Origin of the sequence: Enterobacter cloacae complex sp. XAL002 (assembly GCF_049236805.1) — a bacterium.
GTDB lineage: Bacteria > Pseudomonadota > Gammaproteobacteria > Enterobacterales > Enterobacteriaceae > Enterobacter > Enterobacter intestinihominis.
In genome coordinates, this window is sequence record NZ_JBMKJN010000006.1 from 1 (window position 1) to 225,348 (window position 225,348).

The window sequence follows — 225,348 nt, forward strand, 5'->3', positions numbered from 1 at the left end:
ATCTGCGTCGAGTCCTGCCCGCTGCGCGCGCTGGACTTTGGCCCGATTGAAGAGCTGCGTAAAAAACACGGTCAGCTTGCTGCGGTCGCGCCGCTGCCGTCTGCGCACTTCACGAAGCCGAGTATTGTGATTAAACCTAACGCCAACAGCCGTCCGACGGGTGACACCACCGGCTACCTGGCAAACCCGAAGGAGGTGTGAGATGGGAAGTGGATGGCATGAATGGCCGCTTATGATCTTCACGGTCTTTGGGCAGTGTGTTGCAGGCGGGTTTATCGTCCTTGCGCTGGCGCTGTTAAAAGGGAACCTCAATGCTGAACAGCAGCAGCGTTTAGTGTTGAGCATGTTTGGCCTGTGGGTGTTGATGGGGATTGGGTTTATCGCCTCTACGCTGCACCTGGGCTCACCGATGCGCGCGTTTAACTCCCTGAACCGCGTAGGTGCCTCTTCGCTGAGTAACGAGATTGCCAGCGGCGCAATCTTCTTTGCAGTTGGCGGGCTGGGGTGGTTACTGGCAGCGCTGAAAAAGCTGCCGTCAGGGTTACGTGCGTTGTGGCTCATCGTCACCATGGTACTGGGCGTTGTCTTTGTCTGGATGATGGTCCGGGTGTACAACACCATCGATACCGTTCCGACCTGGTACAGCGTCTGGACGCCGATGAGCTTCTTCCTGACCATGTTTATTGGCGGGCCGCTGCTGGGTTATCTGCTTCTGCGTGTAGCTGGCATTAATGGTTGGGCGATGCGCCTGCTGCCCGCGGTCTCGCTGCTGGCACTGGTCATCAGTACCGTTGTAGCGCTTATGCAGGGAGCGGAGCTGGCGACCATTCACAGCTCTATCCAACAGGCTTCGGCGCTGGTACCGGATTACGGTTCTCTGATGGCCTGGCGTGTGGTGCTGCTGACGGCGGCGCTGGTGTGCTGGATTGCCCCTCAGCTTAAAGGTTACGCGCCTGCGCTACCGTTGCTGTCACTGGCCTTTGTGCTGGTGCTGGCAGGGGAGTTAATTGGTCGCGGCGTATTTTACGGACTGCATATGACGGTCGGTATGGCTGTCGCCAGCTAATTTTAGATTTTGTTATAAAAAGCCGGGACATAGTGCCCGGCTTTTCTTTTTTCATTCATGAAATTTTTCGACTGATGTTTCGTTGTAAAAATTCCCGGAAATAAATAAAAACAAATAGATAATTAATATTGGTAGCAGGCTTTGCATTAGCAGGATGAGTTTTTTAAATCGACAAGGCGCATATCGTGCGTGACGCCTGAATCGGTGGATTGACTTTGTTTTTGCCAGTGGCATGATGCGCACGAAATCTGAACTTCCTCACGGTTTTTAATCCATGACCACCTATACCCGCCCGGTGCTTTTGTTGCTCTGTGGCCTGCTTTTGCTGACCCTGGCGATCGCGGTGTTGAACACACTCGTCCCGCTATGGCTCGCCCATGAAAACTTACCAACCTGGCAGGTGGGTATGGTTAGCTCGTCCTTTTTTACGGGCAATCTGCTGGGCACCTTATTAACGGGCAGCCTTATTAAGCGCTTTGGTTTTAACCGCAGTTATTATCTGGCGTCACTGATCTTTGCCGTCGGATGCGCCGGTTTAGGACTGATGGTCGGCTTCTGGAGCTGGATGGTCTGGCGCTTTATTGCGGGCGTTGGCTGCGCCATGATCTGGGTGGTGGTTGAAAGTGCGCTGATGTGCAGCGGCACGTCCCGTAATCGCGGGCGTCTGCTGGCGGCTTATATGATGGTTTACTACGTCGGGACCGTTCTGGGACAACTGATGGTCAGCAAATTCCCAACCGACCTGATGAGCGTTCTGCCATGGGTAACAGGGATGGTGCTGGCCGCAATTCTGCCGCTGCTCTTTACCCGTATCGTGAACCAGAGCAGTGAGCATCAGGAGGCCACGCACGTTTGGCCGATGCTGAGACTGCGTCAGGCGCGCCTGGGGATTAACGGCTGTATTATTTCCGGGATTGTGCTGGGGTCGCTCTATGGCCTGATGCCGCTCTATCTCAACCATCAGGGCGTCAGCGATTCCGGGATCGGTTTCTGGATGGCGGTGATGGTCAGCGCGGGGATTGTCGGTCAGTGGCCGATTGGCCGCCTGGCGGACCGCTTTGGTCGTCTGCTGGTGCTTCGCGTCCAGGTTTTCGTGGTCATCATGGGCTGTCTCGCCATGCTCAGCAACGCCGCGATGGCGCCTGCGCTGTTCATTCTGGGGGCTGCGGGTTTTACGCTCTATCCGGTCGCGATGGCCTGGGCCTGTGAGAAAGTTGAGCATCACCAGCTGGTGGCGATGAACCAGGCATTGTTGCTGAGTTACACCATCGGCAGTTTACTGGGGCCGACTTTTACCGCTATGCTCATGCAAAATTACTCTGATAATCTGCTGTTTATCATGATCGCCAGCGTATCGTTTATTTATCTGTTAATGTTGCTGCGCAAAGTGGGCGAGCACCCAACGCCAGTGGCACATGCCTGATTAAATAAAAGCCTGTCGATGACAGGCTTTTTTGTCCCTGTCACATATAAGACTTTTACTTATTGTGAGTTTTTACTGCCTGGCGATAATTCAAATGAGTTCTACCACTAAAAGGCAGCAATCATGTCTACTCGTCGTTTTTCCACTACCGCACTTGCCGTAGTGTTGGCTTTAACGTTTGCAACGGCTCCGGCCATGGCTAATCCAGGAAACGGGAATGGCGGTGGTCACGGAAACGGTGGCGGACAAGGTAATAGCGGCAATCATGGTAACGGGAACGCTGGTAACCATGGTAATAAGCACAATACCGGCCAGGATAATCCAGGAAAATCGGATAAGAGCTTTAAAAACAGCAACGATGTTGGTCATGATGTTGACGTCCGCGTGAGCTTCGATCATGCCCGCCATCTGGCACTGAATTACGGCTTAACGGGCTACGACTCTCTGCCTCCGGGTATTGCGAAAAACCTGGCGCGCGGTAAGCCACTGCCTCCGGGCATTGCGAAGAAAACCGTGCCAGCCGATATGCTGGGTCAGCTTCCTTCTTATCCGGGCTATGAATGGCGCGTGGTGGGTGACGACCTGGTCTTAATTGCGCTGAGTACCGCGATTGTGACTTCCGTGATTAACGGCGTCTTTAAATAGAATATAAAAAGGCCCGGTTTTCACCGGGCCTTTTCGTTAATACATGACCTTGTGGCCATACTGCTCAAGAATACCTTTGACGCGCTCCATCGTCTCTTTTTTCGGCGGCTTCACGCCATCGAGCTTGTACTCTTCACCCATTGCCACCCATTTGTGTTTACCCAGCTCGTGATAGGGCAGGAGTTCAATTTTCTCCACGTTACCCATATCCCGGGTAAATTCGCCCAGACGATGTGCAGAATCATCATCATCTGACCAGCCCGGTACCACCACGTAGCGGATCCAGGTCTTGACGCCTTTGTTGGCAATGTATTTGGCAAATTCCAGCGTACGGTGGTTTGAGACGCCAACCAGATTCTGGTGGATCTCATCGTTCATCTGCTTGAGATCGAGCATCACCAGATCGGTCACTTCAAGCAGTTCATCAATAACCGGATCGTAACGGCGCACAAAGCCGTTGGTGTCGAGGCAGGTATGAATACCTTCTTTATGGCAGGCGCGGAACCAGTCGCGCACAAATTCAGCCTGAAGAATAGCTTCACCGCCGGATGCCGTCACGCCACCACCTGACGCGTTCATGAAGTGGCGATAGGTCACCACCTCTTTCATCAGATCCTCAACGGTGACTTCTTTACCGCCATGGGTGTCCCAGGTGTCACGGTTATGGCAGTACAGGCAGCGCATCAGGCAGCCCTGGAAGAAAGTGATAAAGCGGATCCCCGGGCCATCGACGGTGCCACAGGATTCAAAGGAGTGAATGCGACCAATAATTGACATTGCGGTGATATCTCCGAATTTGGCCCATCCGGGGGCCTATGTAGATGCACAGCTCAAAGGCTATGTCGAGTCTGTTTTGGCTGTTATCCATTAAGTATAGATAGCGGACAAAAGAGACTGATGAAGCGAGGGTGTTAAAAAGGCCCCACTTGCGTGGAGCCTTTATTGTACGCTTTTTAACGCGTGATTTCAGTCAATTCCACTTACATGGACTGAGTGAAAGTACGGGTGATAACGTCCTGCTGCTGTTCTTTCGTCAGGGAGTTAAAACGTACTGCGTAGCCAGATACGCGGATGGTCAGCTGAGGATACTTCTCAGGATGTTCCATCGCGTCGAGCAGCATTTCACGGTTCATCACGTTCACGTTCAGGTGCTGACCACCTTCGATGGACGCTTCGTGGTGGAAGTAACCATCCATCAGACCCGCGAGGTTAGTTTTACGTACTTCGTCATCTTTACCCAGCGCGTTTGGCACGATAGAGAAGGTGTAAGAGATACCATCTTTCGCGTAAGCAAACGGCAGTTTAGCAACGGAGGTCAGAGAGGCAACCGCACCTTTCTGGTCACGACCGTGCATTGGGTTAGCACCTGGGCCGAATGGCGCGCCAGCACGACGACCGTCTGGGGTGTTACCGGTTTTCTTACCATACACAACGTTAGAGGTGATGGTCAGAACAGACTGAGTCGGGATAGCGTTACGATAGGTAGTGAGTTTCTGAATTTTCTTCATGAAACGTTCTACCAGGTCAACCGCCATGTCATCAACGCGAGCGTCGTTGTTACCAAACTGCGGATATTCGCCTTCGATTTCGAAGTCGATAGCCAGACCATCTTCGTCACGAATTGGTTTAACTTTCGCATATTTGATTGCAGACAGGGAGTCAGCCGCAACGGACAGACCTGCGATACCACACGCCATGGTGCGAACGACGTCACGGTCGTGCAGCGCCATCAGAGAGGCTTCGTAGCTGTACTTGTCGTGCATGTAGTGGATGACGTTCAGCGCAGTGACATACTGCTTAGCCAGCCAGTCCATGAAGTGATCCATGCGCTCCATCACTTCGTCGAAGTTCAGAAGGTCGCCTTTGATCGGTTCAGACTTAGGACCAACCTGCATTTTCAGTTTTTCGTCAACGCCGCCGTTGATTGCGTACAGCATGGTTTTCGCCAGGTTTGCACGCGCACCGAAGAATTGCATTTGCTTACCAACAACCATTGGGCTTACGCAGCACGCGATAGCGTAGTCGTCGTTGTTGAAGTCCGGACGCATCAGGTCATCGTTCTCGTATTGCAGAGAAGAGGTGTCGATGGACACTTTAGCGGCGAATTTCTTGAAGTTCAGTGGCAGTTTTTCAGACCACAGAACGGTGATGTTCGGCTCCGGAGAAGGACCCATGGTGTACAGGGTGTTCAGGAAGCGGAAGCTGTTTTTGGTTACCAGCGTACGGCCATCTACGCCCATACCGCCGATAGATTCGGTTGCCCAGATTGGGTCACCAGAGAACAGCTCATCATATTCTGGAGTACGCAGGAAGCGAACCATACGCAGTTTCATGACCAGATGGTCAATCATTTCCTGAGCGTCTTGCTCGGTGATTTTGCCTGCTTTGATATCGCGTTCGATATACGCATCCAGGAAGGTAGATACGCGGCCGAAGGACATTGCTGCACCGTTCTGAGACTTAACAGCGGCCAGGTAGCCGAAGTAGGTCCACTGGATAGCTTCCTGAGCGTTGGTTGCAGGACCAGAGATATCACAGCCGTATTTAGCCGCCATCTCTTTGATCTGACCCAGCGCACGGTGCTGTTCAGCAATCTCTTCACGCAGACGGATAGTCGCTTCCAGGTTTACGCCGTTTTCCAGGTCAGACTGGAGAGAGACGAACTGCGCGTATTTGTCTTTCATCAGGAAGTCGATACCGTACAGCGCAACGCGACGGTAGTCACCGATGATACGGCCACGGCCATAGGCATCTGGCAGACCGGTCAGAACGCCAGATTTACGGCAGTTCAGAATGTCTTTGGTGTAAACATCGAATACACCCTGGTTATGGGTTTTACGGTATTCGGTGAAGATTTTTTTCAGCATTGGGTCCAGCTCGCGGTTATACGCTTTGCAGGAACCTTCAACCATTTTAATGCCACCGAACGGGATGATTGCGCGTTTCAGTGGTGCTTCAGTCTGGAGACCAACGATTTTCTCAAGGGCTTTGTTGATGTAGCCAGCATCGTGAGAAGTGATGGTAGAAGCAACGGAGGTGTCAAAATCAACTGGCGCGTGAGTGCGGTTTTCCAGTTTAACGCCTTCCATTACGCTGTCCCACAGCTTGGTGGTTGCATCAGTCGCACCAGCCAGGAAGGATTCGTCACCTTCATACGGGGTATAGTTTTTCTGAATGAAGTCACGGACGTTGACTTCATTCTGCCAGTCACCTTTCGTAAAACCTTCCCAGGCTGTGGCTAACTTTTCATTAAGCTCGGACATGTAACACCTACCTTCTTAAGTGGATTTTTTATTTACTGCCTGAGACAACCATTAATGATGATCGCCGCCACGCAGGTAAATGACCCAGTATGTCAACCCAACTAACAGACCCCCACCGATAATGTTCCCGATAGTGACGGGGATCAGGTTATCAGTAATGAAATTCATAATAGTCAGGTGTGAAAAACTTTCCGGGGTTGAACCAACAGCAGTCCAGAACTCCGGGCTTGCAAAGTTGCGGATAACAATCCCCATCGGGATCATGAACATATTCGCAATACTGTGCTCAAAGCCGCTGGCAACAAACATCGCAACCGGCAGAACCATAATCATGGCTTTATCCATCAGGCTACGACCAGAGTAGCTCATCCAGACCGCCAGGCAGACCATCAGGTTTGCAAGGATGCCGAGAGCAACGGCTTCGATAAATGTATGGTGCATTTTGTGGTCGGCGGTTTGCAGGACGTTAAGCCCCCAGCCGCCGTTGGCGGTCATGTACTCGCCAGAAAGCCACATCAACAGAACAAAGAGCAGACAGCCAATCAGGTTGCCAACGTAGACGTTGAGCCAGTTGCGCCCCAGTTGACCCCAGGTAATTCTTCCGCTGGCTTTTGCCACAACAATCAGCACCGTTGAGGTGAAGAGGTCGGCGCCGCAGATGACGCAGAGGATCAGGCCCAGTGAGAAGCAAATACCACCAATCAGTTTCGCTATGCCGAAAGGCATCCCGGCAGTGCCGGTGGTGGCTGTGATATAGAAGACGAAAGCGATGGAGATGAACACCCCAGCCGTAATGGCCAGAAAGAACGTCGTCATCGGATGTTTCGTTGCTTTGTAGACACCCGCTTCTTCGGCAACTTTCGCCATCGCAGCGGGGAGTAATAGATCAAAAGGGTTGTCAGCTTTCACACTAACTCTCTCTTTATTAAGTCGGCGACGAGATACTAACAAAGCATTATAGAAGAGAAATTGATATAGATCATATCTCGCCTGGCTTATAGGCCCGCAGTGTGTATGGTTTTACAGCAAAAGCGGAGTAAGTATTTGATTATCCGTATAAAAATAAATTTTAAAAGTTATGAAAAGAGTTGAATTTTTTCCTTCAGCCTCCCGTGGAACAGTTAATTAAAATGGAGTATTTATTAGAATTAGTAACAGTAAAGCCCAGGTAAGCGTTTTTATATTTACCCGTGGTTAACTTAATTATTACAATTAAACGTCATTGCGGAAAAATAAAAAAAAGGGGCAATGAAATTGCCCCGTAATATAGCTCAGGCGATTGAATACGCCTACAGCCATTAATGTTATATGCGCTTATTTTGACCAGTAAGCGGCTTTAGCCTTCTGCAATTTTTCATACGCATTCAGCAGCGACTGATGCGCCGGGAAGGCTTTCAGATCGCTGTCAACCGCTTGCAGGCCATAGAACGGTTCTTCACCGCTCAGCGCAGCGCTGGCAGCTTCAACGGCATCTGCACCGTACATGCGGACGAAGGCGTTCAGATACTGCAATGGCTCGCGGTCGTCTTCCTGAGAAAGCAGGAGCAGCGTTTGCAGGCAACGGTAATAGTTAGTGCGCTCGGCGGAGAAGACGGACTGGTTAAACTCCATCGTCCACTCGGTCCAGGCCAAAGCCTGATCCAGATCGCCGCCCGCCAGCGCCAGCATCGCTTTTAGCTCGCCGATGCGCAGCGTGTACCAGCCGTTATCTTTTCCGGTTGCCAGACCCAGCAGTTCGCGTACGCGGGTGAAATCATCGTGTCCTTCTTCGTCCAGTTGGGCGATCAGGTTCAGATAATCTTCTTTATCCCACTCGCTGCCCGGCAGGGCCAGCAGGGTTTCACGCAGATGCGCGCCCATGCTGTTGTTCGCCAGCCACAGATCTTCTGCCGGATAGATGTCCGACATACCCGGCACAATAATACGGCACGCATAAACGCCGAGGTGTTCATAGTCGGCAATATAGACTTCCTGATCTTCCGCGTTGAAGATCGCCAACAGGGTGGCGAACTCTTCTTCCGTAGTACCGGCAAAGCTCCAGTCCACGAACGGATAGTCTGCGTCCTGTTTGAACATATCCCAGGAGATCAAACCGCTGGAGTCGATGAAGTGCGTTTCGAGGTTGGTGTGCTCGGCGACTTCTTCGTCATCAAAGGTTGGCGGGGTGAATACGTCGAGATCTTTCAGGCTACGACCTTGCAGCAGTTCGGTCACGGTACGCTCCAGCGCCACGCCGAAGTCCGGGTGCGCGCCGAAAGAGGCGAAGCAGGTGCCATTTGCCGGGTTGAACAGTACCACGCAGATAACCGGATATTTGCCGCCCAGAGAGCCGTCATAAGCAAAGATTGGGAAACCTTCCGCTTCCAGTTTGGCGATGGATTCCACCACGCCCGGGTAGCGCGCCAGCACGTCAGCCGGGATCTCCGGCAGGCTGATGGATTCAGCAATAATACGGTTTTTGATGTGACGCTCGAAAACTTCAGACAACCCCTGTACACGCGCTTCGTTACGGGTGTTACCGGCAGACATACCGTTAGACACATACAGATTGCCAACGATGTTCATTGGAATGTAAACGGTCTGCTCGTCAGACTGACGGGTGAACGGCAGGGCGCAGATACCACGATCCTCATTGCCGGATTGCAGGTCGATCAGCATGCTGGCGGTCAGTTCGTTTTCCGGATCGTAGAACGCGCGCAGGCGGGCATCGAGAATGCCTTCCGGCAGTTCGTCGTCTTCGGGTAGCGGGAACCATTTTTCGTTCGGGTAGTGAACGAACGGGCCGTTGGCAATCGTTTCACCCAGCCAGAAGTCGGCGAAGAAATAGTTGGTGGACAGACGCTCAAAATACTCACCCAGCGCAGAGGCCAGTGCCGCTTTTTTGGTCGCGCCTTTGCCGTTGGTGAAGCACAGCGCACAGTCTTTGTCGCGAATATGCACGGACCAGACGTGAGGCACCGGATTCAGCCAGGAGGCTTCTTCGATATTAAAGCCCAGGTCGGTCAGTTTCTGCTGGAAGCGAGCGATGGAATCTTCCAGAGCGGCGTCTTTGCCGGGGATAAACGTTTGAGTCATGGCGTTCACTTTTATCGTACGTAAAGCGTGCAATGATACGGGTTTTGCGTGACGGGTGCTATCTCCGGCGAAAATAAATGGCTGGGCTATGCTTATAAGCAGTAACCTACTGTTAAGGCATAAAAAAATGAAAGCATTTGATCTCCAGCGGATGGCGTTTGATAAAGTCCCACCTGAGTTTTTAGGCGAAGTGGCGTTGCGTAGCCTGTACACCTTTGTACTCGTCTTCCTGTTCCTGAAAATCACCGGACGTCGCGGCGTGCGGCAGATGTCACTGTTTGAAGTGCTGATTATCCTGACGCTGGGTTCGGCGGCAGGGGACGTTGCCTTTTATGACGATGTGCCGATGGTGCCGGTTTTTATCGTCTTCGTGACGCTTGCGCTGCTGTACCGGCTGGTCATGTGGCTGATGTCGAAAAGTGAAAAACTGGAAGATCTGTTCGAAGGAAAACCGGTGGTGATTGTCGAAGATGGTCAACTGGCCTGGGAGAATGTGCAAAGCGCCAATATGACGGAGTTTGAGTTCTTTATGGAGCTACGTATAAGCAGCGTTGAACAACTGGGGCAGGTGCGTCTGGCGATTATGGAAACGAACGGTCAAATCAGCGTTTATTACTATCCTGACGATGAGGTCAAGCCCGGCCTGTGCATACTGCCGGATATGCTTATCGAGCGATACAAAACCGTCCCTGATGCGGGCCAGTATGCCTGCATAAAATGCAGCCACGTGGTGGTCATGCAGGCGGGCGATCATCAATTATGCCCTCGCTGTACAAATCCAGAATGGACGAAGGTTAGCCGGGCTAAACGCATTACCTGACAGCGATATTGTCGGTTTTGCGACAACGGTACGGCAGATTGTTTTGTGTGACGAGGGGCACATTTCTTCGGCCATAAGTTTTAGACATTGCGGCGCGTGTCACTGAATGATAAAACCGATATCCACAGTTATAACTTATGGCTTTTAGCGTGGTGAGGGGAAATGGCTCAAGTCTTTAATTTCAGTTCAGGTCCGGCAATGTTACCGGCAGACGTGCTCAAACAGGCTCAACAGGAGTTGTGTGACTGGAACGGTCTGGGTACGTCGGTGATGGAAGTTAGCCACCGGGGTAAAGCGTTTATTCAGGTGGCGGAAGAGGCAGAAAAGGATTTTCGCGATCTGCTGAACATTCCCTCGAACTACAAAGTATTGTTCTGTCACGGCGGTGGACGCGGTCAGTTTGCGGGTATTCCGCTCAATCTACTGGGCGACAAATCCACCGCTGATTACGTTGATGCCGGCTACTGGGCGGCCAGTGCGGTAAAAGAAGCGCACAAATATTGCACGCCGAACGTTATCGATGCCAAAGTGACCGTTGACGGTATGCGCGCCGTGAAGCCGATGAGTGAGTGGCAGCTTTCTGACAACGCCGCGTATCTTCATTACTGCCCGAACGAAACCATCGACGGTATCGCTATTCACGAAGAGCCAGACTTTGGCGAAAATGTCATTGTGACGGCGGACTTCTCCTCCACCATTCTGTCCACGCCGCTGGACGTCAGCCGCTACGGCGTCATCTACGCGGGTGCCCAGAAAAACATCGGTCCTGCGGGTCTGACTATCGTTATCGTGCGTGAAGACCTGCTGGGGAAAGCCCATAAGTCTTGCCCGTCAATTCTGGATTACACCGTCCTGAACGACAACGATTCCATGTTCAACACTCCACCAACGTTCGCCTGGTATCTCTCCGGCCTGGTCTTCAAATGGCTGAAGCAAAAAGGCGGCGTGGCGCAGATGGACAAGATCAATCAGCAAAAAGCTGAACTGCTGTACGGCGTGATCGACAAGAGCGATTTCTACCGTAACGATGTCGCCAAAACTAACCGTTCGCGCATGAACGTGCCGTTCCAGCTGGCGGACAACAACCTGGATAACGTGTTCCTGGAAGAGTCCTTCGCGGCGGGTCTGCATGCGCTGAAAGGTCACCGTGTGGTAGGCGGTATGCGTGCCTCTATCTATAACGCGATGCCGCTGGAAGGCGTTAAAGCCCTGACTGATTTCATGATCGACTTCGAACGTCGTCACGGTTAATTGGCTGTTTTTCACCCCCGCAGCGTTCCTGCGGGGTTTTTATTATGTTGAGTTGAGAGTTAAGTTTCATGGAATCCCTGACGTTACAACCTATCGCGCGGGTAGATGGCACCATTAATCTGCCTGGTTCAAAAAGTGTCTCGAACCGCGCTCTGCTGCTGGCAGCTCTGGCAAACGGCACCACCGTCCTTTCCAACCTGCTGGACAGCGATGACGTGCGCCATATGCTCAATGCACTGAAAGCGTTGGGCGTTCAGTACGCGCTGTCAGACGATCGTACCCGTTGTGAAGTCACCGGTAACGGCGGCGCATTACATTCCGCTGAAGCGCTGGAGCTTTTCCTGGGTAACGCCGGTACGGCGATGCGTCCTCTGGCCGCTGCGCTGTGTCTTGGGAGCAACGATATTGTGCTGACCGGCGAGCCGCGCATGAAAGAGCGTCCGATCGGCCACCTGGTCGATGCCCTGCGTCAGGGCGGCGCGCAGATTGATTATCTTGAGCAAGAAAATTACCCGCCACTTCGTCTGCGCGGTGGTTTCACTGGCGGTAATGTTGAGGTTGATGGTAGCGTCTCCAGCCAGTTCCTGACGGCACTGCTGATGACCGCACCGCTGGCTCCAAATGATACCGTGATTAGCATTAAAGGCGACCTGGTCTCTAAGCCGTACATTGATATCACGCTGCACCTGATGAAAACCTTCGGCGTTGAGGTGGAAAACCAGTCTTATCAGCGCTTCGTGGTGCGCGGGGCACAGCAGTACCAGTCTCCGGGCAACTACCTGGTTGAAGGGGATGCGTCATCCGCGTCCTACTTCCTGGCCGCGGGTGCGATTAAAGGCGGTACGGTAAAAGTGACGGGTATTGGTCGCAACAGCGTGCAGGGCGACATTCGTTTTGCCGACGTGCTGGAAAAAATGGGCGCGGTTGTGACCTGGGGCGATGACTTCATCTCCTGTACGCACGGTGAGCTGAACGCCATCGACATGGACATGAACCATATTCCTGACGCGGCAATGACCATCGCCACCGCTGCGCTGTTTGCGAAAGGCACCACCACGCTGCGTAACATCTATAACTGGCGCGTAAAAGAGACTGACCGCTTGTTCGCAATGGCAACCGAGCTGCGTAAAGTGGGGGCGGTGGTAGAAGAGGGCGAAGACTACATTCGCGTCACGCCGCCGGCAAAACTGCAATTTGCAGAAATTGGCACCTACAACGATCACCGCATGGCGATGTGTTTCTCGCTGGTGGCGCTGTCAGATACGCCAGTCACCATCCTTGACCCGAAGTGCACGGCGAAAACCTTCCCGGACTACTTCGAACAGCTGGCGCGCATTAGCACCCTGGCCTGACGATCGTATGCCGCATCTCCTGATGCGGCATTTCCTTACGCTTTCTGACAGTCATCCTCTTTCATTTCTTCTACACTCTGCTTCAATCATTCCGTAATTTGCACGCAAAGGTAACAGTTGCGCACGTTGGCGCGTATAATGCGCGGCGTTCATGTAAACGGTATGCCTTAATTAAGGAGAAAAAGATGACGGCAATTGCCCCGGTAATCACCATTGATGGGCCAAGTGGCGCAGGGAAAGGTACTCTGTGCAAAGCGATGGCGGAAGCATTGCAATGGCATCTTTTAGATTCGGGAGCAATCTATCGCGTGCTGGCGCTGGCTGCGCTGCATCATCATGTAGATGTTGCGTCTGAAGAAGCGCTGGTACCGCTGGCTGCACATCTGGATGTGCGCTTTGTCTCTACTGATGGCAACCTTGAAGTGATCCTGGAAGGGGAAGATGTCAGCGGTGAAATCCGTACGCAGGAAGTGGCCAATGCGGCCTCTCAGGTGGCGGCTTTCCCACGCGTTCGTGAAGCGCTGTTACGTCGCCAGCGCGGTTTCCGCGAAGCGCCGGGGCTGATCGCCGACGGCCGCGACATGGGAACCGTGGTATTCCCTGATGCGCCAGTGAAAATTTTCCTTGACGCCTCTTCGGAAGAACGTGCTCAACGCCGCATGCTTCAGTTGCAGGAAAAGGGGTTTAGTGTTAACTTTGATCGCCTTTTATCCGAGATAAAAGAGCGCGATGACCGCGATCGTAACCGCGCCGTCGCACCACTTGTTCCCGCGCAAGACGCATTAGTGCTGGATTCGACCAGTTTAACTATTGAGCAAGTGATTGAAAAAGCGCTACAATATGCGCGCCAAAAACTGGCACTCGCGTAATCGCGACCGATTTAGCAGTACCCCCGCTGCAATGGATTGACGGCGGGTATGTGAAACAACCCCATCCGGCACGGAGCCAGGTGGACGTTAATATTAACCTGAAGATTAAACATGACTGAATCTTTTGCTCAACTGTTTGAAGAATCCTTAAAAGAAATCGAAACCCGTCCGGGTTCCATCGTTCGCGGTGTTGTTGTTGCTATCGACAAAGACGTAGTACTGGTTGACGCCGGTCTGAAATCTGAGTCCGCCATCCCGGCTGAGCAGTTCAAAAACGCCCAGGGCGAGCTGGAAATCCAGGTAGGTGACGAAGTTGACGTTGCTCTGGACGCAGTAGAAGACGGCTTCGGCGAAACCCTGCTGTCTCGTGAGAAAGCTAAACGTCACGAAGCATGGATCACGCTGGAAAAAGCTTACGAAGAAGCTGAAACTGTGGTCGGTGTTATCAACGGCAAAGTTAAAGGTGGCTTCACTGTTGAGCTGAATGGTATTCGTGCGTTCCTGCCAGGTTCTCTGGTAGACGTTCGTCCAGTCCGTGACACCCTGCACCTCGAAGGCAAAGAGCTTGAGTTCAAAGTAATCAAGCTGGACCAGAAGCGTAACAACGTTGTTGTTTCCCGTCGTGCCGTTATCGAATCCGAAAACAGCGCAGAACGCGATCAGCTGCTGGAAAACCTGCAGGAAGGCATGGAAGTCAAAGGTATCGTTAAGAACCTCACTGACTACGGCGCATTCGTTGACCTGGGCGGCGTTGATGGCCTGCTGCACATCACCGACATGGCGTGGAAACGCGTTAAGCACCCAAGCGAAATCGTGAACGTGGGCGACGAAATCACTGTTAAAGTGCTGAAGTTCGACCGCGAGCGTACTCGTGTATCCCTCGGCCTGAAACAGCTGGGCGAAGATCCATGGGTAGCTATCGCTAAGCGTTACCCAGAAGGTACTAAACTGACTGGTCGCGTTACCAACCTGACCGACTACGGCTGCTTCGTTGAAATCGAAGAAGGCGTTGAAGGCCTGGTGCACGTTTCCGAAATGGACTGGACCAACAAAAACATCCACCCATCCAAAGTTGTTAACGTTGGTGATGTAGTGGAAGTGATGGTTCTGGATATCGACGAAGAACGTCGTCGTATCTCCCTGGGCCTGAAGCAGTGCAAAAACAACCCATGGCAGCAGTTCGCGGAAACCCACAACAAGGGCGACCGTGTTGAAGGTAAAATCAAGTCTATCACTGACTTCGGTATCTTCATCGGCCTGGACGGCGGCATCGATGGCCTGGTTCACCTGTCTGACATCTCCTGGAACGTTGCAGGCGAAGAAGCAGTTCGTGAATACAAAAAAGGCGACGAAATCGCAGCAGTTGTTCTGCAGGTTGACGCAGAGCGTGAACGTATCTCCCTGGGCGTTAAACAGCTCGCAGAAGATCCGTTCAACAACTGGGTTGCACTGAACAAGAAAGGCGCAATCGTAAACGGTAAAGTGACTGCTGTTGACGCTAAAGGCGCAACCGTAGAACTGGCTGACGGCGTTGAAGGTTACCTGCGCGCTTCCGAAGCTTCACGTGACCGCGTTGAAGATGCAACTCTGGTTCTGAGCGTTGGTGACGACGTTGAAGCTAAGTTCACCGGTGTTGACCGTAAGAACCGTGCAATCAGCCTGTCTGTTCGTGCTAAAGACGAAGCTGATGAGAAAGATGCAATCGCAACTGTGAACAAACAGGAAGATGCAAACTTCTCTAACAACGCAATGGCTGAAGCTTTCAAAGCAGCTAAAGGCGAGTAAGTTCAGGTTCGCACCATCATTTGAGCTGTAACGCATTTACAGCGCGAAGGATGGAGAGCAGACTTGACAGATTGCAGGATTCGTCCTGTAATCAATAACAAAGGGCGGCTACGGCCGCCCTTGTTTAATAAGCTGTTCAGCTAATGGGTTTGAAAGGAACCGGAGGAATCATGACCAAGTCAGAATTGATTGAAAGACTTGCCAGTCAGCAACCGCATATCCCTGCTAAGGCTGTGGAAGATGCCGTTAAAGAGATGCTGGAGCATATGGCTACCACTCTTGCCCAGGGCGAGCGCATTGAAATCCGCGGTTTCGGTAGTTTTTCCCTGCACTATCGTGCACCACGTACCGGGCGTAACCCGAAGACTGGCGATAAAGTGGAGCTGGAAGGAAAGTATGTTCCGCACTTTAAGCCGGGTAAAGAACTGCGCGATCGCGCCAATATTTACGGTAACTGAGTTTAATCATCAGGGTTAAACTGAGTTTAAAGAAAGCACCTTAGGGTGCTTTTTTTGTATCCCGCCCCTGCATTTCTGAATACGCGCCGCATTCTCATTTTCTCCTTGCTGTAAACGCTTAAAAACGTTGCAGCGCCCGCTGTAAATCACGCCTTTTCTGTCTGACGACGCATCACTCCCGCCGCATAATCGCCTGAAACATGGAGGTGAAGATGGGGATCCACGTTATCAGTATGTGCGCCATTCTGGCCATAATCCCGCTCTATTGGTTACCCGTTTTGCCAGATTTGCATATTGTCTGGTTGCTGATTGCCGCAGGAATTGCGTTATCCGTACAGCAGAGAAAATGGCTCAGGTTTTCAGGCCTCGCATTGCTTTTTATGTGCTGGGGGATCCTGGCCGCTCAGGAAAGCGTGTGGCCGATGAACCATTTAACGAAAGCACCGCAGCAGGCCGAGGTGGTCATTACCGCAACGGACGGCGCAACGATGCATCAGGGAAGGATTATCAGCCTCAATGGAGAACGTGTATGGGCTGCCATGGGCGTGTCACTCTACGGCAACTACCTGCCTCAAAATGTCTGCGTGGGTCAACGCTGGGCAATGACCCTGCGGCTCAGGGCGGTACACGGAGAGCTCAACGATGGCGGCTATGATTCGCAGAAAAACGCCTTTGCCCGACACCAGACGCTGAGCGGACGGTTTACCCATGCGGAGATTGTCGACGCACGCTGTAGCCTGCGTTCGCAATACCTGACATCACTACAGAATACGCTTTCAGCATATCAGTGGGGGCCCGTGATCCTGGGGCTGGGGATGGGGGAGCGGCTATCGGTCTCGCGGGAGATAAAAAACCTGATGCGTGAGACCGGAACGATGCATCTGATGGCAATCTCGGGATTGCATATTGCGCTGGCCGCTTCTGCTGTCTGGCTACTGGCTCGGGGCATCCAATTTTTCCTGCCGGGCCGCTGGATTATCTGGCAAGTGCCCTTACTGGCAGGTCTGCTTTTTGCCGCGTTTTACGCATGGCTAACGGGATTGCAGCCGCCCGCGCTGCGTACGGTTATGGCGCTTGTGGTACTGGCTGCATTAAAAATGAGTGGTCGTCAGTGGTCGCCCTGGCAGGTATGGCTTACCTGCGTGGCGGCGATCCTGTTTTTCGATCCGCTGGCGGTACTGTCACAAAGCCTGGCGTTATCCGCGTTTGCGGTCGCCGCGCTTATTTTTTGGTATCAGTGGTTGCCTCTCCCGCACTGGCAACGTGGCCGGTGCCTGCGGCCGCTGGTTACGCTGTTGTATTTGCAGGTTGGAATGCTGCTGCTTCTGTTGCCGCTTCAGGTACTGATTTTCCATGGTTTCAGTCTCTCCTCGCTGGTGGCGAATCTGTTTGCTGTTCCTCTGGTAACGTTTATCTCAGTTCCACTGATCCTGCTCGGCATGTTTCTGCATCTGTTTCCGGTGGCGACGCTGGAAAGTATCGTCTGGCTGGCAGCCGATAAATCTCTGGCAGGACTTTTCTGGCTATTGATGCGTTTACCGAATGGCTGGCAGGACGTGGATGAACGCTGGCAATGCCTGACGTTACTGCCGTGGCTGCTGATCATTGGCTGGCGATTCAGGGCCTTCAGCGCAGTACCCGCAGTCTGTCTGGCAGGCAGCGTGGTGATGGCATTTCCCCTCTGGCACAGGATTAAAACTGACAGCTGGTCGCTGCATATGCTGGATGTAGGGCAAGGGCTGGCGATGGTCATTGAGCGTCACGGGAAGGCCATTCTGTATGACACCGGGCTGGCATGGCCCGGTGGGGACAGCGCGCAGCAGCTGATTATTCCCTGGCTACGCTGGCATCATCTGAGGCCGGAAGGGGTGATCCTGAGCCATGAACATCTCGACCACGCGGGGGGACTGACATCGCTAAAAGCTGCCTGGCCTGCAATGTGGATCAGAAGCCCCTTAGCCTGGACCGGACATCTTCCGTGCTTTCGTGGACAGCGATGGCAGTGGCATGGGTTAACGTTCTCCGTGCACTGGCCACCCGAAAACACCCCGGAGAAAGGTAACAACCGCTCCTGCGTGGTAAAAATCGATGACGGCGAACAGAGCGTTTTACTGACCGGAGATATTGAAGCGCAGGCAGAACTGGCAATGTTGAGCCACCGCTGGCGTCAACTTGCGGCTACACTGATTCAGGTGCCGCATCATGGGAGTAACACGTCATCTTCAACACCGCTGCTACAGCGCGTGGAGGGGCAGGTTTCGCTGGCCTCGCTGGCCCGCTATAACGCGTGGCGTTTCCCTTCCATCAAAGTAGTCAGGCGCTATCGAACTGAGGGATATCTCTGGCTTGATACCCCGCAGTCCGGACAGATAACTGTGACGTTTTCGCACCAAAGTCGGCAAATTCGCCGCTTACGTGAACACTATTTACCGCGTTGGTATCATCAGTGGTTTGGCGCGCCCGTAGATAACGGGTAGAATATGCGGCTATTTCAACAAATGCTGGTTTTTTGAATGCATAACGACAAAGATCTCTCCACGTGGCAAACGTTCCGCCGGCTCTGGCCGATGATTGCACCTTTCAAAGCAGGTTTGATCGTGGCGGGCGTAGCGTTAATCCTCAACGCAGCCAGCGATACGTTTATGTTATCGCTTCTCAAACCGTTACTGGATGACGGTTTTGGTAAAACGGATCGTTCAGTGCTGCTATGGATGCCGCTGGTGGTTATTGGGCTGATGATCTTACGCGGAATCTCCAGCTATGTATCCAGCTACTGCATCTCCTGGGTATCCGGTAAAGTGGTGATGACCATGCGCCGTCGGTTATTCAGCCATATGATGGGGATGCCAGTCTCATTCTTTGACAAACAGTCAACCGGTACCCTGCTGTCGCGTATTACCTACGATTCAGAGCAGGTGGCGTCGTCCTCTTCCAGCGCACTGATTACCGTTGTGCGTGAAGGCGCATCCATCATCGGTCTTTTTGCGATGATGTTCTATTACAGCTGGCAACTGTCGCTGATCCTTATTGTGCTGGCGCCGATTGTCTCCATCGCGATCCGCGTGGTATCAAAGCGTTTTCGCAACATCAGTAAAAATATGCAGAATACGATGGGGCAGGTGACTACCAGCGCCGAGCAGATGCTGAAAGGCCACAAGGAAGTGTTGATCTTCGGCGGTCAGGAAGTCGAAACCAAACGCTTTGACAAGGTCAGCAACAGAATGCGCCTGCAAGGGATGAAAATGGTATCGGCCTCGTCGATTTCCGATCCGATCATTCAGCTGATTGCCTCTTTGGCCCTGGCCTTCGTCCTGTATGCAGCAAGCTTCCCGAGCGTCATGGAAACCCTGACTGCGGGTACCATTACCGTGGTGTTCTCATCCATGATTGCGCTGATGCGTCCGCTGAAATCGCTGACTAACGTCAACGCCCAGTTCCAGCGCGGGATGGCAGCCTGTCAGACGCTGTTCAGCATCCTCGATTCCGAACAAGAAAAAGATGAAGGTACACGCGTGATAGAGCGCGCTAAAGGTGACCTGGAATTCCGCAACGTGACCTTTACCTATCCAGGCCGTGAAGTGCCGGCGCTGCGTGATATCAGCCTGTCCATCCCGGCGGGTAAGACCGTTGCACTGGTCGGTCGTTCCGGTTCGGGCAAGTCGACTATTGCCAGCCTGATTACCCGTTTCTACGATATCGACCAGGGCGAAATCCTGCTTGATGGTCACGACCTGCGGGAATATACCCTACAGTCGTTGCGTAACCAGGTCGCGCTGGTTTCGCAGAACGTGCATCTGTTCAACGATACGGTGGCGAACAACATTGCGTATGCCCGTACCGAAGAGTACAGCCGTGAAGAGATCGAGAATGCGGCGCGTATGGCCTATGCGATGGACTTCATTAACAAAATGGATAACGGTCTGGATACGATCATTGGCGAAAACGGGGTGCTGCTCTCCGGTGGTCAGCGTCAACGTATCGCGATTGCCCGAGCGCTGCTGCGCAACAGCCCGATTCTGATCCTCGATGAAGCAACGTCCGCACTGGATACGGAATCTGAACGCGCTATCCAGTCGGCTCTGGATGAATTACAGAAAAACCGTACCTCGCTGGTTATCGCGCACCGTCTGTCGACCATCGAACAGGCTGACGAAATCGTGGTGGTGGAAGACGGCGTTATCGTTGAACGCGGCAGCCATGCGGACCTGCTGGAACAACGTGGTGTATACGCGCAGCTTCATAAAATGCAGTTCGGTCAATGATTGCACGCATCTGGTCGGGTGAATCCCCTCTGTGGGTGCTGCTTCTCCCGCTCTCCTGGCTGTATGGCCTGGTGAGCGGTGCTATTCGTCTGCTTTATCGCCTCGGGATCAAGCGCGCCTGGCGCGCACCGGTACCGGTAGTGGTGGTCGGCAACCTGACGGCGGGTGGAAACGGCAAAACGCCGGTGGTGATCTGGCTGGTAGAACAGCTCCAGAAGCGCGGTATCCGCCCGGCAGTTGTCTCACGCGGTTACGGTGGTAAAGCGGCGCAGTATCCACTGGTGCTGAGCCCAGCTACGACAACCGCTGAAGCCGGTGATGAGCCGGTACTGATTTACCAACGTACTGGCGCGCCGGTTGCGGTATCGCCGGTGCGCAGTGATGCCGTAAAGGCACTGCTTGCAGAGCATGACGTACAAATCATAATTACCGATGATGGTTTGCAGCATTACGCGCTGGCGCGTGACAAAGAGATCGTGGTTATTGACGGCGTGCGGCGTTTTGGCAACGGCTGGTGGCTGCCAGCCGGTCCAATGCGTGAGCGTGCGTCGCGCCTGAAGAGCGTCGATGCCGTGATTGTAAACGGTGGTGAAGCCAGAGCGGGTGAGATCCCGATGCATCTTCGTCCCGGAAAGGCAGTGAATATGCTGACCGGCGAGCGTAAAGACGTCGCGTTACTGGATCATCTGATTGCGATGGCCGGGATTGGTCATCCGCCGCGTTTCTTCGCGACGCTGGAGCAGTGCGGCGCGCGGCTGGAGAAACGGGTACCGCTGGCCGATCACCAGGCGCTGGTTGCCGAAGAGGTTGAGAGGCTGGCCGCACCGGGCCAGACGCTGATCATGACGGAAAAAGACGCGGTAAAATGCCGGGCCTTTGCGAAAGAAAACTGGTGGTATCTGCCGGTTGATGCTGAACTCAGCGGCGAACAGCCGGAACATTTGCTCAAGGAACTGCTCGCGTTAGTGCAGTAACTTCTACGCGGTTCCGGTGGCGCTTTGACTGACAGGAAAACGCATGTCTCTACCGCAACTCTCACTTGCAGCCGCACGAAACCTGCATCTTGCCGCCCAGGGGCTTCTGAAAAAGCCCCGCCGCCGCGCGCAGCCAGCGGATATCCTCTCTACCGTGCAACGCATGTCGTTGCTGCAAATCGACACCATTAACATCGTGGCGCGTAGCCCGTATCTGGTCCTGTTTAGCCGCCTGGGAAACTATCCTCCGCAGTGGCTGGATAATGCGCTAAGTCAGGGCGAACTGATGGAATACTGGGCGCATGAAGCCTGTTTTCTCCCGCGCAGCGATTTTGCACTGGTGCGTCACCGAATGCTCGCCCCGGACAAAATGGGCTGGAAATACCGCCAGGAATGGATGGCGGAACACGCGGATGAAATAGAACAACTGATTGCCCATATTCAGAAAAACGGTCCGGTACGCTCTGCGGATTTTGAACACCCGCGAAAAGGCGCAAGCGGATGGTGGGAGTGGAAACCGCACAAACGCCATCTTGAAGGGCTGTTTACGTCGGGCAAAGTGATGGTGGTCGAGCGCCGCAACTTTCAGCGCGTCTATGACCTCACGCACCGCGTTATGCCTCACTGGGACGATACGCGTGACCTGCTGTCTCAGGACGCAGCCGAAGCCATCATGCTCGGGAACAGCGCCTGCAGCCTGGGCATATTCCGCCCACAGTGGCTGGCGGATTATTATCGCCTGCGTCAGCCGCAGCTAAAACCGCTGCTGGAAACGTGGCAGCGTGAACAGCGCGTGATGCCGGTCTCGGTTGAGTCGTTAGGTGAAATGTGGCTGCATGCGGATTTGTTCCCTCTGCTGGCGCAGGCGCAAGAGGGCAAACTCCAGGCGACCCACAGTGCCGTACTCTCGCCGTTCGACCCCGTTGTCTGGGACAGAAAGCGGGCCGAACAGCTGTTTGATTTCAGCTACCGTCTGGAATGCTACACCCCGGCGCAAAAACGTCAGTACGGTTATTTTGTTTTGCCGCTGCTGCACAAAGGACAGCTTGTCGGGCGCATGGACGCTAAAATGCACCGTAAAACCGGCATGCTTGAAATTATCGCGCTCTGGCTGGAAGAGGGCATAAAGGTGACGGCTGGCCTGGAAAAAGGGTTAACGACTGCGCTCAGTGAATTTGCGCGCTGGCAGGGGGCGCATGAAATTGTACTCGGTCGCGTGCCTGTGGAGCTGTTTGCGACCTGTCGAGATGGCTGGGAAACAGACACTCCCTGAAAAGGGAATATGATAAGCTTTAGGGATTACCCATACGGAGGAACTATGGATCACCGTTTACTAGAAATTATTGCCTGCCCGGTGTGCAACGGCAAACTGTATTACAGCCAGGATAAACAAGAGCTGATTTGCAAACTGGACAGCCTGGCGTTCCCGCTGCGTGACGGTATTCCGGTCCTGCTGGAAAATGAAGCCCGTTCTCTGGTGGCAGAAGAGATCAAACCATGAGTTTTGTTGTCATTATCCCTGCGCGTTATGCTTCAACGCGCCTGCCAGGTAAACCACTGGTGGATATCAACGGTAAACCGATGATTGTGCATGTCCTTGAACGGGCACGCGAATCGGGCGCCGGACGCGTCATCGTCGCCACCGATCACCCGGATGTCGCGCGAGCGGTTGAGGCCGCAGGTGGGGAAGTGTGCATGACCCGTGCCGACCACCAGTCAGGCACCGAGCGCCTGGCGGAAGTCGTCGAAAAATGCGGTTTCAGTGACGAGACGGTGATTGTGAACGTGCAGGGCGATGAGCCGATGATCCCGGCGGCTATTATCCGTCAGGTGGCCGACAACCTGGCCCAGCGTAAGGTTGGCATGGCGACCCTCGCGGTGCCGATTCACCACGCTGAAGAGGCGTTCAATCCGAATGCGGTGAAAGTGGTCATGGACGCAGAGGGCTACGCGCTCTATTTCTCCCGCGCCACCATTCCGTGGGATCGCGATCGTTTCGCGCAATCGAAAGAGACGATCGGCGAAACCTTCCTGCGCCACATCGGTATTTACGGCTACCGCGCCGGCTTTATCCGTCGCTATGTCGCCTGGGCACCAAGCCCGCTTGAGCATATCGAAATGCTCGAACAGCTTCGCGTGCTGTGGTACGGCGAGAAAATTCACGTTGCGGTTGCCCAGGAAGTCCCTGGCACCGGCGTGGATACGCCTGAAGATCTCGATCACGTACGCGTCGAATTGCGTTAATTCGCTGCCATCCCCTCGTTCTGGGGGGATGTTCTCTTCCTTTTCTTTTTCATTATTGATCTCGACCGGGTGACATCCGGGGTTCGCGCGCTCATTATAAAAGCAGTAGTCTTAATGGGGGTAATCTCATATGGAACAGCTGCGTGCTGAACTCAGCCATCTCCTTGGCGAACAGCTAAGCCGGGTGGAATGCGTGAATGAAAAGGCCGATACCGCACTCTGGTCGTTGTACGACAGTCAGGGAAACCCCATGCCGCTGATGGCCAGAAGTTTTACCTCGCCGGGCGTCGCCAGACAGCTGGCCTGGAAAATGTCGATGCTGGCGCGGGAAGGGACAGTCCGTATGCCGACGGTCTACGGCGTGATGACCCATGAGGAGCATCCCGGCCCGGATGTTTTGCTTATCGAACGTTTACGCGGGGTTTCTGTTGAAGCCCCGACGCGTACACCGGAGCGCTGGGAACAGCTGAAAGATCAAATTGTCGAGGCTCTGCTTGCCTGGCATCGGCAGGACAGCCGGGGTCTTGTTGGCGCAGTAGACAGCACCCAGGAAAACCTGTGGCCGCTGTGGTATCGCCAGCGTGTTGAAGTGCTGTGGGGCACGCTGAACCAGTTCAACAACACCGGTTTAACGATGCAGGACAAACGTATTCTGTTCCGCACCCGGGAATGTCTTCCGACGCTGTTTGAGGGCTTTAACGACAACTGCGTGCTGGTTCACGGCAACTTCACGCTGCGCAGTATGCTTAAAGACTCGCGCAGCGATCAGCTTCTGGCAATGGTCGGGCCGGGGATCATGCTCTGGGCGCCGCGCGAGTACGATCTGTTCAGGCTGAGCGAGGGCGGGGCGGCGGAAGATTTGCTCTGGCACTATCTTCAGCGCGCCCCCGTTGCGGAGGCCTTTCTCTGGCGACGCTGGCTCTATCTTCTCTGGGATGAGGTGGCGCAACTGGTCAACACCGGGCGCTTTAATCGAACCAGTTTCGATCTGGCCGCAAAATCACTCCTGCCCTGGCTTGCCTGACGAACCCTTAAGCCACTGCCACAGGCGGCCAAGCGTCTCGTAACCGACGCGGTCGCTGTGCATCAGCCATACCGGGGACGGGATTATCCGTTCCCACGGGTTGAGCGGGGCGTCAATGGCCAGCTGGTTTGCCGGAGCAGGAAGCGGATGCAGGCCCTGATTCTCAAAGAAAATCATTGCGCGCGGCAGGTGTGAAGCAGAGGTCACCAGCAGGAACGGCACATCACCGATGGCTTGTTTCACCGCAGCAGCTTCTTCTTCGGTATCTTTTGGGCTATCCAGCGTGATGATGGCGGAACGTGGTACGCCAAGCGATTCAGCCACTCTTGCCCCTGCTTCAGCGGTACTTACCGGGTTGGTTTTTGCCGCAGCGCCCGTGAAGATCATCTTCGATCCTGGATTGGCCAGCCACAGGCGGATCCCCTCGTTCAGACGCGGCAGACTGTTGTTGATCAGGTTCGAGCTGGGCGCCCAGTTCGGATCCCAGGTATACCCGCCGCCCAGCACCACGATGTAGTCCACCTTCTGGTTTCCCTGCCACGTCGGGTAGGTGTTTTCAATCGGGCGTAACAAACCGTCAGCGACCGGTTGCAGGCTGAGTAACAGCAGCGCCAGCCAGCCCACGGTGACGAGGGATTTACCGCTTTTCTGAAAGCGGCTAAACCATATCAATGCCAGCCCCAGCGCGATGAGAAGCAACAGCAGGGGAAGGGGAAGCATCATGCCTCCGATATATTTTTTTAGGGTAAAAAGCATCCTTTTTGGTTCCTTTTTTAACCATACAGCAGGCGATTGCCCGTGATATTACACCAGAGTGGTTCATTCTCCGCGCGGGTGTGACAAAATAGCGGTTTTGCAGTGAGTGGAACCCTCCCAATGCGGGATCGCAATTTTGATGACATCGCGGAAAAGTTTTCGCGCAACATTTATGGCACCACCAAAGGTCAGCTTCGTCAGACGATCCTCTGGCAGGATCTGGATAAGCTGCTGGCTGAATTTGGTGACCGACCGTTGCGCGTACTGGATGCCGGCGGTGGGGAAGGGCAGACTGCAATTCTGATGGCGCAGCGGGGACATCACGTCACGCTTTGCGATCTTTCTGCCGAGATGGTTGCGCGCGCCGGGCGAGCGGCAGAAGAGAAAGGTGTGAGCGACAACATGCATTTTATACATTGCGCCGCTCAGGACATTCCGCAGCATTTGGAAACGCAGGTTGATCTGATATTGTTTCATGCTGTGCTCGAATGGGTCGCCGAACCACAAGCGATGTTAAAAACGCTGTGGTCGATGTTGCGCCCGGGCGGTGCGTTATCGCTGATGTTTTACAATGCCAACGGCCTGCTAATGCGAAACGTGCTGGTCGGCAATTTTGGCTATGTACAGCAGGGCATGTATAAAAAGAAACGACGCACGCTTTCACCGGATTTCCCCCGTGAACCGCAGCAGGTCTATGGCTGGCTGGAGGAGATCGGTTGGGAAATTACCGGCAAAACCGGCGTGAGGGTGTTTCATGATTATCTGCGTGATAAACAAAAACAGGATGACTGTTTAGACGCCTTAACAGAAATAGAGACGCGGTACTGCCGCCAGGAGCCTTATCTGAGCCTTGGCCGCTATATCCACGTCACCGCGCGCAAGCCGCAGATGCAAGGATAATCTATGAGTGAATTTTCCCAGACAGTCCCCGAACTGGTTGCCTGGGCCAGGAAAAACGATTTCTCCATCTCGCTGCCGGTAGACAGACTCTCATTCCTGCTGGCGGTTGCGACGCTAAACGGCGAACGCCTGGATGGCGAAATGAGTGAAGGCGAACTGGTGGATGCGTTCCGCCACGTCAGTGATGCGTTTGAGCAAACCAGCGAAACCATTAGCGTGCGTGCCAACAACGCAATCAATGATATGGTGCGTCAACGTCTGCTGAACCGCTTTACCAGCGAGCAGGCGGAAGGAAACGCCATCTATCGTCTTACGCCACTGGGCATTGGCATTACCGACTATTACATCCGCCAGCGCGAATTTTCCACGCTGCGTCTCTCCATGCAGCTCTCCATTGTTGCAGGCGAGCTGAAGCGTGCCGCCGACGCGGCTGATGAAAACGGTGACGAGTTCCACTGGCATCGCAACGTTTACGCGCCGCTAAAATACTCGGTCGCCGAGATTTTCGACAGTATCGATCTGACTCAACGTCTGATGGACGAACAGCAGCAGCAGGTCAAAGACGATATCGCTCAACTGCTGAATAAAGACTGGCGTGCGGCCATCTCCAGCTGTGAACTTTTGCTGTCAGAAACGTCCGGTACGCTACGTGAGTTGCAGGATACGCTGGAGGCGGCTGGGGATAAGCTGCAGGCCAACCTGCTGCGCATCCAGGACGCGACGATGGCGCACGACGATCTGCATTTTATCGACCGTCTGGTGTTTGATTTGCAGAGTAAGCTTGACCGCATTATCAGCTGGGGCCAGCAGTCGATCGACCTGTGGATCGGTTACGACCGCCACGTGCATAAATTTATCCGTACCGCCATCGATATGGATAAGAACCGCGTCTTTGCTCAGCGTCTGCGCCAGTCGGTACAGACCTACTTTGATGCGCCGTGGGCGCTGACCTACGCCAACGCCGATCGTCTTCTGGATATGCGCGACGAAGAGATGGCGCTGCGTGATGAAGAGGTCACCGGTGAACTGCCGCCGGATCTGGAATACGAAGAATTTAACGAAATTCGCGAGCAGCTTGCGGCGATGATCGAAGAACAGCTCGCTGTCTATAAAGCCAGACAAGCACCGCTGGATCTTGGCCTCGTGGTACGCGACTATCTGGCGCAGTATCCGCGCGCGCGCCACTTCGATGTAGCCCGCATTGTTGTAGACCAGGCGGTGCGCCTGGGCATCGCACAAGCCGATTTCACCGGACTGCCGCCGAAGTGGCAGCCGATTAACGATTACGGAGCCAAGGTACAGGCGCATGTCATTGACAAATATTGAACAAGTGATGCCAGTTAAGCTGGCACAGGCGCTGGCGAATCCGTTGTTTCCGGCGCTGGACAGCCAGCTGCGTGCCGGTCGTCACATTGGCCTTGACGAGCTGGATAATCACGCCTTTTTGATGGACTTTCAGGATTATCTGGAAGAGTTTTACGCTCGCTATAACGTTGAGCTGATCCGCGCGCCGGAAGGGTTTTTCTACCTGCGTCCGCGCTCTACTACGCTTATTCCGCGCTCGGTGCTTTCCGAACTGGATATGATGGTCGGCAAAATTCTCTGCTACCTCTACCTCAGCCCGGAACGTCTGGCGAATGAAGGGATCTTCACCCAGCAGGAGCTTTACGATGAGCTGCTGTCGCTGGCGGATGAAAGCAAGCTGCTCAAGCTGGTAAATAACCGCTCGACGGGGTCCGATCTGGACCGTCAGAAATTACAGGAAAAAGTTCGCTCTTCCCTGAACCGTCTGCGCCGTCTGGGAATGGTCTGGTTCATGGGTCACGACAGCAGCAAGTTCCGCATTACCGAATCGGTCTTCCGCTTTGGTGCCGACGTGCGTGCGGGTGACGATGCGCGTGAAGCACAGCTGCGCATGATCCGTGACGGTGAAGCGATGCCGGTGGAAAACCATTTGCAGCTCAATGACGAGCACGAAGAGAATCAGCCGGATAGCGGGGAGGAAGAGTAATGATTGAACGCGGTAAATTTCGCTCACTAACGCTGATTAACTGGAACGGCTTCTTTGCCCGAACCTTCGATCTGGATGAGCTGGTGACAACGCTCTCCGGCGGTAACGGGGCAGGTAAATCCACCACCATGGCGGCCTTCGTGACGGCGCTGATCCCTGACCTGACCCTGCTGCACTTCCGTAACACCACTGAAGCGGGTGCAACGAGCGGCTCCCGAGATAAAGGGCTGCACGGTAAGCTGAAAGCGGGCGTCTGTTATTCGGTGCTGGACGTGATCAACTCCCGTCATCAGCGCGTGGTTGTAGGCGTGCGCCTGCAGCAGGTTGCCGGCCGCGACCGTAAAGTAGATATCAAACCGTTTGCGATCCAGGGGCTGCCAACCTCCGTGCAGCCGACCGCGCTGCTGACGGAAACCCTGAATGAACGTCAGGCGCGTGTTCTGACGCTCCAGGAGCTGAAAGACAAGCTGGAAGCCATCGAAGGCGTGCAGTTTAAGCAGTTTAACTCCATTACCGACTACCACTCTCTGATGTTCGATCTCGGCGTGGTGGCCCGTCGTCTGCGCAGCGCGTCAGATCGTAGTAAATACTACCGTCTAATTGAAGCTTCCCTGTACGGCGGTATTTCAAGCGCCATTACCCGCTCCCTGCGCGACTACCTGCTGCCGGAAAACAGCGGCGTGCGTAAGGCCTTCCAGGATATGGAAGCCGCGCTGCGTGAAAACCGCATGACGCTGGAAGCGATTCGCGTTACGCAATCTGACCGCGATCTGTTTAAGCACCTGATCAGCGAAGCCACCAACTACGTGGCGGCAGACTATATGCGTCACGCCAACGAGCGCCGTATTCATCTCGATCAGGCGCTGGAATACCGCCGCGAGCTGTTTACCTCCCGCAAACAGCTGGTCGCCGAGCAGTATAAGCATGTCGAAATGGCGCGCGAACTGGGCGAGCACAACGGTGCCGAAGGGGATCTGGAAGCCGATTACCAGGCGGCCAGCGATCATCTGAACCTGGTGCAAACCGCGCTGCGTCAGCAGGAAAAAATCGAGCGCTATGAAGCCGATCTCGATGAGCTGCAAATTCGTCTTGAAGAGCAAAATGAAGTGGTGGCAGAAGCCGCCGATTTGCAGGAAGAGAACGAAGCCCGCGCGGAAGCCGCCGAGCTGGAAGTGGATGAGCTGAAAAGCCAGCTCGCAGACTACCAGCAGGCGCTGGACGTGCAGCAGACCCGCGCGATCCAATACAACCAGGCGCTGCAGGCGTTGCAGCGTGCCAAAGAGCTGTGCCACCTGCCGGACCTGACCCCTGAAAGCGCTGACGAATGGCTGGATACCTTCCAGGCCAAAGAGCAGGAAGCCACTGAGAAACTGCTTTCTCTCGATCAGAAAATGAGCGTGGCGCAAACGGCACACAGCCAGTTTGAGCAGGCGTACCAGCTGGTGGTGGCGATCAACGGTCCGCTGGCGCGTAACGAAGCATGGGACGTTGCCCGTGAGCTACTGCGCGACGGCGTTAATCAGCGCCATCTGGCCGAGCAGGTGCAGCCGCTGCGCATGCGCCTGAACGAGCTGGAACAGCGTCTGCGTGAACAGCAGGAAGCTGAGCGTCTGCTGGCGGAATTTTGCAAACGTCAGGGTAAAAATTACGATTTCGACGAGCTTGAGGCTCTGCATCAGGAGCTGGAAGCGCGTATTGCGGCCCTGTCCGATACCGTATCGAACGCCAGCGAACAGCGCATGACGCTGCGTCAGGAGCTGGAACAGCTTCAGTCCCGTTCGAAGACTCTCTTACAGCGTGCGCCGATCTGGCTGGCCGCACAAAGCAGCCTGAACCAGCTCAGCGAGCAGTGTGGTCAGGAGTTTGCCTCCAGCCAGGACGTCACCGAATACATGCAACAGCTGCTGGAGCGCGAACGCGAAGCGATTGTTGAGCGTGACGAAGTGGGCGCGCGCAAGCGTGACGTCGATGAAGAAATCGAGCGTTTAAGCCAGCCTGGCGGCTCAGAAGATCCGCGCCTGAATGCGTTAGCCGAGCGTTTCGGCGGCGTGCTGCTGTCTGAAATTTACGACGACGTCGGCCTGGACGATGCGCCATACTTCTCCGCGCTGTACGGTCCGTCCCGTAACGCGATTGTAGTGCCGGATCTGTCGCTGATTTCTGACCAGCTTGCAGGGCTGGAAGACTGCCCGGAAGATCTCTACCTCATCGAAGGGGATCCGCAGTCGTTTGATGACAGCGTATTCAGCGTCGACGAGCTGGAAAAAGCGGTGGTGGTGAAAATCGCCGATCGCCAGTGGCGCTATTCGCGCTTCCCGGAACTGCCGCTGTTTGGCCGCGCCGCGCGTGAAAACCGTATTGAAAGCCTGCACGCCGAGCGTGAAACGCTTTCAGAGCGTTTTGCGACCCTGTCGTTTGACGTGCAGAAAACCCAGCGTCTGCATCAGGCGTTCAGCCGCTTTATCGGCAGCCATCTGGGCGTTGCCTTCCAGCCCGATCCGGAAGCCGAAATTCGTAAGCTCAACACCCGCCGCGGTGAGCTGGAGCGTGCGCTTGCCAGCCATGAAAATGACAACCAGCAAAGCCGCGTGCAGTTTGAGCAGGCGAAAGAGGGCGTTGCGGCCCTTAACCGCATCCTGCCGCGCCTGAACCTGCTGGCGGACGATACGCTCGCCGACCGCGTGGATGAGATTCAGGAACGTCTGGACGAAGCGCAGGAAGCGGCGCGCTTTGTGCAGCAACACGGCAATCAGCTGGCAAAACTGGAGCCGCTGGTTTCCGTTCTCCAGAGCGACCCGGAACAGTTTGAGCAGTTAAAAGAAGATTACGCCTGGTCACAGCAGGTGCAGCGCGAAGCGCGTCAGCAGGCGTTTGCCCTCACGGAAGTGGTGCAACGTCGCGCACACTTCGGCTACTCCGATTCAGCAGAAATGCTGAGCGGGAACAGCGATCTGAATGAAAAGCTGCGCCAGCGTCTTGAGCAGGCCGAAGCGGAACGAACGCGCGCCCGTGAAGCGATGCGTACTCACGCTGCACAGCTGAGCCAGTACAGCCAGGTCATGGCATCGCTGAAAAGCTCCTTCGACACCAAGAAAGAGCTGTTAAATGACCTGCATAAAGAGTTGCAGGACATTGGCGTGCGCGCCGACAGCGGCGCAGAAGAGCGGGCGCGTATTCGCCGCGATGAGCTGCATGCTCAGCTCAGCAACAACCGTGCGCGTCGTAATCAGCTCGAAAAAGCGCTGACCTTCTGTGAAGCGGAGATGGACAACCTGACGCGTCGTCTGCGCAAGCTGGAGCGCGACTATTTTGAGATGCGTGAACAGGTTGTGACCGCGAAGGCGGGCTGGTGCGCGGTGATGCGCATGGTGAAGGACAACAACGTGGAGCGTCGTCTGCACCGTCGCGAGCTGGCGTACCTGTCAGCCGATGAACTGCGCTCTATGTCGGATAAGGCGCTGGGTGCGCTGCGTCTGGCCGTGGCGGACAATGAACACCTGCGCGACGTGCTGCGCATGTCCGAAGATCCGAAGCGTCCTGAGCGCAAAATTCAGTTCTTCGTGGCGGTTTATCAGCACTTACGCGAGCGTATTCGTCAGGACATCATCCGTACCGACGATCCGGTTGAAGCGATCGAACAGATGGAGATCGAGCTGGGCCGTCTGACGGAGGAGCTGACCTCCCGCGAGCAGAAGCTGGCAATCAGCTCCCGCAGCGTGGCGAATATTATTCGTAAAACCATTCAGCGCGAGCAGAACCGTATCCGTCAGCTGAACCAGGGCCTGCAAAGCGTGTCGTTTGGCCAGGTCAACAGCGTGCGGCTGAACGTGAACGTGCGTGAGGCGCACTCCACGCTGCTTGACGTGTTGTCTGAACAGCATGAGCAGCATCAGGATCTGTTCAACAGTAACCGCCTGACCTTCTCCGAAGCGCTGGCGAAGCTGTATCAGCGTCTGAATCCGCAGATTGACATGGGCCAGCGTACGCCGCAAACCATCGGCGAGGAGTTGCTGGACTACCGCAACTATCTGGAAATGGAAGTTGAGGTTAACCGTGGCTCAGACGGCTGGCTGCGCGCGGAATCCGGTGCGCTCTCTACCGGTGAAGCCATCGGTACCGGTATGTCGATTCTGGTGATGGTGGTGCAGAGCTGGGAAGATGAAGCGCGTCGTCTGCGTGGCAAGGACATCTCTCCATGCCGTCTGCTGTTCCTCGATGAAGCCGCGCGTCTCGACGCCCGCTCCATCGCCACGCTGTTTGAGCTTTGCGAGCGACTCGATATGCAGCTTATCATCGCGGCGCCGGAAAACATCAGTCCGGAAAAAGGGACAACCTATAAGCTGGTGCGTAAAGTGTTCCAGAACAGTGAACATGTACACGTCGTAGGTCTGCGTGGCTTTGCGCCGCAGCCTCCGGAGTCTTTACCGGGCACGGCTGACGCCTCTTAACCCCGGGTATGATAAAAGGCGGCGCTCAGGCGTCGCTTTTTTTATTCACTTAACTTGTGTTCAGGGCTGCGTTATCTTTAAACTTCTTTACATAAGGTAAGGCAGCAGCGTGTATGCCTTTCTATACTTAAGGAAAGCTCCATAATACTGGGCATGTCGTGAAAAACAGGGGGCAAGGGATGTTGCTTAAGAAAGATCGTGGTCGTCAGCTGTCTGCGCTGAGTTTGTGCCTGACAGTGATGTTTGCTCCACTGTTTACCGCTCAGGCCGATGAGCCTGAAATTGTACCGACTGACAGCTCCGCGACGATGGGCGCGCAGCCGACGTCGCTGTCACAACCGTTGGATCAGTCTCCGGCGACGGCCATCATGGCCGGCATTAAACCGCTGCCGGAAGGCATCGATACTGAATCATTACGCCAGCAGCTTATGACCGGGCTGCCCTCGGGCTATACTCCCGCTTATATTAACCAGCTCACGCTGCTTTACGCTGCGCGCGATATGAAACCGATGTGGGAAAATCGCGAGGCGGTACGTGCCTTCCAGCAGCAGCTGGCTGAAGTGGCGATTGCAGGTTTTCAGCCACAGTTCACGACCTGGGTTGAACTCCTGACCGACCCTGCCGTTACCGGACAGGCGCGTGATGTGGTGCTGTCTGATGCCATGATGGGCTACTTGCAGTTTGTGGCGGGGATTTCGGTGAACGGCAACCGCTGGTTATACAGCAGTAAACCGTACAAGCTGGCGACGCCCGCGCTGTCCGTCATTAATCAGTGGCAGCTGTCGCTGGACAACGGTGAACTGCCGCGCTTTATCGCAAGCCTTGCGCCCGCCCACCCGCAGTATGCCACGATGCATCAGTCGCTTCTTGAGCTGGTCGCGGATTCCCGCCCGTGGCCTCAGTTGCGTGGAACAGCAACGCTGCGTCCGGGACAATGGAGCGGCGATGTGCCTGCGATTCGCGAAATTATGAAACGGTCTGGCATGCTTGACAGCGGCCCTAAAATTGCGCTGCCCGGCGACGAGACGCAAAACGCAGTCGTCAGCCCGTCGGCGCCGGTAAAAGAGAAAACCGCCGTTGCACTGAGCAATAAGCCCGCCGCTTACGATCGCGAGCTGGTCGCGGCAGTGAAGCAGTTCCAGGCCGCGCAGGGGCTGGGCGCCGACGGCGTGATTGGTCCATCGACTCGCGACTGGCTGAACGTCTCTCCGGCCCAGCGGGCAGGGGTGCTGGCGTTGAATATCCAGCGCTTGCGCTTGCTGCCGGGCACGTTATCCACCGGCATTATGGTCAACATTCCGGCGTACTCCCTGGTCTACTATCAGGACGGTAGCGAAGTGCTGGCGTCCCGCGTGATTGTGGGTCGACCTGACCGCAAAACGCCGATGATGAGCAGCGCGCTGAATAACGTGGTGGTTAACCCGCCGTGGAACGTGCCGCCGACGCTGGCGCGCAAAGATATCCTGCCTAAGGTCTGGAATGACCCGGGCTATCTGGAGCGACATAACTATACGGTGATGCGTGGCTGGAACAGCAAAGAAGCGATTGACCCCTGGATGGTCGACTGGTCAACGATTACGCCTTCGAACCTGCCGTTCCGTTTCCAGCAGGCACCGGGTGCGCATAACTCGCTCGGACGTTACAAATTCAATATGCCAAGTTCGGACGCAATCTATCTGCATGATACCCCGAACCATAATTTGTTCCAGAAAGACGCACGCGCGCTCAGTTCTGGCTGCGTTCGCGTGAATAAGGCCTCCGAACTGGCGAATATGCTGTTGCAGGATGCAGGCTGGAACGATACGCGGATATCAGATGCCCTGAAGCAGGGGGATACGCGTTACGTCAATATCCGCCACAATATTCCGGTCAATCTTTACTATCTGACGGCGTTTGTGGGCGCGGACGGACGTACCCAGTATCGTACAGATATTTACAATTATGATCTGACAGCGCGATCCGGCGCACAAATCTTGCCAAAAGCGGAACAATTAATCAGGTAAATGAAGTAGTTCGGTAAAAATGATTGTCGTAAGTTATGGTGAATATGAGGCGATCTGGCTGCAAGCCGCGTATTCACTGGGATTGGGCGCCTTGACGTAGCAGGCTTTGCCAGTTATGGTGCCCTTCGTGCGCTAAGCATATTGACAATTTCTTTTACCTGTAGACCTGATTATCATGGACAAATTTGACGCTAATCGCCGCAAATTGCTGGCGTTAGGTGGCGTTGCGCTGGGCGCAGCAGCCATCCTTCCGATGCCAGCATTTGCCACCCTCTCGACACCTCGTCCGCGTATTTTAACGCTCAACAATCTGCATACTGGTGAGACGCTTAAAGCGGAATTTTTCGATGGCAGAGGCTATATTCAGGATGAATTAGCACGACTCAACCATTTTTTCCGTGATTTCCGCGCGAACAAAATCAAAGCCATCGACCCTGGATTATTCGATCAGCTTTACCGCTTGCAGGGACTGCTGGGGACCAAAAGGCCGGTGCAACTCATTTCTGGCTATCGCTCTCTGGATACCAACAATGAACTGCGCGCCCACAGCCGTGGGGTAGCGAAAAAAAGCTATCACACCAAAGGGCAGGCGATGGATTTCCATATTGAAGGCGTTTCGTTAGCCAATATTCGCAAAGCGGCGTTATCTATGCGCGCAGGTGGTGTAGGATACTACCCACGTAGCAACTTTGTGCATATTGATACCGGGCCGGTTCGGCACTGGTAATAACGAAACACAGGAGCAGTATGAACTATCGTATTATTCCGGTTACCGCGTTCTCACAGAACTGTTCATTGATCTGGTGTGAACAAACTAAACTGGCCGCGCTTGTTGATCCCGGTGGCGACGCTGAGACAATCAAGCAGGAAGTCGCTGCCAGCGGTGTAACGCTGATGCAGATTTTACTGACCCATGGCCATCTTGACCATGTGGGTGCAGCGGCTGAACTGGCTGAACACTACGGTGTGCCGATTATCGGCCCGGAAAAAGAAGATGAGTTCTGGCTTCAGGGGCTGCCTGCCCAAAGCCGCATGTTTGGTCTGGATGACTGTCAGCCACTGACACCGGACCGCTGGCTGAACGAAGGCGATCGCGTTAACGTAGGGAATGTAACTTTACAGGTGTTGCATTGCCCCGGGCATACGCCCGGCCATATTGTCTTCTTTGATGACGTGTCACGCCTGCTGATTTCCGGTGACGTGATTTTCAAAGGGGGCGTAGGACGCAGCGATTTCCCACGCGGCGATCACGGTCAGCTGATTCAGTCGATTAAGCAGAAGCTATTACCGTTAGGTGATGATGTGACGTTTATCCCTGGACACGGACCAATGTCAACGCTGGGCGATGAGCGGTTGCATAACCCGTTCCTTCAGGATGAAATGCCTGTCTGGTAAACCCTTTCAATAAAAAAGCCTGCGCGATGCAGGCTTTTTTTATGGGTGCAGGTTACAGCACCGCGACAATGGCTTCGCACAGTGGCGCCATGTTGTCAGGCGTCATACCTGCAACGTTCACGCGGCCAGAGGCAACGGCATAGACGCCAAACTCTTCACGCAGGCGCAGCACCTGCTCTTTGGTCAGGCCGCTGAAGGAGAACATGCCGTTCTGCTTGATGATGAAGCTGAAGTCACGGTCGGCGCCTTTCTCAGCCAGCGTGTTCACAAACAGCAGACGCATGCGTTGAATGCGCTGACGCATATCGTTCAGCTCTTGTTCCCAGATTGCGCGCAGCGCATCGTTGCTCAGGATCGTCGCAACTACAGACGCACCGTGTGCCGGTGGGTTGGAGTAGTTAGCGCGGATCACGGACTTCATCTGGCTGAATGCGCGATCGACAGTTTGATCGTCTGCGGCCACCAGCGTACAGGCGCCGACACGCTCGTTATACAGACCAAAGTTCTTGGAATAGGAGCTTGCGACAATCAGCTCCTGATGGACGGCGGCGAATGCGCGCAGACCTTCAGCATCTTCTTCCAGACCACGGGCAAAGCCCTGGTAAGCGAAGTCGAACAGCGGCAGCCAGCCTTTTTCAACGGACAGCTTAGCCAGCTGTTCCCACTGTTCAAGCGTAGGATCGATACCAGTTGGGTTATGGCAGCAGCCATGGAACAGCACCACATCGCCCGCCTGGGCTTCGCTCAGGCTGGCCAGCAAACCATCGAAGTCCAGCGCATGGTTTGCCGCGTCATAGTAGGCGTATTCACGGACTTCCAGACCCGCAGAATTAAACACGCTCTTGTGGTTCGGCCAGCTTGGATTGCTTACCCAGACACGCTTCACAGAGGTGTTTTTCGCCAGGAAATCTGCCGCCACGCGCAGTGCGCCGGTACCGCCTGGGGTCTGCGCCGTGCGGGCGCGTTTTTCGCTCACAATGGTGCTGCCTTTGCCGAACAGCAGCTCCTGGGTGCAGCGACCAAATTCAGGGATACCATCAATACCGAGGTAGTTTTTGGTGGTTTCGTTTTCCAGCAGATACTGCTCAGCTTTTTTGACGCTGGTCAGTACCGGAGTTTTGCCGGTTTCATCTTTATATACACCAATACCCAGGTTGATTTTGCCAGGGCGGTCGTCGGCACGAAACAGATCGGCCAGGCCCAGAATTGGGTCGGCAGGAGCGGCAGTAATGTTCTCAAACATGACGAAGTTCCATTGTGATTACAGAAGTGAAATCCGCTATCAGGTTAACGGTAGATTTACAAAATGCCAACCGTTTGCGACGAAAAGCGTGCGGCTTTTCAAAAGTCGCTATTATTTTCTCTCGGGAATAAAAAAACAGGGCCGAAGCCCTGTTCATTAAGCATATAGCAACGAGGTGTGCTGATTAGAACTGGTAAACCAGACCCAGAGCCACGATGTCGTCGTTGTTGATGTTCAGCTTGTTGTCGTCTTTCAGCTGGTTGATCTGATAGTCAACATAGGTAGACATGTTTTTGTTGAAGTAGTAGGTCGCACCGATATCAACGTAGTTGATGTAGTCTTCGTCACCGATACCTTCTACGTCTTTCGCTTTAGATTTGTAGTAAGCGATGGATGGACGCAGGCCGAAATCGAACTGGTACTGAGCGACAACAGAGAAGTCCTGAGACTTGTTAGCGAAACCACGGCTGCCCAGGCGCGCTGCGTTACGCATTTCGCCATAAATGGCTGCCAGGTAGATGTTGTTCGCGTCGTATTTCAGGCCGGTTGCCCACTGTTCAGCTTTGTCGCCTTCACCCCATTCCAGCGTCTGCTGGTTGTTGGTACGGTCAGCGGCGCCATAAGCACCAACAATGCCGAAGCCTTCGTAGTCATAGCTCAGAGAGGTCGCCCAGCCGTCGCCGTTGGAACGTACTGCGTCATCACGTTCATTTTTGCCCAGGTACTGAACACCAAAGTTCAGACCGTCAACCAGGCCGAAGAAGTTGCTGTTACGGTAAGTCGCCAGACCACCCGTACGGCCTGCGAAGAAGTTATCGCTCGCGCCGGTGTCGCCGCCGAACTCAGGCAGCATATCGGTGATGCCGATTGCGTCATAGACCAGACCGTAGTTACGACCGTAGTCGAAGGAGCCTGCGTCACCAAATTTCAGACCTGCGAATGCCAGACGGGTTTTGTTGCCGTTCTGCGCATCGCCGCCTTCAGAGTTGTTACCCTGGAAGTTGTATTCCCACTGACCGTAGCCAGTCAGCTGATCGTTGATCTGAGTTTCACCTTTGAAGCCCAGACGCGCGTAAGTGTTGTCGCCATCGTTGCCCGCGTAATCAGAGAAGTAATGCAGGCCAACTGCTTTCCCGTAAAGATCTAATTTGTTGCCGTCTTTGTTATAGATTTCAGCAGCGTTTGCTGCACCGGCTACCAGCAGGGCAGGGACTACCACTGCCAGGATATTGCGCTTCATCATTATTTATTACCCTCATTGGTTTTTTTATGACACTCGCCACTGCCGTCAATAAATTCTGTCAATAAATATTTCCGGAACTATTGATGAGAGTTAGGTGTCTTTATGTGTCTGACAGGCATCTTTCCATTCATAGAACCGTTTCGCTACACTGAAAGTGCTACAATCTTCAAGATTCAGTTACCAAAAGAAAATATGTGTAACTAAATATGTATTTTTGGGAACTTTGTGAAGCACCTCAAACTTCAGCGCGTTCTGGTGAATTAAACCTCCGCTTTATTCTTATATATATGATTTCCTTATGTTTAATTTAGCTAAAGGTCTTTCGTATAAACAGAAGTTAAACGGCTCATTTTTTCTTATAATCGACAAAAGCCATCCAGATGGCTGTGAAAGTGGTTGTTTTTTGTGCTATTGCGTAAGGATTGTATTAAGCGCAATAAGAATAGGGTTATTTTTTTGTCTAAGGATATTTCGTGGAAACAAAACGTAACAGGTAGAGGGAATTGCGGGGTTGTGGTTTATAGACGCTTACTTTTGACTGACGAAAACTGACATTGCAGGATAAAATAATGGCCAGCATTTGCTGGCCATTAATGATTTGGTCGGTTAGAAACTTGCGTTACGCGGTGTGCGTGGGAACGGAATCACATCACGTACGTTCTGAACACCTGTTACGTAAGCAATCAGACGTTCGAAGCCCAGGCCAAAGCCAGAGTGCGGAACGGTGCCGTAACGACGGAGATCGCGATACCAGCTGTAGTCCGCCGGGTTCAGGCCCATCTCCTGCATACGCGCATCCAGTACATCCAGGCGCTCTTCACGCTGGGAGCCACCGATGATCTCACCGATGCCCGGCGCCAGAACATCCATCGCGGCAACGGTTTTACCATCTTCGTTAAGGCGCATATAGAACGCCTTAATGTCTTTCGGATAGTTTTTCACCACAACCGGTGCTTTGAAGTGCTTCTCTGCCAGATAACGTTCATGCTCGGAGGAGAGATCCACGCCCCAGTAAACCGGGTTTTCGAATTTCTCACCGCATTTTTCCAGGATAGCGACCGCGTCGGTGTAATCCACCTGCGCGAAGTCTGCGGAGACGAAGCGTTCAAGACGGGCGATGGCGTCGTTATCGACACGCTCAGCGAAGAATTTCATGTCGTCTGCGCGTTCTTCGAGAACGGCTTTGAACACGTATTTCAGCATCGCTTCTGCCAGGCCAGCCACGTCATTCAGATCGGCAAAGGCGACTTCCGGCTCCAGCATCCAGAATTCCGCCAGGTGACGGCTGGTGTTGGAGTTTTCCGCACGGAAGGTTGGGCCGAAGGTGTAGATCTTAGACAGCGCACAGGCGTAGGTTTCGCCGTTGAGCTGGCCGGAAACCGTCAGGAAGGCTTCTTTACCAAAGAAGTCTTTGTCGTAATCGACTTTTCCTTCCGGCGTACGTGGCAGGTTTTCCATATCCAGCGTTGAAACGCGGAACATTTCACCTGCGCCTTCGGTATCGGATGCCGTGATCAGCGGAGTAGACACCCAGAAGTAACCCTGCTCGTCAAAGAAGCGATGCAGCGCCTGCGCCAGCGTATGACGCACGCGCGCCACTGCACCAATCAGGTTGGTGCGCGGACGCAGGTGCGCAACTTCACGCAGATATTCGATGCTGTGACGCTTTGCAGCCATCGGATAGGTGTCCGGATCTTCAACCCAGCCGGTCACTTCCACCGAGGTCGCCTGAATTTCGTAGCTCTGACCCTGGCCCGGAGAGGCCACTACAACACCGGTGACGATCACGGAACAGCCGGTTGTCAGGTGCAGAACGTCATCATTGTAATTGGGCAGAGAATTATTAATGACGGCCTGTATAGGATCAAAGCAGGAACCGTCATAGACGGCGAGGAAGGAGATGCCAGCTTTAGAATCTCGGCGAGTACGCACCCATCCGCGCACGGTGACCTCCTGGTCAACGGCGACACGGCCCTGGAGTACGTCGGCTACAGGCACAACGCTCATAATATTCTCTCTGTTAATAGTCGGAAAAAATAAACACTTGTCCGCCCTGATAGGGGGGATATCTATGTTACCTGCCATCCGCTATCAGACAAGTAAATTTCACCGTCTTAAGAGAAGAAATAAGAAATTAATAAGAGAAGGGGAGCCATGAAGGCTCCCCCGAAGCCGTTAACTGGCTTTTTTAACCTGAGGCAGATCGAAGGCTTTACGTAATGCGCGGACAAACGCTTTGTCATGGCAGATGGTTTTGCCAGGGCTGTCGGAGAGCTTCGCGACCGGCTTACCGTTACATTCCACTAGCTTTATGACGATGTTCAGCGGTTTCACCTGGGGGATATCACAGGTTAAGCGCGTACCAATTCCGAAACTCAGGTTCACCCGCGATGAGAAGTGGCGATAAAGGTCGACGGCTTTCGCCAGGTCAAGGTTATCGGAGAAGACCAGCACCTTACTCATGGGATCGATACCCAGTTTTTCGTAATGGGCGATGGCTTTCTCACCCCATTCAACCGGGTCCCCGGAATCATGGCGCAAACCCTGGTAGCGTTCGGCAAACTCAGGGCCAAAGTCGCGCAGGAACGCGTCCATGGTAATGCAGTCGGTAAGGGCAATACCCAGCCGATCCGGGTATTCCTCAAGCCACGCGGCGAGGGCGGCGCGCTGGCTGTTGGCAAGGTCAGGGCTGATCTGCTGGTGCGCCTGGAACCATTCGTGCGCCTGGGTACCCATCGGCGTTAAATCAAGGCGACGCGCCAGATCGTAGTTACTGGTGCCAACGAACCACGGCTCCTGTTGCAGACGTCTGACAATGGCTTCCTGAACCTCGCGAGAGAAGCGGCGGCGCGTGCCAAAGTCCATCAGACGGAAGCGGGACATATCCAGCCCTTCTGTCAGTCTGGAAAACTCAACGAGTTTATTCTCCAGAGCGGCAACCGCCTGCGTTACACCGGTTTCAGGGGAGCGATAGCGGTGGGCCAGCTCGCTGATCACGGCCAGAAGCGGCACTTCCCACATGATCACTTCGCGCCACGGGCCGGTCAGACGAATGTCCAGCTTGCCGTTATCATTGGTGACGGTGACCTGTTCCGGCTTATAGCGGAACTCACGCAGCCAGTTCAGATAGTCCGCTTTAAAGAAAGGCAGGCCTGAAAGCCACTGATATTCGTCATCGGTGAGCGCCAGATGCTGCATGGCATCGACCTGTTCACGAATGGAATCTGCGTAGATACCCAGCAAGTCGTCACCCCGGCAGCGAAATTCCGCCGCAACATGAACATCATGATAGTGGTGAAACACGGCTTGCTGCATATGCAGCTTGTACGCGTCGGTATCCAGCAACGTATGCAGAACCGGAGAAGCGAATTGAGTCATAGGTGCGCTGTAGCATCCTCTCACGGGAGCGTTTAGTACAATAAACAACTCCGGAGTATACCCTGTTTAGTGATTTATTGAACCCCGATCACAACATAAGCACACTTTATGGTCGAGCGCATTTCGTGCCCCGTGTTATAAAAATGTAGCAAAAACGGCGTTGTGCCTGAAAAGATGAACATTCTGCATAGCGCGTTTTACACAACCGGAATATATTGAATCGTTACTCGACAAACGATGCATAAGGTTTTCTATGACACAACAGCCACAAGCTAAATACCGCCACGACTACCGTGCGCCGGATTACCTGATAAGCGATATCGATCTGACCTTCGACCTGGATGCCACAAAAACCGTCGTGACGGCGGTAAGCCAGGTGACGCGCCAGAGCGCGACAGCCGTGCCGCTGCGTCTGGATGGTGAAGACCTGACGCTGGTTTCCCTGCATATTAATGATGAAGCCTGGTCAGACTATAAAGAAGAAGGCAACCAGCTGGTCATCGACAACCTGCCGGAACGCTTTACCCTGCGCATCGTGAATGAAATCAGCCCTGCCGCCAATACCGCGCTGGAAGGGCTTTACCAGTCAGGCGTAGCCCTGTGCACCCAATGTGAAGCCGAAGGGTTCCGCCACATTACCTGGTATCTGGATCGCCCGGACGTCCTGGCGCGCTTTACCACCAAAATTATTGCCGACAAAACGCTGTACCCGTACCTGCTTTCCAACGGCAACCGGATTGGTGAAGGGGAACTGGAGAATGGCCGTCACTGGGTACAGTGGCAGGATCCGTTCCCTAAACCATGCTATCTGTTTGCGCTGGTGGCGGGCGATTTCGATGTTCTGCGCGACACCTTTAAAACGCGCTCTGGCCGTGAAGTCGCGCTGGAGCTGTTCGTGGACCGTGGCAACCTTGACCGCGCCCCGTGGGCCATGACTTCCCTCATCAACTCCATGAAGTGGGATGAAACGCGCTTTGGCCTCGAATATGACCTCGACATCTATATGATCGTTGCTGTCGATTTCTTCAATATGGGCGCGATGGAGAATAAAGGTCTTAACATCTTCAACTCCAAATACGTGCTGGCGCGTACCGATACCGCAACGGATAAAGATTACCTTGATATCGAACGCGTTATCGGCCACGAATATTTCCATAACTGGACCGGGAACCGCGTCACCTGCCGCGACTGGTTCCAGCTGAGCCTGAAAGAGGGCTTAACCGTCTTCCGCGATCAGGAGTTCAGCTCCGATCTGGGATCGCGGGCAGTGAACCGCATCAACAACGTGCGCACCATGCGTGGTCTGCAATTTGCAGAAGATGCCAGTCCAATGGCCCATCCGATCCGCCCGGATAAAGTCATTGAGATGAATAACTTCTACACCCTGACGGTGTACGAAAAAGGCGCTGAAATTATCCGCATGATCCACACCCTGCTGGGCGAAGCGAATTTCCAGAAAGGGATGCAGCTTTACTTCGAGCGTCATGACGGCAGTGCGGCCACCTGCGACGATTTCGTCCAGGCGATGGAAGACGCCTCTAACGTGGATCTGTCTCATTTCCGCCGCTGGTACAGCCAGGCCGGTACGCCGATTGTGACGGTCAAAGACGACTACAACCCGGAAACTGAGCAGTACACGCTGACCATCAGCCAGCGCACACCGCCAACGGCGGAGCAGGAAGAGAAACATCCGCTGCACATTCCGTTCAGCGTTGAGCTGTACGACAACGAAGGCAACGTGATCCCGCTACAGAAGGGCGGTCACCCGGTGCATAACGTGCTGAACGTGACCCAGGCAGAGCAGACCTTTATCTTCGATAACGTCTATTTCCAGCCTGTTCCTGCCCTGCTGTGCGAGTTCTCCGCGCCGGTGAAACTCGAATACAAGTGGAGCGATCAGCAGCTGACGTTCCTGATGCGTCACGCGCGCAACGATTTCTCGCGCTGGGATGCGGCACAAAGCCTGCTGGCGACCTACATCAAGCTGAACGTGAACCGTTACCAGCAGGGCCAGCCGCTGACGCTGCCGGTTCATGTGGCAGACGCGTTCCGTGCCATCCTGCTGGATGAGAATATTGACCCGGCGCTGGCGGCTGAAATTTTGACGCTGCCGTCCGCGACTGAAATCGCCGAGCTGTTTGACATCATCGACCCCATTGCGATCGTCGCCGTGCGTGAAGCGCTGACCCGCACGCTGGCGACCGAGCTGGCGGACGAGTTCCTGGCGATTTACAACGCCAACAAGCTGGACGCGTATCGGGTGGAACATGCGGATATCGGTAAACGTTCCCTGCGCAATACCTGCCTGCGCTATCTGGCGTTTGGTGAGGCAGAGCTGGCGAACACGCTGGTCAGCAAGCAGTACCACGAAGCCGATAACATGACGGATGCGCTGGCTGCGCTGGCCGCAAGCGTTGCCGCCGAGCTGCCGTGCCGCGATGCGCTGATGCAGGAGTACGACGACAGGTGGCATCAGGATGGTCTGGTGATGGACAAGTGGTTCATTCTTCAGGCCACCAGCCCGGCAGCCGATGCGCTCAGCAACGTACGCAGCCTGCTGAAGCACCGTTCGTTCACCATGAGCAACCCGAACCGCGTCCGCTCCCTGATTGGCGCGTTTGCCAGCAGCAACCCGGCCGCGTTCCATGCTGAAGACGGCAGCGGTTATCAGTTCATGGTTGAAATGCTGACCGAGCTGAACAGCCGTAACCCGCAGGTGGCGTCTCGTCTGATTGAGCCGCTGATCCGCCTGAAACGCTACGATGCGCAGCGTCAGGCGAAAATGCGTGCCGCAATTGAGCAGCTGAAAGGGCTGGAAAATTTGTCTGGCGATCTGTACGAGAAGATTACAAAGGCGCTGGCCTGATGTAAAAAAGCCCGGTGGCGCTTCGCTTACCGGGCCTACGATTTGCCCTTGCGCCGTGCTCCCTGTTGAAGAGGGCCGGGGTGAGGGCATCAGGCATTAGCCTTTATCCGCTGAATCTCCGCTTCTCCACGTTTCATCACTCTATCCAGCACTTCCGCCTCCAGCTCCGCCAGTCTGGCCGATCCCACCCTGCGAGGACGTGGAATATCCACCGTCAGATCCAGACCAATTTTACCCTCTTCTATTAACAGCACCCTGTCTGCCATTGCCACAGCTTCGCTTACGTCATGCGTCACCAGCAGTACCGTAAAGCCGTGCGTCTGCCAGAGGGTTTCAATCAGATCCTGCATCTCGATCCGCGTCAGGGCATCAAGCGCGCCGAGCGGTTCATCAAGCAGCAGCAGGCCGGGACGATGAATCAGCGCGCGTGCCAGGGCCACGCGCTGCTTTTGTCCACCCGACAGGGCCGCAGGCCACTCTCCCGCGCGATTCTCCAGCCCGACGGCGACGAGTGCCTGCCGGGCATCCTCCCGCCAGCTACCCTTCAGGCCCAGCCCGACGTTATCCATCACCGTTTTCCACGGCAGCAGACGCGCGTCCTGAAACATCATGCGCGTATCATCCTGAATCGTGGACAGCGGCGTGGTGCCTGCCAGAATGTCACCGCTGTTTGGCGCCTCCAGCCCGGCTAAAAGACGCAGCAGGGTACTCTTGCCGCCACCGCTGCGGCCAACAACGGCCACAAACTGTCCGGCAGGAATATGCAGATCCAGTGCATTCAGAATAGTGTTATCACCGTAGCGTTTGGTCACGCCGTTCAGCAGTAACGGTGTTCCCTGGTTCAGTCGTGCAGTATTCATGCTTTCGCCTCCTGAGCAGTGTAGGCCGGGTTCCAGCGCAGCCAGCTACGTTCCAGCCACTGGGCGCTGACGTCCGCAAGTTTGCCAAGCAGGGCATAAAGGATAATGGCAACCACCACCACGTCCGTTTGCAGGAACTCGCGGGCGTTCATCGCCAGATAACCAATGCCGGAGTTGGCCGAAATGGTTTCCGCCACAATGAGGGTTAGCCACATCAGGCCGAGCGCAAAACGCACCCCAACCATAATGGAGGGCAGGGCGCCCGGCAGGATCACATGGGTAAACAGGGCAAAACCTGACAGGCCATAGCTGCGGGCCATCTCAACCAGACCGCGATCGATATTGCGGATCCCATGCCAGGTATTGATATAAATCGGGAATAATGTTCCCAGCGCCACGAGGAAAATTTTGGCGCTCTCATCAATGCCAAACCACAGGATAACCAGCGGAATAAGCGCCAGATGCGGCACGTTACGCAGCATTTGAACGGAGGTATCCAGCAGCCGCTCACCCCAGCGGGACAGGCCGCTGATCAGCCCCAGCGTCAGGCCGATGCTCCCGCCAATCGAAAAGCCGATTACCGCGCGCCAGGAGCTGATGGCAAGATGTTGCCACAGCTCACCGCTGGCGCTTAGCGACCAGAACGCTTCCACAACGCCCTCCGGAGAGGGCAAAATACGGCTCGACAGCCAGCCAGTTGAAGACGCCAGTTGCCAGACGAGGACAATGCCGACGGGCAGAAACCACGGCGCGGCGCGCAGCAGCCATTTTTGTGCGGTTGCAGACATGGTGGCTCCTTAACTTTGCGCGACTTTTCTCGGGATAAACGCATTCGCCACGGCTTCGCCCTGCAACTGAAGCTGACGTGGCTGCGGAATTTCCGGGATAGCGACATCCAGGTGCGGGAAGAGCAGTTCACCCACCTTGTAGGCCTCCTCCAGATGCGGGTAGCCAGACAGGATAAAGCTGTCGATCCCCAGCGCCGCGTATTCATTAATGCGTGCCGCTACGGTTGGACCGTCGCCGACCAGCGCCGTACCGGCGCCGCCACGCACCAGACCCACCCCGGCCCACAGGTTCGGGCTGATCTCAAGATTTTCACGCTTGCCGTTGTGCAGGGAGGCCATTCGGTGTTGGCCCACTGAGTCGGTTTTGGCAAACGCCGCCTGTGCTTTGGCGATAGTGTCGTCGTCCAGATGAGCGATCAGACGGTCGGCAGCTTGCCAGGCCTCGTCGTTGGTTTCGCGTACGATCACGTGCAGGCGAATGCCGAAGCGCACCGTACGGCCATGTTCTGCGGCTTTGGCGCGTACCTGAGCAACTTTCTCTTTAACCAGCTCCGGTGGCTCGCCCCAGGTCAGATAGAGATCGACCTGCTCAGCCGCCAGCTCCTGCGCCACGTCCGACGATCCGCCGAAATAAAGGGGAGGGCGCGGCTGTTGTACCGGCGGGAAGTAGAGTTGCGCATCGCGAACGTGGATATGTTTTCCTTCGAAGGTGACGGTTTCCCCTTCCAGCAGACGTCGCCAGACGCGGGTGAACTCTGCGGAGGCTTCATAGCGCTCGGTATGATCGAGAAAAACGCCATCGCCCGCCAGCTCCTGCGGATCGCTGCCCGTCACCAGATTGAACAGCGCGCGGCCGTTGGAGAGCCTGTCCAGCGTTGCCGCCTGGCGTGCCGCGACGGTGGGCGACACCACGCTTGGGCGCAAGGCTACCAGGAATTTCAGGCGCTGGGTGACGGGGATCATCGACGCGGCAACCAGCCACGCGTCCTCACATGAACGGCCCGTCGGGATCAGCACCCCGGTAAAACCGATGCTGTCTGCCGCCTGGGCGATCTGCTGTAGATAGCCGTGATCGACCGGGCGGGCGCCTTCTTCTGTGCCAAGATAGTGTCCATCACCGTGGGTGGGTAAAAACCAGAAAAGATTCAGACTCATGATTTTTTTCCTTCAATGCCAGCGGGTTGCCAGATGCGTTCGCGAATATTCACCTGCTTTGGAACCAGGCGGTTTTGATAAAAGAGGTCTGCCGTTTGCTGCTGGAGGGCGGCAACGTGGGCGTCAACCGGCGCTATGGTGGTGGGAGGACGGTGGTCAAGATAGGTGGCGATCACCGGTTCAGGCAGGCCCATGGTTTTTGCCAGTAGCGTGATGCTCTGCTGACGCTGGCTTTGGGTCAGCGCATCGGCCTGAGAGAAGGTATCCAGCACCTGCTGAATAAATGCGCCATTTCTTTCAGCGTAAGGACGTGCCGCCAGGTAGAACGAACCGGTTTGTTTCAGGGTGGTGCCGTCTTTCAGCACCCGCACACCGCCCTGCAACAGTGCGGCGGAGTAGTACGGATCCCAGATAGCCCAGGCATCAACATTTTTTTGCTGAAACGCCGCGCGCGCATCGGCAGGCGTCAGGTAAACGGGCTGGATATCGGTGAATTTAAGGCCGGCCTCCCGCAACGCGCGCAGCAGCAGGTTGTGCGAGCTGGAACCTTTCTGGAAAGCAACCTTATGACCTTTGAGATCGGCGACGCTTTTGATCTCGCTGTTTTCCGGCACCAAAATAACCTCTGCCTTCGGCTTGGCGGGCTCAACGCCAACGTAAACCAGATCCGCCCCGGCCGCCTGGGCAAAGATCGGCGGGATATCGCCGGTGCTGCCTAAATCAATACTCCCGACGTTCAGCGCCTCCAGCATCTGCGGTCCGGCAGGGAACTCGACCCATGAGAATTTGGTCTGCGGGAAACGCTTCTCCAGCAACGCATGGCTTTTCGCCAGCACCATGCTGACGCTGCCTTTCTGATAACCGATACGCAGGCTCTCCGGCGTTTTCTCCGCCGCCTGAGCCAGCGATGCCACTGCCAGCAGACCTGCCAGCCCGATACGGGTAACTGTTTTAAACATGCGCCACTCCTTGTGATTGATGAAATGCCGCCGCGTGGCGATCCCGACGATTAAGGGCGTGCCAGAATGTTTCAAGCGCGCTGTCGAGGCGGGTTTGCAGATTCGGCGTGAAATGCGGTTTATGCTGGTAGTCGATTACCTGTGAGTCGTCAGCGAAGACGCCATGCAGGATCTCCTGCGCTTTCAGCGCGTTCAGAACCGGCTTGAGGGCATAATCCACCGCCAGTAAATGGGCTACCGTACCGCCTGTGGCCAGCGGCAGGACGACCTTACCGTCCAGCGCGCGCTCGGGCAGCAGATCGAGCAGCGTTTTCAGTGCACCGGAAAAAGAGGCTTTATAAATTGGTGTCGCGACGACCAACCCGTCAGCACGCTTAAGTTGTTCGATCAGGGTTTTCAGCGCCGGGCTGTCGAAACGGGCGTAGAGCAGATCTTCAGGCGCGAAATTGTGCAAATTCCAGTGACACACTTCGACATCCAGAGCATTAAGCTTTTCGCGAGCGTATTCCAGCAGTGCGCTGGATCGAGAGGGGAAGCGGGGGCTTCCGGCCAGGGTAATGACGCGCATGGTTGCTCCTTATAACTAATTGTTTGCTTTTATCTAACATTCATAACAATTTTCAGGAGTGTGACATTGCGTGGTTATTCCACTAAATGATTTATCCTCAGGATGAATGCAGAAAAAAGCATAAGAAGCGAACCGATAAGTAAACGATTGCGTTTTACATGGCTTTTTTTGCCACAGGTCAATTCCCTTTCCGGGCGGGATCGCACATAATCCCCTCCCGGTTTGCACACCGGGAATCCAGGAGAGTTCATGTACTACCCCTTCGTTCGTAAAGCCCTTTTCCAGCTCGATCCTGAGCGCGCTCATGAATTTACATTTCAGCAGTTACGTCGTATTACAGGAACGCCTCTGGCCGCGCTGGTGCGTCAAAACGTGCCGGAAAAACCTGTCCAATGCATGGGCCTGACGTTCAAAAATCCACTGGGCCTTGCGGCCGGTCTGGACAAAAATGGCGAATGCATTGATGCACTCGGCGCGATGGGCTTTGGCTCGATCGAAATCGGGACAGTGACGCCGCGTCCGCAGCCGGGAAATGACAAGCCACGTCTGTTCCGCCTGGTTGAAGCCGAGGGGCTGATCAACCGCATGGGCTTTAATAACCTTGGCGTCGATCATCTGGTTGAGAACGTTAAGAAAGCCCATTTTGATGGTGTGCTGGGTATTAATATTGGCAAAAATAAAGACACGCCCGTCGAGCAGGGTAAAGATGACTATCTGATTTGTATGGAAAAAGTCTATGCCTATGCCGGTTATATCGCGGTGAATATATCCTCGCCTAACACCCCAGGGCTGCGTTCATTACAATATGGCGAAGCGCTCGACGATCTTCTTGGCGCCATTAAAAATAAACAAACGGCACTACAGGCGATCCACCATAAATATGTTCCGGTCGCGGTTAAGATCGCCCCGGATCTTTCGGCAGAAGAATTGATCCAGGTTGCCGACAGTTTAGTTCGCCATAATATTGATGGTGTGATTGCGACCAATACAACGCTCGATCGCTCCCTCGTCCAGGGAATGAAAAACTGTGACGAAGCGGGTGGATTAAGTGGCCGTCCGGTACAATTAAAAAGCACCGAAATTATTCGCGCACTCTCCGCGGAATTAAAAGGCCAGCTGCCGATTATTGGCGTGGGTGGCATTGACTCCGTCATCGCTGCACGTGAGAAGATGGCGGCAGGGGCTTCACTGGTGCAAATTTATTCCGGCTTTATTTTTAAAGGGCCGCCATTGATTAAAGAAATTGTCACGCATATCTAATCTTTTCTCTTAATCAGACAACCAGGGCTTTATTTCCAGCCCTGGTTGTTTTATATTCCGTCATTGTTGCTTATTTAGACATTATAGTCTTTTATTACTAGTGTTATAAGCGAAGCGGCAAACAGGACATTTTTAGTACAGGACGTTTTGGGGACGGGAGAGAAACATGCGAATTAAACCTGACGATAACTGGCGCTGGTATTTTTGTGACGAGCATGACCGTATGATGCTCGACTTAGCCAATGGCATGTTGTTTCGCTCTCGTTTTGCGCGCCGAATGTTAACGCCAGACGCGTTTGCTCCCTCAGGCTTTTGCGTTGACGACGCTGCACTCTATTTCTCTTTTGAAGAAAAATACCGCGACTTCAATCTCTCCAAAGAACAGCGCGCTGAACTGGTACTAAATGCGCTGGTGGCGATCCGTTTCCTGAAACCACAAATGCCGAAAAGCTGGCATTTCCTCGCGCACGGTATGAGCTGGACCCCGGCTATCGGCGATGCGGCCAGCGTCAATCTGAGCGATACCGAAGAAGAGGTGAATTTGCTGGTGGTTGAACCCGGTGAAAACGCTGCGCTCTGTTTGCTGGCCCAACCCGGCGTGACCATTGCCGGGCGAGTCATGCAGTTAGGTGATGCCATCAAAGTGATGAATGACAGGCTGAAGCCTCAGCTGCGCGTCGATTCCTTCAGCCTCGAACAGGCGGTTTAAGCTTCCAGCTGTACGGATGTTTTCGGTACACAGCTACAGCACAGGATCGTGCCGTCACTGCCAATCGCAGATTTCTTCAGGGCACTCACTTCACCATCGACCAGTTTAATGCGACAGCATCCGCAAATCCCCGCGCGACAGGAATAAGGTACGCGGATACCCGCCTGCTCCAGCTGTTCCAGTAGCACCTGCTGATTGTTACCACGAATAACTTTGCCTTCCCAGTGAATATCCACCGCGGAAGCGACGTTGGTGACAACGTCAACCATTTCTTCTTCCTGGCCTGCGCCGTACACTCTTGCAGGCCCGCGGGTAAGAATTTCGACCTCGTCGCCCACGCGGATTACGCCGCTGGAGCGGGGGATCAGGTTCTGGCCGAAGTCGACATCACCGTTATCCTGCGCGGTACGAAATGACTGCAAGGTTTTCAGCGGTTCGCCGGAAGGGTGTTTCTGGCCTTTCTCCGGGCTGACGGTGGTAAAAATACAGCGGCTGCACGGCTTCACGACATCAAAGATAACGCTGCCGATGCGGATCACTTTCCAGGTATCTTCATCCCAGGCATCCGCTCCGGTCACCACCAGATTCGGGCGAAACTGCTCCATCTGCACGCTGGCTTTGCAACGGGTTTGTAAATCACGCAGCGAGGCCTCGCTGGTCAGCAGGAAGGGAAAACCATCCGCAAAGGAGAGGGGAACCGCGTCGTGGCGTTTCACGCGACGAGTCAGCGCAGGCCCAACCCAGCGCAGCTGAACGTCACGTGAGAAAAAGCCGCTCAGCCACTGGTTAATGTTATCCGGCGCGATACGCGCGGTAAAATGATTGCCCCACACTTCCGTTGGCGCTTCAACCGGCGCAAAATCAGCAAAGCGGATCACGACGCTTGAACCGTCTGGCGCGGTCAAATGCAATCCGTCATGAAGCGGGGAAGGCGTAAAGCGAACCATCTGCGGGAACTGACGTGCGGTGATGAACTTACCGTCAGGCTCGGTGATCATAAAAATACGATCGAAGGCGAATCCGCTCATATCGGCCAGCGCGTGCGTCACGCCGATACCACGCATGGATTTCACCGGATGAATAAAAAGCCTGGATAACGTCGCCACTGCACACTCCCGCTAAATAAAATAAGCCTTCAACTTTATGACATACACGCCATATTAGCTATAATGCGCGACAATTTTCTATGAGTAAAAGTGACGATATGAATTCTCTGTTTGCCAGTACGGCCCGTGGGCTGGAAGAGCTGTTAAAAACTGAACTGGAAACCCTGGGCGCGAAAGAGTGCCAGGTGGTTCAGGGTGGTGTCCATTTTGAGGGCGACACGCGGCTTATTTACCAGAGCCTGATGTGGAGCCGTCTGGCGTCGCGCATCATGCTGCCGATGAAAGAGTGCAAGGTCTACAGCGATCTTGATCTCTACACCGGTGTACAGATGATCGACTGGACAGAGATCTTCACCCCGGACGCTACCTTTGCGGTGCATTTCAACGGCGTCAACGATGAGATCCGCAACAGCCAGTACGGTGCCCTGCGCGTCAAAGACGCCATTGTGGACTGCTTCACGCGTCGTAATAGAGAACGTCCGAACGTAGATCGTGAAAACCCGGATCTGCGTATCAACGTCTGGCTGAACGGCGACACTGCCAGTATTTCCCTGGATCTGAGCGGCGCAGGCCTGCATCTGCGCGGCTATCGCGATCGCACCGGCATGGCCCCAATCAAAGAGACACTGGCCGCCGCTATCGTGATGCGCTCCGGCTGGCAGCCGGGTACGCCGCTGCTCGATCCAATGTGCGGTTCCGGTACGCTGCTGATTGAAGCCGCGATGCTGGCCACCGACCGCGCGCCAGGGCTGCATCGTGGACAGTGGGGCTTCAAAGGCTGGGCGCAGCACGATGAAGCCCTCTGGAAAGAGGTCAAAGACGACGCGCAGACCCGTGCCCGTAAAGGGCTGGCGGAGTACACCTCTCACTTTTACGGTTCGGACAACGACCCACGGGTGATTGAACGCGCGCGCAGCAACGCCCGTCGAGCCGGTATCGGTGAGCTGGTGACCTTCGACGTCAAAGATGTGGCGAACCTGACCAATCCGCTGCCAAAAGGCCCGTACGGTACGGTGATCAGCAACCCGCCGTATGGTGAGCGTCTTGGCAGCGAGCCAGCGCTGATTGCGCTACACAGCCTGCTGGGCCGCAACATGAAAGCGCATTTCGGCGGCTGGAACCTCTCCCTGTTTAGCGCCTCGCCGGAGCTGCTGAGCTGCCTGCAATTACGTGCCGATCGCCAGTTCAAGGCGAAAAACGGCCCGCTGGACTGCGTGCAGAAAAACTACCATCTGGCAGAGATAGCAGCGGACAGCAAACCGTCTGGCGTGGCGGAAGATTATGCCAACCGTCTGCGCAAAAACCTGAAGAAATTTGAGAAGTGGGCGAAGCAGGAAGGCATCGAATGTTATCGCCTTTACGACGCTGACCTGCCGGAATACAACGTGGCGGTTGACCGCTATGCAGACTGGGTGGTGGTTCAGGAATACGCCCCGCCGAAAACCATTGATGCGCAAAAAGCGCGTCAGCGTATGCTGGATGTGATTGCGGCCACCATCGCCGTACTCGGCATTTCGCCAAACAAGCTGGTGCTGAAAACCCGTGAGCGTCAGAAAGGCAAAAACCAGTATCAGAAGATGGGCGAGAAGGGCGACTTCATCGAAGTGGGCGAATATAATGCGCGCCTGTGGGTTAACCTGACCGATTACCTTGATACCGGTTTGTTCCTCGATCACCGCATCGCCCGCCGCATGCTGGGACAGATGAGTAAGGGCAAAGACTTCCTGAACCTGTTCTCCTATACCGGCAGCGCCAGCGTTCATGCAGGGCTTGGCGGGGCGCGTAGCACCACCACGGTCGATATGTCCCGTACTTATCTGGAGTGGGCAGAGCGCAACCTGCGTCTTAACGGCTTAACCGGTCGTCAGCATCGCCTGTTACAGGCCGACGTGCTGGGCTGGCTGCGCGATACCGATGAGCAGTTTGACCTTATCTTTATCGATCCGCCGACCTTCTCTAACTCCAAGCGTATGGAGGATAGCTTTGACGTTCAACGCGATCACCTGCGCCTGATGACCGACCTTAAGCGTCTGCTGCGTAAAGGCGGCACCATTATGTTCTCGAATAACAAGCGCGGATTCCGCATGGATCACGACGGCCTGGCCGAACTGGGACTGAAAGCACAAGAAATCAGCCAAAAAACGCTGTCTCAGGACTTTGCCCGTAACCGTCAAATCCACAACTGCTGGCTGATCTCCGCGGTCTGAAAGGAAAAATAAATGTCTTTAATTAGTATGCACGGCGCGTGGCTCTCTTTCAGCGACTCACCGCTTCTCGATAATGCAGAGCTGCATATCGAAGATAACGAGCGCGTCTGTCTGGTCGGCCGTAACGGCGCAGGTAAATCGACGCTGATGAAAATCCTCAACCGAGAGCAGGGGCTGGACGACGGCCGTATTGTTTACGAGCAGGATCTGGTCGTCTCTCGTCTGCAACAGGATCCGCCGCGTAACGTTACCGGCAGCGTGTACGATTTTGTGGCTGAAGGAATTTCAGAGCAGGCGGAATACCTCAAGCGCTACCACGAGATTTCGCATCTGGTCATGACCGACCCGAGCGACAAAAATCTCAACGAGCTGGCAAAAGTGCAGGAGATGCTCGATCACCACGGCCTGTGGCAGCTGGAAAACCGCATTAACGAAGTGCTGGCTCAGCTTGGCCTGGAAGCGGATATGGAGCTGTCGGCGCTCTCCGGCGGCTGGCTGCGTAAAGCCGCGCTGGGCCGTGCCCTGGTGAGCGGGCCCAGGGTACTGCTGCTGGACGAACCAACGAACCACCTGGATATCGAAGCGATTGACTGGCTGGAAGGGTTCCTGAAAACTTTCAATGGCACCATTATCTTCATCTCCCACGACCGTTCGTTCATCCGCAACATGGCCACGCGCATTGTCGACCTCGACCGCGGCAAGCTGGTGACCTATCCGGGCGATTACGATACCTATCTGCTGGAGAAAGAAGAGAACCTGCGCGTGGAAGAGCTGCAAAACGCCGAGTTCGACCGCAAGCTGGCGCAGGAAGAGGTATGGATCCGTCAGGGCATCAAGGCGCGTCGTACCCGTAATGAAGGCCGCGTTCGCGCCCTGAAGGCGATGCGCCGCGAACGTAGCGAACGCCGTGAAGTCATGGGTAGCGCCAAAATGCAGGTGGAAGAGGCGTCCCGCTCGGGCAAGATTGTCTTCGAAATGGAGAACGTGAATTATTCGGTTGACGGCAAAGTGCTGGTGAACGATTTCTCCGCACAGGTTCAGCGTGGCGACAAAATTGCGCTTATTGGTCCAAACGGCTGCGGCAAAACCACGCTGTTGAAACTGATGCTGGGCCAGTTGCAGGCAGACAGCGGTCGTATTCACTGTGGTACCAAGCTGGAAGTAGCGTACTTTGACCAGCATCGCGCAGAGCTGGATCCGGACCGTACGGTGATGGACAACCTCGCAGAGGGTAAACAGGAGGTGATGGTTAACGGCAAGCCGCGTCACGTGCTGGGCTACCTTCAGGACTTCCTGTTCCACCCAAAACGCGCCCTGACGCCTGTGCGCGCGCTGTCCGGCGGTGAGCGTAACCGTCTTTTACTGGCGCGCCTGTTCCTGAAACCCAGTAACTTACTGATTCTCGATGAACCGACGAACGATCTGGATGTCGAAACGCTGGAACTGCTGGAAGAGTTGATTGATGGCTATCAGGGAACCGTGATGCTGGTCAGCCACGATCGTCAATTTGTCGATAACACCGTGACCGAGTGCTGGATCTTCGAAGGCGAAGGACGCATCGGTCAATATGTGGGCGGCTATCATGACGCGCGTGGACAGCAATCGCAGTCGCTGGCGCAAAAACAGGCGAAGACCAAAAATGTCGCTGAACCTGTTGTTGTGAAAGCAGAAACTGTCAAAAAGTCTCCTGCTAAAATGAGCTATAACTTGCAGCGCGAGCTGGAAGGGCTGCCGCAGCGTCTGGAAGAGCTGGAAGCGGCACTGGAAGCACTGCAAATTCAGGTCGCTGATGCGTCATTCTTTACGCAGCCTCACGACTATACTCAGAAAGTATTGGCTGAACTCTCCCAGGCCGAGCAGGCGCTGGAAGAGGCATTTGAGCGCTGGGAGTACCTTGAGTCTCTGAAAAACGGCGCATAAACAGGGATAATCTATGTGTGACCAGCACCATGCCGATCGGCATATTTTATGCTCGCAATGCGATATGCTCGTGGCGTTGCCAGAGCTTGGTCACGGACATAAGGCTGCCTGCCCGCGCTGCGGAGCTACGCTGACGACCGAGTGGGACGCGCCAAGGCAGCGTCCTACGGCTTACGCGCTGGCAGCCCTGTTCATGTTACTGCTCTCCAATCTCTTCCCTTTCATCTCTATGAAAGTGGGTGGGATGGTAAGCCAGGTGGAGTTACTGGAAATTCCAGGCGTGATGTTCTCGGAAGATTACGCCAGCCTTGGCACCTTCTTTCTTCTGTTCGTGCAGATAGTCCCGGCTTTTTGCCTAGTCGTCATTCTGCTACTGGTCAATCGCGTCAGGATGCCCACCGCCCTTAAAATCAAACTCGCGCGGATCCTGTTCCAGCTGAAAAGCTGGGGGATGGCGGAAATTTTTCTGGCGGGTATCCTGGTCAGCTTCGTGAAGCTGATGGCCTACGGCGATGTGGGGATTGGCAGTAGCTTTATTCCGTGGTGTCTGTATTGCGTGCTGCAACTGCGCGCTTTCCAGTGCGTGGACCGACGCTGGACCTGGGACGATATTGCCCCGGCACCGACGCTCTCGCAGACGGTAAAGGTGGGCGTACCGGGTATCCGTCAGGGGCTGCGCTCCTGCTCCTGCTGCACCGCCGTGCTGCCCGCGGATGTCGAGGTGTGTCCCCGCTGTGAAACAAAAGGTCACGTCCGACGCAAAAATAGCCTGCAATGGACCATGGCGCTGCTGGTGACCTCTGTCATGCTTTATCTGCCCGCCAATATTTTGCCGATCATGATCACCGATCTGCTCGGCGACAGAATGCCCTCGACCATCCTTGCCGGGGTGATTTTGCTGTGGAGCGAAGGGTCATACCCTGTTGCAGGCGTCATATTTCTCGCCAGCATTATGGTTCCGACCTTAAAGATGATTGCCATTGCCTGGCTTTGCTGGGATGCAAAAGGGCACGGTAAGCGTGACAGTGAGCGCATGCATCTGATTTATGAGGTCGTGGAATTTGTTGGCCGTTGGTCGATGATTGACGTGTTCGTGATTGCGGTTCTCTCAGCGCTGGTGCGTATGGGTGGGCTGATGAGTATTTATCCCGCTATGGGAGCGCTGATGTTTGCTTTGGTCGTCATTATGACCATGTTTGCGGCCATGACCTTCGACCCTCGTTTATCGTGGGATCGTGAGCCCGATTCAAGCCATGAGGAAGAGTAAGAGCATGGAAAATAAGAGTGGAGAGGCTAAAGTGCAGAAGGTCAGAAACTGGTCGCCGGTGTGGATTTTCCCCATCGTGACCGCGCTGATCGGTGCATGGATCCTGTTTTATCATTACAGCCATCAGGGACCGGAAGTCACGCTAATTACCACCAATGCAGAGGGAATTGAGGGCGGAAAAACCACCATCAAGAGCCGCAGCGTGGATGTGGGTGTCGTGGAAAGCGCGACCCTGACGGATGATTTAACCCATGTTGAAATTAAGGCCCGCCTGAATGCTGGCATGGAAAAACTGCTCCATGAAGATTCCGTTTTTTGGGTGGTGAAACCGCAGGTCGGAAGAGAAGGGATCAGCGGCTTAGGGACGCTATTGTCAGGGGCTTACATTGAACTCCAGCCCGGCAATAAAGGCGCCCAGCCAGCAAACTATCAGTTGCTGGATTCACCGCCGCTTGCGCCACCGGATGCAAAAGGGATCCGCGTCATTCTGGACAGCAAAAAAGCGGGCCAGCTCTCGCCGGGCGATCCGGTGCTGTTCCGTGGGTATCGTGTCGGTTCGGTTGAAACGAGCACCTTCGATCCGCAAAAACGGACCATCAGCTATCAGCTATTTATCAATGCGCCTAATGACCGACTGGTGACCAGTAACGTTCGTTTCTGGAAAGACAGTGGGATCGCTGTGGATCTCACCTCTGCGGGGATGCGCGTTGAGATGGGTTCACTCACCACGCTGTTTGGTGGGGGCGTCAGTTTTGACGTGCCGGAAGGTATAGATCTGGGACAACCGGTGGCGGAAAAAACCGCCTTCAGATTGTTTGACGATCAAAAAAGCATTCAGGATGCGCTCTATACCGATCACATCGATTATCTGATGTTCTTTAAGGACTCTGTACGCGGCTTGCAGCCAGGAGCGCCAGTTGAGTTCCGCGGTATCCGTCTGGGTACAGTAGGGCAAGTGCCTTACTTTGTTCCGGGACTCAAGCAAATGCTTGATGATGATTATCGTATTCCGGTGCTGATACGCATTGAGCCTGAGCGTTTAATTAACCAGATTGGTGAGGATCAGGATATTGGGGAGCATATCAGCGACCTGATGAATCGCGGTCTGCGTGGCTCGCTGAAAACCGGCAACCTGGTGACAGGGGCGTTGTATGTCGATATGGACTTCTATCCAAAAGCGCCACCTATGACGGGAGTCCGTGAATTTGGCGGCTACAAAATCATTCCTACGGTCAGCAGTGGCCTGGCGCAGATCCAACAGCGTCTGATGGAAACGCTGGATAAGATCAACAATCTGCCGCTGAATCCAATGCTTGAGGCTGCGACGGGATCACTGCATCAGAGCCAGGCGACGATGCAACGTCTGCAAACTACCCTGGATAATATCAACAAGATCACGGCCAACCAGTCCATGCAGCAACTGCCGCAGGATATGCAGAAAACGTTGCGTGAACTGAATCGCAGTATGCAGGGCTTCCAGCCGGGCTCAGCGGCCTACAACAAGATGGTGGCGGATATGCAACGTCTTGATCAGGTTTTACGCGAGCTACAGCCCGTTCTGAAAACGCTCAATGAAAAGAGCAACGCGCTGGTGTTTGAAGCGAAAGATAAAAAGGATCCTGAGCCTAAGAGGGCGAAACAATGAAAAAATGGCTAATCATCGCAGGCGCACTGGTATTAACGGCCTGTAGCTCTGGAAGCGATAACAAAAGCTACTACCAGCTGCCGTTAAGCGCGCAGTCGGGGGCGCAGAGCAGCGCCTCGCAGGGCAGCCGTCTGCTTTGGGTTGAGCAGGTTGCCGTGCCAGATTACCTGGCGGGCAACGGGGTGGTCTACCAGACCAGCGATGTGCAGTATGTAATCGCCAACAATAACCTGTGGGCCAGCCCGCTGGATCAGCAGCTACGCAATACGCTGGTGGCGAATCTGAGCAGCCAGCTCCCCGGTTGGGTCGTTGCCTCGCAGCCTCTGGGAAGCGATCAGGACACTCTGAATGTTAACGTGACGGGATTCCATGGCCGCTATGATGGTGCCGTTGTTATCAGCGGGGAGTGGCTGCTGAATCACCAGGGTCAGCTGATTAAGCGTCCTTTCCATCTTGAACTCAAGCAGCAGAAAGATGGCTATGACGAAATGGTGAAAGTACTTGCGCAGGGATGGGCACAGGAGTCGGCTACTATAGCAAGAGAGATTTCCCGCCTGCCATAAGTAAAATTCATCGACGAAAGCCGCACTCAGCTTCTTGCTGATTGCGGCTTTTTTTTCGTTTTACGTTCAGGTTGTTACTTGTCCCGCATCACACTTTTTGTACAAACGATCTTCCATGTAGCTCACAAATATGACACCCGTATGAATTTTGAACGTTGACGCTGACGCAGATTCGGGGTATTCGTTAACTGTGCTTGCACATATTGCAACCACTGTTTTCTTTCCACCAGACAAAAGAATGAGGGAAACGAGGCATGAAGAGACAGAAACGAGATCGCCTGGAAAGGGCTCATCAACGTGGTTATCAGGCTGGCATCGCCGGACGTTCTAAAGAAATGTGTCCCTATCAGGCCCTGAATCAAAGGTCCCAATGGCTAGGGGGCTGGCGAGAAGCCATCGGAGACAGGGCAGTACTTGCTTGATACCGTCTCTTTAAAAAGAAACCTCCGCAATGCGGAGGTTTCGCCTTTCTGGAAGGGGCTAAAAGCCGTTATCAGAAAGCGGAGGTATCCTGGAACAGACCCACTTTCAGGTCGTTCGCGGTATAGATCAGACGACCATCAACCAACACTTCACCGTCCGCCAGGCCCATAATCAGACGGCGGTTAACGATGCGTTTGAAATGGATACGGTAGGTGACTTTCTTCGCGGTAGGCAGAACCTGACCGGTGAATTTCACTTCGCCTACGCCCAGCGCACGGCCTTTGCCTTCACCGCCAAGCCAGCCCAGATAGAAGCCAACCAGCTGCCACATGGCATCGAGGCCCAGGCAGCCAGGCATTACCGGATCGCCAATAAAGTGGCAACCGAAGAACCACAGGTCCGGGTTGATATCGAGTTCTGCTTCTACGTAACCCTTATCAAAGTTGCCGCCGGTTTCGGTCATTTTCACGACACGGTCCATCATCAGCATATTTGGGGCTGGTAACTGCGGGCCTTTCGCGCCAAACAGTTCACCGCGACCAGAGGCAAGAAGGTCTTCTTTAGTATAGGATTCGCGTTTATCTACCATGTTCTCAGTAAGCCTTATTTTAGTGAAGGACGCAGGATAGCTAACACGTGTACGCTGAACAAGTCCGATCAGTTCGCACTAAACCAACTTAACCAGCGTAACGGCCACGGATAACGATGACGAGCATCCTGCTGTGTCGCCTGAGCTATACGTTCCTGAATGGTCTGCATCAGGGTTGTCTGGCCTTCGCCATCCCAGACCAGGTTTGTCAGTAAGGGTAGTGCATCCTCAACCCCTTCGATGGCCCAGACAGTGAATTGTTCCTGCTCTACCGCATCCAGAATCGCCTGGCTCAGGCTCAAATGGCGAGCGTTAGGTGCCGGAATAATCACGCCCTGTTTGCCGTTTAAACCGCGCTGCTGGCAGATTGCGAAGAAGCCTTCGATTTTCTCATTCAGTCCGCCCACCGGTTGGGCACGGCCAAACTGATCCACGGACCCGGTAATCGCAATATTCTGGTTAATCGGCACGTCTGCAAGCGCGCTGATCACGGCGCACAGCTCTGCCATTGAGGCGCTGTCGCCGTCGACTTCACTGTAGGACTGCTCAAAGGTCAACGAGGCAGAGAAGGGGATCTGCTGCTCGAGCTGAAGTTCAGACATCAGGAATGCCTGCATGATCATCATGCCTTTGGCATGAATGTTTCCGCCCAGTTCGGCCTTGCGTTCGATATCGGTAAATTCGCCGTCACCAATGTGTACGACACAGCTGATACGGGAAGGCTCACCAAAGGCGCGTGGGTGCCCGGGGAACTCGATTACGGACAAGGCATTGATTTGCCCGATACGTTCGCCTTCGGTCTCCACCAGAATCTGTTCAAGCAGAATTTCATCCTGCATACGGTCAGCAAGATAGCCTTCGCGCCATTCACGCTGGGCCAGCATCTGGCTCAGTTGCTCACCGTTGAACGTACCGTTGCCGCTGATAACGCCCACTTCACGCAGCTGTTTGCCGATCCAGAGCGGACAGAGCGGCAGGGTTTCCTGATCGCCGGTGTAGCGTACGGCCTCTCGGATTAAGCCCGGCCACGCATCCTCGGCAGGTGAGGGCAGCGCGAAACGTTCCGCCACGGCCATAACCCACTGACACCACTGCGCCATGTCATCGGCATCTGCAATCTGAATATTGTCTTCAAATTCGCTGTAAACCGCCTGCTCCGCGAGTTCTGGCTCCATTTCCTGGAAGTCAGCCAGGGATTCACGGTCACCCGTCAGCACGACGGTCAGCGACAGCGGCATAGACGGAATGGAAACAGGCAGAGGACGTGACTCGTCGAAGCCTACCCAGTCAAAACGTTGCTGCGTCACCACCGTTTTCAGGCGCATCCACAGCAGCGGCTGCGCAAGCAGTGTGCGAAGGGAGATGAGCAATACGCCGCCATTCGCGCGGTGTACCAGCCCGGGTTGCAGTGAAACATCGCCATTGAACTGACGAAGGCAGCCGAACAACTGTTCTGCTTCCACCCAGTTGGCGGTGATCACCTCGCCTTTTGCAGCGAACAATCCATCTGCCTGCGTGGCAGGTTCGAATGTCACGTCGCGACCGGCAATATGATACTGACCACCAAAAACGGCATTCGTTTGTGGCTGCAACTGGCGCATGGCATCACCGAGAAGCGTCAGATACTCGGCTTCTTCCGGGGCTTTGAGCAGCATGAAAGGAGATGTAGCCCATGGGGATGACATCTGCTCCAGCGCGTAATGCAAACGCGGTTGTGTCTCGCTAAGTATGAATTTGTGTTCTTTTGTGAGGTCTGGCTGTGCAAACAGCTCCTGATAGCTCTCGGTATCCGGAACCAGGTCACGCCATGCAAGTTTCGTAATGGTCAAAGTTGATGTTTTTTAGTCAGAAGTAAAACCGTGGAGTATACCGTAAGCGGCGCACTCTGCCCAATCAGGATTCGGGTTTTCGTCATGCGGATCGCCTGCGACGTTTCACAGGATATGATTTCTTTTCAGCAGATTGCCAAAAAACTGATATTCTGAACAGAGTTACACGGTAACACTGAGATCGCAATGAAATATCAACAACTGGAAAACCTCGAAAGCGGCTGGAAATGGAAGTACCTGGTCAAAAAGCACCGTGAAGGGGAGCTGATCACCTGCTACATCGAAGCCAGCGCGGCACAAGAAGCTGTGGATATGTTGCTGACCCTCGAAAACGAACCGGTACAGGTCAACGGCTGGATCGAGAAACACATTAATCCGGCCTTGTTAAACCGGATGAAGCAAACTATCCGAGCTCGTCGTAAACGGCATTTCAATGCCGAGCATCAGCACACCCGTAAGAAATCCATCGACCTGGAATTCATGGTCTGGCAGCGTCTGGCCGGGCTTGCGCAACGGCGCGGGAAAACCCTGTCGGAAACGGTGGTGCAGCTGATTGAAGATGCCGAGCACAAAGAGAAGTATGCCAGCCAGATGTCGACGTTGAAAAACGATCTACAGGCACTGTTAGGTAAAAAATAAGCTTTTTACTTTTCTTCAGATAATAAAAAACCCCGCATGGCGGGGTTTTTTTATAAGACGATAACTTATGCCGCAGGCTGAGTTACAACGTCTTTGATACCTTTAACTTCGATCTCTACGCGACGATCTGGTGCCAGGCAGTCGATCAGTGCAGCGCGTGGTTTCACGTTGTCACAGGTAGAACCGGTAACTGGGTTAGATTCGCCCATACCACGTGGGGAGATCTTGTTAGCTGGGATACCTTTAGATACCAGGTAATCAACTACAGACTGAGCACGTTTCTCAGACAGACCCTGGTTGTAAGCGTCAGAACCGATACGGTCGGTGAAGCCCAGAACCACTACAGAACCGTCTTTAGGATCCAGGTTGCTCAGCTGGGTGTACAGCTGATCCAGTGCCTGCTGACCTTCTGGTTTCAGGGTTGCTTTGTTGAAGTTGAACAGAACGTCAGACTTCAGAGTGAAGTGCTTGGTCTGTACTTCTGGCGCTGGAGCCGGAGCTGGAGCTACGACTGGCGCATCTTCCTGCTGACCGAAACGGTAAGAAACACCAACGCTCAGCATGCCGTTGTCTGGACGAACGCCAACGGTAGCACCGTCACCGATGTTGTTAACCCACTGGTATTCCAGACGGGTAGCGATGTCACGGGTCATTGCCCACTCAACGCCACCAGCGAATACTGGGGAAACACCCGTGTCGTGGTCGTCACCAGCGATGCTGTTGCTGGAGTCTGCACGCCATACCATGCCGCCCAGACGGGTGTACACGTCCAGATCGTCAGTTACTGGGTAACCCAGTTTAGCGGTCAGCTGTACGCCTTGAGCTTTGAAAGCGCCATTTACGTTGTCGCCTTTGTAAGGCATACGACCTAACCAGTCGTAACCCATTTCAAAGCCAACATACGGGTTAACCTGATAGCCACCGAACGCACCTGCACCCAGCTGGCTCTCGTGAGTAGGGCCATCGTTGTTCAGGCTGCTGTTGTACCAACCGGTGTCATGGAACTGAGACCAGCCCAGTTTACCACCTGCATACCAGGTATTATCTTTCGGAGCGGCCTGCGCTACGGTAGCGAAGCCAGCCAGTGCCACTGCAATCGCGATAGCTGTCTTTTTCATTTTTTGCGCCTCGTTATCATCCAAAATTTGCCATGAATATCTCCATCGGAGGAATCACGGTTAAATCCTTCACCGGGGGGCGTGGTCAAATATAAACCTACCGATATCTTCGGCTTAGGCCGAGCACCCCTGGCGATGTAAAGTCTACAACGTAGCTGAAAACTTACAAGTGTGAAGTCCGTCAGGCATATGAAAAAAAAAGTTCCGTATACCTAATATTTAACAATTTTTGAACGAATTTTGTGCAGTAAAATTAACGAGAACCGCGTCAGACAAGCCTTGCCGCAGTTTTGGCGCGTTGAACTTTTTTTGCATACTGCGGTCGAAAAAAATTCCAGGAAAACTCTTAAAATGACTCAATGGTACACATTTGAGTGAATTTTTAGCCCGGGATGTTGTCCTCTGCGATAGGAATCTCCACGAACTGGCCGCATGATGAAACCCATCGCGTTACCTTCTTCAGCTGCTTCAGTCAGACGCAAATGTTCCTCTTGCGACAGATCCTCAGGCAACCACCCAATCACGACGCTATAGTTCCCGGTACGTAATGCCCGGACCATCGACTCGACCGTATCGCAAGGGGAGAGTTGATTAATCTGCATCACCTTCGCTAACGGCAGCCCAGCCGACTGAACCCATTCGCGACTTAATTTTTGCTGTGGCGTCAGCCAGAGCTGCCAGCGAGACTGTTGCCCGAGCTGCTGCAAAAGCGGCAGGAGTAAGAGTTGTGTCAACAGCGGCTGGTCTTCACGGTAAACCACTTCACTGATAAGCCCTGTCGATTCACGCCCGATAGAATTCTGCGCAGCATTGCCTGCGGCAGAAGTAGAAGGTGTTAAGTGATTTGCATAGCCTGAAGTGTACATATTCATTCCAGCCCTGTAGTTACTGTATGGATATACAGTAACCCCTGTATGCATAAAGATCAACATCATTTTCGGAAAGCGACTCGCAAATTTCATCCATTCCTGGTGAACCTGAAAAAATCATCTTGCCCAACGGCAATAAGTTGCCTATTTTCCTGCTAACGGATCCGTTAGTAAGAAATATCGTGGTTACTGTATGATTTTTAATGGAATTATCATGAAAAAGATATCTTATGATCGGATTTATCAATCTCAAGAATACCTCTCTCCGCTGGGCGAAATTCATCATCGCGCCCTGTTTGGCGGTTATACCCTGGCCGTGGATGAAGCGGTGTTCGCGATGGTGTCTGACGGTGAGCTTTACCTTCGCGCCTGTGAGCAAAGTGCAAAATACTGTGTAAAAAACGCGTCCTCTTTTCTGACCCTGATGAAACGAGGACGTCCTGTGCTGCTTAATTACTACCGTGTGGATGAAGGTCTGTGGCAAAACAGGGAAAAACTGCTTCAGCTCTCCTCGTTTGCGCTCGATGCCGCCAGGAAAGAGCGCTACCAGCGCCATCAGCGTAACCGGCTTAAAGATCTGCCGAACCTGACCTTTCAGATTGAGGTCCTGCTTATGGAGGCGGGCATTACCAATGAAGAGACGCTACGACAGTTGGGGGCGAAGACGAGCTGGCTGAAAATGCGCTCTAAGAATAAAGCGCTGAGTATCCGGGTATTGTTCGCGCTTGAAGGCGCGATTGAAGGGTTACATGAAGCGGCACTCCCGGCGGATATTCGCCGGGAGCTTACGGAGTGGTTTAATGCGCTGCCTGAGTCGCAGGGCCATCATTCCGCCAGGTAGCGATCTGCTGTCGCAGCCGACAAATTTCCGGCAGCAAAGCGATAAGCAGGCCAATTTGCTGAAGGACCAGCGGAGCTTTGTTGTCGGTGCCTGGATCAAGGTGTGCGATACGTTGCACCAGTTCATCCAGTGCCTGGTGAACCCGTGGCTCATCCGCAGGTTGATGATGAAGCGCATCATCAACGTAGCAAACGGCATCGTCCAGCAGTGCCAGGATGCCCGGATTCGTCAGTTTCTCTCGGTGGGCGCCAAGGGTAGAGATATAGCTGGTGAACGTGTGGTTCAGACACAGCAGGCGGAAGGCTGTCTCCCGGATTTCTGCCGTGGCGCGCGGCTCAGTTGACATATTCGAGACAACGGAAGCCAGCTCTGCGTCAGTGTTATGCGCATCGCGACGGGCAATCCGATAGGCCAGACGGTTATCGCGACCTTGATGGTACTGCTCAAGAATAGCGTCCAGATAGCGGCAGTTGGCGTTCATTGCTCTGTCGGACACGCGCGGTAAATTTCGGAAACGCCAGTCCGGCCAGATAAAGCTCACCGCCGCCCAGGCGATGGCGCAGCCGATAAGCGTGTCGATCACACGGGGGAGGGCCACTTCAAAGCCTTCACCCAGCAGATTGAAGCAGAGCAGAACCAGCAGCGTGATGAACATCGTGGCGTGGGCATACTGCACATTGCGGAAGGCGAAGAACAGTACCCCGGTAATCACAATCAGGATCAGTTGCCCTTCTACTGAAGGCACAAAATAGAGCACCGGCAGCCCGATGGCGACCCCGACTAACGTCCCGACAATACGCAGCGCGAGTCGATGGCGGGTAGCGTTATAGTTCGGCTGGCAGACGAACAGGCTGGTCAGCAGGATCCAGTATCCGTGATGCAACCCTGTTATCTGGATAAACGCATAGCCCACGCACAGCACCAGCGACATCCTCACCGCATGGCGAAAGAGTGCGGAATCCGGCGTAAAATGCCGGCTCAGGCGCAGCCATATATCGCTGAAACCGTTGAGACTGTCGTCGGCAAGCTGGTTGTCAGCGTCATTGCCCGGCATCGCCATCGCCTGTTCAGACTCAATGGTGGCGAGCTGAGCATCGATGGCTCTCAGGTTGTTGAGCAGGAATCCCAGGGCTTTGAACTGTTCCGGCGAAGTTCCACTGGCCTGAACGCGATCGAGCGCCGCATCCAGGTGGCTGAATGCGCGTTCAAAGCGAGGATCGTGCTGATAGGGCGTGCGCAGCAGTATTGAGCGCGCAAGTTGCTGGCAGGCCTGAGACTGCATCGACAGCAGACGCTGGAAACGGAACATCACGTCGCTGTAGCGGAATTTCTCGCGCAGGTCAGCGTATTGCACATGCGAGGAGCTGGCGCGCTCGTGAATATCCTGGGCAACAAAGTAGTAGTGCAGGGTGCGCCGGGTACCGCGCTGACCGCGATCGCCGCGCAGACGGGTGAGCAGAGACGCTTTGGTCTGATTCAGCGTGGCGACCAGTTGGCCATTTGCCAGCGCCAGATCGTACAGGGGCGCCTGGCTGTCCTCTTCGATATCCGGATCAAACAGCCGGGATTTCAGCTCCAGATAGTGGGCCAGCTGTTCGTAACTGCGGGCAATGTTGTCCTGTAAGGCACGAACCGGAAAAATAAGATGCCCGGTTAAGGTCAGCAGGTTATACCAGATAGCGCCCAATAGCAGCAGGACCGGTTGCTGATACCACTGATCGTAAAGAGAGACGCCCAGCATGGTGTAAATGGCAATCAGCAGGGCGCCAAACGCGATAGTGGCGTAGCGTTGCCCGAGGCCGCCGAGCAAAATGAAGCCGCTGGTGGACACCGTCAGCCCTAAGGCAAACAGCCAGGGCCACGGGAAAAGCAGCTCAACGGAGGCGGAAGCAATAAAGAAGCAGACCAGCGTGATGACCAGATTACGCAAACGACCGGCCAGGCGGTCGTCGAGATCCGCCAGCGCGCCGGCCACCACCCCAAGCGTGAGGGGGATGGTGAGTTTCACATCATTCAGCCACCACGGCAGAGCGACGGTGCCGCAGAGGGCGATAAATATCCTGACGTTATACAGCCAGTTACTGTTCCATGTATAGCGACGAAGCAGGGGGCTTAGCATGAGAGCGGCCAGTCCTTATTACTGAAAACGACGACGGGCATTGGCTTCACGCGCGGCTTGCGCCACTTCGACCGGAACCACTCGGCGTCCTACCGGCCACAGGGCGATGGTGGCAATTTTGAAATTAGCGAGGCCAACCGGAATGCCAATAATCGTAATGCACTGGGCGATACCGGCGAAGATATGCATCAGACACAGCCACCAGCCAAAGAAGATTAGCCATAAAATATTCAGCAGCGTGCCGCCGGTATTCATCAGGGCATTTTTTCTTTCCGGCTCCAGTTCATCCACGTGCACGGCTTCATTTCCATAAGGAACGAGGGACAGTTTGGTGATTTCCCAGCAGGAGCGCGTCAGCGGAAGGGTGAAGATAAGCACGATGCTCACCAGGGTGGCAAAAAGCCAGGAAAGGGTGGTGGCAAAACCGCCAAGGACAAAATTCAACACATTCAGAACGGTACGCATAAACCCTCATTTCCTTCGATATGATTAACGCCCGGTGATTGTAACGTTTTTTTGGGCTGGAGCACCTTAAAACTGGCAGTTAAACTGTCTGACAAATTATGACCTCGTGGATCCGGCAGGATATGGAACTGAAAGCAACTTCAATGGGCAAACGCCTGGCGCAGCACCCTTACGACAAGGTTGTGCTTCTTAATGCGGGAGTGAAAGTCTCCGGTGAACGCCACGAATACCTTATTCCGTTTAATCAGCTACTGGCCATTCACTGTAAACGAGGGCTGGTATGGGGGGAGCTGGAGTTCGTTCTGCCGGCAGAGAAAGTGGTGCGACTCCACGGGACCGAGTGGGCGGAAACCCAACGCTTCCACCATCATCTGAACATGCGCTGGCACCAGTGGAGCCAGGAGATGAGCGTGATTGCCGCACAGGTGCTGCATCAGGTGCTGGACGATATCGCGCTAAGCAATACGCAGCAGAAGTGGCTGACGCGCCAGCAAACCGCCGGGCTTCAGCAAAAAATCACCCAGGCGCTGACGGCATTGCCTTTACCGGTGGCGCGGCTTGAGGAATTTGATAACTGTCGCGATGCGTGGCGGAAGTGTCAGGCCTGGCTTAGCGATATCGAGAAAAGCCGTCTGGCGCATAACCAGGCCTGGACTGAGGTGATGCTTACGCAATATGCCGATTTCTTCAGTACGGTGGAATCATCGCCTCTCAATCCTGCCCAGGCGCGCGCAGTGGTGAATGGCGAGCACTCTTTACTGGTGCTGGCAGGCGCAGGGAGCGGCAAAACGTCGGTGCTGGTGGCGCGCGCGGGCTGGCTTCTGACAACGGGCGAGGCAGTTGCCGACCAGATTTTGCTGCTGGCTTTTGGTCGCAAGGCGGCGCAGGAGATGGATGAGCGCATTCAGGCGCGTTTGCATACCCAGGATATCTCGGCGCGCACGTTCCACTCCCTCGCTTTACACATTATTCAACAGGGCAGCAAAAAAGTCCCTGTTGTCAGCAAGCTGGAGAATGATGCTCAGGCTCGCCAGGCGCTGTTTATCAAGGCATGGCGTCAGCAGTGCAGTGAAAAAAAGGCGCAGGCGAAAGGTTGGCGTCAGTGGCTTGAAGAGGAACTCAACTGGGAGGTGCCGGAGGGCAGCTTCTGGCAGGATGAAAAGCTGGCGCGCCGGCTGGGCTCTCGTCTCGACCGGTGGGTAAGCCTGATGCGCATGCACGGCGGCTCTCAGGCGGAGATGATAGAAAGCGCACCGGAGTCGATCCGCGCCGTGTTTTCTAAGCGGGTTAAACTGATGGCGCCGATGCTGAAAGCGTGGAAAACCGCGCTGAAAGACGAAAACGCGGTCGATTTTTCCGGGCTAATCCATCAGGCCATTATCATTCTGGAGAAAGGGCGCTTCGTCAGCCCGTGGAAACACATTCTGGTGGATGAGTTTCAGGATATTTCGCCGCAGCGCGCTGCGCTGCTTTCGGCGCTGCGGGCGCAGAATAAACACACGTCGCTGTTTGCCGTGGGCGATGACTGGCAGGCTATCTACCGCTTCAGCGGGGCGCAACTTTCCCTCACGACGGCCTTCCATCACTATTTTGGGGAAGGCGATCGCAGCGATCTGGACACCACCTACCGCTTCAACTCGCGGATTGGTGAAATTGCCAACCGTTTTATTCAGCAGAACCCGCATCAGCTGTCGAAGCCGCTTAACAGCCTGACGTCGGGGGATAAAAAGGCCGTCACGCTGCTGGCGGACGATCAGCTGGAACCGCTGCTGGATAAACTGAGCGGCTATGCGAAACCGGATGAACGGATTCTGGTCCTGGCGCGTTATCACCACCTCAAGCCGACGGCGCTGGAAAAAGCGGCAACGCGCTGGCCAAAACTACAGCTCGATTTTATGACCATTCACGCCAGTAAAGGGCAGCAGGCCGACTACGTAATTGTGGTGGGGCTGAAAGAGGGGAGCGACGGTTTCCCGGCACCGGCGCGGGAATCCGTGATGGAAGAGGCGTTATTGCCTGTTCCGGAAGATTTCCCGGATGCAGAGGAGCGGCGCTTACTGTACGTGGCGATAACCCGCGCGCGCCATCGCGTGTGGCTCTTGTTCAACAAAGAGGAGCCGTCGGTGTTTGTCGATATTTTGAAAAGTATTGACGTGCCGGTGGCGAGAAAGCCGTAACGCGCCGGGCAAATTCTGTAGGCCCGGTAAGCGCAGCGCCACCGGGCAAAAAACTACTTCAGTCTCTCCGCAAGATAACGCTGATAATCCGGGATCAAAATCTCCACCGGATCGTTAAACTGCGGCGATTCAATGATGAAATCTGCCGTTGAAAGATTGGTGGCTACCGGAATGTTCCATACCGTCGCCAGACGCAGCAGCGCTTTAACGTCCGGATCATGCGGAACCGCGTTCAGCGGATCCCAGAAGAATATCAGAACGTCAATTTTACCTTCCGAAATCTGAGCGCCGACCTGCTGGTCACCCCCCATCGGGCCGCTCAGCATGGCATTCACTTCCAGACCAGTTTCGCGGTGGATCAGGTTGCCGGTTGTTCCCGTGGCAGAAAGGGCATGATGCTGTAAAAGAGGCTGATGGCGACGAACCCAGTTAAGCAGCATTTGTTTACAGTGATCGTGCGCAACCAGAGCAATGTGCTTGCGCGCCGGAAGTGTGCGTGTTGTCAGTTCCATAATCTTATCCGTGAGGTTACCTCGCTACACGATGACGGGAACTGACTGATGCTGCAAGAGAAAGGACGAAAAAATGTGGCTTACGACGAAGGTTGTCGTTTCGCCCATTGCAGAAAACGGGCGCGCGTGTCCGGATCGGCATTCTGGAACCAGAATTTGAGGCGTTGCTCAGTAAGGGTCTGCGACTGAGGAGGGAGTACATCCAGCTCCGATACGCCCGAAAGCAGGGTACTGTCATCCGCCATCATGGTGGCGAACTGGGGCAGGGAGGCGCGCCTGCTGGCTCTGTTATAGATCTCCGTGTCTGCTTCGTAATCTGTTCCTTTTGGCCTTTTTGTCAGCGCCAGGATATCCAGCTTTACCGGGATGGGCATAGAATCCCCGTCCACCAGCTCAATGCGCGGTGAGGCATCAAATGCCAGTGACTCTTTTTCTGTCTCAAGGTGCGGGAGACGAAAATTGACCTGGCTGATGCGTTGGGTATTAAAGCTGACCACCAGCGGAGGCGAAATGTACACCTGCTGTTCGTTGTCGGCGAGGCGAATCGTCTTTTCAACCCGAAAAACCACCTGATGCGGGCCATTATCCAGCTCGATGCTGTCTGCGCCCCGCAGCAGGGAGCTGGAGACTTTTTTCCCGTCCAGCACCAGCAGGTCAATGTCGGTTGAGAGTCTGAGGGTGGTTGCGAAAACACAAACCGGCATGATTAACGCAACCACAGCCCAGGCAATGCCGGTTTTCATAGCAGACTCCTGTAGACAAACTACCTGGTAAGAATGTATCAAAATTTTTCGATAAACACGTTTACTAACATATAGACATATTTTGCCGTTTTGCCCTCATACTTCTGTATGGGATGCGTGGTTGAGATGTCTGCTTTGACGTACACTTTGAAAAAAACCAGGAGGAACAGCATGAAAGAGAACGACATTGTCGAGATTCTGACGTCCACGCGCACTATCGCGCTGGTCGGCGCGAGCGATAAACCGGATCGCCCAAGCTATCGGGTCATGAAATACCTTCTGGACCAGGGATATCACGTGATCCCGGTCTCGCCGAAGGTGGCGGGGAAAACGCTGCTGGGTCAGCAGGGCTATGCGACGCTCGCGGACGTGCCGGAAAAGGTGGATATGGTGGACGTTTTCCGTAATTCAGAGGCGGCCTGGGGCGTGGCGCAGGAGGCGATTGCCATCGGCGCGAAAACGCTGTGGATGCAGCTGGGCGTGATTAATGAGCAGGCGGCCGTGCTGGCACGCGATGCCGGGCTGAAGGTGGTGATGGATCGCTGTCCGGCAATCGACATCCCCCGTCTGGGGCTGGCAAAATAAAAAAAGCCCGCTTGACGGGCTTTTTTACACCTTTAGTTACGCAGTCTGGGCGCCTGTAACTGTTTGCGGATGGTCTGAGCAAGCTCGTCCATAGTGGGTTGTTCCGGATGCTCATCCTGTAGTTCACCACTCAGCTGCGCTTCGGCAAGATAGGTATGGACAGGCTGACCATCGTCGCCCTCCATAACCACATGATACCAGGGCGCGGCGCGAAGCTCTGCGTCAACGGCCAGATCGTCTGCTGACGGTTCATCAAGGGAATACTCCGGGTCGATATCCACGACCACACCCAAATATCCAAGCAAGGTGTGGCGGACCTGCTGGCCGATACCGAATTTGCTGGCAATCATAGTCACCTCCCGGGAAACATTACATACACACTATGTGCGGGCAATATTTCTCTTTTCAAGTTACATGACGCGACAGGCAAACCCTTTCAGATACAGCCCTTCCGGGTAGGTAGCGATCACCGGGTGATCGGCGGCCTGACGGAACTGCTCTATAAATTGTACATCACGACCCGCATCTATTGCGGCATCGGCGATGATTTTTTGGAATAAATCTGTCGTCATCAGGCCTGAACAGGAGAACGTCAGCAGCACGCCGCCCGGGTTCAGCAGCTGGATCGCCAGCATGTTGATGTCTTTATAGCCACGGCAGGCGCCCATCAGCTGGCTTTTATTTTCTACAAACTTCGGCGGGTCCATCACGATAACGTCAAATTTCTCGCCCTGGTCGCGGTATTTACGCAGCAGTTTGAACACGTCGTCGCGCACAAACTCCGCTTTGCTCAGATCCAGCTTGTTCAGCTCAACGTTCTGTTTCGCCACATCCAGCGCTTCCTGTGAGGTGTCGACGCTCACAACCTGGGCACAGCCGCCCATCAGGGCAGAGACCGCAAAGCCGCCGGTATAGGAGAAGCAGTTCAGCACGCGCTTATCGGCAACGTACTGGCGCGTTGCCAGACGGCTGTCACGCTGGTCGAGGTAATAACCGGTCTTATGGCCGCCCTGGATATCCACCAGCAACTTCATGCCGTGCTCCTCGATAGGCAGCAGGGCAGGCGGCAGTTCGCCGGTGACCGGGCCCTGGGTCAGCTCCATGCCCTCTTTTTTACGTACCGCCACGTCGCTGCGGTCGTAAATGGCACATTCCGGGAACAGGGTTTGCAGGGCGCTAATTAGCGCAGCACGCTGGTATTCCGCCCCGGCGCTCAGCAGCTGCAACACCAGGAAATTGCCGAAGCGGTCAATGGTCACGCCCGGCAGCCCGTCGGATTCACCGGCAATCAGACGATAGCTGTCCAGCCCGTCACGCTTTGCCAGCCACTCGCGCCACTGCTGCGCCTGTTGCAGACGACGGACAAAGAAGTCGATATCGATGGCTTCTTCTTTATCGAACGTCCAGACGCGCGCGCGGATCTGAGATGCAGGCGAGTATGCGCCGCGTGCTAACCATTTCCCCTGATGGTCAACAATATCGATGGTTTCACCGAGGCTGGCTTTACCTTCCATGCGGGCAACCGCGCCGGAAAAGACCCAGGGATGGCGGCGCAGTAATGACTTCTCGCGCCCTTTGGCTAACACTAAACGTACACTCATAATTTGCTATTCTGTCGATTCCAATGAAATGGCCGCCATTTTCCCGACTTCAGCGAGGAAATGCAACGCGCCAGTCGGATAAGGAGAAGGATGATGTCAAATGTATGCACCATTGCCTGGGTCCATGGCCTTGTACAGGGCGTCGGATTCCGCTACAGCACCCAGCGCGAAGCCCTTCAGCTCGGACTGACGGGGTATGCGCGTAACATGGATGATGGCAGCGTGGAGGTTGTGGCCTGCGGTGAGGCGGATCGGGTAGAGAAGCTGGTGGCGTGGCTGAAAGCGGGCGGACCGCGCAGCGCGCGGGTTGATAAGGTGCTAACGGAACCGCATCAACCCGGCCGGGAATACGCTGACTTCAGTATTCGCTATTAAATGCATTTTACCGGCTTTGGCAGGCCGGCAATTTTTGTCGCCTGTTTAGCCGGGCCTTTCGGAAACAGGCGATACAGATAACGGCTGTTGCCTTTCTCTTCGCCAAATTTATTCGCCATGGCTTTGACCAGCATGCGGATAGCCGGAGAGGTGTTGAATTCGAGGTAGAATTCGCGCACAAAGCGCACCACTTCCCAGTGTTCCGGGGAGAGGGTAATTCCTTCGTTTTCCGCAATTTTCTCCGCCAGCGCTTCGCTCCACTGGCTGCTCTCTTTCAGATAACCGTCGTTATCGGTTTCGATCTCTTTGCCTTCAAAACTCAACATATTCATTCACGCGTTAGTCAAAAACCGCCTCAGTCTACCAAAAAAACAAAGCCCCGCATAAGCGGGGCTTTGTTCACAGCACGGTGAGTTAATCGCGGCTGGCGAAGCCCAGGATACTCAGCAGGCTGACAAAAATATTGTACAGCGACACATACAGGCTCACGGTGGCGCGGATATAGTTCGTCTCACCGCCGTGAATGATGTTGCTGGTTTCATACAGGATTGCGCCGGATGAAATCAGGATAAACACCGCGCTGATTGCCAGATGCAGAGCAGGCAATTGCAGGAAGATGTTCGCCAGCATACCGACCAGCACAATCACGATACCCGCCATCAGCATACCGCCGAGGAAGGACATGTCCTTACGGGTGGTCAGCACGTAGGCCGAGCAGCAGAAGAACACCAGCGCGGTACCGCCCAGCGCCATACCAATCACGTCGCCCATTCCGGCAGACAGATAGGCGTTCAGGATTGGCCCCAAAATGTAGCCCAGGAAGCCGGTGAAGGCGAAAGCGGAGAGAATACCCACCGGTTTATCCGCGGTTTTATAGGTCAGGAACATCAGACCATACATACCCACCAGCGTCAGGATCAGGCCCGGAGAAGGCAGCATCAGTACGGTGCTGGCCGTCGCGGTGATAGCCGAAAACGCCAGCGTAAGGCTGAGCATGAAATAGGTATTGCGCAGCACCTTATGGGTGCTGAGTAGCGATGTGCGGTCGCGTGAAGAAGTAATTATACGATCCATGAGTCACTCTCTTATGACAGATGTAATTAGCGCAAAGAATAGGAAACGGCGCGGCAGACGCAAAGTGGTTTTACCCATCTTTACTCAGCCCCTTAGGGATTATGCTGGTTTTTTATTCTGGTAAAGCCTTTGTACTCAGAATGAAGTGCGGTATGCAAGGCGTATTCAGATCAACCTCTTATAGGTCACTGAAAAATATTGCGTTATTTCCCTAAGGCCGCTAAGAGTTATTTCCGGATCGTCATAAAAACAGACAATAAGGCGAAGGAAATGAAACCACAAACACGCATGCACTTTACGCTCTCTTTGTTAACCGCAGGGGTCCTGTGCGCCAGCACGGCAACCTGGGCGGCTAACGTGCCAGCAGGAACCCAGCTGGCAGATAAGCAGGAACTGGTCAGGAACAACGGCAGTGAACCCGCCTCGCTCGACCCGCATAAAGTCGAAAGCGATGTCGAATTCAATATTATCAGTGATTTATTCGACGGGCTGGTCAGCGTCTCTCCGGCAGGTGAAATCCAGCCGCGCCTGGCGGAGAAATGGGAAAATAAAGATAACACCGTCTGGACTTTCCATCTGCGCCCGGGCATAACCTGGAGCGATGGCACTCCCGTCACCGCGGAAGATATTGTCTGGAGCTGGCAGCGACTGGTCGACCCGAAAACCGTCTCTCCGTATGCCAGCTATCCCGGCAGTATGCGTATCGTCAACGGCACTGATATCGCAGAAGGCAAAAAAGCACCCGAGTCGCTGGGCGTGAAAGCCATCAATGACACCACGCTGGAAGTGACGCTCACCCAGCCAAATGCTGCTTTCCTGGCGATGCTGGCTCACCCGTCTCTGGTGCCGATAGATAAAGTCCTGGTAGGTCGTTTCGGTGATAAGTGGACCAAACCGGAGCACTTCGTCAGCAGCGGGGCCTATAAACTGTCACAGTGGGTGGTGAACGAACGCATTGTGGCGGTGCGAAACCCGAAATACTGGGATAACGAACATACCGTCATCAACAAGGTGACCTATCTGCCCATTTCCTCCGAAGCCGCTGACGTCAACCGCTACAAAGCGGGCGAAATCGACATCGCCTACACGGTGCCGATCAACCAGTTTGCTCAGCTGAAGAAAACGCTGGGGAACGAGCTGGACGTATCGCCGCAGCTTGCCACCTATTATTACGAATTCAACACCACCCGGCCGCCGTTCAGCGACGCCCGCGTGCGTAAGGCGCTGAATCTGGCGCTGGATAAAGATATTATCGCCGGGAAAGTTTTAGGGCAGGGGCAACGCCCGGCATGGCTCATCAGCCAGCCGGATATTGGCGGCGTCAAGTTACAGAACCCTGATTACGCCAGCTGGCCGATGGATAAACGCATTGCCGAGGCGAAAAAACTGCTGGCCGAAGCCGGATTTAATGACAGCCATCCGCTCAGCTTTAATCTCCTCTATAACACCTCGGAATCGCACCAGCGTATTGCGATTGCCGCCAGCTCGATGTGGAAGAAGAACCTCGGCGTAGAGGCGAAGCTGCAAAACCAGGAGTGGAAAACCATGCTTGATACCATGCACACCCATAACTTTGACGCGGTGCGCTACGCCTGGATTGCTGATTACGATGACGCCGCAACCTTCCTGAATAACTTCCGTACCGGTGACAGCCAAAACACCACTCAGTACAGCAATCCGGAATACGATCTGGCTCTGGTGAATGCGGCGAAGGCGAAAACGGCGGAGGAGCGCGGTAAGTTCTACCAGCAGGCAGAAGATCTGCTGGGGCGCGATGTGCCGGCGATCCCTGTCTATCACTACGTGCGCACGCACCTGGTGAAACCGTGGGTAGGGGGCTTCACGCCGGATAAGCTTGGCTACTACTACACCAAAGATATGTACATCAAAAAGCACTAACGATCTGCGGTGGATATTATGCTGGTAAAACGGCCAATCTGTTGTCTATTCAACCGATTAAACGCATTTTGGCTATTTTTAAAGCGAACGAATGCGCGCACCCTTTACAGCGCGCGGTGAGGTGTTTATAGTTCGCCTCACTTAGGAAGCGTGGCCGAGCGGTTGAAGGCACCGGTCTTGAAAACCGGCGACCCGAAAGGGTTCTAGAGTTCGAATCTCTACGCTTCCGCCAAATTCGAAACCCCTGCGATAGCAATATCGCAGGGGTTTTTGCTTTTGTTCTGGCTCTCCGCCATGTTACCCATGTTATAGCTTATCGTGATCCCGGCGTCGGCCTTACAGACCTGAGCTTTTACGCACCATGTATCCGCGATGTTCGAGGGCGTCAGCACCGCTTCGGGCGCACCCGTGGCTGCGATCTGCCCGGCCTTCAGGAGGATCAGACGCTGGCAATAATTGGCCGCAAGATTGAGATCGTGCAGTGCAACCACCACCGTAAGCGGCAGCTGTGAAACGAGCCGCATCAGGTCCAGCTGGTGCTGAATGTCCAGGTGGTTTGTCGGTTCATCGAGCAACAGCACCTGCGGCTGCTGGGCCAGCGCGCGGGCTATCTGGCTTCGCTGGCGCTCTCCGCCAGACAAAGAGTGCCATCGCCGCTGGCGTAAGCTGCATAACTGCATCAGGCCAATCGCCTGTTCAACCGCAGCCTCATCGTCGCGCGTGGTTCTCTGGAATGTTTTCCGGTAGGGCGTACGCCCCAGCCTGACCATATCCTCAACGGTCAGTTCCCCGTCGACCTCAGCATGTTGCGGGACAAACGCCATGTGCTGCGCCCGTATTTTCAGCGGCATCAAGCCAAGCGTTGTGCCATTAAGCGCAACACGTTCGCTGTGTCGTGGAAACAGCCCGGCGAGGCAGCGCAGCAGCGTCGACTTGCCTGAGCCGTTTGGCCCTAACAGGCCGACAATCTGCCCGGATGGCAGGTCGAGATCGATATCCTTAAGCACCGTCTGCGCCTGTCGGGTTACGGTTAACCCGGCCACTGTTATATTCATGGATGCTCCTTTCGGTTTTGATAAAGCAACGCCACAAAGACGGGGGCGCCCACCAGCGCAGTCACCACCCCGATGGGCAGAACCTGGTGCACGATCAGCGTGCGTGAGACGATATCGGCAAGGATCATAAAGTGGGCGCCGATGAGAAACGTCAGCGGGATCGAGCGGCGATGGCCCGGCCCGCATAGCATGCGCGTCACATGGGGAATGACCAGCCCGACAAACCCCACTGCGCCTGTGGCGCTCACCAACGTGGCGGTGACAACGGCACAGGTCAGCAATAAGACAATACGCACGGCGGTAACCGGGATCCCCAGCGTGGTGGAGACCTCATCCCCGAAGGTGAAGGTGTCCAGCGCCCGGGAAAAGAGCAATACCACCAGTAAACCCGCAAGCGTAACGGCCAGCGCCAGCAGCGCGTCAGGCCAGCGCACGCCGCTCAGACTCCCCATCAGCCAGAACATGACGCTACGGGACTGCTCGGCATTGGCGGACGTGCTGACGACGTACGCGGTCATGGCGTTGAAGAGCTGGGTGCCCGCAATACCGGCCAGCAAAATGCGCGACGGGCTTTCACTCATCCCGTTTGTAATCACCATGATGAGCGCAAAGGCGGCGCAGGAGCCGACAAACGCACCGCTGCTCACGCCAATCACGCTTCCCCCCATGCCGAGAAGCATCACGCAGACGGCCCCCAGCGAGGCGCCCGCGGAAATCCCCAACAGATAAGGCTCAGCCAGAGGGTTACGCAGGATCGACTGTAACACCAGCCCGCACAGCGCCAGGCCACCGCCGCTGCACGCGGCCATCACTGCCCGGCTCATGCGATATTGCCAGACGATACCCTCCTCCGTTTGTGGCAACGCATAAGAGGTCAAACCCAGTCCGTTGAGGATCGCTTTCCCGGTACTGGCATACGACACCGGCATATCACCGATACTGGCGGCAAAAACCAGCATTAGCGGCAGCGCCATGACGCCTGCTGCCAGTAAACCTTGCTGGCGGCGGTCAAAAGCGAAATGACTCATTGTTCATCCTGGAAAGAAGCCAGCCGATCGCTGATAAGCTCAACCGCATCGACGATACGTAATGAAGGGTTTAACGACATTGCCGGCACCACAATAATGTGGTTGTTCCTGACCGCAGGCATGTTCTTCGTCACCGGGTCATTACGCAAGAATGCTTTTTTTACTTCAACGTCATCGGCAGGGTAGAGCCTGCGGGACATCCCGGCGATAACAATCACGTCCGGCTGCGACTGGGCAATATGTTCCCAGGTTACAGCCGGCCATTCGTCATGAGAGTCAATAATGTTCTTCAACCCCAGCGTGCGGCTGATCCAGCCAGGCGCGCCGTAATTCCCCGCCACCCAGGGATCGCCATTCAGACGGCTACTTGAGAACCAGAATACGACGCGAAGCGGTTTCGCTGAGACGCGCGCCTGGGCCTTTTTGATACGTTCCGTCAGCGTATGATTAAGCTGCTCACCTCGCGCGGAAACATCAAATATCGTCGCCAGATCTGTCACTTCCCGTGTGATTTCGGCCAGCGAAAACGGCGCGCTGCGTGCTCCGTCTGCGTTTGACGTTTCCGTCACCGCTTTATCCGTGCAGTCGGCAGGAGAGATCCACGTATTAATCCCCAGCGAGGCAAACTGCTCACGGGTTCCCACTTCTCCCTGCGGACCAATGTGCCAGTGATACTGCGCGAGAACGAGCTCAGGTTTCTGTCCCACCACGGCTTCAAATGAGGGGGAATTATCTGCAAGCCGGGGGATATTTTTCCCGGCATCTGCCAGCGGATCCGGGAGCTTGCCGAACCAGACCGACGTTGCGGCGATCTTTTTCTCCAGCCCCAGTGCGAGCAGTAATTCTGTTTCATGCTGTCCCACGGTCACGACGCGCTGAGGAGCCTGCGCAAAGGTCTGCTTTACGCCGCAATTTTCAATCGTGAGGGGCCAGGAGGTTGCTGAGAAAGCGGCAGGCGCCGTGGAGAGCAATAAAGCCAGAAATAACCCTTTTTTAAGTAACATAGAACATAATCCCAAATTGTTATGTTATAACATAATACATATATTGTGATTGAGAGCAACACGCTCACCGTCGCTTGTTGCAGAAACGAAAGGCTGGACTATTCTCAACATACCCACCTGGCATTCGCGGGTTGCCTGAAAAACAACAAGATTTCTGATCTGGGGTAGTGAGGATGAAAAAGATCCTGCTCGCGTTTGCGTTCTGTTTTGCCTCCCTGAGCGCCTTCTCATCGTATGCCGCTGAGCCCCGCCAGGCACCTTCTGAGCAGGAGCGCGCCCGGACGGTCTATATTTTTCATCAGCCGATCGTCATGCTTCAGGCGAAATTTGGCCTGACCACGCCGGAGGAGCGCGTTTTACGCATCCGCAACACCCTGCGCAATTTTACCGAGGCGGACGTGCGTGAGCCGCTCACTATCGTCCCCGTGACCCGCTATAACCAGCAGGGGCGGCTGATCGTGATGAACGGTAAGCCCGTGATGCTGCTGACGGAAGGGGATTTGGACGAAGGGGACGATCTCACCCTCGATCAGGCCGCGCAGCGCGTGCTGGCGCGCATGGAAGCGCAGAGAATGGCGCTGCGCGATCAATACGATACCGGCTGGCTGGCGCTGTCGACGGTAAAAGCTGCCGCTGGCCTGCTGGCGCTTTTGCTGCTCTGCTATGGCGCCTGGCGATCCTGGCGCTGGTTTCGACGCGTCTACCGTCTGCGTATTGTGGAGAATCGCAGCCGGGTGCCGCAAAGCTGGCGGCGGTACATTGGCGCCATTGAGATTCGGCTTTACGCCTTGCTGATGTTCCTGCTGGGTTTAATCGGCTTTTACGTCTGGCTGAGCTGGGCATTCAGTCTGTTTCCGTGGACGCGGGTGTGGGGCACGTCGCTGGGAGACTGGTCGCTTCGCGTGGTGCAGCAAATTGCCCTGGCGATTGTCTCGGCTTTGCCGGGGCTGACTATTGTTCTGATCATTTTCCTCATTACCGCTTTTATTCTGAAGCTTCTGAGGATGGTGCTGAATCAGGTGGAGGCTGGTCGTCTGCAACTTCCCGGCGTACATCCGGAAACCGTGGGGGCTACCCGTAAGCTCATTTCCGTCGCCGTCTGGCTATTTGCTCTCTCCGCTGCCTGGCCGTTTCTCCCCGGCGCAAACTCACTGGCGTTTAAAGGTATTAGCGTCTTCTTCGGCCTGATGTTAACGCTGGGTTCGGCAGGGGTGATGAACCATGCCATGAGCGGTCTGGTCCTGATTTACTCCCGCGCACTGCGTAAAGGCGATGTCATTCGGGTGGCGGATAACGAAGGTAAGGTCAGTGAAATAGGCATGCTGGCGACCAAAATTATTACCCGGGAAAATTACGTCGTTACCGTGCCCAATGCGGTGGTGGTGAGCGGTAAGATCACCAACCTTAGCGCGCTACAGCCCGATGGCAGCCTCAATCTGACGGTCAGCGTCACTATCGGTTATGACACCCCATGGCGTCAGGTGCATGCCATGCTGGAGCTGGCCGCGAAACGGGCAAAAGGGATTGATCTTTCTGAGCCGCCGCTGGTGCGCCAGTTAGGGTTAATGGACTGGTATATTGCCTACGAGTTGCAGGTTCGTCTGCTGCCCGACCAGTCCCTCGCGGTTGCCCGCAATGAGCTGCATAGCCAGATACAGGATGTGTTTAACGAATTTAACGTGCAGATCATGTCTCCGAATTTTGTTATGCAGCCAGAGGGCAGCGTAATGGTTGCCAAAGAGAACTGGTATACCGCGCCCGCCAAACCCCCTCAGGGCGAAACCTGAGGCCCCGGTTTTCCCAAGGTAAGCCAAAAGATCACAGTTTCTGATCGACAATCGCCGATTTTATACGGGTCATCGCCAGAATGTTTTTTGAACGCATATTCAATTTCTCGAGGATCCTCACGCGGTAGGTGCTGGTCGTTTTTTGTGACAGTTGCAGCTTTTTCGCGATTTCATGATTTTCCATATGGAAAAGCTTTAGCACGTCATATTCGCGTCGGGTAAAGGAGTGTGTCCTGAGCGCCCGATAAAAACGCATCAGCTGCTGAAAAGGGTGAGCAGTAAAATGCATCGACGAATAGATAATATTATCAATTCTCACCGCGCTGTTGGCTTCTATCTCATGCATCAGGACTATGTAATCACGCTTGACTTTTTTGACCTGCTGAATGGTTTTATTGCGTAACTTATCCTGTTCAATCGCAATGATAAAATCCAGCTCGGGATCGACCTCATAAAGATGGTGAATATCCTCCTCATCGCGAATCAAATGGGTAGATGTCAGTGAGCTTGAGACACCGTGGCAAAGGTAATAGTTATCGCTGATAAAAATAAAATTCATAATTAATGGGCAGGGTTTTAGATAAAATTCATTAAAAATCTAAGAGGCTTAATCTGTAGTATTTTCTGCCATACAGCGGCGAGGTCGACGACCCCGGCCATCGACAGCAGAACCAGAATAATCAGCAGCGTAGATAGCGTTATCGCAAACATAAAACGCGTAATTTTTTTCTGCATTTTTTGCTGATGCGTTACCCGCTGGTCCTCTTTTTCATACTCGACCATGGTGGTAATAGCCTGGCCCTGCACGTAGTACACCTTACCCTCTTCGCTGAGATCGCCCGTGATAACGAGCGACTCAAGTAAGAGCGCGATTTTTCTGCTAAACGACTCATTTTTGATATGTTTATACCAAAGTGTGCCGTAAAGCATGGCGATCACTTCCCGCTGGGTGAAACCAGACGAAACGCGCGAAGGGCGCTGGTTGACGTAGTCGGTCACCAGCAGCCTGAGCAAGTTGTAACGGTCCCGGCTGATGGTTTCTGAATCAGATTTCAGGCCAGAAATACAGCGCCCTTTCAGACGAGCAAGGGCCGTTTTTAAGGTGATGATTTTCGTATAATGGTCAAAGGCAAACGGGATAATGCCTTTGTAAGCCTGAAACCCATTGCGCTTATAGTGAATGATTTCAGCCTGCATTTCGCTGATATCTTCCACGCTCATACTGACATCTTCGCTTTTATGCATCGGGCAGAGCACAACGTTGCTGCTTTCGTGCTTCTTCAGAATATAACGCGTATTGTCGGCATCTTTTAAGTACACCAGAAAATAGTCATGCGGGTTGTTTTTTTGCGCACCGTTCTGGATCAGCCACGGCAGAAATTTACGCCAGAGAATAAGTCTGTAGTTATCGGTATCGAATAATTTCATGGAAAATCTCTTATCGCAGTGACCTGCGTGAATAGGGTCTTACAAGGGCATATTGAGGTGGTAATGTTGCACGGATAAGCTGCGGTGTATGAAAAAGAGTCTAGATCACAAACTTTCATTCTAATAAGTTTATGTGATGTAAAAATAAATGTTTACATTTTAGCCAGCCGATGACGAAGAAGTGATCGGAGCGGAAGGGAATGAGGCAAGAAGCTCAACGTAATGCAATTTCCTGCTTTACATCATGCTCAGAGATGTTTATAGTGCGCCTCACTTTGGAAGCGTGGCCGAGCGGTTGAAGGCACCGGTCTTGAAAACCGGCGACCCGAAAGGGTTCTAGAGTTCGAATCTCTACGCTTCCGCCAAATTCGAAAACCCTGCGATAGCAATATCGCAGGGTTTTTTCGTTATTCCAGCCCAAGCGTATACTGTGCGATTTTGAAGTAGATAATGAGCCCGGTACCGTCGATCAGCGTGGCGATAAACGGCGCGGAAACGACCGCCGGGTCGATTTTGCAACGTTTCAATACCATCGGGATCACCGATGAGACAATGGCGCTCCACAGCGTAATGCAGACCAGCGTCAGGCTGACGATAAGCGTGATTTCCATCCCAATGCCCATCATCCAGGCACGAACGCAGCCCGCCAGGCCTAGCGTGGCGGCAATCATTAACGAGGTGCTCATCTCTTTGCGCAGCACGCGACCCACGTCGCGAAGGTGGACTTCACCCAGCGCCATGGCGCGCACCAGCGTCGAGGTAATCTGCGTCCCGCTGTTTCCGCCGGTGCCAATCAGCAGCGGAATAAAGAACGCCAGCGCAATGGCGGATTCCAGCGCCTCTTCAAAATGCTGGATCACCGAGCTGGTATACGCTTCCGCGACAAACAGCAGCAGCAGCCAGACGGAGCGTTTCTTCCACAGGCTAAAGGCGCTGGTTTCCAGATAGGGCTTCTCCAGCGGCAGCGTTGCCCCCTGAAGCTGGGCATCTTCAGTAACGTCATCTTCCAGCAGATGGGCGATTTCACGCTCGGTAAGGCAGCCCACCAGCTTGCCGTGGGTCACCACCGGTACGACATCCGCACCTGCGTGCGCCAGCAACCCGGCGACATCCGCCCGCTCATCTTCCGGTTTAAGCTGGATAAAATCCGATATCATCAGCCCTTTAACGGGCTGTACGGTATCCGTGGCCTGCAATAATTTACGTACGGAAATCAAACCCGCGAGGCGACCGTTGTCTTCGATAAAAATATGTGACGGAATATCATCATCTTTTAATTTTTCAAAGAACTGCTCGCGTGCCAGAGCCACGCATAATGAAATATCAATAACGATAAAATCGGTATTCATATATTGCGCGATGGCGCTGTCGTTAAAAGCCAGATTTTGGTTGTGAATAGCGTAAGACATTGTAACTTCCCTTTGAATAATAAAATCTCTCAGGGGCGAGCAAGACAGGGCATGTCGGAAAGGAGATCCCCACGTCCTGGGTTCAGCACTGTACACCGTATCCCGTAAGGGAAGTTATACTGGCAAAGCCTTGATTCGACAGTGCCTGTTTTACCCTGTGCCGGTTCTCTCGAACCCACCAGAGCGATAACGTGTATTTGTACAGGAGCCTCGCCATAACGAGATCGTTGTAAAACGTGAGGGATAATACGCTTATTTAAAATGGCTGCTGAGGAATTTAAATAATGTTTAAGTATGGTTTAAATGAATATTATTGAATGAATGTTGACGTTTTATTTAACTATTTTCACTTCTAATGGGGAATTCTGATGTTACCGGGGAGAGTAAAATGGCATGGCTGGACACGCTGCTGGATCATTTTGCGCATTATCCAACGCATCTCTTCGCGTTGCTCGTTGTTATGGCACTGAGTAAATCAACGGTACTGATCTCTTCCGTGCTCCCGCCCGCATCGGTCATGCTGCTGGCGGGGATTGCCGTCAGCCAGTCGAGTATGCATCCGGCGCTGACGTGGCTGGCGGTGGTGATGGGCGCTACGGCAGGATCGGTGCTGAATTACCATATCGGCCAGCTGATGGGGCATACCCGGCGAGTGTCACGCTTCACGGCAAAACATGCCGGGAAGTTTTTGCGGGTACAGCGCCAGCTGCATAAAAATGGCCTGCTGGTGTTGTTCACCTCGCGTTTCCTGGCGGTACTGCGCTATATCGTGCCGCTGGCGGCGGGCATGCTCAGGCTGAGCGCGATAAAGGTTTACGCCATCAGCCTGCTTTCAGCCTGCGCATGGGCGGCGCTGTATGTCGGCATCGTCACCGGCATCAGCCTCTGAATCAGCGAGTCACGTATTCATCAGTTTGAGAAATGCTTCCCGAAAAACCTGTCACGAATCTGTCACACTCAAAGCGACATTAAAAAAACGTGTGAGGAATTAGGGATGAGAAAAGCACTACTTGCAGTTGCCGTGGCAGGTACCCTTGCCGTGACCTTTGGCGCACAGGCGCAGGACACACCGGACGGCTATCAGCTGGAACAGGTACTCATCATGAGCCGCCACAACCTGCGTGCGCCGCTCGCCAATAACGGCAGCGTGCTGGAGCAGTCCACGCCGAAGCAGTGGCCGGAGTGGGACGTCCCGGGTGGACAGCTCACCACCAAAGGGGGCGTACTGGAAGTGTATATGGGTCACTATATACGCGAGTGGCTGGCAGAGCAGGGGATGGTGAAGACGGGTGAATGCCCGCAAGCGGATACCGTCTATGCCTACGCCAACAGCCTCCAGCGCACCGTGGCGACCGCGCAGTTCTTTATCACCGGCGCGTTCCCGGGGTGCGATGTGCCTGTGCATCATCAGGAAAAAATGGGCACCATGGACCCCACCTTCAATCCGGTCATTACCGATAATTCCCCTGAGTTTCGTGAGAAAGCGCTGAAAGCGATGGAGACAGAACGGCAGAAAATGCAGCTGGATGAAAGCTACAAACTGCTGGAGCAGCTGACAAACTATAGCGACTCGCCGTCCTGCAAGGAGAAAAAAGTCTGTTCCCTGACGGAGGCGAAAGATACGTTCAGCGCCGATTATGAAAAAGAGCCGGGCGTCTCCGGGCCGCTGAAAGTGGGTAACTCGCTGGTGGATGCGTTCACCCTACAGTATTACGAAGGATTCCCGGCAGACCAGGTGGCATGGGGGGAAATCAAAACCGATCAGCAGTGGCGCGTGCTGTCGAAGCTGAAAAACGGCTACCAGGACTCGCTGTTTACCTCGACGGACGTGGCGCAGAACGTGGCTAAACCGTTGGTGAAGTACATTGATAAAGCGCTGGTGACCGAACAGGCCAAAGCGCCAAAAATTACCCTGCTGGTGGGGCACGACTCCAACATTGCCTCGCTGCTGACCGCGCTGGATTTCAGGCCGTATCAGCTGCACGACCAGCAGGAACGAACCCCGATTGGCGGTAAAATTGTCTTCCAGCGCTGGCATGACAAAAACACTAACCAGGAGCTGATGAAAATTGAGTATGTCTACCAGAGTTCTGAGCAGTTGCGTAATGCCAGCGTGCTGTCGCTGCAATCTCCTGCGCAGCGCGTGACGCTGGAGCTGAAGGGCTGTCCGGTAGATGGCAACGGCTTCTGTCCGATCGATAAATTCAATGTGGTGATGAACAACGCGGCGAAATAGAAGAAAACCCCCGCGCGGGCGGGGGGAACATTCAGACGTTTTTACGTTCGATGGTTTGCTCGCCCCAGAACAGCGAGTCTTTGTCGGTTTTTTCGAAAGCGCGAACCAGCACTTCATCGTTGCCTTCTTCCCAAATCTGCTCAGCCAGCTTTTCGTCATACCTGGCGACTTCAAAGATGGCTTCTGCAATCTCCGGAGAGGTATTGCGTAAACTTGCCCATTCGCCCACGTGGTGAGCTTTGGATTCTTGAGTTGGCATACTTGTCCTCCTGTTGGGTTAGCCGTTCAGTTTTTTGGCAAGACCCGCGACGTATTCACCCTGATAGCGGGCGATCGAAAGTTCTTCATTGCTTGGCTGACGTGAACCATCCCCACCGGCAATGGTTGTCGCGCCATACGGTGTCCCGCCACGAACCTGGGAAACATCGAACAGTTCCTGCGCGCCGTAGCCAATCGGCACAATCACCATCCCATGATGTGCAAGGGTAGTCCAGGTTGAGGTGATCGTCTGCTCCTGGCCGCCGCCTGTGCCGGTAGAGCTGAACACGCTGGCCAGCTTGCCGTATAACGCGCCGGAGGCCCAGAGCCCGCCCGTCTGGTCGAGGAAGGTGCGCATCTGGCCGGACATATTGCCGAAGCGGGTCGGGGTGCCGAAGATAATGGCATCATAGTCCGCGAGCTCCTGCGGGGTGGCGACCTGGGCGTTTTGTGTTTTTCCCCCGGCTTTGGCGAAGGCTTCCGCCTGCATGGTTTCCGGTACGCGTTTAACCACAACCTCAACGCCGTCTACTCTGTTTGCGCCTTCTGCAACTGCGTGAGCCATGGTTTCAATGTGTCCATACATGGAATAATAGAGCACCAGAACTTTTGCCATTTTGCATCACTCCTCGTTGGTTTTTCTTACAGCGGATCGCTGCGTTACTTTAAAGATATGACATCACGGCCAGACTGCAAAAATGAACGGCATTTATTTGATATATAACAATATCTTTTCGTTATGTGCTTTGTAGCAAAATGAAACAACTTTAGCAGCGCTGATTTTTCAAAATATAAGAATGGCTTATGGATGACCTCCTCAATATTTCATACGAAAGGCTGAGATCATGTTGCAGAATATTACCTCTCGCTTGCCGGATAGCCGCATTACACTAAGCTTAGTTTCACGCGGCACAGATAAAGGCACTGTCCTTGAGCCGCGAGGTGAAAGAATCCTCTTTTACTGAATGCAATATGATGTCTAATGTTTCACACTCTGGAGGTTAGAGATGGCAAACCATCGTGGTGGTTCAGGTAATTTCGCTGAAGACCGTGAAAGAGCATCAGAAGCAGGTCGTAAAGGTGGCCAGTCTAGCGGGGGCAATTTTAAAAACGACCCTCAGCGCGCATCAGAGGCTGGCAAAAAAGGGGGTAAAAATAGCCACGGCAGCAACAAGTAGTACGCCGGGTTAACTCTCTGCCGCCGGGTTTCCCGGCGGTTTTTTTATGTCTGCTACATTGAACTGTAATCAAAGGCATCGCACACTACAGGATTGATTCTTCGTGCTGGTGTCCCATGTCCGTTTCCCGTTTTACTTTCTCCATTAAGCCTCAGGAAGCCATCCTGATTTTGATCACCATGTTCTGGGGCGGAACCTTTCTTGCCGTTCAGTACGCGGTCACGATGAGCGATCCGTTTTTCTTTGTAGGGCTGCGTTTTGCAACCGCGGCGGTTGCCGTGGCGCTTATTTCGCTGAAAACCTTGCGCGGGTTGACCCTGACAGAGCTTAAAGCGGGTGTCGCTATTGGCGTGGCGATTGCCATGGGCTATAGCCTGCAAACGTGGGGGCTTCAGTCTATCTCCAGCAGTAAATCCGCCTTCATCACCGCCATGTACGTACCGCTGGTGCCGCTGTTGCAGTGGCTGTGCCTGGGCAGAATACCGGGCCTGATGTCGTGCATTGGAATCGTGCTGGCGTTCATCGGCCTCATTTTATTAGCCGGGCCGGAAAATAATCTGCTGGCGCTGGGGCCAGGAGAGATCATCACGCTGGTGGGGGCCGTTGCCATTGCGGCTGAAATTATTTTGATTAGCGCCTGGGCAGGAAAAGTGGACGTCAAGCGGGTGACGGTCGTGCAGCTTGCCACCGCGTCGCTGGTGGCGTTCGCGACGATGGTGCCGGCAGGGGAGTCCGTCCCGCCGATGTCTACCGGGCTTATCGTCGTGGCGCTGGGGCTGGGCATTTTTAGCGCTATTATTCAGGTCACCATGAACTGGGCGCAGCGCAGCGTATCTCCGACACGGGCGACGGTCATCTATACCGGTGAACCGGTGTGGGCGGGTATTTTCGGGCGACTCGCCGGGGAGCGTCTGCCGCTGCTGGCGCTGGTGGGCGCGGCATTTATTGTCGCCGGGGTGCTGGTGAGCGAGTTAAAGTTAAAAAAACAACGTAATTCGATTGCCGGGTTGGGCACTGAACAAGGGTCAGATAGCTAACAACGCGCACGCTGTCCGTTTTGCCCGGCGGCGCTTCGCTTGCACGGGCCTACAATTGGCATGTAGGCCGGGTAAGCGTAGCGTCACCCGGCTATTTCAGGTTCAGGGGGTGATGGGTTCCGCTTGCGCTTCATCCCCTTTGCGGCGGCTAAGCAGGGCGTTGAGCAGGATCGCGCCGAAGGTCGCCGTACCAATCCCGCCCACCGTAAACCCGCCCAGCGTCAGGGCGAAGTCGCCTGCGCCCAGCACCAGCGTGACCGCCACCATGATCAGGTTACCGTTCTGGCTCAGATCAACATGATTCTGCACCCAGATGCGTGCCCCCGCGACGGCAATCAGACCAAATACAACAATCGAGGCGCCGCCAATCACGGGTGCCGGGATGGTGTGGATCAATGCGCCGAATTTTGGGGAAAAGCCGAGCAGTATCGCCATCACCGCCGCCGCCACGAAGACCAGCGTCGAGTAGACTTTGGTCACTGCCATCACGCCGATGTTTTCCGCGTAGGTCGTCACGCCGCTGCCGCCGACCGAGCCGGAGAGCATGGTCGCCAGACCGTCTCCCACAAACGCCCGCCCCATATACGGATCCATATTGCGCCCGGTCATTCCCGCTACGGCTTTCAGGTGGCCCAGGTTTTCAGCCACCAGAATCACCGCGACAGGCGCGATGAGCATCATCGCCCGAGCGTTAAAGGTGGGCGAGGTCATGTGCGGCATCCCGAACCAGGCGGCCTGGTGAATCAGTGTGAAATCAACCGGCTTGCCGAGACCAAACACGTTCGCCAGCAGCGCGTAGATCAGACAGGCCGCAATCAGCCCGACCAGGATCAGCAGCCGCTGGATCATCCCACGCGTAAAGACCGCCACCACGCCGATGCACAGCACCGTAATCACCGCCATCCAGCTTTCAAACGGCGAGCCGGATACGCTCTTCACCGCAATCGGCGCGAGGTTCAGGCCTATCGCCATCACCACCGCCCCGGTGACGACGGGGGGCATCATCCGCTCGATCCAGCGCGTGCCGACTTTCATCACCACCAGACCGGTAAGGGTGTAGACCAGCCCACAGGCGATAATGCCGCCGAGGGCCACGCTCAGGTTGGGGTTAATGCCCTGACCGTTAAACCCGGTCGCTGCAATAACGACTCCCACAAAGGCGGCGCTGGAGCCCAGATAGCTGGGCACGCGCCCGCCGGTGACAAAAAAGAACAGCAGGGTACCCATACCCGACATCAAAATGGCGAGGTTAGGATCCAGCCCCATCAGCATGGGCATTAGCACCGTCGCACCAAACATCGCGACCGCATGCTGCACGCCCATCACCATTGTCTGCCCGAGCGGGAGCCTTTCATCCGGCGCGACCACGCCTGCTTCTGTGGAGGTCGATTTCAACTGCCAGTGAGGAAGTTCGAACATGTTCTGTCTCCTGAATGCGGATTAACAGGCGGGTCGCATAAGTGCGTGATAGCCGCGGTCGAACCACACCAGCCCTTGCGGTGCCGGGTGGCGAACGATGGATACGATGTCGCAAAACAGAATGTCGTGGGTGCCGACGCTAACCACCTGGCTGATGCGGCAGTCGAACGAGGCCAGGGCATTTTCCAGACGTGGACAGCCCGTGTCGCCTGTCTGCCAGCGGGCAGCGGCAAAGCGTTCCGCCATCGGCGTTTTACCGCCAAACAGGTTGGATAATGGCTCCTGTCCGGCACTCAGCGTGTTAACGCACAAGGTGCGGTTCTCGCTGAAAATCGGCCAGACGGACGCGCCACGGTTGAGGCAAACCAGCAGAGTGGGCGGGGAATCGGTCACGCTGCATACCGCGCTGGCGGTAAAGCCCGCCATTCCCGCAGGGCCGTCGGTGGTGATGATATTGACCGCCGCACCGACGCAGGCCATGGCATCACGGAAGGTTTGTTGATCGGGTGTCGTCATGATGGCTCCTTACGCCAGCCCGCAGGCGTCTTCGAAGGTCAGACGCGGTAAGCGCCCATAGACTTTGCTCATATCGCCATAACCGATGTTAATCAGCAGATTGCTTTTAAGCAGCGTGCCCGTGAAAAAGGCCGCGTCCACTTTTTCCCGGTCAAAGCCGGACATCGGCCCGGTGTCGAGCCCGAGCGCGCGGCAGGCGAAGATCAGGTACGCGGCCTGCATCGAACTGTTGCGAAAGGCGGTCTCTTCCGCCAGTGCGGGGCTGGAGGTAAACCAGCTTCTGGCATCACCGTGCGGGAACAGTACAGGCAGGCGCTCATAAAACTCGCTGTCCCAGGCGACAATTGCCGTGACCGGGGCGGTGAGCGTTTTCTCAAGGTTGCCGCTGGAGAGCGCCGGGCGCAGCTTCTCTTTTCCTTCCGGGCTTCGCACAAAGACAATGCGCGCCGGGGAGCAGTTGGCGGACGTCGGCCCCCATTTCATCAGGTCATAAATCTCGCGCAGCGTCTCGTCACTGACCGGTATATCCAGCCAGCCGTTATGGGTACGTGCGCCGGTAAACAGCGTTTCCAGCGCGGCGGGCGTGATGGCTTCGCTCATTCAGGCTCCTTACAAAGCGGGTTCAGGGCTGTGCAGCAGGCTGGCAAGCCCGTTCAGCAGCAGCGTGTTAAAGATGTCCGGCGCGGTCACGTTGCAGGCATGCCCGCCCTGGCGCATGACCGTTTTGCGGGCGTGCGGGAGGGCGGCGTGCAGTTCCGCGGAGCAGACGGACGGCACCAGCAGATCGTCGGTGGAACAAATAATCTGCACGGGGCAGCGAACGCGTGCAGCGTGGCGGCTGAAATCGGCCTGTTTCAGCGCATGCAGCCTGCGCAGCAGATTGGCTTTGCCCTGGAAATGGGCCAGCGCCAGCGCTTCCTCGGCCTCCAGCCGCGGAGCGCGGGCAGCCATCCAGTCTGCCGGGTAAAGAAACAGCGGCTGTGCCTCTACCCACGCCTGAGCCCCGCCCGCATGCAGCAGACGTTCGCGAACGTCAAAACAGCGTCGGGTATGGGCATTGAGGGTCAGCCAGCCGTTGACACAAACCAGCGCGGTGAGGGCGTCAGGCTTATCGATAGCCAGCCGCAGGCCGACCAGCGCCCCCAGCGCGTGGCCGACCACGCAGTAACGGGCGATCCCGGCCCCGGCTAACGCCAGTGCGAGCTCGTCAGCCATGTGTGCGAGGGTGTAGTCTTCCGGCAGGGTATCCGGGTTATTCCCCGTGCCCCGCTGGTCGTAGCACACCACCTGATACTCCTGCCCCAGCATGGCGAGCTGAGGCAGCCAGTAGCTGCCGCTGCCGCCGAGCCCGGCAATCAGCACCACCACGGGCGCGCCCGCAAAGGGGGGCGGGGAAATGGACAGTTTCATGGCGGCCTCACTTCGCGATGTGCGCAACGGTGGCAATTTCAACCAGCGCTTCAGGCTTTACCAGCCCGCACTGGATGCAAAATCGCGCCGGTTTATCGCCGGGGAAAAACTCCGCGTAGATCTCGTTAATCGCGGCGTAGTTTTTCCAGTCGGTGATAAAAATGCTGTTGAAGGTCACGTCCTCCATCGTGCCACCCGCCGTTTCGATCACGGTTTTGATCGTCTCCAGCACGTGGCGGGTTTGCGCCTTTGGGTCATCGATAAACACCACGTTGTTGTCTTTATCAAACGGCAGCGTGCCTGAGACATACACCACGCCGTCGGCGAGGGTACCGGGGACAAACGGGGCTATCGGGGTGCTGGTGCCCGGCGGAATAATCACGGATTTCGGCATAGCGGTTCTCCTCAGGCGATGCGGGCGAGCGGGGGATCCAGCGCGTCGCAGAAATCATTGACGTTACTGACCCAGCCAAAAAAGGTTTCGATATTGAACAGGGCGGCTTTCTGGGCAAAATCCGGCCCGGCCTGATGGGTAGCGTCTTCCAGCACCACGCCAAAATACTCGAGGAAGAAGCCGTCGCGCAGGGTGGACTCCACGCAGACGTTGGTGGCAATGCCCGTAAAGACCAGATGACGAATGCCCCGGCTGCGCAGCAGGCTGTCGAGCGGGGTATTGAAAAAGCCGCTGTAGCGCGGTTTCGGCAGTACGATATCGCCAGCTTCCGGTACCAGCTCATCCACCAGCTGATAATCCCAGCCGCCTTTCGCCAGCAGCGTGCCCTGGAGTTCAGGCCGTTGGCGCATGGTTTTCAGGGCGTTGGATTTGTGAAAGTTGGGTGAGCCGGGACCGCCAGCTTCGACGTACTGGTCGTCCCAGCCGTTCTGGAACCAGACGATCAGCATGCCCGCAGCACGCGCGGCGCTCACGGCGGTTTTGATATTCTCAATCACCGGCTGCGTGGCCGAGACGTCGAACCCGGCCAGATCCAGATACCCGCCTTTACTGGCATAGGCGTTTTGCATATCCACCACGATCAGCGCGCTCTGCTGCGCGTCAAAGGTGATGGCCTCCGGGCGAGCGTTGAGGGTCGTCATTACGCCACCTCCTTCGTCACGGCAGGGATGTGGGCACGGCACTGCATCAGCGGCTGAATACGCTCGCCGAAGGTTTCCACGCCGGTGAGAAAATCATCGAAGGTCAGCAGCACGCCTTCGGCGCCGGGCACGGCAGCCACTTCGTCGAGCATTCTGGCGACGCTGGCATACGAGCCAACCAGGGTGCCCATGTTGATATTGACGGCAGACGTCGGGTCGGCCATCTGGCGAACGTTGGTGTCCGCGCCGGAGCGGGTATCCTTCTGGCTCTGCTCGGTCAGCCAGCTCAGGGCTTCCTCGTCGGCGCCGTCCTTGTATCGTTCCCATTTGGCGCGCGCGGCGTCGTCGGTTTCGTCGGCAATCACCATAAACAGCACGTAGGAGCCCACGTCGCGCCCGATTTTGTCGGCGGCCGCTTTCATGCGTGCCGCGGTGGGCGCGAAGGCGGCCGGGGTGTTAACGCCTTTGCCGAAGCAGAAGTTGAAGTCGGCGTATTTCGCCGAGAATTCCATTCCCGCGTCGCTCTGTCCGGCGCATATCACCTTCATCGGCACCGACGGCTGCGGGCTGACGCGGCAGTCGTTCATGGTAAAGAAGTCGCCTTTGAAATCGCTTTTGCCGGTGCCCCACAGATCGCGCAGCACCTGCACATATTCAGTCAGGTAGTCGTAGCGACGGGAGAAGTAATCGTCCCCCGGCCAGATCCCCATCTGCTCGTACTCCGGCTTTTGCCAGCCGGTGACCAGGTTAACGCCAAAGCGCCCGCCGGAGATGGAGTCGATGGTGGAGGCCATCCGCGCCACGATTGCCGGGGGAAGGGTAAGGGTGGCGGCGGTGGCGTAAATCTGGATGCGCGAGGTTACCGCCGCCAGGCCCGCCATCAGGGTAAAGGACTCCAGGTTGTGGTCCCAGAATTCGGTCTTACCGCCGAAACCGCGCAGCTTGATCATCGAGAGCGCAAAGTCGAAGTGGTAATGCTCCGCTTTCTGCACGATGGCTTTATTCAGCTCAAAGGTCGGCATGTATTGCGGGGCCGTGGTCGAGATAAGCCAGCCGTTGTTGCCGATCGGTACAAATACGCCAATTTTCATCACGAACCTCTCTTCATTACGTCGCAGGTGTCACGACGTTTTTGCAAAGGGAGTGCCAGTTTTGAAAAATACTTTGTTATTAGGGTGTTAACTGGTGGCTGTTAAATTTAACAGCGAAAATGTGGACTAAGTGGTCAAAATCATTGCACAGAAAACAGGCACTCATGCGCGCTGAGGGTGCAGAAGGTCGTGGCGAGACGGGGGTTTTGCTATGCTGAGCGCAGGACAGAAAATGGAGAGCGAAAATGACACAAGGCGCAGTGAAAACACCCGGTAAACGTTCGCAGGCGGTGAGCGCCAAGAAACAGGCGATCCTCAGCGCCGCGCTGGAGACATTTTCGCAGTTTGGTATTCACGGTACACGCCTTGAGCAGGTGGCGGAGCAGGCCGGGGTGTCCAAGACCAATCTGCTCTACTACTACCCGTCGAAAGAGGCGCTATATGTGGCGGTGATGCAGCAGATCCTGGATATCTGGCTCGCACCGCTTAAAGCATTTCGCGAAGAGCTGGCCCCGCTGGTTGCGATAGAGGAGTACATACGCCTGAAGCTGGAGGTATCGCGTGATTATCCCCAGGCATCGAGGCTGTTTTGTCTGGAGATGTTACAGGGCGCGCCGCTGTTGCAGGCGGAGCTGACGGGAGATCTAAAGCAGCTGGTGGACGAAAAATCGGCCATTATTGCCGGATGGGTCGCCAGCGGAAAACTGGCGCCCGTCGATCCGCAGCATCTGATTTTCATGATTTGGGCCTCAACCCAGCACTACGCTGACTTCGCGGCCCAGGTCGAGGCGGTAACCGGTAAAACGCTCCAGGACGAGGCGTTTTTCCAGAGCACCCTGGAAAACGTGCAGCGGATGATTATTGAAGGGATCCGCGTGCGTTAATCAGCCGGTTGGAAAGGGCAGCTTAAATTGCCCTCTTCACACTGCATCAACGAGGCCAGAAAGGCTTCGCGCTCCGCTGTTTTCTCCGTCAGGCACTGGTTGATAATCATCGGCTGAATAGTGCCACCTTCGGTTCCTGAACCCATCAATTTACAGTCTGCGTCACGCAGGGCGATCCACGCCTGCTGCGCCTTTTTCAGCAGGTCGCGCTGAGGGGCTGCCGCGCGTTTGATGGCGGCCTGGTACGTCTGGTTGAGCTTTTTATCCGCAGCCTGGTACTGCTCTGCCGCACAGGCACTGAGTTCTGTCTGGGTGGTCGCTTTGTCGCACTCGTCGGCAAGCGCACTGGCGCTGAGCAGCAGTGCTGCACCTGCGAGAAATACTCTTTTCATCATCCCCTCCATGTAAAAAAGCCGGATGCGCTGTGCTTATCCGGCCTGCGGCTGTTTTATAGCCCCGGTAAGCGTAGCGTCACCGGGGAGAGTTTACACGATTAACCGATTGTCATCAGGCTGGCGTTACCGCCTGCCGCCGCGGTGTTGACGCTGAGCGAGCGCTCCACGTACAGACGCTCCAGCAGCAGGTTGGTTTCCCCGCGCGCAAAGCCCTGCACGGAAACGATGGCACCGCTGCGGGCCGCAACCTGCTCACACAGTTCGCGCAGCTGGTCGGAATCACCATGGTAGATCACCGCATCAAACGGCTGCGTCAGCAGCGCATCGACCTTCGCAAAGCGAATGCGGGCCGAGACCGCTTTCGGCAGCTGTTTGGCGAGATCGCGATGCAGCGCATCTTCCGGCCACAGCACCTCACAGCCCGTTGCTGTAGCGGCTGCCAGCTGCACCAGCGCATCATGCTCGTCATCCGCCATGCACAGCACACGCTCGCGCGGCATCAGCGTCCAGGTGTTGCGCTCGCCGGTTGGACCCGGCAGCAGACGCTGGGTGCCCGCCTGTGCCAGTTCGCCGTACTGCCGGGCGACGGCACGCAGTTCAGGACGTTTTTCCGCCCAGGCGATCAGCGCCTCCAGCGGCTGGGTCAGCACGGTTTTCACCTGCGTATCCACCGGATAGTGTGCGTCCTGACGCGCCAGGGTCACGCCCAGGGCGTTCTCCGGACGGTTTGCCAGCAGACGGTACAGATAGAGCGGACCGCCCGCTTTCGGACCGGTGCCGGAGAGGCCTTCGCCGCCGAACGGCTGCACGCCCACGACTGCGCCGACCATATTACGGTTGACGTACAGGTTGCCGACTTTAGCATTGCCGGTCACCTGGGCAATGGTTTCGTCGATACGGGTATGCACGCCGAGCGTCAGGCCGTAACCCGAGGCGTTGATCTGATCGATCAGCTCGTTGAGGTTGTTACGGTTGTAGCGCACCACGTGCAGTACCGGGCCGAAGACCTCTTTTTTCAGCTCGTCGAAGCTTGCCAGCTCAATCAGCGTTGGCGGCACGAAGGTGCCGGTCTGCCACTCGCGGGCATCTTCGCTGTTCTCACGCACCGCCTGGAACACCGGACGGCCTTTGGCACGCATGGTCTGAATGTGGTTTTCGATGTTGGCTTTGGCTTCCGCGTCGATCACCGGCCCGATATCGGTGGTGAGACGGCCCGGGTTGCCCATGCGGCATTCCGCCATCGCACCGCGCAGCATCTTCAGCGTGTGGTCAGCCACGTCATCCTGTAAGCACAGCACGCGCAGGGCGGAACAGCGTTGACCCGCGCTGTCGAAGGCAGAGGCCAGCACGTCAACGACGACCTGCTCAGTGAGCGCGGAGGAGTCCACGATCATGGCGTTCATGCCGCCGGTTTCAGCGATCAGCGGCGTTGGACGGCCCTGCGCATCCAGACGGGTGGCGATGTTGCGTTGCAGCAGGGAGGCTACTTCGGTCGAACCGGTAAACATCACGCCGCGCACGCGGTTATCGGAGGTCAGTTTGGCACCCACCGTTTCACCGCGCCCCGGCAACAGTTGCACCACGCCCGCCGGTACGCCCGCTTCCAGCAAAATGTTAATGCCCTGAGCGGCAATCAGCGGAGTCTGCTCTGCCGGTTTTGCCAGCACGCTGTTGCCTGCGGCAAGGGCCGCGGCAATCTGGCCGGTGAAGATTGCCAGCGGGAAGTTCCACGGGCTGATACAGACCACCGGGCCGAGCGGACGGTGCGTTTCGTTGTCGAAATCATCACGCACCTGACCGGCGTAGTACTGCAGGAAGTCGACCGCCTCACGCACTTCGGCGATGGCGTTGCTGAAGGTTTTACCCGCTTCACGCACCAGAATGCCGATAAGCTGCTGCATCTGATCTTCCATCAGCACCGCCGCGCGTTCCAGAATGGCGGCACGCTCCTGCGGCGGGGTGGCAAACCAGATTGGCGCGTTGTTCACCGCGCTCTCCAAAGCCTGATCCACTTCCGCTTCTGTGGCTTCGCGCGCGTAGCCGACGATATCCTTCGGCTCTGCCGGGTTGATCACCGGCTGCATTTCACCGTCTTCAACGGACTGCTCAAGGATCGGTTTGGCCTGCCACTTCTGCAATGCGCTGTTAAGCAGGGCAGAAGAGAGCGACGCCAGACGGTGTTCGTTGGCGAGATCCAGACCCGCCGAGTTGACGCGACCTGCACCATACAGCTCGCGCGGCAGGGCAATCTTCGGATGCGGCAGACCAATCTGGCCTTCCTGCGCCGCCATCTTCTCTACGGCCTGTACCGGATCGGCCACCAGTTCGTCCAGCGGCAGGGTGGTATCGGCGATGCGGTTAACGAAGGAGGTGTTCGCCCCGTTCTCCAGCAGACGACGCACCAGGTAGGCCAGCAGGGTTTCGTGAGTACCTACCGGGGCATAAATACGGCACGGACGGTTCAGCTTGCCGTCGGCCACTTTACCGGTCACCTGCTCGTACAGCGGTTCACCCATGCCATGCAGACACTGGAACTCGTACTGGCCCGGATAGTAGTTCTGACCCGCCAGGCTGTAGATCGCCGCCAGGGTGTGGGCGTTGTGGGTGGCGAACTGCGGATAAATCAGGTTCGGCACGCCGAGCAGTTTTTTCGCGCAGGCGAGGTAAGAGACGTCGGTGTAGACCTTGCGGGTATAGACCGGATAGCCTTCCAGTCCTTCCATCTGGGCGCGTTTGATTTCGCTGTCCCAGTAGGCACCCTTCACCAGACGGATCATCAGGCGGCGACGGCTGCGGCTGGCCAGGTCAATCAGGTAGTCAATGACGAACGGGCAGCGTTTCTGGTAGGCCTGGATAACGAAACCAATCCCGTTCCAGCCCGCCAGCTCCGGCTCGAAGCACAGTTTTTCCAGCAGATCGAGGGAGATCTCCAGACGATCCGCCTCTTCGGCGTCGATGTTGATGCCGATGTCATACTGGCGCGCCAGCAGGGTCAGGGACTTCAGGCGCGGGTAGAGTTCTTCCATCACCCGGTCGTACTGCGCGCGGCTGTAGCGCGGGTGCAGGGCGGAAAGCTTGATAGAGATGCCTGGCCCTTCATAAATACCGCGACCGTTGGACGCTTTACCGATGGCGTGGATCGCCTGCTGGTAAGAGACCATGTAGGCCTGCGCGTCGGCGGCGGTCAGCGCCGCTTCGCCCAGCATGTCGTAGGAGTAGCGGAAGCCTTTGTCTTCCAGCTTGCGGGCGTTCGCCAGCGCTTCGGCAATGGTTTCCCCGGTGACGAACTGCTCGCCCATCAGGCGCATCGCCATGTCCACACCCTTGCGGATCAGCGGCTCGCCGCTCTTGCCGATAATACGGTTCAGGGAGCGCGACAGGTTGGCTTCGTTATGGGTGGAGACCAGCTTGCCGGTAAACAGCAGGCCCCAGGTGGCGGCGTTCACAAACAGGGACGGGCTGCGGCCAATGTGGGAGTGCCAGTTGCCGTTGCTGATTTTGTCGCGGATCAGGGCATCGCGGGTGGCTTTATCTGGGATACGCAGCAGCGCTTCCGCCAGACACATCAGCGCCACGCCTTCCTGCGAGGAGAGGGAGAACTCCTGCAACAGACCCTGCACCATACCGGCGCGTCCGCTGGCGGTTTTCTGATTACGCAGCTTGTCGGCGAGCTGATACGCCAGGCTGTGCGCCTGAGCGGCAACGGCTTCCGGCAGGCGCGCCTGCTCCAGCAGCATCGGCACGGCGTCGGTTTCGGCACGGCGATAGGCGCCGGTAATGGCGGCGCGGCTGACGGACTGCGGCAGGATCTGCTCGGCAAATTCCAGGAACGGCTGGTGGTTCTCATCAGCGGCCGTCGCGGCCTCTTCGCCTTCGTTCGCAGCGCCCGCCAGCAGGGCAGGCAGCTCCGGCAGACCTTCTTCACTCTCCAGTCTTTCCAGATAGTTAAAAATCGCCTGCTTGATTAACCAGTGCGGCGTGCGGTCGATACGGGTCGCAGCGGTTTTAATCCGTTCGCGGGTAGCGTCATCCAGCTTAACCCCCATGGTGGTCATCCCCATGCCAAAACTCCTGTTGTTCTGTAATAGCGTTCTGTTGATAGCGTGAAATATCCACCATGTTGCAACTTTGTGCAACCGTGTTAAATGTGACCTGGTCTGCAAGCTGGAAAATGAATGGATTGTTAACGATTAGTTAGCTGTGAAAAAGAACGCGCGGCGGTTTCTGAGCCCAGTTTTTATGCGGTGCTTAACACTTTTTAAAGGTGCAACCCATAAAAGCGTGAGCGAGTGCAACCTATAGGAAAGACGTATAAAACCAGGGATGAAATTCATGTAAATGCAGTGTTAAATCGTTTGTCAGTGGGATGCGTATACGGCAGGATAGCGCGCCCAACGGAAACACATACACACATCACTACGTTCCGGTGATGACATAACAAGGCAGCCCGGACGGCTGTCGCTCGACATTTTGGAGAATTTGAATGGCTATTAGCACACCGATGCTGGTGACATTTCTCGTTTATATTTTTGGCATGATCCTGATAGGGTTTTTGGCATGGCGTTCCACTAAAAACTTTGACGACTACATCCTCGGCGGGCGCAGCTTGGGCCCGATGGTCACCGCACTCTCAGCGGGCGCATCCGACATGAGCGGCTGGCTGCTGATGGGGCTGCCGGGCGCGATTTTCATCTCCGGTATCTCCGAAAGCTGGATCGCCATCGGCCTGACCGTTGGCGCATGGATCAACTGGAAGCTGGTAGCAGGCCGTCTGCGTGTGCATACCGAAGCCAACAACAACGCCCTGACGCTGCCGGATTACTTCACCGGACGCTTTGAAGATAACAGCCGCATATTGCGTATTATCTCTGCGGTGGTGATCCTGCTGTTCTTCACCATCTACTGTGCCTCCGGCATTGTGGCGGGCGCGCGTCTGTTCGAAAGCACCTTCGGCATGAGCTATGAAACGGCGCTGTGGGCCGGTGCGGCCGCGACCATCCTCTATACCTTCGTGGGCGGATTCCTGGCGGTAAGCTGGACCGATACCGTGCAGGCGAGTCTGATGATTTTCGCCCTGATCCTGACCCCAATAATTGTGATTTTTACCGTCGGCGGCTTTGGCGAATCGCTGGAAGTGATCAAGCAGAAGAGCATCGAAAACGTCGATATGCTGAAAGGGCTGAACTTCGTGGCCATCGTCTCCCTGATGGGCTGGGGCCTGGGCTACTTCGGTCAGCCGCACATTCTGGCGCGCTTTATGGCGGCGGATTCTCACCACACCATCGTTCACGCGCGTCGCATCAGCATGACGTGGATGATCCTGTGTCTGGCGGGGGCGTGCGCGGTCGGTTTCTTCGGTATCGCCTACTTCAACAACAACCCGGCGCAGGCGGGCGCGGTGAACCAGAACGCCGAGCGCGTGTTCATCGAGCTGGCGCAGATCCTGTTCAACCCGTGGATTGCCGGTATCCTGCTCTCCGCGATCCTGGCGGCAGTCATGTCCACCCTGAGCTGTCAGCTGCTGGTGTGCTCCAGTGCCATCACCGAAGACCTCTACAAAGCGTTCCTGCGTAAGGGCGCGAGCCAGAAAGAGCTGGTGTGGGTAGGGCGTTTTATGGTGCTGCTGGTGGCGCTGGTGGCGATTGCGCTGGCGGCTAACCCGGAAAACCGCGTGCTGGGGCTGGTGAGCTACGCGTGGGCGGGCTTTGGCGCCGCATTTGGTCCGGTGGTGCTGTTCTCCGTTCTGTGGTCACGCATGACCCGCAACGGCGCGCTGGCGGGGATGATCATCGGTGCGGTTACCGTTATCGTCTGGAAACAGTTCGCGTGGCTGGGCCTGTACGAAATTATCCCGGGCTTCATCTTCGGCAGCCTCGGTATTGTGGTGTTTAGCCTGCTGGGTAAAGCGCCGTCTGCATCTATGCAGAAGCGCTTTGCGGAAGCGGATGCGCATTACCACTCAGCGCCGCCGTCTAAGCTCCAGGCTGAGTAATTTCCCTCTCACCCTAACCCTCTCCCCGGTGGGGAGAGGGGATAGTCCTTTCACCTATGTGAGTCTTCATCAATGAGAATTAAAACAGGGCTAATGGTGGCAGCATGCGTGATGCTGGCGGGCTGTAACGCACCCGCGCAGCATGCGGCGGTGGAAACCTGCAAAGCAGAAAATCAGATGCAGCAAACCACGCTCTATTTCGGCTTAAACCGTCCTGCCGGGGCGCAAATCACAGGCAACGAATGGCAGCAGTTTGTCGACCAGGACGTGACGCCGCGCTTTCGCGATGGCTTAACGGTATTTGATGCCCGCGGTCAGTGGCTGGGTAACGACGGCAAGGTGGCGCGCGAGCCGAGCAAGGCGCTGATGCTGATCCACGGCAAAGACGCGCAGAGCGAGAAAAACATCGAGGCTTTACGCGGTATTTATAAATCCCGCTTCGCACAGGAGTCGGTGATGCGGGTCGACCAGCCGGTGTGCTTACAGTTTTAATAAAAAACGGCGGGAAATCCCGCCGTTGTTGTATCGTAGGCCCGTGCAAGCGAAGCGCCGCCGGGCATTAACCGCACAAAACTTACAACACCAACCCCGCAAAGCTCGCCGACAGCAAACTCACCAGCGTTGCCCCGTATACCAGGCGTAAACCAAACCGCGACACCACATTACCCTGTTGCTCGTTCAGGCCTTTTATTGCCCCCGCCACAATACCAATGGAGGCAAAGTTAGCGAACGACACCAGGAACACTGACAAAATCCCCAGTCCGCGCGGTGACATTTGGTGGGCTATTTTTTGCAGCTCGATCATCGCCACAAATTCATTCGCCACCAGTTTGGTTGCCATAATACTGCCCGCGCTTAAGGCATCGCTCAGCGGAATACCAATAAGCCACGCCAGCGGATAAAACACGTAACCCAGAATCTGCTGGAAGCTCAGGCCAAATACGCTGGAGAAGAGGGCATTAACGGCGCTAATAAGGGCGATAAAGCCAATCAGCATCGCCAGAATAATCATCGCCACCTTAAAACCGGCCAGAATATATTCGCCCAGCATTTCAAAGAAGCTCTGGGATTCATGCAGCTTTTCCAGTTTGATATCGGGTTCGGCTTCCGGGCGGGCCGGGTTAATGACCGAAAGGATAATAAAGGTGCTGAACATGTTCAGGATCAGTGCCGCGACGACAAATCTGGCGTCGAGCATGGTCATATAGGCACCGACAATCGACAGCGAAACCGTCGACATCGCCGTTGCAGCCATCGTAAACAGGCGGCGTGAGGAGAGATCGCCCAACACGCCCTTGTAGGCAATGAAGTTTTCAGACTGACCGAGTATCAGTGAGCTCACCGCGTTAAAGGATTCCAGCTTGCCCATGCCGTTCAGTTTTGACAGCAGCGTCCCGATAACCCGAATAAAGATCGGCAGAATACGCCAGTGCTGCAGAATACCAATCAGCGCCGAGATAAAAATAATGGGGCAGAGCACGCCAAGGAAAATGAACGCCAGCCCTTTTTCACCCATCCCGCCAAAGACAAAATTCGTCCCTTCGGCAGCGAATTTAAGCAGTGATTCAAAGAAACCGGAGACATGTTTAATAATGAACAGGCCGCTTTCTGCATGCAGAAAAAAGAATGCCAGCGCGATTTCAATCACGATCAGCTGTAAAACGAAACGAATGCGAATTTTTCGGCGGTCGAAACTCACCAGCCAGGCAAGCGCAAGAATAATCACCAGCGCCAGCAGGAAATGGACAATTTTAAACATGGTTTATTTTCAGTTGGTTTTCGAGGCGGACATTTAGCACAGCCCCGGTTAACCGTAAATGGGCATTTTCGTTATACCTTATAAACGCAACGGTTACTCAGGCAATTATTATTCCGCAATGCGTTTACATCTGGTCATCAAAACTCCACATATTTCGCTTGTTTTTCTTGTAGCCGTAATGATAATCACTATCACAAGAATTTACCTTTCTTTGCATCAGTTGACCGCGATAAACATTTAAGGTGTCTGCATGTTTGTTCCTTTTCTCATTATGTTACGTGAAGGCCTTGAAGCGGCCCTGATTGTTAGCCTTATCGCCAGTTATCTGAAGCGCACCCAGCGTGGACGCTGGATCGGCGTGATGTGGGTTGGCGTCTTCCTGGCCGCGGCGCTCTGCCTGGGGCTGGGTATTCTTATCAACGAAACCACCGGAGAATTTCCTCAGAAAGAGCAAGAGCTTTTTGAAGGCATTGTTGCCGTAATAGCGGTGGTGATCCTCACCTGGATGGTGTTCTGGATGCGCAAGGTCTCCCGTAACGTGAAGGTACAGCTGGAGCAGGCGGTGGATAACGCCCTGCAAAAAGGCAACCAACACGGCTGGGCGCTGATCATGATGGTTTTTTTCGCCGTGGCGCGTGAAGGCCTGGAGTCAGTGTTCTTCCTGCTCGCGGCTTTTCAGCAGGACGTGGGCATCTGGCCGCCGCTGGGCGCGATGCTTGGGCTGGCCACGGCGGTTGTGCTTGGCTTCCTGCTCTACTGGGGCGGCATTCGTCTTAACCTGGGCGCGTTCTTCAAGTGGACCAGCCTGTTTATTTTGCTGGTGGCCGCGGGGCTGGCGGCAGGGGCGATCCGCGCCTTCCATGAAGCGGGCCTGTGGAACCACTTCCAGGACGTGGCGTTTGATCTTAGTAACGTTCTCTCCACCCACTCACTGACCGGCACGCTCCTTGAAGGTATCTTCGGCTATCAGGAAACGCCGAGCGTCAGCGAGGTGGCGATGTACTTTATCTATCTTATTCCGGCGCTGGTGCTGTTCTTCATGCCATCGCGCCCCAGCGCTCAGCCGTCGCGTACTGCGCCGTGAAGCGCTTTGTTTAGTTACAACATACTTTAAAGGGAAGAGACATGGCTATTCAATTCCGTCGTAGCGCGTTACAGGTTGGTGTGGCAGCGCTGTTCGCGTCTGCCTTCGCCGCTAAGGCAGCAGATATTCCGCAGGTAAAAGTCACCGTCAACGATAAACAGTGCGAGCCGATGACCATCACGGTTAACAGCGGTAAAACCCAGTTTATTATTCAGAACCACAGCCAGAAGGCGCTGGAGTGGGAGATCCTGAAAGGCGTGATGGTGGTAGAAGAGCGTGAAAATATCGCGCCTGGCTTCAGTCAGAAAATGACCGCTAATCTTCAGCCGGGGGAATATGACATGACCTGCGGCCTGCTGACTAACCCGAAAGGTAAGCTGATCGTCAAAGGCGCAGCGACGGCGGACGCGGCCAAAGGCACTGCGCTGCTGAGCCTCGGCGACGCCATTACCGCCTATAAAGCCTACGTCACCAAAGAGACGGCTGACCTGGTGGCAGGCACCAAAGCCTTTACCGACGCGGTGAAAGCGGGCGATATCGAAAAAGCGAAATCCCTGTATGCGCCTACACGTCAGCACTACGAGCGCATCGAGCCGATTGCCGAGCTGTTCTCTGACCTCGATGGCAGCATTGACGCCCGCGAAGATGACTACGAGCAGAAGGCCGCCGATCCGAAATTCACCGGCTTCCACCGCCTGGAAAAAGCCCTGTTTGGCGATAGCTCCACCAAAGGGATGGAGAAATACGCCGATCAGCTCAACAGCGACGTGCTGGAGCTGCAAAAACGCATCAGCGAGCTGGCCTTCCCGCCGTCGAAAGTGGTGGGTGGTGCTGCGGGTCTGATTGAAGAAGTGGCCGCGAGCAAAATCAGCGGCGAAGAAGATCGCTACAGCCACACCGACCTGTGGGACTTCCAGGCAAACGTCGACGGCGCACAAAAAATTGTCGATCTGCTGCGGCCCCAGCTGCAAAAAGAGAACGGCGAACTGCTGGCGAAAGTGGATGCCAACTTTAAGAAAGTTGACGCCATCCTGGCGAAATACCGTACCAAAGACGGGTTCGAAACCTACGACAAGCTGACCGATGCTGACCGTAACGCGCTGAAAGGCCCGATTACGACGCTGGCGGAAGATCTCTCCCTGCTGCGTGGCGTTCTGGGTCTGGACTAAGCGATGAACAAGCATGATGAGTACGACGTGGCGGAACCTTCCCGACGTCGGTTGTTAAAAGGGGTAGGGGCGCTGGGCGGCGCGTTTGCCCTGGCGGGCGGCTGTCCGGTGGCGCATGCGGCAAAACCGCAAAGTGCCCCCGGCACGCTCTCCCCGGATGCGCGTATGGAAACGCAGCCGTTTTATGGTGAGCACCAGGCAGGAATCCTGACGCCGCAGCAGGCCTCGATGATGCTGGTGGCTTTCGATTCGCTGGCGAGTGATAAGGCTGACCTTGAGCGTCTGTTCAGGCTGTTGACCACGCGCATTGCCTTCCTTACGGCGGGCGGTCCGGCACCGGAAACACCGAATCCGCGCCTGCCGCCGATGGATTCCGGGATCCTCGGGGCGTTTATCGCTCCCGATAATCTGACCATCACCGTGTCGGTGGGGGAATCGCTGTTTGATGATCGCTACGGTCTGGCGAAGCAGAAGCCGAAAGCGCTGCAAAAAATGACGCGATTCCCGAATGACTCTCTCGACGCGGCGTTGTGCCACGGCGATCTGCTGTTGCAGATCTGCGCCAATACCCAGGATACGGTGATCCACGCCCTGCGCGATATCATCAAGCACACCCCGGATCTGCTCAGCGTGCGCTGGAAGCGGGAAGGTTTTATCTCTGACCACGCCGCGCGCAGTAAAGGGAAAGAGACGCCGGTCAACCTGCTGGGCTTCAAAGACGGTACCGCCAACCCGGACAGCAGCAATACCGTGTTGATGAAAAACGTGGTCTGGGTGACGGAGGATCAGGGCGAACCGGCCTGGGCGGTGGGTGGCAGCTATCAGGCGGTGCGTATCATTCAGTTCCACGTGGAGTTCTGGGACCGCACGCCGCTGAAAGAGCAGCAGACGATCTTCGGCCGCGATAAGCAAACCGGCGCACCGCTCGGCATGAAGCACGAGCACGATGAACCCGACTACGCCCGCGATCCGAACGGAGATGTCATCGCGCTGGACAGCCATATTCGTCTCGCTAATCCTCGCACCAAAGAGACCCAGTCCAGTCTGATGATGCGCAGGGGCTACAGCTACTCGTTGGGGGTGACCAATTCCGGTCAGCTTGATATGGGACTGCTGTTTGTCTGCTATCAGCACGATCTGGAGAAAGGGTTCCTCACCGTGCAGAAGCGGCTCAACGGTGAAGCGCTGGAGGAGTACATCAAGCCCATCGGCGGCGGCTATTTCTTTGCCCTGCCCGGCGCGCGTGACGCGAAGACCTGGCTCGCTCAGGGTCTGATAGAAGCCTGATAATCGTCCCTGCGACAGTTCGCGGGGACATTATTTTTCCATATGACTATCTTGTTGTTATATTTCTGTAATATTCATATATGAGACTGATTCCGCTGCAGGAGCAGTCTTAAAGGTTGCATCTAGGTAAAATAAATGTTGCATTTATGATAATTCCTGATGTACTTAAGATAAGACAGCGGTAGTTCCCGGCAGTGATACTGACTCACTATGGAGATCGCGAATGGTTGCGTCCTGTACTGGACAAGGTAAACACATCAACCGCAGCACCCGGCGCGGAGGCTCAGACTCCGGCAGCGATTTCCTCACCACAAAATTCTCCCCTCCACCTCTAAATACGATTTCTACCGACGTGCATAACGGTGCGCGTAGCCGTTCTGTATCGTCATCCGGTAATGCAAGCAATGGCTTACAAGGAAGCCAACCCTCTGATGTTCGTGCGCATAATCGTGCCGATGCTGGCGCGTGTGATGAATACCAACAACTCAAGGTGCTATCCATGGGAAGACAGAAAGCAGTGATCAAAGCTCGTCGCGAAGCAAAACGTGTGCTGAGACGGGATTCACGTAGCCATAAACAGCGTGAAGAAGAATCGGTCACCTCGCTTGTGCAGATGAGCGGCGTAGAATCCATTGGCATGGCGCGGGACAGCCGCGATACATCGCCAATAGTGGCGCGGAATGAAGCTCAGGCGCACTACCTGAATGCTATCGAGAGTAAACAGCTCATCTTTGCAACCGGGGAAGCCGGATGCGGGAAAACCTGGATCAGTGCCGCCAAAGCGGCGGAGGCGCTGATTCATAAGGACGTGGAAAGGATCATCGTTACCCGTCCGGTACTGCAAGCGGATGAAGATCTGGGCTTCCTGCCTGGCGATATTTCTGAGAAGTTTGCCCCGTACTTCAGGCCCGTCTATGACGTGCTGGTGAAGCGGTTGGGCGCTTCCTTTATGCAGTACTGCCTGCGACCAGAGATTGGCAAGGTGGAAATCGCGCCGTTCGCCTATATGCGCGGACGTACATTTGAAAATGCGGTCGTTATTCTTGACGAGGCTCAGAACGTGACCGCTGCGCAAATGAAGATGTTTTTAACGCGCCTCGGGGAGAACGTGACGGTTATCGTCAACGGCGATATTACCCAGTGTGACCTGCCGTCGGGCGTGAAGTCTGGCCTGAGCGATGCCATGTCACGTTTTGAGGAAGATGAGATGATAGGGGTGGTCCGCTTCACAAAAGAGGACTGCGTCCGCTCAGCGCTGTGTCAACGAACGCTGGAAGTGTACTCCGACTAAGATCATTTCACATTTTAAGTCATTTCTTCCCGGCGTCATGCCGGGAAGCTTCTTTTATTCCCTCTGTTCGCATGGCTTTTTTTAAATCATATTTATTTCCTATAGCATTCAACGGGATTTACGCACCGTTTTGCGGTAATAATAATATTACTGTTAATTTGCCGCGAACGCTTTTTATACAGGTCGCAAAAATGTGATATGTATTTACAATACCCACAAAATACCTGTGAATATAATGATCGCGCTAATTGTTAGGTGAAAATTAAACGTGAATGTTGTCACAGAACATGACTAAGCAGTAAAAATTAAGTTGGTGTCTTTTGGGTAATTATCTATGTTTCGTACTTGTTCAAATTAAATTCTAAGAAGAAACACACCAGGGGATCGTTTCCTCTGGAACATCACGCTGAGGGTCATACATGAACGAACTGGTTAGTGCAATTAACGGTGTTATCTGGAGCCCTGCGTTAATATTTTTATGTCTGGGTGTCGGTCTCTATTTCTCTCTGCGTAGTCGTTTTCTGCAATTACGTCATATAAAACATATGATTACCCTGATGTTTCAGGGCGGGGCTACCGATGCCGGCGTATCATCGTTTCAGGCGTTGACGATGACGCTGGCGGGTCGCGTAGGGACAGGGAATATCGCCGGTGTGGCGACCGCCATTACCTTTGGTGGCCCCGGTGCGCTTTTCTGGATGTGGGTAGTGGCATTTTTAGGCGCCAGCTCTGCTTTTGTTGAATCCACGTTAGGTCAGGTTTATAAAGAAAAAATTAACGGCGAATATCGTGGGGGACCTGCCTTTTATATTGAAAAAGGGTTGGGGGTGAAGTGGTACGCATGGTTATTTGCTATTGTGACCATTTTCTCCTGCGGCTTATTACTTCCGGGCGTACAGGCAAACTCAATTGCCGCCAGCCTGGACATTGCCTTCGGTCTTAACCCAAACGTTACGGCGGCAATACTGGCTGTACTGTTAAGCTTCATTATTTTCGGTGGTGTAAAAAGGATCGCCAGCTTTAGCAGTATGGTCGTTCCGTTTATGGCGCTCGGCTATATTATTGTTGCCTGCGTTATTATCGCGATCAATATTGAAAAACTGCCTGCTGTTATCCTGCTGATCTGGAAAAGTGCTTTTGGCCTTGAAGCGGGATTTGGCGCTATTCTGGGCCAGGCTATCATGTGGGGCGTTAAACGCGGCGTCTATTCCAACGAGGCGGCGCAGGGCACCGGGCCACATGCATCCTCGGCAGCAGCCGTAAGTCATCCGGTGAAACAAGGGCTGGTTCAGGCGTTCTCCGTATATATCGACACGCTGTTTGTCTGCTCCGCGACCGGGTTTATGCTGTTGATCACCGGGCTTTATAATGTTCAGGGCGTCGACGGCGCAGCCCTTTATACCGGTATTGCAGGCGTGGCGGCGGGTCCTGGCTATGTGCAGACAGCGATGGAAAGTATGATGCCGGGCTTTGGTAATTACTTTGTCGCCATTGCGCTATTCTTCTTTGCCTTCACCACCATCATTGCCTATTACTATATCGCTGAAACCAATATCGCCTACATCAACCGTAAAATTCACCGTCCGTGGCTGACATTCCTGCTTAAATTATGTCTGATGGCTTCCACGGTATATGGCACAATCCGCACCGCGGATCTGGCATGGGGATTAGGGGATATCGGGGTAGGGCTGATGGCCTGGCTCAACATTATTGCCATTGTCCTCTTGCATAAAAAAGCCTTTGCCAGCCTGAAGGATTATGAAACCCAGAATGCGCAGGGAATTGATCCACAGTTTGATCCGGTTCGGCTTGGGATTAAAAATGCGGATTACTGGCTGGGGGAGCGCAGAGATGAAGAGGGGGGATTGCCGGGGCAGGTTTCTTCTCCTGAAGGAAAGCAGCCGGCGGGGAAGTTGAATAACTGAGGAATAGTTTAAAACGGGCCCGTGCTTATGCGCGGGCTTTTTTTATGGGTGAGGCGGTATCACCCGCACCGGCGGGGATTGACTCGCTTCGCTCTCAGTCTGTCCAACTGGCTGCGCCAGTTGTCGAACCCCGGTCGGGGGTTCTCATCCCCCCGCAGACGTGCAACATGCGAAAAAAAAGCCCGCATTTTCATGCGAGCTCTTCTTAAAATATGGCGGTGAGGGGGGGATTGACTCGCTTCGCTCGCCCTGCGGGCAGCCTGTTCGCTATGCTCTCAGTCTGTCCAACTGGCTGCCGCCAGTTGTCGAACCCCAGTCGGGGGTTCTCATCCCCCCCTTTTCGGAGAATATAAAAGAAAAAAGCCCGTACTTTCGTACGAGCTCTCATCTTAAATATGGCGGTGAGGGGGGGATTCGAACCCCCGATACGTTGCCGTATACACACTTTCCAGGCGTGCTCCTTCAGCCACTCGGACACCTCACCATATTGTTTTGCTGCCTGACCGCTTGGGGGGCAACGGGGCGCTACTATAGGGAGTTGCGCGAAAGCGGTCAAGCAGATTTTCTCCATTCGTGCCTGTTCGGTTAAGCCTTAATCAGCTTATGGCGCACCGCGCAGGATCAACGCTGCGAATCGAGCACTTCGCTGTTTTTCACGACGTCCTGCGCTTTGCTGTAACTTTCGATCAGCAGCTGGTAGGCAGGGAAGATGTGTGTGTACACCTCTGCCCATTCTCCCGCATCTTCACGGTTCCACGTGCGCTGGATCTCTGAGGCCACTGCCGCTGTGTCCATCGGTACCACGCCTGCCTGCACCACGCGCGCCAGGGTGATCTCTTGCGCCATTTTGCTGTAGGTGCCGGAGGCATCAATCACCGCAAACACTTTATATCCGTCCGCCACCGCGCTGATGGACGGGAAGGCCATGCAAACGCTGGTAATCGTCCCCGCGATAATCAGCGTTTTGCGTCCGGTGGCTTTCACCGCCGCCACGAACTCCGGATTATCCCAGGCGTTGATCTCACCCTTGCGTGCCACATACTGTGCGTGCGGCGCATTGGCGTGGATCTCCGGGATAAGCGGGCCGTTCGGTCCCTGTGGAACCGACGCCGTGGTGATCACCGGGATCTTCGCCAGCGAGGCGATCTTTGCCAGCGCTGCTGCACGAGCGCGCAGCTCAGGCATTGGCATGTCTCCAACAGTCTGGAACAATCCGCTCTGGTGATCGATAAGCAGCATAACGGCATCATTGACGTCAATAACGGGACGTGCACCGTTGAAGTTTGCAGGGGTAGACATAATGCGCTCCTTTATTACGTTTAGATTTGGCCAAAGCGGCCGGAGTTGAAATCGCGAATAGCTTCGGCGATTTCGGTTTTACTGTTCATCACAAACGGGCCATAGCCCACGATGGGTTCATTCAGTGGCTCCCCGGCCATCAGCAACACTTTGGCATCGCTGCTGGCTTCGAGATGCAGCTTGTCGCCGCTCTGACTCAGCACGACCAGCTGCGCCTCACCCGCAGGCGTGGTGCCGTTCACTGTCACGCTGCCCTCAACAACAACCAGCGCCGTGCTCCAGCCTTCGGGCTGATTGAGCGTCAGGTGGCTGCCCTGGTGCAGCGCGAGATCCCATACGTTAAGCGGTGAGAAGGTATGCGCCGGGCCGGTTACCTCTCCAAAGCGGCCAGCAATCACGCGCATTGTTCCGCTGTTATCCGGCAGGGTGACCACCGGGATATCCGCCTGAGTGATGCGCTGGTAGCCAGGCGTCGCCATTTTGTCTTTAGCGGGCAGGTTGACCCACAGCTGCATCATTTTCAGTTCACCGCCTTTCTGCGAGAACGCGCTGGAGTGGAACTCCTCGTGCAAAATGCCTGCGCCTGCCGTCATCCACTGCACATCGCCTGGACCAATAACGCCGCCTCTGCCGGTGGAATCACGGTGCTCAACTTCGCCTGAGTAGACGATGGTCACCGTTTCAAAACCGCGATGAGGATGCTCGCCCACGCCGCGTTTTGCGCCATCCGCCGGGAAGGTATGTGGTCCGGCGTAGTCAAGCAGCAGGAACGGGCTCAGCGGTTCGCCGTGCGTCTGGTAAGAAAACATTGAACGAACCGGAAAACCATCACCGACCCAGTGCGGACGAGGTGCGGTATACACGCCTGTTACGTTTTTCATGATTAACTCCTGATGTCCTGTTGATGTAATTAGCTTATATTCAAGGTTAATATCCCGGTAGATAGCAAAAATGACATTCACTGTTCCTTAAATAGAACAATGGGGGCGTATGCAGGATCTCAATGATTTCGTATGGTTTGTGAAGGTGGTGGAGCATGGCGGCTTTGCGGCGGCGGGGCGGGCGCTCGATCAGCCAAAGTCGAAACTGAGCCGTCGGATTGCGCAGCTGGAAGAACGCCTGGGTGTTCGGTTGATACAACGTACCACGCGGCAGTTTGCGGTGACTGAAGTGGGGCAGACGTTCTATCAGCACTGTAAAGCCATGCTGGTGGAGGCTGAAGCTGCGGAGGAGGCGGTGGCTGCTTTACAGGCTGAGCCGCGCGGTATGGTCAGGATCACTTGCCCCGTAACCCTATTGCACGTTCACGTGGGGCCCATGCTGGCGAGGTTTATGGCGCGCTATCCGGGGATCAACCTCCAGCTTGAAGCCACCAACCGCCGGGTCGATCTGGTGGGGGAGGGGGTGGATGTGGCGATCCGCGTTCGTCCGCGCCCGTTTGATGACAGCGATTTGGTATTAAGGGTGCTGGCGGACAGGGGACACTGTCTGGTTGCCGGGCCGACACTGATTGAACGGATGGGCAACCCGGCGATGCCCTCTGAACTCAGCGAATGGCCGGGTTTAAGTATGGGCGCTGGTAAACACCTGCATAAATGGGAGCTGAGCGGGCCGGAGGGGGCGAAAGCAGACATTCACTTCACGCCGCGCCTGGTGACTACCGATATGCTGGCGCTGCGGGAGGCAGCGATGGCGGGCGTGGGCGTGGTACAGTTGCCCATTTTGATGGTGAAGGATCAGCTGGCTTCAGGTGAGCTTGTTCGGGTGCTGAACGCGTGGGAGCCAAGACGGGAAGTGATTCACGCAGTATATCCTTCCCGGCGCGGTTTACTGCCGTCGGTCAGGACGCTGGTTGATTTTCTAACCGAAGAATATGCCCGGATGGTGGAGGAGTAACGTTTCCAGGGGACAACTGAATGCGAGCACCTAACTATCCCCTCTCCCCTCCGGGGAGAGGGTTAGGGTGAGGGGGGGATTGACTCGCTTCGCTCGCCCTGCGGGCAGCCTGTTCGCTTCGCTCTCAGTCTGTCCAACTGGCTGCGCCAGTTGTCGAACCCCGGTCGGGGGTTCTCATCCCCCCCTTGCGGAGAATATATAAGAAAAAAGCCCGTACTTTCGTACGAGCTCTCGTCTTGAATATGGCGGTGAGGGGGGGATTCGAACCCCCGATACGTTGCCGTATACACACTTTCCAGGCGTGCTCCTTCAGCCACTCGGACACCTCACCATATTGTCATCCCGTTGTTGTCGGGACGGGCGCTAATGTAAGGAAAAGCCGTACTGCCGTCAACCCACTTTTTCAGTAATTTAGCGTGTTTAGACAAACTTCAGGCAACCTGATTTCGAAATGTGCGAAAAGCGCCTCTTTTATCAGCAACGCGGTTTAGCGATAAATTTGTTATGCTGACAAGCCAGTTGAAAATGAAAATAAAACAGCGCACTAAAAGGCAATGACTATGGATATTATCTTCTATCACCCCACTTTTGATACGGCTTACTGGATTAAGGCGCTCACGGCGGCACTGCCTGGCGCACGCGTTCGCGAATGGAAACAGGGCGATAATGAACATGCCGACTACGCGCTGGTCTGGCATCCCCCGGTCGAAATGCTACAGGGACGCCGTTTGAAGGCGGTGTTTGCTCTTGGTGCGGGGGTGGATTCCATTCTCAGTAAGCTGAAGGCTCACCCTGAAATGCTGCCGGAAGATATTCCCCTGTTTCGTCTGGAAGATACCGGTATGGGGGAGCAGATGCAGGAATACGCCGTAAGCCAGGTGCTGCACTGGTTCCGCCGCTTCGACGATTATCAGGCGTTTAAACAGCAATCCCACTGGGAACCGCTCCCGGATTATCAGCGTGAAGATTTCACCATCGGCATCCTCGGGGCGGGTGTGCTGGGTTCGAAAGTCGCCGAAGCGCTCGCCCCGTGGGGCTTCCCACTGCGCTGCTGGAGCCGGAGCCGTAAGGATTATCCGGGCGTCGAGAGCTTTGCCGGATTGGACGAACTCCCGGCGTTCCTGAAAGGGACACGCGTTCTCATTAACCTGCTGCCGAATACGGCGGAAACGGTCGGCATTATCAATGGCACGCTCCTCAACCAGTTGGCAGAAGATAGCTACTTAATGAACCTGGCGCGCGGGGTACACGTTGTGGAAGACGATCTGCTGAAAGCGCTGGATAGCGGTAAACTGAAAGGCGCAATGCTGGATGTGTATAGCCGCGAACCGCTGCCGACAGACAGCCCGCTCTGGGCACATCCGCGCGTGGCGATGACGCCCCATATTGCGGCCGTGACGCGACCGGCGGAGGCCGTGGCGTATATCTCGCATACCATCAGCGAAATAGAGAGGGGCAATGCGGTGACCGGACAGGTAGACAGACAGCGAGGCTACTGAGAGAAACCCGGCGTTCGCCGGGTTTTTGCTAATATTCGCCGCTGATAACTGCTATCCTTTGGAAAAACCGCAGAGGAGAGAAAGATGTATCCCGTTGACCTGCATATGCACACCGTCGCCAGTACCCACGCTTACAGTAACCTCCATGATTATATCGCTCAGGCGAAGCTGAAAGGCATCAAACTGTTTGCGATAACCGATCACGGTCCGGATATGGCGGATGCGCCGCACTACTGGCATTTTGTGAATATGCGTATTTGGCCACGTCTGGTTGACGGTATCGGGATACTGCGAGGCATCGAAGCGAACATCAAAAATACCGACGGTGAAATTGACTGCACCGGCCCGATGCTGACCTCGTTAGATCTGATCCTCGCCGGCTTCCACGAGCCGGTCTTTACGCCCCAGGATAAAGAGACCAACACCGCGGCGATGATTGCCACCATTGCCAGCGGCAATGTGCACATTATCAGCCACCCGGGAAATCCGAAATACCCGATCGATATTCAGGCCGTGGCACAGGCCGCAGCGAAGCACCGCGTGGCGCTGGAGATCAACAACTCCTCGTTCGTGCATTCGCGTAAGGGCAGTGAGGCCAACTGCCGCGACGTTGCGGCGGCCGTGCGTGACGCGGGCGGAATGGTGGCGCTGGGCTCTGATTCACACACGGCCTTCACGCTGGGTGATTTTAGCGAGTGCCTGAAAATATTGCGGGACGTGAATTTCCCGGAAGAACAGATCCTGAACGTCACGCCGCGTCGTATGCTCGACTTCCTTGAGTCGCGCGGTATGGCGCCGATTGATGAATTTGCCGATCTTTAATTAATAACGGAATAAAAACATGAATGAGTTTTCCATCCTTTGCCGCGTGCTGGGCACCTTATATTACCGCCAGCCGCAGGATCCGCTGCTGGTTCCGCTGTTTACCCTGATTCGTGAAGGTAAACTGGCGCAGAGCTGGCCGCTGGAACAGGATGAGTTGCTGGAACGCTTGCAAAAAAATTGCGATATGCAGCAGATTTCAACGGATTACAACGCGCTGTTCGTGGGGGAAGAATGTCGCGTGTCGCCGTATCGTTCTGCCTGGCAGGAAGGTGCGACCGAAGCGGAAGTTCGGGCGTTTCTTTCAGAACGCGGCATGCCGTTGACGGATATGCCTGCCGATCATATCGGTACCCTGTTGCTGGCGGCCTCATGGATTGAAGATAAAGCAGGTGATGATGAGAATGAGGCGATTGAAACCCTGTTCGAAACGTATCTGCTGCCGTGGGTCGGAACCTTCCTGGGTAAAGTTGAAGCCCACGCCACCTCTCCGTTCTGGAGAACGCTGGCTCCGCTGACGCGTGACGCTATCGCTGCCATGTGGGATGAGCTGGAAGAAGAGAGTGAAGAGTGATTTAAATCACAAAAATCCTGCAACGATACATTTCAACTTGCACGTAACGTGCTTCTGATCTCATTTCTAGGGTGCGCATCTGCTAAGATGCGCACCATGAACATATTACTTTGTATTGCAATCACGACTGGCATCCTCTCCGGCCTCTGGGGTTGGGTGGCGGTATCTCTCGGTTTGTTGAGCTGGGCCGGTTTTCTTGGCTGCACGGCCTATTTCGCCTGTCCGCAGGGTGGTTTTAAAGGGCTCTTTATTTCAGGCAGCACGTTACTGAGTGGCGTGGTCTGGGCGCTGATCATTATGAAGGGCAGCGCGCTGGCGCCGCATGTGGAAATCCTGGGGTACGTCATGACTGGTATTGTGGCTTTCCTGATGTGCGTTCAGGCAAAACATCTGCTGTTGTCCTTTGTGCCCGGCACGTTCATGGGTGCCTGCGCGACCTTTGCAGGCCAGGGGGACTGGAAGCTGGTGGTCCCTTCGCTCATGCTGGGATTACTGTTTGGCTACGCTATGAAGAACAGCGGTCTCTGGCTTGCAGCCCGACGCGAGAAGAGCCAGAGCGTTCCTGTGGTAAGTAAATAAAAAAAGGCGAGACGAAAATCTCGCCTTTTTATACGCCGCCAATCATGACTCCGGCGGAACCGACATCTCACGGTATTTCACCAGCACCGCATTACTCACGTCACTTTTATTCTGAAGATCCCACAAGCCGCGATCGATGCCGTCATTAATCAGGAAAATCACCCCGGTTTCGATGGCCGACATCAGACACAGCATGACCGGCTCGTTAGAGGTATAGCCAATTTCAGCCTCCAGCAAACGCTGGTAGTCGATAAAGCGGAATACCCCCGCCTGCACTTCATATGAGAGAATCGTTTTGCTGGTGGTCACGGAGGATAAAATTTCACCCGTGCTCACGTTAACCACGCGCAGGTTGACGGCAATTTGATCCAGCTGATACTGCGTGTCGGCCCCGATACCAAAGTAACGGGCACCCGCGCCGCCCGATTTCACGTTACTTTCGTAGCCGATAATCGAGCCTTCCACCATGATATTGGCTGCGGTGAGAGACTGTAGCGGCATGCGGTTATTGACGCCAACGGTACCATTCTCCTGTGCAGCACGAATGATTTTTCGTTCGTTAAGCAGGTTTTGCAGCCCCTGGCGTTCCAGCGGGATAAACCAGCGCGAATCTTTCAGGGCGGTAACCAGCATCGCGGTGGCGCTCTGCGGTACGGCCGTGGAGAAGTTACTGGCCGGATACGGTTTGAACTGGCCCGTCTCATCCTGAATGTTATAGACCGAGACGAATATCTTCCCGGTAGGGCCCGGCAGATGCGTCAGATCCCGATAGCTCTGGGCACGGGGCATTAGGGTGGGTTTAGCGGCTTCTTTTGGCGGGGCAGTTAAACAACCGCTTAATAAGCACACTGCAACTAAAATAAAAAAGCGCTGCATGATAATTGTCCTTATTTCGGGGTTGTTTAGAAATCAGTTGAACTGGTCTGCAAACCGGAAACCTGGATTGTCGACGTCTTACCGGTTTTTCGGTCTGTCACATTTAACTGAAGCTGCCCGTCTTTATTGGCAATATCGACGATAAAGTCATTAGTGACCATCCGGCCGGGTTTTCCGGTATTAATGTTGGTTAATAAGCCACCTAATATTTGCGACTGGATGGCCTGAGTAAAATTATCCAGAGCTGACGGGGTCTCGATACCGAAATCATCGTCATAGCTGGGGTCTTTATAGGAATTTTGAGCCTGCGCCTGGTTAAGCATAAAGGCTCCGTTATTCGGGTTGCCGCCAAAATTAGGGTTGCGGAACTGGAAGGTCATATTTCCGGCCCAACTCAACGGCGCAATGAGCATTAACGAAATCACTGTGTGTGCGAGACGCATTACAGCCTCCGAAATAGGTGTCGTTGCTAGAACTCATCTTTTGCTAAATCGCCTGTGCTCAAAAGGGCTTTATCTAACTGTAGGCGGTTAATAGCTTCTTCGGTTTGTGCCAGTGCGAAAGCGACGTTCTGATCGAAGTCTCTTTTCGTTGGGAATAAAAAAGTCTGGTAAATAACGTCCTGATTAGCGGTTATTGTGATCCAGCTTCCCCACCGCGCACTGGGCCGTTCGTTGATGGTTAAATTACCCGGATAATCGCTTTCCCACTTATCGCTGAAGGCCCGATAAAAATCGTGTCCGACAGAGGTGACGGTGTGGTCGGTCAACAGTCCAGGAACTTCCACCTCAACAGCCTGAAGGTTTCCGGCAGCAAGCATAATGCCTGCGGCGGCAATCCAACTTAGGGTGCGTTTCATGCTATTAACGCCTGAGGTTATCGTTTGCCCACGACACCGCCTGCGTGCGATTTTTAACAGCTATCTTTTTGAAAAGATTATAAAGATGCGTCTTAACCGTATTTTCGCTGATAAATAACGAACGGGCGATTTCAATATTTGAAGCACCAATACGCAGTTTGTTCAGGATCTCTTTCTCACGGTGCGTCAGAAGGGCCGATTCCGAACTGTTATAGCGATAATTTCCGGAGTGGGTAATGAGGTAGCTGGCCAGTTTTTGCGAGAAATAACACTCCCCCCGCAATATGCCCTGCAAACCCTCCACGACACGGTTTTCTTCTTCTGTAACGTAAAACACGCCGTTAATATGCGGCCAGCTCTCAATTTCGCGGAAAGGATACTCATCAGGCGTATTCAATAACAATACGCGGATATTATTGTTTTTCCTGCTTAAATTATCTTGCCAGTAATGGATCAGTTTTTTATCCGCTTCCATCATATCGAGAAGAATGATGCTGCCAGGAGCGATATCATCAAAAGAACGTTGAATGTTATGAAGTTTCCCGTTAAGTGACAGGCATTGTTTTAAATGCTGCAATAACGCTGTCGCTTGTAAGGAAGGTTTTGTGATCAACAATAATGTATGACCGGGTAAGCTATGGACTTCATTAAACATGATGAAACCCCACGTTATTTATGACACCCGGCAGTTGCCCTCGTATTATTGAAAAGGGCACCAGAAGTACTGCAGGTGTGGCACTGCTGTGTGTAGTTAAAAAACCTTCCTCCAAAGGAGGCGGTAAAATTAAAAACAAATAACGTACTGCTGTTTTCAATCTAGCTATTGCAAACTTTAAAGCAAGTGTTAATCGTGTAACAGAATGTAAAATTCGATATTTATTTGTGTATTTTGCAGGGGTAATAGATTTTAAGATAAGGGGAAAGTTGTACAGGTGTATAAACGTGCACAGATTTTAAAAACCACACGGCATATTATAATGAGTTGTATTATCTGGTTTTTTATTATTGTAAGCCAGCCGGTAAAAAGTATGAACTCTGCTAAAAACATAAGACTTCCCTAAGCCGGAATTTTTTCTTAAGAAAACTTGCTTCGTGTCACGCGCGTGACAAAGGGCATTGTCGTTTTTGTCTGAAGAAGCCGGTACAGGTTGGACAGCCTGTCTCGCTGTTGTACAAGCGCAGGAAGTCATTTTTGGTTTCTGCTTTAGGCGAGTATCCCGTCGTTTCAGGCGAGATTTACGACTTTGAGGTGAAGGGGAATATAAAAATAAGGCGCACGGGTGAGATATTAAACATGTTTCGGCAGACATACTCTTTTCCGTAACGCGGCGTTAACAAAACGAATCGCGTTAACGGAGTAAGGAATACCTTTTTTATAGCCAGGTCCAGGGTGACAGCATGAAAAACAAAACGTTGTTTATGATGTTTACATTACTGGGTGCGCCTGGGTTTGTAATCGCAGGTGATTCAGATTTAGCCAGTTCTGAATATAATTTTGCGATAAATGAATTAAGTAAAGCTTCATACAATCAGGCAGCCATTATTGGTCAACAGGGTTCAGGAAATAATGCTGATGTACGCCAGGGCGGTTCTAAATTGCTGTCCGTTATTTCCCAGGAGGGCGGGAATAACCGCGCGAATGTTGATCAGTCAGGGACGTATAACCTTGCTTATATCGATCAGACCGGCAACGGCAACGATGCGAGTATTAAGCAGGGCGCTTTTGGCAACACCGCCATGATTATCCAGAAAGGCTCGGGTAACAGGGCGAATATAACGCAGTATGGTACGCAGAAAACAGCAGTTGTAGTACAGAGACAGTCGCAAATGGCTATTCGCGTTATTCAACGCTAGCGATGTGTGACGCCTTAATCAATCCGATGGGGGTTTACCATGAAACTTTTCAAAGTGGCAGTTATTGCAGCAATCGTAGTTTCTGGCAGTGCTTTCGCAGGTGCGGTACCACAATTTGGCGGCGGTCACGGTGGTGGCTGGGGTGGCGGCAATAACGGCCCTGACTCAACCCTGAGCATTTACCAGTACGGCGGCGGTAACTCCGCGCTTGCTTTGCAGACGGACGCCCGAGATTCTGAATTGACCATTACCCAGCATGGTGGTGGTAACGGCGCAGATGTTGGCCAGGGCTCTGATGACAGTTCTATCGATCTGCTGCAAAAAGGCTTTGGTAACAGCGCCACCATCGACCAGTGGAATAGCAAAGACTCTGTTATCAACGTGAAACAGTTCGGCGGCGGCAACGGCGCAGCGGTAGACCAGACAGCGTCCGGCTCAACGGTGACTGTGCACCAGGTTGGCTTCGGCAACAACGCGACCGCACACCAGTACTGATTCATTTCTGTACCAAAAAACAGGGCATCCGCCCTGTTTTTTTTCGGGAGGATCTCATGAGCACCTTCATTCTCCTTGCCGCGCTTGCCAGCCAGATAACGTTCAGTACCTCACAGCAGGCAAATGTGACAACCATTATTCCTCAGGTCACGCTGGCAGACGCCTGCGAATGTCAGGTTGAGGTGTTATCTGTCCGACAGGGGCAGGGGGGACAAAGTACATCGCGGCAGAAAAATACTCTTTTTATACCCGCTAATCAGCCGATTGATTTAACGCGAATCAGTTTAAATATTCGCTCAGGGGATGCGGTAAAAATAATCGTCACCGTTTCCGATGGAAAATCGCTTCATTTATCACAGCAGTGGAACGCATCGGCAAGTACGCTTTAATCATTCATAAAATCAATGATTTAATAAAGTGGCGGCGCTGCACAGGTAAGCTATGCTGATATCAAGAACCCAGCAAACGGGTTGCTTAAATTGATACGTCATAACGGAGCGTTTTTACCCCTCAAGGACGAATTTCATTGAGGAGTACAAATAATGTTCAAATCCGCAGCGTGTATTATTTCTGGTCTGGGACTGATCCTGTCCTCTTTTTTTTCTCCGGCTTATTCAGCAACTATAGAGAATGGTGGGGTGATTCATTTTCGTGGCGCGGTGGTCGCTGACCCGTGCGAAGTCACGCCCCGGCATCAGCAGTTTGCAATTTCCTGCCCGGAAAATAACCGTATGAAAACGCATACCATCAGTTATGACGAGGCGCTCCGGGGCCATCATCCTCACTCAGCGCTGGCCGCTGTCACCATGAAATACCTGAATGAAAAGAAAACGCTTGCGGTCGTTCAGGTGGATTACCGTTAATCGCCATTTTTTTCGCGACAGTTTTTCTCCTTCTCCCTCTGCGATACACTGATGAAAAAGGCGGGTTGCAGAGGGTGTTTATGAGACCGCAAATCGACGTTATTCATGGCGATATCACGACGGTGCACGTTGACGTGATCGTCAACGCAGCCAATTCCTCCCTCTTGGGTGGGGGCGGGGTGGATGGTGCCATTCACCGGGCCGCGGGCCCTCAGCTCCTTGAAGCATGCAAAACCGTGCGCCAGCAGCAGGGAGAGTGCCCGCCGGGGCATGCTGTTATTACGCTTGCGGGCGATCTCCCGGCCAAAGCGGTGATCCATACCGTTGGACCCGTCTGGCACGGTGGCGACCGCCATGAGGCTGAGATTCTGGAGCAGGCGTATCGTAACTGCCTGCGGCTTGCGGCAGATAACGGCTATAAGACCATGGCGTTCCCCGCCATTAGCACCGGGGTGTACGGTTATCCAAAGGAAGCGGCAGCTACGATCGCCGTGAATACCGTTTATCACTACCTTTCCCTCAAACCCATGCCGGAAAAAGTCATTTTTGTCTGTTTCGATGAGCACACCGCCGACCTGTATCAGCGGCTTTTGACCGCGCGCAGCCAGGCATTTTGATGTCTGAAAAGCAAAAACGGCGCTCTGGAGGCGCCGTTTTTTTATCCCGCTTTAACCTGAGGTTTGCCTGAGAACAGGAAACGCAAAAGCGGGATCCGCAGGTGGATTTCATACAACACGATGGCAATGCCAACCACAAAGACCAGACCGGTGAAGAAGCCCAGCGCATTCGATTTGATATGCGGCGTAATGTACGCCCCGAAAAACAGCGTCAGCGGATGGTGGACCAGGTAGATAAACAGTGAAGCATTAACGAAATAGGTGACGCGACTTGATTTAAAATTCAGCAGACGATGGCCAAGGGCGAACACCACGTTAACCATCCACAGGCCCATCAGCATCGTTATCACGCTCTCTGTCTCATACATCCACGCGTCCCCGCTGCCAAAGCGCTGATTGAGAAGATAGGCGGCAAAGGCCAGCGCAGCACCCACCGCACACCAGGGGGAGGGGGTGGTAAACAGCGCTTTAAGCCGGGGATGAATAAATGCCAGCGCCCCAATCAGGAAGAAGGGGATGTAGAACAGGGTCTGCATCACCACGAAATTAAACAGCCCATCGCTCAGAATGGGAGGGTAGACAATGAGTAGCGTACGCCTGACGGCGGCATACGCGACCCCCAGCGCAAGAAACAGCAGCGACAGCTTGCCCAGGGTGATGTTGGCGAAGAAGGTCGAGGTTGCGGCGCTCGCGCGCTGGCGAAGTTGACTGAAGATCAGCAAACTCACCGTGGTTAGCACCACCAGTACCAGCAGGAACCAGAGGTGGGAAATCAGCTCCCAGACCAGGGTGTTGTATTTCTCATAGAACGAGAGATTAGGCCAGTTTTCCGCCTTGCCTTTAACATGCTGCAACATGATGAACTGCGGCAGCGTCAGCAGCGGAATGGCCGTCAACATTGGTATGCCCACGCGCTCCACGCGCACTTTCCACCACCGCTTGAGGGGATAGCGCAAGAAGAGCATGTAAGAGAAATAGCCTGAAATGACGAAAAACACCTGCATGCGGAAGGCATGGATAAAATCATTGAACAGCGTCAGCCACCAGGAGGGCATCTGGCTGTTCACATGCCAGGTGTGGCTGGAATAGATCAGTGAAATATGAAAAGGGATCCCCAATAGCATGAGCCATGCGCGGATCGAGTCGAGGAAATATTCACGTTGTACAGGGGTTGTGCTCATATAACTTTGCGCATTCTCAGACTTTTCGCCTTATCCCTAAGGCTCATAATGGTTACATTCGGAGCCAACCCTACACCAAGACCGACACCCTGTCTCCAGGATAAGCACGCAAAGTGAAAAGCGGGTTCTTTCATTTGCTTAATCCATGAGCCAGCGAGCTGAACAAAGCAGTGATAATGTTGTCGGATTGCCTGAGTTTCCATTAAAATGGATCGGATCGATATAAGCACACAAAGGGGGAAGTGCTTACTTATTATGAAACATAAACCACAAATGATGAAAATGCGTTGGTTGGGTGTAGCAGTGCTGTTGTCACTGTATACCTCATCTGCACTGGCCTTTAACATCGATGATGTCGCAAAACAGGCTAAATCGATGGCGGGCAAGAGCTACGAAGCGCCAAAAAGTAACCTGCCCTCCGTTTTCCGCGACATGAAATACGCGGACTATCAGCAGATCCAGTTCAATCACGATAAAGCGTACTGGAACAATATTAAAACCCCGTTCAAGCTTGAATTTTACCACCAGGGTATGTACTTCGACACGCCGGTTGCCATCAATGAAGTGACGGCGACCGCGGTACGTAAAATCAAGTACAGCCCGGATTATTTCAATTTTGGCGATGTGCAACACGATAAAGACACGGTGAAAGACCTCGGCTTCGCAGGCTTCAAGGTGCTTTACCCGATTAACAGCAAAGATAAAAACGACGAAATCGTCAGCATGCTTGGCGCCAGCTACTTCCGCGTGATTGGCGCGGGGCAGGTATACGGGCTTTCTGCGCGCGGTCTGGCAATTGATACCGCGCTGCCATCAGGTGAAGAATTTCCACGTTTTCGCGAGTTCTGGATCGAACGTCCAAAACCAACCGACAAACGTCTGACAATTTATGCGCTGCTGGACTCCCCTCGTGCGACAGGCGCTTATCGCTTCGTGATCATGCCAGGGCGTGACACGGTGGTTGACGTGCAGTCTAAAGTTTACCTGCGCGATAAAGTGGGCAAACTGGGCGTCGCGCCGCTGACCAGCATGTTCCTGTTCGGGCCGAATCAGCCGTCTCCGGCGACTAACTTCCGCCCTCAACTGCATGATTCTAATGGCCTTTCCATTCATGCTGGTAACGGCGAGTGGATCTGGCGTCCGCTGAACAACCCGAAACACCTCGCCGTCAGCAGCTTTGCGATGGAAAACCCGCAGGGCTTTGGTCTGCTGCAACGTGGCCGTCAGTTCTCCCGCTTTGAAGATCTGGACGACCGCTACGATCTGCGCCCAAGCGCCTGGGTTACACCGAAAGGCGACTGGGGTAAAGGCAAGGTTGAGTTGGTTGAAATTCCAACCAATGATGAAACCAACGATAACATCGTGGCGTACTGGACACCGGATCAGCTGCCTGAAGCCGGTAAAGAGATGAACTTCAAGTATGCGATCACCTTCAGCCGTGACGAAGACAAACTGCACGCACCGGATAACGCGTATGTGATGCAGACGCGTCGTTCTACGGGGGACGTGAAGCAGTCCAACCTGATTCGTCAGCCGGATGGCACGCTGGCATTTATCGTGGACTTCACCGGGCAGGATATGAAAAAACTGGCGCCGGATACTGCCGTGACGGCACAGGCCAGCATTGGCGATAACGGTGAAATCGTTGAGAACGCCGTGCGTTACAATCCGGTCACCAAAGGGTGGCGTTTGACCCTGCGCGTGAAGGTGAAAGATCCGAAACAGACCACTGAAATGCGCGCCGCGCTGGTCAGTAACGATAAGCCGCTGAGTGAAACCTGGAGCTATCAGCTACCTGCCAATGAATAATACATCTGAATATATTGATGCCATGCCGCTAACGGACATTGAAAAAGCGGCACTCCCTGCGAGCGACATCCGCGCGGTTCACACCGCGCTGGATGGTGAACATCGTCACTTTTCCCGTGATGATGATACGCCGCTGGGGTCAGTGAAGGCACGTCTGGAGCAGGCATGGCCAGACTCGCTGGCAGAAGGGCAGTTAATCAAGGATGACGAAGGGCGTGACCAGCTACAGGCGATGCCGAAGGCCACGCGTTCCTCTATGTTCCCCGATCCGTGGCGCACCAACCCGGTGGGTCGCTTCTGGGATCGCCTGCGTGGACGTGACGTGACGCCGCGCTATCTGTCACGTCTCACCAAAGAACAGCAGGCGTCCGAGCAGAAATGGCGTACCGTGGGAACGATTCGTCGTTACATTCTGCTGCTGCTGACGCTGGCACAGACGGTTGTCGCCACCTGGTACATGAAAACTATTCTGCCGTACCAGGGCTGGGCATTGATTAACCCTGCTGACATGATTGGCCAGGATATCTGGGTCTCCTTCATGCAGCTGCTGCCGTATATTTTACAGAGCGGCATCCTTCTGCTGTTCGCCGTGCTGTTCTGTTGGGTCTCCGCCGGGTTCTGGACGGCGCTGATGGGCTTCCTGCAACTGCTGATGGGGCGTGACAAATACAGCATTTCCGCGTCGACGGTCGGGGATGAACCCCTCAATCCTGAGCACCGTACCGCGCTGATCATGCCTATCTGTAACGAAGATGTTGACCGCGTATTCGCCGGGCTGCGTGCCACCTGGGAGTCCGTAAAGGCGACCGGTAACGCGGCGCATTTCGACGTCTACATCCTGAGCGACAGCTACAACCCGGATATCTGCGTGGCAGAGCAAAAAGCCTGGATGGAGCTGATTGCTGAAGTGCAGGGCGAAGGGCAGATCTTCTACCGTCGTCGTCGTCGTCGTGTTAAGCGTAAGAGCGGGAACATCGATGACTTCTGCCGTCGTTGGGGTAACCAGTACAGCTACATGGTGGTACTGGATGCGGACTCCGTGATGAGCGGCGACTGCCTGAGCGGGCTGGTCCGTCTGATGGAAGCCAATCCGAACGCGGGTATTATTCAGTCCTCGCCAAAAGCGTCCGGTATGGACACGCTGTATGCGCGCTGCCAGCAGTTTGCGACCCGCGTCTACGGGCCGCTGTTTACTGCCGGTCTGCACTTCTGGCAGCTGGGTGAATCTCACTACTGGGGCCACAACGCCATTATCCGCGTGAAGCCATTCATTGAGCACTGCGCCCTGGCGCCGCTGCCGGGTGAAGGATCGTTTGCCGGGTCCATTCTGTCGCATGACTTTGTGGAAGCCGCGCTGATGCGTCGCGCAGGGTGGGGCGTCTGGATTGCCTACGATCTGCCGGGCTCGTATGAAGAGCTGCCGCCGAACCTGCTGGATGAGCTTAAGCGCGACCGCCGCTGGTGTCACGGTAACCTGATGAACTTCCGCCTGTTTCTGGTGAAGGGGATGCACCCTGTTCACCGTGCGGTGTTCCTGACGGGCGTCATGTCCTATCTGTCTGCGCCGCTGTGGTTTATGTTCCTGGCACTCTCGACCGCGTTGCAGGTTGTGCATGCCCTGACGGAGCCGCAGTACTTCCTGCAACCGCGCCAGCTGTTCCCGGTGTGGCCGCAGTGGCGTCCGGAGCTGGCGATTGCGCTGTTCGCGTCGACCATGGTGCTGCTGTTCCTGCCTAAGCTGCTCAGTATCATTCTGATCTGGTGTAAAGGTTCGAAGGAGTACGGTGGTTTCTGCCGCGTAACCCTTTCACTGCTGCTGGAAGTGCTGTTCTCGGTCCTGCTGGCACCGGTGCGTATGCTGTTCCACACGGTATTCGTGGTGAGCGCGTTCCTGGGATGGGAAGTGGTGTGGAATTCACCGCAGCGTGACGATGACTCTACGCCATGGAGTGAAGCCTTTATGCGCCACGGCTCTCAGCTACTGCTGGGCCTGGTGTGGGCCGTTGGTATGGCCTGGCTGGATCTGCGTTTCCTGTTCTGGCTGGCGCCAATCGTCTTCTCGCTGATCCTGTCGCCATTTGTGTCGGTGATCTCCAGCCGTTCTACGGTGGGCCTGCGTACCAAACGCTGGAAGCTGTTCCTGATCCCGGAAGAGTATTCTCCGCCGCAGGTGCTGGTGGATACCGATACCTATCTGGAGCAGAACCGCAAACGCACGCTGGATGATGGCTTTATGCACGCCGTGTTTAACCCGTCATTCAACGCGCTGGCAACCGCGATGGCGACTGCGCGTCACCGCGCCAGCCAGGTGCTGGAGATCGCCCGCGATCGCCACGTTGAGCAGGCGCTGAACGAGACGCCAGAAAAGCTTAACCGCGACCGTCGTCTGGTGCTGTTGAGCGATCCGGTGACGATGGCACGGCTTCACTACCGCGTGTGGACTTCTCCGGAGAGATACTCTTCGTGGGTGAACTACTACAAGGACGTGAAGCTGAATCCGCTGGCCCTGAAGACGAAGTAAGTTGTTAAGTAGGGCGGGTAAGCGAAGCGCCACCCGCCAAATAAAATACCGGCTGTGAGGCCGGTATTTTTTTAGAGGTCAGAAATGAAAGTAATCATCGTCGTCATGATGGCATGCCTGCTCAGCGGCTGCGGCAGCATTATCAGCCGCACCATCCCCGGACAGGGCCACGGGAATCAGTACTACCCCGGCGTACAGTGGGATGTCCGCGATTCCGCATGGCGCTATCTCACCGTGCTCGATCTGCCGTTTTCACTCATTTTCGACACGCTACTGCTGCCCATCGATGCCAGCCACGGCCCTTACGAGTAACGAGAGCTTATCGCTCATCCCATTCATCCGCTGCGGCCTGACCCTCTTCGGTATCCAGCGGCGGTTCGAGCTGAAACTCACCTTCATCCCATTCATGCAGCGTATTTTCTTCCAGCCACTCCTGACGTAACTCAATTTCGTCATAGTCGCCGTCGAATACCGCCTGCGCACCTTCACCACTCAGTATCGGCAGACATTCTCCGTCTTCACCTTCATCAGCAAAGAATTCGGCCTGCCACATAATATCGCCGTCCTGTAGGACGTATTTTTGGATATTGAGTTGTTGCACGTCAGCATCTTCTTCCTCAATGCCGGGATTATCGGCGAGGAACTCTTCGCGAGCGGCATCGATAGCTTCTTCCAGCGTGGCGTACATGGTCATTGGTGTCTCCCTGTTTTTCGTGAAGGTATTCAGGGAAAGAATAGCTGATTATGTGATTTTGCAAGTATGAATGCGAAAATTAGCCGTCACGATGTTGTGTTATGCGCGCCGGGCGTAGCGCCCGGGATAAGCTGAGCCACGAATAAACAGCGTTGAACAGCACGACGCCTGCCGTCACGATAAAGACCGCCCGGAAACCGAAACTGGCCGAAACCCCCGCGCCGACCAGCGGCCCGGTGACGTTACCCAGATCGCGAAACGACTGGTTGTAGCTGAAAATACGCCCGGCAATCTGGTTGGTGGAGTTATAAACCAGCAGCGTCTGCACCGCCGGAAGCAACGCGCCGTCCGCTGCGCCCAGCAGAAAGCGCAACACGCCGAGCTGCCACGGTGAGTTCACCATCGACATGGGGATCAGCAGCAGGACGGAGAGGATCAGGGCGCAGATCAGAATTTTCTCCGGGCCGATGCGATCGCCCAGCTTGCCGAGCCGCGGCGCGCTCAGCAACGCGGCCACGCCGGGAACAGAGGCGATCACGCCGCTGATAAAGGCGATATTGCTGACGTTGCCGGCCAGGTCGCGGACATAGAGCGTCAGAATAGGCGCGATTGAACCGGTGGCCACCTGAATAATCATGGTGGTCACAAACAGGCTCAGCACCAGCTTTGGGTTTTTCAGCGAGGCCAGCACATCCCGGGCGTGCAGCATCTCTTTTTTGGCTACCGGCGTGAAATTCTCGCGGATGCAGATAAGCGTCACGAGGAAGCAGAGGAACAGCACGCTGGCGGTAATGAAGAATACCGGCCGCAGTCCGTAATGGTCGGCCAGCAGCCCGCCCGCCAGCGGACCCAGCAGTGCGCCGCTTACGCCGCCAGTGGAGAGCGTACCCAATGCCCAGCCGCTTTTATGGCGTGGGATTTGGGTTGCGATCAGGGCGTTGGCATTGGGGATAAATCCCCCGAGCAGACCCAGAAGCGCGCGTAATATCAGGAACTGCCAGACATTCTGCGCCACCCCCATCAACAGCATTATGATCGCCATGCCGAGCGCGGAGCGCAGCAGCATAATTTTGCGGCCTTTGCGATCCGCAAGCCCACCCCAGAAAGGCGACGCAATGGCGGAGAACAGGAACGTAATGCTGAACACCAGGCCGGACCACATATTCAGTGCGCTATGGCCGGTGACGCCGAGCTGTTCAACGTAGAGGGGCAGGAAGGGCATTACCAGGCTAAAGGCGGCGCCAGTAAGAAAACAACCCAGCCATGCAACCGTCAGGTTGCGTTTCCAGTTTATGGGAGCATCTGTGGAGGACATAACTATCCGCATAATGAGGTGCAGGGCACCGTGACCAGTGAGGTAATAAGCCTGCTAATTATGCGCCTGGGGTATGATTGCCGCAATGACGGGGAGCTTTTAAAGCTAAAACAGCTTGCGGCCCGGAAGACCGCATGCAGATTAATAACGAGAAGGGACGCCCTGAGGCCGGGTTTTGAAGCGGCGATGCAGCCACATGTACTGCTCGGGAGCGAGCATAATGCATTTCTCCACAATGCCGTTCATCCAGCGCGCGGTGGTTTCTGCATCATCCAGTGGCGGCGTGAGTTCCGGCTCCAGCATGATGAGCTGATAGCCTGAACCGTCTGGTTTACGGCGCGGTACAAACGGCACGATAGCCGCTTTGGACATCCGCGCCAGCATCCAGGTCCCGGTGGTTGTCGCCGCATCTTCCACCGCAAAGAACGGGACAAACACGCTGGATTGCGGGCCATAGTCATGATCCGGGGCATACCAGACCACTTCACCTGATTTGAGGGCGCGGATCATCCCTTTAAGGTCTTTGCGGTCGATCATGCTTTTGTTGGAGCGCATGCGTCCGTTGGTCTGGATCAAATCGATCACCGGATTATCGTTGGGACGATAAACGCCAATACCCGGCGCCTGCATGCCGAACATGCGTGCGCCAATTTCGAGCGTCAGGAAATGAACGCCAATCAGCAGGACGCCAGTCTGGTTGGCCTGGAGATTATGCACCGGATCCATGCCGGTTCCGGCCACTTCCGTCCAGCGCGCCATGCGCTTATCCGACCAGAACCAGGCCATACCGGTCTCCATCAGTCCCATGCCGACAGATTCGAAGTTTTTAACCACCATGTCGTGACGCTCAGATTCGCTCATCTGAGGAAAGCAAAGCTCAAGATTTCGATACGCGATCCTGGCGCGACGCTTCATAAATTGTTGAGCAATGCGGCCCAGTCCTTTACCCATGCGGAAAATTACGGGATAAGGCAGCTGTACAATTAGCCACAACAAGCCAATGCCTGACCATGTTAACCAATAGCGTGGGTGTAAAAGCGCGGCAGTAAATTTCGGTAACTGGGTCATGTCTGTCCTGTGTTCTAACGTCCTGAAGGGCTATTGTCTCATTTTTTGAGGCATAGCCAAAATGTCTGTCATCGAAACATGAAAGAATATGCAAGTGTTAAGTCTGATTAATCAGGTTGACTGAAATGTAGCGTAAATTGTGTGGATGTAAATTGTCTTTGTTTGCTATATCATGCCGACCGATTTTTATTTCTCAACGATTGCAGGACTTGTACACCATGCCAGTGTTACACAACCGCGTTTCGAATGAGATGTTGAAAGCGCGTATGTTGGCCGAAACCGAACCGCGCACAACGATCTCTTTCTATAAATATTTTACCATCAACGATCCACAGGCGACCCGCGATGCGCTTTACCAGTCTTTCACCGCCCTGAACGTGTTTGGTCGCGTCTATCTGGCGCGTGAGGGTATTAACGCGCAGATCAGCGTGCCGGAAAGCAAAGTCAGCGCCTTCCGCGATTTCCTTTATGGTTTTGATCCGGCGCTTAACGGCTTACGCCTGAACATTGCGCTGGATGATGACGGCAAATCGTTCTGGGTGCTGCGCATGAAGGTGCGTGAGCGTATTGTGGCGGATGGCATCGACGATCCGAACTTCAATGCCGCTAATGTGGGGGAGTACCTCAAGGCCGCTGAAGTGAACGCGATGCTCGACGATCCGGATGCAGTGTTCATCGATATGCGTAACCACTACGAATATGAAGTGGGCCACTTCGAGAATGCGATGGAAATTCCTGCCGACACTTTCCGCGAACAGCTGCCGAAAGCGGTTGAGATGATGCAGGAGCATAAAGACAAAAAGATCGTTATGTATTGCACCGGGGGGATCCGCTGCGAAAAAGCCAGTGCCTGGATGAAACACAACGGTTTTAATAAAGTCTGGCATATTGAGGGTGGGATCATTGAATATGCCCGCCGCGCCCGCGAGCAGGGGTTACCGGTGCGTTTTATCGGTAAAAACTTTGTGTTTGATGAGCGTATGGGCGAGCGAATTTCAGAGGACGTAATCGCTCACTGCCACCAGTGCGGTACGCCGTGCGACACGCATACCAACTGCAAAAACGACGGTTGTCATCTTCTGTTTATTCAGTGTCCTGCATGTGCCGAGAAGTTTAATGGCTGCTGTAGCGAGCTGTGCAGTGAAGAGAGTATCCTGCCTGAAGAAGAGCAACGTCGTCGCCGTGCCGGGCGCGAGAACGGGAATAAGATCTTTAATAAATCCCGGGGCCGACTGAATACCAAACTGGGTATTCCGGACCCGGAGTAAAACATTGCCCGGCGGCGTAAAAGCCTGCCGGGCCTGTTTTATGACTTCTGCTGAACGCCTTCCACCGAAATAATCAGCTCTACATCCTGCGATGCCGGTCCTAAATCTGTGGTGATATTAAAATCTTTCAGATGAATTTTGCCGGCGGCTTCAAAGCCAGCACGTTTTCCGCCCCACGGATCGTCGCCCTGGCCGATTAATTTCGCATCCAGTGTTACCGGTTTTGTTACGCCGTTCAGCGTAAGATTACCGGTAATAGCGAGCTTATCACCGTCTTTCTTCACTTCTGTCGACGCGAAAGTAGCTTGCGGGAATTTGCCTACGTTCAGGAATTCAGCGCTGCGCAGATGTTTATCACGCTCGGCGTGATTAGTGTCGACGCTGTTAGTATTAATGGTGACGTTTACTTTATCGGCAGCAGGGTTTTTCTCGTCGAAACTAAATGTGCCATCGAAATCACTGAACGTACCATATAACCAGCTGTAACCCAGATGCTGAATACGGAAATTGACGAAGGCATGCTGGCCTTCTTTATCAATTTTATAGTCGGCGGCAATGGCCGAACCGGTGGTAAATAACAGCGAACCTAATGCGATACCCAACAGGCGTTTTTTCATTTTATGCTCCAGAGTCAACTGACGAACGGCCAAGCATGCGCTTCAGCGTATCGTCTTTATCGATAAAGTGGTGTTTCAGGGCCGCAAGGCCATGCAGAACAGACAGGATCACCACGCTCCATGCCAGCCACAGATGAACCACACCTGCGGTGTCAGCCTGTGAACCGGCGTCAGCCAGCGTGGCAGGGACGTCAAAGAGCCCAAACACGCTGATCGGTTTGCCGTCTGCGGTCGAAATGAGATAACCGCTGATCAGAATGGCGAACAGCAGGGCATAGAGTGCGATATGTGCGCCAACAGCGCTTATGCGGGTAAGACGGCCATGGCTTTTGGGGGCTGGAGGGGGCGGAGAGAGATGTCGCCAGATCACGCGAAAAACCAGACCCATCATCAGCAGAACCCCAATGCTTTTGTGCAATTCAGGGGCCTGATGATACCAACCGTCATAATAGCTTAATGTCACCATCCAGAGGCCGAGACCAAACATGGCATAGACAGCAAGTGCAAATAGCCAGTGTAAACACATGGATATTATTCCGTAGCGGCTGGAGGAGTTACGCCATTGCATATGAATTTCCGTTCTCAAATGTCTGAGCAATAAAAATGGCCGGATTAATTAAATAATGCAACTGAAAAAAAGGAATAATGTTATTTAGTTATTTTATTTCAGCGAATTTGAATGTGTTTCCGCAATGTATTTCAATCGCTTCGTTCAATAAATTTGAGATGACTTTTTATAAAAACTATAAGTTAAATAAGTTTAAAGGAGTGTCAATAAACGTCAGTGATGGTTTTCAGAAGAATACAATAAAGATGACGTCAACAATCGCCAGCAGCGACCAAAGGACAATGTAGAGCATGAAATGCTCGCGGATGTTATTGATAAGGTAATTCACCAGTCTGCGCATCATGATCCTCTCGCAAATCAGGCTCCGGTTATTCGGAGCCTGTAGCGGTATTATCGGCTAAAGCGCGAGAGCGCGAAGGGTTTGAGATCAAACGAAGGCGCAATCCCCTGAGCAAACTGGGCGGCGATTTCACCTAACACAGAGGCAAATTTAAACCCGTGACCGCTGAGCCCGGTTACGATCAGGGTGTTGTCGTGCCCAGGCAAGGTGTCGATGATGAAGTCTTCATCTGGCGTATTGTCGTAGGTGCACGCTGCGCCATAAAGCAACCCGCCTACGCCCGGCAGAATATTACGCAGGAACGTGAAGGCTTCGGAACCATCCTGCGGATAGGCTCCGTACGGCTTGCGTTCTTCCGCAGAGGAAATTACCTGTCCGCCGTTATGTTTGCCAATCTTGAGCGCGTCTTTTTCCGAGGGGAAACCGTAGTACTGGTCGCCATTAGGTAACTCGCCCGTGAACGCCGGGAATTTGTTCTGGCTGCTGTAACGCCCGTCAGACTGGAACCAGGAGAAGACTTTGCGTACCGGCTGGATGGGCAGATCCGGCAGCAGTTTCGTCACCCACGTTCCCGCACTCACCAGCAGGCGCGTGGCGGTATATTCACCTTCAGACGTGGTGACGGTTGAACCCCCGGCATGGTGGGTGATACCCGTGACCGGACAGTTAAACAACTGTGCGCAGCCCGCTTTGGCGGCGAGATCAATCCAGGTCTTAATGGCCGTTTCGCTGTGCAGTACCCCGGAATTGGCTTCAAACAATCCAATGTAGTCTTCAGGGACAGAAATTTCCGGCCAGCGCGCCATTATGTCGTTCGCATCCAGACGCTCAACGTCCAGACGGTAGGCTTTCGCGCTCTCCTCGACATTCGCCAGAAACGTGGAGTTGGCGGGCCCCAGATTAATAACCCCGGTGCGCTCAAAAATGCGTTCTTCGGTGAGTGCGGCCAGCTCATCCCACAGCGTCTGAGCCCGAAGCACCAGCGGTACATAGCGCTCACCTTCGCCGTAAGCGTGACGGATAAGACGGGTATCGCCGTGATGGCTTCCTTCAGAATGAGGGGGATGGTGGGCGTCAATCATCAGCACATTCAGACCCGCCTGCGTAGCGTAATAACCGGCTGCAGATCCAACGGAGCCGCTTCCGATAATGATCAAATCGTATTTCATAGGCTTCTCTTTACTAACGCTTTGTTAGCAGAGTAATTAACTATGTGGGCTTATACAAGAACGAAATAAATAAGGCACCGCGAGGGTGCCTGTTGAGGGAAAAGGGGCATAAGGTCAATGCCGTTTATACTCATTTTCCTGGTAGTCGCCAGATTCTATTTTTGCGATGCCTGCTTCCAAAATAGAAATAAACTGACGGGCGACGTCTGTTGTAAGCCACAGCGTCTGTCCAACTTCCGCTTCGTCACGGTTTAGCTGATTCGGGGTCTGGTAGTGCAAACGCAGCATCAGCGCATCGTAGCTGTCTACGGTGCTGATATCCCAGCCAACGAGTGGATGGGTCTGGATGACTTCATTATTCTTTTCCATTATAACCCCCTTAATGCGTGTTAGAAGACAACGACTTTGAGGTTCAATGCATGTTTTTCTGAAAGCTTTTTCAGTATATCAATTAATAAGGGTTCCGCAGGAAAAAATAAACGGGTAGCAACACATTTTTCTGCTTTTTAGGATTGTTCGAACAATAAAACGTCATCTTGTTCACGATTTTCTAAGAAGATACTGAAATATTTTGAACTTACAGGAGACGAAACGAAAAAAAGCCGGGGCGACCCGGCAAAAAAACACAATGAGGGAGCAAATTTTAATCAGTGATAAACCAGTCGTCGGCGCTTTCCCATGTTTCCTGCAAAATTTCGCTGATGCGGTCTTTGTCTTCTTTCGCGCCGCCGATGACGGAAAGATGGTTTGCCGTTGCATAACGTACCGTTACGGCGCCATCGTTTTCAGGAAAAGTGCTGTTAATACGTCGGGATAGCTCACCCGCCAGAGCGTCGAGTGCGCCAGCAGGCAGGACGGTGGTTTTGGCAATGGTGACTTCAATACGCATAAATGCCCCCTGTGTAATATACTGTTTATTTATACAGTTATATTGGCGGTTCGACAACAGGGGGATGACAATTTTTTAGCTTTTTACCGTCCAGCTTACGGTTTCACCGGCCAGGAAGGGGATCAGCGTATCGTCGGTGAGCGCAATCGACGCTTCAACCTGGCTTTCTTTGCGCTCCAGCTCAATGAACGTGTCATTAACCGGCAGACCGTAGAAACGCGGGCCGTTAAGGGAGCAGAAGGCTTCGAAATGGCCTAACGCGTTCATCTCGTCAAAGACGGTTGCGTAACTTGCCAGGGCGGTCGGGGCGTTAAAGCAGCCTGCACAGCCGCAGCTCGCCTCTTTTCGGTGACGGGCATGCGGGGCGGAATCCGTGCCGAGGAACGCGCGCGGGAAGCCGCTGGCGACCAGCTCACGTAGCGCCTGCTGGTGGATATTGCGCTTGAGGATCGGCAGACAATACAGATGTGGACGAACGCCACCCACCAGCATGTGGTTACGGTTAAACATCAGGTGCTGCGGGGTGATGGTGGCGGCTATCAATTCGTTTCCATCCCGGACATACTCTGCGGCATCTTTGGTCGTAATGTGTTCAAACACTACCTTCAGCCCAGGAAGACGCTGGCGCAGCGGCTCCATGACCGTTTCGATAAAACGCGCTTCGCGATCGAAAATATCAATGTCAGCGTGGGTCACTTCCCCGTGCACCAGCAGTGGCATTCCCAGTTTTTGCATTCGCTCCAGAACGGGCATGATGGCGTCGATGCTCGTCACCCCATGGCTGGAGTTGGTGGTGGCGTTTGCCGGGTAGAGCTTCGCGGCGGTGAACACACCCTCGTTAAACCCACGCTCAACCTCATTGGGGTCCAGCGAGTCCGTCAGATAGCAGGTCATCAACGGAGTAAAATCGTGCCCGGCCGGAACGGCGTCAAGGATACGCTGGCGATAGGCGATCGCGGCCTCGACGGTGGTGACTGGCGGAACCAGGTTAGGCATAACAATCGCACGGCCATAAATTTCGCTGGTATACGGCACGACGGTTTTCAGCATGTCGCCATCACGAAGATGGATATGCCAGTCGTCTGGGCGGCGGATTTTGAGAACCTGGGATTGTACAGTCATGGAAGCTCCGGCTTGAAAGGGATCAGTCATAAGATGGCTGTTTTTGCCGGACACAAATCATAAGCGGAAACGTTTTCGTTTGCACACTATTCCGTTAAAAAAAACGGGCGCCTGAGCGCCCGGAGTATTTAGTCGGTGAAAGGAATGATGATTTCACCCGGTTTCACCTCTATCCCTTTGGCATATTTTTTCGCCAGAGATTCGCCCTTACTCTTGTCTTCGCTCAGAACGTAGGCGGGCTGCTGGTTGAAATAGTTCTGTAACGACTGGTTGAGATAAGGCATCAGCGTTTGCAGCACCGGTTTCATTTTATCCGGCGTGACGACCGCATCGACGATTTCCATCTCTTGCAGGAAAATTGCCCCTTTCTCTTTATTGAAGACCGGCAGCGCCTTGAGCTTCAGCTTGATATCCGCTTTCTGATTGCCGAAGAGCGAGGTCATGTCGAGGCTGGCATCGCCGGACAGGGTGACTTTGTTAGGCTCCTCGCGCCCAATCTGGCTGGCGAGATTCGTCAGGACGATATGTGCATCCGCAAGGCCGGGCACGCCGATATCTTTTGAAAAGTTATTATGTTTTTCCAGCGCCTGATTAATTTCCTGCTCACTGACGGTGTACTGCGTAAGCTGGTTACATCCCACCAGCAGCCCACTGACAATTAACGCAGCGGCAATAACGATCTTTTTCATGGTGTTCCTCAACATAAAATCGGCGCATCTGTCCTGATACGCCAGTATGTCAGGGTGATCCTGGAGAAACCAGCAGAAAAAACTGATAGTGAAGGGAGGTAAATATCCTCCCCCAGAAGGTCAGGCGCCAGGCTCCAGCATCCCGCGGGTGCTGCGTTTATCACTGAACTGCCACCAGAGGGCAATCAGCGTCATAAAGCCGACCATACCGAGCATGACCCACGGCAGCTCCGGCTGATGGAGCGCTTTTCCGGCATCAAACAGCCAGCCGCCACCGGTGTAACCCAGCGCGCCGCCAAGCGCCAGTCCGAGACGGCTGAAGCCCATGTAGCTGCCACGGGCCCGGGCGTCGGCAAGTGACGCGCTCAGGGTTTCACGGGCCGGCTCGGCAATGATTGAGCCAATATAGAAGGTGCAAATCAGCATAAACAGCTGCTGGAGTGAGCTCACCAGGCCGATGGGCATCATGCTGAGCGTCATCAGCAACAGCCCGGCCATCAGACGGTGCTCAAGCCGGAAACGGCGCTCGCTCCACCGGGCAATCGGATAGAGCAGAGTCAGAGAAAGGCAGGCCTCAATGGCATACATCCATTTTACCGCCGCCGGCGTGCCGGCAATATCGTTAACCATAATCGGCAGCATCAGCATGACCTGCACGGCGAGCATGTAGTAGCCGGTCAACGTTAAAACATAGGTGACGAAGCGTTTATCGCTCAGCACGCGGTCAAGCCCTTCCCGCACCGGCGCTTTTACCGTCGACAGCTTCCATGCAGGCAGAAACAGACCGTTAAACAGCGCGCAGAGAATAAACAGCACCGCGCCGGTGGCGCAGACCAGGCGGAAATCGTATTGCAGCAGCCAGCTTCCCAGCAGGGCGCCCACTACCGCGCCAGCGCTGTCCTGCATCATCAAAATTGAGAAGAAACGCCCCCGGTGTTGCGGACGGATAAGCTTAACCACCAGCGCGGTACGCGGTGGGTCGAAAAGGGTGCCGCCAATCCCGGAAAGGAAACAGGAGAACCACAGCAGCCAGGGGTCATGAGCGATTGCCATCGTGGCGAATCCCGCCGCACGTAACAGCATGCCGGTGACGATCATCGGTTTCGCACCAAAGCGGTCGGCTATTGCCCCGCCAAACACGCCAAGACCCTGTTGTACAAACTGGCGTAAGCCCAGCGCGATCCCGACCATTAGCGCCGCCCAGCCCATTTGATCGACAAAACGAATCGATATAAGTGGAAAAACGACAAAAAAGCCGAGCACGACCAGCATGTTATCGACGAGCAGGAAATATTTACCCAGGCTCCTGGCCTGTGATACGCGGGACATTTTCCCTCCAGGGAAAATAAAAGGTGAGCACGCTAATATTCTGCGGTGTCGCCGCGCTTTTTCACATACCTGCTGGCGACAATATTTTTTTATCAAAAAGGTGCTTTGATAGAGAGTTCTCATCGAAAAATGTGAAAAGCGATAAAAATGGTATGTCACTGTTTTCACAGAAGGCACAGGCGCAGGTATAGTAAAGCTAACAGGCAGAGCAGAAGCGACGGGAAGGAGTGGTATCGATGTTTGGCTATCGCAGTAATGTGCCAAAAGTGCGTCTGACGACGGACAGGCTGGTCGTTCGTCTGGTGCATGAGCGTGATGCCTGGCGTCTGGCGGATTATTACGCCGAGAATCGCCAGTTTTTAAAACCCTGGGAACCCGTTCGGGACGAGAGCCATTGCTACCCCTCTGGCTGGCAGGCGCGCCTCATTATGATTGCGGAATTTCACAAACAGGGAAGTGCGTTTTATTTCGCGCTTCTCGATCCGGAAGAGAAAGAGATCGTTGGCATTGCCAATTTTTCAAACGTAGTACGCGGGTCGTTTCACGCCTGCTATCTCGGGTATTCCATCGGCCAGAAATGGCAGGGGCAGGGGCTCATGTTTGAGGCGCTGACGGCGGCGATTCGCTACATGCAGCGCACGCAACATATCCATCGCATTATGGCGAACTACATGCCGCACAATAAGCGCAGCGGCGATCTGCTGGCCCGCCTGGGGTTTGAGAAAGAGGGCTATGCCAAAGATTATCTGCTGATTGACGGCGAGTGGCGGGACCATGTCCTCACCGCGCTCACCACGCAGGAGTGGACCGCGGGTCGTTAAGGAGAAAAGATGAAATATCAGTTAAATGGCGCCGAAGCGCGCGTGATTGGCTGCCTGCTGGAAAAGCAGGTTACGACGCCGGAACAGTATCCTCTTTCCGTGAATGCCGTCACGATGGCCTGCAACCAAAAGACGAACCGTGAGCCAGTGATGAACCTTGGCGAGCACGAGGTGCAGGATATCCTTGATGAGCTGGTGAAGCGCCACTACCTGCGCACCGTCAGCGGCTTCGGTAATCGCGTCACTAAATATGAACAGCGCTTTTGTAATTCCGAATTTGGCGATTTAAAACTCAGCGCCGCAGAAGTGGCGGTTATCACCACGCTGCTGCTGCGCGGGGCGCAGACGCCGGGTGAACTGCGCACACGCGCCTCCCGCATGCATGAGTTTCAGGATATGCAGGACGTTGAACAGACGCTGGAGGGATTAGCCTCACGCGAGGACGGTCCTTACGTGGTGCGTCTGGCCCGCGAGCCGGGCAAGCGTGAAAGCCGCTACATGCACCTGTTTAGCGGCGACGTGGAGTCCTCTACGCTGGCCGTCGAATCCGACACGCCAGCATCAAACGACAGCCTGACCGCGCGCGTGGCAGCCCTGGAAGACGAGGTTGCCGGGCTGAAGCAGCGTCTGAGCGCTTTACTCGCACACCTGGGAGATTAACCGTGACTACATTACGCATTGGAGTGGTGGGGCTGGGCGGGATTGCGCAAAAAGCATGGCTGCCCGTTTTAGGCGCCGCGTCAGACTGGACGCTGCAAGGGGCGTGGTCGCCCACCCGCGAGAAAGCAGAGCGCATCTGCAACACCTGGCGCATCCCTTATGCTGGCTCACTCCAGGATTTAGCCCGTGAATGTGATGCGGTATTTGTGCATACCTCAACCGCGACGCACTTCCAGGTGGTGAGCGAGTTGCTGAACGCAGGCGTTCACGTCTGCGTTGATAAGCCGCTGGCGGAAAATGTGCAGGATGCTGAACGACTGATTGAGCTGGCCGCGCGTAAAAAGCTGACGCTGATGGTCGGCTTCAACCGCCGTTTTGCGCCGCTCTATCAGAAGCTTAAAGCGCAGTCCGGCTCGTTTGCCTCTCTGCGTATGGATAAGCACCGTACCGACAGCGTGGGGCCGAACGATCTGCGGTTCACGCTGCTGGATGATTATCTCCACGTCGTGGATACGGCCCTGTGGCTGAGTAACGGAAAAGCCCAGCTGCAAAGCGGCACGCTGCTGACCAACGAGCAGGGTGAAATGGTTTACGCCGAACATCATTTTGCCGTTGAGCATTTACAGGTGACGACCAGCATGCATCGTCGGGCGGGCAGCCAGCGCGAGTCCGTGCAGGCTGTTACGGATGGCGCGCTGTATGACGTCACCGATATGCGAGAGTGGCGGGAAGAGAAGGGCAATGGCGTGCTCGCGTTACCCGTTCCCGGCTGGCAGAGCACCCTGGAGCAGCGTGGCTTTGTGGGCTGCGCGCGTCACTTCATTACCTGCGTACAGAATCAGACGGTTCCTGAAACGTCCGGGGAGCAGGCCATTCTGGCGCAGCGCATCGTGGAACGACTCTGGCGCGAAGCCATGTCGGAATAACTCGCTGTAACATCTGCCGATAGTAATTCGTTGAAATCCGGTTAGACTAAGCGCCGCTTGTTGGCTTTGCCGGGTGGCGCTTTCGCTTATCCGTCCTGGAAATCCGTAGGGTTGTGGAACTTCACGTTAATGAACTTATTAAAATCGCTGGCGGCCGTCAGCTCGATGACCATGTTTTCCCGCGTGCTTGGCTTTGCGCGCGATGCCATTGTGGCAAGGGTTTTTGGCGCAGGGATGGCGACTGACGCCTTTTTCGTTGCGTTCAAGCTGCCGAACCTGCTGCGCCGTATTTTTGCCGAAGGGGCTTTCTCACAGGCATTTGTCCCGATCCTCGCGGAATATAAAAGCAAGCAGGGCGAAGATGCCACCCGCGTCTTTGTGGCGTACGTTTCCGGTTTACTGACGCTGGCGCTGGCGATCGTGACCGTACTGGGGATGCTGGCAGCGCCCTGGGTAATCATGGTAACGGCGCCGGGCTTTGCCGACACGGCGGATAAATTTGCCCTGACGACGCAACTGCTGCGGATAACCTTCCCTTATATTCTGCTGATTTCGCTGGCGTCGCTGGTGGGTGCCATCCTGAATACCTGGAACCGCTTCTCCGTGCCGGCCTTTGCCCCCACGTTCCTCAACGTCAGCATGATTGGCTTTGCGCTGTTCGCCGCGCCGCATTTTAACCCACCGGTGCTGGCGCTGGCCTGGGCCGTGACCGTCGGCGGGGTGTTACAGCTTGCTTACCAGCTCCCGCACCTGAAAAAGATCGGCATGCTGGTTCTGCCGCGCATTAATTTCAAAGATGCGGGCGCAATGCGCGTTATCAAACAGATGGGACCGGCAATACTCGGCGTGTCCGTCAGCCAGATCTCGCTCATCATCAATACCATCTTCGCCTCTTTCCTGGTGTCGGGCTCGGTGTCCTGGATGTACTACGCCGACCGGCTGATGGAGTTTCCATCCGGGGTGCTGGGCGTGGCGCTGGGGACTATTCTGCTGCCGTCGCTGTCGAAAAGTTTCGCCAGCGGCAACCACGATGAATACTGCCGCCTGATGGACTGGGGTCTGCGTCTCTGTTTTCTGCTGGCGCTGCCAAGCGCGGTGGCGCTGGGGATCCTGGCGAAACCGCTGACGGTGTCGTTGTTCCAGTATGGAAAATTCACCGCCTTTGATGCCGCCATGACCCAGCGTGCGCTCGTAGCCTACTCGGTGGGGCTGATGGGGCTGATTGTCGTGAAGGTGCTTGCGCCCGGCTTCTATTCACGTCAGGACATCAAAACGCCGGTTAAGATTGCCATTGTGACGCTGATCATGACGCAGCTGATGAACCTGGCGTTTATTGGTCCGCTGAAACACGCGGGTCTGTCACTGTCGATTGGTCTGGCGGCCTGTCTCAACGCCGGGCTGCTGTACTGGCAGCTGCGTAAGCAGGATATCTTCACCCCGCAGCCGGGCTGGGCAAGCTTCCTGCTGCGTCTGGCGATCGCGGTAGTAGTGATGGCGGCCGCGCTGGTTGGCATGTTGTATGTCATGCCTGAATGGGCGCAGGGCACCATGCCTTACCGCCTGATGCGTCTGATGGCCGTGGTGGTGGTCGGGGTGGTGGTGTACTTTGCCACGCTGGCGGTGCTTGGCTTCAAGGTGAAAGAGTTTACCCGCCGCACGGTATAAACGCCAAAAGGGGAGTCACCAGAAGGTGCTCCCCGCTTCATGACATGCCGCTAGTGCGTCAAATCGAAATCTTTTTCCCGCCCGTGATACGTGCCGTGGCCGTTTGACCATCCGCACCGTACAGCCCCGGCTCTTTATAGGGCTTTAACACCTCAAGCGCCTGCTGATTACGGATAATCTGACCTTCCAGCAGCCAGCCGTTATGCTGGTTGAGATCGCGAAGATGCTGGGTTTTTTCTGTAATGGTCTGCCAGCGTTCGTTGATCTCATCATTGGCGCTGCGTTTCGTGTCTTGCTCAGCGCGTCGCTGTTTTTCCAGATAATCCAGGGTCGCCAGCAGCGAGCTTTTATCTTCAGTAATGCGTTGCAACGCGCTGCCGTTGATTTGACCAGAAGAGAGGTGGTGCTGTTCTGCGTCCATCACCGTTTTCAGGTCGTTCAGGACCACCGTCATCTGATCCAGTATTTCTGACAGTCGACTCATACGGTTAGTTACTCTGGAGGAAACTCTGTGCGTCCTGAATCAGCGCATCAGCGATTTTGCTGGTATCCATTTTCAGTTCGCCGTTACGGATAGCCGTTTTCAGCGCTTCAACTCGTTCCATGTTGATATCGCTGCTGCCTGGCTGCATCAGCTTCGACTGCGCATCGCTCAGCGTGACGCTGGTGCTGTTAGCCGTCGAGGTTTTTTCCAGACGCGTTTTTTGCGGGGCAGCCTCATTCGTTTCGCGAGGTTGTACAGTGCTAACCGGCTTCAGGGCTGATGTACGATCAATGCTCATAGTGTTGTCCTCATCGAGGGTTCGCGGCGTTTGCGCCTGACATCATCATTTGTTGAATATTTATCGGCAGTCGCCGCGAAATCTTTAAAAAGATTACAGGTTAATCAGAATATTCCCATCAGGACCGACCGTGCCGCTGACCACCTGGCCTGAGGACATTCTGACCCGGGCATTTTGCGCCACTGCGGCATTATTCAGCGCTTTTCCTTCACTGTTGATACTAAAGCCTTCGCCATTGGCGACTACCATCACCTGTTGTCCCGCCTTCACCCGCCACGCCTGTCGCAGCATAGAGAGCTGTATCGCCTGTCCAGGAGCGACATCGCGCAGGCTGACTGCCTCCTGAGCCTGGTTAATATCCAGCATCGTCCGCGGTGGAAGCTGATCCAGACGGCCTCGCTTCAGCGTTACGCTGTCTGGTTGCAGCAGGCTGCCCCGGGGAATGGGAACGGCGGCGACAACATAATTGCCTGTCGCCTGAACCGCAACCTGTAAATAACGTTTTTCGTTGGCGCAACGCGCCAGCACATTCACGTTGCCCCATAATCGGGTGCTGCCGGTCACGCTAAATGACGGGGCTTCGCAGGAAGGGTAAAGGTTAGGCGGGGTGCGTACGGTCACGCGTACGTCATCGCTGAAACCGGCCAGCTTCTGCGCAAAGAATGCATTGAGCTGGTTCTCTAACCCCTCAGCCTGCACAAGAGGGCTCAAAAGCAGCAGGGTCGCCGCAAGGCCACGTTTAAAAGTCCGCATCGCACGTTCCACCATGTCCAGAATTAAGCAAATTCTACCCGCAGTGGTTTTCCATCAACGCAACAAATAGCGACGCATTTTGCGCTTATTCCGTCGATAGGGGAGACGGGGTGAGATTTAAGCTGTGAACTGAAATTTTCTCATCAGCGGAGGAGACATGCTCGATAAACTCGACGCCGCGTTACGTTTTCAGCAGGAAGCGCTCAACTTACGCGCCCAGCGGCAGGAAATTTTAGCCGCCAATATCGCCAACGCGGACACCCCCGGGTATCAGGCGCGCGATATTGATTTTTCCAGTGAACTCAAAAAAGTGATGGAGCGTGGACGTGCCGAAGGGACGGGTGTCTCACTTGCCCTGACATCCTCACGGCATATTCCCGCTCAGGCGATGACCGCGCCATCAACTGACTTACTTTATCGTGTCCCCGATCAGCCCTCGCTTGATGGCAACACCGTCGACATGGACCGGGAACGCACACAGTTTGCCGATAACAGCCTGCAATACCAGACAGGCCTGACGCTACTCGGCGGGCAAATCAAAGGCATGATGACCGTCCTGCAGGGGGGCAATTAGTAAATGGCCTTGCTGAATATTTTTGATATCGCCGGTTCGGCATTAACGGCGCAGTCCAAACGACTGAACGTGGCAGCCAGTAACCTGGCCAACGCCGATAGCGTGACCGGCCCTGACGGACAACCGTATCGCGCTAAACAGGTCGTCTTCCAGGTTGATGCTGCACCGGGTGCGGCAACGGGCGGCGTGAAAGTGGCGGACGTGGTTGAGAGCCAGGCGCCCGACAAGCTGGTTTACGAGCCAGGCAACCCGCTCGCGGATGCCAGCGGCTACGTGAAAATGCCGAACGTGGATGTGGTCGGGGAGATGGTGAACTCCATGTCCGCGTCACGCAGCTACCAGGCAAACGTCGAAGTGCTTAATACCGTGAAGAGCATGATGCTCAAAACACTCACTCTCGGCCAGTAAAGGAGACACGCATGTCCATCGCCGTAAACGTGAATGACCCGACAAATACCGGCGTCAACAGCACCAGTAGTGCAACCGGTTCCAGCTCTCTCACCGGGAGCAATGCCTCCGATTTACAGAGCAGCTTTCTGACCCTGCTGGTGGCACAGCTGAAAAATCAGGACCCGACCAATCCGATGCAGAATAACGAACTGACCACGCAGCTTGCGCAGATCAGTACCGTCAGCGGCATTGAGAAACTGAACACCACGCTCGGCTCGGTCTCCGGTCAAATCGATAACAGCCAGTCCTTGCAGGCCGCCAACCTGATCGGTCACGGGGTGATGATCCCGGGGACCACGATTCTGGCGGGCACCAGCACCACCGATGGCACGTCCACCACCACCACGACGCCGTTTGGCGTTGAGTTGCAGCAGCCAGCCGACAAAGTCACCGCCACCATCAAAGACGCCAGCGGCAACGTGGTGCGCACGATTGAGATTGGCGAGCTTAAAGCGGGCGTTCATACCTTTACCTGGGATGGCAGCCTGACCGACGGCACTAAAGCGCCTAACGGCTCGTATCAGGTTGCGATTAGCGCCAGCAACGGCACCACGCAGCTGGTGGCTCAGCCGCTACAGTTTGCCCTGGTTCAGGGCGTCATCAAAGGTAGCGATGGCAACAAACTGGATTTGGGTACCTCCGGTACCACCACACTCGACGAAGTTCGGCAGATTATCTAAGCCTTCATACTTATCAGGAGTAAGTCATGGCCTTTTCTCAAGCGGTCAGCGGCCTGAATGCTGCGGCCACCAACCTGGACGTCATTGGCAACAACATCGCCAACTCCGCGACCTATGGTTTTAAATCCGGTTCTGCGTCTTTTGCAGATATGTTTGCAGGCTCTAAAGTGGGCCTGGGCGTGAAGGTTGCGGGTATCACCCAGGACTTCACCGACGGGACGACCACCAACACCGGTCGTGGTCTGGATGTCGCCATCAGCCAGAACGGTTTCTTCCGTATGGTGGATGCCAACGGTTCCGTGTTCTACAGCCGCAACGGCCAGTTTAAGCTGGATGAAAACCGTAACCTGGTGAACATGCAGGGGCTACAGTTAACCGGTTATCCGGTTGCCGGCACGCCGCCGACGGTGCAAACCGGTGCGAATCCGCAGGCGATCACCATCCCAACGACGCTGATGGCGGCGAAGTCCACCACCACGGCCTCTCAGCAGATCAACCTGAACTCCACCGATACCGCGCCAACCGTCGCATTCGACCCGACCAACCCTGACTCTTACAACAAGAAAGGCACCGTGACGGTGTTTGACAGCCAGGGTAATGCGCACAACATGAACCTGTTCTATGTCAAAGACGCTACTCCAGCTAACTCCTGGAAGGTGTATTCGCAGGACGGCAGCGTAGCGGGAGATGCAGCGAAACTGGCAACCACATTGGTCTTTAATGAGAGCGGTGTGTTGACCGGCGGTGGGGAAGTCGATATCGAGACCGGGGAGATCACTGGTGCAACGGCGGCAACCTTCAAAATGAGTTTCGCCAACTCCATGCAGCAAAACACCGGTGCGAACAACATCGTGGCGACGAGCCAGAACGGCTATAAGCCGGGCGATCTGGTGAGCTACCAGATCAACGATGACGGTACCGTTGTCGGTAACTATTCGAACGAACAGACCCAGGTGCTGGGCCAGATCGTGCTGGCAAACTTCGCCAACAACGAAGGCCTGAAATCCGAAGGGGATAACGTCTGGTCTGCCACGCAGTCTTCCGGGGTTGCCCTGCTGGGAACCGCGGGTTCCGGTAACTTCGGCACGCTGACTAACGGTGCGCTGGAAGCCTCCAACGTCGATCTGAGTAAAGAGCTGGTGAACATGATTGTCGCGCAACGTAACTACCAGTCCAACGCGCAGACCATCAAAACCCAGGATCAGATCCTCAACACGCTGGTTAACCTGCGTTAAGCGGCTGACGGGAAAGCGCAATGGATCACGCAATATATACAGCGATGGGGGCTGCAAGCCAGACGCTCAATCAGCAGGCTGTTACCGCCAGCAACCTGGCGAACGCCTCCACGCCTGGTTTTCGTGCACAGCTCAACGCACTGCGTGCGGTGCCGGTAGAAGGGCTGTCATTGCCCACGCGTACGCTGGTCACCGCCTCCACGCCGGGCGCCGACATGACGCCAGGCCAGATGGATTACACCGCGCGTCCGCTGGACGTTGCCCTTCAGCAGGACGGCTGGCTGGCGGTGCAAACGGCTGACGGCGCAGAAGGGTATACCCGCAACGGTAATATCCAGGTGAGCGCCATCGGACAGCTGACGATTCAGGGGCATCCGGTGATGGGCGAAGCCGGTCCGCTGACGGTGCCGGAAGGGTCAGAGCTGACCATTGCGGCAGACGGGACGATCTCGGCGTTAAACCCGGGCGACCCGGCGAACACCGTTGCGCCTGTCGGTCGTCTGAAGCTGGTGAAAGCGGAAGGCAACGAAGTGCAGCGTGGTGATGACGGAATGTTCCGTCTGACACAGGCTGCGCAGGCCACGCGTGGCGCCACGTTACAGGCCGACCCGACCATCCGCGTGATGTCCGGCGTGCTGGAAGGCAGTAACGTCAAACCGGTCGAAGCCATGACCGACATGATCGCCAGCGCCCGCCGCTTCGAAATGCAGATGAAAATTATCAGCAGCGTCGATGAAAACGCAGGCAAGGCTAACCAACTTCTGGCTATGAGTTAACAGGACTCCCTATGATCAGTTCTTTATGGATCGCGAAAACCGGTCTGGACGCACAGCAAACCAATATGGATGTGATTGCCAACAACCTGGCAAACGTCAGCACCAATGGTTTTAAGCGCCAGCGTGCGGTTTTCGAAGATTTGCTTTATCAAACGATTCGTCAGCCAGGGGCGCAGTCTTCTGAGCAAACCACGCTGCCGTCCGGTCTGCAAATTGGTACCGGCGTGCGCCCGGTTGCCACCGAGCGTCTGCACAGCCAGGGCAACCTGTCCCAGACCAACAACAGTAAAGACGTTGCCATCAAAGGTCAGGGTTTCTTCCAGGTGCAGCTGCCTGACGGGACCTCCGCCTATACCCGCGATGGTTCGTTCCAGGTGGATCAGAATGGTCAGCTGGTGACAGCGGGCGGCTTCCAGGTTCAGCCTGCGATCACCATCCCGGCGAACGCGCTGAGTATCACCATTGGTCGTGACGGTATCGTCAGCGTCACTCAGCAAGGTCAGGCCGCGCCGGTCCAGGTTGGACAGCTCAATCTGACGACCTTCATGAACGATACCGGACTGGAAAGCATCGGTGAGAACCTCTACACCGAAACGCAGTCTTCCGGCACGCCAAATGAAAGTACCCCCGGCCTGAACGGTGCGGGGCTGCTGTACCAGGGGTATGTGGAAACCTCGAACGTTAACGTGGCGGAAGAGCTGGTGAATATGATCCAGGTCCAGCGCGCCTATGAAATTAACAGTAAAGCAGTGTCGACGACCGACCAGATGCTGCAAAAACTGACGCAACTCTAAGGTGTAGCCCGGTGCGGTAAACGTCGCACCGGCTCCCTGTTTTCGAAGATGAAGGCAATGCAAAAAAACGCGGCGTTTCGTTATCCGATCCTGACTGTTCTGGCTGTCACCCTCAGCGGGTGTGCCTGGATCCCGTCTAAACCATTGGTACAGGGTGCGACTACCGCCCAACCCGTTCCCGGCCCCTCGCCGGTGGTGAACGGCTCTATTTTCCAGACCGCGCAGCCGATTAACTACGGTTATCAGCCGCTGTTTGAAGACCGTCGTCCGCGTAACGTCGGCGATACGCTGACCATTGTGTTGCAGGAAAACGTCAGCGCGAGCAAGAGCTCGTCGGCGAATGCCAGCCGCGACGGCAAAACCAATTTTGGCTTCGACACCGTACCGCGCTATCTGCAAGGGCTGTTCGGCAACGCCCGTGCGGATGTGGAAGCCTCCGGTGGCAACACCTTTAACGGTAAAGGTGGCGCGAACGCCAGCAATACCTTCAGCGGAACGCTGACGGTAACGGTTGACCAGGTTCTGGTGAACGGCAACCTGCACGTGGTGGGCGAAAAACAGATCGCCATTAACCAGGGTACGGAATTCATTCGCTTCTCCGGTGTGGTTAACCCTCGCACCATCAGCGGCACCAACACCGTACCGTCCACACAGGTGGCGGATGCGCGCATTGAGTACGTCGGCAACGGCTACATCAACGAAGCGCAAAATATGGGCTGGCTGCAACGCTTCTTCCTTAACTTATCGCCGATGTAAGCGAGGTGACCTATGTATAAATTTCTCTTCGCCGTGGCGCTGTCGCTGGTCGCTACCGTTGCGCAGGCCGATCGCATTCGCGATCTCACCAGCGTGCAGGGCGTGCGCGAAAACTCCCTGATTGGCTACGGCCTGGTGGTGGGGCTGGATGGGACGGGTGACCAGACGACCCAGACGCCGTTCACCACCCAGAGCCTGAACAACATGCTCTCTCAGCTCGGTATTACCGTACCGGCGGGGACCAACATGCAGCTGAAAAACGTGGCGGCGGTGATGGTGACTGCGTCTTATCCGGCCTTTGCGCGTCAGGGGCAAACCATCGACGTGGTTGTCTCGTCGATGGGTAACGCCAAAAGCCTGCGCGGCGGTACGTTGTTGATGACGCCGCTGAAAGGCGTCGACAGCCAGGTGTATGCTCTGGCGCAGGGCAACATTCTGGTTGGCGGGGCAGGTGCATCGGCGGGCGGCAGCAGCGTGCAGGTGAACCAGCTGAACGGGGGACGTATTACCAACGGCGCGATCATCGAACGTGAGCTGCCGACCCAGTTCGGCACCGGCAACACCATTAACCTGCAACTGAATAACGAAGACTTCACGATGGCGCAGCAGATTGCTGACACCATCAACCGCAGCCGGGGTTACGGCAGCGCCACCGCGCTGGATGCCCGCACCGTGCAGATCCGCACGTCAACCGGTAGCAGCAACCAGGTGCGGATGCTGGCCGATATCCAGAATATGGAAGTGAACGTGTCGGTGCAGGATGCAAAAGTCATTATCAACTCCCGTACCGGATCGGTGGTGATGAACCGCGAAGTGACGCTGGACAGCTGCGCCGTGGCGCAGGGCAATCTCTCCGTCACGGTTAACCGCTCGGCCAACGTCAGCCAGCCGGATACCCCGTTTGGTGGCGGTCAGACGGTAGTGACCCCGCAAACGCAGATTGATTTACGACAGAGCGGCGGATCGTTGCAGAGCGTGCGCTCCAGCGCCAACCTGAACAGCGTGGTGCGTGCCCTGAACGCGCTGGGTGCAACGCCAATGGATCTGATGTCCATTCTGCAATCCATGCAAAGTGCAGGCTGCCTGCGCGCTAAACTGGAAATCATCTAAATGCTGACCGATAGCAAACTGTTGACCAGTGCCGCCTGGGATGCCCAGTCGCTCAACGAGCTGAAAACCAAAGCGGGCAAGGATCCGGCGGCGAATATCCGCCCGGTTGCCCGTCAGGTGGAAGGCATGTTCGTGCAGATGATGTTGAAAAGCATGCGTGAAACCCTGCCGAAAGATGGCATGTTCAGCAGCGATTCCACACGGCTTTACACCAGCATGTACGATCAGCAGATTGCCCAGCAAATGACCGCCGGAAAGGGGCTCGGCCTGGCGGACATGATTGTGAAACAGACCGCAGCCGCTCAGGGGCTGCCACCTGAAGAGGCTCCGCCGCAGGTGCCGCTGAAGTTTGATCTGGAAAAGGTGACCAGTTATCAAAATCAGGCGCTGACGCAGATGGTGCGTAAGGCGATGCCGAAGCCGACAGAAGCGCGTGACGAGCCGCTCTCCGGCGACAGCAAAGACTTCCTGGCGCAGCTCTCCCTGCCGGCGCGTCTTGCCAGTGAAGAAAGCGGCGTGCCACACCATCTGATTCTGGCGCAGGCGGCGCTGGAGTCGGGCTGGGGGCAACGTCAGATCCGCAGGGAGAACGGCGAGCCGAGCTTCAACATCTTTGGCGTGAAGGCCACTTCCAGCTGGAAGGGGCCGACCACGGAAATTACCACCACCGAATATGAGAACGGTGCGGCAGTGAAGGTGAAAGCCAAATTCCGCGTCTACAGCTCGTATCTGGAAGCGTTGTCGGATTATGTCGGGCTGCTGAGCCGGAATCCGCGTTACACCGCCGTGACCCAGGCCACCACGCCAGAGCAGGGCGCTCAGGCATTGCAGAATGCCGGCTACGCGACCGATCCAAACTATGCACGCAAGCTGACCAGCATGATCCAGCAGCTGAAATCCATGTCTGAGAAGGTCAGCAAAGCGTATAGCACAGATCTCGAAAATCTGTTCTGAAAGTTCTCAAGTCCCGCTGGAGGTTGCCGATAACCTTCATCAGGACTCGTGTCTGAACGTATAAAAGGAACCCCCATGTCCAGTTTGATTAACAGCGCCATGAGTGGCCTCAGTGCTGCGCAGTCGGCACTCAATACCGTCAGTAATAATATTTCAAGCTACAACGTGGCAGGTTATACCCGCCAGACTACCATTCTGGGCGCATCAAACAGCACCCTGACCGGCGGCGGCTGGGTGGGTAACGGGGTCTATGTCTCCGGCGTTCAGCGTGAATATGATGCGTTTATTACCAACCAGCTGCGCGCGGCGCAGAACCAGAGCAGCGGCCTGACCACGCGCTACCAGCAGATGTCGAAAATTGACGACGTGCTGTCGGATACCACGAACTCGCTTTCTGCCAACCTCCAGGATTTCTTTAAAAGCCTGCAAACGCTGGTGAGTAACGCAGAAGATCCGGCTGCACGCCAGACGGTACTCGGGAAGGCAGATGGTCTGGTAAACCAGTTCAAAACTAACGATCAATATCTCCGCGATCAGGATGCGCAGGTCAATACGGCGATTTCTACCAGCGTCGATCAGATCAATAACTATGCGAAGCAGATTGCCAACCTTAACGATCAGATTTCCCGGCTGACTGGCGTAGGGGCGGGCGCATCCCCGAACGAACTGCTCGATCAGCGCGATCAGCTGGTGAGCGAACTGAACAAAATTGTCGGTGTGGACGTGACCGTACAGGACAGCGGCACCTACAACATCTCTATCGCCAACGGCTACACCCTGGTACAGGGCAGCAACGCCAGCCAGCTGGCTGCGGTGAAATCCAGCGCGGACCCTGCACGTACAACGATTGCGTATGTGGATGCCGCAGCAGGCAACGTGGAGATCTCAGAAAAACAGATCACCACGGGGTCGCTTGGGGGGCTGTTAACGTTCCGTTCTCAGGATCTGGATCAGGCGCGAAATACGCTTAACCAGATGGCGCTGGCGTTTGCGGATGCCATGAATACCCAGCACCAGGCGGGCTTTGATGCCAACGGGGACGCAGGCGGCAAGCTGTTTGATTTTGGCTCCCCGGCAGTGCTGAGTAACGGTAAGAACACCGGAAGCGCGTCCGTGACGGCAACGATGACGGACAGTACCAAGGTCCAGGCGACAAACTACAAAGTTGAGTATAACGGTACTGACTGGACCATCACCCGTCTGTCAGACAACACCAGCTTCACGGCTATGCCGGATACCAGCGGTAATCTGTCGTTTGATGGCCTCAACGTCAACATTAGCGGCTCGGCCAATAATAAAGACAGCTTTATCGTGAAGCCGGTGAATGACGTTATCGTGAATATGGACGTTGCGATCAGCGACGAATCCAAACTGGCGATGGCTTCCGCGAAAGGAAGCGGCGAAAGCGACAATACCAATGGCCAAAAGCTGCTGGATTTGCAGAGCGCCAAGCTGGTGGGGGGAAACAAAACCTTTAACGATGCTTATGCCGCGCTGGTCAGTACGGTGGGCAGCACCACGGCGTCGCTGAAAACCAGCAGCGAAACCAAAGTTAACGTTGTTACGCAGCTGACCAAACAACAGCAGTCAATCTCCGGGGTTAACTTGGATGAAGAGTATGGCAACCTGCAACGCTATCAGCAGTACTATCTGGCGAATGCGCAGGTGCTGCAAACGGCGAGCACGCTGTTTGATGCATTGATCAATATCCGCTAAGGCTGAGGCATAAAAAATGCGTATTAGTACTCAAATGATGTATGAGCAAAGCATGCGCGGCGTGACGAACTCCCAAAGCCTCTGGCTCAGCTACGGCGAGCAGATGTCTACGGGGAAGCGTATCAACCGTCCGTCTGACGATCCGATTGCCGCTTCGCAGGCCGTTGTGCTCTCTCAGGCCCAAACGCAAAACAGCCAGTATGCGCTGGCGCGCTCCTTCGCTACGACGAAAGTCTCGCTGGAAGAAAACGTGTTATCGCAAGTGACAACCGCTATCCAGGCTGCTCAGGAAAAGATTGTCAATGCGGGCAACGGTACGTTAAGTGACGATGACCGCGCTTCGCTGGCAACGAACCTGCAAGGTATTCGCGATCAGCTCATGAACCTGGCTAACAGCACGGACGGTAACGGTCGCTATATTTTTTCCGGTTACAAAACCGAAGCGGCGGCTTTCGACCAGACTACGGGTGATTATAAGGGCGGCGGAACGCCAATCAGCCAGCAGGTTGACTCCGCGCGCACGATGCAAATTAGCCATACGGGCACTGAAGTTTTCGATAGCTTTACCAGCAATGCCAAGCCAGAGCCAGATGGTAGTGCGCCGGAAACGAATTTGTTCAAGATCCTCGACTCCGCAATTGAAGCGCTGAATACGCCGATTGGGGAGGACGAAACGAAAGCCGAGGCGTTTACGGCGGCTATTGATAAAGCCAACCGTGGCCTGAGCAACTCCCTCAACAACGTGCTGACCGTGCGCGCCGACCTCGGCATCAAGCTGGATGAGCTGGGCAAGCTGGACGCTCTGGGTGAAGACCGCGCGCTGGGTCAGACCCAGCAGATGAGTAACCTGGTTGACGTAGACTGGAACTCGGTGATTTCGTCCTACACCATGCAGCAGGCGGCGTTGCAGGCCTCGTATAAAGCCTTTAGCGATATGCAGGGTATGTCTTTGTTCCAGATGAACAGATAAGACTCTGACCTGTTTGACATGTCTTGAAACTGGGCATGTTTTGACTGCCCAACCCGTCCGGGTTGGGCATTTTTTTTACACACTTTCTGCCTGAGCGGACACCACCCGGGCGCTTTCAATCACTCTGATAGCCAGCGCAATGGCACCACACAGGGTTGCCAGTGCTACCACGCCCGTCCAGCCTGCCAGCGTATAGATATTGCTGCCTAATGCCGAACCCAGCGCCATTCCGATGAAAATGACGGTAAACAGCAGGGCGTTAAGGCGCCCACGGGCCTGCGGCTCAAGGCTGTAGACCAGGTTCTGGTGCGCCACGAGGCTGGACTGCAAACCGAGATCGAAACCGACCGCGGAGAGGGCAATCAGGAGCAACTGGCCGTGTACACCCAGGGCTGGCATCAGGAACATCAGGGCAAACGAGAGGGTCACCAGCGCGGCACCCAGTTGGGTCACTTTACCGGCGCCCAGCTTATCGGCCAGACCGCCTGCCAGCGGTGCGGCCAGCGCGCCTGCTGCTCCGGCAATACCAAAACCACCCGCCACGGCGCTGCCAAGGTGATACCGTTCCAGCAGCATGACCGCCAGCGTCGACCAGAACGCACTAAAAGCGATCGACAGAAAACCCTGAGCCAGCGCAGCCCGACGCAGCGCCGGGTAGCGACGCCAGAGGTGTTCCATGGAGCGCATCAGTGCCGGGTAGCTCAGCGTGGAATGAACGGCGAAGCGGGGAAGTACGGCCCACATCACCACGCCGATAAAGGCAATGCTTGCGGCGGCCAGCTGATACATCACTCGCCAGCCAAAGGCTTCACCCACCACGCCGCTCACGGTTCTGGAGAGCAAAATCCCCAGCAGCAGGCCGGTCATCACCGTGCCGACTGTTTTTCCCTGTTTGCCTTCCGGCGCGAGGATCGCTGCGGCCGGGACAATATCCTGCGCCATGGTGGCGGCCATGCCAATCAGCAGGCTGGTGAGCAGCAGGGAATGAAGTTGTCCGGTCAGGCTACAACCCAGCAGGAACAGCGCCAGAGCTGCACTTTTTATCAGGATCAACGTTCTGCGGTCATAACGATCGCCGAGCGGGAGCAGAAACAGGATACCTAAGGCATAACCCGCCTGGGTGAGCGTCGGGACCATGCCCATGCCTTCGATGCTCAGGTGCAGGTCTGAGCCCATCAGCGGCAGCAGAGGCTGGGCATAATAGATGGATGCCACGCTGAAGCCCGCACCGAGCGCCAGCATTAAGATTACCCAGCGGCTTACGGCCCGGGTGGTGGTTGTGTTCATAAGATGTTCCTCATTCGTCGTGTGCGGCTATTTTTTATCAGTACGCCTTGCGACGGTAGCGGGCGCGGTGGTAAAACGCTTATACGTGTAGCGTATAGGTGCAAATGATATGAAACGGACTGAGCGTATAGATCGTGTAGAACTGATGCGAACCTTTGTTCGCATTGTGGAGGCGGGGTCCCTTTCTGCGGCGGCACGTCAGCTGGCAACAACCCAGGCCACGGTGAGCCGACGGTTGCAGTCGCTCGAGACCATGCTGGGCGTGCGCCTGATGCTGCGCACAACCCATACGACACGGCTGACCGATGACGGTGAACGTTGCTATCAGCATGCCAGACGGGTGATTGACAGCTGGCTGGCGCTGGAAGACGAGGTGGGGCAGACGGAAGATGAACCGGTCGGGGTGCTGAGGGTGCGCGCGCCTCACGCGTTTGGCCAGGATCAGCTACTAAAACCGTTAACCGAATTTTTGCAGCGCTATCCGCTACTCTCAATCGAATGGATGCTTAACGATCGCTCGGTTGATTTCCTCGGCGACAACCTTGACTGTGCTATTCGGGTGGGCGTGGAAGTCGATCCGGCAACCGTGTCTGTGTTGCTGGCTGAAGTGCCGCGCTCGGTGGTAGCGTCACCGGCACTCCTGGCCCGTTTTCCCGCAGTTAACACGCCGGACGATCTGCAACATCTCCCCTGGATTGCAATCAGCTCTTTTTATCAACGCCATGTGGAACTCTTCCACGAGGCAACACCCACCCCGGCGAGAGTTACCATTACGCCACGCCTGAGTACCGACAGCCTGTATGTAGCGCGCAATACGGCACTCACCGGGCTAGGCGTGGCGGTGGTATCCAGCTGGACGGTACAGGATGATATTCGGGAAGGGCGACTGGTGCATTTACTGCCAGAGTGGCAGCCAGCAGCGCTACCGGTACATCTGGTTTATCCCTGGTCACGCTATTATCCGGCGCGCTTGCGGCGTTTTCTGGAGCTGATGCGGCAGATAATGCCGGAGGTCACCGGGATGAGAAAGCCCCTGCAACAGCCATAAAAAAGCCGACCCGAAGGTCGGCTTTCAGTCTTAGCGTGCGTTATTCAACAGGCTGAGGACGAGTAGCTGGGGCAGTAGCCATGTGCGTCGCACTGTGACCACCGGCAGCACCTTTACCTTCGAAGTTGAATTCCGGACGAACCCAGTCACTATGGCGTGGTGCTTCAGGCACGTACTCAGGTGCCGGGGCACGAGTCATTGGCGCGGTAGCAATGTGAGCAGGCGCTACAGCTTCAACGATCTCAACCGGCTCAGATTTCACTTCAGGCGCTTTGACCTCTTCGACAACAGGTTCAACCTGAATCTCGACGTCCTGAACAACCTCTTCCGTCACCGTTTCGACGGCAACGTCTGCGGGCTCTTCTGCTGCGGATACAGGCTTAGCGTCTTCCGCGACTTCTTCAGCCACCACGGTATCTTCTTCGGCAATGATCTGCGGTGCGGCATCAACCGGCGCAGCAATCACTTCAGGATGGGTCGTTTCCACTTCCACAGCCTGCGGCGGCGCTGTTTCAACAACCTGCGGTTCGACCACAGTTGCCGCTTCAGTCACGACGTCTTCCACCGCGACGACTGGTGCAATCACCTCTTCGGTCACAGCCTGTTCTTCAACAGCCTGCTCCGGACGTGCAACCGGATAACGGATCCAGACTTTACCGGATGCCATCTCAGGTGACGCGCACGCCACGGTCATTGGCATTGGAGACTGGGTCGGGTAACGCTCGTCACGATAACGACGGCGACGCTGACCGCTCACGCGCAGATGGCGTGGAGAACGGCGGGAGCGACGCGGCATACCTGCGTTATCACGGTTTTCGCTGCTTTCGTCCTGCTCAACCTGATTTTCAACTACGGCTGGCAGGTCAACTTTCGCAACCTGAGTACCCGTTGTGCTTTCAACCGCTTCAACCGCGATAACGTCGTTTTCTTCGGCCTGAACAACACCCACACGTACTTTCTGGGTCAGCTGGCGCTGCTTACGACGCGGCATAACCTGAGTACGCTCTTCCTGCTCAGTGTCCTGCTGTTCTACAGGCGCTTCGCGATTCAGGTTTTTGACTTCCTGCTGAGCCTGGCGTTTGTCATCGTTACGACGACGGTTACGCTCGCGGCGAGGCTGCTGCTCGTCACGCTGTTTGCTCTTCTCGGACTCATCGCCCGCCTGCTGGCGAATCTCACGATCTTCAACGTTCTGCTGTTGCTTCTCGCGACGGTTGCGACGGTTGTCCTCGCGCTGTTCACGGCCTTCGTTGTTATCGGAACGATTATCACGGCGCTCATTACGATCGCCACGGTCGTTGCGGTCGCGACGGTTGTTCTGACGCTTACGACGGTCCTGCTGACGCTCTGGTTTCGCTTCTTTTGGCGCTTCTTTCGGCTCCTCAGGCTGAACTTCTTCGGCGGCAAACATTTTTTTCAGCGCACCGATGATGCGGCTCAGGAGACCAGGCTGCTCAGGCTGTGCTTTTGGCGCGGCAGGAGCCACTTTCTGCACAGCAGGTTTTTCCGCTGGTTTTTCCAGCGTCGCTTCTGGCGGTGCTTCCGGCATGATGAAGGTCGCTAAAGCTGGCTGCTCAGGCAGTTTACGCTCGGCAGGCTCTTCATCAGACGGCAGCGCCATTTCTTCTTCATGCAGCTTCGGCAGCAGGTAGCTGAGGGTGCTTGTCTCTTCGCCTTTGCGCACGCGCAGCACGTGATAGTGCGGGGTTTGCATCTCGTCGTTTGGCACGATGATGCAGCGAACGCCGCCCTGACGCGCTTCGATTGCGCTCACCGCTGCACGTTTTTCGTTCAGCAGGTAGGAGGCAATCGGCACCGGAACAATAGCGTGAACCTCTTTGGTGTTCTCTTTCAGCGCTTCTTCTTCAATCAGACGCAGAATAGAGAGGGAGAGAGATTCATTGTCACGAACGGTACCTGTACCGGAACAGCGCGGGCAGACGTGATGGCTGGACTCACCCAGAGACGGGCTGAGGCGCTGACGGGACATCTCCAGCAGGCCAAAGCGAGAAATATGGCTGATCTGGATACGCGCGCGATCCTGGCGCACCGCTTCACGCAGACGGTTTTCAACCGCACGCTGGTGGCGAACCGGGGTCATGTCGATGAAGTCGATAACGATCAGACCACCCAGGTCGCGCAGGCGGAGCTGGCGGGCGATTTCATCAGCGGCTTCAAGGTTGGTGTTGAAGGCGGTCTCTTCGATGTCGCCGCCGCGGGTTGCTCGCGCGGAGTTGATGTCGATGGCGGTCAACGCTTCGGTGGTATCGATAACGATAGAACCGCCGGATGGCAGACGCACTTCACGCTGGAAGGCAGACTCGATCTGGGATTCAATCTGATAATGGCTGAACAGCGGGATTTCACCGGTGTACAGTTTAATTTTGCTGGTGAAATCCGGGCGACCCAGTGCGGCGATGTGCTGGCGAGCCAGCTCAAGCACTTTCGGGTTATCAATCAGAATTTCACCGATGTCCTGACGCAGATAATCACGGAAGGCACGCACGATGACGTTGCTTTCCTGGTGGATCAGGAACGGCGCAGCACGGCTTTCTGCCGCTTTCTTGATGGCTTCCCAGTGTTTCAGGCGGAAGCTCAGGTCCCACTGCAACGCTTCGGCAGATTTGCCAACGCCTGCGGTGCGCACGATAAGGCCCATGCCGTCTGGCAGTTCAAGACTTGCCAGTGCTTCTTTCAGCTCGGTACGGTCATCGCCTTCGATACGGCGAGAGATGCCACCCGCACGCGGGTTGTTTGGCATCAATACCAGATAGCTTCCTGCCAGACTGATAAAGGTGGTCAGCGCGGCGCCTTTGTTGCCACGCTCTTCTTTATCGATCTGGACGATAACTTCCTGACCTTCACGCAGAACATCTTTGATGTTCGGACGGCCATGGGAGTTGTAGTTTGCAGGAAAATATTCGCGGGCGATTTCTTTGAGAGGAAGGAAACCGTGACGCTCAGCACCGTAATCGACAAATGCAGCTTCAAGGCTTGGTTCAATGCGGGTGATTTTGCCTTTGTAAATGTTCGCTTTTTTCTGTTCGTGTCCAGGACTTTCGATATCCAGATCGTACAGGCGCTGCCCATCCACAAGGGCGACACGCAACTCTTCTTGCTGAGTTGCGTTGATTAACATTCTTTTCATCGTAACTTACTCGTTATTCTTACATTGACGACAAAGCTGCGGGCAAGGTGACGCTTTCCGGGGTATGAACCGATGGCCTCGTGTCTATTCACGTCGCCAACCTCACGGTTGTCGCTCGCTTAAGAGGCGCAGAGTGTCGGTTGCCTGTATTTCATAGGGAAACACAGCGCAATTATCAGGGGAATTGCCTGGGAAAACTCTCCAGAGAACAATCCTTATACCGGGAAGTACTGCAACCCGCAGCCCGCTAACTGCCTGAAAGATCAATACGTCTTACGCCATTGCTGCGTGGATGATCGGTCAGACAAAATTGGTCATTCCGTCGACATCCTTACAAAACCCGGATTTAACGCGGAAAACGGATTCATTATTCCACTGCTCGCCGGGTTATAGCAAGATGACTTTTACCAATTATCACCCGGTTACTCACAGTTTCTTCACTTCAACGGGGTGATTGGTTTAATAACCACCAAATCGATTGCGCGAAAGGGGAGTGGTCCGGATAAAAGTAAATATAAGCATAGAAAAATGAGTGGCGCTAATGTCAGACGCTATTTAGAATCGCCAACCATGAAAACAGAGACTCCAGCCGTAAAAATGGTTGCCATCGCCGACGACGAGGCGGGGCAACGTATCGATAATTTTTTGCGCACCCAATTGAAGGGTGTGCCAAAAAGTATGATTTATCGCATCTTGCGTAAGGGTGAGGTGCGGGTGAACAAAAAACGTGTGAAGCCCGAGTACAAGCTCGAGGCGGGCGATGAAGTCCGCATTCCACCGGTACGTGTTGCAGAGCGTGAAGAAGAGGTCGTTTCTCCGAAGCTGCAAAAAGTCGCGGCTTTGAGCGACGTTATCCTTTATGAGGACGACCACATTCTGGTGCTGAATAAACCGTCCGGAACGGCGGTACACGGGGGGAGCGGTCTGAGCTTCGGCGTGATCGAAGGTTTACGTGCGCTGCGCCCGGAAGCGCGTTTCCTCGAACTTGTTCACCGTCTTGACCGTGATACCTCAGGCGTGCTGCTGGTGGCGAAAAAACGTTCTGCACTGCGTTCCCTGCATGAACAGCTGCGCGAAAAAGGGATGCAGAAAGATTATCTGGCGCTGGTGCGCGGCCAGTGGCAGTCCCACGTGAAAGTGGTGCAGGCGCCGCTGCTGAAAAATATTCTGCAAAGCGGTGAGCGCATTGTTCGTGTTAATCAGGAAGGGAAACCGTCTGAGACGCGATTTAAAGTAGAAGAGCGCTACGAATTCGCCACGCTGGTGCGCTGTAGTCCGGTGACGGGGCGTACTCACCAGATTCGCGTCCATACCCAGTTTGCAGGCCATCCGATTGCGTTCGACGATCGCTATGGCGATCGCGAGTTTGATAAGCAGTTGGCGGGTACGGGGCTGTCGCGTCTGTTCCTGCATGCGGCAGCGCTGAAGTTTACCCATCCTAATACCGGTGAAGTTATCCGTATTGAAGCGCCGCTGGATGATCAGTTGAAACGCTGCCTGAAAGTTCTGCGCGGCTGATTATGTGCCGGGTGGCGCTGCGCTTACCCGGCCTACGAAACCCGTAGGCCCATACAAGCGAAGCGCTGCTGGGCAAAAATCACATCGTCAGCGGATTACACTCTTCTCGCCTTAACATCTGGCAGAGCGCAATCAGCGGCAACCCCACCAGCGTGTTGGGATCCCGCCCGTCCAGCTTGTCGAACAGTGCAATTCCCAGTCCTTCACTTTTGAAACTCCCTGCGCAGTTCAGAGGACGTTCCCGACGCACGTAATCCATAATCTCCTCCTCGCTGAGATGACGGAAGTGCACATCAAATGGCTCGCACTCGGTTTGCAGATGACCGGAGGCGGAATTATAAAGCGCCAGGCCGGTATAAAAGGTCACGATACTGCCTCGCGCACGCAAAAGCTGCTGGCAGGCGTTTTCTTCCGTATGCGGTTTACCGGTGATTTCGCCGCCCAGCACACAAACCTGATCGGAGCCTATAATCAGATGAGCGGGGTAACGTACGGCCAGCGACTGTGCTTTCTCTTTCGCGAGACGGGTCACCAGATGACGCGGTGACTCGCCCGGCTGTGGCGTTTCATCCACCTCCGGCGCGGCGCATTCAAACGGGATCCCGAGCTTTTCCAGCAGCATTCGGCGATAAGGTGAAGTGGAAGCAAGGACGAGATTTGGCATATTTTTATCACCAGATATAGCGTATCGATGCCAGCCATTTTAAACTACAGGCCGCAATGTGTGCGAATAATTGGCAAAAGGCAGCTCTGGTTGCCTTTTTCTTTGACTCTATGACGTTACAAAGTTAATATGCGCGCCCTATGCAAAAGGTAAAATTACCCCTGACTCTTGATCCGGTTCGTACGGCTCAAAAACGCCTCGATTACGAAGGAATCTATTCTTCCGATCAGGCTGAGCGTATTGCCGAATCTGTAGTCAGTGTGGACAGTGATGTAGAGTGCTCCATGTCGTTCGCTATCGACAACCAGCGCCTCGCCGTTTTAACCGGTGATGCAAAGGTGACGGTAACGCTCGAATGTCAGCGCTGCGGGAAACCGTTTGTACAGCATGTTCACACAACGTATTGTTTCAGTCCGGTTCGTTCTGACGAACAGGCTGAAGCACTCCCGGAAGCGTATGAACCGATTGAGGTTAACGAATTCGGTGAAATCGATCTTCTGGCGCTGGTTGAAGATGAAGTCATCCTCTCCCTGCCAGTCGTTCCGGTGCATGATTCTGAACACTGTGAAGTGTCCGAGGCGGACATGGTCTTTGGGGAACTGCCTGATGAAGCGCAAAAACCAAATCCATTTGCCGTATTAGCCAGCTTAAAGCGTAAGTAATTGAGGAGTAAGGTCCATGGCCGTACAACAGAATAAACCAACCCGTTCCAAACGTGGCATGCGTCGTTCCCATGACGCGCTGACCGCAGTTACCAGCCTGTCTGTAGACAAGACTTCTGGTGAGAAACACCTGCGTCACCACATCACCGCTGACGGTTTCTACCGCGGCCGCAAGGTTATCACTAAGTAATCACGCGTCAGCGTGATTAGGCTTAGTGAGGAACTTCCCCGTGAAAACGGGGAGTTTACCGAACCAGGCTGCGACGATACCTTGACACGTCTAACCCTGGCGTTAGATGTCATGGGGGGAGATTTTGGCCCTACCGTGACAGTGCCTGCAGCATTGCAGGCACTGAATTCTAATTCGCAACTCACACTTCTTTTAGTCGGTAATCCCGACACAATCACGCCATTACTTGCAAAAGCTGACTTTGAACAACGTTCGCGTCTGCAGATTATTCCTGCGCAGTCAGTTATTGCCAGTGATGCCCGGCCATCGCAGGCTATTCGTAATAGCCGCGGCAGCTCTATGCGAATGGCGCTGGAGCTGGTGAAAGAAGGGCGAGCGCAGGCTTGCGTCAGCGCGGGAAATACTGGCGCGCTGATGGGGCTGTCGAAATTATTGCTCAAGCCGATTGAGGGCATTGAGCGTCCGGCGCTGGTGACGGTGTTACCGCATCAGCAGAAGGGCAAAACGGTGGTGCTCGATCTGGGCGCTAACGTAGATTGTGATAGTACAATGCTGGCTCAGTTTGCCGTGATGGGGTCGGTGCTGGCAGAAGACGTGGTCGGGATTACCAATCCCCGCGTTGCGTTATTGAATATTGGTGAAGAAGAGACCAAAGGCCTGGACAGTATCCGCGACGCTGCGGAATTACTCAAACAGGTTCCCTCCATCAACTATATTGGTTATCTCGAAGCCAATGAGTTGCTGACGGGCAAAACGGATGTATTAGTGTGTGATGGCTTCACCGGAAACGTGACGTTGAAGACCATGGAAGGGGTCGTACGAATGTTCCTTTCTCTGCTGAAATCGCAGGGAGAAGGTAAAAAAAGGTCCTGGTGGCTGATTTTATTAAAGCGTTGGTTACAAAAAAGCCTGACGCGGCGATTCAGTCACCTCAACCCCGACCAGTATAATGGCGCCTGTCTGTTAGGATTGCGCGGCATCGTGATTAAGAGTCATGGCGCCGCCAATCAGCGAGCATTTACCGTCGCGATTGAACAGGCAGTGCAGGCGGTGCAGCGACAAGTCCCTCAGAGGATTGCCGCTCGCCTGGGATCTGTATTAGCTAAAAGTGACTGAGCGTACATGTATACGAAGATTTTAGGTACCGGCAGCTACCTGCCAAAACAAGTGCGTACCAACGCCGATCTTGAAAAAATGGTAGATACGTCTGACGAGTGGATTGTCACGCGCACAGGTATCCGTGAACGTCGTATCGCCGCGCCAGACGAAACTGTGTCCACCATGGGCTACGAAGCCGCTCAGCGAGCGCTTGAGATGGCTGGCATTGATAAAGAACAGATCGGGCTTATTGTGGTGGCGACAACATCTGCCACGCATGCCTTCCCAAGCGCAGCGTGCCAGGTGCAGAACATGCTCGGCATCAAAGGCTGCCCGGCATTTGATGTTGCAGCGGCGTGCGCGGGTTTCACCTATGCGCTGAGCATCGCCGATCAGTATGTTAAATCGGGTGCCGTAAAATATGCGCTGGTGATCGGTGCTGATGTGCTGGCGCGTACCTGCGATCCAACCGATCGCGGCACAATCATTATTTTTGGCGATGGCGCGGGCGCGGTGCTGCTGGGGCAGTCCGAAGAACCAGGCATTATCTCCACGCACCTGCACGCTGACGGTCGCTACGGCGAGCTGTTAACGCTGCCTAACGCCGATCGCGTTAATCCGGACAGTTCGATTTACCTGACAATGGCGGGTAATGAAGTGTTCAAGGTGGCCGTGACCGAACTCGCTCACATTGTTGATGAGACGCTGGAAGCGAACAATCTGGATCGCGCCGCACTCGACTGGCTGGTACCGCATCAGGCTAACCTGCGTATTATCAGCGCGACGGCGAAGAAGTTGGGCATGTCTATGGATAACGTTGTGGTGACGCTTGATCGCCACGGCAACACCTCTGCGGCATCGGTACCGTGCGCATTTGACGAAGCGGTACGCGATGGACGAATTAAACGGGGCCAACTGGTCTTGCTTGAAGCCTTTGGTGGCGGGTTCACCTGGGGTTCCGCGCTGGTTCGTTTCTAGGATAAGGATTAAAAAATGACGCAATTTGCTTTTGTGTTCCCGGGACAGGGCTCACAAACTGTTGGGATGTTGTCTGAAATGGCAGCAAACTATCCGGTTATTGAAGAGACTTTCCGTGAAGCTTCTGACGCGCTGGGTTATGATCTGTGGGCGCTGACCCAGCAGGGCCCAGCTGAAGAGCTGAACAAAACCTGGCAGACTCAACCGGCACTGCTGGCAGCCTCCGTCGCATTGTGGCGCGTATGGCAGCAGCAGGGCGGCAAAACGCCGGCGCTGATGGCGGGTCATAGCCTGGGTGAATACTCTGCGCTGGTCTGCGCAGGGGTGATTGCCTTCGCTGACGCGGTCCGTCTGGTTGAATTGCGTGGTAAGTTTATGCAGGAAGCGGTGCCAGAAGGCACGGGCGGCATGTCTGCCATCATCGGTCTGGATGATGCTTCTATTGCTAAAACCTGTGAAGAATCTGCTGAAGGTCAGGTCGTTTCTCCGGTAAACTTTAACTCGCCAGGCCAGGTAGTTATCGCGGGTCATAAAGAAGCGGTTGAGCGTGCAGGCGCTGCCTGTAAAGCTGCGGGTGCAAAACGTGCACTGCCGCTGCCGGTGAGCGTGCCGTCTCACTGTGCGCTGATGAAGCCCGCTGCCGATAAGCTGGCGGTTGAGCTGGAAAAAATGACCTTTAACGCACCGACGATTTCCGTTGTGAATAACGTCGATGTGAAGTGCGAAACCGCGCCGGAGGCTATCCGTAACGCGCTGGTTCGCCAGCTCTACAGCCCAGTTCAGTGGACCAAAACCGTTGAATTTATGGCGTCTCAGGGCGTTGAACATCTGTATGAAGTCGGTCCAGGTAAGGTACTTACCGGTCTGACAAAACGTATTGTAGACACCCTGACTGCCTCGGCGATTAACGAGCCGGAAGCAATGAAAGCGGCACTCTCGCAATAAAAGAGGAATACCATGAGTTTTGAAGGAAAAATTGCCCTGGTGACCGGCGCAAGCCGCGGTATCGGGCGTGCTATTGCTGAAACACTGGTTGCGCGCGGCGCGACGGTGATCGGGACTGCGACCAGCGAGAATGGCGCACAGGCCATCAGCGAGTATCTGGGTGCGAACGGCAAAGGTCTGGTACTGAATGTGACTGAACCAGCATCTATCGAATCTGTTCTGGAAAATATTCGCGCAGAGTTTGGCGAAGTGGATATTCTGGTCAATAATGCCGGGATCACTCGCGACAACCTGTTGATGCGAATGAAAGATGATGAGTGGAACGATATTATCGAAACCAACCTGTCATCGGTATTCCGTCTGTCAAAAGCGGTAATGCGCGCTATGATGAAAAAGCGTCATGGACGTATTATCACTGTAGGTTCTGTGGTTGGTACCATGGGAAATGCTGGTCAGGCTAACTACGCTGCGGCGAAAGCAGGTCTGATCGGTTTCAGTAAGTCGCTGGCGCGCGAAGTCGCGTCCCGCGGAATTACTGTAAACGTTGTTGCTCCGGGCTTTATTGAAACGGACATGACGCGTGCGCTGACCGATGATCAGCGTGCGGGTACGCTGGCGGCAGTTCCAGCGGGTCGTCTTGGCGACCCTAAAGAAATCGCCAGCGCGGTTGCATTTTTAGCCTCTGACGAAGCGGGTTACATCACTGGTGAAACCCTCCACGTCAACGGCGGGATGTACATGGTTTAATCACGATCGAAAATATTTGCGTTATTTGGGCAAATGGCCTCAAAATAACGTAAAATCGTGGTAAGACCTGCCGGGATTTAGTTGCAAATTTTTCAACATTTTATACACTACGAAAACCATCGCGAAAGCGAGTTTTGATAGGAAATTTAAGAGTATGAGCACTATCGAAGAACGCGTTAAGAAAATTATCGGCGAACAGCTGGGCGTTAAGCAGGAAGAAGTTGTGAACTCCGCTTCCTTTGTTGAAGACCTGGGCGCAGATTCTCTTGACACCGTTGAGCTGGTAATGGCTCTGGAAGAAGAGTTTGATACTGAGATTCCGGACGAAGAAGCTGAGAAAATCACCACCGTTCAGGCTGCCATTGATTACATCAACGGTCACCAGGCGTAAGTGAACATCTCCAGGCGGTCATTCGACCGCCTGAGTTTTATCTTTTGTAGTCCCACGAATCTCTTTTTTTATCCCTCCCTGGAGGACAAACGTGTCTAAGCGTCGTGTAGTTGTGACCGGACTTGGCATGTTGTCTCCTGTCGGCAATACCGTAGAGTCCACCTGGAAAGCTCTCCTTGCCGGTCAGAGCGGCATCAGCCTAATCGACCATTTCGATACTAGCGCCTATGCAACGAAATTTGCTGGCTTAGTAAAGGATTTTAACTGTGAAGAGATCATCTCGCGCAAAGAACAGCGCAAGATGGATGCCTTCATTCAATATGGAATTGTCGCTGGCGTTCAGGCCATGCAGGATTCTGGCCTTGAGATTACGGAAGAGAACGCTACCCGTATCGGCGCTGCTATCGGCTCCGGGATTGGCGGTCTTGGCCTGATCGAGGAAAACCATACATCTCTGGTGAATGGCGGCCCGCGTAAAATCAGCCCGTTCTTCGTTCCGTCTACGATTGTAAACATGGTGGCAGGTCACCTGACCATTATGTTCGGCCTGCGTGGCCCAAGCATCTCAATCGCGACAGCCTGTACGTCTGGCGTGCATAACATCGGCCAGGCCGCGCGTATCATCGCGTACGGCGATGCAGATGCTATGGTTGCGGGCGGTGCTGAAAAAGCCAGTACCCCGCTGGGCGTCGGTGGCTTCGGTGCAGCGCGTGCGCTCTCTACCCGAAACGATAATCCTCAGGCGGCGAGCCGTCCGTGGGATAAAGACCGTGATGGTTTCGTGCTGGGTGACGGTGCAGGCATGATCGTACTGGAAGAGTACGAACACGCGAAAAAACGTGGCGCGAAAATTTATGCTGAAGTTGTTGGCTTTGGCATGAGCAGCGATGCTTACCACATGACGTCTCCTCCAGAGAACGGCGCAGGTGCTGCGCTGGCGATGGAAAACGCCATCCGTGATGCGGGCATTACGCCGGCACAGATTGGCTACGTTAACGCGCACGGGACATCTACCCCTGCGGGCGATAAAGCAGAAGCGCAGGCGGTTAAGTCTATCTTCGGCGAATCTGCCAGCCGTGTACTGGTGAGCTCCACGAAATCCATGACCGGTCACCTCCTGGGTGCGGCGGGTGCAGTAGAATCAATCTACTCTATTCTCGCGCTGCGCGATCAGGCTGTACCGCCAACCATCAACCTGGATAATCCAGATGAAGGTTGCGATCTGGACTTCGTTCCCCACGAAGCGCGCCAGGTTAGCGGTATGGAGTACACCCTGTGTAACTCCTTCGGCTTCGGTGGGACTAACGGTTCTCTGATCTTCAAAAAGGTCTGAGTCTGGTTAGTCGCTGACGATAATAAAGGTCCGCTTGCCGGGCCTTTTTTATTAGGTGATATCCCCTTGTCCGGCTAACCACATCCTGCCAGACTGAGCCTCCATGCATAAGGAGCCACTATGTTTTTAATTAATGGCTTTGAGCAAGAAATGCTGCCGGCAAGCGACAGGGCGACCCAGTTTGGCGATGGCTGTTTCACGACCGCGCGTATTCTCGACGGTGGCGTGTGCCTGCTCGGGGCCCATATCCTTCGTTTACAAAAAGCCTGCGAAGCATTACTGATCCCCTTCTCGCAGTGGGACATTCTTGAAAGTGAAATGCGTCGGCTGGCGTCAGAGAAAGCAAGCGGCGTCCTGAAAGTCATTATCAGCCGCGGCAGCGGTGGTCGGGGCTATAGCGGTTCTGCCTGCCAGCATCCTGCGCGGATCCTTTCCGTTTCAGATTATCCTTCCCATTACGCGCACTGGCGTGAAGAGGGCGTAGTCCTGGCGCTTAGCCCGGTACGTCTGGGGCGAAACCCGATGCTCGCTGGCATAAAACATCTTAACCGTCTTGAACAGGTGCTTATTCGTACTCATCTTGAGCAGACGGAGGCCGGGGAGGCGCTGGTTCTTGACAGCGAAGGGTACATTACGGAATGCTGTGCGGCTAATTTACTCTGGCGGAAGGGCAGTGACGTATTCACGCCTTCGCTGGAGCAGGCCGGAGTCAACGGCATTATGCGGCAGTTTTGTTTGCAACAGCTGGCACGCGCAGGCTTTCGCGTTGTCGAAGTTAACGCTAAGGAAGAGGCGCTGCTGGCTGCCGAAGAAGTTGTTATCTGCAATGCGCTGATGCCCGTTGTCCCCGTTCGCGCTTATGACCGCAAGTGCTGGTCATCCCGCGAGCTGTTCCAGTTTCTGGCCCCGTTATGTGAGCAAACCAGGTAGTCATGAAGAAAATGTTACGCTTTGTCCTCCTTCTTATCGTTGCGTTCGGAATCGCTGGCGGAGCGGGAGTGTGGAAAGTCCGTCAGCTGGCTGAAAGTCAGATCCTGATTAAAGACGAGACGATTTTTACCCTGAAAGCGGGGACCGGGCGGCAGGCGCTTGGTCAGCAGCTGTATGACGACAAAATTATCAATCGCCCACGCGTATTCCAGTGGCTGCTGCGTATTGAGCCGGACCTGTCCCACTTCAAGGCCGGTACCTATCGTTTCACCCCTGGCATTACCGTGCGCGAGATGCTGCAACTGCTGGAGAGTGGTAAAGAAGCCCAGTTTCCATTGCGTTTTGTAGAAGGTATGCGTCTGAGCGATTATCTCAGGCAACTGCGTGACGCGCCGTACATCAAGCATACGCTGAAAGATGACCGCTACCAGACCGTGGCAGACGCCTTAAAATTCGAACATCCCGAGTGGGTGGAAGGCTGGTTCTGGCCCGATACGTGGATGTATACGGCAGGCACGACGGATGTGGCAATTCTGAAGCGCGCGCACAATAAAATGGTCGCGGCGGTAGATGCTGCGTGGAAAGGGCGAGCAGAGGGGCTGCCTTATAAAGATCAAAACCAGTTCATGACGATGGCCTCGATCATCGAGAAAGAGACGGCCGTTGCTGCCGAACGTGACCAGGTTGCCTCGGTGTTTATTAACCGTCTGCGCATCGGCATGCGTTTGCAAACCGATCCTACCGTCATCTACGGGATGGGCGAAAACTACAACGGCAGGATTTCCAGAAAAGATCTGGAAACGCCAACGGCGTATAATACCTACGTGATTAGCGGCCTGCCGCCTGGACCGATTGCGACGCCGAGTGAAGCATCGTTGAAGGCCGCCGCGCACCCGGCCAAAACGCCGTATCTCTATTTTGTGGCTGACGGAAAAGGGGGGCATACGTTCAATACCAACCTGGCCAGTCACAATCGCTCCGTTCAGGACTATCTGAAGGCACTTAAGGAAAAAAATGCGCAGTAAATACATTGTCATTGAGGGACTCGAAGGGGCGGGCAAAACCACCGCCCGTAACGTGGTGGTGGATACGCTGAAATCGCTTGGCGTCGCCGACATGGTCTTCACCCGCGAGCCGGGCGGTACGCAGCTGGCGGAAAAACTGCGCAGCCTGGTTCTGGATATCAAATCCGTTGGCGATGAAGTTATTACCGACAAAGCGGAAGTGCTGATGTTCTATGCGGCGCGCGTTCAGCTGGTGGAGACGGTGATCAAACCCGCTCTGGCAGAAGGGAAATGGGTGATTGGCGATCGCCACGATCTCTCAACCCAGGCGTATCAGGGCGGTGGACGGGGTATCGATCAGGCCATGCTGGCTACGCTTCGCGACGCGGTTCTGGGCGATTTCCGTCCTGACCTGACGCTGTATCTGGACGTGACCCCTGAGGTGGGCCTGAAGCGCGCCCGTGCCCGCGGCGAACTGGACCGCATTGAACAGGAGTCTTTTGATTTCTTTAACCGCACCCGTGCGCGTTATCTGGAACTGGCCGGGCAGGACAAGACCATTCGTACCATCGATGCGACGCAATCCCTTGAAGACGTTACATGTGATATTCAGCAGACCGTTACGCAGTGGCTACAGGAGCAGCAGGCATGAAATGGTATCCATGGTTGCGCCCACACTTTGAACAGCTGATCGGCAGCTATCAGGTTGGTCGGGGGCATCATGCGTTACTGATCCAGGCGCTGCCGGGAATGGGTGATGATGCGTTGATTTATGCCATAACCCGCTTTCTGATGTGCCAACATCCGGAAGGACATAAAAGCTGTGGTAAGTGTCGGGGTTGCCAGCTCATGCAGGCGGGCACGCATCCTGACTATTACACCCTCGAACCTGAGAAGGGCAAAAATACGCTCGGTATCGACGCGGTGCGTGAGGTCAGTGAGAAACTGTACGAATATGCGCGTCTGGGGGGGGCGAAAGTGGTGTGGCTGAAAGATGCCGCGCTGCTCACGGAAGCCGCAGCCAACGCGCTGTTAAAAACCCTGGAAGAGCCGCCAGAAAACACCTGGTTTTTCCTCTCCTGCCGCGAGCCGGAACGCTTGCTGGCGACGCTGCGCAGTCGCTGCCGTCTTCACCACCTTGCTGTCCCTCAGGAATCCTGGGCACTCGCCTGGCTTGAGCGGGAAGTGACGGTGTCACAAGACGCGGCGCTCTCAGCGTTGCGCCTGTGCAGCGGTGCGCCTGCGGCTGCGCTGGCCTTATTACAGCCCGAGGTGTGGTCCCAGCGTGAAACGCTGTGTCGTGCGGTTGAATCAGCCCTCGACAGCCATGACTGGCTGAGCGTGCTGCCAGCGCTGAACAGCGATCAGGCTCCGGAACGGCTGCACTGGCTGGCCGCGCTGCTGCTGGATGCGCTCAAAATTCAGCAGGGGGCTACGCTTCTGACTAACCCTGACGTGTGGGCGCTGGTCACCACGCTGGCGAATCGCCTGTCAGGGCAGTCGCTGCACGCTATCCTTCATGATATCTGCCAGAGTCGTGAACAACTTTTGACGGTAACCGGTCTCAATCGCGAGCTTTTACTGACTGACCAGTTACTGCGTATCGAACACTACCTGCAACCGGGCGGCATACCGCCGGTTTCCCACCTCTGAGAGAGACATTATGTTTTTAGTCGACTCACACTGCCATCTCGATGGCCTGGATTATCAATCCCTGCATAAAAATGTGGACGACGTGCTGGCGAAAGCCGCCGCGCGCGATGTGAATTTTTGCCTGGCCGTGGCAACCACGTTGCCGGGTTACCGCTCCATGCGTGAACTGGTAGGCGAGCGCGATAATGTCGTCTTCTCCTGCGGCGTGCATCCGCTGAATCAGGATGAAGCGTACGACGTTGAGGATTTACGCCGTCTTGCCGCAGAAGAGGGCGTAGTGGCGATGGGCGAGACCGGCCTGGACTATTTCTACACTCCGGAAACGAAACCTCGCCAGCAGGAATCCTTCCGTAACCATATCCGCATTGGCCGGGAACTGAATAAGCCGGTTATCGTTCACACCCGAGATGCGCGCGCCGACACGCTGGGTATCCTGCGGGAAGAAAAGGTGACGGATTGCGGTGGCGTACTACACTGTTTCACAGAAGACAGAGAAACGGCGGGTAAGCTGCTTGATTTGGGCTTTTATATCTCGTTCTCGGGGATTGTCACGTTCCGTAATGCTGAGCAACTGCGTGATGCGGCGCGCTATGTTCCGCTGGATCGTATTCTGGTGGAAACCGATTCCCCGTACCTGGCGCCGGTGCCTCATCGTGGCAAAGAGAACCAGCCAGCGATGACCCGGGATGTTGCTGAGTATATGGCCGTTCTGAAAGGTGTCAGTATTGAAGAACTGGCTCGCGTGACAACGGAAAACTTCGCCAGCCTGTTCCATATTGACCCCGCCCGCCTGCAATCTGTCTGATACACCTGTTATTTTTAGGCTCGTAATTAATAAGTAAAGCGAGTAAAGTTCACCGCCTCATTCGGGGCGGTGATGGCGTTTTTAGACACATCCAGACATGCTTTATGTAAATATCTGCAAGTTTTTTGGCCGTCTTGAACTGAAACGTGATAGCCGTCAAACAAACTCAGAGGGAATTATTTTACTCTGTGTAATAAATAAAGGGCGCTTAGATGTCCTGTCCACGGCGCGGTACTCCCCCCGGGCCAATGCGTGAAAACGTAAAAAAAAGCACAAATACTCAGGAGCACTCTCAATTATGTTTAAGAATGCATTTGCTAACCTGCAAAAGGTCGGTAAATCGCTGATGCTGCCAGTATCCGTACTGCCTATCGCAGGTATCCTGCTGGGTGTCGGTTCTGCAAACTTCAGCTGGCTGCCAGCCGTAGTTTCCCATGTGATGGCCGAAGCAGGCGGTTCTGTTTTTGCTAACATGCCGCTGATCTTCGCTATCGGTGTTGCTCTGGGCTTCACCAATAACGACGGTGTTTCCGCTCTGGCGTCCGTTGTTGCTTACGGCATCATGGTGAAAACCATGGCTGTGGTTGCGCCGCTGGTACTGCATTTACCTGCTGAAGAGATTGCCGCTAAGCACCTGGCGGACACCGGTGTTCTCGGTGGTATCATCTCCGGTGCGATTGCAGCGTATATGTTTAACCGCTTCTATCGCATCAAGCTGCCTGAGTATCTGGGCTTCTTCGCGGGTAAACGTTTTGTGCCGATCATTTCTGGTCTGGCCGCGATTTTCACCGGTGTGGTCCTGTCCTTCATCTGGCCACCAATCGGTACGGCAATCCAGACCTTCTCTCAGTGGGCAGCTTACCAGAACCCGGTTGTGGCGTTCGGTATCTACGGCTTCATTGAGCGCTGCCTGGTACCATTTGGTCTGCACCACATCTGGAACGTTCCATTCCAGATGCAGATTGGTGAATACACCAACGCAGCAGGTCAGGTGTTCCACGGCGACATCCCACGCTACATGGCGGGCGACCCAACGGCAGGTAAACTGTCTGGTGGCTTCCTGTTCAAAATGTACGGTCTGCCGGCCGCTGCAATTGCTATCTGGCACTCTGCTAAACCAGAGAACCGTGCAAAAGTGGGCGGTATCATGATCTCCGCAGCGCTGACCTCGTTCCTGACCGGTATCACCGAGCCGATCGAGTTCTCCTTCATGTTCGTTGCGCCGATCCTGTACATCATCCACGCGGTACTGGCAGGTCTGGCATTCCCAATCTGTATCCTGCTGGGTATGCGTGACGGTACGTCCTTCTCTCACGGCCTGATCGACTTCATCGTTCTGTCCGGTAACAGCAGCAAGCTGTGGCTGTTCCCTATCGTGGGTGCGGGCTACGCAGTGGTGTACTACACCGTCTTCCGCGTGCTGATCAAAGCACTGGACCTGAAAACGCCGGGTCGTGAAGATGCAACGGAAGACAGCAAAGCCGGTGCGACCAGCGAAATGGCACCTGCTCTGGTTGCTGCTTTCGGCGGTAAAGAGAACATCACTAACCTGGACGCGTGTATCACTCGTCTGCGTGTGAGCGTTGCCGACGTTGCGAAAGTCGACCAGCCGGGTCTGAAAAAACTGGGCGCAGCAGGCGTCGTTGTTGCAGGTTCTGGTGTTCAGGCAATCTTCGGAACGAAATCCGATAACCTGAAAACCGAAATGGATGAGTACATCCGCAACAACTAAGCTGTGATCTGGGGAGACTAAGGCAGCCGAATGGCTGCCTTTTTTATTACTCGGTTTGGGGGGCCGGGTGGCGGCTGCGTCTTACCCGGCCTACGTGATGAGTAGGCCCGGTAAGCGCAGCGCCACCGGGCTTAATACTCAGAAATCGTAGCTCGCGCTCACCGAAACGTTCAGTGGCGCGCCATACACTACATACGATCCGACGTAGTCGTAATACTCTTTGTCGAACAGGTTGTTGACGTTAGCCTGAACAGCAAAGTCTTTGGTGACCTGATAGCGACTGAACAGGTTCACCAGCCCATAGCTGCCTTGCTCCGCGCGGGAACGTCCTGCCGGACCGCCTTCCACGTCCGTCCACACTTTGTTCTGCCAGTTTACGCCACCGCCCACGGTCAGTTCCGGCAGCATTGGCAGTTGATAACGAGTGAACAACTTCATGGTTGTGCGCGGCTGATCGGAGCTGACAGCGTTGCCATTCTTATCTTCTGCAATGTAACGCGTCGCGCCAAAGGTCAGCTGCCAGTTATCGGTCAGTGCACCGTTGAGCTCAAACTCGACCCCTTTGCTGACCACCCCGTCCAGCGATTCATAAATCGACTCACCGCTCGGCATGTAGGTATACGTGTTGCTGGCCACGTTATCCTGCTCAATGCGGAAAATCGCCAGCGAGGTGGTGAGGCGGGTATTAAACCAGTCTGCCTTCACCCCGGCTTCGTAGCTTTTACCCGTGGTAGGGTCGAGATAACGTCCACTGGCATTGCGCTTATCCTGCGGCTGGAAGATAGAGGTATAGCTGACGTAGGTCGACCAGTCCTCATTGATGTCATACACCAGGCCGGCATACGGCGTGACATCATCTTTGGTGCTTTCCAGACGTGTATTCGGCGAACCAGCGGGGTTATAGCGAATGTTGTATTGGGTGTAACGCGCCCCCAGGATCAGGTGCAACGGATCGGCGAGTGAGAAACGCGCAGAGGAATAGGCTGAAGACTGGCGAATATCATCCTTGCTGTAGAGTTTCCACGGCGTCCACTGCGGATCGGCAATATTCCCGTTCCAGTTCTTAAAGTTGCCGACATCAACCATGCCGTATACTGCATCCGGCATGGTGTTGTCGTAATGGTTACGCTGACGGCTAAAGCTGCCGCCGAACATCATCTCGTGCTGACGGCCAAAGAGATCGAAACCGCCGCGCAGGAAGGCATCGACCGCATCCTGTTTGCGTTCCCCGCGGTTCCAGCCGCCGTAACCCACCAGGCCAGCGCCGGTCTCTTTATCCGGATAACCGGACATATACATCAGCTTAGAGTCAAAGTTGGTTTCAGCATGCATGCCGTTGATGTGCGCTTCCCAGCCATTATCGAAACGCTGGGTCAGGTTAGCGAAGATGCGGGTGCTGTCTTTATCTGAATAGGCCCAGTCAGGCGCGACGGTCTGGCTGCGATTGTAGTTGGTCTTACTTCCGTCGCTGTACCAGGTCGGCAGCCCGCCCCAGGTTGGGTCGGCGGTATGGCTTTCCTGATACTCATACCCTACCGAGAGGGTCGTGCTGTCGGTAACATCTGCATCCATCACGCCGTAGAGGAATTTCTTCCGGTAGTGGTAGTTATCCACGAAGCTATCGTTGTCCTGATAACCCGTGATCAGACGACCCCGTACCTTACCTGATTCCACCAGCGGCGCCTGGAGATCCAGCACGTAACGCTGCTTGTCCCAGCTGCCGTAGCTGGCGGAGACGTTGCCTTTAAATTCCTGGCTGTCCGCATGCTTGCGCACCATATTAACGTACGCCGCCGGGTTGCCCGTCCCGGACATCAGGCCTGTGGCGCCGCGGACCACTTCAATGCGGTCATAAATTGCGGTATCGGCGGCGGTATCACCAAAGTTCCACACTTCACTGATGGACGTTGGAAGGTCGTCATAGGCGTAGTTGCTGACGAAAAATCCGCGTGAGTAAAATACGGTACGATCGCTGTCCTGCACCTGCGCCGTAATGCCCGTGGTGTTCGTCAGCACCTGGCCGATGGATTGCAGATTCTGGTCAGCCATACGTTGCTGGCTGATAACGCTGACGGACTGTGGGATGTCGCGGGGAACCAGCAACAGTTTGGTGCCGGTGGTAGTGGTTTTTACGCTGTAATCCTGATCCTGGCTGGCAGAAAGATCCTGTGTGTTATCAAAACCCCCATCAACGACGACGGTATCTTCGGCTGTTGAAGCAGCGAAAGCGGTGGTTGGCGTCAATGCCATAGCAATGCAGGCGGCCAGCAACGAAGGTGTTGCGGCAGGCTGACGTTGCCCATCCCTGGTGTGATTAATGAAAGACATCATCAAACCCTTAGTGAATGGTGAAGGTAGTGCGCGACAGTCCCGCTAGCACGGGCTGACGTCGTTTTCTATGTTAAAAATGCGCATGAAAATGCAAATGCGAAATATACGCATTGTGATTAACGCTGTAAACAGATGTTTCGGGATGAACTGAAATCAGGTTTCAGAAAAGAAATGTCCTAAAGCGATGCCTCTTCACCCAGATGGGCGATAATCAGGAAAGAAATAACGGGAGAAGGTTGAAAGGACAGGAGAAACTCGCTCATACTCTTGTGTTGTGTCACACAGTAAAACAGACAATGTGTGTTAACAACGGACGCACGACGCCAGATTAAACATAAAAGGAAAAGGTCATGGCTGAAGAAACGATTTTCAGTAAAATTATCCGCCGGGAAATTCCGTCGGATATTGTCTATCAGGATGAACTGGTCACGGCTTTCCGCGACATTTCTCCCCAGGCGCCGACGCACATCCTTATTATTCCCAATATTCTGATTCCGACCGTCAATGACGTTAAAACCGAGCATGAAGTTGCGCTGGGCCGTATGCTTACGGTGGCCGCGAAAATTGCTGAGCAGGAAGGGATTGCTGAAGATGGATACCGTTTGATCATGAACTGTAATCGCCATGGCGGCCAGGAAGTCTATCATATTCATATGCATCTTCTGGGTGGACGTCCACTGGGACCGATGCTGGCACATAAAGGTCTTTAATATGTTAACTGGGCGTATTGCAGCGCTGATCGTGACGCTGGTTATGGTTGGGTGCAGCGCGCGTCCCGCCATCCCGGTCAGTGAAGAACAGACGCTGGTGATGGAGTCCTCAGTGCTTGCTGCGGGCATCACGGCGGAAAATCCTTCGTTGACCATAAGCGAAATCCAGTCTTCTGCCTCCTCTACGCTCTATAACGAAAGGCAAGAGCCAGTGACGGTGCATTATCGCTTCTACTGGTATGACGTGAGAGGTCTTGAGATGCACCCGCTTGAGGCGCCGCGTAGCGTGACGGTCCCGGCAAGATCGTCGGTCACGCTCTACGGCAGCGCCAGCTATCTGGGTGCACATAAGGTGAGACTTTATCTTTATTTGTAAGGAGTGAACCTTGATTAAAACAATGAGCCGTTATGCGCTCCTGAGTGCGTTCGCACTCTTTCTGGCAGGCTGTGTGACGCGAACGGAAGAACCTGCACCGGTGGATCAGGCGAAGCCGGGAACGGAACAGCCAACAACACCGGCGCAACCTGTTCCAACCGTGCCGTCTGTACCGACTATTCCGGCGCAGCCTGGCCCGATCGAACATCCGGACGATACCGCGCAGCCTGCGCCGCGAGTGCGGCACTATGACTGGAACGGCGCGATGCAGCCGATGGTGGGCAAAATGTTGCAGGCACAGGGCGTTACGCCTGGCAGTGTGCTGCTGGTAGACAGCGTGAACAACCGTACAAACGGTTCCCTGAATGCGGGAGAAGCGACGGAAACCCTGCGCAACGCGCTGGCAAACAACGGTAAATTTACGCTGGTCTCAGCCCAGCAGCTCGCGGTCGCCAAGCAACAGCTTGGTCTGTCGCCTCAGGACAGCCTGGGTTCGCGCAGTAAAGCGATTGGTATCGCCCGCAACGTTGGTGCGCAGTATGTCCTTTATTCTAACGCGACAGGCAACGTGAACACGCCGTCGTTGCAGATGCAGTTAATGCTGGTTCAAACCGGCGAAATTATCTGGTCAGGTAAAGGTGCCGTTACGCAACAATAAGCGCACGCGTCATGATGTCCTGACGCGTTATTTCCCCCAGTACCGTGTTATCGCGCCGCAAGCCCCCGTCGGGCTTGGCGGCGCGAGTTGCATTATTGAGCGTGGCGACCATCGGCTGGTTTTACGTCAGCATCACGATGCCGCCGCGCCTGCCGCCCATTTTCGTCGCCAGTTCCGCGCCCTGAAGCGCCTTCCCGCCGACCTTGCCCCGAAACCTCATCTCTTTATCAGGGACTGGATGGCGGTGGCGTTTATTGCGGGTGAGATCAAAAGCGAGCTTCCCGATACGCCCACGCTGGCAGCCATGCTGTATCATCTGCATCGACAGCCGCGTCTGGGCTGGCGGGTGACGTTACTTCCATTACTGGATAGCTATTGGCAGCAGGCTGCGCCTGGACGACGCACGCCCTTCTGGCTGGCGCAGCTTAAGCGGCTGCGTAAAGCGGGAGAGCCGAAGGCGTTACGTCTGGCGCCGCTGCATATGGATGTCCATGCGGGGAATATCGTTCATACCACGGCGGGCGAGAAACTTATCGACTGGGAATATGCCGGGGACGGTGACGTGGCGCTTGAACTCGCTGCGGTCTGGATGCCTGATGAGGCTTCGCGCGTGCAGCTGATAACCGCCTATGCCCGAAATGCCAACATAAATGTACTCACCCTTGCGCGGCAGGTCGCGCGCTGGCGTCCGTGGGTGCTGATGCTGATGGCGGGATGGTTTGAAATGCGCATTCAGCAGACAGATGACGAACAATTTATTGCGCTGGCAAATGATGCCTGGCGTCAGTTACAAACGAAAGGATAAGAGAGGTTGGTGTGGGTCCAGTAATGTTGGATGTTGAAGGGTTTGAGCTGGATGCGGAAGAGCGCGAAATTCTGGCGCACCCGCAGGTAGGGGGGCTGATTCTTTTCACCCGCAATTATCACGATCCGGCGCAGTTGCGCGAGCTGGTTCGCCAGATCCGCGCGGCGTCACGCAATCGCCTGGTGGTGGCCGTCGACCAGGAAGGTGGACGCGTGCAGCGTTTCCGCGAAGGGTTTACGCGTTTACCCGCCGCACAATCTTTTGCTGCGCTGCTGGGTACTGAAGAGGGCGGTCAACTGGCGCAGGACGCAGGCTGGCTGATGGCCAGCGAGATGATCGCCATGGATATCGATATCAGCTTCGCCCCGGTGCTGGACGTAGGACACATTAGTGCGGCAATAGGTGAGCGTTCGTATCATGACGATCCACGTATCGCGCTGGCAATGGCGACGCGCTTCATTGACGGTATGCACGATGCGGGCATGAAAACCACCGGCAAGCATTTCCCGGGCCACGGGGCGGTGACGGCGGATTCCCATAAAGAAACCCCGCGCGATCCGCGCCCGGAAGCAGACATTCGCGCTAAAGATATGTCTGTTTTCCGCTCGCTGATTACCGATAACAAGCTGGACGCTATTATGCCTGCGCACGTCATCTACAGTGACGTTGATCCGCGTCCGGCCAGCGGCTCTCCGCACTGGCTTAAAACCGTGCTGCGTCAGGAGTTGGGCTTCAATGGCGTTATTTTCTCTGACGATTTATCCATGGAAGGGGCGGCGATCATGGGAAGCTATGCCGAACGTGGGCAGGCTTCGCTGGATGCAGGTTGCGATATGATCCTCGTCTGCAATAATCGTAAAGGGGCGGTGAGCGTGCTGGATAACCTGTCGCCGATCAATGCTGAACGTGTTACACAATTGTATCATAAAGGTTCATTTAGTCGTCAGGAGCTGATGGACTCGGCGCGCTGGAAATCGGTAAACGCCCGGCTTGAAGCCCTGAACGAGCGCTGGCAGGCACATAAAGCAGCCCTTTAATTCATCCCGGAAGGCGTAGCGTGGTGAGACGATGATCATTTATTTACACGGTTTTGACTCAAACAGTCCTGGTAATCATGAGAAAGTGCTGCAATTGCAGTTTATCGATCCGGATGTCCGGCTGATCAGCTACAGCACGCGTCATCCGAAGCATGACATGCAGCATCTGCTTAAAGAAGTGGACAAAATGTTGCAGCTCAATATCGACGATCGCCCGCTGATTTGCGGCGTGGGGTTGGGGGGATACTGGGCAGAGCGCATCGGTTTTTTGTGCGATATCCGTCAGGTCATTTTGAATCCTAACCTGTTTCCAAACGAAAACATGGAAGGCAAGATTGACCGTCCGGAAGAGTACGCCGATATCGCAACAAAATGCGTGAGCAATTTCCGCGAAAAGAACCGCGACCGGTGTCTGGCGATCCTCTCCCGCAACGATGAAGCGCTGGACAGCTCCCGCGCTGCCGAACTTCTGCATCATTACTACGAAATTGTCTGGGACGAAGAGCAGACCCACAAGTTTAAAAATATTTCCCCGCACTTGCAGCGTATTAAGGCCTTTAAAACGCTGGGCTGAACTCCCTGAACCTGACAAAGGCCCGGTACGTGAAAGCGTGCCGGGCCTCTTTTTTGTCAGAGTTGTCTACTTTTAAACCATCAAAACTTGATACATATCAATTTTGGTATGACCAATGCGCCTGACGTGCTATTCTCAATGAATCTGAATGGTTTCAGCGCAGTAACCTGTTGTTAATTAAGGGTTATTTATATAACTTTTAATTAACAATTGGTTAATAATTTGAGGGGGTCACGTTGACTACACCATTGAAAAAGATAGTGATTGTCGGCGGTGGTGCTGGCGGACTGGAGCTGGCGACGCAGCTGGGTAAGAAACTGGGTCGCGGTAAGAAAGCCAAAATCACGCTGGTGGATCGTAACCACAGCCATCTGTGGAAGCCGTTACTGCACGAAGTGGCGACCGGGTCGCTGGATGAGGGCGTGGATGCGCTCAGCTATCTGGCACATGCGCGTAACCACCACTTCCAGTTCCAGCTGGGTTCGGTGGTGGACATCAACCGTGAAAATAAAACCATCACGCTGGCTGAGCTGCGTGATGATAAAGGCGAGCTGCTGGTTCCTGAGCGCAAGCTGGCCTATGACACGCTGGTGATGGCCCTGGGCAGTACGTCCAATGATTTCAACACCCCAGGCGTAAAAGAGCACTGTATCTTCCTGGATAACCCGCATCAGGCGCGTCGTTTCCATCAGGAGATGCTTAACCTGTTCCTGAAGTACACCAACAACATGGGTGCTAACGGCAAGGTTAACATTGCTATCGTGGGCGGTGGCGCAACGGGCGTTGAATTATCGGCGGAGTTGCACAATGCGGTCAAACAGCTGCACAGCTATGGCTACAAAGGGCTGACTAATGAAGCGCTGAATGTGACGCTGGTGGAAGCAGGTGAACGTATTCTGCCTGCGCTGCCGCCGCGTATTTCCGGCGCGGCGCACAACGAGCTGACCAAACTGGGCGTGCGCGTGCTGACCCAGACCATGGTGACCAGCGCGGATGAGGGCGGACTGCATACCAAAGACGGCGAATACATCCAGGCCGACCTGATGGTCTGGGCTGCGGGGATCAAAGCGCCTGATTTCATGAAAGATATCGGTGGGCTGGAGACAAACCGCATTAACCAGCTGGTGACAGAGCCGACGCTGCAAACCACGCGCGATCCGGACATCTTCGCTATCGGCGACTGTGCCTCCTGCGCGCGTCCGGAAGGCGGATTTGTACCGCCTCGCGCCCAGGCCGCGCACCAGATGGCAAGCCTCGTGCTGCATAACATCCTGGCGCAGATGAAAGGCAAACCGATGAAAGCCTATGTCTACAAAGACCACGGCTCTCTGGTGTCGCTCTCAAACTTTTCAACCGTGGGCAGCCTGATGGGCAACCTGATGCGCGGCTCCATGATGGTGGAAGGGCGCATCGCCCGCTTCGTGTACATTTCTCTGTACCGTATGCACCAGATTGCGCTGCACGGCTACTTCAAAACCGGCCTGATGATGCTGGTCGGCCGCATCAACCGCGTTATCCGCCCACGCCTGAAGCTGCACTAATTTCTCCCTCCCTCCGGGCTCTCCGGAGGGAATTCTTAGCACATCATGCTGTGCATTTCGCTCCTGACGCTTAAGAGTTCTCTTAAACAGACGCTATCCCAGCTCATCCCGCGGTTTTTTGATCCTTTATCTTATTGGCGAAGCGTTTATTGCGCTGCAAAATTGCTACCAATTGCAACAAAGGAGGAAGTCCCGTGAATAAATCAATGTTGGCGGGTATAGGGATTGGCGTCGCAGCTGCGTTAGGTGTGGCTGCCGTTGCCAGTCTGAACGTACTTGATCGTGGCCCGCAGTATGCGCAGGTGGTTTCCGCTACACCGATCAAAGAGACGGTCAAGACGCCTCGTCAGGAGTGCCGTAATGTTTCTGTCACCCATCGTCGTCCGGTTCAGGATGAAAACCGTATCGCTGGCTCCGTGCTGGGCGCGGTTGCTGGTGGGGTGATTGGTCATCAGTTTGGTGGTGGCCGTGGTAAGGATGTCGCGACGGTAGTTGGTGCGCTGGGTGGCGGTTATGCCGGTAACCAGGTGCAGGGCGCGATGCAGGAAAATGATACCTACACCACAACGCAGCAGCGCTGTAAAACCGTGTATGACAAGTCTGAAAAAATGTTGGGCTACGACGTAACCTACAAAATTGGCGATCAGCAGGGCAAAATCCGCATGGATAAAGATCCTGGTACGCAGATCCCTCTCGACAGCAATGGTCAGCTGATACTGAATAACAAAGTGTAAAAAAGATGTTCTCTGAACTTAGCTCCTCATGCGCTCAGGCTGAGGAGCTTTTTTTTGCGTCAGAGTTTAAGAAGTTCAGGCCACAGGCGCAGCGTTATTTGCGTAATCCCCTGCAGTTTTTCCAGCGTCGCGCCTTCACGGGCGCTGATGGACATCCCCTGTAGAATACAGCTCAAATACTGGGCCAGCTCCTGCGGACGGCAATGCGCCGGAATTTCACTGCGCTGCTGGCGTTGAGCCAGAAACGTGCTGAGCGTCTCCTGCTGCATCGCATGGCGCGATTTGACCGTGTTGGCAATCTCTTTCGACGATGCCGCGAGGGTCGCGGAGGTGTTGATCATAAAACAGCCTGCGGGCGTGTCTTTACTGGTAAAGCAGGTTGCGACTGCGCAGAAATAATCCTGCAATGCCTGCTCAACCGTTTTTTCTTCACAGAATAGCTGGGCTTCGTGTTTTGCCGCGAAGCGCGAGATGTATCTGTCCAGAACGGCCCGGAATAAGCCTTCTTTGTTGGTGAACTCTGCGTACAGGGTAGGGGCTTTCGCGCCCGTTGCTTCCACCAGGTCGGAGAGCGACGTGGCTTCATACCCATGCTGCCAGAAGAGCGTCATGGCCTTATCGAGCGCCGCATCCCTGTCGAACACTTTTGGTCGGCCACGGCTTTTCTTTGCGCAACGCGTGACATCGGTTGTCATGTGCCGTTGGTCCTCTGTTGTTTTGTTGAATAGTCATTATAAAAATAAACGTCTGCGACGACCAGCGGTGATTTCTTAAAAATAATTTAATTTTATCTTTATGAAATATAAGGAAAATGAAATTAATTTAACGACCATTATAAAAATGGGTTGACGTGTGACCTGGATCACATCTATCATTTACCTATCGATCGTTAACTAAATAACTAACGACCACTACATCATCTGCCCAAAGGTATAAAATCATGAAAAACGTTAAAACCCTCATCGCTGCCGCCGTTCTGAGTTCACTCTCTTTCGCAAGCTTCGCTGCTGTTGAAGTGCAATCCACTCCAGCAGACCAGCAGAAAGTCGGTACCATCTCTGCCACTGCCGGGACTAACCTCGGCTCTCTGGAAGATCAGCTGGCACAAAAAGCTGACGAAATGGGTGCGAAATCATTCCGCATCACCTCTGTGACCGGTCCTAACACCCTGCACGGTACCGCAGTTATCTACAAATAAGCGTAACGCAACCCTCCGTTATGCCACTGCAAAAAAACGCCCTGCTAATGCAGGGCGTTTGTCGTTATTACCGTTTACATTGACTGCTGAGCAACCTCATGATGCCGCGTGACATCGGTTGGCATCCCGGAGCGCGCTTCCATCGCCCGCTCCATCACTGCGCCATCGGTGTTTGCATTCGTTTTAAAGCTCACCATCGAGGCATTCAGATTAATCGGCAGCGTCTGCGGATCGTCATTAATGTTTTTCGATAGCGGCTGGTGGATCTCAACCAGACGGACGCCACCCGGCTCTTCAGACACTTTAATCGGCGTATTGATGATATTCACTTTCGTGCCAGGGGCGATCACGCGGTAGAGCGTTTTGATGTCGTCATCGCGCAGGCGAATGCAGCCGGAGCTGACGCGCATCCCGATACCAAAATCCGCATTCGTTCCGTGCAGAAGATAAACCCCACCGTAGGCCGCCAGGCGAATGGCATGGTGCCCCATCGGGTTATCCGGGCCCGCGGGCACCACGGCAGGCAGGTCGATACCTTGAGCTTTATAACGGGCTCGAATGTTTGCCGTCGGGGTCCAGGTTGGATTAGCGCGCTTATCAGAGACGGTGGTGACCATGGTAGGGGTCAGCGTATCGCCCCCCAGTTGACCAATACCGATAGGGTAAACGGTCACTTCGTTCTTGCCCGGCGGGTAGTAATACAGACGCAGTTCGGCGAGGTTAATTACAATGCCCTGACGCGGCGCGTCCGGCAGGATGGTTTGCAGCGGAATCGTCAGTACGCTGCCCGCCCGGGGCACATAGGGATCTACGCCCGGGTTGGCCTGCAACAGCGCCAGGAACCCGACGTTATATTTTTTGGCAATTGCTTCCAGCGAACCGCCATCGTTTTCAACCACGTGAAAGCGGTTTTCACCGACAACGTTGCTGCCGGCGGGCGGAAGAGGCCAGGTATTGGCGCGAGCAGGGAGCGCGACGGCAACCGTCGCGGCCAGCGCAACCACAGTTAACCAGCGGGTAAAACGCGAAGAAATCATCATTATCATAATCCATACAAATGATAAGGTTATTGTTTTATAAGGCGTTAATGATAATTATGGCGAATGTATGGTCGGGAAGATCGGGCGAAGTGCAAAGAGTTTGTAAATTGTCCCCCACCAGCCGGGCGCTGGCGGGGGAAACCGTTATGCGATGGCGTTCTCTTCCAACTGACGCATAAAGTTACGCACCCAGTCCATGCGGATTTTACGTTCCGTCAGATCCTGAGTAAATTTCAGACGCGTCGGGCCATCAAGACGGAAATGCTGCGGCTGTTTTTGCAGAAGGCCAATCAGCCACATCGGATCGACGTGGTTCTTCTCGGCAAACTCAATTACGCCGCCTTTCTCGTTGCCTTCAAGCTTGCGAATGCCCAGCTTCTGCGCCTGCTGACGCAGGCGGGCAATATCCAGCAGGTTGCGCGCCGCATCGGGCAATATCCCAAAACGGTCAATCAGTTCGACTTTAATCTCTTCCAGCTCGCCTTCGCTTTTCGCGCTGGCAATGCGTTTGTAGAACGACAGACGGGTATTCACGTCAGGAATAAAATCATCCGGCAACAGGGAAGGCATGCGCAGTTCCACTTCGGTCTGCTGGCTGGTGAGATCTTCCAGAGACGGTTCACGTCCGGCTTTAAGCGCGTCGACGGCATTTTCCAGCAGCTCCATATACAGAGAAAAACCGATGGTTTCCATGGAGCCGCTCTGGTCTTCACCCAACAACTCACCGGCGCCGCGGATCTCCAGGTCGTGCGTCGCCAGCGCAAAACCAGCACCCAGATCTTCCAGCGAGGCGATAGCTTCCAGACGCTTTTGCGCGTCGGTGGTCATCGCCTTCGGATGCGGCGTCAGCAGCCACGCGTAGGCCTGATGGTGCGAACGCCCGACGCGCCCGCGCAGCTGATGCAGCTGGGCCAGGCCGAAGTGATCCGCGCGTTCGATGATGATGGTGTTCGCCGTCGGAATGTCGATCCCGGTCTCAATGATGGTGGTACATACCAGCACGTTGAAACGCTGATGGTGGAAGTCGTTCATCACCCGCTCCAGCTCGCGCTCGCGCATCTGGCCGTGACCAATGGCGATGCGCGCTTCCGGCACCAGCTCTGCCAGCCTGTCGGCGGCTTTCTGAATGTTTTCAACGTCGTTATACAGGTAATATACCTGGCCGCCGCGCAGCACTTCACGCAGGATCGCCTCGCGAACCACCAGATTGTCGTACTCGCGAACAAAGGTTTTCACCGCCAGACGGCGCGCCGGCGGGGTGGCAATAATCGACAGATCGCGCATGCCGCTCATCGCCATATTCAGGGTGCGCGGGATCGGCGTGGCGGTCAGGGTCAGAATGTCGACGTCGGCGCGCATCGCTTTGATGCGCTCTTTGTGGCGCACCCCAAAGCGGTGCTCTTCATCGACGATCAGCAGCCCCAGATCTTTCCACTTCACGTCGCTTTGCAGCAGCTTGTGGGTGCCGATCAGAATGTCAATTTTGCCTTCGCTTGCCTGTTCCAGGATTTGCGTCTGCTCTTTGGCGCTGCGGAAACGCGACAGCATCTCAATGCGTACCGGCCAGTTGGCGAAGCGGTCGCGGAAGTTGTCGAAGTGCTGCTGGGCGAGGAGGGTAGTCGGCACCAGTACCGCCACCTGCTTGTTGTTTTCCACCGCCAGGAAAGCGGCACGCATTGCTACCTCGGTTTTACCGAAGCCCACGTCGCCGCAGACTAAGCGATCCATCGCCAGCGGCTGGCACATGTCGCTCAGCACGGCATTTATGGCCTGAGCCTGATCCGGCGTAGTTTCAAACGGGAAGCTGTCGCAGAACAGCTGGTACTGCTCTTTATCATGCTTAAACGCATAACCCTCTTTGGCCGCACGCTGGGCGTAAATGTCCAGCAGCTCGGCGGCCACGTCGCGCACTTTTTCCGCCGCCTTCTGCCGCGCGCGTGACCAGGCGTCGCCGCCCAGCTTATGCAGCGGCGCGTTATCTTCCGCGCCACCGGCGTAGCGGCTGATAAGGTGCAGGGACGACACTGGCACGTACAGTTTGGCGTCGTTCGCGTAGGTCAGCATCAGGTATTCACCTTTGATGCCGCCTGCTTCGAGGGTGGTCATTCCCTGATAGCGACCCACACCGTGTTCCAGGTGAACGATCGGCTGACCGGGGTGCAGTTCGGCCAGGTTGCGGATCAGGGTGTCCGGGTTGATGGTGCGACGGCTGTCCTGACGACGGCGCGCCACGCGCTCGCCCAGCAGGTCGCTTTCACAAATCAAGGCCAGGTTATTGAGCGTATCAATAAATCCGTGTTCGGCGGAGCCGATCATCAGGTAACGACCATTTCCGGTCGCTTCGCTCAGGCGATGAATGCGCTTCGGTGCAACTTTGATCCGTCCCAGTAGTTCGCCCAGCGCTTCACGACGACCCTCACTCTCAACGGAGAACACCACTGGCCCGGTGAAGGAATCAAGAAACTTGCGCAGGTTATCGAGCGGGGATTTCTGCTGCGCCTGGACGGCCAGATCGGGCAGCGTCCGGAACGCGAGATTGGTGTTCGCCGCCTTATCGGCAAGCGAATCGGTTTTGAGCTGCATACGCGGCCAGCGTTTTAGCTCGGCGTTGAGCTCGTCGGTACGCAGCCACAGCATTTCCGGCGGCAGCAGCGGACGCATCGGGTCAACGCCCCGGTTTTCAAAGCGGGCGCGCGTTTCGCTTTCAAAGCGGCTGGCGCTGGCGTCGATATCCCCGGTGTTAACAATCAGCGTATTGGCCGGGAAGTAGCTGAACAGCGCCGGCAGCGGTTCGTTAAAGAACAGGGGCTGCCAGTACTCGATCCCCGCCGGAAGGGTGCCTTTGCTGACCTGCTGGTAGATATGTTCGGCATCACGTTTCACGTCGAACCTGTCGCGCCACTGGCTGCGGAACAGTTCGATGGCGGTTTTATCCGTCGGGAACTCATGGGCGGGCAGCAGATTAATGGAGTCCACTTCCTCCAGCGTGCGCTGGGTGTCGGCGTCGAACACGCGCAGGCTGTCGATCTCATCATCGAAGAAATCCAGACGATACGGCTGGTCGCTGCCCATCGGATAGAGATCCAGCAGCGCACCGCGCGTCGCGTATTCGCCGTGCTCCATCACCTGATCGACATGGCGGTAACCGGCTCCGTCAAGCTGCACGCGCAGGGCATCGCGCGACAGGCGCTGGCCTTTTTTCATCACCAGCGCATGGCCGTGCAAATAGCTGTGCGGACAGACGCGCTGCATCAGGGTATTCACCGGCACAATCAGCACACCGCGCTGCATGGTGGGGAGCTGATACAGCGTCGACAGGCGTGAGGAGATGATCTCCTGGTGCGGAGAGAAACTGTCGTAGGGAAGCGTTTCCCAGTCGGCCAGGCTGAATACCAGACTGTCGGTGAACTGACGAATTTCGTCGTGCAGGCGCAGGGCGTTTTGCATGTCCGGGGCAACCAGCACCACCGGCCCCGGATGGCGCTCGGCAATTTCCGCCACCAGCGTGGCGCAGGCCGCGCCTGTCAGTTCGCCCAGCTGGCGTTGGTCACCTGCTTTTACAGGCAAGGAAAAACGATAGTGTTCAGGCATGGCTATGTCAGGGTCTCTTGGGGATATACCAACAGTATTGGGGCATATCACTGATACGCAATGTCTTTATTATCCTCGATCGTTATGCATAAGCAAATCGTAACCGCACAAGAGGAAAAGTGCCCCCGGATGGGGGCAGGGTAGGTTAGCGGCTGGCGAGCTGTGGCGTAAGCCGTGCGGGAGGGGAGAAGAAAAGGTCGCCAAAGAGGGCGGTCGAGAGCTTACGTGCGCCCAGTCCAACCAGCGTGCAGACGAGCAGGCTGACGAACGGATAGACCAAAATCAGCGTTAACTCCGCCCAGATCGGCCAGTACGCCGCATTCATTTCGCGAATCAGGAGCAGGCTAAACGCCTCAATTAAAATGCGGTGGGTGGTATAAATCGCGATGGTGTTTGAACCGATGACGTTCAGCAGATTATTGGGATGAACGGCATAACGCTGCTCGAAGCTGTAAAAGAGCTTCATGATGACCACGATCGACAGCAGTGATAGCGGCAGAGGAACATTAGCGAACCACAGCACAACCGACACCGCGCCAGAGGCGATAAGTACCAGCCAGCTGCGGCGCAAATTCATCCCTTTCATCCACGTCATCAACTGCGCGCCGTACCATGCGCCGAGGCTGTAGTAGATCATGTTGCGCACCACGCTGTTCATTCCCCACCACGGTAAAGGCAGGAAGTTAATGGCGATGCTTGCCAGCGCCAGAAGCCCCAGCATCGGCAGTTTCCAGCGGCTCAGCAGTTTACAGAGCGTGAAGTAGACTACTAAGGCGTACAAGTACCACAGGCTGGTGCTGGCCGTGAGCATTCCCAGTACAAAACCTGAAACGGAATCGGCGTAGGCCGCATTGGATGCTGTCGCCAGTTCACGCTCGGGGGCGAGCCAGGCATTCAGATGGGTCAGCGCCTGCCATTGCAGGACGCCCCACAGGGCCAGCACCCAGACAATGCTCCAGATCCGCTTGTCGAGACTGGTGCGCCAGTTCACCTCGTCAATATATCGACGAATCAAATAGCCGGAGATGAAGAAAAACACCGGCATACGGAACGGGGCGAGGTAAAGATTAAAGTAGACCCAGCATTTGGCGAGCAGGCCCGATAACGGATGCTGTAGCCCGTCCAGGTGAGGATAAAAGGTGATCACCGAGTGGTAAATCACCACCAGGCAGATGCACAGCCCTTTTATCTGGTTAATCCATAATGCTTTTTGTTTCATTGTGCGTGACGACCTTGTTGCCATAAACGAAAGGTCGATTGTTGTAAAATGAAACCCCGATGTAACGGGTAACAGTCTGTATCAGGACGATTTTCGGAAAAGGTGGAGGCTGTATGGCGGAAGTTCAGTCAGTAGCATGATGATTTATCTGAATTTTTCGGAAAAATGATTACCGAATCTTACGGTTTCAGTCATTTACGCTTAGCGGATTCGCTTATATACTCGTGGGTCTGCTATCAGCAAACAGACGGATTTCATGTATCAACCTGTCGCACTCTTCATAGGCTTACGTTACATGCGTGGGCGCGCCGCGGACCGCTTCGGTCGCTTTGTCTCCTGGCTTTCGACTATTGGCATTACGCTTGGCGTGATGGCTCTGGTGACGGTGCTTTCCGTCATGAACGGCTTCGAGCGCGAGCTGCAAAACAATATCCTGGGGCTGATGCCGCAGGCCATTCTCTCTTCCACTCAGGGCTCCGTTAACCCGCAACAGCTGCCGGAAAGCGCGGTGAAGTTACAGGGTGTCACGCGCGTTGCGCCCCTCACGACGGGCGATGTGGTGCTGCAAAGCGCCCGCAGCGTGGCGGTCGGGGTGATGCTGGGTATCGATCCGGCGCAAAAAGATCCGCTGACGCCGTTCCTGGTCAATGTGAAACAAACCGACCTGGAAGCGGGTAAATACAACGTCATCCTCGGCGAGCAGCTTGCCGGGCAGCTCGGGGTCAACCGTGGCGATCAACTGCGCGTGATGGTGCCCTCAGCCAGTCAGTTTACGCCGATGGGGCGTCTGCCAAGCCAGCGCCTGTTCAACGTGATTGGCACGTTTGCGGCGAACAGCGAAGTCGATGGTTACCAGATGCTGGTTAACATTCAGGACGCCTCGCGTCTGATGCGCTACCCGGCGGGAAATATCACCGGCTGGCGTCTGTGGCTTGATGCGCCGCTGAAGGTGGATACCCTTAGCCAGCAGACGCTACCGGAAGGAACGAAATGGCAGGACTGGCGCGACCGCAAAGGCGAACTGTTCCAGGCCGTGCGCATGGAGAAAAACATGATGGGGCTGCTGCTGAGCCTGATCGTGGCCGTTGCCGCGTTTAATATCATCACCTCGCTCGGGCTGATGGTGATGGAGAAGCAAGGCGAAGTCGCCATTCTGCAAACCCAGGGGCTGACGCCGCGCCAGATCATGGCTGTATTTATGGTGCAGGGTGCCAGCGCTGGCATCATCGGCGCGCTGCTCGGCGCGGCGCTGGGTGCGCTGCTCGCCAGCCAGCTCAACAATCTCATGCCGATTATCGGCGCGCTGCTTGATGGCGCGGCGCTGCCGGTGGCTATCGAGCCGCTCCAGGTGGTCGGTATTGCGCTGGCCGCGATGGCCATTGCGCTGCTCTCTACGCTTTATCCTTCCTGGCGGGCTGCCGCCACTCAACCCGCTGAGGCTTTACGTTATGAATAAGATCCTGTTGCAGTGCGACAACCTGTCCAAACGCTATCAGGAAGGCACTGTGCAGACCGACGTGCTGCACAATGTGAGCTTTAGCGTGGGTGAAGGCGAGATGATGGCGATTGTTGGCAGCTCCGGCTCCGGCAAAAGTACGCTGCTGCACCTGCTGGGCGGGCTGGACACGCCAACCGAAGGCGATGTGATCTTTTCCGGGCAGCCGCTGAGTAAAATGTCGTCTACGGCGAAAGCCGAGCTGCGTAACCGTGAGCTGGGTTTTATCTATCAGTTCCACCACCTGCTGCCGGACTTTACGGCGCTGGAAAACGTGGCGATGCCGCTGCTGATTGGTAAAAAGAAACCCGCAGAAATCAATGCCCGCGCCAGCGACATGCTAAACGCGGTAGGGCTGGGTCATCGCGGGAATCATCGTCCGTCTGAGCTTTCCGGCGGCGAGCGTCAGCGTGTGGCCATCGCCCGTGCGCTGGTCAACAACCCGCGCCTGGTGCTGGCGGATGAACCGACAGGTAACCTCGATGCGCGTAACGCAGACAGCATTTTCCAGCTTCTCGGCGAACTGAACGCCGCGCAGGGAACCGCGTTTCTGGTGGTCACGCACGATTTGCAGCTGGCTAAGCGGATGGGCCGTCAGCTGGAAATGCGCGACGGTCGTCTGAATGCAGAACTGACGCTGATGGGAGCGGAGTAATGGCTTCACCGTTATCGTTACTCATTGGGTTACGCTTTAGCCGCGGTCGTCGCCGGAGCGGGATGGTTTCCCTTATCTCCGTGATCTCCACCATCGGTATCGCCCTGGGCGTGGCGGTTCTAATCGTGGGCTTAAGCGCCATGAATGGCTTTGAGCGCGAACTGAATAACCGCATTCTGGCCGTTGTACCCCACGGTGAAATCGAGCCGGTTAACCAGCCGTGGTCCAGCTGGCGTGATGCCCTGAACAAAGTGGAAAAGGTACCCGGCATTGCGGCGGCTGCACCTTACATCAACTTTACCGGGCTGGTAGAGAGCGGGGTAAACCTGCGCGCCATTCAGGTGAAAGGGGTGAATCCACGTCAGGAGGAGCGTCTGAGCGCGCTGCCTCGCTATGTGCAAAATGGCGCATGGGCAAACTTTAAGGCTGGCGAACAGCAGGTCATCATGGGCAAAGGCGTTGCCGATGCACTGAAGGTGAAGCAGGGCGACTGGGTCTCGATCATGATCCCGAACGCCAGCGCTGATCACAAATTGCAGCAGCCTAAGCGCGTGCGTCTGCACGTCACCGGTATTTTGCAGCTGAGCGGCCAGCTCGATCACAGCTTCGCGATGGTGCCGCTGGAGGATGCGCGCCAGTATCTGGATATGAGCGACAGCGTGACGGGCATTGCCATTAAGGTTAACGACGTTTTCAACGCCAATACACTCGTGCGTGACGCTGGCAGCGTGACCAATAACTATGTCTACATCAAAAGCTGGATCGGCACTTACGGGTATATGTACCGTGATATCCAGATGATCCGCGCGATTATGTATCTGGCGATGGTGCTGGTGATTGGCGTGGCGTGCTTTAATATCGTCTCTACGCTGGTCATGGCCGTTAAGGACAAGAGCGGCGACATTGCCGTGCTGCGTACCTTAGGGGCGAAAGACGGTCTTATTCGCGCCATCTTCGTCTGGTACGGTTTGCTGGCGGGGCTGTTTGGTAGCCTCTGCGGCGTGGTCATCGGCGTGGTGGTGTCTCTTCAGCTGACGCCGATTATCAACGGGATTGAGGCGCTTATCGGCCATCAATTCCTGTCAGGCGATATCTATTTTATTGACTTCCTGCCGTCTGAACTGCACTGGCTGGACGTTATTTATGTGCTGGTTACAGCACTTCTACTGAGTCTGCTGGCAAGCTGGTATCCGGCGCGTCGCGCTAGCCGAATTGATCCGGCGAGGGTATTAAGTGGCCAGTAATTTCGTCATGGTTTAGCGGTCTTTTGGCCGCTGAATCAAACAGAGGAATGCATCATGTATTACGGATTTGATATTGGCGGCACCAAGATTGCGCTCGGCGTGTTCGATAAAGACCTTAAGCTACAATGGGAAACCCGCGTGCCTACGCCGCGCGATAGCTACGATGAATTTTTAACCGCTATTGCCGCGCTGGTGGCGCAGGCGGATGAACGCTTTGGCGTCAAAGGCAGCGTCGGCATTGGTATACCGGGTATGCCCGAAACCGACGACGGCACGCTGTATGCCGCCAACGTTCCTGCTGCCAGCGGCAAACCCCTGCGTGCCGATCTTTCTGCTCTCCTTAAGCGCGACGTGCGCTTAGACAACGATGCCAACTGTTTTGCTCTCTCAGAGGCCTGGGACGACGAGTTTCGTCGCTATCCGTTGGTGATGGGGCTGATCCTCGGAACGGGCGTCGGTGGCGGGATTGTCATTAACGGTAAGCCCATTACCGGGCGCAGCTACATTACCGGAGAATTTGGTCATATCCGTCTGCCGGTGGATGCGCTGGACGTCGTTGGTCGTGATTTCCCGCTTACCCGCTGCGGCTGTGGTCAGCACGGCTGCATTGAGAGTTACCTTTCTGGGCGCGGGTTTGCATGGCTTTATGAACACTTCTATCATCAGAAACTTGAGGCCCCTCAAATCATTACGCTGTGGGAGCAGGGAGACGCGCAGGCGCGTGAGCACGTTGAGCGCTATCTTGATTTGCTGGCGGTGTGTCTGGGGAATATCCTGACCATCGTCGACCCGGATCTGCTGGTGATCGGGGGAGGGCTGTCAAATTTCACTGCGATTACGGAACAGCTGTCCGGGCGTTTGCCCCGACATTTATTGCCGGTCGCCCGCGTGCCGCGCATTGAGCGTGCGCGACACGGGGACGCAGAAGGCATGCGCGGAGCCGCATTCCTTCATCTCACCGATTAGTTTACGAGGTTACTATGCTGTCGCGTCGCCAGGGTCGACTCAGCCGTTTTCGCAAAAATAAACGCCGCTTACGTGAACGCCTGCGTCAGCGGATCTTTTTCAGAGACAGGATGATGCCAGAAGCGATGGATAAACCCAGAGTGGTGGTGTTGACCGGGGCGGGGATCTCCGCCGAATCCGGTATTCAGACCTTCCGCGCGGCGGACGGGCTGTGGGAAGAACACCGAGTAGAAGATGTGGCGACGCCGGAAGGTTTCGCCCGCGATCCGGCGCTGGTTCAGGCGTTTTACAACGCCCGTCGTCGCCAGCTTCAGCAGCCGGAGATTGCGCCAAACGCGGCGCACCTGGCGCTGGCAAAGCTGGAGGAGGCGCTGGGGGATCGTTTTCTGCTGGTGACGCAAAACATCGACAATCTTCATGAAAGAGCCGGAAACCACAACATCATTCACATGCACGGCGAACTGCTCAAGGTGCGGTGCGCATGGAGTGGGCAGGTGCTGGAGTGGAAAGAGGACGTGCTGGACGAAGACCGCTGCCACTGCTGTCAGTTCCCTTCGCGTCTGCGTCCCCATGTGGTCTGGTTTGGCGAAATGCCGCTGGGAATGGATGAGATCTACAGCGCCCTGGCCATGGCGGACGTCTTTATCGCCATTGGTACCTCAGGACATGTCTATCCGGCGGCGGGGTTTGTTCACGAAGCGCGACTGCAAGGTGCCCATACGGTGGAGCTTAATCTTGAGCCAAGCCAGGTCGGGAGTGAGTTTGAAGAGAAGCATTACGGTCTGGCCAGCGAGGTGGTGCCAGCCTTTGTGGATAAACTCCTGAAGGGGCTGTAAGGGTAACGGGCGACCTTGCGTCGCCCGTTGTGCATTAACGGCCTGCTTTTAGCTTCTGATAATACTCTTCATACAGGCGGCTCGCGTCACCGACGTCGTTCTGCCATTCCCCTTTGCTGATGGTTTCAGCGTCCGGATAAAGCGATTTATCATTCGCCACTTCAGGACTTAACAGCTTCCGCGCGGCCAGGTTTGGTGTCGGGTAACCAATAGTTTCCGCCACCTGTTTTGCCACATCCGGGCGCAGCAGGAAGTTAATCAGCTTCAGGGCGCCATCGACGTTTTTCGCATTAGCCGGGATCGCGAGGCTGTCCATCCAGAAGATGCCGCCCTCTTTCGGCCAGACCACCTCCAGCGGCGTACCGGCCTGACGCGCCACAAACGCAGAGCCGTTCCAGACCATCCCCAGATTCACTTCACCTTCCATATACGGATTAGCCGGGTTATCCGAGTTGAACGCCGCCACGTTTGGCATCAGCTTTTTCAGTTCGTTATACGCCGCTTCGATCTCTTTCGGATTGGTGGTGTTGCCGGAGTAGCCGAGTTTACGCAGCGCAATCTGGAACACTTCGCGCGCATCATCGGTTAACAGCAGGCTGCTTTTGTATTCCGGCTTCCACAGGTCAGCCCAGGATGAAACCGTTTTTGGATCAACGGCATCGCTGTTGACGCCAATTGCCGTCGCGCCCCAGATGTACGGAATGGAATAATCGTTGTTCGGGTCGAATGGCTTGTTTAGCATCTCAGGATCGAGGTTTGAAAAATTGGTTAGCTTCGTTTTATCGATCTTCTGGATCATGCCTTCTTTGCGCATCTTGTCGACGAAATAGGTCGACGGCACCACCAGGTCATACGCGCCATCTTTATAGGTTTTGAGCTTGGCGTACATGGTTTCATTCGACTCGTAGGTCGAATAGATCACCTTGATGCCCGTCTCTTTGGTGAACTGCTCCAGCAGGCCCGGCGGCACATACTCGGTCCAGTTGTAGAAATAGAGCGTTTTGCTGTCATCAGCATGCGCGGCACCCATTCCGAGCACCAGTGCCGCAGCGGCAAGCATTTTTTTCATTTCTGTGTCCCCTGAGATTTTGTTTTATCACGAGCAATAACCTGGCTGGCAAACACCAGAACCAGCGATAACACCAACAGAATAGTCGCCAGCGCGTTCACTTCGGGTGAAACACCGACTTTCACCATTGAGTAGATCTTCAACGGCAGAATTTCGTAGCTCGGCCCGGTGACGAAGGAGGACACGACCACGTCGTCCATCGACAGGGTAAAACTGAGCAGCCATCCGGCTGCCACGGCAGGCATCGCCAGCGGCAGGATGATTTTGCGAAGAATGGTCATCTCGCTGGCTCCCAGATCCTTCGCCGCTTCCAGCATGCGTACGTCGAATCCTTTCAGACGCGCGTAGACGGTTACCACCACAAACGGCAGGCAGAAGGTGATATGCGAAAACAGCAGCGACCAGAAACCGAGCTGGACGCCCAGCAGCATAAACAGCACCAGCAGTGAAATGGCCATCACGATGTCCGGGGACATCATCACCACAAACAGCATACCGCTGACGAACGGCTTACCGCGAAAACGGTAGCGGTACAGCGCCACGGCGGTCAGCGAGCCAATCAGCGTCGCGAAGGTGGCAGAGAATACCGCCATCGTCAGCGAGTGCTGAGCGGCCTGTAGCAGGCTGTCATTGTTCATCAGCAGGCCATACCATTTGGTGGTAAACCCTTGCCAGTTGATCCCGAAGCGTGAACTGTTAAAGGAGTTCACGATCAAAATGATTATCGGAATATAAAGATACGCATAAATGGCGGTCATAAAACCGCCGCGAAGCAGTCGACCGATCATTCCAGCTCCACCTTCTTATTCAGCAGGCGTGAGGCACGCCAGTAAACCAGCAGCATCAGCCCCATTACCACCGTCAGCGTAATGCTGGTGGCCGAGCCGAACGGCCAGTCGCGGATGTTCAGGAACTGGCTCTTGATCACGTTGCCGATCAGCAGGTTTTTCGCCCCGCCCATCAGGTCCGACACGTAGAACAGGCCCATCGCAGGCAACATGACCAGCAGACATCCGGCAATAATGCCCGGCATGGTCAGCGGGATAATGATGCGGATAAAGGTTTGCAGCTTGCTGGCCCCCAGGTCTCTCGCGGCTTCCAGAAGTGGTTTATCAAGCTTTTCAATACTTGAGTAAAGCGGCATCACCATAAACGGCAGCAGGATATAGACCAGGCCGACGATCACCGCGCTCGGAGTGAACATAATGCGGATCGGCGTATCAATAACCCCAAGCCACAGCAGAAACTCGTTCAGATAACCTTTGGTGCTGAGGAAGATTTTCAGCCCGTAGATGCGGATTAACGAGTTGGTCCAGAATGGCACAATCAGTAAAAACAGCAGCAGCGGACGCACTTTTTGCGGCAGGCGAGCCAGGAACCACGCGAACGGATACCCCAGCACCAGACAGGCAACGGTGGCAATCAGCGCCATATTGAGCGAGTGCAGCAGCACGTCAAAGTAGAGCGGATCGAGCAGGCGTGCGTAGTTGTCCAGCGTAAAGACCATCGCGACGAAGTTCGCGTCGTCGCGGGTCAGGAAGCTGGTTACGATGATCATCAGGTTGGGAAGAAAGACAAACAACACAAGCCAACCGACGATCGTGGCAATCACCACATTCTGGAACTTACTTGTGTTCTTCATCAGCCAGTACAACCTCCCAGCTTTCTACCCAGTTGATGACCATCTTCTGATCCAGCGAGTGGTCGAAGTCCGGATCGTCCTCGTTGAAGAACTCACTAACCATCACCATTTTGCCGTTTTCCAGTTCCACAACGGATTCGAGGGTCATCCCTTTGTAGTTTCTTTCGCGAACGTAACCGATCAGACCTTCGGCGTCAGCCGTGTCGTGGATCTCATCGACGCGAAGATCTTCCGGGCGCAGCAGAACGTTGAGCCTTTGTCCCTTTTCCACGGCAAAGTTCACCGTGATGTTGCATTCGCGGCCTTCCACGTTGGCGCGCACGCGCTGCTCGTCCAGACGCTCAATCACCGTGGCGTTGAAAATATTGATTTCGCCAATGAAGCTGGCGACGAACAGGTTTTTCGGCTCCTCGTAAATTTCACGCGGTGTGCCGTCCTGCTCAATCTTGCCCTCACGCATCACCACGATACGGTCTGACATAGTCAGGGCTTCTTCCTGATCGTGAGTGACAAACACGAACGTGATGCCGAGCTTACGCTGAAGCGCTTTCAGCTCGTTCTGCATCTGCTTGCGCAGTTTGTAGTCCAGCGCGGAGAGGGATTCATCCAGCAGGAGCAGGCGTGGTTTGTTGACCACGGCGCGGGCAATAGCCACACGCTGCTGCTGACCACCAGAAAGTTGATGCGGCTTGCGCTGGGCGAATGCCTCCAGCTGCACCATGCGCAGGGCTTCGGTAACGCGCGGCGGGATCTCGCTGGCGGGTGTTTTTTGCATCCGCAGGCCAAACGCCACGTTCTCAAACACGGTCATGTGCGGGAACAGGGCATAGCTCTGAAAGACGGTATTGACGTGGCGATCTTCGGCAGGGACCTGGGTAATGTCCTGGTTCTCAAGATGGATATGGCCGTTATCGACGCTTTCCAGCCCGGCAATAAGGCGCAGGACGGTGGTTTTGCCGCAGCCGGAGGGGCCAAGCAGCGTGAGAAACTCACCGTCATTGATGGTCAGATTAAGATCGGAAATGACATCTTTGCCATCGAAACTTTTACGAATTCGTTCCAGTTGCACCAGCGGTGAAAGGGAACGGGGTTGTGTATTCAATTTTCGCGCTGTCCCATATAGACGCCTCAGGCAGCAGACTGAAGCGGGGTTTGTGTGTAACCACCTTGGTGACTCGTAATGAGGGCGGACATTCTACGGCAAACCCATTGAATCGCCAATCCTTCTCACTTATTCATAAGCTACATTTATTAACGCAGAACGATATAAACGTAAAAAGTTCTCGTTTGCGGGATAAAAGTGACCTGACGCAATATTTGCGTTTTGCTGCTTAATGATAATGTTGTCACAAAAAGTGAGGGTGACTGCATGGATAAACTACTTGAGCGTTTCTTACATTACGTTTCGCTGGATACCCAATCTAAGCCGGGGGTCCGACAGGTGCCAAGCACCGAAGGCCAGTGGAAGCTGCTAAATCTGCTGAAAGAGCAGCTGGAGGCCATGGGGCTGGTTGATGTCACGCTCAGTGAAAAGGGGACCGTGATGGGAACGCTGCCGGCCAACGTTGAGGGAGATATCCCGGCGATTGGCTTTATTTCTCATGTCGATACCTCACCTGATTTTAGCGGTAAACACGTTAATCCGCAGATTGTTGAAAACTACCGCGGCGGAGATATTGCGCTGGGCATTGGCGACGAAGTGCTGTCGCCGGTGATGTTCCCGGTACTGCATCAGCTGCTGGGGCAGACGTTAATCACCACCGACGGCAAAACCTTGCTGGGGGCCGATGACAAAGCGGGTATCGCCGAGATCATGACGGCGCTGGCGGTGCTGAAGGGCAAAAATATCCCACATGGCGATATCCGCGTGGCCTTCACGCCGGATGAAGAGGTAGGAAAAGGCGCGAAACATTTTGACGTTGAGGCGTTTAACGCTCAGTGGGCCTACACCGTCGACGGTGGCGGCGTGGGTGAACTTGAGTATGAAAACTTTAACGCGGCATCGGTGACGATCAAAATCGTCGGGAATAACGTGCACCCGGGCTCTGCGAAAGGGGTGATGGTGAATGCGCTGTCGCTGGCTGCGCGTATTCATGCGGAAGTTCCTGCCGAAGAGAGCCCGGAGATGACGGAAGGGTATGAGGGTTTTTATCATCTGACCAGCATCAAGGGGAACGTGGACAGCGCGCAGATGCACTATATCGTCCGCGATTTTGACCGCAAAGCCTTTGAAGCGCGCAAGCGTAAGATGATGGAGATCGCGAAAAAGGTCGGCAAGGGGCTGCATCCGGATTGCTATATTGAGCTCATCATCGAAGACAGCTATTACAATATGCGCGAGAAGGTGATGGAGCATCCGCACATTCTTGATATCGCCCAACAGGCGATGCGCGATTGTGATATCGAGCCGGTGATGAAACCGATCCGTGGTGGAACCGATGGTTCGCAGCTGTCATTTATGGGCCTGCCGTGCCCGAACCTGTTTACCGGTGGATATAACTACCACGGCAAGCATGAGTTCGTGACGCTGGAAGGGATGGAAAAAGCGGTGCAGGTGATTGTGCGGATAGCAGAGTTAACCGCGAAGCGGTAAGAAAAAGCCCGGTGGCGCTGCGCTTACCGGGCCTACAGTAAAGGCTTTTGTAGGCCGGGTAAGGCGTAGCCGCCACCCGGCACATGAACAGGGAGTTCAAATGTCAAACTACCGCCGCCACTACATCCCCGGTGGAACCTGGTTTTTCACCATCAATCTGCAAAACCGCCAGAGCGATTTACTTACCCGCCACATCGACAGCCTGCGTTCCGCTACCGCCACGGTTAAGCATGCGAAGCCCTTCACCATTAACGCCTGGGTTATCCTGCCTGAACATATGCACTGTATCTGGACCTTACCGGAAGGGGACAGTGACTTTTCAGCGCGCTGGCGCGACATCAAAAAAATGTTTAGCCGCTACATTGAGATGCGCCACGTCTGGCAGCCGCGTTTCTGGGAACACACTATTCGCAATGAACAGGATTACCGGCGGCATATGGATTACGTCTACATCAATCCGCTGAAGCATGGCTATGTCGGGAAAGTCGTCGACTGGCCCTATTCAACGTTTCATCGGGACGTGCGGGAGGGGTTATTTCCGGCAGACTGGGCGGGTGAGATTGAGGATTTTGCGGCGGGGGAGCGGAAGTAAAAAAAGCCCGGTGGCGCATCGCTTACCGGGCCTACGGGAACGGCTTTTGTAGGCCGGGTAAGGCGTAGCCGCCACCCGGCAAACATCATGACTCAGTCCTCAAAAAACCAGTACCCGCTGTTAACCAGCGCGGCCAGCATGGCGAGGAAGGAGGGATCGTCCAGCGCGTCGCCAAAGGTATCCGCAGACAGCACCATATGGCTGGCAATCGCTTCCAGTGCCGGACGGTGTGGAGAGTCCAGGCGCTCGCCGTTGACAAATACCTCTTCGCCAATGCGCAATACACGTAATCCGCCCAGACGAACCAGCTTATCGCCCTGCTGGAGGGCATCATAAATTTCATCTGCCTGATACGGCGGCTCTGGCGGTGCGACGTCCAGTTCGTGACGCGACTGGCTGATAAACTCGCCAAACCACTGTCTGAAGTGCTCCGGTTCGTTGATCAGATCCAGCATCATACCGCGCAGCTTATCCAGCTCCTCTGGCAGAATATCGGCCGGGTGCTCACGCGCCAGAACATCCGGATCGCTGTAACGATGGCTGCCCAGCTCGCGCTGTAAAACATAGTCAGCGAATCCGCTGATCATCTCGCGGCCGCTTGGCGCGCGGAAACCAACCGAATAGTTTAGCGAGTTTTCCAGGGAATAACCTTCATGCGGGAAGCCTGGCGGGATATACAGAATGTCGCCTGGCTCCAGCTCTTCATCAATGATCCCTTCAAACGGATCAACCTGAAGCAGATCCGGGTGCGGGCAGTGCTGCTTCATTGGCACTTTTTCGCCCACTCGCCAGCGACGGCGACCGGTACCCTGAATGATAAACACGTCGTACTGATCAAGATGCGGACCCACGCCGCCACCGGGAACAGAGAAGGAGATCATCAGATCGTCCATTCGCCAGTCTGGGAGGGCGCGGAAGGGACGCATCAAGGCTGCGGTGGGTTCGTGCCAGTTGTTGACCGCCTGCACCAGTAAAGACCAGTTGCTTTCGCCCAGGTGATCGTAGCTTTCAAAGGGACCGTGGCTGACCTGCCATTTCCCGTCCTGATGGCTCACCAGACGGCTGTCTACCTCGTTTTCCATCGCCAGACCAGCGAGTTCGTCAGGAGAAATAGGGTCGATAAAATTGCTGATCCCGCGTTTAAGAACGACCGGGCGTTTTTGCCAGTAACGTTCAATAAATTCGGGCCAGTTAAGCGTTAATTGATAATCCATATTTTTGTATTCCGCAGGCTCTTACTGAGACGGATTATAACGGAAGCACCGACCCCTGGCTGCGAGATCCGCGTATTTTTCACATTTCGGGTTAACTATCGTTCAATCCGGGCTGTTGGCGGCCAAAAATGACTTCCATACGGGCACCGCCCAGCAGACTTTCGCCGGTTTCAATCTTGCCCTCGTACTGATCGACAATTTCCCGGGCGACGGATAATCCGACACCCTGGCCCGGGCGCAGCGTATCGGCGCGCTGACCGCGATCGAATACCACTTCGCGTTTATTATGGGGAATGCCAGGACCATCATCCTCAACGATAATATGCAGTTCGTTATCCGTTACGCGCGCGGACACCTCGACAAACTCCAGACAATATTTGCAGGCGTTATCGAGCAGATTACCCATCACTTCCATAAAGTCATTCTTCTCGCCAACAAAGCTTATTTCCGGTGAGATATCCAGACTGATGTTTACCCCTTTACGCTGGTAAACCTTGTTCAGCGCAGAGGTGAGGTTATCCAGCAGCGGGGCTACCGGGTGCAGTTCACGGCTCAATAAGGCGCTTCCGGAACGCATGCTCGCGCGGTGCAGGTAATAACCAATCTGCTGTGAAATACGGCTGATTTGCTCCAGCATTACCGGCTCGGCGTCATCCACGCTCATTTTCGAACTGCGCATTGAACGCAGTGTACTTTGCATCACTGCCAGCGGGGTTTTCAGGCTGTGCGTAAGATCGGTGAGCGTCGTGCGATACTTGTCGTAACGTTCACGTTCGCTTTTCAGCAGGCGGTTGAGGTTGCGCACCAGGCTGGTCAGTTCGCGCGTAGTTTCAGGGTTAAGCTTCTCGCGGTGATGTTCCTCCAGCTCGCGCACCTCTTTGGCAAGGGATTCAATCGGGCGGAGGCTCCACCAAGCAGCAACCCACAGGAGAGGGATCACAAGCAGCAGGTTGGCAGCCAGAACGTACACGAACCAGTTCCAGACCATATACGAACGTTTTAGCTCAACCGGTATCGTATCGATCACTACAATGGTCAGCTGCGGCATGTTCAGAGTAGCGGGATACAGGTTGATGGCCACCGAGTGGGTCATCTCCGTGTCGTCATCTTCAGCGCGGATCTCATTGAGCTTGTTCTGTAACGCCCGATCGTCACGCAGCAGGATGCTGGTAGAGTTGAGGTCGGCTTCAATTTCGTGAAAACCATTGGTTTTAAGCCATTCCGGACGGATGCGCTTTTTCAGCCAGGGGACGTCGCGCTGCGCCCACAGCAATTTTCCTTTTTCATCGTAAATGAGTGCCAGCGTTGGGCTCTGCTGGTTCAGGTTTTCCGGCATCTCGACGGTGATTTGGTTGTTCTCCCATTTCGCCAGGGTATAGAACAGATTACTTTCGCCGCGAAGCAGGCGGAAGGTGGTTTTATCGAAGCTTACGCTGTACCCGACCAACGCCACCATTCCGTAAGAGAGGGACAGCACGAGCACGACGGCGGCGGTTGCCAGCAGAAAGCGAACCCGCAGTGAAAGGGGTAAAATGTGGCGCAAAATCCCTTTCATTTAGCGTAATTCGAACAGGTAGCCCTGACCACGCACGGTGGTAATCACGTCGTGCGGGTACTGTGCCTGAATTTTTTTGCGCAGGCGGCCCATCAGCACGTCAATGGTGTGGCTTTCGCGCAGTTCGGCATCCGGATAAAGCTGAAGCATCAGGGAATCTTTGCTCACCACTTTACCGTTGTTACGGATCAGCGTTTCCATGATGGTGTATTCGAATGCGGTCAGCTTGATTACTTCATCATTTATTGAAAATTCGCGGCGGGAGAGATCCACCTGGAACGGCGGCAGAGAGATCACCTGTGACGCCAGCCCGCTGTTGCGGCGCAGCAGCGCCTGCATACGCGCGGCGACTTCTTCAATATGGAAGGGTTTGGTCACGTAGTCATCTGCGCCTGCGCTCAACACTTCAACCTTGTCCTGCCAGCCTTCGCGAGCAGTCAGCACCAGTACCGGCAGGGAAACGTCATGGCTACGCCAGCGGCGGATAAGAGATAATCCGTCTTCATCCGGCAGCCCTAAATCGACAATGGCGATGTCCGGCAGGTGTTCATTGAGATAATAATCGGCCTCTTTTGCGTCTTCAGCATCGTCCACCTGATGACCCATCTCCTGAAGTTGAACTTTCAGGTGATGACGTAGCAATGCGTTATCCTCAACAACCAGTACGCGCATCATCATTTCTCCCTTTATAAATGGTATGAATAGTTTAACGCTGATTATCCAGGTTGACACCAGCGTTATGAAATTAAATGATTTTTTTCATGCTTCTGAAGACAGGTGGCATTACGCCAGGCATCTGATTATTAAGTATGTTGACCTGATCCTGTTTCATATCGCCCACCCACCTCACATATGCCTCATACGCCCCCAGAAGGCGCGGGTAATATAAACTGACTTGTTTTCGCACGCTTCCGCAATCCGGATAAAACATCCATCCGTTTATGAACGGTTGAAGGCGAGTCGCTTTTTTGACAGAACGGGCACGCCAGTTTTGTAAAGATTGCCCTTTTTTTTGTAAGGATGTTCTCACTATGTCTGTCTTTGTCTACGCTTATTTTATGGTGCGAAATTAGATTTGCATAAGATGTGCCAGAAAATCAGCATTTTTACACAACAAAACAGCAATATAGCGAGTAAAGAGGATTCTATGGAATGGAAGGTTGTTGAGACTATTGCGAGCCCGGAAAGTGGAACCATCTTTTGCAAAGTTGAAACACAATATGGCCTGAATTATATCCTTTGGCTAAAAGGGGATTATTACGTTCGTGCCGGTGAAATCATCACCACCTCAAACCAGGGTATCCTGATTAACGATCGGCGGCGTAGGGTATGGATAGCGCAGGCAATGCCCTATACATCAATTGGCTGGATGGGGTTCAAACAGAAAAACGCGTGTCCAGGTAACCGGCAGGAGATGGATCGGCCATGCACGGTTGAGACCCCGTGCCAGTTCAGGCTGTGCCCGTTCGGCTTAAAACGATATATTCCGGAAAGTTATTCCACGGCGAAAAATAACCACCAGCCTGACAACAGGTTGTAATCCCGGCAGAGCCTGTAACGGGGTGTGAACGTCGACACGATGATGATAAGCAGCCCCCTTTCCGGGTGGAAAGGGGGAGGGTGATTACTTCAGCTCGTCAACCATAGTAATGGCGCGGCCAATATAGTTTGCCGGGGTCATCTCTTTCAGGCGCGCTTTTTCTTCTTCGGGCAGCGCCAGACCATCGATAAACTGTTTCATACCCTCAGCATCAACGCGTTTACCGCGGGTCAGCTCTTTGAGTTTCTCGTACGGTTTTTCGATGCCATAACGACGCATCACGGTCTGAATCGGCTCCGCCAGCACTTCCCAGTTGTGATCCAGCTCGTCCAGCAGACGGTCGCGGTTCACCTCCAGCTTGCTCACACCCTTCAGGGTGGACTGGTAGGCGATCAGCGCGTAGCCAATACCCACGCCCAGGTTACGCAGCACCGTGGAGTCAGTCAGGTCGCGCTGCCAGCGGGAGACCGGCAGCTTACTCGCCATATGCTGCAACACGGCATTCGCCAGGCCCAGGTTACCTTCGGAGTTTTCGAAGTCGATTGGGTTCACTTTGTGCGGCATGGTGGACGAACCGATTTCCCCGGCGATGGTCTTCTGCTTGAAGTGGTTCAGGGCGATGTAGCCCCAGACGTCACGATCGAAGTCGATCAGGATGGTGTTGAAGCGCGCAATGCAGTCAAACAGCTCAGCGATGTAGTCGTGCGGCTCAATCTGGGTGGTGTACGGGTTCCACTGGATCCCCAGAGACGTCACGAACTCTTCACTGAACTGGTGCCAGTCCACTTCCGGGTACGCCGCAATGTGGGCGTTGTAGTTACCCACCGCGCCGTTGATTTTGCCGAGGATCTCAATCTGCTCCAGCTGACGATACTGGCGTTCCATGCGGTACGCTACGTTCGCCATCTCTTTACCCATGGTGGATGGGGTTGCTGGCTGGCCATGAGTACGGGACAACAGCGGAATATCGCGGTACTCCACGGACAGCGCTTTCACCGCATCGATGATTTTACGCCAGTAAGGGAGTACCACCTCTTTGCGTGCAGTACAGAGCATCAGCGCGTGAGACAGGTTGTTAATATCTTCAGAGGTACAGGCGAAGTGAATAAATTCAGATACCGCGTGCAGCGCAGGGACGCTTGCCACTTTCTCTTTCAGGAAATATTCAACCGCTTTCACGTCGTGGTTGGTGGTGCGTTCGATGGTTTTAATACGCGCGGCATCTTCTTCGCTGAACTCAGCAACGATTTTATCAAGGTAATCGTTTGCCTTTGCGTCAAAAGCAGGAACTTCCTTGATTGCTGTCTGGGCGGCCAGCTTTTGCAGCCAGCGCACTTCAACCTGAACACGGAACTTCAGCAGGCCATATTCGCTGAAGATCCCGCGCAGCGCGCTGACTTTATCGCCGTAGCGTCCATCGACAGGGGATACGGCGGTCAGTGAGGATAATTCCATAATTCGCAACTCCGGGAGGTTAACAATGAGCAAGAATTTGTTTTGCCTGAGTCGTCAGGCGATGACGAGAAAACATGAGCTGTAGGCGGCCACCGCCGACCTGTTGCCACAGCACGGCGGCACGGATGCCTGCCAGCAGCGAAGCGCGTACCTTCGCCTGTACCTGTGGGCTTTGCAATACGGCAGGCGAACCGGTGACCTGAATACGCGGGCCGAGCGGGCTAATTACGTCGACGTAGATACCGGCCATCGCGCTCAGCAGGGTCTCAGACTGGAGGTCAAAGTGGTCGAGCTGGCGCTGTAGCCCGGCGATGCGATCGCCCAGGGTATTCATTGCGCCTTTCGCCGCGTTCAGCTTACGTTCCAGCACCATCAGGCTTAAGGTGTAGCGGGTCAGTTCCGCATTCAACCCCTGACGGTTACTGGCGTTGAGCACGCCGAGCAGGGTTTCAAGACCGAGACGAAGATTGGTTTCACTGCCGCCAAAGACGCCCAGCGTGGAGCCTGGGTTAAGATCGATAACGCTGTTGAGTGAAACGTGCAGGGCATCAGCGTCGCAATGACCCTGATGCGCCAGCTGTTGCACCAGACGGGCTGACTGGCAAATTCCCGCCAGCGCCAGGGTGATGTCGTAATAGTTCTTCGCCACACGGTCTCCTTTATGTGTGCAAACGGTTTAAACAGCAGGCAGCGGCAGGCGCTGTTCAATGATCCCACCGCCGAGGCAAATTTCGCCGCTGTAGAAAACAGCTGACTGGCCAGGGGTAACGGCGGAAACCGGTTCGTCGAAACGCACGTCAATGCGATCGTCATCCAGTGCGGTGACGGTGCAAGGGATGTCCGTCTGGCGGTAGCGCGTTTTCACGGTGCAGCGCAGCGTGCCTTTCAGCGGCTCGCGATCGACCCAGTGCAGCTGTTGCGCGATAAGTCCAACGGACATCAGGCGCGGATGGTCGTGACCCTGAGCCACCACCAAAATATTGTTTTCGACATCTTTGTCGACCACGTACCACGGATCTTCGCTGCCCTCTTTGGTGCCGCCGATACCCAGACCTTTACGCTGGCCGAGAGTGTGGTACATCAGCCCCTGGTGCTGACCAATCTCATCACCGTCAACGGTGACGATTTTGCCCGGCTGTGCAGGCAGGTAGCGCCCCAGGAACTCGCGGAATTTACGCTCGCCGATAAAACAGATACCGGTGGAGTCTTTTTTCTTCGCGGTGATCAGATCCAAATCTTCAGCAATCTTACGCACTTCCGGCTTTTCCAGCTCGCCGACCGGGAACAGACTTTGGGCAATCTGTTCATGGCTCAGCGTGTAGAGGAAGTAGCTCTGATCTTTATTGCCATCCAGACCGCGCAGCAGCTGGCTTTTACCATTCACATCCGCGCGACGCACGTAGTGGCCGGTCGCAATGTAGTCTGCGCCCAGATCTTCCGCGGCGAATTCCAGGAAGGCTTTGAATTTGATCTCTTTGTTACACAGGATATCCGGGTTTGGCGTGCGGCCCGCTTTGTACTCTTCGAGGAAGAGTTCAAAAACGTTGTCCCAGTATTCTGCGGCAAAGTTAACGGTGTGCAGTTCGATGCCGAGCTTATCGCACACGGCCTGCGCATCGGCGAGATCCGCAGCGGCAGTGCAGTATTCCTCGCCATCGTCTTCCTCCCAGTTCTTCATGAACAGGCCCTCCACCTTATAGCCCTGTTGCTGCAACAGGTAGGCGGAAACGGAGGAATCGACACCGCCGGACATGCCGACGATCACTTTTTTCTGGCTGTTATCTGACATGGAATACTCACGACATTGAACTTCAAGGCGGCATATTCTATCACGCCCCCCCACCATTGACACCCTCTGTAAACGGCCAGTTAAATTCTGCAATGACATCCAGCGGCAGGCGAGCCGCAGACTGCCAGCAGCGGATGCTTTCCGCAACCAGCGGCGAGCGCAGGTTTGGCGCGTTCAGGATCTCGTCTGCGGTCACCCACAGGCAGCGATCGATATCGTCGTCGTGCGGTTCAGTGGCGCACGTTTCGTTAAGCTCAACGGCGAATAAAAAGCGCAGGAAAGGTGTCTGGTCAGGCGCTATCCACTGATGCATACGGATAAAGTGCTGCGGTTCGGCGCGGATACCCGTCTCTTCCCAGAGCTCGCGTTTCGCTGCCTGCAATAAGGTTTCGTTGGCTTCAAGATGCCCGGCTGGCTGATTCCAAAGCGCTTTGCCGTTGATGGTCTCTTCCACCACCAGGAATTTCCCCTGCGCGTGGACCACGCAGGCGACCGTAACATGGGGTTTAAACATCAGTTCTCCTTAGGGGTAACATCCCGCCATTCCCCGTTAGCCAGCGAGTCCAGCGTGTAGCTGCCCATGGCGTAGCGAATGAGTCGCAGGGTAGGGAAGCCCACATGCGCAGTCATGCGCCTGACCTGTCGGTTGCGGCCTTCATAAAGGGTGATTTTAAGCCAGCTGGTGGGAATCGATTTGCGCTCACGAATCGGCGGGTTGCGCGGCCACAGCCACTCGGGTTCATTTACGCGCTCAATACCAGCTGGCAGGGTAGGACCATCGTTCAGCATTACGCCGTTACGCAGCTTTGCCAGCGACGCGTCGTCCGGCTCGCCTTCAACCTGCACATAGTAAATTTTTCCGGTACGTTTGCCCGGCTGAGTAAGCCTGGTCTGGAGCACGCCGTCATTGGTAAGCACCAGCAGCCCCTCGCTGTCGCGATCCAGACGCCCGGCCGCGTAGACCCCCTGAACGGGGATAAAATCCTTCAGCGTGCTGCGCCCGGCCTCGTCGGTAAACTGCGGCAATACATCGTAGGGTTTATTGAACAGTATGACCCGCGTTGGCTGGGGTTCTGGCGTTCTTCTGGTGGCTTGTCGTGAGCTGAATCGCTCAACCCGGTGTTTTCTAAAAGAAGTCTTAGAATCATTATAGTATTTACGGGCATTGCTCATATAATGCCCTCCATAAGGCGATTCGAGAGATTCAAAGCTATGTGTGTTGCTATCGGGTACATGCGTTACTCGTCAAAACTTCAAGGTGCAGGTTCCACCATTCATCGTCAGAAAAGCCTAATTAATAAATGGGTAGAAGACCAGAAAACTCATCACGGTAAAGTGTATGAGGTCAAATTCTACACGGATAAGGGGCTGTCAGGTTGGACAGGTGAAAACTTACTTGCAGGTGCGTTAGGTCGATTGATTGAGGAAGTTGAAGCTGGTGGTTATCCAGAAGGGACACCAATTATCCTCGAATCCATAGATAGACTTTCGAGACAAGGGCATGAGGAAGCAACAGCAATCCTACGTCGATTGACCTCTACTGGTTGTGTTGTACACAGCATTCTTGACCGTCAGGTTATCCAGCGTTCAGACTTGAAAACATTTATTGGTGCTATGCAAATCATCGCAGTAGCTGAACGTGGTAGGGAAGAGTCAGACATCAAATCTGAACGTGTCTCCAGTTCCAAAGAACGCAACTATGAACTTGCCAAACTTGGTAAGAAGTTGGTGACAAGAAATCTACCAGGCTGGATTTACCTTGACCAAAAAGGGAAGATGCAGATTGACCCCGCAAAGCAGAAACTGGTGAAGGAAATCTTCGAAATGCGCCTTGCTGGTCACACATATCAGGGTATTGCAGAGACTATGACTAACAGGGGTGAACCCGTTCTCAATGAACGTAAAGGTGCTCAACGTTGGCTACCAAATTCAATCAGGACTCTGCTACACAGTCGTTCAGTTATCGGTGTGCTCCCTGCATCCAAAGTGAACGACAAATACAAAGAGATTGAAGAATACTTCCCCTCAGCGATTACCAAAGACCTGTTTTATGCCGTCAATGACCTGAATGTTCCTACTGTACGCAGTCGTGAGAAGAAGCAATATCCTGAGACAGTATTCCTGTTTAAAGGTCTCGTAAAGTGTCGCTACTGCAAAGGTAATGTTTTTCTAAATGGTGCGAAACCTGGATATTGGGGAAGAATACGGTGTATCGGTCATCATGATAAAGTCTGTGATGCTCCATCGTTACCGCGCTATGACTTTGAACAGAGTCTGATTACAAGAATGTTCCCGCTGCTGAAATCTATGGATGTCAGTACAGAGGAAAATCCCGTTGCAGTGTTACAGGCGAAAATTGACCATCTGACGAATATCCTCGAAGGTTACTATGATGACCTTGAAGAAATCCCTCGTGCAGATAAACCTCGTCGTAAGAGTATCAACGAACGTATCTCCAAACGTGCCAACGAAAAGGAAGAGTACGAGAGACAACTCGTGGTAGTTCGTCGCAAGATGGAAGTCAGAACTGAGAATACACTTTCAGATTTGAATTATGATGACTATAGCGACAGGTTGAAAATGCAACTGGTCATCAGTCGTAATATTGAACGTATCGTACTGGATTCACTCTTCGATAGAGTTCATATCAAACTGGTCAATGGGAATGCACTGATGAACTTTCCCCTTTACGGTGATGTGGATGGTTCGAGGTTGGTTATCACTGCCAAAGAAAACACAGGTATTACTGATGTTGAGAGAATCCTTGGTTTAGATGATGCAATGCCGACGGTTTACAACCTTGCTCCGTCCAGTGGGGAGTTTATGGATGACAGGGATTTCCCCGAAATAGAACCAGATTACCCCAATATCAACGAGGGTTAGCATGAACGAAATTATAAAAAAATTTAGCGCTTCTTTGAATGACACTCTAATTACTGATTTTAGGGATGTTGTAAATGAAGGGGAGTTCGCGTATCACTATTTTTCTCATAGGGGAGGGAAGAACCAATTTAGCCCAATATGCTCTTGCATGGATTGGATAAGTGTCTCTGTACGGTACATCACTAATTTCCCTGAGTTCTCAAAGGATATTGATGTTAAAGCTATGCAAGTCTACTCACTAATTTCGTCAATAGATATTGCAGTAGAGGCATTGCAACAGTTGCATCGAATAATTGAAAATGACCATAAATTAGTGAGGTGGCCTTTTAATGAGTTCAATCACGTTTTTTCAAATAAAATAGCGCACTTATCAAACAAGAAAGATGATGAGTATTTTAAAGAAGTAAGGTCAATTTTTGGTGCTCACCCTACTAACCTTTGCAATAATGGTGAGAGAATGTTTGCAAGTTGGCCTCATTTTCATGCTTTCAACGGAAATGACTTTACTGTAAGTATTTACAATAATATACCTGGCAAGGATGATGTTATTTTTGGGATTAAGATTAATGAACTTTTAATTTTCCTCAAAGAAAGATATGAATACTTAGTAGGGCTGAAAGATGCAGTTGTAGCAATACGTGACAAGCACTACGAAACACTCATTATTAAAGTTATCCCTAAGAGCGGCAACATACATGAAGAATTGAAAGTCTTGCTTTCAGAGGTTGTTAGTAGAGGTGATAATGATTATTACAAAATGGAAGTGCAGGAGTTAATCTATCTCTTTGAAGCAGATATAAAAGAAGCTCATTTGTTGGTTGAGGCTAATGAATTTCAAGGGAAACTGCTTCCTGTGGTGGAAGAGATTAGATGTAATTTGCAAAACATGACTCTGGTTGACTTGACTACAACGGAAGGTGTTATTTTTTCAAGTTTACCGAATTACGCTTTAAGTTACGAACTTCAAAAGCTGTTCACATGGTTGCATTCAGACAGATATGACCCAATGGGTAATTATTATATCGAGCAATTAAATAATTTTTCAAAAGGGCGGTATTGCTTCAGTATAACTGATAATGAAAGCACTACTTTACTCAAGTTGCGAATGATGCTGCATAGTCACCAATAAAAAAGGGGCGAAACGCCCCTGTTCAAGAATTTATTTAATCGCAAAATCAGGGTTGGGTTGTTGCTTAATTCTCCAGAGTGGTAAAACCTTACCTTTGTAATCTTTAGGGATGGTAATTCCAAAAACTTCTGGCTCGTGTCTGGTATCAATAGCGGTCACGGTCTGCTCACGAACTGTCTGTGCGTTGAATGCAGCGGTTATCATTGTGCTTAGATTTCCAATCAGCTCAAAACCGCTATCTTCCATATTTTCACGGCTATGAGGCTCGAATGTGTAAAACACGCTAATTAGGTTGTCCTCATCACTCATGACTGCTGTAGAGTCACTGGAATTCCATTCGCCAAAATTCATGAGATAAAATGCAAGGTTTTTTTCAAGGGGGTCTTCTATCTTTACATCATTACAATAAAAATTGACTTCTTTTGGAGTGAAATACGCTTGTCCATCTTCGCTCACTCTACATTCTTTTGTTTCATCTGGAACTAATTCAAATTTTAAATCAGGCCTCGTACCAATCATCATATCACCCAAAAGTGCCATCTCATTGTTCGCGAGGGCGTGCATAAGATTGGTAGAGTGATGATGTTCAGTTTCTTTCATAACCTCTCTTCGGAGCAATACCCATCGATTAATGCAGCGAAAGTAAATAGCATAATACACAGGGATTCCATGAAGTTGAGCATACTTTTCAATTTTGTCTGAGTAGCTCTTTCTAAGCTCGAATAAATCTTGTGGGTTAGGGTGGTTGCAATTTTTAACCTCAACAAAAATATGAGTACCATCATTCAAAATCAGTCTGTAATCAGGTGGTATTATATCTGCATCAATAGCAATCGCTTCACCTGCATCTTCGGATTTTATGAAAAGACATCCTCCAAGCCCCGCAGCAAGGTGTTTGAAGAGTGTCTCAATTCGCTTGCCATGTATAAGTGATAAATTTTCCTGAGATGCCTTCAAGGCTGCACTAACTTTGGTCATAAAATCTTCTACATGACCAGGGTCTTGCAAGTTATAGCCTTGTTCTCGTCCAATAGCTGTAAATAATTCAAGGGGTTCAAACTTACCTGGATTTCTTGCTATACGCTTCATAATGAATTTTTTCTTGGGAGTGAGGGCTTGCAAATTTACACCTCGACATAGGACAAATCCAGTGTAGACATTGTGGGATTGTGATGTGAATGCAGAAGTGCCATGTATACATCAATGAATGGTATTGGTTCAGCGAATAAGATTGTGTAATCTCTCGCGCACTCCTGATAGCGAGAATGTATGAGTGTTTACTTTGAGATTTCAAAATGACTAATTTTAAAGCATTGTCTGGATATGTATTGAAAGGTTTTTGGTGTGTGCTTGCATTCACTGCCATTCTGATAATTTGTGGCGACGTTCCAGACTTACTTTTCTACTTTGGATTGTTGGGATGTGCATTCTCAGCGGTATGGGCCTACCTGCTGCATCTGCTCGCTTGTGCGATTTGGAGCCATGTAAAACCCAAAGAATGAGTATGTAACTAGCCTGATGGATTACTCAGGTTGAAACAAAAGGTCTGTCAGGATAGTCTCTTGACAGATCTTTTTAGTATTAGGGGGGAGTATGGCAAAAGAATTTGGGACAGGCACTTTAATTTTTATGAGATTTACCTGAAAATAATTTATACCGAAGACCGGAGTGTTTACTCTTCATCTTCTTCGTCATCCTGAGATTCAATTCCATAACGTTGACGTATATCGTCAGGGACGGGTGTGCCAATCACAAGGGATTTAACTTCTTCACAGTCCATAACGAACACAGTACCGTTGGAAAGGGATACCGCGCAAGCATCCGTATCAACCGCGATGATGGATAAATCCTCCGCATATGCATTTGACATCAGCACCAAAGATATAGCCAGAATGGACAGCTTAGTTTTCATTTGAACCTCAGAGAATGTTGAAGTCACAAGTTACTCGTTGCAGCGTAGCGCATCCATGACTTTTGATAACTTTCCCATATGTGGGAGTGAATGGTTAGTTGCTGAATCGAGGGATGTCAAACTTTGACCAAAATTTACCCTGTTAGTTAACTCTGGCAGGGTTTTTTGTTGTGTGGAATCTGGTATAACTAATTGATGTCAGATTGAATTCTTGAAAAATGCACAAAATACTATGATTCATCTAAAATAAGTTTTCGTCATGGTATTTTCAGGCGTTATCAATTGCCGCATTATAGCCTAATAACGAAGACCTTTCATGGCGTCGGACAATCAGGTACTATCGGAAGGCTCATTACAATTTATTAACATAAGATCAGTAACAACCAGAAGCGCTCGAAGGAGAGGTTAATGGAAAGCAAAGTAGTTGTTCCGGCGGAAGGTAAAAAGATCACCCTGCAAAACGGCAAGATTAACGTTCCTCACAACCCGATTATCCCGTTCATCGAAGGTGACGGTATCGGTGTAGACGTTACCCCGGCAATGCTGAAAGTGGTTGATGCCGCTGTTGAGAAAGCCTACAAAGGCGAGCGTAAAATTTCCTGGATGGAAATTTACACCGGTGAAAAATCGACTCAAGTTTATGGCCAGGACGTCTGGCTGCCAGCCGAAACGCTGGACCTGATCCGCGACTATCGCGTTGCTATCAAAGGCCCTCTGACCACGCCAGTTGGCGGCGGCATTCGCTCCCTGAACGTGGCGCTGCGTCAGGAACTGGATCTGTATGTGTGTCTGCGTCCGGTGCGTTACTACCAGGGCACTCCAAGCCCGGTTAAGCACCCGGAACTGACCGACATGGTCATCTTCCGTGAAAACTCTGAAGACATCTACGCCGGTATCGAATGGAAAGCGGATTCTGCTGATGCAGAAAAAGTGATTAAATTCCTGCGCGAAGAGATGGGCGTGAAGAAAATTCGCTTCCCTGAGCATTGCGGCATAGGCATCAAGCCGTGCTCCGAAGAAGGGACCAAGCGTCTGGTGCGTGCCGCCATCGAATACGCTATCACCAACGATCGTGACTCTGTGACCCTGGTTCACAAAGGCAATATCATGAAGTTCACCGAAGGTGCGTTCAAAGACTGGGGCTACCAGCTGGCGACCGAAGAGTTCGGCGGTGAACTGATCGACGGCGGCCCATGGCAGAAAATTAAAAACCCGAACACCGGTAAAGAGATCATCATTAAAGATGTGATCGCCGATGCGTTCCTGCAACAGATCCTGCTGCGTCCTGCTGAATATGACGTGATCGCCTGTATGAACCTGAACGGTGACTACATCTCCGATGCGCTGGCAGCACAGGTGGGTGGTATCGGTATCGCCCCGGGCGCGAACATCGGTGACGAGTGCGCCCTGTTTGAAGCAACTCACGGTACTGCACCGAAATATGCAGGCCAGGACAAAGTCAACCCAGGCTCTATCATTCTGTCCGCAGAGATGATGCTGCGTCATATGGAATGGTTCGAAGCCGCAGACCTGATTGTTAAGGGTATGGAAGGCGCGATTAACGCGAAAACCGTCACCTATGACTTTGAACGTCTGATGGAAGGCGCTAAACTGCTGAAATGCTCAGAGTTTGGCGACGCGATTATCGCGAACATGTAATCCACTCGCTGGGTTAAATGACAACGGGAGCCTGAGGGTTCCCGTTTTTTATGCACACAAGACGGAAAACAACGCTATGACCCATGATATCCCGCTCAAGTATTATGACATCGTCGACGAGTATGCGACTGAAACGGCAAAACCGCCAGAAGAGGCGGAGCGTACGCCACTGGCACACTATTTTCAGCTGCTGCTCACTCGCTTATACAACAATGAGGAAATCAGTGAAGAGGCGCAGCGGGAGATGGCTGTCCAGGCGGAGATAGATGAAGCGCGCATTGACGATATTGCGAACTTCCTGAATCAATGGGGCAATGAATAACGCTTCATCGCGCTGAGTAAGCCAGCAGGCTGGCGAGGTCGTGCCGGGTTAGTGATTTTGAAAAGTACCAGCCTTGCACGAGGGCATCGGGGTATCTCTGCGCGATGAACTGATATTGCGTTTCGCTTTCGACTCCCTCAAACACCAGGGTTTTGTGCAGTTTAGCGAGCGCGTCGCTAAAGATCACCAGGATATCCTGTTTATAATGCTCGTTGATGCCATCCACTAACGACTTATCCACTTTGATTTCGTCATATTTGAGATTGGACAGCCTTGCCAGATTAGAGTTTTGCACGCCAAAATCGTCTATTGAAATTTTGACGCCTGCCGATTTAAGATCCTCACAAAACCCTTCAAGGATGGCCGAGGTGGAAACGCCATTCTCGGATAACTCAACTTTGATTAACGATAAGGGAATAGCGTTCTCTAAGCATGCATGACGTAATACAGCCAGAAATTTGCCGTCTTCAATTTCCGTCCGGCCAACGTTCAGTGAAATCATTAACTGATGTTCGGCCGCCAGCCCGGCAATTTCCGCCAGGGATTTCTTTATCATGTTCTGATAATAAACGTTATACAGACCAATTTTTTTAATTAACGGGATAAACAGCTCAGGAGAAACCTCTTTGTGATTGTTATCCTGCCATCTTGATAAGACTTCAACCCCGACGATTTTCTTATCAGCAACCCGAATTATGGGCTGAAAATGAAGGCTGATAGTATTCGCTATCACCGCCTTGACCAGCGTTCGTTCCAGAGAACGTCGGTCTTCATAAAGTCGAAGAGAAAACAGCGTCAGGGATACCCAGATAAAGTATAAAAACAAGCACAGGAGCACCATCACTACGCGGGAGAGCGATGCCAGTCCGGCATTGTGGTGGGTGACGGTAACGCACAAATCCCAGCGCGTGCTGCACTGCGTCACGGTCTGTGTGAATAACAGTGACGACAAGCGGCTAAGGTTTTCTGTAGGTGACGTAACGGTAAAAAAGGTTCGGTCGAAATCTTTCGTGGTAGAACGAAGTGAATAGTTGGCGGTGACCGGAGAGAATTTATCGTAGGCTGAACGTGATGTGAAGATAATAAGATGGTTATAAATTGTCGCATTGCCTACAAAAAAATCTTTCTGTGAAAATTGCGCCAGACTGAATCCGTTCAGGGTGTTGTGAAGCTCAGAGGGAAGAGCGATGGGATTTGCCAGCTTGCCCCAAAATGCGGTGCAGGTGATTTTCCCATTTTCAATAAACCCCACATCGGCGAAATAGAGACTCTGCATCTTTAAATTACGGTAGACGTTCAGGCTGGCGTTATCGCATCCCTTCGCGGAGGTATTTTTAAGCGTACTGGCGATATTTTGCGTCAAGTCTTCGGAATAGCGTAAGAGCGTGTGGGAGATCTCCCTCTGCCGGTCCTTTTGCTGCTCAACGATAATGGCGTTAACCGCATACAGCGACAGGACGACCATAAAGGTTGAGATGATAGCAACGGCAATGGCCTTGTTCATTTTCCTGCTGTCCCGCCACGTCCTGAGGTGCAGGGATCTTAACACAGGTCATTAAAGCTACAAGTATGCGCGTTGAGCCCGCACGTAATTGAAAGGAAAGCCACCATGCCGACTCATTACATCTCAGAACCACTCAAACCGTGTTGAGAGCAGTAACAGTAGCGTACTGGCAGAAACAAGATTAAGGCAGATGACGAACTTGCTCGATACGTTCATGTTATCAGATTCACTTTGCTGTTCAGTAGCCACAGAGAATAGCGGTTCACCTCATGGGAAAAAACGCCAGATTTTGGTGGGGTGAGGCAAAAAAAAGCCCACTAAAAAGTGGGCAAGAAATACTGGAAGCAATGTGAGCAATGTCGTACTGAATACCTGAGTGATTTGCTCAACTATTCAGTAATGAGAAAGATAATCTTTCTCAGTAAAAGATGCAACCCCACGATGAGTGTGGAACGGCAATTTTTATTGCTCAGATTTTACTCAAACGAACCGTGTGATTCTTATCACAAATTTCCTTTCTCAGATCCTGTGCTATCCTTTTCTGTGTCGTTGATTTAATGACAAAAACCATACAGAGAGGAAAGCTATGGGAATTTTATCCTGGATTATCTTTGGGCTGATTGCGGGGATCCTGGCGAAGTGGATTATGCCGGGCAAAGATGGCGGCGGTTTCATCGTCACGATCGTTCTGGGGATTGTGGGTGCAGTCGTCGGTGGCTGGATCAGTACCCTGTTCGGCTTTGGCAGAGTTGATGGCTTCAACTTCGGCAGCTTTGTCGTCGCGGTGATTGGCGCGCTGGTTGTTCTGTTTATCTACAGAAAAATCAAAAGCTAAATCTGACCTGTGTTAAAAAAGGCTGCCTGAGGGCGGCCTTTTTACTTTGGGCGTTACCACCAGCCAAACTGCGTACCGGCGACGGCCACGATGGCGACAATCAGCATGATGAGGGTCGTTTTTCTCATTTATGCCCCCGGCGCGGCGTAACCGCCAAGGAAAAACCAGCCTAAAAACACTACTGCCGTGATAAAAATAACCACCGGAAAGAGGATCCCTATTCTCATGCCATCACCTGTTTGAGTTTGTATAAGGCCGTAGAGTGTACGGTTTTAATCTAACGCGACAAAGCCTGTTTTGTTTTTTCCTTTTTTATCCTGATACATCGCGAGGTCTGCGGTGCGCAGGGCACTATCTTCATCTGTGCAGTGAGGATCAACAATAACGACGCCATAGCTTGCACCGGGATAGAGAATAGTGACATTACCTAACCCATATTCACCCGTGATACGGCCGTTGAGGCGGGTTTTGATAGCGTTGACCTCTGTGCTGGCGTCGCCATCATCGCTGTGACTCAGGCTGGCAACCAGAAATTCATCGCCGCCGAGCCGGCCGATAATTTCGTCCTGCGTTTGCTGGTGAGTCAGTCGATTGCCGACCTGAACGAGGAACCGATCGCCCGCTTCATGACCGTACTGATCATTGATTCGCTTGAAATCATCGAGATCAATAAAGGCAATCATGACGTTGCGGTTAAGATGGCGCGCCAGTGAGAACAGGGTGGTAAGGTTTTCAAAAATGGCGCGACGATTCGGCAGGCCGGTAAGGGCGTCGGTGTAAGAGTGGGCAATGAGCGCCGCATTTGCTTCACGAAGCTGAAGCACAAGCGACTCTTTCTGAATGTACTGACCAATTAACCCGGCAAAGAGCCTGATCACCTGCTCGCCACGCTCGCTGAACTGTTTCTGTGCGGTGCTGGCAGCGCAAAGCGTGCCGTACAGAGAACCGTCAGCCAGGTGAACCGGCACGCTCATATAGGTTGTAATACCCAGTGCTTTTGCCGCTTCACACTCCGGCCAGCGGTCGGGCACCTCGTTACTGAACAAGGTGTCGCTATCCATGGCGCGCTTACAGAGCGTTTCGTCCCAGGGCACGCTGAACCCTTCCGGGATCTGCATTTGCTTGCTGTTACGGGCATATAAAATGTGCTGCAAACGCGCGTTGATATCGATTTTGGTCAGGTAGGTTGATTCCATATCCGTCACAATTTCCAGCATTTCCAGTAGCTGACGCACCAGACTGTCGAGAGATTGCTCGGTGGAGAGGGTTTCTGAAACACGGGCAAGAATGATATCTGACATGAGGCAGGTTGACTCCCATGCAGAAGACCTCTGTATCTGCATGTTATGCTGAAAATATAGACTCCGGTCATAGTAAAACATGAACTGGATTAATTTTATAGATTCTTCTGAAAGCGGATGAAGGAGAGGCTAAAAAAAGCCCCGATGTTGAGATCGGGGCAAAACATCTTGATTACGGAATGATGTTCTCTGGTCAGAGTGAGAACAGACACCACTATAGGGATGAATCGTGCAGGTTTAATGGAGAAATCATGGAGAAAACGGCGATGACCCGTTACTCTGACGTTTTCAACACCCTGAAGGATCATGATAATGAAATATCTTCTCCTGGCGCTGGTTTTACCGCTGGCCGCATGCTCAACAAAGACACCTCCTCCCGATGCGCCTCAACCGCCGCACGCTATTGGTATGGCAAATCCGGCGTCAGTGTACTGTCTGGAAAAAGGGGGAGAGCAAATCCCTGTTCAAAGCCCGCAGGGTGTACGTACCGAGTGCAAATTGCCAGGCGGGGAAGTGATCGATGAATGGGATCTCTATCGCCGCGATCACCCGCAACCGACCAGATGACAACGGCAATAAAACTGCGATACACTTCTCTTTAGGATTATTCTTAGCCAGTTTCTGGCGGTACGTTTGAGAGAAGAAGTATGTTTCAGTTAAAACCGGGCAGCATGGCGATAATTGTGGGTGCGCGTACGACGGCGGGCCGTCGAAATATCGGTAAATCCGTGGAGCTGTTTGGCCTTTGTCAGCCGGGCCAGCGTTTTGTGAACCCGGTTAACGGCGTCATGACGCAATTACCTGATACATCAGCGCGTGCGCTGTGGCTGGTCACCGGTGATGTTTACGCCTTTGATAATCAGCACGGTTTTGCGTTTGTTCGCCCGGAACATTTGATGCCGCTTACTCCCGACGAGATGCCACACAACGTGGATGAGCTGGCAATCGGTTAATCACAGTTTACGCAGCCAGTCCGCCAGTACCCGCGCGTGATTCTGCTCCGTATTTTTCGCCCCATAGAGTAGCGTCACGGTCTGCTGTCGGGCGAGGGCCGCCAGGCGTTTGCCTTCATCCTGATGCTGCGCCAGCTCTTTACGATAGGCTTCACTGAACGCGGTGAAATCTATCGTTTCACTGTGAAAGGCTTTCCGCAGTTCGCTGGACGGCGTTAGCGCTTTACACCACTCATCACAGGCGAGGTCGGTCTTTTTTATCCCTCGCGGCCAGAGTCTGTCTACCAGCACCCGGTAACCATCGTCTGACGTTGCCTGTTCATATACGCGCTTACATTGAATCATCCGTTTTCCTCCTACCGTGCGACGTTCGGCAAGAACACTATAGCACCCGGCGTTTAACCACCCAATTTAAGGTATTGTGATAATTGCAAAAGATCGGTAGTCTGAGGTTCCTTATGTTATCTGAAAATCCTCCGGCATAAGGAATCTCTCATGGAACTCTCCCCGGTTAAAACGACGCTGCGCATTGCGCTGGTTGGTGATTACAATCCCGATGTTATTGCGCACCAGGCGATCCCGCTGGCGATTGACGACGCCGCTGCGGTTCTGGATCTCACCGCTGATTATGACTGGCTCGCCACGCCTGAGCTGACCAACCCCGAAGACCTGGTCGGGTACGATGCCATCTGGCTGGTACCGGCAAGCCCGTATAAAAACACCGAGGCGGCGTTTATTGCCGCGTGTTACGCGCGTGAAAACAGCATCCCTTTTCTCGGCACCTGCGGCGGGTTCCAGCATGCGCTGATTGAGTATGCCCGTAATGTGCTGGGCTGGCACGATGCAGGCCATGCCGAAACCGATACCGAGGGGAGGATGGTGATTGCGCCGCTGGCCTGCTCGCTGGTGGAAAAAACCGACGCGATTGAGCTGCGGAACAACACGCTGATTGCCAAAGCGTACGGCAAGCCGGAAATTCAGGAAGGTTATCACTGCAATTACGGCGTCTCGTCTGAGTTTGCCAGCCAGCTTGAGCGGGGCGACATGCGCGTAACGGGCTGGGACGAGCAGGGCGAGATCCGCGCGGCAGAGCTGCTGACCCATCCTTTCTTTGTCATCACCCTGTTCCAGCATGAGCGGGCTGCGCTTCAAGGGCGCCCGGTGGTGCTGGTACAGGCCATGCTGCGGGCGGCGCAGGGATAAAAAAAGCAGACCGTCAGGTCTGCCTTGAATGTCAGCGGGGTGTGATCTCCCGGTCACGCCCGGCCAGCATGCCGCACAGGGCCATCACTACCGCAGCCAGCGCGCAGGCCAGCAGCGGAATGCGCCAGTCTCCGGCGGTATCGTGAATTTTCCCCATCAGCGGTGGGCCACAGGCCGCCAGCAGATAGCCAATCGACTGTGCCATGCCGGAGAGCGCGGCGGCCTGATGGGCCGAGCTGGCCCGCAGTCCGATAAACGTCAGGCCGAGGATCATGGTGGCGCCGGATCCAAAGCCAAACACCAGCGTCCAGACGACGGCCAGCCCCGGCGCGAACCAGAACCCGGCCGCACTGACGGCGCACATCAGAGCGACAAGCCCGGCTATGCCACGCTGATCGTTAAGACGGTGCAGGATCAGCGGAATGGCGAGACCGGGAACAGCGGTTGCCAGCTGGAGAAGTCCGTGCATGGAGCCAGCCTGCGTTTCGCTGTAGCCGTGGCTAAGTAAAATCGCGGGTAACCAGCCGTTAATGACGTAGTAAATCAGCGAGTTAATGCCCAGAAAAAGCGTCACCTGCCAGGCGAGTGCCGAGCGCCAGATTGCCCGATTGTGCAACGCGCCCGCACCGGTCAGGGTGGCGGCCGGCCTCTTGCGCCATTGCGGTAACCACAGCAGCAGCGCCACCAGCGGGAAGAACATCAGCATCAACAGCGCCCCGTGCCAGCCACCACTCCCCAGCGACAGCGGGACGATCAGCGCAGACCCTGCGGCAGCGGCGGCCCCCATCGTCAGCGAATAAGCCCCCGTCAGTTTTGCGACCTGGCCCGGAAAATCACGTTTGATTAATCCGGGTAACAGGACATTGCCCAGCGCAATCCCACAGCCCACGATCGCCGTACCGATAAACAGCAGCGAGGCCGACGGCAGCGAACGTACGCCAATCCCGATGCAAATCAGCAGCAGAGCGATAAAAAGGCTGCGCTCCATGCCCAGGCGCCGGGCGACGCCTGCGGCAAGGGGAGAGATAAAGGCGAAGGCCAGCAGAGGCAGCGTTGTGAGCAGGCCGGTTTGCGCCGTGCTTAAGCCATAGTCCTGTCGGATGGTGTCGAGCAGGGGGGCGACCCCGGTAAAGGTGACGCGCAGCGTCGTGGCGATCATCAGGATGCCTGCAACCAGCAGCGCGCCCTGTTTCCCGGAAGGTTGAATAGCAGTAGTCATTATTGTCTCTTACGTTCAGGCGAGCGCATAACATACCGATTTAAGT

General features: G+C 54.5%; 217 protein-coding genes, 4 tRNA genes, 2 other RNA genes, 1 pseudogene and 1 riboswitch. Of the genes and pseudogenes, 124 read left to right on the forward strand and 100 right to left on the reverse strand.

Translation table 11 applies throughout. The features are described 5' to 3' along the window. The 4 genes and pseudogenes from ACOT0L_RS07070 to ACOT0L_RS07085 all read left to right on the forward strand — a co-directional run. Positions 1-201 (forward strand): annotated as a pseudogene (locus tag ACOT0L_RS07070) (dimethyl sulfoxide reductase subunit B); the annotation flags it as partial. A gap of 1 nt (position 202) precedes the next feature. Next, positions 203-1,066 (forward strand): dimethyl sulfoxide reductase anchor subunit family protein, encoded by an 864-nt coding sequence (locus ACOT0L_RS07075; protein ID WP_023299719.1) that lies wholly within the window; start codon positions 203-205, stop codon positions 1,064-1,066. Between the two features lie 274 nt (positions 1,067-1,340). Next, the gene (locus ACOT0L_RS07080) at positions 1,341-2,489 is read left to right on the forward strand and encodes an MFS transporter (protein ID WP_046618446.1); all 1,149 of its coding nucleotides are present in this window, start codon (positions 1,341-1,343) and stop codon (positions 2,487-2,489) included. A gap of 123 nt (positions 2,490-2,612) precedes the next feature. Continuing rightward, positions 2,613-3,134 (forward strand): anti-virulence regulator CigR family protein, encoded by a 522-nt coding sequence (locus ACOT0L_RS07085; protein WP_022647623.1) that lies wholly within the window; start codon positions 2,613-2,615, stop codon positions 3,132-3,134. A gap of 36 nt (positions 3,135-3,170) precedes the next feature. Here the strand turns inward: ACOT0L_RS07085 and pflA are convergent, their stop codons facing one another. From pflA to ycaO, 4 genes are all read right to left on the reverse strand, one after another. After that, positions 3,171-3,911 (reverse strand): pyruvate formate lyase 1-activating protein, encoded by a 741-nt coding sequence (pflA, locus tag ACOT0L_RS07090; RefSeq protein WP_003858250.1) that lies wholly within the window; start codon positions 3,909-3,911, stop codon positions 3,171-3,173. A gap of 203 nt (positions 3,912-4,114) precedes the next feature. Further along, positions 4,115-6,397, reverse strand: coding sequence for a formate C-acetyltransferase (gene pflB, locus ACOT0L_RS07095; RefSeq protein WP_022647624.1), 2,283 nt, complete (start codon positions 6,395-6,397; stop codon positions 4,115-4,117). 51 nt (positions 6,398-6,448) lie between these two features. Beyond that, positions 6,449-7,306: a formate transporter FocA gene (gene focA / locus ACOT0L_RS07100; protein WP_017384832.1), complete on the reverse strand. Its 858-nt coding sequence runs from the start codon at positions 7,304-7,306 to the stop codon at positions 6,449-6,451. Positions 7,307-7,711: 405 nt separating this feature from the next. Next, positions 7,712-9,472, reverse strand: a complete 1,761-nt coding sequence (gene ycaO, locus ACOT0L_RS07105; protein ID WP_126502960.1) for a 30S ribosomal protein S12 methylthiotransferase accessory factor YcaO — start codon at positions 9,470-9,472, stop codon at positions 7,712-7,714. Positions 9,473-9,599: 127 nt separating this feature from the next. On the opposite strand from ycaO, the gene ACOT0L_RS07110 reads away from it, so the two are divergent. The 13 genes from ACOT0L_RS07110 (at position 9,600) to ACOT0L_RS07170 (ending at position 24,511) form a co-directional block, all read left to right on the forward strand. Further along, positions 9,600-10,292: a DUF421 domain-containing protein gene (locus tag ACOT0L_RS07110; RefSeq protein WP_023299721.1), complete on the forward strand. Its 693-nt coding sequence runs from the start codon at positions 9,600-9,602 to the stop codon at positions 10,290-10,292. A gap of 162 nt (positions 10,293-10,454) precedes the next feature. Beyond that, entirely contained in the window at positions 10,455-11,543 is a 1,089-nt protein-coding gene (gene serC / locus ACOT0L_RS07115; RefSeq protein ID WP_022647627.1) for a 3-phosphoserine/phosphohydroxythreonine transaminase, read from the forward strand. A 68-nt stretch (positions 11,544-11,611) separates the two neighbouring features. Then, positions 11,612-12,895 (forward strand): 3-phosphoshikimate 1-carboxyvinyltransferase, encoded by a 1,284-nt coding sequence (aroA, locus tag ACOT0L_RS07120; RefSeq protein WP_032624533.1) that lies wholly within the window; start codon positions 11,612-11,614, stop codon positions 12,893-12,895. Between the two features lie 185 nt (positions 12,896-13,080). Continuing rightward, positions 13,081-13,764, forward strand: coding sequence for a (d)CMP kinase (gene cmk / locus ACOT0L_RS07125; protein WP_015570968.1), 684 nt, complete (start codon positions 13,081-13,083; stop codon positions 13,762-13,764). Between the two features lie 111 nt (positions 13,765-13,875). Next, a complete protein-coding gene (gene rpsA, locus ACOT0L_RS07130; protein WP_003858235.1) occupies positions 13,876-15,549 on the forward strand; it encodes a 30S ribosomal protein S1 in 1,674 nt (557 codons plus the stop codon). A 170-nt stretch (positions 15,550-15,719) separates the two neighbouring features. After that, a complete protein-coding gene (gene ihfB, locus ACOT0L_RS07135) occupies positions 15,720-16,007 on the forward strand; it encodes an integration host factor subunit beta (RefSeq protein ID WP_003858233.1) in 288 nt (95 codons plus the stop codon). 212 nt (positions 16,008-16,219) lie between these two features. Next, entirely contained in the window at positions 16,220-18,484 is a 2,265-nt protein-coding gene (locus ACOT0L_RS07140) for a ComEC family protein (RefSeq protein ID WP_126502959.1), read from the forward strand. Between the two features lie 36 nt (positions 18,485-18,520). After that, positions 18,521-20,269, forward strand: coding sequence for a lipid A ABC transporter ATP-binding protein/permease MsbA (gene msbA, locus ACOT0L_RS07145; protein WP_003858227.1), 1,749 nt, complete (start codon positions 18,521-18,523; stop codon positions 20,267-20,269). Further along, positions 20,266-21,243, forward strand: coding sequence for a tetraacyldisaccharide 4'-kinase (lpxK, locus tag ACOT0L_RS07150; RefSeq protein WP_126502958.1), 978 nt, complete (start codon positions 20,266-20,268; stop codon positions 21,241-21,243). Before msbA ends, lpxK begins: the two co-directional genes overlap by 4 nt. 43 nt (positions 21,244-21,286) lie before the next feature. Further along, positions 21,287-22,516 (forward strand): winged helix-turn-helix domain-containing protein, encoded by a 1,230-nt coding sequence (locus tag ACOT0L_RS07155; RefSeq protein ID WP_126502957.1) that lies wholly within the window; start codon positions 21,287-21,289, stop codon positions 22,514-22,516. Positions 22,517-22,561: 45 nt separating this feature from the next. After that, positions 22,562-22,744, forward strand: coding sequence for a protein YcaR (gene ycaR, locus ACOT0L_RS07160; protein ID WP_003858220.1), 183 nt, complete (start codon positions 22,562-22,564; stop codon positions 22,742-22,744). Beyond that, the gene (kdsB, locus tag ACOT0L_RS07165) at positions 22,741-23,487 is read left to right on the forward strand and encodes a 3-deoxy-manno-octulosonate cytidylyltransferase (protein ID WP_126502956.1); all 747 of its coding nucleotides are present in this window, start codon (positions 22,741-22,743) and stop codon (positions 23,485-23,487) included. Before ycaR ends, kdsB begins: the two co-directional genes overlap by 4 nt. A gap of 130 nt (positions 23,488-23,617) precedes the next feature. Then, complete coding sequence (locus ACOT0L_RS07170) at positions 23,618-24,511, forward strand: YcbJ family phosphotransferase (RefSeq protein ID WP_126502955.1); 894 nt, start codon at positions 23,618-23,620, stop codon at positions 24,509-24,511. Here the strand turns inward: ACOT0L_RS07170 and elyC are convergent. Next, positions 24,488-25,267: an envelope biogenesis factor ElyC gene (gene elyC / locus ACOT0L_RS07175; RefSeq protein ID WP_063137586.1), complete on the reverse strand. Its 780-nt coding sequence runs from the start codon at positions 25,265-25,267 to the stop codon at positions 24,488-24,490. The genes ACOT0L_RS07170 and elyC overlap by 24 nt on opposite strands. A gap of 120 nt (positions 25,268-25,387) precedes the next feature. On the opposite strand from elyC, the gene cmoM reads away from it, so the two are divergent. The 7 genes from cmoM (at position 25,388) to ACOT0L_RS07210 (ending at position 36,024) form a co-directional block, all read left to right on the forward strand. Next, positions 25,388-26,167: a tRNA uridine 5-oxyacetic acid(34) methyltransferase CmoM gene (gene cmoM, locus ACOT0L_RS07180; RefSeq protein WP_006809373.1), complete on the forward strand. Its 780-nt coding sequence runs from the start codon at positions 25,388-25,390 to the stop codon at positions 26,165-26,167. Between the two features lie 3 nt (positions 26,168-26,170). Then, positions 26,171-27,493: a chromosome partition protein MukF gene (gene mukF / locus ACOT0L_RS07185; RefSeq protein ID WP_022647635.1), complete on the forward strand. Its 1,323-nt coding sequence runs from the start codon at positions 26,171-26,173 to the stop codon at positions 27,491-27,493. Continuing rightward, positions 27,474-28,178: a chromosome partition protein MukE gene (gene mukE / locus ACOT0L_RS07190; protein ID WP_126502954.1), complete on the forward strand. Its 705-nt coding sequence runs from the start codon at positions 27,474-27,476 to the stop codon at positions 28,176-28,178. Before mukF ends, mukE begins: the two co-directional genes overlap by 20 nt. Continuing rightward, positions 28,178-32,626: a chromosome partition protein MukB gene (gene mukB / locus ACOT0L_RS07195; RefSeq protein ID WP_126502953.1), complete on the forward strand. Its 4,449-nt coding sequence runs from the start codon at positions 28,178-28,180 to the stop codon at positions 32,624-32,626. The genes mukE and mukB overlap by 1 nt, the downstream gene beginning before the upstream one ends. Positions 32,627-32,805: 179 nt before the next feature. Beyond that, positions 32,806-34,629, forward strand: coding sequence for a L,D-transpeptidase (gene ldtD, locus ACOT0L_RS07200; protein ID WP_126502952.1), 1,824 nt, complete (start codon positions 32,806-32,808; stop codon positions 34,627-34,629). 175 nt (positions 34,630-34,804) lie between these two features. Continuing rightward, positions 34,805-35,356, forward strand: coding sequence for a YcbK family protein (locus tag ACOT0L_RS07205; protein ID WP_185817705.1), 552 nt, complete (start codon positions 34,805-34,807; stop codon positions 35,354-35,356). Between the two features lie 20 nt (positions 35,357-35,376). Then, positions 35,377-36,024, forward strand: a complete 648-nt coding sequence (locus ACOT0L_RS07210; RefSeq protein WP_023299733.1) for an MBL fold metallo-hydrolase — start codon at positions 35,377-35,379, stop codon at positions 36,022-36,024. A gap of 52 nt (positions 36,025-36,076) precedes the next feature. Here ACOT0L_RS07210 and ACOT0L_RS07215 read toward each other — a convergent pair whose 3' ends face one another. From ACOT0L_RS07215 to pncB, 4 genes are all read right to left on the reverse strand, one after another. After that, on the reverse strand, positions 36,077-37,267 hold the full coding sequence (locus ACOT0L_RS07215; protein ID WP_023299734.1) for an amino acid aminotransferase: 1,191 nt from the start codon (positions 37,265-37,267) through the stop codon (positions 36,077-36,079). 184 nt (positions 37,268-37,451) lie between these two features. Beyond that, a complete protein-coding gene (gene ompF / locus ACOT0L_RS07220) occupies positions 37,452-38,510 on the reverse strand; it encodes a porin OmpF (protein WP_038415784.1) in 1,059 nt (352 codons plus the stop codon). Positions 38,511-39,116: 606 nt separating this feature from the next. After that, on the reverse strand, positions 39,117-40,517 hold the full coding sequence (gene asnS / locus ACOT0L_RS07225; RefSeq protein ID WP_126502950.1) for an asparagine--tRNA ligase: 1,401 nt from the start codon (positions 40,515-40,517) through the stop codon (positions 39,117-39,119). A 168-nt stretch (positions 40,518-40,685) separates the two neighbouring features. Beyond that, positions 40,686-41,888, reverse strand: coding sequence for a nicotinate phosphoribosyltransferase (pncB, locus tag ACOT0L_RS07230; RefSeq protein ID WP_023299736.1), 1,203 nt, complete (start codon positions 41,886-41,888; stop codon positions 40,686-40,688). 253 nt (positions 41,889-42,141) lie between these two features. On the opposite strand from pncB, the gene pepN reads away from it, so the two are divergent. Further along, positions 42,142-44,754 (forward strand): aminopeptidase N, encoded by a 2,613-nt coding sequence (gene pepN / locus ACOT0L_RS07235; protein WP_126502949.1) that lies wholly within the window; start codon positions 42,142-42,144, stop codon positions 44,752-44,754. A gap of 89 nt (positions 44,755-44,843) precedes the next feature. Here pepN and ssuB read toward each other — a convergent pair whose 3' ends face one another. Genes ssuB through ssuE form a run of 5 tightly spaced genes read right to left on the reverse strand, consistent with a single transcriptional unit; the run spans position 44,844 to position 49,084 of the window. Then, entirely contained in the window at positions 44,844-45,614 is a 771-nt protein-coding gene (gene ssuB / locus ACOT0L_RS07240) for an aliphatic sulfonates ABC transporter ATP-binding protein (RefSeq protein WP_126502948.1), read from the reverse strand. Next, positions 45,611-46,402 (reverse strand): aliphatic sulfonate ABC transporter permease SsuC, encoded by a 792-nt coding sequence (ssuC, locus tag ACOT0L_RS07245; protein ID WP_003858185.1) that lies wholly within the window; start codon positions 46,400-46,402, stop codon positions 45,611-45,613. The genes ssuB and ssuC overlap by 4 nt, the downstream gene beginning before the upstream one ends. A 9-nt stretch (positions 46,403-46,411) precedes the next feature. Continuing rightward, positions 46,412-47,557, reverse strand: coding sequence for an FMNH2-dependent alkanesulfonate monooxygenase (gene ssuD / locus ACOT0L_RS07250; RefSeq protein ID WP_126490683.1), 1,146 nt, complete (start codon positions 47,555-47,557; stop codon positions 46,412-46,414). Next, entirely contained in the window at positions 47,554-48,516 is a 963-nt protein-coding gene (locus ACOT0L_RS07255) for a sulfonate ABC transporter substrate-binding protein (protein WP_126502947.1), read from the reverse strand. The genes ssuD and ACOT0L_RS07255 overlap by 4 nt, the downstream gene beginning before the upstream one ends. Beyond that, positions 48,509-49,084 carry an NADPH-dependent FMN reductase gene (gene ssuE / locus ACOT0L_RS07260; RefSeq protein WP_022647647.1) on the reverse strand — a complete coding sequence of 192 codons (576 nt, stop codon included), beginning with the start codon at positions 49,082-49,084 and terminating at the stop codon, positions 48,509-48,511. The genes ACOT0L_RS07255 and ssuE overlap by 8 nt, the downstream gene beginning before the upstream one ends. Before the next feature lie 249 nt (positions 49,085-49,333). On the opposite strand from ssuE, the gene pyrD reads away from it, so the two are divergent. After that, on the forward strand, positions 49,334-50,344 hold the full coding sequence (gene pyrD, locus ACOT0L_RS07265) for a quinone-dependent dihydroorotate dehydrogenase (RefSeq protein ID WP_023299739.1): 1,011 nt from the start codon (positions 49,334-49,336) through the stop codon (positions 50,342-50,344). 166 nt (positions 50,345-50,510) lie between these two features. After that, positions 50,511-51,053, forward strand: a complete 543-nt coding sequence (zapC, locus tag ACOT0L_RS07270; protein ID WP_126502946.1) for a cell division protein ZapC — start codon at positions 50,511-50,513, stop codon at positions 51,051-51,053. On the opposite strand, the gene ACOT0L_RS07275 is transcribed toward zapC, so the two are convergent. Further along, a complete protein-coding gene (locus tag ACOT0L_RS07275; RefSeq protein WP_058646078.1) occupies positions 51,050-52,159 on the reverse strand; it encodes a YcbX family protein in 1,110 nt (369 codons plus the stop codon). The two genes, zapC and ACOT0L_RS07275, sit on opposite strands and share 4 nt — an antisense overlap. A gap of 98 nt (positions 52,160-52,257) precedes the next feature. Here ACOT0L_RS07275 and rlmKL point away from each other — a divergent pair, with 98 nt between their 5' ends. The 6 genes from rlmKL to rmf all read left to right on the forward strand — a co-directional run bounded on the left by rlmKL (position 52,258) and on the right by rmf (position 60,183). After that, entirely contained in the window at positions 52,258-54,366 is a 2,109-nt protein-coding gene (gene rlmKL / locus ACOT0L_RS07280; protein WP_032622253.1) for a bifunctional 23S rRNA (guanine(2069)-N(7))-methyltransferase RlmK/23S rRNA (guanine(2445)-N(2))-methyltransferase RlmL, read from the forward strand. Positions 54,367-54,378: 12 nt separating this feature from the next. Further along, positions 54,379-56,286, forward strand: a complete 1,908-nt coding sequence (locus ACOT0L_RS07285) for an ABC transporter ATP-binding protein (RefSeq protein ID WP_022647651.1) — start codon at positions 54,379-54,381, stop codon at positions 56,284-56,286. Between the two features lie 13 nt (positions 56,287-56,299). Next, positions 56,300-57,553, forward strand: coding sequence for a membrane integrity-associated transporter subunit PqiA (gene pqiA / locus ACOT0L_RS07290; protein ID WP_022647652.1), 1,254 nt, complete (start codon positions 56,300-56,302; stop codon positions 57,551-57,553). Between the two features lie 4 nt (positions 57,554-57,557). Continuing rightward, the gene (gene pqiB / locus ACOT0L_RS07295; RefSeq protein ID WP_022647653.1) at positions 57,558-59,198 is read left to right on the forward strand and encodes an intermembrane transport protein PqiB; all 1,641 of its coding nucleotides are present in this window, start codon (positions 57,558-57,560) and stop codon (positions 59,196-59,198) included. Further along, positions 59,195-59,761: a membrane integrity-associated transporter subunit PqiC gene (pqiC, locus tag ACOT0L_RS07300; protein WP_022647654.1), complete on the forward strand. Its 567-nt coding sequence runs from the start codon at positions 59,195-59,197 to the stop codon at positions 59,759-59,761. Before pqiB ends, pqiC begins: the two co-directional genes overlap by 4 nt. A gap of 254 nt (positions 59,762-60,015) precedes the next feature. Next, complete coding sequence (gene rmf / locus ACOT0L_RS07305; protein ID WP_003858162.1) at positions 60,016-60,183, forward strand: ribosome modulation factor; 168 nt, start codon at positions 60,016-60,018, stop codon at positions 60,181-60,183. Positions 60,184-60,254: 71 nt separating this feature from the next. Here rmf and fabA read toward each other — a convergent pair whose 3' ends face one another. Both fabA and ACOT0L_RS07315 read right to left on the reverse strand, forming a co-directional pair. Beyond that, positions 60,255-60,773 (reverse strand): bifunctional 3-hydroxydecanoyl-ACP dehydratase/trans-2-decenoyl-ACP isomerase, encoded by a 519-nt coding sequence (fabA, locus tag ACOT0L_RS07310; RefSeq protein WP_000227926.1) that lies wholly within the window; start codon positions 60,771-60,773, stop codon positions 60,255-60,257. A 68-nt stretch (positions 60,774-60,841) separates the two neighbouring features. Beyond that, a complete protein-coding gene (locus ACOT0L_RS07315) occupies positions 60,842-62,602 on the reverse strand; it encodes an AAA family ATPase (protein ID WP_126502945.1) in 1,761 nt (586 codons plus the stop codon). 186 nt (positions 62,603-62,788) lie between these two features. Between ACOT0L_RS07315 and matP the strand changes: the two genes are divergently transcribed. Further along, positions 62,789-63,241 carry a macrodomain Ter protein MatP gene (gene matP / locus ACOT0L_RS07320; protein ID WP_006809347.1) on the forward strand — a complete coding sequence of 151 codons (453 nt, stop codon included), beginning with the start codon at positions 62,789-62,791 and terminating at the stop codon, positions 63,239-63,241. Between the two features lie 65 nt (positions 63,242-63,306). On the opposite strand, the gene ompA is transcribed toward matP, so the two are convergent. Together ompA and sulA are read right to left on the reverse strand one after the other, a co-directional pair. Further along, positions 63,307-64,359, reverse strand: a complete 1,053-nt coding sequence (gene ompA, locus ACOT0L_RS07325) for a porin OmpA (protein ID WP_017694761.1) — start codon at positions 64,357-64,359, stop codon at positions 63,307-63,309. 356 nt (positions 64,360-64,715) lie between these two features. After that, on the reverse strand, positions 64,716-65,225 hold the full coding sequence (gene sulA, locus ACOT0L_RS07330; RefSeq protein WP_032610196.1) for an SOS-induced cell division inhibitor SulA: 510 nt from the start codon (positions 65,223-65,225) through the stop codon (positions 64,716-64,718). Positions 65,226-65,442: 217 nt separating this feature from the next. On the opposite strand from sulA, the gene ACOT0L_RS07335 reads away from it, so the two are divergent. Next, on the forward strand, positions 65,443-66,069 hold the full coding sequence (locus ACOT0L_RS07335) for a TfoX/Sxy family DNA transformation protein (protein ID WP_023299743.1): 627 nt from the start codon (positions 65,443-65,445) through the stop codon (positions 66,067-66,069). On the opposite strand, the gene yccS is transcribed toward ACOT0L_RS07335, so the two are convergent. Next, positions 66,026-68,188 carry a YccS family putative transporter gene (gene yccS, locus ACOT0L_RS07340; protein ID WP_023305820.1) on the reverse strand — a complete coding sequence of 721 codons (2,163 nt, stop codon included), beginning with the start codon at positions 68,186-68,188 and terminating at the stop codon, positions 66,026-66,028. The two genes, ACOT0L_RS07335 and yccS, sit on opposite strands and share 44 nt — an antisense overlap. 18 nt (positions 68,189-68,206) lie before the next feature. Further along, positions 68,207-68,653, reverse strand: coding sequence for a YccF domain-containing protein (locus ACOT0L_RS07345; protein ID WP_022647660.1), 447 nt, complete (start codon positions 68,651-68,653; stop codon positions 68,207-68,209). A 122-nt stretch (positions 68,654-68,775) separates the two neighbouring features. On the opposite strand from ACOT0L_RS07345, the gene helD reads away from it, so the two are divergent. Next, on the forward strand, positions 68,776-70,830 hold the full coding sequence (gene helD / locus ACOT0L_RS07350) for a DNA helicase IV (protein ID WP_126502944.1): 2,055 nt from the start codon (positions 68,776-68,778) through the stop codon (positions 70,828-70,830). Between the two features lie 53 nt (positions 70,831-70,883). On the opposite strand, the gene mgsA is transcribed toward helD, so the two are convergent. Both mgsA and csgI read right to left on the reverse strand, forming a co-directional pair. Beyond that, positions 70,884-71,342, reverse strand: a complete 459-nt coding sequence (gene mgsA / locus ACOT0L_RS07355) for a methylglyoxal synthase (RefSeq protein ID WP_003858146.1) — start codon at positions 71,340-71,342, stop codon at positions 70,884-70,886. An 80-nt stretch (positions 71,343-71,422) separates the two neighbouring features. Continuing rightward, on the reverse strand, positions 71,423-72,085 hold the full coding sequence (gene csgI / locus ACOT0L_RS07360; protein WP_023305822.1) for a curli synthesis inhibitor: 663 nt from the start codon (positions 72,083-72,085) through the stop codon (positions 71,423-71,425). Positions 72,086-72,256: 171 nt separating this feature from the next. Between csgI and ACOT0L_RS07365 the strand changes: the two genes are divergently transcribed. Further along, on the forward strand, positions 72,257-72,670 hold the full coding sequence (locus ACOT0L_RS07365; RefSeq protein WP_006809337.1) for a CoA-binding protein: 414 nt from the start codon (positions 72,257-72,259) through the stop codon (positions 72,668-72,670). Positions 72,671-72,702: 32 nt separating this feature from the next. Here ACOT0L_RS07365 and hspQ read toward each other — a convergent pair whose 3' ends face one another. Continuing rightward, complete coding sequence (gene hspQ, locus ACOT0L_RS07370; RefSeq protein ID WP_003858136.1) at positions 72,703-73,020, reverse strand: heat shock protein HspQ; 318 nt, start codon at positions 73,018-73,020, stop codon at positions 72,703-72,705. Positions 73,021-73,080: 60 nt separating this feature from the next. Continuing rightward, positions 73,081-74,271: a 23S rRNA (cytosine(1962)-C(5))-methyltransferase RlmI gene (rlmI, locus tag ACOT0L_RS07375; RefSeq protein ID WP_023299749.1), complete on the reverse strand. Its 1,191-nt coding sequence runs from the start codon at positions 74,269-74,271 to the stop codon at positions 73,081-73,083. A gap of 93 nt (positions 74,272-74,364) precedes the next feature. Here rlmI and yccX point away from each other — a divergent pair, with 93 nt between their 5' ends. Then, complete coding sequence (gene yccX, locus ACOT0L_RS07380; RefSeq protein WP_003858131.1) at positions 74,365-74,646, forward strand: acylphosphatase; 282 nt, start codon at positions 74,365-74,367, stop codon at positions 74,644-74,646. Here yccX and tusE read toward each other — a convergent pair. Together tusE and yccA are read right to left on the reverse strand one after the other, a co-directional pair. Then, entirely contained in the window at positions 74,643-74,972 is a 330-nt protein-coding gene (gene tusE, locus ACOT0L_RS07385; RefSeq protein ID WP_003858129.1) for a sulfurtransferase TusE, read from the reverse strand. The genes yccX and tusE overlap by 4 nt on opposite strands. Positions 74,973-75,060: 88 nt before the next feature. Beyond that, positions 75,061-75,720 carry an FtsH protease modulator YccA gene (gene yccA, locus ACOT0L_RS07390; protein ID WP_003858127.1) on the reverse strand — a complete coding sequence of 220 codons (660 nt, stop codon included), beginning with the start codon at positions 75,718-75,720 and terminating at the stop codon, positions 75,061-75,063. Between the two features lie 270 nt (positions 75,721-75,990). Here yccA and ACOT0L_RS07395 point away from each other — a divergent pair, with 270 nt between their 5' ends. Next, a complete protein-coding gene (locus ACOT0L_RS07395; protein ID WP_126502943.1) occupies positions 75,991-77,619 on the forward strand; it encodes an ABC transporter substrate-binding protein in 1,629 nt (542 codons plus the stop codon). A gap of 144 nt (positions 77,620-77,763) precedes the next feature. Further along, positions 77,764-77,851, forward strand: a tRNA-Ser gene (locus ACOT0L_RS07400). On the opposite strand, the gene ACOT0L_RS07405 is transcribed toward ACOT0L_RS07400, so the two are convergent. The 3 genes from ACOT0L_RS07405 to ACOT0L_RS07415 are packed head-to-tail and all read right to left on the reverse strand — an operon-like array spanning position 77,838 to position 80,706. Further along, positions 77,838-78,674 carry an ABC transporter ATP-binding protein gene (locus ACOT0L_RS07405; protein ID WP_226856320.1) on the reverse strand — a complete coding sequence of 279 codons (837 nt, stop codon included), beginning with the start codon at positions 78,672-78,674 and terminating at the stop codon, positions 77,838-77,840. The genes ACOT0L_RS07400 and ACOT0L_RS07405 overlap by 14 nt on opposite strands. Continuing rightward, positions 78,671-79,702, reverse strand: coding sequence for a FecCD family ABC transporter permease (locus ACOT0L_RS07410; protein WP_038415793.1), 1,032 nt, complete (start codon positions 79,700-79,702; stop codon positions 78,671-78,673). The genes ACOT0L_RS07405 and ACOT0L_RS07410 overlap by 4 nt, the downstream gene beginning before the upstream one ends. Beyond that, complete coding sequence (locus ACOT0L_RS07415; protein WP_126502942.1) at positions 79,699-80,706, reverse strand: ABC transporter substrate-binding protein; 1,008 nt, start codon at positions 80,704-80,706, stop codon at positions 79,699-79,701. Before ACOT0L_RS07415 ends, ACOT0L_RS07410 begins: the two co-directional genes overlap by 4 nt. 173 nt (positions 80,707-80,879) lie before the next feature. Between ACOT0L_RS07415 and ACOT0L_RS07420 the strand changes: the two genes are divergently transcribed. Next, positions 80,880-82,493, forward strand: coding sequence for a mechanosensitive ion channel family protein (locus tag ACOT0L_RS07420; RefSeq protein ID WP_023299754.1), 1,614 nt, complete (start codon positions 80,880-80,882; stop codon positions 82,491-82,493). 31 nt (positions 82,494-82,524) lie between these two features. On the opposite strand, the gene ACOT0L_RS07425 is transcribed toward ACOT0L_RS07420, so the two are convergent. Beyond that, a complete protein-coding gene (locus tag ACOT0L_RS07425) occupies positions 82,525-83,052 on the reverse strand; it encodes a helix-turn-helix domain-containing protein (protein WP_023305829.1) in 528 nt (175 codons plus the stop codon). A gap of 17 nt (positions 83,053-83,069) precedes the next feature. Further along, complete coding sequence (locus ACOT0L_RS07430) at positions 83,070-83,921, reverse strand: hypothetical protein (RefSeq protein WP_023299756.1); 852 nt, start codon at positions 83,919-83,921, stop codon at positions 83,070-83,072. A gap of 277 nt (positions 83,922-84,198) precedes the next feature. On the opposite strand from ACOT0L_RS07430, the gene ACOT0L_RS07435 reads away from it, so the two are divergent. Then, positions 84,199-84,286, forward strand: a tRNA-Ser gene (locus ACOT0L_RS07435). Between the two features lie 42 nt (positions 84,287-84,328). Here ACOT0L_RS07435 and ACOT0L_RS07440 read toward each other — a convergent pair. After that, entirely contained in the window at positions 84,329-85,330 is a 1,002-nt protein-coding gene (locus ACOT0L_RS07440; protein ID WP_063137575.1) for a magnesium transporter, read from the reverse strand. Between the two features lie 60 nt (positions 85,331-85,390). Beyond that, positions 85,391-85,560: riboswitch (M-box (ykoK) riboswitch) on the reverse strand. A gap of 158 nt (positions 85,561-85,718) precedes the next feature. Here ACOT0L_RS07440 and ACOT0L_RS07445 point away from each other — a divergent pair. Together ACOT0L_RS07445 and agp are read left to right on the forward strand one after the other, a co-directional pair. Then, positions 85,719-86,219: a DedA family protein gene (locus tag ACOT0L_RS07445; protein ID WP_045622219.1), complete on the forward strand. Its 501-nt coding sequence runs from the start codon at positions 85,719-85,721 to the stop codon at positions 86,217-86,219. Positions 86,220-86,324: 105 nt separating this feature from the next. Then, positions 86,325-87,566: a bifunctional glucose-1-phosphatase/inositol phosphatase gene (gene agp / locus ACOT0L_RS07450; RefSeq protein WP_126290738.1), complete on the forward strand. Its 1,242-nt coding sequence runs from the start codon at positions 86,325-86,327 to the stop codon at positions 87,564-87,566. Between the two features lie 31 nt (positions 87,567-87,597). Here the strand turns inward: agp and ACOT0L_RS07455 are convergent, their stop codons facing one another. After that, positions 87,598-87,825 (reverse strand): YccJ family protein, encoded by a 228-nt coding sequence (locus ACOT0L_RS07455; RefSeq protein ID WP_022647674.1) that lies wholly within the window; start codon positions 87,823-87,825, stop codon positions 87,598-87,600. Positions 87,826-87,843: 18 nt separating this feature from the next. Then, positions 87,844-88,440 (reverse strand): NAD(P)H:quinone oxidoreductase, encoded by a 597-nt coding sequence (wrbA, locus tag ACOT0L_RS07460; protein ID WP_022647675.1) that lies wholly within the window; start codon positions 88,438-88,440, stop codon positions 87,844-87,846. A gap of 391 nt (positions 88,441-88,831) precedes the next feature. Here wrbA and ACOT0L_RS07465 point away from each other — a divergent pair, with 391 nt between their 5' ends. Together ACOT0L_RS07465 and ACOT0L_RS07470 are read left to right on the forward strand one after the other, a co-directional pair. Next, positions 88,832-89,002: a general stress protein gene (locus tag ACOT0L_RS07465; RefSeq protein ID WP_001273664.1), complete on the forward strand. Its 171-nt coding sequence runs from the start codon at positions 88,832-88,834 to the stop codon at positions 89,000-89,002. 116 nt (positions 89,003-89,118) lie between these two features. Then, complete coding sequence (locus ACOT0L_RS07470) at positions 89,119-90,039, forward strand: DMT family transporter (protein ID WP_126502941.1); 921 nt, start codon at positions 89,119-89,121, stop codon at positions 90,037-90,039. Between the two features lie 102 nt (positions 90,040-90,141). Here the strand turns inward: ACOT0L_RS07470 and rutG are convergent, their stop codons facing one another. The 7 genes from rutG to rutA are packed head-to-tail and all read right to left on the reverse strand — an operon-like array spanning position 90,142 to position 95,570. Further along, positions 90,142-91,458: a pyrimidine utilization transport protein G gene (gene rutG, locus ACOT0L_RS07475; RefSeq protein ID WP_126502940.1), complete on the reverse strand. Its 1,317-nt coding sequence runs from the start codon at positions 91,456-91,458 to the stop codon at positions 90,142-90,144. A gap of 21 nt (positions 91,459-91,479) precedes the next feature. Then, complete coding sequence (gene rutF, locus ACOT0L_RS07480; protein ID WP_023299762.1) at positions 91,480-91,974, reverse strand: NADH-dependent FMN reductase RutF; 495 nt, start codon at positions 91,972-91,974, stop codon at positions 91,480-91,482. Positions 91,975-91,983: 9 nt separating this feature from the next. After that, positions 91,984-92,574: a malonic semialdehyde reductase gene (locus ACOT0L_RS07485; protein ID WP_022647679.1), complete on the reverse strand. Its 591-nt coding sequence runs from the start codon at positions 92,572-92,574 to the stop codon at positions 91,984-91,986. Positions 92,575-92,583: 9 nt separating this feature from the next. After that, positions 92,584-93,384, reverse strand: a complete 801-nt coding sequence (gene rutD / locus ACOT0L_RS07490) for a pyrimidine utilization protein D (protein ID WP_126502939.1) — start codon at positions 93,382-93,384, stop codon at positions 92,584-92,586. Between the two features lie 7 nt (positions 93,385-93,391). Continuing rightward, the gene (gene rutC, locus ACOT0L_RS07495) at positions 93,392-93,778 is read right to left on the reverse strand and encodes a pyrimidine utilization protein C (protein ID WP_015570870.1); all 387 of its coding nucleotides are present in this window, start codon (positions 93,776-93,778) and stop codon (positions 93,392-93,394) included. An 11-nt stretch (positions 93,779-93,789) separates the two neighbouring features. Then, the gene (rutB, locus tag ACOT0L_RS07500; protein ID WP_022647681.1) at positions 93,790-94,479 is read right to left on the reverse strand and encodes a pyrimidine utilization protein B; all 690 of its coding nucleotides are present in this window, start codon (positions 94,477-94,479) and stop codon (positions 93,790-93,792) included. Then, the gene (gene rutA / locus ACOT0L_RS07505) at positions 94,479-95,570 is read right to left on the reverse strand and encodes a pyrimidine utilization protein A (RefSeq protein WP_023305836.1); all 1,092 of its coding nucleotides are present in this window, start codon (positions 95,568-95,570) and stop codon (positions 94,479-94,481) included. The genes rutB and rutA overlap by 1 nt, the downstream gene beginning before the upstream one ends. A 245-nt stretch (positions 95,571-95,815) precedes the next feature. Here rutA and rutR point away from each other — a divergent pair, with 245 nt between their 5' ends. After that, the gene (rutR, locus tag ACOT0L_RS07510) at positions 95,816-96,454 is read left to right on the forward strand and encodes an HTH-type transcriptional regulator RutR (RefSeq protein WP_022647683.1); all 639 of its coding nucleotides are present in this window, start codon (positions 95,816-95,818) and stop codon (positions 96,452-96,454) included. On the opposite strand, the gene ACOT0L_RS07515 is transcribed toward rutR, so the two are convergent. Beyond that, positions 96,451-96,846, reverse strand: coding sequence for a lysozyme inhibitor LprI family protein (locus ACOT0L_RS07515; protein ID WP_022647684.1), 396 nt, complete (start codon positions 96,844-96,846; stop codon positions 96,451-96,453). The genes rutR and ACOT0L_RS07515 overlap by 4 nt on opposite strands. Before the next feature lie 101 nt (positions 96,847-96,947). Beyond that, positions 96,948-100,910 carry a trifunctional transcriptional regulator/proline dehydrogenase/L-glutamate gamma-semialdehyde dehydrogenase gene (putA, locus tag ACOT0L_RS07520; RefSeq protein ID WP_126502938.1) on the reverse strand — a complete coding sequence of 1,321 codons (3,963 nt, stop codon included), beginning with the start codon at positions 100,908-100,910 and terminating at the stop codon, positions 96,948-96,950. A gap of 422 nt (positions 100,911-101,332) precedes the next feature. On the opposite strand from putA, the gene putP reads away from it, so the two are divergent. Both putP and ACOT0L_RS07530 read left to right on the forward strand, forming a co-directional pair. After that, positions 101,333-102,841 carry a sodium/proline symporter PutP gene (gene putP, locus ACOT0L_RS07525; RefSeq protein ID WP_022647686.1) on the forward strand — a complete coding sequence of 503 codons (1,509 nt, stop codon included), beginning with the start codon at positions 101,333-101,335 and terminating at the stop codon, positions 102,839-102,841. Between the two features lie 72 nt (positions 102,842-102,913). Beyond that, complete coding sequence (locus ACOT0L_RS07530) at positions 102,914-103,333, forward strand: DUF3574 domain-containing protein (RefSeq protein ID WP_126502937.1); 420 nt, start codon at positions 102,914-102,916, stop codon at positions 103,331-103,333. Between the two features lie 82 nt (positions 103,334-103,415). Here ACOT0L_RS07530 and ACOT0L_RS07535 read toward each other — a convergent pair whose 3' ends face one another. Then, entirely contained in the window at positions 103,416-104,600 is a 1,185-nt protein-coding gene (locus ACOT0L_RS07535; protein WP_023305841.1) for a NupC/NupG family nucleoside CNT transporter, read from the reverse strand. A 250-nt stretch (positions 104,601-104,850) separates the two neighbouring features. Between ACOT0L_RS07535 and efeU the strand changes: the two genes are divergently transcribed. From efeU to ACOT0L_RS07560, 5 genes are all read left to right on the forward strand, one after another. Beyond that, on the forward strand, positions 104,851-105,684 hold the full coding sequence (efeU, locus tag ACOT0L_RS07540; protein WP_032624499.1) for an iron uptake transporter permease EfeU: 834 nt from the start codon (positions 104,851-104,853) through the stop codon (positions 105,682-105,684). A 41-nt stretch (positions 105,685-105,725) separates the two neighbouring features. Continuing rightward, positions 105,726-106,853 (forward strand): iron uptake system protein EfeO, encoded by a 1,128-nt coding sequence (gene efeO / locus ACOT0L_RS07545; protein WP_126502936.1) that lies wholly within the window; start codon positions 105,726-105,728, stop codon positions 106,851-106,853. Between the two features lie 3 nt (positions 106,854-106,856). Continuing rightward, entirely contained in the window at positions 106,857-108,140 is a 1,284-nt protein-coding gene (efeB, locus tag ACOT0L_RS07550) for an iron uptake transporter deferrochelatase/peroxidase subunit (protein ID WP_022647691.1), read from the forward strand. A gap of 499 nt (positions 108,141-108,639) precedes the next feature. Beyond that, positions 108,640-109,431 carry a phosphate starvation-inducible protein PhoH gene (gene phoH / locus ACOT0L_RS07555; RefSeq protein WP_185806743.1) on the forward strand — a complete coding sequence of 264 codons (792 nt, stop codon included), beginning with the start codon at positions 108,640-108,642 and terminating at the stop codon, positions 109,429-109,431. Positions 109,432-109,850: 419 nt separating this feature from the next. Then, positions 109,851-111,356 (forward strand): alanine/glycine:cation symporter family protein, encoded by a 1,506-nt coding sequence (locus tag ACOT0L_RS07560; protein ID WP_022647693.1) that lies wholly within the window; start codon positions 109,851-109,853, stop codon positions 111,354-111,356. A 213-nt stretch (positions 111,357-111,569) separates the two neighbouring features. On the opposite strand, the gene ACOT0L_RS07565 is transcribed toward ACOT0L_RS07560, so the two are convergent. The 4 genes from ACOT0L_RS07565 to ACOT0L_RS07580 all read right to left on the reverse strand — a co-directional run bounded on the left by ACOT0L_RS07565 (position 111,570) and on the right by ACOT0L_RS07580 (position 113,536). Next, a non-coding RNA gene (locus tag ACOT0L_RS07565) (RtT sRNA) lies at positions 111,570-111,707 on the reverse strand. A 45-nt stretch (positions 111,708-111,752) separates the two neighbouring features. Next, a tRNA-Ser gene (locus ACOT0L_RS07570) sits at positions 111,753-111,840 on the reverse strand. Between the two features lie 137 nt (positions 111,841-111,977). Then, positions 111,978-112,655, reverse strand: a complete 678-nt coding sequence (locus ACOT0L_RS07575; protein WP_003858068.1) for an isochorismatase family protein — start codon at positions 112,653-112,655, stop codon at positions 111,978-111,980. A gap of 20 nt (positions 112,656-112,675) precedes the next feature. Continuing rightward, positions 112,676-113,536 (reverse strand): pirin family protein, encoded by an 861-nt coding sequence (locus ACOT0L_RS07580; protein WP_126502935.1) that lies wholly within the window; start codon positions 113,534-113,536, stop codon positions 112,676-112,678. A gap of 109 nt (positions 113,537-113,645) precedes the next feature. On the opposite strand from ACOT0L_RS07580, the gene ACOT0L_RS07585 reads away from it, so the two are divergent. After that, positions 113,646-114,551, forward strand: coding sequence for a LysR family transcriptional regulator (locus ACOT0L_RS07585; RefSeq protein WP_023299771.1), 906 nt, complete (start codon positions 113,646-113,648; stop codon positions 114,549-114,551). A gap of 62 nt (positions 114,552-114,613) precedes the next feature. Here ACOT0L_RS07585 and ACOT0L_RS07590 read toward each other — a convergent pair. Then, positions 114,614-114,750: non-coding RNA, RtT sRNA (locus ACOT0L_RS07590), on the reverse strand. A 44-nt stretch (positions 114,751-114,794) separates the two neighbouring features. Next, positions 114,795-114,882: transfer RNA gene (locus ACOT0L_RS07595), tRNA-Ser, on the reverse strand. Positions 114,883-115,111: 229 nt separating this feature from the next. Between ACOT0L_RS07595 and ghrA the strand changes: the two genes are divergently transcribed. The 4 genes from ghrA (at position 115,112) to ACOT0L_RS07615 (ending at position 118,025) form a co-directional block, all read left to right on the forward strand. After that, positions 115,112-116,050: a glyoxylate/hydroxypyruvate reductase GhrA gene (gene ghrA, locus ACOT0L_RS07600; RefSeq protein ID WP_126502934.1), complete on the forward strand. Its 939-nt coding sequence runs from the start codon at positions 115,112-115,114 to the stop codon at positions 116,048-116,050. An 84-nt stretch (positions 116,051-116,134) separates the two neighbouring features. Beyond that, entirely contained in the window at positions 116,135-116,872 is a 738-nt protein-coding gene (locus ACOT0L_RS07605; protein ID WP_063849343.1) for a phosphatase, read from the forward strand. A gap of 19 nt (positions 116,873-116,891) precedes the next feature. After that, entirely contained in the window at positions 116,892-117,446 is a 555-nt protein-coding gene (locus ACOT0L_RS07610; protein WP_045307924.1) for a TorD/DmsD family molecular chaperone, read from the forward strand. A gap of 96 nt (positions 117,447-117,542) precedes the next feature. Then, on the forward strand, positions 117,543-118,025 hold the full coding sequence (locus ACOT0L_RS07615) for a DUF1097 domain-containing protein (protein WP_221765948.1): 483 nt from the start codon (positions 117,543-117,545) through the stop codon (positions 118,023-118,025). A gap of 42 nt (positions 118,026-118,067) precedes the next feature. Here ACOT0L_RS07615 and csgG read toward each other — a convergent pair whose 3' ends face one another. Genes csgG through csgD form a run of 4 tightly spaced genes read right to left on the reverse strand, consistent with a single transcriptional unit; the run spans position 118,068 to position 120,415 of the window. Further along, positions 118,068-118,901, reverse strand: a complete 834-nt coding sequence (gene csgG, locus ACOT0L_RS07620; protein ID WP_023299773.1) for a curli production assembly/transport protein CsgG — start codon at positions 118,899-118,901, stop codon at positions 118,068-118,070. Between the two features lie 26 nt (positions 118,902-118,927). After that, complete coding sequence (csgF, locus tag ACOT0L_RS07625; RefSeq protein ID WP_003858054.1) at positions 118,928-119,344, reverse strand: curli production assembly/transport protein CsgF; 417 nt, start codon at positions 119,342-119,344, stop codon at positions 118,928-118,930. A 26-nt stretch (positions 119,345-119,370) separates the two neighbouring features. Further along, entirely contained in the window at positions 119,371-119,760 is a 390-nt protein-coding gene (gene csgE / locus ACOT0L_RS07630; RefSeq protein WP_003858052.1) for a curli production assembly/transport protein CsgE, read from the reverse strand. Positions 119,761-119,764: 4 nt separating this feature from the next. Continuing rightward, positions 119,765-120,415, reverse strand: a complete 651-nt coding sequence (gene csgD, locus ACOT0L_RS07635) for a biofilm master transcriptional regulator CsgD (RefSeq protein WP_006809293.1) — start codon at positions 120,413-120,415, stop codon at positions 119,765-119,767. Positions 120,416-121,158: 743 nt separating this feature from the next. Between csgD and csgB the strand changes: the two genes are divergently transcribed. The 5 genes from csgB (at position 121,159) to ymdB (ending at position 123,589) form a co-directional block, all read left to right on the forward strand. Beyond that, positions 121,159-121,614 carry a curli minor subunit CsgB gene (gene csgB / locus ACOT0L_RS07640; RefSeq protein ID WP_023299774.1) on the forward strand — a complete coding sequence of 152 codons (456 nt, stop codon included), beginning with the start codon at positions 121,159-121,161 and terminating at the stop codon, positions 121,612-121,614. 39 nt (positions 121,615-121,653) lie between these two features. Beyond that, positions 121,654-122,109 (forward strand): curli major subunit CsgA, encoded by a 456-nt coding sequence (gene csgA / locus ACOT0L_RS07645; protein ID WP_003858043.1) that lies wholly within the window; start codon positions 121,654-121,656, stop codon positions 122,107-122,109. A gap of 56 nt (positions 122,110-122,165) precedes the next feature. Then, positions 122,166-122,498: a curli assembly chaperone CsgC gene (csgC, locus tag ACOT0L_RS07650; RefSeq protein ID WP_032624493.1), complete on the forward strand. Its 333-nt coding sequence runs from the start codon at positions 122,166-122,168 to the stop codon at positions 122,496-122,498. Positions 122,499-122,651: 153 nt separating this feature from the next. Then, complete coding sequence (locus ACOT0L_RS07655; RefSeq protein ID WP_022647703.1) at positions 122,652-122,972, forward strand: type 1 fimbrial protein; 321 nt, start codon at positions 122,652-122,654, stop codon at positions 122,970-122,972. Positions 122,973-123,052: 80 nt separating this feature from the next. After that, positions 123,053-123,589, forward strand: a complete 537-nt coding sequence (ymdB, locus tag ACOT0L_RS07660) for an O-acetyl-ADP-ribose deacetylase (RefSeq protein ID WP_022647704.1) — start codon at positions 123,053-123,055, stop codon at positions 123,587-123,589. 41 nt (positions 123,590-123,630) lie between these two features. On the opposite strand, the gene mdoC is transcribed toward ymdB, so the two are convergent. After that, positions 123,631-124,770, reverse strand: coding sequence for a glucans biosynthesis protein MdoC (mdoC, locus tag ACOT0L_RS07665; RefSeq protein ID WP_022647705.1), 1,140 nt, complete (start codon positions 124,768-124,770; stop codon positions 123,631-123,633). A gap of 255 nt (positions 124,771-125,025) precedes the next feature. On the opposite strand from mdoC, the gene mdoG reads away from it, so the two are divergent. The 3 genes from mdoG to ACOT0L_RS07680 all read left to right on the forward strand — a co-directional run bounded on the left by mdoG (position 125,026) and on the right by ACOT0L_RS07680 (position 129,412). Next, the gene (gene mdoG / locus ACOT0L_RS07670; RefSeq protein WP_032622136.1) at positions 125,026-126,579 is read left to right on the forward strand and encodes a glucans biosynthesis protein MdoG; all 1,554 of its coding nucleotides are present in this window, start codon (positions 125,026-125,028) and stop codon (positions 126,577-126,579) included. Further along, positions 126,572-129,100, forward strand: coding sequence for a glucans biosynthesis glucosyltransferase MdoH (gene mdoH, locus ACOT0L_RS07675; protein WP_022647707.1), 2,529 nt, complete (start codon positions 126,572-126,574; stop codon positions 129,098-129,100). The genes mdoG and mdoH overlap by 8 nt, the downstream gene beginning before the upstream one ends. Before the next feature lie 84 nt (positions 129,101-129,184). Continuing rightward, positions 129,185-129,412 (forward strand): YceK/YidQ family lipoprotein, encoded by a 228-nt coding sequence (locus ACOT0L_RS07680; protein ID WP_003858030.1) that lies wholly within the window; start codon positions 129,185-129,187, stop codon positions 129,410-129,412. 7 nt (positions 129,413-129,419) lie between these two features. Here the strand turns inward: ACOT0L_RS07680 and ACOT0L_RS07685 are convergent, their stop codons facing one another. The 3 genes from ACOT0L_RS07685 to ACOT0L_RS07695 form a co-directional block, all read right to left on the reverse strand. Continuing rightward, positions 129,420-129,794, reverse strand: a complete 375-nt coding sequence (locus ACOT0L_RS07685) for a MysB family protein (protein WP_003858026.1) — start codon at positions 129,792-129,794, stop codon at positions 129,420-129,422. Between the two features lie 79 nt (positions 129,795-129,873). After that, positions 129,874-131,109: a multidrug efflux MFS transporter MdtG gene (gene mdtG, locus ACOT0L_RS07690; RefSeq protein WP_126502932.1), complete on the reverse strand. Its 1,236-nt coding sequence runs from the start codon at positions 131,107-131,109 to the stop codon at positions 129,874-129,876. A 141-nt stretch (positions 131,110-131,250) separates the two neighbouring features. Continuing rightward, a complete protein-coding gene (locus tag ACOT0L_RS07695; protein WP_032624488.1) occupies positions 131,251-132,177 on the reverse strand; it encodes a Kdo(2)-lipid IV(A) acyltransferase in 927 nt (308 codons plus the stop codon). Positions 132,178-132,395: 218 nt separating this feature from the next. Here ACOT0L_RS07695 and ACOT0L_RS07700 point away from each other — a divergent pair, with 218 nt between their 5' ends. Next, complete coding sequence (locus tag ACOT0L_RS07700) at positions 132,396-133,445, forward strand: rhodanese-related sulfurtransferase (protein ID WP_045307930.1); 1,050 nt, start codon at positions 132,396-132,398, stop codon at positions 133,443-133,445. A gap of 38 nt (positions 133,446-133,483) precedes the next feature. On the opposite strand, the gene ACOT0L_RS07705 is transcribed toward ACOT0L_RS07700, so the two are convergent. The 9 genes from ACOT0L_RS07705 to mdtH all read right to left on the reverse strand — a co-directional run bounded on the left by ACOT0L_RS07705 (position 133,484) and on the right by mdtH (position 140,168). Further along, positions 133,484-134,062 carry a YceI family protein gene (locus tag ACOT0L_RS07705; protein ID WP_045307931.1) on the reverse strand — a complete coding sequence of 193 codons (579 nt, stop codon included), beginning with the start codon at positions 134,060-134,062 and terminating at the stop codon, positions 133,484-133,486. A 1-nt stretch (position 134,063) separates the two neighbouring features. Next, positions 134,064-134,630 carry a cytochrome b gene (locus ACOT0L_RS07710; RefSeq protein WP_022647712.1) on the reverse strand — a complete coding sequence of 189 codons (567 nt, stop codon included), beginning with the start codon at positions 134,628-134,630 and terminating at the stop codon, positions 134,064-134,066. Between the two features lie 226 nt (positions 134,631-134,856). Next, the gene (locus ACOT0L_RS07715) at positions 134,857-134,970 is read right to left on the reverse strand and encodes a YceO family protein (protein WP_022647713.1); all 114 of its coding nucleotides are present in this window, start codon (positions 134,968-134,970) and stop codon (positions 134,857-134,859) included. A gap of 50 nt (positions 134,971-135,020) precedes the next feature. Then, positions 135,021-136,139: an N-methyl-L-tryptophan oxidase gene (solA, locus tag ACOT0L_RS07720; RefSeq protein ID WP_126502931.1), complete on the reverse strand. Its 1,119-nt coding sequence runs from the start codon at positions 136,137-136,139 to the stop codon at positions 135,021-135,023. Positions 136,140-136,253: 114 nt separating this feature from the next. Next, the gene (gene bssS, locus ACOT0L_RS07725) at positions 136,254-136,508 is read right to left on the reverse strand and encodes a biofilm formation regulator BssS (protein WP_023299782.1); all 255 of its coding nucleotides are present in this window, start codon (positions 136,506-136,508) and stop codon (positions 136,254-136,256) included. A gap of 274 nt (positions 136,509-136,782) precedes the next feature. Beyond that, a complete protein-coding gene (gene dinI, locus ACOT0L_RS07730; RefSeq protein WP_063866349.1) occupies positions 136,783-137,028 on the reverse strand; it encodes a DNA damage-inducible protein I in 246 nt (81 codons plus the stop codon). Positions 137,029-137,103: 75 nt separating this feature from the next. Continuing rightward, on the reverse strand, positions 137,104-138,150 hold the full coding sequence (gene pyrC, locus ACOT0L_RS07735) for a dihydroorotase (protein WP_022647716.1): 1,047 nt from the start codon (positions 138,148-138,150) through the stop codon (positions 137,104-137,106). A gap of 128 nt (positions 138,151-138,278) precedes the next feature. Further along, positions 138,279-138,839, reverse strand: a complete 561-nt coding sequence (locus ACOT0L_RS07740; RefSeq protein WP_023305855.1) for a lipoprotein — start codon at positions 138,837-138,839, stop codon at positions 138,279-138,281. Positions 138,840-138,959: 120 nt separating this feature from the next. Further along, entirely contained in the window at positions 138,960-140,168 is a 1,209-nt protein-coding gene (gene mdtH, locus ACOT0L_RS07745) for a multidrug efflux MFS transporter MdtH (RefSeq protein ID WP_022647718.1), read from the reverse strand. A gap of 236 nt (positions 140,169-140,404) precedes the next feature. Here mdtH and rimJ point away from each other — a divergent pair, with 236 nt between their 5' ends. From rimJ to murJ, 4 genes are all read left to right on the forward strand, one after another. Next, positions 140,405-140,989 (forward strand): ribosomal protein S5-alanine N-acetyltransferase, encoded by a 585-nt coding sequence (rimJ, locus tag ACOT0L_RS07750; RefSeq protein WP_126502930.1) that lies wholly within the window; start codon positions 140,405-140,407, stop codon positions 140,987-140,989. Between the two features lie 9 nt (positions 140,990-140,998). Beyond that, the gene (locus ACOT0L_RS07755) at positions 140,999-141,649 is read left to right on the forward strand and encodes a YceH family protein (RefSeq protein WP_126502929.1); all 651 of its coding nucleotides are present in this window, start codon (positions 140,999-141,001) and stop codon (positions 141,647-141,649) included. A 2-nt stretch (positions 141,650-141,651) separates the two neighbouring features. Continuing rightward, positions 141,652-142,575 (forward strand): Gfo/Idh/MocA family protein, encoded by a 924-nt coding sequence (locus ACOT0L_RS07760; RefSeq protein WP_126502928.1) that lies wholly within the window; start codon positions 141,652-141,654, stop codon positions 142,573-142,575. Positions 142,576-142,704: 129 nt separating this feature from the next. Then, complete coding sequence (gene murJ / locus ACOT0L_RS07765; RefSeq protein WP_023305858.1) at positions 142,705-144,240, forward strand: murein biosynthesis integral membrane protein MurJ; 1,536 nt, start codon at positions 142,705-142,707, stop codon at positions 144,238-144,240. A 58-nt stretch (positions 144,241-144,298) separates the two neighbouring features. Here the strand turns inward: murJ and flgN are convergent, their stop codons facing one another. From flgN to flgA, 3 genes are all read right to left on the reverse strand, one after another. Next, positions 144,299-144,724 carry a flagella biosynthesis chaperone FlgN gene (flgN, locus tag ACOT0L_RS07770; protein ID WP_022647721.1) on the reverse strand — a complete coding sequence of 142 codons (426 nt, stop codon included), beginning with the start codon at positions 144,722-144,724 and terminating at the stop codon, positions 144,299-144,301. A 4-nt stretch (positions 144,725-144,728) separates the two neighbouring features. Then, a complete protein-coding gene (flgM, locus tag ACOT0L_RS07775) occupies positions 144,729-145,022 on the reverse strand; it encodes a flagellar biosynthesis anti-sigma factor FlgM (RefSeq protein ID WP_003858002.1) in 294 nt (97 codons plus the stop codon). 93 nt (positions 145,023-145,115) lie between these two features. After that, positions 145,116-145,775 (reverse strand): flagellar basal body P-ring formation chaperone FlgA, encoded by a 660-nt coding sequence (gene flgA / locus ACOT0L_RS07780; RefSeq protein WP_022647723.1) that lies wholly within the window; start codon positions 145,773-145,775, stop codon positions 145,116-145,118. 157 nt (positions 145,776-145,932) lie between these two features. On the opposite strand from flgA, the gene flgB reads away from it, so the two are divergent. From flgB to flgL, 11 genes are all read left to right on the forward strand, one after another. After that, the gene (flgB, locus tag ACOT0L_RS07785) at positions 145,933-146,349 is read left to right on the forward strand and encodes a flagellar basal body rod protein FlgB (RefSeq protein WP_022647724.1); all 417 of its coding nucleotides are present in this window, start codon (positions 145,933-145,935) and stop codon (positions 146,347-146,349) included. A gap of 3 nt (positions 146,350-146,352) precedes the next feature. Further along, positions 146,353-146,757 carry a flagellar basal body rod protein FlgC gene (gene flgC / locus ACOT0L_RS07790; protein ID WP_003857997.1) on the forward strand — a complete coding sequence of 135 codons (405 nt, stop codon included), beginning with the start codon at positions 146,353-146,355 and terminating at the stop codon, positions 146,755-146,757. A gap of 11 nt (positions 146,758-146,768) precedes the next feature. Beyond that, complete coding sequence (flgD, locus tag ACOT0L_RS07795; RefSeq protein ID WP_003857994.1) at positions 146,769-147,479, forward strand: flagellar hook assembly protein FlgD; 711 nt, start codon at positions 146,769-146,771, stop codon at positions 147,477-147,479. A gap of 26 nt (positions 147,480-147,505) precedes the next feature. Then, entirely contained in the window at positions 147,506-148,714 is a 1,209-nt protein-coding gene (gene flgE / locus ACOT0L_RS07800) for a flagellar hook protein FlgE (protein ID WP_069596443.1), read from the forward strand. A 20-nt stretch (positions 148,715-148,734) separates the two neighbouring features. Then, positions 148,735-149,490, forward strand: coding sequence for a flagellar basal body rod protein FlgF (locus ACOT0L_RS07805; protein WP_126502927.1), 756 nt, complete (start codon positions 148,735-148,737; stop codon positions 149,488-149,490). An 11-nt stretch (positions 149,491-149,501) separates the two neighbouring features. Continuing rightward, a complete protein-coding gene (flgG, locus tag ACOT0L_RS07810) occupies positions 149,502-150,284 on the forward strand; it encodes a flagellar basal-body rod protein FlgG (RefSeq protein ID WP_000625853.1) in 783 nt (260 codons plus the stop codon). Positions 150,285-150,341: 57 nt separating this feature from the next. After that, positions 150,342-151,040 (forward strand): flagellar basal body L-ring protein FlgH, encoded by a 699-nt coding sequence (gene flgH / locus ACOT0L_RS07815; RefSeq protein ID WP_023299788.1) that lies wholly within the window; start codon positions 150,342-150,344, stop codon positions 151,038-151,040. 12 nt (positions 151,041-151,052) lie between these two features. Further along, positions 151,053-152,150, forward strand: coding sequence for a flagellar basal body P-ring protein FlgI (locus tag ACOT0L_RS07820; RefSeq protein ID WP_022647728.1), 1,098 nt, complete (start codon positions 151,053-151,055; stop codon positions 152,148-152,150). Next, on the forward strand, positions 152,151-153,104 hold the full coding sequence (gene flgJ / locus ACOT0L_RS07825) for a flagellar assembly peptidoglycan hydrolase FlgJ (RefSeq protein ID WP_023305862.1): 954 nt from the start codon (positions 152,151-152,153) through the stop codon (positions 153,102-153,104). Positions 153,105-153,179: 75 nt separating this feature from the next. Beyond that, entirely contained in the window at positions 153,180-154,820 is a 1,641-nt protein-coding gene (gene flgK, locus ACOT0L_RS07830; protein ID WP_045307939.1) for a flagellar hook-associated protein FlgK, read from the forward strand. Positions 154,821-154,836: 16 nt separating this feature from the next. Continuing rightward, entirely contained in the window at positions 154,837-155,790 is a 954-nt protein-coding gene (gene flgL / locus ACOT0L_RS07835; RefSeq protein WP_126502926.1) for a flagellar hook-associated protein FlgL, read from the forward strand. Between the two features lie 75 nt (positions 155,791-155,865). Here the strand turns inward: flgL and ACOT0L_RS07840 are convergent, their stop codons facing one another. Beyond that, on the reverse strand, positions 155,866-157,077 hold the full coding sequence (locus ACOT0L_RS07840) for an MFS transporter (protein WP_022647732.1): 1,212 nt from the start codon (positions 157,075-157,077) through the stop codon (positions 155,866-155,868). Positions 157,078-157,186: 109 nt separating this feature from the next. Here ACOT0L_RS07840 and ACOT0L_RS07845 point away from each other — a divergent pair, with 109 nt between their 5' ends. Continuing rightward, a complete protein-coding gene (locus tag ACOT0L_RS07845; RefSeq protein WP_023299793.1) occupies positions 157,187-158,125 on the forward strand; it encodes a LysR family transcriptional regulator in 939 nt (312 codons plus the stop codon). A gap of 40 nt (positions 158,126-158,165) precedes the next feature. Here the strand turns inward: ACOT0L_RS07845 and rne are convergent, their stop codons facing one another. After that, complete coding sequence (gene rne, locus ACOT0L_RS07850) at positions 158,166-161,273, reverse strand: ribonuclease E (RefSeq protein ID WP_023299794.1); 3,108 nt, start codon at positions 161,271-161,273, stop codon at positions 158,166-158,168. Between the two features lie 570 nt (positions 161,274-161,843). Between rne and rluC the strand changes: the two genes are divergently transcribed. Further along, positions 161,844-162,791 (forward strand): 23S rRNA pseudouridine(955/2504/2580) synthase RluC, encoded by a 948-nt coding sequence (gene rluC / locus ACOT0L_RS07855; protein ID WP_041907418.1) that lies wholly within the window; start codon positions 161,844-161,846, stop codon positions 162,789-162,791. Between the two features lie 79 nt (positions 162,792-162,870). On the opposite strand, the gene ACOT0L_RS07860 is transcribed toward rluC, so the two are convergent. Next, positions 162,871-163,455: a Maf family protein gene (locus ACOT0L_RS07860; RefSeq protein WP_032624478.1), complete on the reverse strand. Its 585-nt coding sequence runs from the start codon at positions 163,453-163,455 to the stop codon at positions 162,871-162,873. Between the two features lie 140 nt (positions 163,456-163,595). Here ACOT0L_RS07860 and yceD point away from each other — a divergent pair, with 140 nt between their 5' ends. The 14 genes from yceD (at position 163,596) to ptsG (ending at position 175,923) form a co-directional block, all read left to right on the forward strand. Further along, a complete protein-coding gene (gene yceD, locus ACOT0L_RS07865) occupies positions 163,596-164,117 on the forward strand; it encodes a 23S rRNA accumulation protein YceD (RefSeq protein WP_003857966.1) in 522 nt (173 codons plus the stop codon). A gap of 16 nt (positions 164,118-164,133) precedes the next feature. Beyond that, positions 164,134-164,307, forward strand: a complete 174-nt coding sequence (gene rpmF / locus ACOT0L_RS07870; RefSeq protein WP_003857964.1) for a 50S ribosomal protein L32 — start codon at positions 164,134-164,136, stop codon at positions 164,305-164,307. An 81-nt stretch (positions 164,308-164,388) separates the two neighbouring features. Continuing rightward, a complete protein-coding gene (gene plsX, locus ACOT0L_RS07875; RefSeq protein ID WP_198921375.1) occupies positions 164,389-165,423 on the forward strand; it encodes a phosphate acyltransferase PlsX in 1,035 nt (344 codons plus the stop codon). 6 nt (positions 165,424-165,429) lie between these two features. Continuing rightward, positions 165,430-166,383, forward strand: coding sequence for a beta-ketoacyl-ACP synthase III (locus tag ACOT0L_RS07880; protein WP_003857960.1), 954 nt, complete (start codon positions 165,430-165,432; stop codon positions 166,381-166,383). Between the two features lie 15 nt (positions 166,384-166,398). Beyond that, positions 166,399-167,328: an ACP S-malonyltransferase gene (gene fabD / locus ACOT0L_RS07885; protein ID WP_126502925.1), complete on the forward strand. Its 930-nt coding sequence runs from the start codon at positions 166,399-166,401 to the stop codon at positions 167,326-167,328. 12 nt (positions 167,329-167,340) lie between these two features. Beyond that, complete coding sequence (fabG, locus tag ACOT0L_RS07890) at positions 167,341-168,075, forward strand: 3-oxoacyl-ACP reductase FabG (RefSeq protein WP_022647739.1); 735 nt, start codon at positions 167,341-167,343, stop codon at positions 168,073-168,075. A 154-nt stretch (positions 168,076-168,229) separates the two neighbouring features. Further along, positions 168,230-168,466, forward strand: coding sequence for an acyl carrier protein (gene acpP / locus ACOT0L_RS07895; protein WP_003857954.1), 237 nt, complete (start codon positions 168,230-168,232; stop codon positions 168,464-168,466). Positions 168,467-168,557: 91 nt separating this feature from the next. Continuing rightward, a complete protein-coding gene (gene fabF / locus ACOT0L_RS07900; RefSeq protein ID WP_022647740.1) occupies positions 168,558-169,799 on the forward strand; it encodes a beta-ketoacyl-ACP synthase II in 1,242 nt (413 codons plus the stop codon). 120 nt (positions 169,800-169,919) lie between these two features. Continuing rightward, complete coding sequence (pabC, locus tag ACOT0L_RS07905) at positions 169,920-170,729, forward strand: aminodeoxychorismate lyase (RefSeq protein ID WP_126502924.1); 810 nt, start codon at positions 169,920-169,922, stop codon at positions 170,727-170,729. A gap of 2 nt (positions 170,730-170,731) precedes the next feature. Continuing rightward, on the forward strand, positions 170,732-171,754 hold the full coding sequence (yceG, locus tag ACOT0L_RS07910; RefSeq protein ID WP_126502923.1) for a cell division protein YceG: 1,023 nt from the start codon (positions 170,732-170,734) through the stop codon (positions 171,752-171,754). Next, a complete protein-coding gene (tmk, locus tag ACOT0L_RS07915; protein WP_022647743.1) occupies positions 171,744-172,385 on the forward strand; it encodes a dTMP kinase in 642 nt (213 codons plus the stop codon). The genes yceG and tmk overlap by 11 nt, the downstream gene beginning before the upstream one ends. Beyond that, positions 172,382-173,386 (forward strand): DNA polymerase III subunit delta', encoded by a 1,005-nt coding sequence (gene holB, locus ACOT0L_RS07920; RefSeq protein ID WP_126502922.1) that lies wholly within the window; start codon positions 172,382-172,384, stop codon positions 173,384-173,386. The genes tmk and holB overlap by 4 nt, the downstream gene beginning before the upstream one ends. Positions 173,387-173,396: 10 nt before the next feature. Next, on the forward strand, positions 173,397-174,191 hold the full coding sequence (locus ACOT0L_RS07925) for a metal-dependent hydrolase (RefSeq protein WP_045622618.1): 795 nt from the start codon (positions 173,397-173,399) through the stop codon (positions 174,189-174,191). 298 nt (positions 174,192-174,489) lie between these two features. Beyond that, positions 174,490-175,923 (forward strand): PTS glucose transporter subunit IIBC, encoded by a 1,434-nt coding sequence (gene ptsG / locus ACOT0L_RS07930; RefSeq protein WP_003857942.1) that lies wholly within the window; start codon positions 174,490-174,492, stop codon positions 175,921-175,923. A 138-nt stretch (positions 175,924-176,061) separates the two neighbouring features. Here ptsG and fhuE read toward each other — a convergent pair whose 3' ends face one another. Next, on the reverse strand, positions 176,062-178,251 hold the full coding sequence (fhuE, locus tag ACOT0L_RS07935; protein ID WP_032622149.1) for a ferric-rhodotorulic acid/ferric-coprogen receptor FhuE: 2,190 nt from the start codon (positions 178,249-178,251) through the stop codon (positions 176,062-176,064). Between the two features lie 353 nt (positions 178,252-178,604). Here fhuE and hinT point away from each other — a divergent pair, with 353 nt between their 5' ends. The 8 genes from hinT (at position 178,605) to ACOT0L_RS07975 (ending at position 184,689) form a co-directional block, all read left to right on the forward strand. Continuing rightward, a complete protein-coding gene (gene hinT / locus ACOT0L_RS07940) occupies positions 178,605-178,964 on the forward strand; it encodes a purine nucleoside phosphoramidase (protein ID WP_006809243.1) in 360 nt (119 codons plus the stop codon). Between the two features lies 1 nt (position 178,965). Further along, a complete protein-coding gene (locus tag ACOT0L_RS07945) occupies positions 178,966-179,340 on the forward strand; it encodes a YcfL family protein (RefSeq protein ID WP_022647747.1) in 375 nt (124 codons plus the stop codon). Positions 179,341-179,353: 13 nt separating this feature from the next. Beyond that, the gene (lpoB, locus tag ACOT0L_RS07950) at positions 179,354-179,998 is read left to right on the forward strand and encodes a penicillin-binding protein activator LpoB (RefSeq protein ID WP_085929697.1); all 645 of its coding nucleotides are present in this window, start codon (positions 179,354-179,356) and stop codon (positions 179,996-179,998) included. Next, complete coding sequence (thiK, locus tag ACOT0L_RS07955; protein ID WP_126502921.1) at positions 179,979-180,803, forward strand: thiamine kinase; 825 nt, start codon at positions 179,979-179,981, stop codon at positions 180,801-180,803. Before lpoB ends, thiK begins: the two co-directional genes overlap by 20 nt. 11 nt (positions 180,804-180,814) lie before the next feature. Next, positions 180,815-181,840 carry a beta-N-acetylhexosaminidase gene (nagZ, locus tag ACOT0L_RS07960; RefSeq protein ID WP_126290761.1) on the forward strand — a complete coding sequence of 342 codons (1,026 nt, stop codon included), beginning with the start codon at positions 180,815-180,817 and terminating at the stop codon, positions 181,838-181,840. A gap of 31 nt (positions 181,841-181,871) precedes the next feature. Further along, positions 181,872-182,414 (forward strand): alpha/beta hydrolase YcfP, encoded by a 543-nt coding sequence (gene ycfP / locus ACOT0L_RS07965; protein WP_058647118.1) that lies wholly within the window; start codon positions 181,872-181,874, stop codon positions 182,412-182,414. 236 nt (positions 182,415-182,650) lie between these two features. Continuing rightward, on the forward strand, positions 182,651-183,955 hold the full coding sequence (locus tag ACOT0L_RS07970) for an NAD(P)/FAD-dependent oxidoreductase (protein WP_017693633.1): 1,305 nt from the start codon (positions 182,651-182,653) through the stop codon (positions 183,953-183,955). A gap of 194 nt (positions 183,956-184,149) precedes the next feature. After that, positions 184,150-184,689 carry a glycine zipper 2TM domain-containing protein gene (locus tag ACOT0L_RS07975; RefSeq protein ID WP_017384715.1) on the forward strand — a complete coding sequence of 180 codons (540 nt, stop codon included), beginning with the start codon at positions 184,150-184,152 and terminating at the stop codon, positions 184,687-184,689. 59 nt (positions 184,690-184,748) lie between these two features. Here ACOT0L_RS07975 and ACOT0L_RS07980 read toward each other — a convergent pair whose 3' ends face one another. Then, the gene (locus ACOT0L_RS07980) at positions 184,749-185,384 is read right to left on the reverse strand and encodes a TetR/AcrR family transcriptional regulator (protein WP_126502920.1); all 636 of its coding nucleotides are present in this window, start codon (positions 185,382-185,384) and stop codon (positions 184,749-184,751) included. A 245-nt stretch (positions 185,385-185,629) separates the two neighbouring features. Here ACOT0L_RS07980 and bhsA point away from each other — a divergent pair, with 245 nt between their 5' ends. Next, positions 185,630-185,887, forward strand: coding sequence for a multiple stress resistance protein BhsA (gene bhsA, locus ACOT0L_RS07985; RefSeq protein ID WP_006809234.1), 258 nt, complete (start codon positions 185,630-185,632; stop codon positions 185,885-185,887). 74 nt (positions 185,888-185,961) lie between these two features. Here the strand turns inward: bhsA and ldtC are convergent, their stop codons facing one another. From ldtC to ACOT0L_RS08000, 3 genes are all read right to left on the reverse strand, one after another. Beyond that, the gene (gene ldtC, locus ACOT0L_RS07990) at positions 185,962-186,927 is read right to left on the reverse strand and encodes a L,D-transpeptidase LdtC (protein ID WP_023299804.1); all 966 of its coding nucleotides are present in this window, start codon (positions 186,925-186,927) and stop codon (positions 185,962-185,964) included. 144 nt (positions 186,928-187,071) lie between these two features. Beyond that, complete coding sequence (gene mfd, locus ACOT0L_RS07995; RefSeq protein ID WP_032624473.1) at positions 187,072-190,518, reverse strand: transcription-repair coupling factor; 3,447 nt, start codon at positions 190,516-190,518, stop codon at positions 187,072-187,074. 145 nt (positions 190,519-190,663) lie between these two features. Next, positions 190,664-191,737, reverse strand: coding sequence for an acyltransferase family protein (locus ACOT0L_RS08000; RefSeq protein WP_022647756.1), 1,074 nt, complete (start codon positions 191,735-191,737; stop codon positions 190,664-190,666). 256 nt (positions 191,738-191,993) lie between these two features. Between ACOT0L_RS08000 and lolC the strand changes: the two genes are divergently transcribed. Genes lolC through cobB form a run of 5 tightly spaced genes read left to right on the forward strand, consistent with a single transcriptional unit; the run spans position 191,994 to position 196,933 of the window. Beyond that, positions 191,994-193,193, forward strand: coding sequence for a lipoprotein-releasing ABC transporter permease subunit LolC (gene lolC, locus ACOT0L_RS08005; protein ID WP_126502919.1), 1,200 nt, complete (start codon positions 191,994-191,996; stop codon positions 193,191-193,193). After that, positions 193,186-193,887 carry a lipoprotein-releasing ABC transporter ATP-binding protein LolD gene (lolD, locus tag ACOT0L_RS08010; protein ID WP_022647757.1) on the forward strand — a complete coding sequence of 234 codons (702 nt, stop codon included), beginning with the start codon at positions 193,186-193,188 and terminating at the stop codon, positions 193,885-193,887. The genes lolC and lolD overlap by 8 nt, the downstream gene beginning before the upstream one ends. Next, on the forward strand, positions 193,887-195,131 hold the full coding sequence (gene lolE, locus ACOT0L_RS08015) for a lipoprotein-releasing ABC transporter permease subunit LolE (protein ID WP_023299806.1): 1,245 nt from the start codon (positions 193,887-193,889) through the stop codon (positions 195,129-195,131). The genes lolD and lolE overlap by 1 nt, the downstream gene beginning before the upstream one ends. A gap of 54 nt (positions 195,132-195,185) precedes the next feature. Then, positions 195,186-196,097, forward strand: a complete 912-nt coding sequence (gene nagK, locus ACOT0L_RS08020; RefSeq protein ID WP_126502918.1) for an N-acetylglucosamine kinase — start codon at positions 195,186-195,188, stop codon at positions 196,095-196,097. 14 nt (positions 196,098-196,111) lie between these two features. Further along, positions 196,112-196,933, forward strand: a complete 822-nt coding sequence (gene cobB / locus ACOT0L_RS08025; protein WP_022647760.1) for a Sir2 family NAD+-dependent deacetylase — start codon at positions 196,112-196,114, stop codon at positions 196,931-196,933. A 34-nt stretch (positions 196,934-196,967) separates the two neighbouring features. Here the strand turns inward: cobB and potD are convergent, their stop codons facing one another. Genes potD through potA form a run of 4 tightly spaced genes read right to left on the reverse strand, consistent with a single transcriptional unit; the run spans position 196,968 to position 200,776 of the window. Continuing rightward, complete coding sequence (gene potD, locus ACOT0L_RS08030) at positions 196,968-198,002, reverse strand: spermidine/putrescine ABC transporter substrate-binding protein PotD (protein WP_048966194.1); 1,035 nt, start codon at positions 198,000-198,002, stop codon at positions 196,968-196,970. Then, a complete protein-coding gene (potC, locus tag ACOT0L_RS08035) occupies positions 197,999-198,790 on the reverse strand; it encodes a spermidine/putrescine ABC transporter permease PotC (RefSeq protein ID WP_023305879.1) in 792 nt (263 codons plus the stop codon). The genes potD and potC overlap by 4 nt, the downstream gene beginning before the upstream one ends. Then, on the reverse strand, positions 198,787-199,644 hold the full coding sequence (gene potB, locus ACOT0L_RS08040; protein ID WP_022647763.1) for a spermidine/putrescine ABC transporter permease PotB: 858 nt from the start codon (positions 199,642-199,644) through the stop codon (positions 198,787-198,789). Before potB ends, potC begins: the two co-directional genes overlap by 4 nt. Beyond that, positions 199,628-200,776 (reverse strand): spermidine/putrescine ABC transporter ATP-binding protein PotA, encoded by a 1,149-nt coding sequence (potA, locus tag ACOT0L_RS08045; RefSeq protein WP_163385517.1) that lies wholly within the window; start codon positions 200,774-200,776, stop codon positions 199,628-199,630. Before potA ends, potB begins: the two co-directional genes overlap by 17 nt. A gap of 237 nt (positions 200,777-201,013) precedes the next feature. Here potA and pepT point away from each other — a divergent pair, with 237 nt between their 5' ends. Next, entirely contained in the window at positions 201,014-202,237 is a 1,224-nt protein-coding gene (pepT, locus tag ACOT0L_RS08050; protein ID WP_032624465.1) for a peptidase T, read from the forward strand. Positions 202,238-202,337: 100 nt separating this feature from the next. Then, the gene (locus tag ACOT0L_RS08055) at positions 202,338-202,829 is read left to right on the forward strand and encodes an REP-associated tyrosine transposase (protein WP_126490367.1); all 492 of its coding nucleotides are present in this window, start codon (positions 202,338-202,340) and stop codon (positions 202,827-202,829) included. Positions 202,830-202,921: 92 nt separating this feature from the next. On the opposite strand, the gene ACOT0L_RS08060 is transcribed toward ACOT0L_RS08055, so the two are convergent. The 3 genes from ACOT0L_RS08060 to phoP form a co-directional block, all read right to left on the reverse strand. Then, the gene (locus ACOT0L_RS08060; protein WP_063152012.1) at positions 202,922-204,043 is read right to left on the reverse strand and encodes a cupin domain-containing protein; all 1,122 of its coding nucleotides are present in this window, start codon (positions 204,041-204,043) and stop codon (positions 202,922-202,924) included. A 91-nt stretch (positions 204,044-204,134) separates the two neighbouring features. Continuing rightward, entirely contained in the window at positions 204,135-205,598 is a 1,464-nt protein-coding gene (phoQ, locus tag ACOT0L_RS08065; RefSeq protein WP_023299812.1) for a two-component system sensor histidine kinase PhoQ, read from the reverse strand. Further along, entirely contained in the window at positions 205,599-206,270 is a 672-nt protein-coding gene (phoP, locus tag ACOT0L_RS08070; RefSeq protein ID WP_026094318.1) for a two-component system response regulator PhoP, read from the reverse strand. A 475-nt stretch (positions 206,271-206,745) separates the two neighbouring features. Here phoP and ACOT0L_RS08075 point away from each other — a divergent pair, with 475 nt between their 5' ends. Continuing rightward, on the forward strand, positions 206,746-207,138 hold the full coding sequence (locus ACOT0L_RS08075; protein ID WP_168929099.1) for a hypothetical protein: 393 nt from the start codon (positions 206,746-206,748) through the stop codon (positions 207,136-207,138). Between the two features lie 84 nt (positions 207,139-207,222). On the opposite strand, the gene purB is transcribed toward ACOT0L_RS08075, so the two are convergent. The 5 genes from purB to rluE are packed head-to-tail and all read right to left on the reverse strand — an operon-like array spanning position 207,223 to position 211,555. Continuing rightward, positions 207,223-208,593, reverse strand: coding sequence for an adenylosuccinate lyase (gene purB, locus ACOT0L_RS08080; RefSeq protein WP_045623088.1), 1,371 nt, complete (start codon positions 208,591-208,593; stop codon positions 207,223-207,225). Positions 208,594-208,612: 19 nt separating this feature from the next. Continuing rightward, positions 208,613-209,242 carry a high frequency lysogenization protein HflD gene (hflD, locus tag ACOT0L_RS08085; RefSeq protein WP_006809213.1) on the reverse strand — a complete coding sequence of 210 codons (630 nt, stop codon included), beginning with the start codon at positions 209,240-209,242 and terminating at the stop codon, positions 208,613-208,615. A 27-nt stretch (positions 209,243-209,269) separates the two neighbouring features. After that, positions 209,270-210,382 (reverse strand): tRNA 2-thiouridine(34) synthase MnmA, encoded by a 1,113-nt coding sequence (gene mnmA / locus ACOT0L_RS08090; protein ID WP_032103856.1) that lies wholly within the window; start codon positions 210,380-210,382, stop codon positions 209,270-209,272. Between the two features lie 40 nt (positions 210,383-210,422). After that, on the reverse strand, positions 210,423-210,896 hold the full coding sequence (locus tag ACOT0L_RS08095; RefSeq protein ID WP_045623090.1) for an NUDIX hydrolase: 474 nt from the start codon (positions 210,894-210,896) through the stop codon (positions 210,423-210,425). After that, the gene (gene rluE, locus ACOT0L_RS08100) at positions 210,896-211,555 is read right to left on the reverse strand and encodes a 23S rRNA pseudouridine(2457) synthase RluE (protein WP_126502916.1); all 660 of its coding nucleotides are present in this window, start codon (positions 211,553-211,555) and stop codon (positions 210,896-210,898) included. Before rluE ends, ACOT0L_RS08095 begins: the two co-directional genes overlap by 1 nt. A 39-nt stretch (positions 211,556-211,594) precedes the next feature. On the opposite strand from rluE, the gene ACOT0L_RS08105 reads away from it, so the two are divergent. Together ACOT0L_RS08105 and ACOT0L_RS08110 are read left to right on the forward strand one after the other, a co-directional pair. After that, positions 211,595-213,265, forward strand: coding sequence for a recombinase family protein (locus ACOT0L_RS08105; protein WP_185817704.1), 1,671 nt, complete (start codon positions 211,595-211,597; stop codon positions 213,263-213,265). Between the two features lies 1 nt (position 213,266). Further along, positions 213,267-214,394, forward strand: a complete 1,128-nt coding sequence (locus tag ACOT0L_RS08110; RefSeq protein WP_126502914.1) for a hypothetical protein — start codon at positions 213,267-213,269, stop codon at positions 214,392-214,394. A 30-nt stretch (positions 214,395-214,424) separates the two neighbouring features. Here the strand turns inward: ACOT0L_RS08110 and ACOT0L_RS08115 are convergent, their stop codons facing one another. Both ACOT0L_RS08115 and ACOT0L_RS08120 read right to left on the reverse strand, forming a co-directional pair. Beyond that, positions 214,425-215,483: a hypothetical protein gene (locus ACOT0L_RS08115; RefSeq protein ID WP_260473311.1), complete on the reverse strand. Its 1,059-nt coding sequence runs from the start codon at positions 215,481-215,483 to the stop codon at positions 214,425-214,427. A gap of 583 nt (positions 215,484-216,066) precedes the next feature. After that, entirely contained in the window at positions 216,067-216,333 is a 267-nt protein-coding gene (locus ACOT0L_RS08120; protein ID WP_126502913.1) for a hypothetical protein, read from the reverse strand. Positions 216,334-216,714: 381 nt separating this feature from the next. On the opposite strand from ACOT0L_RS08120, the gene icd reads away from it, so the two are divergent. Both icd and ACOT0L_RS08130 read left to right on the forward strand, forming a co-directional pair. Next, entirely contained in the window at positions 216,715-217,965 is a 1,251-nt protein-coding gene (gene icd, locus ACOT0L_RS08125) for an NADP-dependent isocitrate dehydrogenase (RefSeq protein ID WP_003857898.1), read from the forward strand. A gap of 76 nt (positions 217,966-218,041) precedes the next feature. Further along, complete coding sequence (locus ACOT0L_RS08130; protein WP_022647773.1) at positions 218,042-218,287, forward strand: DUF2543 family protein; 246 nt, start codon at positions 218,042-218,044, stop codon at positions 218,285-218,287. 4 nt (positions 218,288-218,291) lie between these two features. Here the strand turns inward: ACOT0L_RS08130 and ACOT0L_RS08135 are convergent, their stop codons facing one another. Next, complete coding sequence (locus ACOT0L_RS08135; RefSeq protein WP_126502912.1) at positions 218,292-219,791, reverse strand: EAL domain-containing protein; 1,500 nt, start codon at positions 219,789-219,791, stop codon at positions 218,292-218,294. 123 nt (positions 219,792-219,914) lie between these two features. Next, a complete protein-coding gene (gene yncL, locus ACOT0L_RS08140) occupies positions 219,915-220,007 on the reverse strand; it encodes a stress response membrane protein YncL (RefSeq protein ID WP_071524166.1) in 93 nt (30 codons plus the stop codon). Between the two features lie 370 nt (positions 220,008-220,377). Here yncL and ACOT0L_RS08145 point away from each other — a divergent pair, with 370 nt between their 5' ends. After that, positions 220,378-220,626: a GlsB/YeaQ/YmgE family stress response membrane protein gene (locus ACOT0L_RS08145; protein ID WP_022647775.1), complete on the forward strand. Its 249-nt coding sequence runs from the start codon at positions 220,378-220,380 to the stop codon at positions 220,624-220,626. 53 nt (positions 220,627-220,679) lie between these two features. On the opposite strand, the gene yoaJ is transcribed toward ACOT0L_RS08145, so the two are convergent. The 3 genes from yoaJ to ACOT0L_RS08160 are packed head-to-tail and all read right to left on the reverse strand — an operon-like array spanning position 220,680 to position 221,927. Continuing rightward, complete coding sequence (yoaJ, locus tag ACOT0L_RS08150; protein WP_071841870.1) at positions 220,680-220,754, reverse strand: protein YoaJ; 75 nt, start codon at positions 220,752-220,754, stop codon at positions 220,680-220,682. Further along, on the reverse strand, positions 220,755-220,853 hold the full coding sequence (locus tag ACOT0L_RS08155; protein WP_015570793.1) for a YoaK family small membrane protein: 99 nt from the start codon (positions 220,851-220,853) through the stop codon (positions 220,755-220,757). A 45-nt stretch (positions 220,854-220,898) separates the two neighbouring features. Further along, positions 220,899-221,927: a sensor domain-containing diguanylate cyclase gene (locus ACOT0L_RS08160; RefSeq protein ID WP_045621398.1), complete on the reverse strand. Its 1,029-nt coding sequence runs from the start codon at positions 221,925-221,927 to the stop codon at positions 220,899-220,901. A 312-nt stretch (positions 221,928-222,239) separates the two neighbouring features. Between ACOT0L_RS08160 and ACOT0L_RS08165 the strand changes: the two genes are divergently transcribed. Together ACOT0L_RS08165 and ACOT0L_RS08170 are read left to right on the forward strand one after the other, a co-directional pair. Beyond that, positions 222,240-222,494: a DUF333 domain-containing protein gene (locus ACOT0L_RS08165; RefSeq protein ID WP_022647777.1), complete on the forward strand. Its 255-nt coding sequence runs from the start codon at positions 222,240-222,242 to the stop codon at positions 222,492-222,494. Positions 222,495-222,574: 80 nt separating this feature from the next. Then, positions 222,575-222,880, forward strand: coding sequence for a hypothetical protein (locus tag ACOT0L_RS08170; protein WP_022647778.1), 306 nt, complete (start codon positions 222,575-222,577; stop codon positions 222,878-222,880). Here the strand turns inward: ACOT0L_RS08170 and ACOT0L_RS08175 are convergent, their stop codons facing one another. Continuing rightward, a complete protein-coding gene (locus ACOT0L_RS08175) occupies positions 222,881-223,225 on the reverse strand; it encodes a DUF488 domain-containing protein (protein ID WP_045621401.1) in 345 nt (114 codons plus the stop codon). Between the two features lie 150 nt (positions 223,226-223,375). Between ACOT0L_RS08175 and ACOT0L_RS08180 the strand changes: the two genes are divergently transcribed. Then, positions 223,376-224,083 carry a CTP synthase C-terminal region-related (seleno)protein gene (locus tag ACOT0L_RS08180; protein ID WP_045621403.1) on the forward strand — a complete coding sequence of 236 codons (708 nt, stop codon included), beginning with the start codon at positions 223,376-223,378 and terminating at the stop codon, positions 224,081-224,083. 31 nt (positions 224,084-224,114) lie between these two features. Here the strand turns inward: ACOT0L_RS08180 and ACOT0L_RS08185 are convergent, their stop codons facing one another. Next, entirely contained in the window at positions 224,115-225,302 is a 1,188-nt protein-coding gene (locus ACOT0L_RS08185) for a CynX/NimT family MFS transporter (RefSeq protein WP_045621404.1), read from the reverse strand. Positions 225,303-225,348 lie beyond the last annotated feature (46 nt).

What these genes read in the sequence shown, in the direction of transcription:
- csgB (WP_023299774.1), top strand. Translation starts at nt 121,159, where the DNA reads ATGAAAAACAAAACGTTGTTTATGATGTTTACATTACTGGGTGCGCCT.
- pyrC (WP_022647716.1), bottom strand. Translation starts at nt 138,150, where the DNA reads ATGACTGTACAATCCCAGGTTCTCAAAATCCGCCGCCCAGACGACTGG.
- ACOT0L_RS07605 (WP_063849343.1), top strand. Translation starts at nt 116,135, where the DNA reads ATGTATCCCGTTGACCTGCATATGCACACCGTCGCCAGTACCCACGCT.
- lpxK (WP_126502958.1), top strand. Translation starts at nt 20,266, where the DNA reads ATGATTGCACGCATCTGGTCGGGTGAATCCCCTCTGTGGGTGCTGCTT.
- ACOT0L_RS08155 (WP_015570793.1), bottom strand. Translation starts at nt 220,853, where the DNA reads ATGAGAATAGGGATCCTCTTTCCGGTGGTTATTTTTATCACGGCAGTA.
- ACOT0L_RS07215 (WP_023299734.1), bottom strand. Translation starts at nt 37,267, where the DNA reads ATGTTTGAGAACATTACTGCCGCTCCTGCCGACCCAATTCTGGGCCTG.
- bhsA (WP_006809234.1), top strand. Translation starts at nt 185,630, where the DNA reads ATGAAAAACGTTAAAACCCTCATCGCTGCCGCCGTTCTGAGTTCACTC.
- csgF (WP_003858054.1), bottom strand. Translation starts at nt 119,344, where the DNA reads ATGCGTCTCGCACACACAGTGATTTCGTTAATGCTCATTGCGCCGTTG.
- ACOT0L_RS08145 (WP_022647775.1), top strand. Translation starts at nt 220,378, where the DNA reads ATGGGAATTTTATCCTGGATTATCTTTGGGCTGATTGCGGGGATCCTG.
- rutB (WP_022647681.1), bottom strand. Translation starts at nt 94,479, where the DNA reads ATGACGACCCTCAACGCTCGCCCGGAGGCCATCACCTTTGACGCGCAG.
- cmk (WP_015570968.1), top strand. Translation starts at nt 13,081, where the DNA reads ATGACGGCAATTGCCCCGGTAATCACCATTGATGGGCCAAGTGGCGCA.
- ptsG (WP_003857942.1), top strand. Translation starts at nt 174,490, where the DNA reads ATGTTTAAGAATGCATTTGCTAACCTGCAAAAGGTCGGTAAATCGCTG.
- ACOT0L_RS07155 (WP_126502957.1), top strand. Translation starts at nt 21,287, where the DNA reads ATGTCTCTACCGCAACTCTCACTTGCAGCCGCACGAAACCTGCATCTT.
- asnS (WP_126502950.1), bottom strand. Translation starts at nt 40,517, where the DNA reads ATGAGCGTTGTGCCTGTAGCCGACGTACTCCAGGGCCGTGTCGCCGTT.
- rutC (WP_015570870.1), bottom strand. Translation starts at nt 93,778, where the DNA reads ATGCCGAAATCCGTGATTATTCCGCCGGGCACCAGCACCCCGATAGCC.
- ssuB (WP_126502948.1), bottom strand. Translation starts at nt 45,614, where the DNA reads ATGAATACTGCACGACTGAACCAGGGAACACCGTTACTGCTGAACGGC.
- ACOT0L_RS07445 (WP_045622219.1), top strand. Translation starts at nt 85,719, where the DNA reads ATGGCATGGCTGGACACGCTGCTGGATCATTTTGCGCATTATCCAACG.
- ACOT0L_RS08095 (WP_045623090.1), bottom strand. Translation starts at nt 210,896, where the DNA reads ATGTTTAAACCCCATGTTACGGTCGCCTGCGTGGTCCACGCGCAGGGG.
- rutA (WP_023305836.1), bottom strand. Translation starts at nt 95,570, where the DNA reads ATGAAAATTGGCGTATTTGTACCGATCGGCAACAACGGCTGGCTTATC.
- ACOT0L_RS07945 (WP_022647747.1), top strand. Translation starts at nt 178,966, where the DNA reads ATGTTAACTGGGCGTATTGCAGCGCTGATCGTGACGCTGGTTATGGTT.
- hinT (WP_006809243.1), top strand. Translation starts at nt 178,605, where the DNA reads ATGGCTGAAGAAACGATTTTCAGTAAAATTATCCGCCGGGAAATTCCG.
- ACOT0L_RS07485 (WP_022647679.1), bottom strand. Translation starts at nt 92,574, where the DNA reads ATGAGCGAAGCCATCACGCCCGCCGCGCTGGAAACGCTGTTTACCGGC.
- ACOT0L_RS08165 (WP_022647777.1), top strand. Translation starts at nt 222,240, where the DNA reads ATGAAATATCTTCTCCTGGCGCTGGTTTTACCGCTGGCCGCATGCTCA.
- ACOT0L_RS08135 (WP_126502912.1), bottom strand. Translation starts at nt 219,791, where the DNA reads ATGAACAAGGCCATTGCCGTTGCTATCATCTCAACCTTTATGGTCGTC.
- ACOT0L_RS07110 (WP_023299721.1), top strand. Translation starts at nt 9,600, where the DNA reads ATGAAAGCATTTGATCTCCAGCGGATGGCGTTTGATAAAGTCCCACCT.
- ACOT0L_RS08055 (WP_126490367.1), top strand. Translation starts at nt 202,338, where the DNA reads ATGTCAAACTACCGCCGCCACTACATCCCCGGTGGAACCTGGTTTTTC.
- ACOT0L_RS07515 (WP_022647684.1), bottom strand. Translation starts at nt 96,846, where the DNA reads ATGAAAAGAGTATTTCTCGCAGGTGCAGCACTGCTGCTCAGCGCCAGT.
- ymdB (WP_022647704.1), top strand. Translation starts at nt 123,053, where the DNA reads ATGAGACCGCAAATCGACGTTATTCATGGCGATATCACGACGGTGCAC.
- csgD (WP_006809293.1), bottom strand. Translation starts at nt 120,415, where the DNA reads ATGTTTAATGAAGTCCATAGCTTACCCGGTCATACATTATTGTTGATC.
- fhuE (WP_032622149.1), bottom strand. Translation starts at nt 178,251, where the DNA reads ATGTCTTTCATTAATCACACCAGGGATGGGCAACGTCAGCCTGCCGCA.
- ACOT0L_RS07080 (WP_046618446.1), top strand. Translation starts at nt 1,341, where the DNA reads ATGACCACCTATACCCGCCCGGTGCTTTTGTTGCTCTGTGGCCTGCTT.
- pflB (WP_022647624.1), bottom strand. Translation starts at nt 6,397, where the DNA reads ATGTCCGAGCTTAATGAAAAGTTAGCCACAGCCTGGGAAGGTTTTACG.
- ACOT0L_RS07420 (WP_023299754.1), top strand. Translation starts at nt 80,880, where the DNA reads ATGAAAAAGATCCTGCTCGCGTTTGCGTTCTGTTTTGCCTCCCTGAGC.
- flgM (WP_003858002.1), bottom strand. Translation starts at nt 145,022, where the DNA reads ATGAGCATTGATCGTACATCAGCCCTGAAGCCGGTTAGCACTGTACAA.
- efeO (WP_126502936.1), top strand. Translation starts at nt 105,726, where the DNA reads ATGGCTATTCAATTCCGTCGTAGCGCGTTACAGGTTGGTGTGGCAGCG.
- ompA (WP_017694761.1), bottom strand. Translation starts at nt 64,359, where the DNA reads ATGAAAAAGACAGCTATCGCGATTGCAGTGGCACTGGCTGGCTTCGCT.
- ACOT0L_RS08075 (WP_168929099.1), top strand. Translation starts at nt 206,746, where the DNA reads ATGGAATGGAAGGTTGTTGAGACTATTGCGAGCCCGGAAAGTGGAACC.
- aroA (WP_032624533.1), top strand. Translation starts at nt 11,612, where the DNA reads ATGGAATCCCTGACGTTACAACCTATCGCGCGGGTAGATGGCACCATT.
- pqiA (WP_022647652.1), top strand. Translation starts at nt 56,300, where the DNA reads ATGTGTGACCAGCACCATGCCGATCGGCATATTTTATGCTCGCAATGC.
- yceD (WP_003857966.1), top strand. Translation starts at nt 163,596, where the DNA reads ATGCAAAAGGTAAAATTACCCCTGACTCTTGATCCGGTTCGTACGGCT.
- phoQ (WP_023299812.1), bottom strand. Translation starts at nt 205,598, where the DNA reads ATGAAAGGGATTTTGCGCCACATTTTACCCCTTTCACTGCGGGTTCGC.
- lolC (WP_126502919.1), top strand. Translation starts at nt 191,994, where the DNA reads ATGTATCAACCTGTCGCACTCTTCATAGGCTTACGTTACATGCGTGGG.
- ACOT0L_RS07210 (WP_023299733.1), top strand. Translation starts at nt 35,377, where the DNA reads ATGAACTATCGTATTATTCCGGTTACCGCGTTCTCACAGAACTGTTCA.
- mdtH (WP_022647718.1), bottom strand. Translation starts at nt 140,168, where the DNA reads ATGTCCCGCGTATCACAGGCCAGGAGCCTGGGTAAATATTTCCTGCTC.
- rmf (WP_003858162.1), top strand. Translation starts at nt 60,016, where the DNA reads ATGAAGAGACAGAAACGAGATCGCCTGGAAAGGGCTCATCAACGTGGT.
- putA (WP_126502938.1), bottom strand. Translation starts at nt 100,910, where the DNA reads ATGGGGATGACCACCATGGGGGTTAAGCTGGATGACGCTACCCGCGAA.
- ACOT0L_RS07255 (WP_126502947.1), bottom strand. Translation starts at nt 48,516, where the DNA reads ATGTTTAAAACAGTTACCCGTATCGGGCTGGCAGGTCTGCTGGCAGTG.
- flgD (WP_003857994.1), top strand. Translation starts at nt 146,769, where the DNA reads ATGTCCATCGCCGTAAACGTGAATGACCCGACAAATACCGGCGTCAAC.
- ACOT0L_RS07535 (WP_023305841.1), bottom strand. Translation starts at nt 104,600, where the DNA reads ATGTTTAAAATTGTCCATTTCCTGCTGGCGCTGGTGATTATTCTTGCG.
- rluC (WP_041907418.1), top strand. Translation starts at nt 161,844, where the DNA reads ATGAAAACAGAGACTCCAGCCGTAAAAATGGTTGCCATCGCCGACGAC.
- ACOT0L_RS07075 (WP_023299719.1), top strand. Translation starts at nt 203, where the DNA reads ATGGGAAGTGGATGGCATGAATGGCCGCTTATGATCTTCACGGTCTTT.
- ACOT0L_RS08175 (WP_045621401.1), bottom strand. Translation starts at nt 223,225, where the DNA reads ATGATTCAATGTAAGCGCGTATATGAACAGGCAACGTCAGACGATGGT.
- acpP (WP_003857954.1), top strand. Translation starts at nt 168,230, where the DNA reads ATGAGCACTATCGAAGAACGCGTTAAGAAAATTATCGGCGAACAGCTG.
- rimJ (WP_126502930.1), top strand. Translation starts at nt 140,405, where the DNA reads ATGTTTGGCTATCGCAGTAATGTGCCAAAAGTGCGTCTGACGACGGAC.
- bssS (WP_023299782.1), bottom strand. Translation starts at nt 136,508, where the DNA reads ATGGAAAAGAATAATGAAGTCATCCAGACCCATCCACTCGTTGGCTGG.
- ACOT0L_RS07285 (WP_022647651.1), top strand. Translation starts at nt 54,379, where the DNA reads ATGTCTTTAATTAGTATGCACGGCGCGTGGCTCTCTTTCAGCGACTCA.
- ACOT0L_RS07425 (WP_023305829.1), bottom strand. Translation starts at nt 83,052, where the DNA reads ATGAATTTTATTTTTATCAGCGATAACTATTACCTTTGCCACGGTGTC.
- csgC (WP_032624493.1), top strand. Translation starts at nt 122,166, where the DNA reads ATGAGCACCTTCATTCTCCTTGCCGCGCTTGCCAGCCAGATAACGTTC.
- ssuD (WP_126490683.1), bottom strand. Translation starts at nt 47,557, where the DNA reads ATGAGTCTGAATCTTTTCTGGTTTTTACCCACCCACGGTGATGGACAC.
- agp (WP_126290738.1), top strand. Translation starts at nt 86,325, where the DNA reads ATGAGAAAAGCACTACTTGCAGTTGCCGTGGCAGGTACCCTTGCCGTG.
- potC (WP_023305879.1), bottom strand. Translation starts at nt 198,790, where the DNA reads ATGATCGGTCGACTGCTTCGCGGCGGTTTTATGACCGCCATTTATGCG.
- pabC (WP_126502924.1), top strand. Translation starts at nt 169,920, where the DNA reads ATGTTTTTAATTAATGGCTTTGAGCAAGAAATGCTGCCGGCAAGCGAC.
- tusE (WP_003858129.1), bottom strand. Translation starts at nt 74,972, where the DNA reads ATGTTGAGTTTTGAAGGCAAAGAGATCGAAACCGATAACGACGGTTAT.
- pqiB (WP_022647653.1), top strand. Translation starts at nt 57,558, where the DNA reads ATGGAAAATAAGAGTGGAGAGGCTAAAGTGCAGAAGGTCAGAAACTGG.
- mukB (WP_126502953.1), top strand. Translation starts at nt 28,178, where the DNA reads ATGATTGAACGCGGTAAATTTCGCTCACTAACGCTGATTAACTGGAAC.
- ACOT0L_RS07140 (WP_126502959.1), top strand. Translation starts at nt 16,220, where the DNA reads ATGGGGATCCACGTTATCAGTATGTGCGCCATTCTGGCCATAATCCCG.
- hspQ (WP_003858136.1), bottom strand. Translation starts at nt 73,020, where the DNA reads ATGATTGCCAGCAAATTCGGTATCGGCCAGCAGGTCCGCCACACCTTG.
- phoH (WP_185806743.1), top strand. Translation starts at nt 108,640, where the DNA reads ATGGGAAGACAGAAAGCAGTGATCAAAGCTCGTCGCGAAGCAAAACGT.
- ghrA (WP_126502934.1), top strand. Translation starts at nt 115,112, where the DNA reads ATGGATATTATCTTCTATCACCCCACTTTTGATACGGCTTACTGGATT.
- ACOT0L_RS07610 (WP_045307924.1), top strand. Translation starts at nt 116,892, where the DNA reads ATGAATGAGTTTTCCATCCTTTGCCGCGTGCTGGGCACCTTATATTAC.
- pflA (WP_003858250.1), bottom strand. Translation starts at nt 3,911, where the DNA reads ATGTCAATTATTGGTCGCATTCACTCCTTTGAATCCTGTGGCACCGTC.
- ACOT0L_RS07860 (WP_032624478.1), bottom strand. Translation starts at nt 163,455, where the DNA reads ATGCCAAATCTCGTCCTTGCTTCCACTTCACCTTATCGCCGAATGCTG.
- ACOT0L_RS07470 (WP_126502941.1), top strand. Translation starts at nt 89,119, where the DNA reads ATGTCCGTTTCCCGTTTTACTTTCTCCATTAAGCCTCAGGAAGCCATC.
- yccX (WP_003858131.1), top strand. Translation starts at nt 74,365, where the DNA reads ATGTCAAATGTATGCACCATTGCCTGGGTCCATGGCCTTGTACAGGGC.
- flgL (WP_126502926.1), top strand. Translation starts at nt 154,837, where the DNA reads ATGCGTATTAGTACTCAAATGATGTATGAGCAAAGCATGCGCGGCGTG.
- ycfP (WP_058647118.1), top strand. Translation starts at nt 181,872, where the DNA reads ATGATCATTTATTTACACGGTTTTGACTCAAACAGTCCTGGTAATCAT.
- lolD (WP_022647757.1), top strand. Translation starts at nt 193,186, where the DNA reads ATGAATAAGATCCTGTTGCAGTGCGACAACCTGTCCAAACGCTATCAG.
- ACOT0L_RS07740 (WP_023305855.1), bottom strand. Translation starts at nt 138,839, where the DNA reads ATGAAAAAGATCGTTATTGCCGCTGCGTTAATTGTCAGTGGGCTGCTG.
- mdtG (WP_126502932.1), bottom strand. Translation starts at nt 131,109, where the DNA reads ATGTCCTCCACAGATGCTCCCATAAACTGGAAACGCAACCTGACGGTT.
- kdsB (WP_126502956.1), top strand. Translation starts at nt 22,741, where the DNA reads ATGAGTTTTGTTGTCATTATCCCTGCGCGTTATGCTTCAACGCGCCTG.
- serC (WP_022647627.1), top strand. Translation starts at nt 10,455, where the DNA reads ATGGCTCAAGTCTTTAATTTCAGTTCAGGTCCGGCAATGTTACCGGCA.
- cmoM (WP_006809373.1), top strand. Translation starts at nt 25,388, where the DNA reads ATGCGGGATCGCAATTTTGATGACATCGCGGAAAAGTTTTCGCGCAAC.
- rutD (WP_126502939.1), bottom strand. Translation starts at nt 93,384, where the DNA reads ATGAAACTGTCCATTTCCCCGCCCCCCTTTGCGGGCGCGCCCGTGGTG.
- ACOT0L_RS07205 (WP_185817705.1), top strand. Translation starts at nt 34,805, where the DNA reads ATGGACAAATTTGACGCTAATCGCCGCAAATTGCTGGCGTTAGGTGGC.
- elyC (WP_063137586.1), bottom strand. Translation starts at nt 25,267, where the DNA reads ATGCTTTTTACCCTAAAAAAATATATCGGAGGCATGATGCTTCCCCTT.
- ACOT0L_RS07440 (WP_063137575.1), bottom strand. Translation starts at nt 85,330, where the DNA reads ATGTCTTACGCTATTCACAACCAAAATCTGGCTTTTAACGACAGCGCC.
- ACOT0L_RS08185 (WP_045621404.1), bottom strand. Translation starts at nt 225,302, where the DNA reads ATGACTACTGCTATTCAACCTTCCGGGAAACAGGGCGCGCTGCTGGTT.
- ACOT0L_RS07980 (WP_126502920.1), bottom strand. Translation starts at nt 185,384, where the DNA reads ATGACAACCGATGTCACGCGTTGCGCAAAGAAAAGCCGTGGCCGACCA.
- nagK (WP_126502918.1), top strand. Translation starts at nt 195,186, where the DNA reads ATGTATTACGGATTTGATATTGGCGGCACCAAGATTGCGCTCGGCGTG.
- ldtC (WP_023299804.1), bottom strand. Translation starts at nt 186,927, where the DNA reads ATGATGATTTCTTCGCGTTTTACCCGCTGGTTAACTGTGGTTGCGCTG.
- mnmA (WP_032103856.1), bottom strand. Translation starts at nt 210,382, where the DNA reads ATGTCAGATAACAGCCAGAAAAAAGTGATCGTCGGCATGTCCGGCGGT.
- potD (WP_048966194.1), bottom strand. Translation starts at nt 198,002, where the DNA reads ATGAAAAAAATGCTTGCCGCTGCGGCACTGGTGCTCGGAATGGGTGCC.
- ACOT0L_RS07345 (WP_022647660.1), bottom strand. Translation starts at nt 68,653, where the DNA reads ATGCGTACCGTTCTGAATGTGTTGAATTTTGTCCTTGGCGGTTTTGCC.
- zapC (WP_126502946.1), top strand. Translation starts at nt 50,511, where the DNA reads ATGCGAATTAAACCTGACGATAACTGGCGCTGGTATTTTTGTGACGAG.
- ldtD (WP_126502952.1), top strand. Translation starts at nt 32,806, where the DNA reads ATGTTGCTTAAGAAAGATCGTGGTCGTCAGCTGTCTGCGCTGAGTTTG.
- matP (WP_006809347.1), top strand. Translation starts at nt 62,789, where the DNA reads ATGAAATATCAACAACTGGAAAACCTCGAAAGCGGCTGGAAATGGAAG.
- ihfB (WP_003858233.1), top strand. Translation starts at nt 15,720, where the DNA reads ATGACCAAGTCAGAATTGATTGAAAGACTTGCCAGTCAGCAACCGCAT.
- flgE (WP_069596443.1), top strand. Translation starts at nt 147,506, where the DNA reads ATGGCCTTTTCTCAAGCGGTCAGCGGCCTGAATGCTGCGGCCACCAAC.
- ACOT0L_RS07805 (WP_126502927.1), top strand. Translation starts at nt 148,735, where the DNA reads ATGGATCACGCAATATATACAGCGATGGGGGCTGCAAGCCAGACGCTC.
- fabG (WP_022647739.1), top strand. Translation starts at nt 167,341, where the DNA reads ATGAGTTTTGAAGGAAAAATTGCCCTGGTGACCGGCGCAAGCCGCGGT.
- holB (WP_126502922.1), top strand. Translation starts at nt 172,382, where the DNA reads ATGAAATGGTATCCATGGTTGCGCCCACACTTTGAACAGCTGATCGGC.
- pqiC (WP_022647654.1), top strand. Translation starts at nt 59,195, where the DNA reads ATGAAAAAATGGCTAATCATCGCAGGCGCACTGGTATTAACGGCCTGT.
- ACOT0L_RS07655 (WP_022647703.1), top strand. Translation starts at nt 122,652, where the DNA reads ATGTTCAAATCCGCAGCGTGTATTATTTCTGGTCTGGGACTGATCCTG.
- phoP (WP_026094318.1), bottom strand. Translation starts at nt 206,270, where the DNA reads ATGCGCGTACTGGTTGTTGAGGATAACGCATTGCTACGTCATCACCTG.
- pncB (WP_023299736.1), bottom strand. Translation starts at nt 41,888, where the DNA reads ATGACTCAATTCGCTTCTCCGGTTCTGCATACGTTGCTGGATACCGAC.
- ACOT0L_RS07575 (WP_003858068.1), bottom strand. Translation starts at nt 112,655, where the DNA reads ATGTCTACCCCTGCAAACTTCAACGGTGCACGTCCCGTTATTGACGTC.
- ACOT0L_RS07700 (WP_045307930.1), top strand. Translation starts at nt 132,396, where the DNA reads ATGCCAGTGTTACACAACCGCGTTTCGAATGAGATGTTGAAAGCGCGT.
- ACOT0L_RS08160 (WP_045621398.1), bottom strand. Translation starts at nt 221,927, where the DNA reads ATGTCAGATATCATTCTTGCCCGTGTTTCAGAAACCCTCTCCACCGAG.
- ACOT0L_RS07415 (WP_126502942.1), bottom strand. Translation starts at nt 80,706, where the DNA reads ATGTTACTTAAAAAAGGGTTATTTCTGGCTTTATTGCTCTCCACGGCG.
- ACOT0L_RS08130 (WP_022647773.1), top strand. Translation starts at nt 218,042, where the DNA reads ATGACCCATGATATCCCGCTCAAGTATTATGACATCGTCGACGAGTAT.
- helD (WP_126502944.1), top strand. Translation starts at nt 68,776, where the DNA reads ATGGAACTGAAAGCAACTTCAATGGGCAAACGCCTGGCGCAGCACCCT.
- rluE (WP_126502916.1), bottom strand. Translation starts at nt 211,555, where the DNA reads ATGAGCAATGCCCGTAAATACTATAATGATTCTAAGACTTCTTTTAGA.
- ACOT0L_RS07580 (WP_126502935.1), bottom strand. Translation starts at nt 113,536, where the DNA reads ATGAAAAACGTAACAGGCGTGTATACCGCACCTCGTCCGCACTGGGTC.
- pyrD (WP_023299739.1), top strand. Translation starts at nt 49,334, where the DNA reads ATGTACTACCCCTTCGTTCGTAAAGCCCTTTTCCAGCTCGATCCTGAG.
- mdoH (WP_022647707.1), top strand. Translation starts at nt 126,572, where the DNA reads ATGAATAATACATCTGAATATATTGATGCCATGCCGCTAACGGACATT.
- yccS (WP_023305820.1), bottom strand. Translation starts at nt 68,188, where the DNA reads ATGCTAAGCCCCCTGCTTCGTCGCTATACATGGAACAGTAACTGGCTG.
- flgA (WP_022647723.1), bottom strand. Translation starts at nt 145,775, where the DNA reads ATGCGGACTTTTAAACGTGGCCTTGCGGCGACCCTGCTGCTTTTGAGC.
- ACOT0L_RS08180 (WP_045621403.1), top strand. Translation starts at nt 223,376, where the DNA reads ATGGAACTCTCCCCGGTTAAAACGACGCTGCGCATTGCGCTGGTTGGT.
- ACOT0L_RS07395 (WP_126502943.1), top strand. Translation starts at nt 75,991, where the DNA reads ATGAAACCACAAACACGCATGCACTTTACGCTCTCTTTGTTAACCGCA.
- fabA (WP_000227926.1), bottom strand. Translation starts at nt 60,773, where the DNA reads ATGGTAGATAAACGCGAATCCTATACTAAAGAAGACCTTCTTGCCTCT.
- rlmKL (WP_032622253.1), top strand. Translation starts at nt 52,258, where the DNA reads ATGAATTCTCTGTTTGCCAGTACGGCCCGTGGGCTGGAAGAGCTGTTA.
- ACOT0L_RS07820 (WP_022647728.1), top strand. Translation starts at nt 151,053, where the DNA reads ATGTATAAATTTCTCTTCGCCGTGGCGCTGTCGCTGGTCGCTACCGTT.
- ACOT0L_RS07695 (WP_032624488.1), bottom strand. Translation starts at nt 132,177, where the DNA reads ATGACCCAGTTACCGAAATTTACTGCCGCGCTTTTACACCCACGCTAT.
- ACOT0L_RS07560 (WP_022647693.1), top strand. Translation starts at nt 109,851, where the DNA reads ATGAACGAACTGGTTAGTGCAATTAACGGTGTTATCTGGAGCCCTGCG.
- ACOT0L_RS07615 (WP_221765948.1), top strand. Translation starts at nt 117,543, where the DNA reads ATGAACATATTACTTTGTATTGCAATCACGACTGGCATCCTCTCCGGC.
- pepN (WP_126502949.1), top strand. Translation starts at nt 42,142, where the DNA reads ATGACACAACAGCCACAAGCTAAATACCGCCACGACTACCGTGCGCCG.
- flgJ (WP_023305862.1), top strand. Translation starts at nt 152,151, where the DNA reads ATGCTGACCGATAGCAAACTGTTGACCAGTGCCGCCTGGGATGCCCAG.
- mfd (WP_032624473.1), bottom strand. Translation starts at nt 190,518, where the DNA reads ATGCCTGAACACTATCGTTTTTCCTTGCCTGTAAAAGCAGGTGACCAA.
- ACOT0L_RS08000 (WP_022647756.1), bottom strand. Translation starts at nt 191,737, where the DNA reads ATGAAACAAAAAGCATTATGGATTAACCAGATAAAAGGGCTGTGCATC.
- dinI (WP_063866349.1), bottom strand. Translation starts at nt 137,028, where the DNA reads ATGCGTATTGAAGTCACCATTGCCAAAACCACCGTCCTGCCTGCTGGC.
- rutG (WP_126502940.1), bottom strand. Translation starts at nt 91,458, where the DNA reads ATGTTCGAACTTCCTCACTGGCAGTTGAAATCGACCTCCACAGAAGCA.
- efeB (WP_022647691.1), top strand. Translation starts at nt 106,857, where the DNA reads ATGAACAAGCATGATGAGTACGACGTGGCGGAACCTTCCCGACGTCGG.
- flgN (WP_022647721.1), bottom strand. Translation starts at nt 144,724, where the DNA reads ATGAGTCGACTGTCAGAAATACTGGATCAGATGACGGTGGTCCTGAAC.
- purB (WP_045623088.1), bottom strand. Translation starts at nt 208,593, where the DNA reads ATGGAATTATCCTCACTGACCGCCGTATCCCCTGTCGATGGACGCTAC.
- ACOT0L_RS07715 (WP_022647713.1), bottom strand. Translation starts at nt 134,970, where the DNA reads ATGCGCAGACTGGTGAATTACCTTATCAATAACATCCGCGAGCATTTC.
- rlmI (WP_023299749.1), bottom strand. Translation starts at nt 74,271, where the DNA reads ATGAGTGTACGTTTAGTGTTAGCCAAAGGGCGCGAGAAGTCATTACTG.
- ACOT0L_RS07710 (WP_022647712.1), bottom strand. Translation starts at nt 134,630, where the DNA reads ATGCAATGGCGTAACTCCTCCAGCCGCTACGGAATAATATCCATGTGT.
- ssuE (WP_022647647.1), bottom strand. Translation starts at nt 49,084, where the DNA reads ATGCGCGTCATTACCCTGGCCGGAAGCCCCCGCTTCCCCTCTCGATCC.
- tmk (WP_022647743.1), top strand. Translation starts at nt 171,744, where the DNA reads ATGCGCAGTAAATACATTGTCATTGAGGGACTCGAAGGGGCGGGCAAA.
- ACOT0L_RS07430 (WP_023299756.1), bottom strand. Translation starts at nt 83,921, where the DNA reads ATGAAATTATTCGATACCGATAACTACAGACTTATTCTCTGGCGTAAA.
- ACOT0L_RS07335 (WP_023299743.1), top strand. Translation starts at nt 65,443, where the DNA reads ATGAAAAAGATATCTTATGATCGGATTTATCAATCTCAAGAATACCTC.
- yceG (WP_126502923.1), top strand. Translation starts at nt 170,732, where the DNA reads ATGAAGAAAATGTTACGCTTTGTCCTCCTTCTTATCGTTGCGTTCGGA.
- ssuC (WP_003858185.1), bottom strand. Translation starts at nt 46,402, where the DNA reads ATGTCTGCAACCGCACAAAAATGGCTGCTGCGCGCCGCGCCGTGGTTT.
- ycaR (WP_003858220.1), top strand. Translation starts at nt 22,562, where the DNA reads ATGGATCACCGTTTACTAGAAATTATTGCCTGCCCGGTGTGCAACGGC.
- mdoG (WP_032622136.1), top strand. Translation starts at nt 125,026, where the DNA reads ATGAAACATAAACCACAAATGATGAAAATGCGTTGGTTGGGTGTAGCA.
- ACOT0L_RS07455 (WP_022647674.1), bottom strand. Translation starts at nt 87,825, where the DNA reads ATGCCAACTCAAGAATCCAAAGCTCACCACGTGGGCGAATGGGCAAGT.
- ACOT0L_RS07585 (WP_023299771.1), top strand. Translation starts at nt 113,646, where the DNA reads ATGCAGGATCTCAATGATTTCGTATGGTTTGTGAAGGTGGTGGAGCAT.
- sulA (WP_032610196.1), bottom strand. Translation starts at nt 65,225, where the DNA reads ATGTACACTTCAGGCTATGCAAATCACTTAACACCTTCTACTTCTGCC.
- flgG (WP_000625853.1), top strand. Translation starts at nt 149,502, where the DNA reads ATGATCAGTTCTTTATGGATCGCGAAAACCGGTCTGGACGCACAGCAA.
- ACOT0L_RS07405 (WP_226856320.1), bottom strand. Translation starts at nt 78,674, where the DNA reads ATGAATATAACAGTGGCCGGGTTAACCGTAACCCGACAGGCGCAGACG.
- csgA (WP_003858043.1), top strand. Translation starts at nt 121,654, where the DNA reads ATGAAACTTTTCAAAGTGGCAGTTATTGCAGCAATCGTAGTTTCTGGC.
- rne (WP_023299794.1), bottom strand. Translation starts at nt 161,273, where the DNA reads ATGAAAAGAATGTTAATCAACGCAACTCAGCAAGAAGAGTTGCGTGTC.
- ACOT0L_RS08170 (WP_022647778.1), top strand. Translation starts at nt 222,575, where the DNA reads ATGTTTCAGTTAAAACCGGGCAGCATGGCGATAATTGTGGGTGCGCGT.
- ACOT0L_RS07845 (WP_023299793.1), top strand. Translation starts at nt 157,187, where the DNA reads ATGAAACGGACTGAGCGTATAGATCGTGTAGAACTGATGCGAACCTTT.
- msbA (WP_003858227.1), top strand. Translation starts at nt 18,521, where the DNA reads ATGCATAACGACAAAGATCTCTCCACGTGGCAAACGTTCCGCCGGCTC.
- ACOT0L_RS08110 (WP_126502914.1), top strand. Translation starts at nt 213,267, where the DNA reads ATGAACGAAATTATAAAAAAATTTAGCGCTTCTTTGAATGACACTCTA.
- ACOT0L_RS07170 (WP_126502955.1), top strand. Translation starts at nt 23,618, where the DNA reads ATGGAACAGCTGCGTGCTGAACTCAGCCATCTCCTTGGCGAACAGCTA.
- murJ (WP_023305858.1), top strand. Translation starts at nt 142,705, where the DNA reads ATGAACTTATTAAAATCGCTGGCGGCCGTCAGCTCGATGACCATGTTT.
- ACOT0L_RS07410 (WP_038415793.1), bottom strand. Translation starts at nt 79,702, where the DNA reads ATGAGTCATTTCGCTTTTGACCGCCGCCAGCAAGGTTTACTGGCAGCA.
- flgK (WP_045307939.1), top strand. Translation starts at nt 153,180, where the DNA reads ATGTCCAGTTTGATTAACAGCGCCATGAGTGGCCTCAGTGCTGCGCAG.
- putP (WP_022647686.1), top strand. Translation starts at nt 101,333, where the DNA reads ATGGCTATTAGCACACCGATGCTGGTGACATTTCTCGTTTATATTTTT.
- wrbA (WP_022647675.1), bottom strand. Translation starts at nt 88,440, where the DNA reads ATGGCAAAAGTTCTGGTGCTCTATTATTCCATGTATGGACACATTGAA.
- ACOT0L_RS07085 (WP_022647623.1), top strand. Translation starts at nt 2,613, where the DNA reads ATGTCTACTCGTCGTTTTTCCACTACCGCACTTGCCGTAGTGTTGGCT.
- ACOT0L_RS07365 (WP_006809337.1), top strand. Translation starts at nt 72,257, where the DNA reads ATGAAAGAGAACGACATTGTCGAGATTCTGACGTCCACGCGCACTATC.
- solA (WP_126502931.1), bottom strand. Translation starts at nt 136,139, where the DNA reads ATGAAATACGATTTGATCATTATCGGAAGCGGCTCCGTTGGATCTGCA.
- yccA (WP_003858127.1), bottom strand. Translation starts at nt 75,720, where the DNA reads ATGGATCGTATAATTACTTCTTCACGCGACCGCACATCGCTACTCAGC.
- mukF (WP_022647635.1), top strand. Translation starts at nt 26,171, where the DNA reads ATGAGTGAATTTTCCCAGACAGTCCCCGAACTGGTTGCCTGGGCCAGG.
- ompF (WP_038415784.1), bottom strand. Translation starts at nt 38,510, where the DNA reads ATGATGAAGCGCAATATCCTGGCAGTGGTAGTCCCTGCCCTGCTGGTA.
- ACOT0L_RS07465 (WP_001273664.1), top strand. Translation starts at nt 88,832, where the DNA reads ATGGCAAACCATCGTGGTGGTTCAGGTAATTTCGCTGAAGACCGTGAA.
- ACOT0L_RS07680 (WP_003858030.1), top strand. Translation starts at nt 129,185, where the DNA reads ATGAAAGTAATCATCGTCGTCATGATGGCATGCCTGCTCAGCGGCTGC.
- icd (WP_003857898.1), top strand. Translation starts at nt 216,715, where the DNA reads ATGGAAAGCAAAGTAGTTGTTCCGGCGGAAGGTAAAAAGATCACCCTG.
- potB (WP_022647763.1), bottom strand. Translation starts at nt 199,644, where the DNA reads ATGAAGAACACAAGTAAGTTCCAGAATGTGGTGATTGCCACGATCGTC.
- ACOT0L_RS08060 (WP_063152012.1), bottom strand. Translation starts at nt 204,043, where the DNA reads ATGGATTATCAATTAACGCTTAACTGGCCCGAATTTATTGAACGTTAC.
- flgH (WP_023299788.1), top strand. Translation starts at nt 150,342, where the DNA reads ATGCAAAAAAACGCGGCGTTTCGTTATCCGATCCTGACTGTTCTGGCT.
- ACOT0L_RS08115 (WP_260473311.1), bottom strand. Translation starts at nt 215,483, where the DNA reads ATGAAGCGTATAGCAAGAAATCCAGGTAAGTTTGAACCCCTTGAATTA.
- rpsA (WP_003858235.1), top strand. Translation starts at nt 13,876, where the DNA reads ATGACTGAATCTTTTGCTCAACTGTTTGAAGAATCCTTAAAAGAAATC.
- pepT (WP_032624465.1), top strand. Translation starts at nt 201,014, where the DNA reads ATGGATAAACTACTTGAGCGTTTCTTACATTACGTTTCGCTGGATACC.
- csgG (WP_023299773.1), bottom strand. Translation starts at nt 118,901, where the DNA reads ATGCAGCGCTTTTTTATTTTAGTTGCAGTGTGCTTATTAAGCGGTTGT.
- ACOT0L_RS08105 (WP_185817704.1), top strand. Translation starts at nt 211,595, where the DNA reads ATGTGTGTTGCTATCGGGTACATGCGTTACTCGTCAAAACTTCAAGGT.
- efeU (WP_032624499.1), top strand. Translation starts at nt 104,851, where the DNA reads ATGTTTGTTCCTTTTCTCATTATGTTACGTGAAGGCCTTGAAGCGGCC.
- cobB (WP_022647760.1), top strand. Translation starts at nt 196,112, where the DNA reads ATGCTGTCGCGTCGCCAGGGTCGACTCAGCCGTTTTCGCAAAAATAAA.
- ycaO (WP_126502960.1), bottom strand. Translation starts at nt 9,472, where the DNA reads ATGACTCAAACGTTTATCCCCGGCAAAGACGCCGCTCTGGAAGATTCC.
- csgE (WP_003858052.1), bottom strand. Translation starts at nt 119,760, where the DNA reads ATGAAACGCACCCTAAGTTGGATTGCCGCCGCAGGCATTATGCTTGCT.
- ACOT0L_RS07880 (WP_003857960.1), top strand. Translation starts at nt 165,430, where the DNA reads ATGTATACGAAGATTTTAGGTACCGGCAGCTACCTGCCAAAACAAGTG.
- ACOT0L_RS07685 (WP_003858026.1), bottom strand. Translation starts at nt 129,794, where the DNA reads ATGACCATGTACGCCACGCTGGAAGAAGCTATCGATGCCGCTCGCGAA.
- ACOT0L_RS07755 (WP_126502929.1), top strand. Translation starts at nt 140,999, where the DNA reads ATGAAATATCAGTTAAATGGCGCCGAAGCGCGCGTGATTGGCTGCCTG.
- rutF (WP_023299762.1), bottom strand. Translation starts at nt 91,974, where the DNA reads ATGACGACACCCGATCAACAAACCTTCCGTGATGCCATGGCCTGCGTC.
- lolE (WP_023299806.1), top strand. Translation starts at nt 193,887, where the DNA reads ATGGCTTCACCGTTATCGTTACTCATTGGGTTACGCTTTAGCCGCGGT.
- fabD (WP_126502925.1), top strand. Translation starts at nt 166,399, where the DNA reads ATGACGCAATTTGCTTTTGTGTTCCCGGGACAGGGCTCACAAACTGTT.
- mdoC (WP_022647705.1), bottom strand. Translation starts at nt 124,770, where the DNA reads ATGAGCACAACCCCTGTACAACGTGAATATTTCCTCGACTCGATCCGC.
- flgC (WP_003857997.1), top strand. Translation starts at nt 146,353, where the DNA reads ATGGCCTTGCTGAATATTTTTGATATCGCCGGTTCGGCATTAACGGCG.
- yncL (WP_071524166.1), bottom strand. Translation starts at nt 220,007, where the DNA reads ATGAACGTATCGAGCAAGTTCGTCATCTGCCTTAATCTTGTTTCTGCC.
- ACOT0L_RS07925 (WP_045622618.1), top strand. Translation starts at nt 173,397, where the DNA reads ATGTTTTTAGTCGACTCACACTGCCATCTCGATGGCCTGGATTATCAA.
- ACOT0L_RS07705 (WP_045307931.1), bottom strand. Translation starts at nt 134,062, where the DNA reads ATGAAAAAACGCCTGTTGGGTATCGCATTAGGTTCGCTGTTATTTACC.
- ACOT0L_RS07840 (WP_022647732.1), bottom strand. Translation starts at nt 157,077, where the DNA reads ATGAACACAACCACCACCCGGGCCGTAAGCCGCTGGGTAATCTTAATG.
- rutR (WP_022647683.1), top strand. Translation starts at nt 95,816, where the DNA reads ATGACACAAGGCGCAGTGAAAACACCCGGTAAACGTTCGCAGGCGGTG.
- mgsA (WP_003858146.1), bottom strand. Translation starts at nt 71,342, where the DNA reads ATGGAACTGACAACACGCACACTTCCGGCGCGCAAGCACATTGCTCTG.
- mukE (WP_126502954.1), top strand. Translation starts at nt 27,474, where the DNA reads ATGTCATTGACAAATATTGAACAAGTGATGCCAGTTAAGCTGGCACAG.
- flgB (WP_022647724.1), top strand. Translation starts at nt 145,933, where the DNA reads ATGCTCGATAAACTCGACGCCGCGTTACGTTTTCAGCAGGAAGCGCTC.
- rpmF (WP_003857964.1), top strand. Translation starts at nt 164,134, where the DNA reads ATGGCCGTACAACAGAATAAACCAACCCGTTCCAAACGTGGCATGCGT.
- ACOT0L_RS07530 (WP_126502937.1), top strand. Translation starts at nt 102,914, where the DNA reads ATGAGAATTAAAACAGGGCTAATGGTGGCAGCATGCGTGATGCTGGCG.
- csgI (WP_023305822.1), bottom strand. Translation starts at nt 72,085, where the DNA reads ATGAAAACCGGCATTGCCTGGGCTGTGGTTGCGTTAATCATGCCGGTT.